The sequence below is a fragment of the Nonomuraea sp. NPDC050202 genome (assembly GCF_040656115.1).
Classification (GTDB): domain Bacteria; phylum Actinomycetota; class Actinomycetes; order Streptosporangiales; family Streptosporangiaceae; genus Nonomuraea.
Genome location: NZ_JBFALF010000003.1, coordinates 224,922 through 451,323, shown reverse-complemented (window position 1 = coordinate 451,323; position 226,402 = coordinate 224,922). Strand labels below are relative to the sequence as shown.

General features: G+C 71.5%; 205 protein-coding genes and 4 pseudogenes (2 of these 209 only partly in view). 111 read left to right on the top strand and 98 right to left on the bottom strand.

Annotated elements, in window-relative coordinates; translation table 11 throughout:
• A protein-coding gene (locus AB0I79_RS12150; RefSeq protein ID WP_357870772.1) for a transcriptional repressor crosses the window boundary here: on the top strand, positions 1-251 show its 3' portion. Its footprint begins 139 nt before the window's first position; the window shows 251 of its 390 coding nt (coding positions 140-390); its start codon lies off the left edge, out of view; its stop codon occupies positions 249-251.
• Between the two features lie 65 nt (positions 252-316).
• Here AB0I79_RS12150 and AB0I79_RS12145 read toward each other — a convergent pair whose 3' ends face one another.
• Positions 317-1,222 carry a DMT family transporter gene (locus AB0I79_RS12145; RefSeq protein WP_357870769.1) on the bottom strand — a complete coding sequence of 302 codons (906 nt, stop codon included), beginning with the start codon at positions 1,220-1,222 and terminating at the stop codon, positions 317-319.
• A 71-nt stretch (positions 1,223-1,293) separates the two neighbouring features.
• Here AB0I79_RS12145 and AB0I79_RS12140 point away from each other — a divergent pair, with 71 nt between their 5' ends.
• Positions 1,294-1,842: a CGNR zinc finger domain-containing protein gene (locus AB0I79_RS12140; protein ID WP_357870766.1), complete on the top strand. Its 549-nt coding sequence runs from the start codon at positions 1,294-1,296 to the stop codon at positions 1,840-1,842.
• Positions 1,843-1,900: 58 nt separating this feature from the next.
• Positions 1,901-2,578, top strand: a complete 678-nt coding sequence (locus AB0I79_RS12135) for a hypothetical protein (protein WP_357870763.1) — start codon at positions 1,901-1,903, stop codon at positions 2,576-2,578.
• 178 nt (positions 2,579-2,756) lie between these two features.
• Here the strand turns inward: AB0I79_RS12135 and AB0I79_RS12130 are convergent, their stop codons facing one another.
• Positions 2,757-4,364 (bottom strand): polyketide antibiotic transporter, encoded by a 1,608-nt coding sequence (locus AB0I79_RS12130; protein WP_357870759.1) that lies wholly within the window; start codon positions 4,362-4,364, stop codon positions 2,757-2,759.
• A gap of 134 nt (positions 4,365-4,498) precedes the next feature.
• Positions 4,499-5,542, bottom strand: a complete 1,044-nt coding sequence (locus AB0I79_RS12125) for a saccharopine dehydrogenase NADP-binding domain-containing protein (protein WP_357870756.1) — start codon at positions 5,540-5,542, stop codon at positions 4,499-4,501.
• 121 nt (positions 5,543-5,663) lie between these two features.
• Here AB0I79_RS12125 and AB0I79_RS12120 point away from each other — a divergent pair, with 121 nt between their 5' ends.
• Positions 5,664-6,590: an AraC family transcriptional regulator gene (locus AB0I79_RS12120; protein WP_357870753.1), complete on the top strand. Its 927-nt coding sequence runs from the start codon at positions 5,664-5,666 to the stop codon at positions 6,588-6,590.
• A 104-nt stretch (positions 6,591-6,694) separates the two neighbouring features.
• On the opposite strand, the gene AB0I79_RS12115 is transcribed toward AB0I79_RS12120, so the two are convergent.
• Both AB0I79_RS12115 and recO read right to left on the bottom strand, forming a co-directional pair.
• Entirely contained in the window at positions 6,695-7,522 is an 828-nt protein-coding gene (locus tag AB0I79_RS12115) for an isoprenyl transferase (RefSeq protein WP_357870751.1), read from the bottom strand.
• Positions 7,465-8,199, bottom strand: coding sequence for a DNA repair protein RecO (gene recO / locus AB0I79_RS12110; protein WP_357870748.1), 735 nt, complete (start codon positions 8,197-8,199; stop codon positions 7,465-7,467). The genes AB0I79_RS12115 and recO overlap by 58 nt, the downstream gene beginning before the upstream one ends.
• Before the next feature lie 151 nt (positions 8,200-8,350).
• Between recO and AB0I79_RS12105 the strand changes: the two genes are divergently transcribed.
• The 4 genes from AB0I79_RS12105 to AB0I79_RS12090 all read left to right on the top strand — a co-directional run bounded on the left by AB0I79_RS12105 (position 8,351) and on the right by AB0I79_RS12090 (position 13,201).
• Complete coding sequence (locus tag AB0I79_RS12105) at positions 8,351-9,892, top strand: CDP-alcohol phosphatidyltransferase family protein (RefSeq protein WP_357870745.1); 1,542 nt, start codon at positions 8,351-8,353, stop codon at positions 9,890-9,892.
• The gene (locus tag AB0I79_RS12100; RefSeq protein WP_357870743.1) at positions 9,889-10,611 is read left to right on the top strand and encodes a DUF5941 domain-containing protein; all 723 of its coding nucleotides are present in this window, start codon (positions 9,889-9,891) and stop codon (positions 10,609-10,611) included. The genes AB0I79_RS12105 and AB0I79_RS12100 overlap by 4 nt, the downstream gene beginning before the upstream one ends.
• Before the next feature lie 190 nt (positions 10,612-10,801).
• Positions 10,802-12,196 (top strand): glycoside hydrolase family 16 protein, encoded by a 1,395-nt coding sequence (locus tag AB0I79_RS12095; RefSeq protein ID WP_357870740.1) that lies wholly within the window; start codon positions 10,802-10,804, stop codon positions 12,194-12,196.
• 60 nt (positions 12,197-12,256) lie between these two features.
• Entirely contained in the window at positions 12,257-13,201 is a 945-nt protein-coding gene (locus AB0I79_RS12090) for a 2-oxoglutarate and iron-dependent oxygenase domain-containing protein (protein WP_357870737.1), read from the top strand.
• 7 nt (positions 13,202-13,208) lie between these two features.
• Here the strand turns inward: AB0I79_RS12090 and AB0I79_RS12085 are convergent, their stop codons facing one another.
• Complete coding sequence (locus AB0I79_RS12085) at positions 13,209-15,560, bottom strand: GH1 family beta-glucosidase (protein ID WP_357870734.1); 2,352 nt, start codon at positions 15,558-15,560, stop codon at positions 13,209-13,211.
• Between the two features lie 92 nt (positions 15,561-15,652).
• Here AB0I79_RS12085 and AB0I79_RS12080 point away from each other — a divergent pair, with 92 nt between their 5' ends.
• From AB0I79_RS12080 to rocD, 3 genes are all read left to right on the top strand, one after another.
• Entirely contained in the window at positions 15,653-16,138 is a 486-nt protein-coding gene (locus AB0I79_RS12080; RefSeq protein ID WP_357870731.1) for an Lrp/AsnC family transcriptional regulator, read from the top strand.
• A gap of 124 nt (positions 16,139-16,262) precedes the next feature.
• Positions 16,263-17,060, top strand: coding sequence for a dimethylargininase (ddaH, locus tag AB0I79_RS12075; protein WP_357870728.1), 798 nt, complete (start codon positions 16,263-16,265; stop codon positions 17,058-17,060).
• 2 nt (positions 17,061-17,062) lie between these two features.
• A complete protein-coding gene (gene rocD / locus AB0I79_RS12070) occupies positions 17,063-18,277 on the top strand; it encodes an ornithine--oxo-acid transaminase (RefSeq protein ID WP_357870725.1) in 1,215 nt (404 codons plus the stop codon).
• Between the two features lie 145 nt (positions 18,278-18,422).
• On the opposite strand, the gene AB0I79_RS12065 is transcribed toward rocD, so the two are convergent.
• The 4 genes from AB0I79_RS12065 to AB0I79_RS12050 form a co-directional block, all read right to left on the bottom strand.
• Positions 18,423-19,712: a CU044_5270 family protein gene (locus tag AB0I79_RS12065; RefSeq protein ID WP_357870722.1), complete on the bottom strand. Its 1,290-nt coding sequence runs from the start codon at positions 19,710-19,712 to the stop codon at positions 18,423-18,425.
• On the bottom strand, positions 19,705-20,280 hold the full coding sequence (locus AB0I79_RS12060) for an RNA polymerase sigma factor (protein WP_357870719.1): 576 nt from the start codon (positions 20,278-20,280) through the stop codon (positions 19,705-19,707). Before AB0I79_RS12060 ends, AB0I79_RS12065 begins: the two co-directional genes overlap by 8 nt.
• A gap of 80 nt (positions 20,281-20,360) precedes the next feature.
• Positions 20,361-21,077: a class I SAM-dependent methyltransferase gene (locus tag AB0I79_RS12055; protein WP_357870716.1), complete on the bottom strand. Its 717-nt coding sequence runs from the start codon at positions 21,075-21,077 to the stop codon at positions 20,361-20,363.
• A gap of 5 nt (positions 21,078-21,082) precedes the next feature.
• Positions 21,083-22,630 carry an alkaline phosphatase D family protein gene (locus AB0I79_RS12050; protein ID WP_357870713.1) on the bottom strand — a complete coding sequence of 516 codons (1,548 nt, stop codon included), beginning with the start codon at positions 22,628-22,630 and terminating at the stop codon, positions 21,083-21,085.
• A 218-nt stretch (positions 22,631-22,848) separates the two neighbouring features.
• On the opposite strand from AB0I79_RS12050, the gene AB0I79_RS12045 reads away from it, so the two are divergent.
• Positions 22,849-24,126: a Glu/Leu/Phe/Val dehydrogenase gene (locus AB0I79_RS12045; protein ID WP_357870710.1), complete on the top strand. Its 1,278-nt coding sequence runs from the start codon at positions 22,849-22,851 to the stop codon at positions 24,124-24,126.
• Between the two features lie 73 nt (positions 24,127-24,199).
• Positions 24,200-24,400, top strand: coding sequence for a hypothetical protein (locus AB0I79_RS12040; RefSeq protein WP_357870707.1), 201 nt, complete (start codon positions 24,200-24,202; stop codon positions 24,398-24,400).
• 4 nt (positions 24,401-24,404) lie between these two features.
• On the opposite strand, the gene AB0I79_RS12035 is transcribed toward AB0I79_RS12040, so the two are convergent.
• Positions 24,405-24,851: a MarR family transcriptional regulator gene (locus AB0I79_RS12035; protein ID WP_357870704.1), complete on the bottom strand. Its 447-nt coding sequence runs from the start codon at positions 24,849-24,851 to the stop codon at positions 24,405-24,407.
• Between the two features lie 46 nt (positions 24,852-24,897).
• Here AB0I79_RS12035 and AB0I79_RS12030 point away from each other — a divergent pair, with 46 nt between their 5' ends.
• From AB0I79_RS12030 to AB0I79_RS12015, 4 genes are read left to right on the top strand one after another with little or no spacing between them, the layout of a single operon-like run.
• Complete coding sequence (locus tag AB0I79_RS12030) at positions 24,898-25,977, top strand: substrate-binding domain-containing protein (RefSeq protein WP_357870701.1); 1,080 nt, start codon at positions 24,898-24,900, stop codon at positions 25,975-25,977.
• A gap of 51 nt (positions 25,978-26,028) precedes the next feature.
• The gene (locus tag AB0I79_RS12025; protein ID WP_357870698.1) at positions 26,029-27,396 is read left to right on the top strand and encodes an APC family permease; all 1,368 of its coding nucleotides are present in this window, start codon (positions 26,029-26,031) and stop codon (positions 27,394-27,396) included.
• Positions 27,393-28,400: an acetamidase/formamidase family protein gene (locus tag AB0I79_RS12020; RefSeq protein WP_357870695.1), complete on the top strand. Its 1,008-nt coding sequence runs from the start codon at positions 27,393-27,395 to the stop codon at positions 28,398-28,400. Before AB0I79_RS12025 ends, AB0I79_RS12020 begins: the two co-directional genes overlap by 4 nt.
• 55 nt (positions 28,401-28,455) lie before the next feature.
• The gene (locus AB0I79_RS12015) at positions 28,456-29,280 is read left to right on the top strand and encodes a hypothetical protein (RefSeq protein WP_357870692.1); all 825 of its coding nucleotides are present in this window, start codon (positions 28,456-28,458) and stop codon (positions 29,278-29,280) included.
• 152 nt (positions 29,281-29,432) lie between these two features.
• Here AB0I79_RS12015 and AB0I79_RS12010 read toward each other — a convergent pair whose 3' ends face one another.
• From AB0I79_RS12010 to AB0I79_RS12000, 3 genes are read right to left on the bottom strand one after another with little or no spacing between them, the layout of a single operon-like run.
• Complete coding sequence (locus tag AB0I79_RS12010; RefSeq protein ID WP_357870689.1) at positions 29,433-30,347, bottom strand: Gfo/Idh/MocA family oxidoreductase; 915 nt, start codon at positions 30,345-30,347, stop codon at positions 29,433-29,435.
• Complete coding sequence (locus AB0I79_RS12005) at positions 30,344-31,255, bottom strand: NAD-dependent epimerase/dehydratase family protein (RefSeq protein WP_357870686.1); 912 nt, start codon at positions 31,253-31,255, stop codon at positions 30,344-30,346. The genes AB0I79_RS12010 and AB0I79_RS12005 overlap by 4 nt, the downstream gene beginning before the upstream one ends.
• Before the next feature lie 2 nt (positions 31,256-31,257).
• Positions 31,258-31,611 (bottom strand): YrdB family protein, encoded by a 354-nt coding sequence (locus tag AB0I79_RS12000; RefSeq protein ID WP_357870683.1) that lies wholly within the window; start codon positions 31,609-31,611, stop codon positions 31,258-31,260.
• A 113-nt stretch (positions 31,612-31,724) separates the two neighbouring features.
• Here AB0I79_RS12000 and AB0I79_RS11995 point away from each other — a divergent pair, with 113 nt between their 5' ends.
• From AB0I79_RS11995 to AB0I79_RS11985, 3 genes are read left to right on the top strand one after another with little or no spacing between them, the layout of a single operon-like run.
• Entirely contained in the window at positions 31,725-32,417 is a 693-nt protein-coding gene (locus tag AB0I79_RS11995) for a TetR/AcrR family transcriptional regulator (RefSeq protein ID WP_357870680.1), read from the top strand.
• Between the two features lie 24 nt (positions 32,418-32,441).
• Positions 32,442-32,765 (top strand): helix-turn-helix transcriptional regulator, encoded by a 324-nt coding sequence (locus AB0I79_RS11990; protein ID WP_357870677.1) that lies wholly within the window; start codon positions 32,442-32,444, stop codon positions 32,763-32,765.
• On the top strand, positions 32,762-33,652 hold the full coding sequence (locus tag AB0I79_RS11985; protein ID WP_357870674.1) for a hypothetical protein: 891 nt from the start codon (positions 32,762-32,764) through the stop codon (positions 33,650-33,652). Before AB0I79_RS11990 ends, AB0I79_RS11985 begins: the two co-directional genes overlap by 4 nt.
• A 25-nt stretch (positions 33,653-33,677) precedes the next feature.
• Here the strand turns inward: AB0I79_RS11985 and AB0I79_RS11980 are convergent, their stop codons facing one another.
• From AB0I79_RS11980 to AB0I79_RS11970, 3 genes are read right to left on the bottom strand one after another with little or no spacing between them, the layout of a single operon-like run.
• Positions 33,678-34,277, bottom strand: coding sequence for a TetR/AcrR family transcriptional regulator (locus tag AB0I79_RS11980; protein WP_357870671.1), 600 nt, complete (start codon positions 34,275-34,277; stop codon positions 33,678-33,680).
• A 10-nt stretch (positions 34,278-34,287) separates the two neighbouring features.
• Positions 34,288-36,840, bottom strand: coding sequence for a PEP/pyruvate-binding domain-containing protein (locus AB0I79_RS11975; protein WP_357870668.1), 2,553 nt, complete (start codon positions 36,838-36,840; stop codon positions 34,288-34,290).
• A complete protein-coding gene (locus AB0I79_RS11970) occupies positions 36,837-38,213 on the bottom strand; it encodes an MFS transporter (RefSeq protein WP_357870666.1) in 1,377 nt (458 codons plus the stop codon). The genes AB0I79_RS11975 and AB0I79_RS11970 overlap by 4 nt, the downstream gene beginning before the upstream one ends.
• 158 nt (positions 38,214-38,371) lie before the next feature.
• On the opposite strand from AB0I79_RS11970, the gene AB0I79_RS11965 reads away from it, so the two are divergent.
• Genes AB0I79_RS11965 through AB0I79_RS11955 form a run of 3 tightly spaced genes read left to right on the top strand, consistent with a single transcriptional unit; the run spans position 38,372 to position 40,565 of the window.
• The gene (locus AB0I79_RS11965) at positions 38,372-38,764 is read left to right on the top strand and encodes a GntR family transcriptional regulator (RefSeq protein WP_357870663.1); all 393 of its coding nucleotides are present in this window, start codon (positions 38,372-38,374) and stop codon (positions 38,762-38,764) included.
• Positions 38,761-39,606, top strand: a complete 846-nt coding sequence (locus tag AB0I79_RS11960) for an ABC transporter ATP-binding protein (RefSeq protein ID WP_357870660.1) — start codon at positions 38,761-38,763, stop codon at positions 39,604-39,606. Before AB0I79_RS11965 ends, AB0I79_RS11960 begins: the two co-directional genes overlap by 4 nt.
• Positions 39,603-40,565: a hypothetical protein gene (locus AB0I79_RS11955; protein ID WP_357870657.1), complete on the top strand. Its 963-nt coding sequence runs from the start codon at positions 39,603-39,605 to the stop codon at positions 40,563-40,565. Before AB0I79_RS11960 ends, AB0I79_RS11955 begins: the two co-directional genes overlap by 4 nt.
• Before the next feature lie 69 nt (positions 40,566-40,634).
• Here the strand turns inward: AB0I79_RS11955 and leuA are convergent, their stop codons facing one another.
• Both leuA and ddaH (AB0I79_RS11945) read right to left on the bottom strand, forming a co-directional pair.
• Positions 40,635-42,344 (bottom strand): 2-isopropylmalate synthase, encoded by a 1,710-nt coding sequence (gene leuA, locus AB0I79_RS11950; RefSeq protein WP_357871641.1) that lies wholly within the window; start codon positions 42,342-42,344, stop codon positions 40,635-40,637.
• Positions 42,345-42,523: 179 nt separating this feature from the next.
• Positions 42,524-43,270, bottom strand: a complete 747-nt coding sequence (gene ddaH / locus AB0I79_RS11945; RefSeq protein ID WP_357870654.1) for a dimethylargininase — start codon at positions 43,268-43,270, stop codon at positions 42,524-42,526.
• A 38-nt stretch (positions 43,271-43,308) separates the two neighbouring features.
• On the opposite strand from ddaH (AB0I79_RS11945), the gene AB0I79_RS11940 reads away from it, so the two are divergent.
• From AB0I79_RS11940 to AB0I79_RS11915, 6 genes are all read left to right on the top strand, one after another.
• Complete coding sequence (locus AB0I79_RS11940) at positions 43,309-43,554, top strand: DUF2630 family protein (RefSeq protein ID WP_357870652.1); 246 nt, start codon at positions 43,309-43,311, stop codon at positions 43,552-43,554.
• A 56-nt stretch (positions 43,555-43,610) separates the two neighbouring features.
• On the top strand, positions 43,611-44,603 hold the full coding sequence (locus tag AB0I79_RS11935; protein WP_357870650.1) for a GNAT family N-acetyltransferase: 993 nt from the start codon (positions 43,611-43,613) through the stop codon (positions 44,601-44,603).
• A gap of 34 nt (positions 44,604-44,637) precedes the next feature.
• Positions 44,638-46,848, top strand: coding sequence for a glycoside hydrolase family 6 protein (locus tag AB0I79_RS11930; protein ID WP_357870647.1), 2,211 nt, complete (start codon positions 44,638-44,640; stop codon positions 46,846-46,848).
• A gap of 174 nt (positions 46,849-47,022) precedes the next feature.
• Positions 47,023-48,339 (top strand): MFS transporter, encoded by a 1,317-nt coding sequence (locus AB0I79_RS11925; protein WP_357870644.1) that lies wholly within the window; start codon positions 47,023-47,025, stop codon positions 48,337-48,339.
• 9 nt (positions 48,340-48,348) lie between these two features.
• Positions 48,349-49,014, top strand: a complete 666-nt coding sequence (locus tag AB0I79_RS11920) for a response regulator transcription factor (RefSeq protein ID WP_357870641.1) — start codon at positions 48,349-48,351, stop codon at positions 49,012-49,014.
• Complete coding sequence (locus AB0I79_RS11915; RefSeq protein ID WP_357870638.1) at positions 49,011-50,339, top strand: HAMP domain-containing sensor histidine kinase; 1,329 nt, start codon at positions 49,011-49,013, stop codon at positions 50,337-50,339. Before AB0I79_RS11920 ends, AB0I79_RS11915 begins: the two co-directional genes overlap by 4 nt.
• Before the next feature lie 42 nt (positions 50,340-50,381).
• On the opposite strand, the gene AB0I79_RS11910 is transcribed toward AB0I79_RS11915, so the two are convergent.
• Positions 50,382-51,290 carry a TAXI family TRAP transporter solute-binding subunit gene (locus tag AB0I79_RS11910; RefSeq protein WP_357870635.1) on the bottom strand — a complete coding sequence of 303 codons (909 nt, stop codon included), beginning with the start codon at positions 51,288-51,290 and terminating at the stop codon, positions 50,382-50,384.
• 26 nt (positions 51,291-51,316) lie between these two features.
• Here AB0I79_RS11910 and AB0I79_RS11905 point away from each other — a divergent pair, with 26 nt between their 5' ends.
• Positions 51,317-52,036 (top strand): Mut7-C RNAse domain-containing protein, encoded by a 720-nt coding sequence (locus AB0I79_RS11905; RefSeq protein ID WP_357870632.1) that lies wholly within the window; start codon positions 51,317-51,319, stop codon positions 52,034-52,036.
• Between the two features lie 39 nt (positions 52,037-52,075).
• Here the strand turns inward: AB0I79_RS11905 and urtE are convergent, their stop codons facing one another.
• Genes urtE through urtA form a run of 5 tightly spaced genes read right to left on the bottom strand, consistent with a single transcriptional unit; the run spans position 52,076 to position 56,554 of the window.
• The gene (urtE, locus tag AB0I79_RS11900; protein WP_357870629.1) at positions 52,076-52,765 is read right to left on the bottom strand and encodes an urea ABC transporter ATP-binding subunit UrtE; all 690 of its coding nucleotides are present in this window, start codon (positions 52,763-52,765) and stop codon (positions 52,076-52,078) included.
• Positions 52,743-53,495 carry an urea ABC transporter ATP-binding protein UrtD gene (gene urtD, locus AB0I79_RS11895; RefSeq protein ID WP_357870626.1) on the bottom strand — a complete coding sequence of 251 codons (753 nt, stop codon included), beginning with the start codon at positions 53,493-53,495 and terminating at the stop codon, positions 52,743-52,745. Before urtD ends, urtE begins: the two co-directional genes overlap by 23 nt.
• Positions 53,479-54,501 carry an urea ABC transporter permease subunit UrtC gene (gene urtC, locus AB0I79_RS11890; protein ID WP_357870623.1) on the bottom strand — a complete coding sequence of 341 codons (1,023 nt, stop codon included), beginning with the start codon at positions 54,499-54,501 and terminating at the stop codon, positions 53,479-53,481. The genes urtD and urtC overlap by 17 nt, the downstream gene beginning before the upstream one ends.
• On the bottom strand, positions 54,498-55,346 hold the full coding sequence (gene urtB / locus AB0I79_RS11885) for an urea ABC transporter permease subunit UrtB (RefSeq protein WP_357870621.1): 849 nt from the start codon (positions 55,344-55,346) through the stop codon (positions 54,498-54,500). The genes urtC and urtB overlap by 4 nt, the downstream gene beginning before the upstream one ends.
• Positions 55,346-56,554: an urea ABC transporter substrate-binding protein gene (gene urtA, locus AB0I79_RS11880; protein ID WP_357870618.1), complete on the bottom strand. Its 1,209-nt coding sequence runs from the start codon at positions 56,552-56,554 to the stop codon at positions 55,346-55,348. The genes urtB and urtA overlap by 1 nt, the downstream gene beginning before the upstream one ends.
• Before the next feature lie 188 nt (positions 56,555-56,742).
• On the opposite strand from urtA, the gene AB0I79_RS11875 reads away from it, so the two are divergent.
• The 7 genes from AB0I79_RS11875 to AB0I79_RS11845 are packed head-to-tail and all read left to right on the top strand — an operon-like array spanning position 56,743 to position 61,957.
• Positions 56,743-57,045 carry an urease subunit gamma gene (locus AB0I79_RS11875; RefSeq protein ID WP_357870615.1) on the top strand — a complete coding sequence of 101 codons (303 nt, stop codon included), beginning with the start codon at positions 56,743-56,745 and terminating at the stop codon, positions 57,043-57,045.
• Positions 57,042-57,353, top strand: coding sequence for an urease subunit beta (locus tag AB0I79_RS11870; protein ID WP_357870612.1), 312 nt, complete (start codon positions 57,042-57,044; stop codon positions 57,351-57,353). The genes AB0I79_RS11875 and AB0I79_RS11870 overlap by 4 nt, the downstream gene beginning before the upstream one ends.
• Positions 57,346-59,055 (top strand): urease subunit alpha, encoded by a 1,710-nt coding sequence (locus AB0I79_RS11865; RefSeq protein WP_357870609.1) that lies wholly within the window; start codon positions 57,346-57,348, stop codon positions 59,053-59,055. Before AB0I79_RS11870 ends, AB0I79_RS11865 begins: the two co-directional genes overlap by 8 nt.
• Entirely contained in the window at positions 59,055-59,915 is an 861-nt protein-coding gene (locus tag AB0I79_RS11860) for an urease accessory UreF family protein (protein ID WP_357870606.1), read from the top strand. Before AB0I79_RS11865 ends, AB0I79_RS11860 begins: the two co-directional genes overlap by 1 nt.
• Before the next feature lie 17 nt (positions 59,916-59,932).
• The gene (ureG, locus tag AB0I79_RS11855) at positions 59,933-60,607 is read left to right on the top strand and encodes an urease accessory protein UreG (RefSeq protein ID WP_357870603.1); all 675 of its coding nucleotides are present in this window, start codon (positions 59,933-59,935) and stop codon (positions 60,605-60,607) included.
• A 56-nt stretch (positions 60,608-60,663) separates the two neighbouring features.
• Complete coding sequence (locus AB0I79_RS11850; protein ID WP_357870600.1) at positions 60,664-61,479, top strand: urease accessory protein UreD; 816 nt, start codon at positions 60,664-60,666, stop codon at positions 61,477-61,479.
• Positions 61,480-61,483: 4 nt separating this feature from the next.
• Positions 61,484-61,957: a hypothetical protein gene (locus AB0I79_RS11845; protein WP_357870597.1), complete on the top strand. Its 474-nt coding sequence runs from the start codon at positions 61,484-61,486 to the stop codon at positions 61,955-61,957.
• A gap of 6 nt (positions 61,958-61,963) precedes the next feature.
• Here the strand turns inward: AB0I79_RS11845 and AB0I79_RS11840 are convergent, their stop codons facing one another.
• From AB0I79_RS11840 to AB0I79_RS11790, 11 genes and pseudogenes are all read right to left on the bottom strand, one after another.
• On the bottom strand, positions 61,964-63,637 hold the full coding sequence (locus tag AB0I79_RS11840; protein WP_357870594.1) for a DUF4328 domain-containing protein: 1,674 nt from the start codon (positions 63,635-63,637) through the stop codon (positions 61,964-61,966).
• Positions 63,638-63,701: 64 nt separating this feature from the next.
• Positions 63,702-64,631, bottom strand: a complete 930-nt coding sequence (gene era / locus AB0I79_RS11835) for a GTPase Era (protein ID WP_357870591.1) — start codon at positions 64,629-64,631, stop codon at positions 63,702-63,704.
• Complete coding sequence (locus AB0I79_RS11830) at positions 64,628-65,104, bottom strand: NUDIX domain-containing protein (protein ID WP_357870588.1); 477 nt, start codon at positions 65,102-65,104, stop codon at positions 64,628-64,630. The genes era and AB0I79_RS11830 overlap by 4 nt, the downstream gene beginning before the upstream one ends.
• An 8-nt stretch (positions 65,105-65,112) precedes the next feature.
• Positions 65,113-65,424, bottom strand: a complete 312-nt coding sequence (locus AB0I79_RS11825) for a cytidine deaminase (protein ID WP_357870586.1) — start codon at positions 65,422-65,424, stop codon at positions 65,113-65,115.
• 9 nt (positions 65,425-65,433) lie between these two features.
• Positions 65,434-66,066, bottom strand: coding sequence for a hypothetical protein (locus AB0I79_RS11820; RefSeq protein ID WP_357870583.1), 633 nt, complete (start codon positions 66,064-66,066; stop codon positions 65,434-65,436).
• A gap of 327 nt (positions 66,067-66,393) precedes the next feature.
• Complete coding sequence (locus AB0I79_RS11815) at positions 66,394-67,689, bottom strand: hemolysin family protein (RefSeq protein WP_357870580.1); 1,296 nt, start codon at positions 67,687-67,689, stop codon at positions 66,394-66,396.
• The gene (gene ybeY, locus AB0I79_RS11810; RefSeq protein ID WP_080041940.1) at positions 67,686-68,162 is read right to left on the bottom strand and encodes an rRNA maturation RNase YbeY; all 477 of its coding nucleotides are present in this window, start codon (positions 68,160-68,162) and stop codon (positions 67,686-67,688) included. Before ybeY ends, AB0I79_RS11815 begins: the two co-directional genes overlap by 4 nt.
• Positions 68,159-68,497 (bottom strand): annotated as a pseudogene (locus AB0I79_RS11805) (PhoH family protein); the annotation flags it as partial. The pseudogene AB0I79_RS11805 and the gene ybeY, both read right to left, overlap by 4 nt.
• A gap of 261 nt (positions 68,498-68,758) precedes the next feature.
• A pseudogene (locus tag AB0I79_RS11800) lies at positions 68,759-69,007 on the bottom strand (LAGLIDADG family homing endonuclease); the annotation flags it as partial.
• A 567-nt stretch (positions 69,008-69,574) separates the two neighbouring features.
• Positions 69,575-70,279, bottom strand: a pseudogene (locus AB0I79_RS11795) (PhoH family protein); the annotation flags it as partial.
• A 117-nt stretch (positions 70,280-70,396) separates the two neighbouring features.
• Positions 70,397-70,741: a histidine triad nucleotide-binding protein gene (locus tag AB0I79_RS11790; RefSeq protein ID WP_357870576.1), complete on the bottom strand. Its 345-nt coding sequence runs from the start codon at positions 70,739-70,741 to the stop codon at positions 70,397-70,399.
• 277 nt (positions 70,742-71,018) lie between these two features.
• On the opposite strand from AB0I79_RS11790, the gene AB0I79_RS11785 reads away from it, so the two are divergent.
• A complete protein-coding gene (locus AB0I79_RS11785) occupies positions 71,019-71,531 on the top strand; it encodes a SigE family RNA polymerase sigma factor (RefSeq protein ID WP_185112522.1) in 513 nt (170 codons plus the stop codon).
• Entirely contained in the window at positions 71,528-72,181 is a 654-nt protein-coding gene (locus AB0I79_RS11780; protein ID WP_357870574.1) for a hypothetical protein, read from the top strand. Before AB0I79_RS11785 ends, AB0I79_RS11780 begins: the two co-directional genes overlap by 4 nt.
• Before the next feature lie 8 nt (positions 72,182-72,189).
• Here the strand turns inward: AB0I79_RS11780 and AB0I79_RS11775 are convergent, their stop codons facing one another.
• Genes AB0I79_RS11775 through hrcA form a run of 3 tightly spaced genes read right to left on the bottom strand, consistent with a single transcriptional unit; the run spans position 72,190 to position 75,076 of the window.
• On the bottom strand, positions 72,190-72,915 hold the full coding sequence (locus AB0I79_RS11775) for a 16S rRNA (uracil(1498)-N(3))-methyltransferase (RefSeq protein WP_357870571.1): 726 nt from the start codon (positions 72,913-72,915) through the stop codon (positions 72,190-72,192).
• Entirely contained in the window at positions 72,912-74,051 is a 1,140-nt protein-coding gene (dnaJ, locus tag AB0I79_RS11770; RefSeq protein WP_357870569.1) for a molecular chaperone DnaJ, read from the bottom strand. Before dnaJ ends, AB0I79_RS11775 begins: the two co-directional genes overlap by 4 nt.
• A gap of 11 nt (positions 74,052-74,062) precedes the next feature.
• Positions 74,063-75,076, bottom strand: a complete 1,014-nt coding sequence (hrcA, locus tag AB0I79_RS11765) for a heat-inducible transcriptional repressor HrcA (RefSeq protein ID WP_357870566.1) — start codon at positions 75,074-75,076, stop codon at positions 74,063-74,065.
• A 474-nt stretch (positions 75,077-75,550) separates the two neighbouring features.
• On the opposite strand from hrcA, the gene AB0I79_RS11760 reads away from it, so the two are divergent.
• Genes AB0I79_RS11760 through AB0I79_RS11750 form a run of 3 tightly spaced genes read left to right on the top strand, consistent with a single transcriptional unit; the run spans position 75,551 to position 77,798 of the window.
• Positions 75,551-76,084, top strand: coding sequence for a hypothetical protein (locus tag AB0I79_RS11760; protein ID WP_357870563.1), 534 nt, complete (start codon positions 75,551-75,553; stop codon positions 76,082-76,084).
• Between the two features lie 17 nt (positions 76,085-76,101).
• Positions 76,102-76,911 carry a DUF3097 domain-containing protein gene (locus AB0I79_RS11755; RefSeq protein WP_357870560.1) on the top strand — a complete coding sequence of 270 codons (810 nt, stop codon included), beginning with the start codon at positions 76,102-76,104 and terminating at the stop codon, positions 76,909-76,911.
• On the top strand, positions 76,908-77,798 hold the full coding sequence (locus AB0I79_RS11750) for a DUF4870 domain-containing protein (protein WP_357870558.1): 891 nt from the start codon (positions 76,908-76,910) through the stop codon (positions 77,796-77,798). Before AB0I79_RS11755 ends, AB0I79_RS11750 begins: the two co-directional genes overlap by 4 nt.
• On the opposite strand, the gene hemW is transcribed toward AB0I79_RS11750, so the two are convergent.
• On the bottom strand, positions 77,795-79,015 hold the full coding sequence (hemW, locus tag AB0I79_RS11745) for a radical SAM family heme chaperone HemW (protein WP_357870555.1): 1,221 nt from the start codon (positions 79,013-79,015) through the stop codon (positions 77,795-77,797). The two genes, AB0I79_RS11750 and hemW, sit on opposite strands and share 4 nt — an antisense overlap.
• A 94-nt stretch (positions 79,016-79,109) precedes the next feature.
• Between hemW and AB0I79_RS11740 the strand changes: the two genes are divergently transcribed.
• Together AB0I79_RS11740 and AB0I79_RS11735 are read left to right on the top strand one after the other, a co-directional pair.
• On the top strand, positions 79,110-80,354 hold the full coding sequence (locus AB0I79_RS11740; protein ID WP_357870553.1) for a styrene monooxygenase/indole monooxygenase family protein: 1,245 nt from the start codon (positions 79,110-79,112) through the stop codon (positions 80,352-80,354).
• A gap of 46 nt (positions 80,355-80,400) precedes the next feature.
• Positions 80,401-81,648 (top strand): glycoside hydrolase family 18 protein, encoded by a 1,248-nt coding sequence (locus tag AB0I79_RS11735; protein WP_357870550.1) that lies wholly within the window; start codon positions 80,401-80,403, stop codon positions 81,646-81,648.
• Between the two features lie 192 nt (positions 81,649-81,840).
• Here AB0I79_RS11735 and AB0I79_RS11730 read toward each other — a convergent pair whose 3' ends face one another.
• Entirely contained in the window at positions 81,841-82,464 is a 624-nt protein-coding gene (locus AB0I79_RS11730; protein WP_357870547.1) for an MOSC domain-containing protein, read from the bottom strand.
• 183 nt (positions 82,465-82,647) lie between these two features.
• On the opposite strand from AB0I79_RS11730, the gene AB0I79_RS11725 reads away from it, so the two are divergent.
• From AB0I79_RS11725 to AB0I79_RS11715, 3 genes are read left to right on the top strand one after another with little or no spacing between them, the layout of a single operon-like run.
• On the top strand, positions 82,648-83,136 hold the full coding sequence (locus AB0I79_RS11725) for a hypothetical protein (RefSeq protein WP_357870544.1): 489 nt from the start codon (positions 82,648-82,650) through the stop codon (positions 83,134-83,136).
• On the top strand, positions 83,136-84,542 hold the full coding sequence (locus AB0I79_RS11720) for a histidine kinase (protein WP_357870542.1): 1,407 nt from the start codon (positions 83,136-83,138) through the stop codon (positions 84,540-84,542). The genes AB0I79_RS11725 and AB0I79_RS11720 overlap by 1 nt, the downstream gene beginning before the upstream one ends.
• Positions 84,543-84,582: 40 nt before the next feature.
• Entirely contained in the window at positions 84,583-85,842 is a 1,260-nt protein-coding gene (locus tag AB0I79_RS11715; RefSeq protein WP_357870539.1) for a response regulator, read from the top strand.
• Here the strand turns inward: AB0I79_RS11715 and AB0I79_RS11710 are convergent.
• On the bottom strand, positions 85,802-86,050 hold the full coding sequence (locus AB0I79_RS11710; protein WP_357870537.1) for a hypothetical protein: 249 nt from the start codon (positions 86,048-86,050) through the stop codon (positions 85,802-85,804). The genes AB0I79_RS11715 and AB0I79_RS11710 overlap by 41 nt on opposite strands.
• 210 nt (positions 86,051-86,260) lie before the next feature.
• On the opposite strand from AB0I79_RS11710, the gene ccmA reads away from it, so the two are divergent.
• Entirely contained in the window at positions 86,261-86,884 is a 624-nt protein-coding gene (gene ccmA / locus AB0I79_RS11705) for a heme ABC exporter ATP-binding protein CcmA (RefSeq protein ID WP_357870535.1), read from the top strand.
• The gene (locus AB0I79_RS11700; RefSeq protein WP_357870533.1) at positions 86,881-88,419 is read left to right on the top strand and encodes a DUF6297 family protein; all 1,539 of its coding nucleotides are present in this window, start codon (positions 86,881-86,883) and stop codon (positions 88,417-88,419) included. The genes ccmA and AB0I79_RS11700 overlap by 4 nt, the downstream gene beginning before the upstream one ends.
• A gap of 32 nt (positions 88,420-88,451) precedes the next feature.
• Here AB0I79_RS11700 and AB0I79_RS11695 read toward each other — a convergent pair whose 3' ends face one another.
• Together AB0I79_RS11695 and lepA are read right to left on the bottom strand one after the other, a co-directional pair.
• The gene (locus AB0I79_RS11695; protein WP_357870530.1) at positions 88,452-88,943 is read right to left on the bottom strand and encodes a GNAT family N-acetyltransferase; all 492 of its coding nucleotides are present in this window, start codon (positions 88,941-88,943) and stop codon (positions 88,452-88,454) included.
• A 40-nt stretch (positions 88,944-88,983) separates the two neighbouring features.
• A complete protein-coding gene (lepA, locus tag AB0I79_RS11690; RefSeq protein ID WP_357870527.1) occupies positions 88,984-90,813 on the bottom strand; it encodes a translation elongation factor 4 in 1,830 nt (609 codons plus the stop codon).
• 56 nt (positions 90,814-90,869) lie between these two features.
• Here lepA and AB0I79_RS11685 point away from each other — a divergent pair, with 56 nt between their 5' ends.
• The 6 genes from AB0I79_RS11685 to AB0I79_RS11660 all read left to right on the top strand — a co-directional run bounded on the left by AB0I79_RS11685 (position 90,870) and on the right by AB0I79_RS11660 (position 99,647).
• A complete protein-coding gene (locus tag AB0I79_RS11685) occupies positions 90,870-91,856 on the top strand; it encodes a hypothetical protein (protein ID WP_357870524.1) in 987 nt (328 codons plus the stop codon).
• 109 nt (positions 91,857-91,965) lie between these two features.
• The gene (gene rpsT, locus AB0I79_RS11680) at positions 91,966-92,238 is read left to right on the top strand and encodes a 30S ribosomal protein S20 (RefSeq protein ID WP_225272675.1); all 273 of its coding nucleotides are present in this window, start codon (positions 91,966-91,968) and stop codon (positions 92,236-92,238) included.
• A gap of 180 nt (positions 92,239-92,418) precedes the next feature.
• Positions 92,419-95,472 (top strand): ABC transporter permease, encoded by a 3,054-nt coding sequence (locus tag AB0I79_RS11675; RefSeq protein WP_357870521.1) that lies wholly within the window; start codon positions 92,419-92,421, stop codon positions 95,470-95,472.
• Positions 95,469-98,045: an FtsX-like permease family protein gene (locus AB0I79_RS11670; RefSeq protein ID WP_357870518.1), complete on the top strand. Its 2,577-nt coding sequence runs from the start codon at positions 95,469-95,471 to the stop codon at positions 98,043-98,045. Before AB0I79_RS11675 ends, AB0I79_RS11670 begins: the two co-directional genes overlap by 4 nt.
• The gene (locus tag AB0I79_RS11665) at positions 98,042-98,962 is read left to right on the top strand and encodes an ABC transporter ATP-binding protein (protein ID WP_357870515.1); all 921 of its coding nucleotides are present in this window, start codon (positions 98,042-98,044) and stop codon (positions 98,960-98,962) included. Before AB0I79_RS11670 ends, AB0I79_RS11665 begins: the two co-directional genes overlap by 4 nt.
• Complete coding sequence (locus AB0I79_RS11660; protein ID WP_357870513.1) at positions 98,955-99,647, top strand: ABC transporter ATP-binding protein; 693 nt, start codon at positions 98,955-98,957, stop codon at positions 99,645-99,647. Before AB0I79_RS11665 ends, AB0I79_RS11660 begins: the two co-directional genes overlap by 8 nt.
• Before the next feature lie 125 nt (positions 99,648-99,772).
• On the opposite strand, the gene AB0I79_RS11655 is transcribed toward AB0I79_RS11660, so the two are convergent.
• Positions 99,773-101,341, bottom strand: coding sequence for an MFS transporter (locus AB0I79_RS11655; protein WP_357870511.1), 1,569 nt, complete (start codon positions 101,339-101,341; stop codon positions 99,773-99,775).
• Positions 101,342-101,408: 67 nt separating this feature from the next.
• Between AB0I79_RS11655 and AB0I79_RS11650 the strand changes: the two genes are divergently transcribed.
• Complete coding sequence (locus AB0I79_RS11650; protein WP_357870509.1) at positions 101,409-101,894, top strand: MarR family transcriptional regulator; 486 nt, start codon at positions 101,409-101,411, stop codon at positions 101,892-101,894.
• A gap of 432 nt (positions 101,895-102,326) precedes the next feature.
• On the opposite strand, the gene holA is transcribed toward AB0I79_RS11650, so the two are convergent.
• From holA to AB0I79_RS11615, 7 genes are all read right to left on the bottom strand, one after another.
• Positions 102,327-103,298 carry a DNA polymerase III subunit delta gene (holA, locus tag AB0I79_RS11645; RefSeq protein ID WP_357870507.1) on the bottom strand — a complete coding sequence of 324 codons (972 nt, stop codon included), beginning with the start codon at positions 103,296-103,298 and terminating at the stop codon, positions 102,327-102,329.
• A gap of 159 nt (positions 103,299-103,457) precedes the next feature.
• Positions 103,458-106,268 (bottom strand): ComEC/Rec2 family competence protein, encoded by a 2,811-nt coding sequence (locus AB0I79_RS11640; RefSeq protein ID WP_357870504.1) that lies wholly within the window; start codon positions 106,266-106,268, stop codon positions 103,458-103,460.
• A complete protein-coding gene (locus AB0I79_RS11635; protein ID WP_357870501.1) occupies positions 106,265-106,873 on the bottom strand; it encodes a ComEA family DNA-binding protein in 609 nt (202 codons plus the stop codon). The genes AB0I79_RS11640 and AB0I79_RS11635 overlap by 4 nt, the downstream gene beginning before the upstream one ends.
• A 1,015-nt stretch (positions 106,874-107,888) precedes the next feature.
• Positions 107,889-108,932: a DegV family protein gene (locus AB0I79_RS11630; RefSeq protein WP_357870499.1), complete on the bottom strand. Its 1,044-nt coding sequence runs from the start codon at positions 108,930-108,932 to the stop codon at positions 107,889-107,891.
• 79 nt (positions 108,933-109,011) lie between these two features.
• Positions 109,012-110,220: an imidazolonepropionase gene (gene hutI, locus AB0I79_RS11625; protein ID WP_148439280.1), complete on the bottom strand. Its 1,209-nt coding sequence runs from the start codon at positions 110,218-110,220 to the stop codon at positions 109,012-109,014.
• A 476-nt stretch (positions 110,221-110,696) separates the two neighbouring features.
• Entirely contained in the window at positions 110,697-112,109 is a 1,413-nt protein-coding gene (gene hflX / locus AB0I79_RS11620) for a GTPase HflX (RefSeq protein WP_357870496.1), read from the bottom strand.
• Positions 112,110-112,201: 92 nt separating this feature from the next.
• Positions 112,202-112,900, bottom strand: a complete 699-nt coding sequence (locus tag AB0I79_RS11615; RefSeq protein ID WP_357870493.1) for a DUF4097 family beta strand repeat-containing protein — start codon at positions 112,898-112,900, stop codon at positions 112,202-112,204.
• A gap of 143 nt (positions 112,901-113,043) precedes the next feature.
• Between AB0I79_RS11615 and aceB the strand changes: the two genes are divergently transcribed.
• The 8 genes from aceB to AB0I79_RS11575 all read left to right on the top strand — a co-directional run bounded on the left by aceB (position 113,044) and on the right by AB0I79_RS11575 (position 122,231).
• Complete coding sequence (gene aceB / locus AB0I79_RS11610) at positions 113,044-114,621, top strand: malate synthase A (RefSeq protein WP_357870490.1); 1,578 nt, start codon at positions 113,044-113,046, stop codon at positions 114,619-114,621.
• 14 nt (positions 114,622-114,635) lie between these two features.
• The gene (locus tag AB0I79_RS11605) at positions 114,636-116,072 is read left to right on the top strand and encodes an FAD-linked oxidase C-terminal domain-containing protein (protein ID WP_357871638.1); all 1,437 of its coding nucleotides are present in this window, start codon (positions 114,636-114,638) and stop codon (positions 116,070-116,072) included.
• A complete protein-coding gene (locus AB0I79_RS11600) occupies positions 116,069-117,232 on the top strand; it encodes an FAD-binding oxidoreductase (RefSeq protein WP_357870487.1) in 1,164 nt (387 codons plus the stop codon). Before AB0I79_RS11605 ends, AB0I79_RS11600 begins: the two co-directional genes overlap by 4 nt.
• Entirely contained in the window at positions 117,232-118,434 is a 1,203-nt protein-coding gene (locus AB0I79_RS11595) for a heterodisulfide reductase-related iron-sulfur binding cluster (protein ID WP_357870484.1), read from the top strand. The genes AB0I79_RS11600 and AB0I79_RS11595 overlap by 1 nt, the downstream gene beginning before the upstream one ends.
• 64 nt (positions 118,435-118,498) lie before the next feature.
• Positions 118,499-119,239: an IclR family transcriptional regulator gene (locus AB0I79_RS11590; RefSeq protein ID WP_357870481.1), complete on the top strand. Its 741-nt coding sequence runs from the start codon at positions 118,499-118,501 to the stop codon at positions 119,237-119,239.
• 66 nt (positions 119,240-119,305) lie between these two features.
• A complete protein-coding gene (locus AB0I79_RS11585; RefSeq protein WP_357870478.1) occupies positions 119,306-120,046 on the top strand; it encodes an IclR family transcriptional regulator in 741 nt (246 codons plus the stop codon).
• A gap of 4 nt (positions 120,047-120,050) precedes the next feature.
• A complete protein-coding gene (locus tag AB0I79_RS11580) occupies positions 120,051-120,263 on the top strand; it encodes a DUF2277 domain-containing protein (protein WP_080041988.1) in 213 nt (70 codons plus the stop codon).
• Between the two features lie 63 nt (positions 120,264-120,326).
• Positions 120,327-122,231 carry a hypothetical protein gene (locus AB0I79_RS11575; protein WP_357870475.1) on the top strand — a complete coding sequence of 635 codons (1,905 nt, stop codon included), beginning with the start codon at positions 120,327-120,329 and terminating at the stop codon, positions 122,229-122,231.
• 68 nt (positions 122,232-122,299) lie between these two features.
• Here AB0I79_RS11575 and AB0I79_RS11570 read toward each other — a convergent pair whose 3' ends face one another.
• Positions 122,300-122,725 carry a hypothetical protein gene (locus tag AB0I79_RS11570; RefSeq protein WP_357870473.1) on the bottom strand — a complete coding sequence of 142 codons (426 nt, stop codon included), beginning with the start codon at positions 122,723-122,725 and terminating at the stop codon, positions 122,300-122,302.
• 93 nt (positions 122,726-122,818) lie between these two features.
• Here AB0I79_RS11570 and AB0I79_RS11565 point away from each other — a divergent pair, with 93 nt between their 5' ends.
• The 3 genes from AB0I79_RS11565 to AB0I79_RS11555 are packed head-to-tail and all read left to right on the top strand — an operon-like array spanning position 122,819 to position 125,161.
• Positions 122,819-123,496 carry a response regulator transcription factor gene (locus tag AB0I79_RS11565; RefSeq protein ID WP_357870470.1) on the top strand — a complete coding sequence of 226 codons (678 nt, stop codon included), beginning with the start codon at positions 122,819-122,821 and terminating at the stop codon, positions 123,494-123,496.
• Complete coding sequence (locus AB0I79_RS11560; RefSeq protein WP_357870468.1) at positions 123,493-124,740, top strand: HAMP domain-containing sensor histidine kinase; 1,248 nt, start codon at positions 123,493-123,495, stop codon at positions 124,738-124,740. Before AB0I79_RS11565 ends, AB0I79_RS11560 begins: the two co-directional genes overlap by 4 nt.
• A 46-nt stretch (positions 124,741-124,786) precedes the next feature.
• Positions 124,787-125,161: a PepSY domain-containing protein gene (locus tag AB0I79_RS11555; RefSeq protein ID WP_357870465.1), complete on the top strand. Its 375-nt coding sequence runs from the start codon at positions 124,787-124,789 to the stop codon at positions 125,159-125,161.
• A gap of 66 nt (positions 125,162-125,227) precedes the next feature.
• Here AB0I79_RS11555 and AB0I79_RS11550 read toward each other — a convergent pair whose 3' ends face one another.
• From AB0I79_RS11550 to AB0I79_RS11520, 7 genes are all read right to left on the bottom strand, one after another.
• On the bottom strand, positions 125,228-125,989 hold the full coding sequence (locus AB0I79_RS11550; RefSeq protein ID WP_357870462.1) for an endonuclease/exonuclease/phosphatase family protein: 762 nt from the start codon (positions 125,987-125,989) through the stop codon (positions 125,228-125,230).
• Between the two features lie 57 nt (positions 125,990-126,046).
• A complete protein-coding gene (locus AB0I79_RS11545; RefSeq protein WP_357870459.1) occupies positions 126,047-126,724 on the bottom strand; it encodes an HNH endonuclease family protein in 678 nt (225 codons plus the stop codon).
• Between the two features lie 57 nt (positions 126,725-126,781).
• Complete coding sequence (locus tag AB0I79_RS11540; RefSeq protein WP_357870457.1) at positions 126,782-129,862, bottom strand: 2Fe-2S iron-sulfur cluster-binding protein; 3,081 nt, start codon at positions 129,860-129,862, stop codon at positions 126,782-126,784.
• Positions 129,859-130,101, bottom strand: coding sequence for a sarcosine oxidase subunit delta (locus AB0I79_RS11535; RefSeq protein ID WP_357870455.1), 243 nt, complete (start codon positions 130,099-130,101; stop codon positions 129,859-129,861). Before AB0I79_RS11535 ends, AB0I79_RS11540 begins: the two co-directional genes overlap by 4 nt.
• Entirely contained in the window at positions 130,101-131,303 is a 1,203-nt protein-coding gene (locus tag AB0I79_RS11530; protein WP_357870452.1) for a sarcosine oxidase subunit beta family protein, read from the bottom strand. The genes AB0I79_RS11535 and AB0I79_RS11530 overlap by 1 nt, the downstream gene beginning before the upstream one ends.
• Positions 131,300-133,726: an FAD-dependent oxidoreductase gene (locus AB0I79_RS11525; protein WP_357870449.1), complete on the bottom strand. Its 2,427-nt coding sequence runs from the start codon at positions 133,724-133,726 to the stop codon at positions 131,300-131,302. The genes AB0I79_RS11530 and AB0I79_RS11525 overlap by 4 nt, the downstream gene beginning before the upstream one ends.
• A gap of 82 nt (positions 133,727-133,808) precedes the next feature.
• Positions 133,809-134,426 (bottom strand): GNAT family N-acetyltransferase, encoded by a 618-nt coding sequence (locus tag AB0I79_RS11520; protein WP_357870447.1) that lies wholly within the window; start codon positions 134,424-134,426, stop codon positions 133,809-133,811.
• A 46-nt stretch (positions 134,427-134,472) separates the two neighbouring features.
• On the opposite strand from AB0I79_RS11520, the gene AB0I79_RS11515 reads away from it, so the two are divergent.
• Positions 134,473-135,459 carry a helix-turn-helix domain-containing protein gene (locus AB0I79_RS11515; protein WP_357870445.1) on the top strand — a complete coding sequence of 329 codons (987 nt, stop codon included), beginning with the start codon at positions 134,473-134,475 and terminating at the stop codon, positions 135,457-135,459.
• A 55-nt stretch (positions 135,460-135,514) separates the two neighbouring features.
• Here AB0I79_RS11515 and AB0I79_RS11510 read toward each other — a convergent pair whose 3' ends face one another.
• The 6 genes from AB0I79_RS11510 to AB0I79_RS11485 all read right to left on the bottom strand — a co-directional run bounded on the left by AB0I79_RS11510 (position 135,515) and on the right by AB0I79_RS11485 (position 141,862).
• Positions 135,515-136,273, bottom strand: coding sequence for a glucose 1-dehydrogenase (locus AB0I79_RS11510; protein ID WP_357870442.1), 759 nt, complete (start codon positions 136,271-136,273; stop codon positions 135,515-135,517).
• A 229-nt stretch (positions 136,274-136,502) separates the two neighbouring features.
• Positions 136,503-138,779 (bottom strand): tetratricopeptide repeat protein, encoded by a 2,277-nt coding sequence (locus AB0I79_RS11505; protein WP_357870439.1) that lies wholly within the window; start codon positions 138,777-138,779, stop codon positions 136,503-136,505.
• Between the two features lie 19 nt (positions 138,780-138,798).
• Positions 138,799-139,554 carry a hypothetical protein gene (locus AB0I79_RS11500; protein WP_357870436.1) on the bottom strand — a complete coding sequence of 252 codons (756 nt, stop codon included), beginning with the start codon at positions 139,552-139,554 and terminating at the stop codon, positions 138,799-138,801.
• A 48-nt stretch (positions 139,555-139,602) separates the two neighbouring features.
• Positions 139,603-140,415: a diaminopimelate epimerase gene (dapF, locus tag AB0I79_RS11495; RefSeq protein ID WP_357870434.1), complete on the bottom strand. Its 813-nt coding sequence runs from the start codon at positions 140,413-140,415 to the stop codon at positions 139,603-139,605.
• A gap of 9 nt (positions 140,416-140,424) precedes the next feature.
• Entirely contained in the window at positions 140,425-141,333 is a 909-nt protein-coding gene (gene miaA, locus AB0I79_RS11490; RefSeq protein ID WP_357870432.1) for a tRNA (adenosine(37)-N6)-dimethylallyltransferase MiaA, read from the bottom strand.
• Between the two features lie 13 nt (positions 141,334-141,346).
• A complete protein-coding gene (locus AB0I79_RS11485; RefSeq protein WP_357870431.1) occupies positions 141,347-141,862 on the bottom strand; it encodes a methylated-DNA--[protein]-cysteine S-methyltransferase in 516 nt (171 codons plus the stop codon).
• Here AB0I79_RS11485 and AB0I79_RS11480 point away from each other — a divergent pair.
• Positions 141,861-142,778 (top strand): ribonuclease Z, encoded by a 918-nt coding sequence (locus AB0I79_RS11480; RefSeq protein WP_357870428.1) that lies wholly within the window; start codon positions 141,861-141,863, stop codon positions 142,776-142,778. The two genes, AB0I79_RS11485 and AB0I79_RS11480, sit on opposite strands and share 2 nt — an antisense overlap.
• On the opposite strand, the gene AB0I79_RS11475 is transcribed toward AB0I79_RS11480, so the two are convergent.
• The 3 genes from AB0I79_RS11475 to AB0I79_RS11465 form a co-directional block, all read right to left on the bottom strand.
• Positions 142,751-143,404 (bottom strand): hypothetical protein, encoded by a 654-nt coding sequence (locus AB0I79_RS11475; RefSeq protein ID WP_357870426.1) that lies wholly within the window; start codon positions 143,402-143,404, stop codon positions 142,751-142,753. The two genes, AB0I79_RS11480 and AB0I79_RS11475, sit on opposite strands and share 28 nt — an antisense overlap.
• Positions 143,405-143,451: 47 nt before the next feature.
• Positions 143,452-144,195: an isocitrate lyase/phosphoenolpyruvate mutase family protein gene (locus AB0I79_RS11470; RefSeq protein ID WP_357870423.1), complete on the bottom strand. Its 744-nt coding sequence runs from the start codon at positions 144,193-144,195 to the stop codon at positions 143,452-143,454.
• A gap of 106 nt (positions 144,196-144,301) precedes the next feature.
• The gene (locus tag AB0I79_RS11465; RefSeq protein ID WP_357870420.1) at positions 144,302-144,865 is read right to left on the bottom strand and encodes a hypothetical protein; all 564 of its coding nucleotides are present in this window, start codon (positions 144,863-144,865) and stop codon (positions 144,302-144,304) included.
• Positions 144,866-145,280: 415 nt separating this feature from the next.
• Here AB0I79_RS11465 and AB0I79_RS11460 point away from each other — a divergent pair, with 415 nt between their 5' ends.
• Positions 145,281-145,772 (top strand): hypothetical protein, encoded by a 492-nt coding sequence (locus AB0I79_RS11460; protein ID WP_357870418.1) that lies wholly within the window; start codon positions 145,281-145,283, stop codon positions 145,770-145,772.
• 71 nt (positions 145,773-145,843) lie between these two features.
• Here the strand turns inward: AB0I79_RS11460 and miaB are convergent, their stop codons facing one another.
• Positions 145,844-147,343, bottom strand: coding sequence for a tRNA (N6-isopentenyl adenosine(37)-C2)-methylthiotransferase MiaB (gene miaB, locus AB0I79_RS11455; RefSeq protein ID WP_357870415.1), 1,500 nt, complete (start codon positions 147,341-147,343; stop codon positions 145,844-145,846).
• A 137-nt stretch (positions 147,344-147,480) separates the two neighbouring features.
• Between miaB and AB0I79_RS11450 the strand changes: the two genes are divergently transcribed.
• The 6 genes from AB0I79_RS11450 (at position 147,481) to AB0I79_RS11425 (ending at position 153,580) form a co-directional block, all read left to right on the top strand.
• A complete protein-coding gene (locus AB0I79_RS11450) occupies positions 147,481-148,236 on the top strand; it encodes an amino acid ABC transporter ATP-binding protein (RefSeq protein ID WP_357870412.1) in 756 nt (251 codons plus the stop codon).
• 113 nt (positions 148,237-148,349) lie between these two features.
• Positions 148,350-149,117: a glutamate ABC transporter substrate-binding protein gene (locus AB0I79_RS11445; protein WP_357870409.1), complete on the top strand. Its 768-nt coding sequence runs from the start codon at positions 148,350-148,352 to the stop codon at positions 149,115-149,117.
• 58 nt (positions 149,118-149,175) lie between these two features.
• A complete protein-coding gene (locus AB0I79_RS11440; RefSeq protein ID WP_357870406.1) occupies positions 149,176-149,844 on the top strand; it encodes an amino acid ABC transporter permease in 669 nt (222 codons plus the stop codon).
• Entirely contained in the window at positions 149,841-150,758 is a 918-nt protein-coding gene (locus tag AB0I79_RS11435; RefSeq protein ID WP_357870403.1) for an amino acid ABC transporter permease, read from the top strand. The genes AB0I79_RS11440 and AB0I79_RS11435 overlap by 4 nt, the downstream gene beginning before the upstream one ends.
• Before the next feature lie 99 nt (positions 150,759-150,857).
• The gene (locus AB0I79_RS11430) at positions 150,858-151,703 is read left to right on the top strand and encodes a glutamate ABC transporter substrate-binding protein (RefSeq protein WP_357871635.1); all 846 of its coding nucleotides are present in this window, start codon (positions 150,858-150,860) and stop codon (positions 151,701-151,703) included.
• Between the two features lie 50 nt (positions 151,704-151,753).
• Complete coding sequence (locus tag AB0I79_RS11425; RefSeq protein ID WP_357870400.1) at positions 151,754-153,580, top strand: prolyl oligopeptidase family serine peptidase; 1,827 nt, start codon at positions 151,754-151,756, stop codon at positions 153,578-153,580.
• A 16-nt stretch (positions 153,581-153,596) separates the two neighbouring features.
• Here the strand turns inward: AB0I79_RS11425 and rny are convergent, their stop codons facing one another.
• The 4 genes from rny to AB0I79_RS11405 all read right to left on the bottom strand — a co-directional run bounded on the left by rny (position 153,597) and on the right by AB0I79_RS11405 (position 159,425).
• Positions 153,597-155,213 (bottom strand): ribonuclease Y, encoded by a 1,617-nt coding sequence (rny, locus tag AB0I79_RS11420; RefSeq protein WP_357870397.1) that lies wholly within the window; start codon positions 155,211-155,213, stop codon positions 153,597-153,599.
• 664 nt (positions 155,214-155,877) lie between these two features.
• Positions 155,878-156,417, bottom strand: coding sequence for a recombination regulator RecX (gene recX, locus AB0I79_RS11415; protein WP_357871633.1), 540 nt, complete (start codon positions 156,415-156,417; stop codon positions 155,878-155,880).
• Positions 156,418-157,367: 950 nt separating this feature from the next.
• On the bottom strand, positions 157,368-158,462 hold the full coding sequence (recA, locus tag AB0I79_RS11410) for a recombinase RecA (protein WP_357870394.1): 1,095 nt from the start codon (positions 158,460-158,462) through the stop codon (positions 157,368-157,370).
• Positions 158,463-158,657: 195 nt separating this feature from the next.
• Positions 158,658-159,425 carry a helix-turn-helix domain-containing protein gene (locus AB0I79_RS11405; RefSeq protein ID WP_357870391.1) on the bottom strand — a complete coding sequence of 256 codons (768 nt, stop codon included), beginning with the start codon at positions 159,423-159,425 and terminating at the stop codon, positions 158,658-158,660.
• 63 nt (positions 159,426-159,488) lie between these two features.
• On the opposite strand from AB0I79_RS11405, the gene AB0I79_RS11400 reads away from it, so the two are divergent.
• Both AB0I79_RS11400 and AB0I79_RS11395 read left to right on the top strand, forming a co-directional pair.
• Positions 159,489-160,673 (top strand): aspartyl protease family protein, encoded by a 1,185-nt coding sequence (locus AB0I79_RS11400; protein WP_357870388.1) that lies wholly within the window; start codon positions 159,489-159,491, stop codon positions 160,671-160,673.
• 37 nt (positions 160,674-160,710) lie between these two features.
• Positions 160,711-161,031 (top strand): hypothetical protein, encoded by a 321-nt coding sequence (locus AB0I79_RS11395; protein WP_357870386.1) that lies wholly within the window; start codon positions 160,711-160,713, stop codon positions 161,029-161,031.
• On the opposite strand, the gene AB0I79_RS11390 is transcribed toward AB0I79_RS11395, so the two are convergent.
• A complete protein-coding gene (locus AB0I79_RS11390) occupies positions 161,028-161,222 on the bottom strand; it encodes a DUF3046 domain-containing protein (RefSeq protein WP_357870384.1) in 195 nt (64 codons plus the stop codon). The two genes, AB0I79_RS11395 and AB0I79_RS11390, sit on opposite strands and share 4 nt — an antisense overlap.
• 251 nt (positions 161,223-161,473) lie before the next feature.
• A complete protein-coding gene (locus AB0I79_RS11385; protein WP_246547069.1) occupies positions 161,474-161,860 on the bottom strand; it encodes a VOC family protein in 387 nt (128 codons plus the stop codon).
• Positions 161,861-162,052: 192 nt separating this feature from the next.
• Here AB0I79_RS11385 and AB0I79_RS11380 point away from each other — a divergent pair, with 192 nt between their 5' ends.
• The 12 genes from AB0I79_RS11380 (at position 162,053) to AB0I79_RS11325 (ending at position 178,617) form a co-directional block, all read left to right on the top strand.
• Positions 162,053-166,753 (top strand): DEAD/DEAH box helicase, encoded by a 4,701-nt coding sequence (locus AB0I79_RS11380; RefSeq protein ID WP_357870381.1) that lies wholly within the window; start codon positions 162,053-162,055, stop codon positions 166,751-166,753.
• Positions 166,754-166,822: 69 nt separating this feature from the next.
• On the top strand, positions 166,823-167,428 hold the full coding sequence (locus AB0I79_RS11375; protein ID WP_357870379.1) for a TetR/AcrR family transcriptional regulator: 606 nt from the start codon (positions 166,823-166,825) through the stop codon (positions 167,426-167,428).
• Positions 167,425-168,177, top strand: coding sequence for an ABC transporter ATP-binding protein (locus AB0I79_RS11370; RefSeq protein WP_357870376.1), 753 nt, complete (start codon positions 167,425-167,427; stop codon positions 168,175-168,177). The genes AB0I79_RS11375 and AB0I79_RS11370 overlap by 4 nt, the downstream gene beginning before the upstream one ends.
• On the top strand, positions 168,168-169,967 hold the full coding sequence (locus AB0I79_RS11365; RefSeq protein WP_357870373.1) for a hypothetical protein: 1,800 nt from the start codon (positions 168,168-168,170) through the stop codon (positions 169,965-169,967). Before AB0I79_RS11370 ends, AB0I79_RS11365 begins: the two co-directional genes overlap by 10 nt.
• Before the next feature lie 25 nt (positions 169,968-169,992).
• Complete coding sequence (locus AB0I79_RS11360) at positions 169,993-170,670, top strand: GntR family transcriptional regulator (RefSeq protein WP_357870370.1); 678 nt, start codon at positions 169,993-169,995, stop codon at positions 170,668-170,670.
• A gap of 90 nt (positions 170,671-170,760) precedes the next feature.
• Positions 170,761-172,377: an ABC transporter substrate-binding protein gene (locus AB0I79_RS11355; RefSeq protein WP_357870367.1), complete on the top strand. Its 1,617-nt coding sequence runs from the start codon at positions 170,761-170,763 to the stop codon at positions 172,375-172,377.
• On the top strand, positions 172,377-173,336 hold the full coding sequence (locus AB0I79_RS11350; protein ID WP_357870364.1) for an ABC transporter permease: 960 nt from the start codon (positions 172,377-172,379) through the stop codon (positions 173,334-173,336). Before AB0I79_RS11355 ends, AB0I79_RS11350 begins: the two co-directional genes overlap by 1 nt.
• Positions 173,329-174,156 (top strand): ABC transporter permease, encoded by an 828-nt coding sequence (locus AB0I79_RS11345; protein WP_185109166.1) that lies wholly within the window; start codon positions 173,329-173,331, stop codon positions 174,154-174,156. The genes AB0I79_RS11350 and AB0I79_RS11345 overlap by 8 nt, the downstream gene beginning before the upstream one ends.
• Positions 174,153-175,118 carry an ABC transporter ATP-binding protein gene (locus tag AB0I79_RS11340; RefSeq protein ID WP_357870361.1) on the top strand — a complete coding sequence of 322 codons (966 nt, stop codon included), beginning with the start codon at positions 174,153-174,155 and terminating at the stop codon, positions 175,116-175,118. Before AB0I79_RS11345 ends, AB0I79_RS11340 begins: the two co-directional genes overlap by 4 nt.
• Positions 175,115-176,077, top strand: coding sequence for an oligopeptide/dipeptide ABC transporter ATP-binding protein (locus AB0I79_RS11335; RefSeq protein ID WP_357870358.1), 963 nt, complete (start codon positions 175,115-175,117; stop codon positions 176,075-176,077). Before AB0I79_RS11340 ends, AB0I79_RS11335 begins: the two co-directional genes overlap by 4 nt.
• 48 nt (positions 176,078-176,125) lie before the next feature.
• On the top strand, positions 176,126-177,880 hold the full coding sequence (locus tag AB0I79_RS11330; protein WP_357871630.1) for a gamma-glutamyltransferase family protein: 1,755 nt from the start codon (positions 176,126-176,128) through the stop codon (positions 177,878-177,880).
• Complete coding sequence (locus AB0I79_RS11325; protein ID WP_357870355.1) at positions 177,877-178,617, top strand: sulfite exporter TauE/SafE family protein; 741 nt, start codon at positions 177,877-177,879, stop codon at positions 178,615-178,617. The genes AB0I79_RS11330 and AB0I79_RS11325 overlap by 4 nt, the downstream gene beginning before the upstream one ends.
• A gap of 18 nt (positions 178,618-178,635) precedes the next feature.
• On the opposite strand, the gene AB0I79_RS11320 is transcribed toward AB0I79_RS11325, so the two are convergent.
• The 3 genes from AB0I79_RS11320 to AB0I79_RS11310 form a co-directional block, all read right to left on the bottom strand.
• Positions 178,636-179,721, bottom strand: coding sequence for a glutamate--cysteine ligase (locus AB0I79_RS11320; RefSeq protein WP_357870352.1), 1,086 nt, complete (start codon positions 179,719-179,721; stop codon positions 178,636-178,638).
• Positions 179,722-179,796: 75 nt separating this feature from the next.
• Positions 179,797-180,447, bottom strand: coding sequence for a M15 family metallopeptidase (locus tag AB0I79_RS11315; protein ID WP_357870349.1), 651 nt, complete (start codon positions 180,445-180,447; stop codon positions 179,797-179,799).
• A gap of 12 nt (positions 180,448-180,459) precedes the next feature.
• Positions 180,460-181,608 carry an ROK family transcriptional regulator gene (locus AB0I79_RS11310; protein WP_357870346.1) on the bottom strand — a complete coding sequence of 383 codons (1,149 nt, stop codon included), beginning with the start codon at positions 181,606-181,608 and terminating at the stop codon, positions 180,460-180,462.
• A 136-nt stretch (positions 181,609-181,744) separates the two neighbouring features.
• On the opposite strand from AB0I79_RS11310, the gene AB0I79_RS11305 reads away from it, so the two are divergent.
• The 4 genes from AB0I79_RS11305 (at position 181,745) to AB0I79_RS11290 (ending at position 186,528) form a co-directional block, all read left to right on the top strand.
• A complete protein-coding gene (locus tag AB0I79_RS11305; RefSeq protein ID WP_357870344.1) occupies positions 181,745-183,064 on the top strand; it encodes an extracellular solute-binding protein in 1,320 nt (439 codons plus the stop codon).
• Between the two features lie 2 nt (positions 183,065-183,066).
• Complete coding sequence (locus AB0I79_RS11300) at positions 183,067-184,077, top strand: sugar ABC transporter permease (protein ID WP_357870342.1); 1,011 nt, start codon at positions 183,067-183,069, stop codon at positions 184,075-184,077.
• On the top strand, positions 184,074-184,925 hold the full coding sequence (locus AB0I79_RS11295; RefSeq protein ID WP_357870339.1) for a carbohydrate ABC transporter permease: 852 nt from the start codon (positions 184,074-184,076) through the stop codon (positions 184,923-184,925). The genes AB0I79_RS11300 and AB0I79_RS11295 overlap by 4 nt, the downstream gene beginning before the upstream one ends.
• Positions 184,926-184,995: 70 nt before the next feature.
• A complete protein-coding gene (locus tag AB0I79_RS11290; protein WP_357870337.1) occupies positions 184,996-186,528 on the top strand; it encodes a glycoside hydrolase family 3 protein in 1,533 nt (510 codons plus the stop codon).
• A 110-nt stretch (positions 186,529-186,638) separates the two neighbouring features.
• Here AB0I79_RS11290 and AB0I79_RS11285 read toward each other — a convergent pair whose 3' ends face one another.
• Positions 186,639-187,820 (bottom strand): ROK family protein, encoded by a 1,182-nt coding sequence (locus AB0I79_RS11285; RefSeq protein ID WP_357870335.1) that lies wholly within the window; start codon positions 187,818-187,820, stop codon positions 186,639-186,641.
• A gap of 171 nt (positions 187,821-187,991) precedes the next feature.
• On the opposite strand from AB0I79_RS11285, the gene AB0I79_RS11280 reads away from it, so the two are divergent.
• Complete coding sequence (locus tag AB0I79_RS11280; RefSeq protein WP_357870332.1) at positions 187,992-188,441, top strand: Rrf2 family transcriptional regulator; 450 nt, start codon at positions 187,992-187,994, stop codon at positions 188,439-188,441.
• Between the two features lie 127 nt (positions 188,442-188,568).
• On the opposite strand, the gene AB0I79_RS11275 is transcribed toward AB0I79_RS11280, so the two are convergent.
• Together AB0I79_RS11275 and AB0I79_RS11270 are read right to left on the bottom strand one after the other, a co-directional pair.
• Positions 188,569-190,656: an NB-ARC domain-containing protein gene (locus tag AB0I79_RS11275; RefSeq protein ID WP_357870330.1), complete on the bottom strand. Its 2,088-nt coding sequence runs from the start codon at positions 190,654-190,656 to the stop codon at positions 188,569-188,571.
• Positions 190,657-190,813: 157 nt separating this feature from the next.
• Positions 190,814-191,215 carry a hypothetical protein gene (locus AB0I79_RS11270; RefSeq protein ID WP_357871657.1) on the bottom strand — a complete coding sequence of 134 codons (402 nt, stop codon included), beginning with the start codon at positions 191,213-191,215 and terminating at the stop codon, positions 190,814-190,816.
• Here AB0I79_RS11270 and AB0I79_RS11265 point away from each other — a divergent pair.
• The 3 genes and pseudogenes from AB0I79_RS11265 to AB0I79_RS11255 all read left to right on the top strand — a co-directional run.
• Positions 191,112-191,387, top strand: a pseudogene (locus tag AB0I79_RS11265) (SpoIIE family protein phosphatase); the annotation flags it as partial. The gene AB0I79_RS11270 and the pseudogene AB0I79_RS11265 sit on opposite strands and share 104 nt — an antisense overlap.
• On the top strand, positions 191,359-191,868 hold the full coding sequence (locus AB0I79_RS11260) for a PP2C family protein-serine/threonine phosphatase (RefSeq protein WP_357871627.1): 510 nt from the start codon (positions 191,359-191,361) through the stop codon (positions 191,866-191,868). The pseudogene AB0I79_RS11265 and the gene AB0I79_RS11260, both read left to right, overlap by 29 nt.
• An 80-nt stretch (positions 191,869-191,948) precedes the next feature.
• Positions 191,949-192,728: a DNA-formamidopyrimidine glycosylase family protein gene (locus tag AB0I79_RS11255; protein WP_357870327.1), complete on the top strand. Its 780-nt coding sequence runs from the start codon at positions 191,949-191,951 to the stop codon at positions 192,726-192,728.
• Here the strand turns inward: AB0I79_RS11255 and AB0I79_RS11250 are convergent.
• The 6 genes from AB0I79_RS11250 to AB0I79_RS11225 form a co-directional block, all read right to left on the bottom strand.
• Complete coding sequence (locus tag AB0I79_RS11250) at positions 192,725-193,081, bottom strand: helix-turn-helix transcriptional regulator (protein WP_185112531.1); 357 nt, start codon at positions 193,079-193,081, stop codon at positions 192,725-192,727. The two genes, AB0I79_RS11255 and AB0I79_RS11250, sit on opposite strands and share 4 nt — an antisense overlap.
• Before the next feature lie 286 nt (positions 193,082-193,367).
• Positions 193,368-193,859 (bottom strand): nicotinamide-nucleotide amidohydrolase family protein, encoded by a 492-nt coding sequence (locus AB0I79_RS11245; protein WP_357870325.1) that lies wholly within the window; start codon positions 193,857-193,859, stop codon positions 193,368-193,370.
• Positions 193,860-193,862: 3 nt separating this feature from the next.
• Positions 193,863-194,435, bottom strand: a complete 573-nt coding sequence (gene pgsA / locus AB0I79_RS11240; protein WP_357870322.1) for a CDP-diacylglycerol--glycerol-3-phosphate 3-phosphatidyltransferase — start codon at positions 194,433-194,435, stop codon at positions 193,863-193,865.
• Positions 194,432-195,844, bottom strand: coding sequence for a 30S ribosomal protein S12 methylthiotransferase RimO (gene rimO, locus AB0I79_RS11235; RefSeq protein ID WP_357870320.1), 1,413 nt, complete (start codon positions 195,842-195,844; stop codon positions 194,432-194,434). Before rimO ends, pgsA begins: the two co-directional genes overlap by 4 nt.
• A gap of 60 nt (positions 195,845-195,904) precedes the next feature.
• Positions 195,905-196,666 (bottom strand): RodZ domain-containing protein, encoded by a 762-nt coding sequence (locus AB0I79_RS11230; RefSeq protein WP_357870318.1) that lies wholly within the window; start codon positions 196,664-196,666, stop codon positions 195,905-195,907.
• Positions 196,667-196,749: 83 nt separating this feature from the next.
• A complete protein-coding gene (locus AB0I79_RS11225; RefSeq protein ID WP_357870316.1) occupies positions 196,750-199,080 on the bottom strand; it encodes a DNA translocase FtsK in 2,331 nt (776 codons plus the stop codon).
• Here AB0I79_RS11225 and AB0I79_RS11220 point away from each other — a divergent pair.
• Entirely contained in the window at positions 199,079-199,315 is a 237-nt protein-coding gene (locus tag AB0I79_RS11220; protein WP_357870313.1) for a hypothetical protein, read from the top strand. The two genes, AB0I79_RS11225 and AB0I79_RS11220, sit on opposite strands and share 2 nt — an antisense overlap.
• A gap of 12 nt (positions 199,316-199,327) precedes the next feature.
• Here the strand turns inward: AB0I79_RS11220 and AB0I79_RS11215 are convergent, their stop codons facing one another.
• Entirely contained in the window at positions 199,328-199,942 is a 615-nt protein-coding gene (locus tag AB0I79_RS11215; RefSeq protein ID WP_357870311.1) for a response regulator, read from the bottom strand.
• A complete protein-coding gene (locus AB0I79_RS11210; RefSeq protein ID WP_357870309.1) occupies positions 199,939-203,955 on the bottom strand; it encodes a HAMP domain-containing protein in 4,017 nt (1,338 codons plus the stop codon). The genes AB0I79_RS11215 and AB0I79_RS11210 overlap by 4 nt, the downstream gene beginning before the upstream one ends.
• Positions 203,956-204,050: 95 nt before the next feature.
• Here AB0I79_RS11210 and AB0I79_RS11205 point away from each other — a divergent pair, with 95 nt between their 5' ends.
• A complete protein-coding gene (locus AB0I79_RS11205; protein WP_357870307.1) occupies positions 204,051-206,513 on the top strand; it encodes a SpoIIE family protein phosphatase in 2,463 nt (820 codons plus the stop codon).
• Here the strand turns inward: AB0I79_RS11205 and AB0I79_RS11200 are convergent.
• The 3 genes from AB0I79_RS11200 to AB0I79_RS11190 all read right to left on the bottom strand — a co-directional run bounded on the left by AB0I79_RS11200 (position 206,506) and on the right by AB0I79_RS11190 (position 209,289).
• Positions 206,506-207,441: an aldose epimerase family protein gene (locus AB0I79_RS11200; RefSeq protein ID WP_357870305.1), complete on the bottom strand. Its 936-nt coding sequence runs from the start codon at positions 207,439-207,441 to the stop codon at positions 206,506-206,508. The genes AB0I79_RS11205 and AB0I79_RS11200 overlap by 8 nt on opposite strands.
• Positions 207,438-208,400, bottom strand: coding sequence for a LacI family DNA-binding transcriptional regulator (locus AB0I79_RS11195; RefSeq protein ID WP_357870303.1), 963 nt, complete (start codon positions 208,398-208,400; stop codon positions 207,438-207,440). Before AB0I79_RS11195 ends, AB0I79_RS11200 begins: the two co-directional genes overlap by 4 nt.
• Before the next feature lie 94 nt (positions 208,401-208,494).
• On the bottom strand, positions 208,495-209,289 hold the full coding sequence (locus tag AB0I79_RS11190; RefSeq protein WP_357870300.1) for an NAD(P)-dependent oxidoreductase: 795 nt from the start codon (positions 209,287-209,289) through the stop codon (positions 208,495-208,497).
• A gap of 135 nt (positions 209,290-209,424) precedes the next feature.
• Here AB0I79_RS11190 and AB0I79_RS11185 point away from each other — a divergent pair, with 135 nt between their 5' ends.
• From AB0I79_RS11185 to AB0I79_RS11165, 5 genes are all read left to right on the top strand, one after another.
• Positions 209,425-210,735 (top strand): sugar ABC transporter substrate-binding protein, encoded by a 1,311-nt coding sequence (locus AB0I79_RS11185; RefSeq protein ID WP_357870298.1) that lies wholly within the window; start codon positions 209,425-209,427, stop codon positions 210,733-210,735.
• Positions 210,732-211,661 (top strand): sugar ABC transporter permease, encoded by a 930-nt coding sequence (locus AB0I79_RS11180; RefSeq protein ID WP_357870295.1) that lies wholly within the window; start codon positions 210,732-210,734, stop codon positions 211,659-211,661. Before AB0I79_RS11185 ends, AB0I79_RS11180 begins: the two co-directional genes overlap by 4 nt.
• Entirely contained in the window at positions 211,658-212,518 is an 861-nt protein-coding gene (locus AB0I79_RS11175; protein ID WP_357870293.1) for a carbohydrate ABC transporter permease, read from the top strand. The genes AB0I79_RS11180 and AB0I79_RS11175 overlap by 4 nt, the downstream gene beginning before the upstream one ends.
• Before the next feature lie 67 nt (positions 212,519-212,585).
• Positions 212,586-213,356 carry an IclR family transcriptional regulator gene (locus tag AB0I79_RS11170; RefSeq protein ID WP_357870290.1) on the top strand — a complete coding sequence of 257 codons (771 nt, stop codon included), beginning with the start codon at positions 212,586-212,588 and terminating at the stop codon, positions 213,354-213,356.
• 13 nt (positions 213,357-213,369) lie between these two features.
• The gene (locus tag AB0I79_RS11165; RefSeq protein ID WP_357870288.1) at positions 213,370-214,278 is read left to right on the top strand and encodes a 5-dehydro-4-deoxyglucarate dehydratase; all 909 of its coding nucleotides are present in this window, start codon (positions 213,370-213,372) and stop codon (positions 214,276-214,278) included.
• 33 nt (positions 214,279-214,311) lie between these two features.
• Here AB0I79_RS11165 and AB0I79_RS11160 read toward each other — a convergent pair whose 3' ends face one another.
• A complete protein-coding gene (locus AB0I79_RS11160) occupies positions 214,312-214,452 on the bottom strand; it encodes a hypothetical protein (protein WP_357870286.1) in 141 nt (46 codons plus the stop codon).
• 298 nt (positions 214,453-214,750) lie between these two features.
• On the bottom strand, positions 214,751-216,220 hold the full coding sequence (locus AB0I79_RS11155; protein ID WP_357870283.1) for an aldehyde dehydrogenase (NADP(+)): 1,470 nt from the start codon (positions 216,218-216,220) through the stop codon (positions 214,751-214,753).
• Positions 216,221-216,323: 103 nt separating this feature from the next.
• Between AB0I79_RS11155 and AB0I79_RS11150 the strand changes: the two genes are divergently transcribed.
• The 3 genes from AB0I79_RS11150 to AB0I79_RS11140 all read left to right on the top strand — a co-directional run bounded on the left by AB0I79_RS11150 (position 216,324) and on the right by AB0I79_RS11140 (position 220,432).
• Entirely contained in the window at positions 216,324-217,580 is a 1,257-nt protein-coding gene (locus tag AB0I79_RS11150) for a glucarate dehydratase family protein (protein WP_357870281.1), read from the top strand.
• Between the two features lie 581 nt (positions 217,581-218,161).
• Positions 218,162-219,337 carry a hypothetical protein gene (locus tag AB0I79_RS11145; RefSeq protein ID WP_357870278.1) on the top strand — a complete coding sequence of 392 codons (1,176 nt, stop codon included), beginning with the start codon at positions 218,162-218,164 and terminating at the stop codon, positions 219,335-219,337.
• Between the two features lie 597 nt (positions 219,338-219,934).
• Positions 219,935-220,432, top strand: coding sequence for a DUF402 domain-containing protein (locus AB0I79_RS11140; RefSeq protein WP_357870276.1), 498 nt, complete (start codon positions 219,935-219,937; stop codon positions 220,430-220,432).
• 58 nt (positions 220,433-220,490) lie between these two features.
• Here the strand turns inward: AB0I79_RS11140 and AB0I79_RS11135 are convergent, their stop codons facing one another.
• Together AB0I79_RS11135 and AB0I79_RS11130 are read right to left on the bottom strand one after the other, a co-directional pair.
• The gene (locus AB0I79_RS11135; protein ID WP_357870273.1) at positions 220,491-221,132 is read right to left on the bottom strand and encodes a response regulator transcription factor; all 642 of its coding nucleotides are present in this window, start codon (positions 221,130-221,132) and stop codon (positions 220,491-220,493) included.
• A complete protein-coding gene (locus AB0I79_RS11130) occupies positions 221,129-222,580 on the bottom strand; it encodes a histidine kinase (RefSeq protein WP_357870271.1) in 1,452 nt (483 codons plus the stop codon). The genes AB0I79_RS11135 and AB0I79_RS11130 overlap by 4 nt, the downstream gene beginning before the upstream one ends.
• A 113-nt stretch (positions 222,581-222,693) precedes the next feature.
• Between AB0I79_RS11130 and AB0I79_RS11125 the strand changes: the two genes are divergently transcribed.
• The 3 genes from AB0I79_RS11125 (at position 222,694) to AB0I79_RS11115 (ending at position 225,297) form a co-directional block, all read left to right on the top strand.
• Positions 222,694-223,413, top strand: coding sequence for an ATP-binding cassette domain-containing protein (locus AB0I79_RS11125; RefSeq protein WP_357870268.1), 720 nt, complete (start codon positions 222,694-222,696; stop codon positions 223,411-223,413).
• Positions 223,410-224,174: an ABC transporter permease subunit gene (locus AB0I79_RS11120; protein WP_357870266.1), complete on the top strand. Its 765-nt coding sequence runs from the start codon at positions 223,410-223,412 to the stop codon at positions 224,172-224,174. Before AB0I79_RS11125 ends, AB0I79_RS11120 begins: the two co-directional genes overlap by 4 nt.
• 346 nt (positions 224,175-224,520) lie before the next feature.
• A complete protein-coding gene (locus tag AB0I79_RS11115; protein WP_357870263.1) occupies positions 224,521-225,297 on the top strand; it encodes an ABC transporter permease subunit in 777 nt (258 codons plus the stop codon).
• Positions 225,298-225,777: 480 nt separating this feature from the next.
• Here the strand turns inward: AB0I79_RS11115 and AB0I79_RS11110 are convergent, their stop codons facing one another.
• Positions 225,778-226,402, bottom strand: partial view of a ribonuclease J gene (locus tag AB0I79_RS11110; protein ID WP_357870261.1) — the 3' portion only. The gene runs 1,061 nt beyond the window's last position; the window shows 625 of its 1,686 coding nt (coding positions 1,062-1,686); the start codon falls outside the window, past its right edge; its stop codon occupies positions 225,778-225,780.

Below are 226,402 nucleotides of genomic sequence, written 5' to 3'. Positions count from 1 at the left end.
TGGCCGACAAGGGCCAGGTCGACGTGCTGCGTACCGACGACGGCGAGTCCGTCTACCGCGCGTGCGCGACCGACACCCATCACCACCATCTGGTGTGCCGCCAGTGCGGCCGCACCGTGGAGGTGGCGGGGCCGGCCGTCGAGCGGTGGGCCGAGGCGGTGGGCAGCGAGCACGGCTTCACCGAGATCACCCACACGGTCGAGGTCTTCGGCACCTGCTCGTCCTGCTCCACCCAGGCCAGAACGGGCTGAGTATCACTTCAGGCGGCCCTCACCGCTCTCCCCTCCCCTCCTCCCAGGCGACCCCTCGGCGGCCCTCAGGTGGCCCTCACCGTCTTCCCCGCCTCTGCCGGGCGAGGAGACGGGGACCGGCGGGAGCCGTACAGCACCCCCAGCACGACCACCGCGCATCCGGCGAGCTGCAGCGCCGAGGGCCGCTCGCCGAGGGCCAGCGTGGCGACGGCCACCGTGGACATGGGCTGCACGAGCAGCAGCAGCGAGGTGAGCGCGGCGGGCTGGCGCGGCAGCGAGTACGTGATCAGCGACCACCCCAGCACCTGCGGTCCCAGCGCGAGCAGCAGCAGCCACCCGTGCGCCGGCCACTCCGGCACGAATCCGGCGCCGCCGAACAGCGGGCTGAGCAGGGCGATGGCCACCGTGGCCACCACCGTCGCATGGGCGAGCGGCCCGGCTGCCCTGTCGGACCCGCCCTTGAGCAGCAGCAGGTACGCCGCGTACGACAGGGAGGTCGCCACCCCCGCGAGCACCCCCAGCCCCGGAGCGCTCCCGTAGGCGGCGCTGTCGAACACCCCGGAGATCAGCACGACCCCGGCGAACACGACCGGCGTCCCGATCATCAACGGCGTGGACGGCCGCTCCCCGAACAGCGCCCAGGCGGCGAACGCCACGATGAACACCTGCAGATTCCCCAGCACGGTCGCCAGCCCCGCGCCCACGTACTCGATCGCGTGATGCCAGAACAGCAGGTCGAGCGCGAACACCACCCCCGCCGCCCAGGACATCAGCAGCGCGCGGCGCGGCAGCGGCCCGAGCCTGCGCCGCTCCGCCCAGGCCAGCAGCAGCATGGGCGGCACCGCGTACGCGCACCGGAACAACGCCGAGGTGGCAGGCGATACACCTGATAACCGCACGAGGGGAGCGGAGGTGGAGATGATGAGCGCGCCGGCGATCGCGATCAGCACGATACGGCGATGTGCGCTCACGGAAACCCCCCGAACCCCGTACAGGAGATACGCTGCGACCACGCTAGAACCCGGCCCGGACAGGAGTCAACATGCCGTTTGGCCATGACATGGTGCATTCTCTGGCCACCGTTGTCGAACTGGTCAACACCTCGCCCTCCACCGGCGGCGACGAAGGACTGTCCGGCCTGGCCGAGTTGCAGACGTTCGTGGAATCCCGCAAGATCAGCGGCGTCGGCGCGCTCACGGCCCGCGACCTGGGTCAGGTCCGCATGGTGCGCGAGGCCTTCCACCGCGTCTTCACCGCCCCCGACCAGCCGACGGCCGTCCGCACCCTCAACGCGCTGCTGGCCGAGACCCGCATCACCCCCCGCCTGACGGAACACGACGGCCACCCCCTGCACGTCCACTACTTCGCCGCGGACGCCACCCTGGCGGAGCACGTGGCGGCCGACTGCGGCGTCGCCCTCGCCCACCTGCTGGTGGAAGGCGAGGCGGAACGCCTGCGCACCTGCTCGGCCCCCGACTGCGACCGCGTCTTCGTGGACGAGTCCCGCAACCGGTCCCGCGTGTACTGCGACAGCCGCACCTGCGGCAACCGCATGCACGTCGCCGCCTACCGCGCCCGCCGCCGCGCCTGACGCTCACCACTGCCCATCACCATCGGGAAATCCTGTTACGCGAGCCGGGACACTGAGCGTGGCAGGCGTGGTTGTTTCGGCGTTATTGCTCGCCTGCCTCACCTCGGCGGGCTGTTCCGCCGGCACGATTCCGCAAAGCGTTGACCGCAGATCGCTCGTCTGGGTCAATGCGTTGGCCGTGGCCCGGCCCGACTATCACGTCGTACATGAAGAGCAACTGCCTTCCCGGTCCCGGCTGGAACACCGGGACGCCGTTCGTGTCGTGGTCGAGCCCAGATGGCCGACGTGGTCGCACACAGAGGTGTTCGGCCGCCAGGTACTGGAGTTACGGCCCCACGAGGGCGGCGATGTCAGCCTGCCGGACTTGCCGGCCTGGAATCTCACCGAAGCCATCCACGCCCTGTCCTTCGACGCGGAAGCCCGGGAACAGGCGACGGCGGAGGCGGAGGCTCGCCTCGACGAACTCGCACAGGTGAAAGACCTGAAGGTGACGATAGTGGTCGGATTCACCGAACCACTGCAGGAAAGCGAGGTGCGGCAACTCTGGAAAGGATTCCGGACGTCGGCCTGTTCTCCCCGCCCACCCATGGCGGAGGCCTGCCGATATCCTGGGACTACTCCGGACACCGCAATGCTCGCGGCTTCGACGACTGCAACCCCGACATCAGGGATTCGCTCACCTCGACCTTCAGGAAATGGACGGGACTGCTGCAGACGGAGGACGAAAGCACACTGACCTCGTTCGGCATCGATCCAGGCGAACTGCGAAACAGCGCGGCGGCCGGTCTGTGGTACGGAATGATCAGCACCACCTGGCCCGAAAATGCGAAAACCCTGTTCGGGGATCCGCGGGTGAACGTGATTCAGGTGGGTCAGGTGGCGTTCTAGTTCAGGCGCCAAGGCCGGTACGGCCCTCATCCGGCGCCGAAGTCGCGGCGGCGCAGGGCGAGCAGGCCGCCGGCCGTGAGCAGGGTCGTGATCGCGAGCAGGCCCGCCGTGGGGGCGGGCTGGAGGGGCGGCTCCAGCATCGGGTTGCCGATGTAGTGGAACGGCTCCGCCGGGCTGCCGCCCCACAGCCCGTACAGCGGCCCCGCGACCTGGCCCAGGCCGGTCGTCAGGATCCAGGCGAGCCAGCCGATCGCCACGCTCGCGCGCGGCACGAGCCCGTACGCCAGCACGCACACCGCCCCCACGCACCAGGCCGCCGGGACCGTGCTCAGCGCGCCCCCCAGGAAGGCGGGCAGGTCCGTGGCCAGGTCCCCGACCAGCAGCGAGTAGAGCACGCCGAACACGAGCCCGGCGACGGCCATCAGGCCCGCCGTACCGAGGGCGGCCACGAGCAGGTGGCCGCCCGCCCAGCGCAGGCGGGTCATCGGGGTGGCCTGCAGGGCCTCCGCGCGTCCGGAGGTCTCCTCCGAACGCAGCCGCAGCGTCATGAGCACCGGGTGGAGCGCGACGGCGTAGGCGAGGATCAGGACCAGGTACCAGACGTACCCGCCGAGCATCGTCGCGCCCGTGGGAACGCCGAGGAACTGCGTGATGTTGCCGACGATGACGCTCGGCCGGGAGATCAGGTCCCGCGCCAGCGGGCTCAGCGCGCCCGCGAACGCGGAGAACACCGCCACCCCCGCCGCCCACTTCGCCAGCAGCCCGCGGTGCAGCCGCCAGGCCAGGCTGACCGGGCCGCGCAACTCCTGGGCCGACTCCCGGCCCTGGCGCTCGGGCAGCAGGCCGGAGCCGAGGTCGCGGCGGGCGAGCAGCCGGTACGCGGCGCCGTACAGGATGGCCGCCGCCAGGACGCACAGCCCGATCAGCCACCACCGCTCCTCCTGGTACGGCCGCACGAGGTGGCCCCAGCCCACCGGCGACAGGTACGTCAGCCACGGCTGCCCGGTGGCGTCGCCGGCGAAGCGCAGCACGTACGCGGCGGCGAGGACGGTCAGGCCGATCGCGGTGGCCGTGGGGGCGTTGCGGGCGAGCTGGGCGGCGACGGCCGCGATGCCGCCGAACACCCAGCCGACGACGGTGATGGCGGCGCCGTACGTGAGCGACCCGGCCGGTTCGAGGCCTGCCGCGATCAGCGCGCCGGCGGCCAGCAGGCCACCGGCCAGGCTGACGCCGCCCGCGACCAGCATGGCGGCGGTCAGCGGGGCGTGACGGGCGACCGTGCCCGCCAGGACCAGCTCGCTCCTGCCCGCGTCCTCCTCCCTGCGGGTGTGGCGGATGACGGACATGACGGCGGCGAACGCGGTCGCCACGTAGAGGAAGCCGCCGCTGCGCCAGGTGGCCAGCACCTCGAGCCGGGGCTCGACGACGCCGCCGCCGAGCGCGTGCAGGAAGGCGCTGCGGTCGATGACGTCGAGGTAGGCGAGCTTGTCCTGGTACGTGGCCATGGCCCGGTTGATGTAGGCGACCATCGTCAGGGCCATGGCCACGACCAGCAGGATCCACCAGGGGGCGATGCCCCGCTCGCGGCGTAGCGCGAGGCGGGCGAGGGTGCCGGTGCCGGGAGCGGCGTTCATCGGCCCTCCCGGCGGCGGTCGAGCGGTCCGTTCACCGTGACCAGCTCCTGTTCATGGGTACAGCAGGCTATTTCTGTGAACAGGAAGCTATACCCACGTATAGCACTACGGCAAGCGGGGGTGATCCCGCGGTGTCAGGCCGGGGTGACCTGCCAGGTGACGCCGTGGGCGGTGAGGTGGTCGAGGAAGGAGGCCGGGTCGAAGGCCTGCGCGGGCGTCAGCGCACCCGCCGGCGCGCCGTCCGCGACGAGGCGGCGCGCCCCCTCGACGGCGATCACCGCCGTCATCCCGTAGCCGTCGAGGCCCGTCACCCAGCCCCGCGCCCGCTTCCCGTCCTCGCCGGTCGCCTCGGCCAGCATCAGCCAGCGCGAGGCGAGCCTGGCCGCCTCGTCCGGGATCTCCGGGACACTGTCCACGACCTCGGGCCTCAGCGCGGAGAACATGGCCGCCACCTCGGTACGGACCACGCTCCGCACGCGCCGGGCGCGCACGTGCCGGGGGATGGTCACCACGCCGGGCAGCGCGAACACGGCGACGGGCACTCCACCTTCCTCCCCCGGCACGGTGGCCGGAGCGGGGTTCACGTCTCCGCCGGTGCCGCCGTCCACCGCAGCCGGGTGCCACTGCCCGTCCGTGTACGCCAGCGGCCCCTGCTCGAACACCGCCGCCATCGACCGGGCCGTCCCCCGCGACGCCGCCCCGCGCCCCCGCAGGTCCGCGATCAGCACCTCGGCGACCCCCGCGGCCCTCACCTGCTCGGCGACCAGGTGCGCGATCATGTCCCCCGGCCCGCCGTCGTCGGCCATGGCGGGCACGACCGTCACCCCGGCCCGTACGGCCTCCTCGCCCACCCCGTCGAGCACCCTCTTGATGTAGTGCTGCTCCCCGGTGGTGTCCAGGTAGTGCGCCCCGGCAGCGATCGCGGCCCGGATGACCGGCTCCCCCAGCACCGTGAACGGCCCCGCACAGTTGATCACCACCGCGCAGTCCCCGAACGCGTCCGCGAGCGCCTCGGGCTCGTCGAGCCCGGCCACCCTGACCGCCTCCGAGCCGTCCGCGACGCTCCGCAGCCGCTCCTCCGACCGCCCGACGAGCACCGGCGTGAACCCGCGCCGCCGCACCTCCGCCACCGCGAGCCGTCCAGTGAACCCGCTGGCCCCATGAATCGCGACCTTCATCGCTTCCTCCTTCGTTTCCGCAGCTCACGCTAGGAGGAAGCGGGACGCGTGCCCATGTCCGCCGATCCACGCACCATGTCCGATCGTCCACCGCCCCCGCATCGCGGGATACCGTACGGACATGGACGTGCTCAGCGACGCCATCACCGCCATGCGCACCGGCCTGCCGCACGCCTCGCGCACGCGCATGCGCGGCCCCTGGGGCGTGCGGTTCCAGCCGCAGCAGGGCGCCGGGTTCCACGTGATCCTGCAGGGCTCGTGCTGGCTGCTGCCCGCCACCGGCGAGCCCGTCCGGCTGGGGGTGGGCGACGTGGTGTTCCTGCCGCGCGAGCTCGGGCACGGCCTCGCGGACGCGGTCACGACCCCGCTGGTCGAGGCCACGCCCGTGTACGACGACGGCTCCCCCATCGGCCGCCTGCACCAGGACGGCCCGGGTCCGCTGACCGAGATGTTGTGCGGCGCGTACCGGCTCGACCAGACCAGGCTCCACCCGCTGCTGACCGAGCTGCCCGACGTCATGCACATCCCGGCCAGGATCGGCGGCCACCCCTCGCTCAGGGGCGCGATCGAGCTGCTGGGCCGCGAGCTCGACGCCGCGCACGGTCAGGGCTTCGAGACGGCCACGTCGGCGCTGCTCGACGTCCTGCTCGTCTACCTCCTGCGGGCCTGGTACGACAACCACGACATGGCCACCGGCTGGGGCGCGGCCCTGCGCGACCCGGCGGTCACGGCGGCGCTGCGGGCGATCCACCAGCACCCGGCGACCCCGTGGACGGTGCAGTCGCTGGCCGCCAGGGCGGGGCTGTCGCGGGCGGCGTTCGCGCAGCGGTTCGCGAGCAAGGTGGGCGCGCCGCCGCTGGCGTACCTGACGTGGTGGCGGATGACCACGGCGGCGCGGCTGCTGCGCGACACCGACCTCCCGCTGCGCTCGGTGGCCGAGCGTACGGGGTACGCCACCGAGTTCGCCTTCGCCAAGGCGTTCAAGCGGGAGTTCGGCACCGCCCCCGGCCGCTACCGGAACGAGCCGGGCCAGGCCGTCTCCGCCTAGGGTCGCCGCACGCCCTGGCGGCGTCTCGCTCTCCCGGCCGCCTTCGAGCAGGCCCCTCGACCGCTTCGACAGCATCCGGGCGCCGGGCGCCGGCTGAAGAGCGGCTAGACCTGGTTGGGGATCGCCCCGCCGTAGCGCCGGTCGCGCTTGGCGAAGATCTCGCACGCGTCCCACAGGTCCCGCCGGTCGAAGTCGGGCCACAGCCGGTCGAGGAAGACCATCTCGGCGTAGGCGGACTGCCACAGCAGGAAGTTGGAGAAGCGCTGCTCACCCGACGAGCGCAGGAACAGGTCGACCGGCGGGATCTCGGGCTCGTCCAGGTACCGGGCGAAGACCTTCTCGTTCACCTTGGACGGCTTGACCCGCCCGGCCGCGAGGTCCTGCGCCAGCTTGAGCGCGGCGTCGACGATCTCGGCCTGGCCGCCGTAATTGACGCAGAACTGCAACGTGAGCGTCCGGTTGGACGTGGTCATCTCCTCGGCCGTCTGCAGCTCGGAGATGACGCTCTTCCACAGCCGCCCCGGCCGGCCCGCCCAGCGCACGCGCACGCCCATGGCGTTGAGCTCGTCGCGCCGCCGCCGGATCACGTCGCGGTTGAACCCCATGAGGAAGCGCACCTCGTCGGGCGAGCGCTTCCAGTTCTCCGTCGAGAACGCGTACGCGCTCAGATAGGGGATGCCCAGCTCGATGGCCCCCTCGATGACGTCGAACAGCGAGGACTCGCCCGCCTTGTGCCCCTCCGTGCGGGGCAGGCCGCGAGCCTTGGCCCAGCGGCCGTTGCCGTCCATGACGATGGCGACGTGCCGGGGCACCAGCTCGCGCGGGATGGGCGGCGGGGTCGCCCCGGACGGGTGCGGGGACGGGGGTCGTACGTTCACGCGGGCTCCCTTTCGACGTGTCGGAGAGAGCGTATTCCGTGTTCGAGGTGCCATTGCAGGTATGCGGCGACCAGGCCGCTGCACTCGCTGCGGTGGCGCGGCTCGGAGGCGTCCGCGGTGGTCCAGTCGCCGCGCAGCAGCGCCGTCATGAGCCCGATCGTCTCGCCCGCGGGCACCGCCGAGCCGGACGGCTTGCACGCCCCGCACACCACGCCGCCGGCCACGATGGCGAACGCCCTGATCGCCGGCGCCTGGCACTTCGCGCACGCCTCCAGCGCGGGGGCGTAGCCGGCCACGGCCAGGGAGCGCAGGAAGTAGGCGTCGAGGACCAGCCTGGCCTCGTGACCGCGGTCGGCGAGCGTGCGCAGCCCGCCCACCAGCAGCAGGAACTGCCGCAGCGCCGGCTCCTTCTCCCCGTGCGTGAGCCGGTCGGCGGTCTCCAGCATCGCGCTGCCGGCGGTGTAGCGGGGATAGTCGGCGGCCAGCGCCTCCCCGTAGGGCCTGATCGTCTCCGCCTGGGTGACGACGTCGAGCGTGCGGCCGGTGTGCAACTGCAGGTCGACGTGCGTGAACGGCTCCAGCCTCGCCCCGAAGCGCGACTTCGTGCGGCGGACGCCTCGCGCCACCGCCCGGATCTTGCCCGTACGCTTGGCCAGGATGGTGACGATGCGGTCTGCCTCACCGAGTTTCTGGGTGCGCAGGACCACGCCTTCGTCACGGTAGAGACTCACTCGAACATCTTACGGCCGACCTGTATACCGGTGGGCGGGACGTTACGGGCATGCTCTTGTGACGCGACTTTACGTCACTCTCACTACACTTTGACGTCTGTCCCCGCATTACCCGTTGTTCAACCCCCCGCTACCGCCTCGAAAGGGAGTCATGACCCGCGTGGTCCTGCTGGGCGCCTCGCCCGGCCCCGACATCTCTCCGACCGGCCTGAGGCTGGCCGCGCTTTCCGGCAATCCCACCGTGTCCGAACGGCTGCGCAGCCAGCTCACCTCCATGGATCCGCGCTTCGCCACGATCCCGACGGACGACGTCGCGACCGCCCTGCGCGCCCTGGCCGACGTCGCCGAGCAAGCAACGGAGAGCCTGTTCATCATCCCTGAGAACTCTGTCGTCCACGACGAGCTGATCTACCAGATCACCAAGTCCAAGCGCGGTGCGCTGGCGCTCGTCGCGAAAGAGCCACGGGTGGGGGTGACGGAGGACAACGGCCTGGAGGAGAACGGTCCCGAGGACAACCCCGTCGAGGACCGCATCCCCATCGACGAGGCCGACCCCGAGATCGGCATGAACCGCGTCGAGGGCCTGCCCGTGCGCGTGCGCATCGGCAAGTCGCGCGTGGTCTCGGTGGGCACCGCGAGCCACGCCGTGACCAGGCCCAACGCCGTGGTGCTCGGCCCGCTGCACGTCAGCGCGCGCAACGCGCCGAAGCTCGCCGAGACCTGCCGCGAGCTCGCGGCCATGGCCGACCGGTTCGGCGCCGACGACGATCTCGTCCAGCTCGTGGTGTTCGGCCTGGTGCGCAACGGCGTGTCGGTCGGCATCCGGGGCCGGCGCGACCTGTTCTACCGCCGGGTCACCACCCAGGAGGAGATCAACGAGGCCGGCGCCGAGATGGCCGGGATGAACGAGGACCGCGCCCGGCTCAACAACGCCGTCAAGGGCGCCGACGGCTTCTTCACCACGTTCTTCGTCTCCACCTACTCGCGCTACATCGCCCGCTGGGCCGCCCGCCGCGGGCTGACGCCCAACCAGGTGACGCTGATCTCGATCGTCCTCGGCGTGGCCGCGGCCGCCTGCTTCGCCACCGGCGACCGCCCCTGGATGGTGCTGGGCGGCGTGCTGATCTACTTCGCCTTCGTCTTCGACTGCGTGGACGGGCAGGTCGCCCGTTACGCCCGCAAGTTCGGCGTGCTGGGGGCATGGCTGGACGCGACGTTCGACCGGTTCAAGGAGTACGTCGTCTTCGCGGGCCTGGCCGTCGGCTGGGTGGTCTCCGGCAACGGCGAGGAGATCTGGATCCTGGCGCTGGCCGCGCTCGGCCTGCAGTCCGTGCGCCACCTGCTCGACTTCTCCTTCGGTGTCGCCAACCGCCGCAAACCCCCGGCCCCGCTGCCCACCACGCCGCTGGACGCCCCCGACGACCGCGACCTGCGCCAGAAGCTGACCGCCCGCAAGGTGGAGCGCAGCCAGGGCGTGCGTGGTGTGCTGAAGATGTGGACGAAGGCCGGCAAGTACCGTGCAGTCCACTGGGCGCGTAAGATGATCGTCTTCCCCATCGGCGAGCGTTTCGCGGCCATCGCGATCACCGCCGCCCTCTTCGACGCCCGGATCACCTTCATCACCCTCGTGATCTGGGGCTCCGTCGCCGCCGCCTACACCCTCACCGGACGCCTCATGAGGTCGCTCGTATGATCACCCAGCCGCAGGCCATGGCCACCCCCACGCCGGATCCCGACGAGGAGCGCCGCCGCATCCAGACCGCCCGCCTCGTCGCCTACCGCGACGACGGCCCGCTCGCCCACGCCCTGTCCAGCAAGATCGGCGCCGGCCTGCCTCCCGTGCCCGCCACGCTCGTGGCCCTGCTCGCCGTGGTCGCCATCACGGTCGCGGGGCTGCTCGGCTCCGGCGGCCCCATCCTGCTCCTGCCCGTGGCGATCGTGCTGCTGCTGGTGCTGCCCACGACGCCGCGCGACCACCTGGGCCGCTTCGACTGGCTCACCCCGCCGCTGCTGCGCGCGGCCGAGTTCTTCACCATCATCGCGGTCGGACTGGCGGCCGATGCGCCGAAGTGGCTGCTGTTCGTGCTGGTGTACGTCGTCGGTTACCACACCTACGACACCGTCTACCGGACGCGGCAGAGCATCTGGCCGCCCGCCTGGGTGTTCCGGGCGGGGCTCGGCTGGGAGCTGCGGCTGCTGGTCATCGGTGTCGGGGCGGCGCTCGACGTGCTGACGCCGGTGCTGGCGGTGCTGACGGCGTACCTGTTCGTGCTGTTCGCGGTGGAGAGCGTGACGAGCTGGGTGCGCCTGGACAAGGCCTCCGCCCAGGCGGGCGCCGACGCCGAGCAGGACCTGGAGGCCTCCCCCGAGGACGCGCTGGAGCAGGCGACGGGAGAGGCGGAGAAGGGCTGAGTCCTTCCTTCTCCCGTACGGCGCCGCACACCTGTGCGGCGCCGTTCTCTTTCGCCCGCCATGACCTGTTTCGAGAGCGCTCTCCGCGCTACCTCGGCCTTTGTAAGCTTTGTTGACAGCCGGTAAACGCTGTGCTCAGATCTTGCAGAGAGCGCTCTCTCCAGCGCTCAGGCACCCCCGGGAGAGAGTTATGACAACAGCGATCCGGCATCGGCACCGGCGCCGCCTGGCTGCCGTGGCCGCGGCACTCGTCGCGCTCAGCGGCCTGCTCGTCAACCTGGCCGTCAGCGCCTCGGCCAGCGTCCCGCCCACCCCGTCAGGCTGGTCCCTCGTCTGGTCCGACGACTTCAACGGCGCCGCCGGCACCCTGCCCTCGTCGAGCAACTGGATCATCGACACCGGCCACTCCTACCCGGGCGGCCCGGCCAACTGGGGCACCGGCGAGGTCCAGAACTACACCTCCAGCACCGCCAACCTGAGCCTCGACGGCTCCGGCAACCTGCGCATCACGCCGCTGCGCAGCTCGTCCGGCGAGTGGACCTCGGCGCGCATCGAGACCAGGCGCGCCGACTTCAAGCCCGCCGACGGGCGCATCCTGCGCATCGAGAGCCGGCTGCAGATGCCGAACGTGACCGGCGACGCCGCGCTCGGCTACTGGCCGGCGTTCTGGGCGCTCGGGGCGCCGTACCGGGGCAACTACTGGAACTGGCCGGCCATCGGCGAGTTCGACATCATGGAGAACGTCAACGGCATCAACTCCGTCTGGGGCGTGCTGCACTGCGGCGTCAACCCGGGCGGCCCCTGCAACGAGACCACCGGCCTCGGCGCCAGCCGCGCCTGCCCCGGCTCGACCTGCCAGTCGGCCTACCACACCTACCGCTTCGAGTGGGACCGCAGCGTCAGCCCCAATCAGCTGCGCTGGTACGTGGACGGGCAGCAGTTCCACGGCGTCAACCAGTCGCAGTTCGACGCCACGACCTGGAACAACATGACCGGCCACGCCGGTTACTTCCTGCTGCTCAACGTGGCCATGGGCGGGGCGTTCCCGAACGCCCTGGGCGGCCAGACGCCGACCGCGGCCACCGTCCCCGGGCGGCCGATGATGGTCGACTACGTGGCCGTCTGGCAGAGCGGCACCGGCGGCACCGACCCCACCACCCCTCCGGGTGGCGTCGACGCCCGCTCCACGATCCAGGCCGAGCGTTACCAGGGCCAGTCGGGCACCATCGTCGAGACGACCACCGACTCGGGCGGCGGCCAGAACGTCGGGGCGATCGCCAACGGCGACTGGCTGCGCTACGACGGGGTCGACTTCGGTTCCACGCCCGCCACGCAGTTCAGGGCCAGGGTGGCCTCCGGCGCGGCGGCCGGGGTGAGCGGGCTGGTGCAGGTCCGCCTCGACAGCCCGACTGCCCCGCCGATCGGCGACTTCGCCCTGGCGAACACGGGCGGCTGGCAGAGCTGGCGCACGATCCCGGCGAACGTCTCCGGGGTGACGGGCACGCACACGGTGTACCTGACCTTCTCCTCCGGGCAGCCGGCCGACTTCGTCAACGTCAACTGGTTCACGTTCTCGACCTCCTGATCAGCGGCACGCCCGGGCGGGGAACCCCTCGCCCGGGCGTTTCAGGGGAACAATGGGGCGATGAGCGAATTGCCGGTGATCGACATCGCCCCGCTCCTCGCGGCGGGTCAGGGAAGGCGGGCCGTCGCCGACGCCATCGGCGCCGCCTGCCGGGAGCACGGCTTCTTCTACGTCTCGGGCCACGGCGTGCCGCCCGAGCTCATCGCCCGGCTCGACGCGGCGAGCAGGCGCTTCTTCGCGCTGCCCGAGCACGTCAAGAACGAGATCGCGATGGAGCGGGGCGGCCGGGCCTGGCGCGGGTTCTTCCCCGTGGGCGGCGAGCTGACCTCGGGGCGGCCCGACCTGAAGGAGGGCGTCTACTTCGGGGCCGAGGAGCCGCCGGGCGCCGTGCCGCTGCACGGGCCGAACCTGTTCCCCGCCCAGGTGCCCGAGCTGCGCGAGGCGGTGCTGGAGTACCTAAGCGCGATGACGGGCGTCGGGCAGGCGGTGATGGGCGGCATCGCGCTGAGCCTGGGGCTGGAGGAGGACTACTTCCGCGCGGGCTACACGGCCGATCCGACCATCCTCTTCCGGATATTTCATTATCCGCCCGGGCCCGCCGACGACCCCGGCACCTGGGGCGTCGGCGAGCACACCGACTACGGGCTGCTGACCCTGCTCCTCCAGGACGGCAACGGCGGCCTGCAGGTCCGTACGGACGCGGGCTGGATCGAGGCGCCCCCGGTGCCGGGCACGTTCGTGTGCAACATCGGCGACATGCTCGACAAGCTCACCGGCGGCCAGTACCGCTCCACCCCCCACCGCGTGCGCAACCGCAGCGGCAACGAGCGCCTCAGCTTCCCGTTCTTCTTCGACCCCGGCTGGGACAGCGAGGTCCCGCCCCTCCCCTACGCCCCCGGCCACCGGTGGGACGGCCAGGTGGACTTCACCGGCACCTACGGCGAGTACCTGCTGTCCAAGGTCTCCAAGGTCTTCCCGCACCTGTTCGAGCAGCAGCGGCTCTAGGCCGGCTCTAGGCCGAGTCCCGGACGACGAGCCGGGTGGGCAGCACCACGGACGTCGTGTGGCGGCCCTCCAGGCGGGACAGCAGCAGCCGGGCCAGCGCCAGCGCCTGCTCGGCGACGGGAACCCGCACGGTGGTGAGCGCCGGGGTGGTGGCCGAGGCGGCGTCCACGTCGTCGAAGCCCACGACCGCCAGGTCCTCGGGCACCCGCAGGCCGAGCTCGCGGGCCGCCTGCAGGGCGCCGATGGCGAGCTGGTCGGTGGCGGCGAAGACGGCGTCGAGCGAGGGCGAGTCCGTCAGGAGCCGGCGGGCGGCGGCGGCGCCCGCCGCGCGGGTGAGGTCGTCGGCGGGCGCGAGGTGCGGCGTCAGGCCCGCGCGCTGGAGCGCCGCCCGGTGGCCGGACAGCCGGTCCTGGACGGTGACCAGGTCCATGGGCCCGCAGACCATGCCGATGCGGCGGCGCCCGCGGGCGAGCAGGTGCTCGGTGGCCGCCGCGGCGCCGCCCACGTTGTCCACGTCCACGTACGGGACCAGCGACGCGATCGGCGGCTTGCCCAGCAGCACGAGCGGCACCTCCGTGCGGGAGAGGCGCTCGGCCAGCGTGTCGCCCCGGTCGGGCGGCAGCAGCACGACCCCGTCCACCAGCCGGGCCTCGACGTGCGCGGCGATGCGCCGGTGGCTCTCGGCCGTCTCGGCGAGCATGAGCGTGATCTGCTTGCCCGCGCCTTCCAGGAGGCTCGTCACGTACTGGACGACGGCGGAGGTGAGCGTGTCACCGCCCTGCCGGGGGACGGACAGGACCAGGGCGACCGCGTTGGTGCGGCGGGTGACGAGGGTGCGCGCGGCCAGGTTGGGCACGTAGCCGATCTCCTTGACGGCCCGCATGACCGTGGCCCTGACCTCGGGGCTCACGGACGACTCGCCGTTGACGACCCGGGAGACCGTCGCCCTGGAGACGCCCGCGCGGGCGGCCACCGTCTCCAGCGTGGGCCTGCGGGTGCGCGTCTCGGCCAGCCCGTTGCGCCTGATGACGTCGCGGTACCACAGCGCGCTGTCCTTCATCCGCCGCCGCTGGGTGGCGAAGTCCACGTGCACGAGGCCGAACTTGCGCTGGTAACCGTCGGACCATTCGAGATTGTCGAGCAACGTCCAGACGAGGTATCCGCGTACCCGGGCGCCGTCGTCGACGGCCGCGCGCAGGGCACGCAGGTGCTCCTCGATGAAACTGATCCGGTCGACGTCGTGAATGCCGTCCCCGGTCACCACGTCCACGAAGTCGGCACCGTTCTCGGTGACCATGAGATCGAGGCCGGGATAGTCCCGGGAGATGCGCCCGAGGAGCAGGGCGAGGCAGTTCGGCACGATCGGCCAGCCCATGGCGGTGACCGCCGTCGGGATGGTGCAGAAGAGGATCCCCTCGCTGCCCGGATACGCCGGGTCGGCGGGCTCGCTGGGCTGCGCCTGGACGACCAGCGGGGTGTAGTAGTTGACGCCGAGCAGGTCGAGGGGCTGGGCGATGGTCTCCAGGTCGCCGTCGTGGATGTGGTCGAGGCCGCCGTGGCGCTCGATGACAGGCAGCAGCTCCGCCGGGTACGCGCCGCGCAGCGCCGGCTCCAGGAACTGCCGGTTGGCCAGCGCGTCGATCCTGGCCACGGCCGCGGCGTCCTCCTCCGACAGCTCCCTGCCGAAGTCGCTCACCTGGGCGGGCGTCATGACGGGCGAGATGTTGAGCACGAGGCCGACCTTCTCGGCCCCGCCCTCGCGCAGCGCCTGCACGGCCAGCCCGTGCCCGAGCAGCATGTGGTGGGCGCTGCGGAAGGCGTCGGCGGCGGACCTGCGGCCCGGCGCGTGGATGCCGGACCCGTAGCCGAGGAACGCCGCCACCCACGGCTCGTTCAGCGTGAACCACGTGTCCACCCGGTCGCCGAGCCGCGCGTGGACGGCGGCGGCGTACTCGGCGAACCGCGCGGCGGTGTCGCGGGACGGCCAGCCGCCGCGGTCCTCCAGCGCCTGCGGCAGGTCCCAGTGGTAGAGGGTGGCGTAAGGGGTGATGCCCGCGCCGACCACCTCGTCGAGCAGCCGGTCGTAGAAGTCGAGGCCGGCCGCGTTGGGCTTGCCGTGCCCCTCGGGGAAGATCCGCGCCCAGCTCACCGAGAACCGGTAGGCGGCCATCCCCAGCTCTTTCATCAGCCGCACGTCTTCGGGATACCGGTGGTAGTGGTCGCACGCCTCCGCCCGGTCCGCGGAAAAGGTGTCCCAAATGGACGGCAGGCGGCCGTCGGCGGCCGTGGCCCCCTCGATCTGGTAAGCCGACGTCGAAACTCCCCACACGAAACCCTCGGGGAAGCTCGTGGTGCTCATAGTGGCGAACGCCTTTCGGTCACGTTTGTCGCGCCCAGTCTCCCGCGTGCCGCTCGTCGCGCGCCAGCCTGGCCAGGCGGTATACAGAGCGCGTGGAACTGGACCAGCTCGATCGTGACATCATCGCGGCACTCGTCGACGACGCCCGCCAGACCTACGCCGACATCGGGCAGCAGGTGGGGCTGAGCGCCTCGGCGGTGAAGCGGCGGGTGGACCGGCTCCGCGAGACGGGAGCGATCACGGGGTTCAGCGCGCGGGTGTCGCCGCAGGCGCTCGGCTGGACGACCGAGGCCTACGTGGAGCTGTTCTGCCAGGGCAAGACGAAGCCGTCGGACATCGCGCTGGCCGTGACCAGGTTCCCCGAGGTGGTGGCGGCGGCCACGATCACGGGTGAGGCGGACGCGCTGCTGCACATCAGGGCGACGGACGTGCGGCACGTGGAGCGGGTGATCGAGCGCATCGCGGCGATGGCGTTCGTGGTGCGGACCAAGAGCTCCATCGTGCTGTCGAGGCTGGTGGACACCCCTCCGGGCGCCGCCGTGCCGGAGGCGCGCAACGAATCGGCCACCCCGGGCTGAGAGACGCAACAGACGCGCGCGAAGACGCAATGTCAACCCCTGGCCTGCGCAAACGCGGATTCCTAGGCTGTCCTCATCCCCTGTGATGGGGATTTTCCCTGCTTGAGAGCCGATGGAGTGCTGCATGCCCAAACACTTCCTCATGTGCCGTCCTGAGTACTTCACGGTCGAGTACGCCATCAATCCGTGGATGCATCCCGAGGCCGGCGCGGACCGCGACCTGGCGGTCCGGCAGTGGGAGGGCCTGAAGGCGGCGTACGAGGAGCTCGGTCACCAGGTCAGCCTGATCGACCCGATCGACGGCCTGCCCGACATGGTCTTCGCCGCGAACGGCGCGCTGGTCGTGGACGGCCGCGCGTACGGCGCCCGCTTCGCCTACCCGCAGCGCGGCCCCGAGGGCCCCGCCTACCTGCGCTGGTTCGCCGAGCGCGGCTACCCGACGCTGGAGCCGGCGCACGTGAACGAGGGCGAGGGCGACTTCCTCACGCTCGACGACGTCATCCTGGCCGGCACCGGCTTCCGCACGGACGTGGTCGCCCACCAGGAGGCGCAGGAGTACCTGGGCCGGCCGGTGGTCTCGCTGACGCTGGTGGACCCGCGCTTCTACCACCTGGACACGGCGCTGTTCCCGCTCGACGGGCGCAACGTCGCCTACTACCCGGACGCGTTCTCGCCGGGCAGCCTCGCGGTGCTGCGCCGCATGTTCCCGGACGCGGTGATCGCGAGCGCGCGGGACGCCGAGGTGCTCGGGCTCAACGCCGTCAGCGACGGCACGAACGTGGTCATCAACGCCGAGGCGTCCGACCTGCAGTTGGAGCTCAAGCGGCGCGGGTACGAGGTCATCCCGGTCGATCTGTCGGAGCTGCGTAAGGCAGGTGGCGGGCCCAAGTGCTGCACACTGGAGATCAGGGGGGAAAACTGATCATGACCACCAGCGCAGAGCTGATCGAAGTGAGCGAGCGCCGCAGCGCGCACAACTACCATCCGCTGCCGGTGGTGATCCACGAGGCGCACGGCGCGTGGGTCACCGACGTCGACGGCAAGCGGTATCTGGACTGCCTGTCCGGCTACTCCTCGCTCAACTTCGGCCACGGCCATCCGAAGATCATCGAGGCGGCGAGGGAGCAGCTCGAACGCCTCACGCTGACCAGCCGCGCCTTCTACCACGACCAGTTCGCGCAGTTCTGCACCGGGCTCGGCGACCTCACGGGCAAGGACATGATCCTGCCCATGAACACCGGCGCCGAGGCCGTCGAGACCGCCGTCAAGGTGGCGCGCAAGTGGGGGTACGAGGTCAAGGGCGTCGAGCCCGAGCAGGCCAACATCATCGTGATGGAGGGCAACTTCCACGGCCGCACCACCACGATCGTCAGCTTCTCCACCGACCCGGAGGCGCATGACAACTTCGGCCCGTACACGCCGGGCTTCCGGATCGTCCCGTACGCCTCGATCGATGCGGTACGGGCGGCCGTGGACGCGAACACGGTGGCCGTGCTGGTCGAGCCGATCCAGGGCGAGGCCGGGGTGCTGGTGCCGCCGGACGGGTACCTGAGCGACCTGCGGGCGCTGTGCTCGGCCGAGGGCATCCTGATGATCGCCGACGAGGTGCAGTCGGGGCTCGGGCGTACGGGGCAGACGTTCGCGTGCGACTACGAAGGGGTCGTGCCGGACATCTACGTGCTGGGCAAGGCGCTGGGCGGCGGGGTGGTGCCCGTGTCGGCCATCGCCGCCGACCGCGACGTGCTCGGGATCATCCACCCGGGGCAGCACGGGTCCACGTTCGGCGGGAACCCGCTGGCCTGCGCGGTGGCGAACGCGGTCATCGAGCTGCTCAACACCGGCGAGTTCCAGGCCCGCGCCACGAAACTCGGCGAGGTCCTGCACGGGCGGCTGCGCGAGCTGATCGGCAAGGGCGTGCTGGAGGTGCGCGGGCGCGGCCTGTGGGCCGGCGTGGACATCGATCCGGAGCTGGGCAGCGGGCGCGAGGTGTCCAAGGCGCTGCTGAAGCGCGGCGTGCTGGCGAAGGACACGCACGGCTCCACGATCCGCCTGGCGCCGCCGATCGTCGTCTCCGAGGAAGATCTCCTCTGGGCGATCTCGCAGCTCGCCGATGCGCTCTACGAGCTCAAGAGCGCATGATCCCCGAGCTCGGGCGGGCATGATCTGTTACGGCTCCGCGGACCAGGGCCCACCCACCGCACGTGGCTGGGCCCTGTCCAGGGAGACGCTCCTCCGGTTCACGGGGTTGCGCACCGTTACGGCGCTTACTTGACCGTCTCCGTGGTCAATCGGTAACCGTCGGAACGGGACCGGCCGTCGGCATGTCCGCATCGGCCGATTCGGGCACCGCGCTGGCCGTCGGCGCACCGGGCGCCGGCGAGGCGGTCTCCGTCGGCATGTCAGGGGCCGGTGACGCGATCTCCGTCGGCGCATGGGGCGCCGGTGAGGCGGTCTCCGTCGGCGCGTCGGGGGCCGGTGAGGCGGTGGCCGGCGAGGCGGTGGCCGTCGGGGTGCCGGGGGCCGGGGACTGCGGTGGCGCGCCGGCCGAGACCTCGGATTCCGGCATGCAGCTCGCGTCCCCCTGCGCCTGGGCGGCCTCCTCCGGCAGCCGGTCCACCACCGACACGCTGAGCTGGGCCGTCAACGCCAGGATGCTGCCCTTCGGCGCCGCCGCGCCCTCGGCGACGACCTCCTCCCGCTCGCCCAGGTACATGAACGTCTCCGGGTCGAAGATGAGCTGGTTCTCGACTCCCCGTTCGCCGCCGGGCCTGGCCAGCGCGACGCCTTCGCGTCCGGCCGCGTCCTCGACCCCCTGCTTGGCCCGGACTCCGGGGATGGTCTTGATCGCCTCGAACAGCGCCTGGCGCTGTGCCCTGGGCAGGTAGGTCTCCGTGAGCATGCTGCGTGCGTGGTCGAGCGCCGAGAAGTCCCGGTCCCCGCCCTTGCCGCCCAGCCGGTAGAGGCGCTCGCGCAGGGCGGCGGGGTCCGCGGGCAGGGTGCTCAGGTAGGCGTAGTCGGTGCGGTACTCGCCCAGGCGGCCGGGGCAGGCGGCGAGCGTGTCCCAGGACGTGCCCTGCCAGCCCGTCTTCTCGGCCTCGGGCAGCTCCTCGCCGGGCCATGGCCGCGGCTCGCGGCCCTCCATCATCAGCAGGCCGCTCGCGCTTCCGTCCACCGACTGCCAGATCTTCCTGTGCGAGCGGTACAGGTGCCGCGACGCCTCCTTGCCGTCGGCGCCCATGGTGAACGACCCGTACATCGTCTCGGACTCGACCATGATGAACTGGCCGGGACGCGGGTGGAGCTCGCCGGGCGTCACCTCGGCCGACTGCGTCGCCGAGGTGGCCGGGCCGGGGCCCGCCCCCTGGTTCGACAGGGCCACGGCGACGCCGCCGACCAGCACGACCGTCACGCCGAACGCGGCGGCGGCCTGCCAGCCCAGCGGCGGCACCCGGAACCGGCCGCCGCCGCTGCGCGCCTGCGTCAGCAGCCGCTCCCGTGCCCGTGCCCTGGCCTCGGCCCCGTACGGTGGCGCCTCCGGCCGTCCCTCTGCGAACACGCGAATCTCGTCATCCATGCTGGGGCTCCTCTGCGAAGGGGTCGGTGCCGCCGAGCGCCCTGCGTACCTTGACGCGGAGCCTGTGCAACCGGGACCGGACGGTGCCGACGGGCACGCCGAGCGCGAGCGCCGCCTCCTCGTAGGTCAGGTCCGCCCAGGCCACCAGCAGCAGCAGGTCCCGCTCCGCCGCGCTGAGCCGGGTCAGCGCCCTGGCCAGGCGGGGCTGGAGCTGCTCGGCGGTGACCCGGTCGGCGCTGCGGTCGTCGAACGTGCCGGGGCGCTCCACGCTCACCCTGGCCATGGCCGCGGTGCGCCGCCGCTCCGCCCTGCGGTGCTGGGAGACGACCTTGGTCGCGATCCCGTACAGCCAGGGGCGGGCGTCGGGCCACGAGGGGTCGTAGCGGGCCCGGCCGCGGAAGGCGACCAGGAACACCTCGCCGGTCACGTCGTCGGCCAGCTCGCCCCCGAGTCGCCGGGCGGCGTACCTGTGGATCTCGTCGGCGTGCCGGTCGAACAGCGCCGCGAAGCTCTCGGGCGCGCCGATCGAACGGGCGATCAGCGTCGAGTCGTCGAGCGTGTCAGGCACATCCTGAACTCCCACCACGTGGCCGGTCCTCTCTCGTGCGGTCACCCTGTTGTTGGCCGCACGTCAAGGGCCGGTTCCCACTATTTCGGCATCCGCCACACCTGCATGCCCTCCGGGGCTTCGCCCGGCTCGAACCCGGCCTCCTTCAGCTCCGCCGCCAGCACGTCCCCGGCGGGCCAGTGCGCGGTGGTGACCAGCTCGTCCTCGCTGATCACCACGCCTTGCCGCCTGATCCGGTAGCGGAACCGCGAGGTGACGCGTTCCCCCTCGGCCTCCAGCACCTGCCCGGCGACCTCGTAGGTGTGCCTGCCGACCTGGTAGGAGCCCATGACCTGGAGCTCTCCCGGCACGGCCGGGGCGCGGTCGCGCCAGTTGAACACCAGCCGCCCGCCCGGCTCCAGCTGCCTGCCCAGCACCCGCCACAGCTCGGCCCGCTCGGCGGCGGCGAAGCTCTGCAGCACCGAGATCATCACGACGGCCTCGGCCGGCTCGTCCACCTCCACCTCCAGCGCCCCGCACGGCAGCACCGTCACCCGGCGCAGCGCCTCCGGGTCGGTGGCCAGGCGGGAGACCAGCACGGAGCGCATGCCCAGCGACGGCTCGACGGCGTGGATCTCGGCCGGGGTGACGCGGACGAGCAGCTCGGTGATCAGGCCGGTGCCCGCGCCGATCTCGATGACGCTCCGCCGCACCTCCGCCAGCAGCGGCGGCAGGAGCTCGCGGACCACGGGCACGTGGCCGTCCTCGTGCCACAGGTCGTAGAAGGGGACGGCGGGGGCGTAGGTGTCGTCATGCATGCGGTTCAGCGTAGGCGGGCGGTGTCGAGCGGTTTGACCACTTCGCCGGTGGAGCCGTACCAGGTGACCTCGTCAGGGAGGGTGAGCGTGGCCAGCGCGTTCTGGAACAGGGGGCCCTTGGTGATCTTCCAGCGGAACGGCGGGCGCGGGACGCCCGCCAGCCGCGCCAGCAGGCTGCCGACCAGGGTGGCGATCGAGAACTGGGTGAAGACGTTGGCCCAGCGCAGCATGCGGCTGAGCGGGTTGCGGATGGGCGAGCAGACGATCTGGAAGACCGGGCCCCTGTCGGCCTTGGCCAGGTAGGAGTAGTGCACGTCGCCCGACAGGATCAGCACCGGCTTGCCCAGCCCGATCAGCAGCTTCGCCAGGTCGTCGAACGAGCGCCGGAACGCCGCCCAGTGCTCCAGGTCGATGGCCTGGCGGAGCGTCTCGGACCACCGGCGCGCGAGCGGGCCCCACTTGCCGTCGCACAGGGCCTCGTTCCAGTTCTGCACGCCGTGGACGCCCTCGGGGAGCAGGAACGGGATCGACGAGCCGATGATCAGTCGCTCGGCGGGCCGCCGTACCTGCTCCTGCAGCCAGGCCCACTCCCCTGGGTCGAGCATGCGCCGGTCGCCGGGCGTGAGCTGCCTGGCGCAGCGGGTGTCGACGATGATCAGGCGGGCGGGGCCGAGGTCGCGGGCGTAGCTCCAGCGGTTGCTGCTCGGCTCGGTGTCGGCCCGCTCGGCGAACTCGTCGAGCGCCGCCCCGCCGTCGCCGGCCATCAGCTTGGCCAGCAGCTCGTCGTCGGCGCGCTCGGCGGGCGAGAGGTTGCCCAGGTGCTGGTAGACCCAGTACGCCCCGAGCCCCGCCACCACCCGGCGCCGCCACCACGGTGTCCTGGCCATCTGCTCGCGCCAGGGCTGCGAGGTGTTCCAGTCGTCGCGCAGGTCGTGGTCGTCGAAGATCATCGCGGTCGGCACGGTGGACAGCAGCCAGCGGATCTCCGTCTCGGTCCACGCCTGGCGGTAGAGCTCGGCGTACTCCTCGAAGTCGGCGATCTCGCCCTGCGGCTCGGTGCTCCTGCGGGAACGGATGTAGGCCAGCATGTCGGGCGAGGGGTTGTCGGCGTAGACCTGGTCGCCGAGGAGGAGCAGCAGGTCCGGCCACTCCTCGTCGCCGGCGTCCGGCAGGTGCTCGCCGAAGGCGCGCAGGACGTCGTCGCCGTGCGTGCGTACGGTGGCGGCGTCGTGGGGCACGCTGGTGCGGCACGAGCCGAACGCCAGCTTCCGCACCCCCTCCGGCCGCAGCAGCCGGATCCGGCTCGGCGGGCGACCCGCCATGGGCCATACCTGCTCCCCGTCGAGCGTGACCGCGTACGACGCGATATCCTGGGACAACTCGACGAGATCCACGATCGCGTAGTGGTGTCCGTGCACGGTGAAGGTAGGCGACCGGTAAGACCTGCCGTCCGCCTCCACGGTGACCGTGCAGGGTTCGGCGGTCTCCACCCAGATCGAGGCGCTGTCGGAGTCGACGTATCTCAGCATCGGCCCCACCACCAGTGCGGGCATTCCACTCCTCAATTCGTCGAAACCGTCACACTCTCGCTCCGCAAGCCTGCCAGAGTGGCACGGTCCACAGCACCCCGATCACCGGCTTGGATTTCTACCAATAACTAGGCAAGGTCAAACGCCCCGCTCTAGGATGATCGTGACAACAACGCCCAAAAGGGGAAGGCAACGGCGCTTTCTCCGCAAATAGGGCGTACATACCGGGAGGAACTTCTTCCATGAGCATCATGGTGCCGTCAACGACGCCGGCCCTGATCACCCCGGGCCGCCAGGCCCTCGACTCCGCTCTCCACCAACTCGACCAGGCCGCCGGGCACCTCGGGCTCGACGACGGGCTCCGCACCATGCTGGCCACGCCGCGCCGCTCGCTGACCGTCTCGGTCCCGGTGCGGCGCGAGGACGGCCGCCTGGACGTCGTCCAGGGCTTCCGCGTCCAGCACAACGTCTCGCGCGGCCCCGCCAAGGGCGGCCTCCGGTTTCATCCCGGCACCGACATCCACGAGGTCACCGCGCTGGCCATGTGGATGACGTGGAAGTGCGCGCTGGTCGGCATCCCGTACGGCGGCGCCAAGGGCGGCGTGGCCGTGGACCCGGCCGGGCTCACCACCCGGGAGCTGGAGCGGCTGACCCGCCGCTACGTCAGCGAGATCCTGCCGCTGATCGGCCCGGAGAAGGACATCCCCGCGCCCGACGTCGGCACCGACGAGCAGACCATGGCCTGGGTCATGGACACCTACAGCGTCAGCGCGGGCTACTCGGTGCCCGGAGTGGTCACCGGCAAGCCGATGACGCTGGGCGGCTCGCTCGGCCGCACCGGCGCCACCTCGCGCGGCGTGCAGATCGCGGCGCTGGCCGCGCTCGGCCGCTCGCCCGAGGGCGTGACCGTCGCCGTGCAGGGCTTCGGCAAGGTGGGCGCGCCGGCCGCGCAGTACCTGTCCGACGCCGGCTGCAAGGTCGTGGCGGTGTCCGACGTCACGGGGGCGGTGTACTGCGCCGGCGGTCTGGACGTGGCGCGCCTGCGCGCGTACGCGGCCGAGACCGGCGGCGTGCGGGGCTTCCACCACGCCGACGCGCTGTCCCACGACGACCTGTTCGAGCTGGACGTGGACGTGCTCGTCCCGGCCGCGCTCGAAGGCGTGATCACCGAGGCCAACGCGCCCAGGATCCGCGCCCGCCTGATCGTCGAGGGCGCCAACGGCCCCACCACGCCCGAGGCGGACGAGATCCTCGCCGCGAACGGGACCACGGTGGTGCCCGACATCCTGGCCAACGCGGGCGGGGTGATCGTGTCGTACCTGGAGTGGGTGCAGAACATGCAGGCGTACGCGTGGAGCTCGGGCGAGATCGAGCTCAAGCTCCGCGACCTCATGATGGGCGCCTTCTCCGAGGTCACGTCGCTGGCCGCGGAGCGCGGCCTGACGCTGCGGCAGGCGGCGCACGTGATCGGCGTGGGCCGGGTGGCCGAGGCGCACCAGATGCGCGGCCTCTACCCGTGAGCGCTACTTAAGTAGCGCGGGGCCCGCCCAAGGTTCGATGCCGGGGCGGGCCCCGCGTTGCGATCGTGGACGCATGAGAGGGTTCATCAACGTCGTCGCCGTGATCGCCGTCATCCAGGGGCTCGGCGGGTTCATCGGACGGATGTGGTTCGACCGCGAATGGGGGTTCCTGCACCGCTTGGTGGAGCTGCCCCTGCCGGGATACCTGGGCGTGGCGCTGGCCGGAGTGGTGGTGCTGGTCTGGGCGGACGTCTCCAAGAAGCACCAGGGGTGAGCCCTCAGACGCGCAGCTCGGCGTAGTCCAGGGCCTCCACCAGGCTCTCCAGGTCGCGCATGAGCCGCTCCGTGCGCTCCCGGCCGAACGCCAGCGCGATCACCGCCTGCTGCTCCGCCACGGCACCGTCGACCCGGGCCAGCAGCTCGGCCCCCCGCCCCGAGACGAAGACGGCCACCCTGCGCCGATCCCCCTTCGCCGGACCCCGGTACACCAGCGCCCGATCGATCAGCCGGTCCACGGCCTTGGTCAGCGTCGGGTGCGGCATCAGCACGGCCTCGGCGAGCTCGCCCATCGACTCGCCCCGCCCGTCGGCCAGCGCCCGCATGATCCGCCACTGCTCGACCGTCACGCCCTCGCCGGCCAGCACCGCCGCCAGCCCCCGGTTCACGCCCCGCTCCGCACGGCTGAGCAGGTAGGCGAGTGAGGACCCGAGCCCCGAGGTCGTCATGGTGAGTCCTTTCATCGGGGAGCTAGAAGGGAGGATACTCGTCGGCGTGGCGGCGACCGTCGATCCTCTCGAAGCGCGGCTCCTCCCCTCCGGCTCGATCAGGATCGGCCTGATCGTCCCCGTGTCCGGGGTGCTCGGCCTGATGGGCCCGTGTGCGATCAACTGCGCCGTGCTGGCGGCCGAGGAGGTCAACGCCCGGGGCGGGGTGCTGGGCCGGCCGGTCGAGCTGGTGCTGATCGACGGTGGGCGGCCCGCCGGGCAGGTCGCGGCCGAGGTGGCCGGCCTGGTCCGGTCGGGCACGGTGCAGGCCGTGGCCGGCGCGCACGCGAGCGACGTCCGGGTGGCCGTGGTGGCGGCGATCGCCGGGCGGGTGCCGTTCGTGTACGCGCCGCCGTACGAGGGCGGCGGCCGGGCGCCGGGCGTCTACTTCCTGGGCGAGACCCCCGACCGGCAGCTCGCGCCGGGCATCGAGCGGCTGGCGGGCCAGCGCCGGGCCCGCCGCTGGTACCTGCTGGGCAACGACTACATCTGGCCGCGCCTGGTGCACGCCAGCGCCCGCAGGCGGCTGCGCGCGGCCGGCGCCACGGTGGTGGGTGAGCGTTTCGTCCGGTACGGGGAGGCCGTGAGCTGGCTGGGCCGGGTGGCCGACACCCGCCCCGACGCCATCCTGCTGACGCTGATCGGCAGCGACCTGGTGGCCTTCAACCGGGCGTTCGCCGCGTCGGAGCTGCGGGCGGCCCGGCTGTGCGGGGCGCTGGAGGAGCACGGCCTGCTGGGCATCGGCGGCGACGCGACCGGCGAGCTGTACTCGTCCATGGGCTACTTCCGCGACCTGCCGACCCCGGCCAGCCTCGACTTCTCCCAGCGGTACACGGCCAGGTTCGGCGACGACGCGCCCATGCTGAACGCCCACGGCCACGGCTGCTACGAGGCGGTGGCGATGCTGGCCGCCCTGTGCACGCGGGCCGGCTCGCTGGCGGTGCCGGAGCTCGACGCCGTGGCCGACGGCACCACGATCACCAGCGCCCGCGGCACGCTCACGCTGCTCGACCGGCAGGTACGCCAGCCCGTCCACCTCGGCAGGGCCGACGGCCTGGACTTCTTCCTGGAGAAACCTTTTCAGTAGAAAGCTTTGGCTCTAAGGTGCCAATCGCCCCCCAAGCACTAGGAGCCGTACATGAGCAGCGTCGAGCAGTTCGGCTACCGCCAGGAGCTCAAACGCTCCCTCGGCTTCGCCGATCTGATGATCTATGGCTTGATCTTCATGGTGCCGATCGCCCCGTTCGGGATCTTCGGCAACGTCTTCGCCGTCTCCCACGGGATGGTGGCACTCGCCTACGTCATCGGTCTGGTCGCGATGGCGTTCACGGCGCTGTCGTACGCGCAGATGGCCCGGGCGTTCCCGATGGCCGGGTCGGTCTACACCTACGCGGGACGCGGCATCACCGCTCCCGTGGGTTTCGTCGCCGGCTGGGCGATCCTGCTGGACTACGTGCTGGTACCCTCGCTGCTCTACCTGGTGGCCAGCACGGCCATGAACTCGTTCGTGCCGGCGATCCCCGTCTGGGGCTGGCTGGTGATCTTCGTGTTGCTCAACACGGTCGTCAACTACCTGGGCATCCAGATGACGGCCAGGATCACCCGCATCATGCTGGTCGCCGAGCTGGCCGTCCTGGCGATCTTCCTCGTGGTCGGCGGCGTCGCGCTGACCCAGGGCAAGGCGCAGACCGGCTTCCTCACCCCGCTCTTCGACTCCTCCTCCTTCACCTGGAGCGTGGTGCTCGCCGCGGCTTCGGTGGCCGTGCTGTCGTTCCTCGGCTTCGACGGCATCTCCACCCTGGCCGAGGAGAACCGCGAGGACGCCCGGCGGCTCGGCCGCTCCATGGTGGCCGCGCTGGCGGTGGCGGCCGTGCTGTTCGTGGTGCAGACGTGGGTGGCGGCGCTGCTCACGCCCGACCGGGCCAAGCTGATCACCGAGGGCGACGCCGCGGGCAGCGCGTTCTACGACACCGCCGCGTTCGCCGGCGGGCAGTGGCTGTCGGTGCTCACCGCCGTGGCCACCGCCATCGCGTGGGGCTTCGCCAACTCGCTGGTCGCGCAGGCCGCCACCTCGCGCCTGCTGTTCGCGATGGCCAGGGACCGGCAGCTACCGCGCTTCCTGGCGGCCGTGGACCCCAGGCACCGGGTGCCGGTCAACGCCACCTTCGCGGTCGCCGCCGTCTCGCTGGTCCTCGGCATCTACATGAGCACCAGGGACAACGGCATCGGCGAGCTGGCCTCGCTGGTCAACTTCGGCGCCATGAGCGCCTTCCTGCTGCTGCACATCGCCGTGGTCGTGCACTACCTGATCAGGCAGCGCAGCCGTAACTACTGGGCGCACCTGATCGCGCCCGTGATCGGCTTCGCCGTCCTGGTGGCCGTCGTGATCAACCAGAACGTCGCGGCCCAGTGGGTGGGCGGCATCTGGCTGGCCGTCGGCCTGGTCGTCCTCGGCGGCTCGTACCTGCTGGGCCGCAGGCCCGAACTACCTTCGGAGGTCAAGTGAACGTCATCTCCTACCGTCCCGAGCCGGAGGAGCTGAGCTACACCTTCGGCGGCCGGCCGGCCGTCGGCAAGGTACGCCCCGGCACGATCCTGGAGCTCTACACCGAGGACTGCTTCGGCGGGCGCGTCCAGACCGTGGACGACCTGCCGTCGCGGGTGTGCGAGTTCCCGTACCTGAATCCGGTGACCGGCCCCTTCCACGTCGAGGGGGCCGAGCCGGGCGACACGCTGGCCCTGCACTTCATCAGGATCACCCCGGCCAGGGACTGGGCGGTCTCCACGACGTTCCCCCACTTCGGCGCGCTGACCGGCACGCACACCACGGCCACGCTGCAGCCGCCGCTGGAGGAGCGGGTCTGGCGCTACGACATCGACCTCGCCAGGAACGTCGCCGTCTACCACGCCCGCAACAGCGACTTCAGCGTCGCCCTGCCCCTCGACCCCATGCACGGCACGGTCGGCGTGGCCCCCGGCGCGAACGAGGCCCGCATGACGATCACCCCCGACGCGCACGGCGGCAACATGGACACCCCCGAGCTGCGCGCCGGCGTCACCGTCTACCTGGGCGTCAACGTCGAGGGCGGGATGTTCTCCATCGGCGACGGCCACGGGCTTCAGGGCCACGGCGAGGTGTGCGGGACGGCGGTGGAGTCGGCCATGAACACCGTGGTCGCGGTCGAGCTGATCAAGGGGGTGGCCACGCCGTGGCCACGTCTGGAGGACGACCTGCACCTGATGTCCACCGGGTCGGCCAGGCCGCTGGAGGACGCGTACCGGATCAGCCAGCACGACCTGGTCACCTGGACCTCCGAGCTGACCGGGCTGGACACGCTGGACGCCTACCAGCTCGTCAGCCAGGCTGGCCAGGCGCCTGTCGGGAACGTGTGCGACACCAACTACACGATGGTCGCCAAGCTGCCCAAGGCGTATCTCGGCGAGGCGGCGGGTGTCTACGAGTCGGCGCACGCCCGGCTACGGGCGCTCGGTTCCCAGTACACATCTTAGTAAACCCTCATGTCGCAGGTCAGAGGGCTGATCATCTTCGGCCTACAGTGGCAGGGTGCTCAGGTTGGCTCTGTCTCTCGTCCTGCTCGATCCAGCCGCCGTCGCCGAGGTGTCCCAACGTAACGTCCCCGTTCCCCGCGTGCTCACCCCTGACGGCGACCGCCTGGGCTACGCGCCGGTCCCGCGCCCCTACACGGGGGCGCGGCGGCTGACCGGGGTGCTGCTCGGCCGCGATCCGGTCGCGAAGACGGACGTGCTCTGCGGCGGCACGGTGATCGGCTCGCGCAGCCGCAGCCTGGTGCTGACGGCGGCGCACTGCCTGTATCACAACGGGCGGCTGCTCAAGCACCTGGCCTTCCTGCCCGGGTTCGACCGGGGCCGGCCGCCGCTGGGCGTCTGGCCGGTCGTGCGGGCGTGGGTGCCGGCCAGGTGGCGCAGCAGGCCGTACTCGCCGGAGCTGCTGCCGTACGACGTGGGGCTGGTCGGCGTGGCCGGCGGCAAGCAACCGCTGGAGTCGGTCACCGGGCGGGGGTTGTCGCCGATGCGCACGTCCAGGGGCACGCAGCTGCGCGGCCTCGAACTGCTCGGCTATCCGGCGGGCCGGGGGTATCCGGGCACGAAGATGTACCGCTGCGTGGGCGACGCGGTCGAGGGGGGCTTCGAGGGGCCGGGGCTGATGGTCACGCGCAACTGCCACGCCGCGGCGGGCGGCAGCGGCGGCCCGGCCCTGTACGGCGGGGCGGTGGCGGGCGTCGTGTCGTCGTCCAGCCCGCTGAACGACGCGAAGGGTTACACCGTGCTGACCCGGCTGGGGGGAAGGCCTTTCGAGCGGATGTTCGCCAGGGCCGACCGGGAGATGCGGCTCAGGCCGGCCGGGTGACGCTGACGAACCTCGGCCGCCCGACCGGCGGTACCGGGCCTCGGCGGGCCGGATGACGCTGCCTGGCCTCGTCCGCCGGGGTGACGGCGCCTGGCCTCGTCCGCCGGGGTGACGGTGCCGGGCCTCGGCCGCCCGGCTGACGCCATCAGGTCTCAGCCGCCCGCCTGCGGCTGCCCGGTCCCGGTCGCGTGGCGGACGATCTCCTCGCAGAGGGCGTGGGTGGCCAGCGCGTCGGCGGCGTCGAGGCGGCGCCCGTCGCGCACCGCCGACAGGAACTCCAGGCAGATCTGCTCGATCCCGCGCTGGCTCGCGACCGGCACCCAGTCGGGCCGCCGGGCGAGGGTCTCGCCGCCCTGGTAGTCGACGACGTCGCCGAGGTTGACCACCCGCCGCTTGACGCCGTCGCCCATGACCGCGCAGCTCTCCTCGGCGGCGCCGCTCATCCGGTTCATGATGCCGATGGCGGTGAAACCGTCGCCCGACAGCTCCAGGACGATGTGCTCGACGAGGCCGTCCCTGACGCGGGTCCTGATCGTGGTGCCGGTGACCGGGCCGGGCGCGAGGAACCTGAGCGTGTCGGCCACGTGGATGAAGTCGTCGAAGATCGCCCGGCGCGGGAAGTCGGGCAGGGTGTGCCGGTGCTTCTCCATGAGGACGAGGTGCCGGGGCAGGGCGGCCAGCTCGGCGTACCCGGGGGCGTGGCGGCGGTTGAAGCCGACCATCAGGGACCTGCCCTCCGCCTCCGCGAGGCCGACGAGCTGCTCGGACTCGGCCAGGGTGTAGGCGATCGGCTTGTCGACGTAGACGTGGATCCCGGCGCTGAGCAGCGGCTCGACGATCTCGGGGTGGGCGTCGGTGGCCGCGTGCACGAACGCCGCGTCCACCCCTGCCTTGATCACCGCGTCCACGCTCGTGGACCGGGTGGCGATGCGGTAGGTGTCGCCGAGCCGGTGCAGCCGGGCCTCGTTGCGGGTGCAGAGGTGCAGGTCGAGAGCGGGCTGGGCGGCCAGCACGGGAAGGTAGGCCTTCTCCGCGATGTCGCCCAGACCGATCATGGCTATCTTCATCCGTCGAGCGTAGCCTTGAGCGCCACGTCGACCGGGGTAGGCGCGGCGCCGAACGTACGCTGGAAGGCCGAGGAGTCGAGCACGTACGGCGCGGTGAACTGGTGGCGGACGTGCCGCAGCTCGCCGAGCATGGGCGAGAACAGCCCGGCCACCCGCACCAGCGGCCACGGCATCGACCGCAGCCGGGGCGCGGGGGCGCCCACGACGGCCGCCATGCGCCGCGCCATCTGGCGGAAGGTCAGCGGCTCCGCGGTGGGCACGTGCCACGGCCTGCCCCAGGCCCGCTCGTCCGCGCCCGCCGTGATCATCGTGTCGGCCACGTCCGGCAGGTACGTCCAGCTGTGCGGCATGTCGATCGGCCAGGGCGACATGATCGGCTTGCCCGCCTTGAGCGGCACGGTGAAGCGGTCGCCCAGGTAGGACTGGTCGCTGGCGCCGGGGCCGTAGTAGTCGGAGCCGCGGATCTCGGTGACCCTGATCCGGCCGGCCTCGTGCGCGGCCAGCGCGTCGGCCCACATCCGGGCGCGGACCCGGAACTTGGGGTTCGGGGAGGAGAGCGGCAGGTCCTCGGTCATGGGGGCCGTGACGGGCCCGTACGGGTAGAGGTTGCCGAGCATCACGTACACGGCGCCGCTCGCCTCGGCGGCGGCCAGGAACGACGCGGCCATCGGCGGCCAGTCGGTGAGCCAGCGGTGGTACTGCGGGTTGACGCAGTTGTAGAGGACGTCGGCGCCCCGGGCGACCTCGATCAGCCGGGCCTGGTCGGCGACGTCGGCGGCCACCTTGACCGCGCCTGCCGGGCCGCTGCCCGACCGGGTCACGACGACGACCTCGTGCCCCTGGGTGAGGAGCTTGCCGGCCAGATGAGCGCCGACCTGCCCCGAACCCACCACGACGTGCTTACCCATGATCAGACCTCGTTCCAGACGATGCGGAGAACCGCGTTGACGATGAAGAGTGCGGAGAAGACGACGGCGGAGGTGATCAGCCCGGAGGCGTAGAGCGCCAGGGCGCCGCCGCCGAACCAGAGGATCTCCAGCGCGGCGCGGGTCAGGCCGGTGAGCGGGTACGTGGCGTTCGCGCCGCCGCCCGCTCCGAACAGGGCCCACGCCGTGATGAACAGCGCCGGGCCGCCGAGCCCCGCCAGCAGCTTGACGCCCCAGTTGGGGCTGACGGTGAAGCCCCAGTAGGCGACGGAGGCCAGCACGCCGAGCTCCAGGAGGAACATCAGCAGCGCGTTGGCGTTCTTGGCGAGGGCGAGCATCGGGGCCTCCGGGTGGGGTGTTCCGCTTACGAGAGCAATGCTCTCTCAAGAGAGCACCAGTCGTCAAGAGCAGTGCTCTCGTTTGTTGGCACCGCTCTGATAATCTGCTGCCCATGACAGCCAGCCGCACTGCCAGAGAACGCGTCAGGGCCGAGCTCACCAAAGAGATCACCGACATCGCGCGACGCCAGCTCGCCACCGAGGGGGCCGGCGGCCTGTCGCTGCGGGCGGTGGCACGGGAGATGGGCATGGTCTCCTCGGCCATCTACCGCTACTTCCCGAGCCGCGACGACCTGCTCACCGCACTGATCATCGACGGCTACAACGCGCTCGGCGAGGCCGTCGAACGCACCGAGGCGGAGGTCCCCCGCGCGGACCACCTCGGGCGATGGCTGGCCGTCTGCCACGCCGTGCGCGAGTGGGGGGTGGCCCACCCCCACGAGTACGCGCTGATCTACGGCTCCCCCGTCCCCGGCTACCAGGCGCCGCAGGACACGGTCGAGGCCCGCATCCGCGACGTGGCCGTGCTGGGCCGCCTCATGTCCGACGCCTGGCAGGCGGGCGCGGTGCGCGCGCCGGAGGAGGAGGCGCCGCGGGAGCTCGATCCGGACGTGACCGGGTTCCACGACCTCATGCCCGGGGTGCCCGACAACGTGATCTGGCGCGCGCTCACGGCGTGGACGACCCTGTACGGATGGGTCAGCTTCGAGGTGTTCGGCCAGTTCGACAACACCATCGAGGACCGGCGCGGCGCCTTCGAGCACAGCATGCGGGTGACGGCGGGCACGATCGGACTTGCTCAGTGAGACTTACTAAGTTTTACTGAATACATGGCTCGCAAGTCTCAGGAGCTCGGCCGCTTCACGGACGTGGCGCTGCTGGTGCTCATCAGCCTCGCAGAGGGGCAAAAACACGGATATCGAATGATCAGCGACATCGAGGAGTTTTCGGGCACGTCGCTGGAGCCGGGCACGCTCTACGGGGCGCTGATGCGGCTGGAGCAGCGCGGCTGGATCGAGCCGGTCGAGTCGTCTGAGCGGCGCAAGCCGTACCGGATCACCGGGAGCGGGCGTGACGCGCTGCGCGAGCAGCTCGCCACGCTGCGCCGGGTGGAGCAGGCGGGGGTTCGGCGAGTGGCATGGGGGCAGGCATGATGCGAGCCGTGGCGGGGGCCGTGCTGAGCCTCTACCCGAAGGCGTGGCGGGACCGGTACGGCGAGGAGGTCGCCGACCTGATCGCCTCACGGCCGGTACGGCTGCGCACGGTGACCGACCTGGCCGCCGGGGCGGCCGACGCGTGGCTGCACCACCGCCGCATCCCCGGCGCCCGGCCACTGCGCCTGCCGCTCGCGGCGGTCCTGGTCGCCGGCGTCTACGCCCTGTGGCTGCTGTGGGGCCCGGCCGTGCGTGACGCGTCCGGCCTCCGGTTCCCGTGGGAGCAGGCCGCGGAGGCCGGCTGGTTGTTCAGGACGGCCACGTCGTGCTTCGTCGCGGCGGGCGCGATGACGCTGCTGTCACCCTGGCAGCTCGGCATCGCCGCACGCGCCGCCGGCAAGCAGGCGCCCTACGGGGTGGCGGCGCGGGCGACAGGGCGGCGGGTGCTGCTGACGGCGCTCGCCGTGGCCTTCCCGATCGGCCTCGTCCTGCTGACGTACGCCGGCCTCGCGCTGGGCTGGGGGCATCCCGTTGCCGCGCTCGGCGGCGCCATGACCGGCGGCTTCTTCGTACCGGCCCTCATGGCGCTGGTCCTGCCGCTGCCGCTGACCGCGATGGCGTCCCCGCTGATGGCGGGCGCGGCACGGGCCGCCGGCAGGTCGCTGGCGGTAGCGGCCGTGCTGAACGCGATCGCCTGGCTGGCCGTGGCGGGGCTGCTGGCGCTGGGGATGCGGGACGGGTCTGCGTGGTACGTGGCGGCGGTGGCGGCCGGCGCGCTGACCAGCATCGGCGTGGCGGCGCTGGTCGCGCGGACCGCGCTCGGGCGCTCCCCGCACGACCCGGCGGTCCTGCCCGAGCACCCGCCGCTCGGCCCGACCCGCCTCTGAGCAACCCCGCGAAGGCGCGGCGCGGTCAGCCGGTGGCGTGCGGTTTGAGCAGGGGCACGAGCACCTCGTCCACGATCTCGACCACCAGCCGCTCCGGGATCGGCGGCCCCTCGAAGAGGAAGTGGTGGCGCAGCAGCGCGTGCCCTGAGTCGAGGCGCCGCGGGGTGACGTCCGCCGGATCCACCTCGCCGCGCTCGACCGCCCGGCGCACGACCTCCTCCATCAGCTTCCTGGCCGTGCCCTGGGAGTTGCGCCGCATGGTGCTCAGCGGCGACTCGCCCCGCAGCGCCTCGCCCAGCAGCCCGCGCATCGCCTCACCGGCCGGACCGGACAGGGCCTGCGCCGTACGGGTGAGCATGGCGAGCAGGTCACCACGCAGGCTGCCGGTGTCGGGCGAGCTCTCCGGGTTGGGCAGCGACTGGTAGACCGCCTCCATCACCAGCTCGATGCGGGTGGGCCAGCGCCGGTAGAGCGAGGCCTTGCTGGCCTTGGCGCGCTCGGCGACGCGCTCCATGGTCAGCCCGGCGTAGCCGACCTCGGCCAGCTCGTCGAGGGTGGCCTGGTAGATCGCGGCGCTGAGCGCCTCGCCCCGGCGTCGTGGCAGCTTGCGGTGGTCGGTGACCATGGCATGCATTCTAGGAAGCGCCGGCGCCTGTGCCCGAGCCGGAGCTGGTAGCAGCGCTCGTGGCAGCGCCTGTGGCAGCGTCGCGGACGGTGCCGGTGTCGCCGTTGACCGTGACGAGCTGCCCCTCCGCCAGCACCGAGGTGCCCGTGCCGGTGCCCATGACAGCCGGGATGCCGTACTCCCTGGCCACGATCGCCGCGTGCGAGGCCGCGCCGCCGGTGTCCACCACCACGGCCGCCGCGTGCTGGAACAGCGGCGTCCACGACGGGTTCGTGTACGGGCAGACGAGCACGTCACCGGCGGCGAGCCGGCCGAAGTCGGCAGGCTTCACGATCACCTTCACCGGCCCGGTCGCGGTGCCGCCGCCGGCCGGGGCGCCGGTGAGCAGCGCGTCGCCGGTATCGGCGGGCGGGAAGACCGCGGCCGGGTCGATGAGCCGCATGCCCGAGAGCTCCTCCCGCTTGAGCGCCCGCCGGCCGACGGTCTCGCGCAGCCGCTCGGCGTCCGCCCCGCGCAGGGTGGCCACGTCCTCGATCTCCTCCAGCTCCGCCATCCGCAGGTGGAAGACGTCCTCCGGCGCGGCCAGCACGCCCGCGTCGCGCAGGCGGCGGCCCAGCTCCAGCAGCGACCTGCGCAGGACGGGCTGCGGCATCGTGAAGTAGAAGTGGCTGTCCTCCCTGAACGCGACCCCCGCGCGCGCCGCCTCCACCCAGCGCGTGATCAGCGCGCGGCGGCGCTTCGAGCGTCGCAGCAGGGGGTGGGCGAGCAGGGGCTCAAGCGCGCCATCCGGCTCCTTCCGCGCAGGCGACCCCGCGGCCAGCACCTTTACCAAGTCAAGCACCACCTCGGGGGCGTCCGCCCAGGTGGGCGGGGTGACGAGGATGGGGCTGGCGGTCTCTCGGTGGCCGTACTCGTCCAGGAACGCCGCCAGCGCGTCCGCGAACTCGGCGGGCGGCGGGCCCGGCTCCAGCGCTCCCGTGCGCCGGGCCACCTCGGCCAGGCGTTCCAGAGCGCGGTTGGTGTCCGTGGTCCGGGTACGCGCCCCGTGCAACAGATCGGCGAACAGCTCCCGGCGCCCCAGCAGCCGGACCGCCACCAGCAACCGCAGCAACGCCAGCCCGGTGCCCGGCAGGTAGTCGACGCGCAGGTCGGCCACGGGCGAGACCAGGGCGAGCGCCTGCCGGGGCACGCGCAGCAGCTCCGCCCACGGCATCGCCCGCAGGTCGCGGGCACGCAGCGCCTCGATCGCCGCCAGGTAGTCGTGGAAGCGCCGGTCCTGCGTCCACCGCGCGGGGTCGTACCGCATGGCCTTGGCCAGCACCAGGAACGGCGCCGCGAGCACCTTCGGGGCCGGCTTCGGCGCCGGGGGCAGCAACCGGTGGACGACCTCGTCCTCCTCCTGCAGGAAGCCGTCGAACGCGCGCCGCACGCCGAAGCTGCCCAGGACGTTGCGCATCAGCCCCGCCGGCCCGTACGGGACCCAGGTGGACATGTCGATCGGGTACGGCCGCACGGGCAGGTACTCCAGCAGGACCGTGGCCAGGCGGCGCTGCACCGGGTTGAGCCGGCCCACCGGGGGCGGCGGCAGCGCGGTCATCGGGCGCGCCTGCAGCAGGTGGAGCCGCCCGCCCGCGTACGCCCACTCGATGTCCTGCGGCCGCCCGAAATGCGCGGCCACGCCGCGGCCCAGCCGCCCCAGCTCCGCCACCACCGCATCCGGCAACCGCCCGGCCCACTCCCCCGCCCCGCCGCCCGCAGGCCGCCCGGCCGACTCCCCCGCCTCGCTGTCCGCCTGCCGCTTCGCCGCCCCGCTGTCCGCCTGCCGCTTCCCCGCCTCGCTGTCGGTCTGCCGCCGGGCTCGTGCCTGATCCCCGCTCTCGCGGATGACCCCGCCGCCGGCCGCGCTGCGGATGACCACCTCCCGGCGTCCGGGCGTGAAGTCGATGCGCCCGCGCGCGTCCAGCACGTAGTGGTCCGGCGTGACGAGCCCGGAGACGACGGCCTCGCCGAGCCCGCTGCTGGCGTCGATGACGAGCTGCGCGCGGTCGCCGGTGACCGGGTCCGCGGTGAACATGACGCCCGCCACCTCGGCCTCCACCATGCTCTGCACGACCACCGCGATCCGCACGCCGGCGTCGTCGATGCCCAGCCTGGCGCGGTAGGCGACGGCGCGCTCGGTCCAGAGCGAGCCCCAGCAGCGGCGTACGGCGTCGAGCAGGGCCTGCTCGCCGACGACGTTGAGGTAGGTGTCCTGCTGGCCGGCGAACGCGGCACCTGGCAGGTCCTCGGCCGTGGCGCTCGACCGCACGGCCACGGGCCCGCCGCCGAGCCGGGCGTACGCGCCAGTGATCGCCTGCCGCACGTCCTCGGGCAGCTCGACCTGCTCGGAGCTGACCCGCGGGTCCCCGCCCCGGGTGACCAGCTCGTACGCGTGCGTGGTGACGACGAACCCGTCGGGCACCGGAAAGGCGTTCCTGACCAGCTCGCCCAGGTTGGCGCCCTTCCCACCGGCGATGGCCAGGTCGGCGCGGCCGAAGGCGTTCAGGGGTGCGACGAGTTTCACGGATTCTCCTCGACATGAGCGGTGGTACGAAGCGGGCGCGCGGGCAGCGCCAGGGCCAGGAAGAAGGCCACGACCAGCAGCGGCGCCATGGCCGCGAAGACCGGGGGCGCGGCGGCGGCGAACGCCTCACGCACCCCTTCCGGCAGGCTCGACGGCGAGGTGCTGGACAGTCCCGATCGCAGCGTGATCAGCGCCCCCACCAGCGCGACCCCGGCCGACGCCCCGACCTGGCGCAGGAACGTCACCGACGAGGTGGCGGCGCCGAGGTCGGCGTGGTCCACGGCGTTCTGCGCGGCCAGCACCATGACCTGCATGACCAGCCCGACCCCGAGCCCGGTCAGCAGCAGGGCGAGGACGAGCACGACCGGCCCGGCCCCGGCCAGGCCCATCAGCCCGAGCCCGGCCGCCGCCAGGGCCGTGCCCGCGACGGGGTACGGCTTGTACGTGCCTGTCCTGGTGATGAGCCGGCCGGAGACGACGGTGGTGAGCAGCACGCCGCCCATGAGTGCGGTCACCAGCAGCCCGGCCTGCGTGGCGCCGGTGTGCAGGGCGATCTGCGCGTACGCCGGCAGGTACGTGATCGTCCCGAACAGCGCGAACCCGATGAGCAGGCTGATCGCCACGGGCACGGCGAACGCCCGGTCGCGGAACAGCCGCAGCGGCAGGATCGGATCCCGCGCGAACCGCGCGCTGACCAGCCACGCCACCACGCCCGCGGCGGCCAGGGCCAGGTAGGCGGGATTCCCGCTCTCCCCCACCATGACCACCCCGACCACGGCGACGGCCAGCGTGGCGGCCCCGGCCACGTCGAGCGGCGCCCTCGTACGGGGCCGCGGCAGCTTCAGCGCCACGCTCAGCAGCACCAGTGCCAGCAGCCCCAGCGGCGGGTGGACGGCGAAGATCCACCGCCACCCCGGCCCGTCGACGAAGAACCCGCCGACCAGCGGCCCGCCCACGGCGGCCACGATGTACGCGGCGCCGAACAGGCCGAGGTAACGCCCCCGCTCCCGCGGGCTCACGATCTCACCGATGATCGCCTGAGCTCCGATCATGAGGCCGCCGCCGCCCAGCCCCTGGATCGCGCGGAAGGCGATGAACTGCGGCATCGTCGTGGCCAGCCCGCACAGCACGGCTCCGGTCACGAAGATCACGATCGCGGCCTGCATGGTGGGCTTGCGGCCGTACCGGTCGCCGAGCTTGCCGTAGACGGGCATGACGACGGTGGCCGCGACGAGGTAGGCGGTGACGACGGCGGGCATCCGGTCGAGCCCGCCCAGCGCGCCGGCGACGGCGGGCAGCGCGGGCGCCATGATCGTCTGATCCAGCGCGCCGAGCAGCATCGCCAGCATCAACCCGGCCAGCACGAGCCCCACGACACCGCCTCCTTAGTAAACGGATCGTTCTCTAAGAAGCATAGGATTCAACTCATAGAAACGCAACGTTCACTATGCGGCGGCGGTGCGGCAGGAATTGACAACATCTCCTCCATCCAACACCCTTTCACTACTTAAATAGTGAAAGGGTGCTTCGGTTGATCGAATTCAGCCTGGACCGCGGCTCGGGGGTCTCGACGTACCTCCAGCTCGTTCACCAGGTCAAACAGGCTCTCAGACTCGGCACGCTCCGGCCCGGTGACCAGTTGCCGACCGCCCGCGAGGTGGTGGAAAGCCTGGCCATCAACCCCAACACCGTGCTCAAGGCGTATCGGGAGCTGGAGCGCGAAGGGCTGGTCGAGGGCCGGCCGGGGATGGGGACGTTCGTCCGCCAGGGCATCGCAGGTGCGACGCTCGCCGAGCACACGCGGCTGCGGCGCGGCCTGGAGGCGTGGATGCGCGACGCGCTCGCGGCCGGGCTCGATCAGGAGGACGTGCGGACGCTGTTCGCCGTGGTCCTGGCCGACGCCGCGAAGAAGGGGGTGGCATGAGTCCCGCGCTGGAGGCGACCGGGCTGGGAGTCCGTTATCGCCGTACCTGGGCCCTGCGCGACTGCTCGCTGTCCGTGCCCGCCGGACGCGTGGCGGCGCTCGTCGGTCCCAACGGCGCAGGCAAGACCACGCTCATGCACGCGGCCGTCGGCCTGCTGCGGCCGGCGCTGGGAAACATCCGGGTGGACGGCGCGGCGGCGTTCGTGGCGCAGGACAAGCCGCTGTACGAGAGCTTCACCGTCGCCGAGATGCTGGCCTTCGGCCGCCGCATGAACGCCCGCTGGGACGGCACCGCCGCCGCCGGCCGGCTCGCCGGGCTGGGCATCCCGCTGAACCGGAAGGTGAGCGGGATGTCGGGCGGGCAGCAGGCGCAGGTGGCGGTCACGCTGGCGCTGGCCTCCAGGCCCGACCTGCTCGTGCTGGACGAGCCGCTGGCCAACCTCGACCCCCTGGCCCGCCACGACGTGATGCGCACGATCATGGCGGAGGTCGCCGAGCGGGAGCTGACCGTTCTGCTGTCCTCGCACGTCGTCTCCGATCTGGCGGAGACCTGCGACTGGCTGATCGTGCTGAACGGAGGGCGGCTGCAGGTCAGCGGCGACATCGAGGAGTTGCTCGACGGGCATCACCTGCTCACCGGGCCGGAGGGAGCCTCGGCGGCGGGAACGCGGGTGGTGGGCGCGAGCCGTACCGGCAGGCAGGTCAGCATGCTGGTCAGGGGAGCGCTCCCGGCCGACCCGCGCTGGCAGGCGCGGCGTCCGGGGCTGGAGGAGCTGGTCATGGGTTACCTGCGCAGCCCCGAGTCGTCGGCGCTGCCGGGGCTGACGGGGGTGGGCGCGTGATCTGGGTGACGTGGCGCCAGCACCGGGCGCAGATCCTGGTGACGGCGGGCTTCCTGGCGGTGCTGGGAGCCCTGCTGCTGGGCTCGGCGGTGGAGGCGAGCCGGTACGTGGCCGAGCACGCCCCGCCGGGCTGCCCGGGGCCCGCCGTGGCGTGCGGCGACCTGGCGGTGGCACTCGGGCAGCGCTACGACGCGGTCTACTCGTTGTTCGGCTGGATGCCGCTGGTGGCGCCGGCGCTGATCGGGGCGTTCTGGGGGGCGCCGCTGCTCGGGCGCGAGTACGAGCGCGGCACCCACCGGCTGGCCTGGACCCAGTCGGTGCCCGTGTGGCGGTGGCTGGCGGTCAAGCTGTCGGTCCTGGGCGCGGCCGTGGTGGCGGGCGGGCTGCTGCTCTCGCTCATGGTGAGCCTGTGGCGGCCGGTGTTCAGGACGGGGCTGGACTCCACGTTCGGCAACATCGGCGTGTTCAACATGGTCGGGCTGGCGCCGGCCGCGTGGTGGCTGTACGCCTTCGCGCTGGGCACGGCGGCCGGCACGCTGTTCCGGCGTACGCTGCCCGCGATGGCGCTGGCTGTGGCGGGGGTGGCGGTGACGATGTTCACGCTGTTCCAGGTGAGCGACCACTACGCCGAGCCCGCGCGCGTCGAGCTGTCCGGCACCGTGCTGCTGGACGATCCCGACGCCCGGCTGGTGAGCGCCACCTGGGTGGAACCGTCCGGGAAGGAGGTCGCCGAGCCGTCGGACAGCGGCTGCCAGCGTCGCGTGGACACGCGGCAGAGCAGCAGGCACGCCGAGGCGTGGCAGGCCTGCCTGTTCGGCAAGGGCTACCGTTACGCGGTGTACTTCCACCCGCCGTCGAGGTTCTGGCGCTTCCAGTGGACCGAGGCGGGAATCCTGGCGTTCGCGTCCGCGGCCCTGGGCGGCCTGGCCGTACGCCGGACCCTGCGCCGCCCCGGGTGACACGTTCCCTCGCCTCCGGCACGTCAGGGGTACGGGACGCTCGCCGTACCCCTGACAGAGCAGGAGGCGTCAGCGGGCAGCGCGGTTGACCGCGGAGATGATGGCCTTCAGCGAGGCGGTCGTGGTGTTGGCGTCGATGCCCACACCCCACAGCACCTTCCCGTTGACCTCGCACTCCAGGTAGGAGGCGGCCTTGGCGTCGGTGCCCGCGCTCATCGCGTGCTCCACGTAGTCGAGGACCCGCACCTGCATGCCGACCCGCGCGATCGCGTCGATGAACGCCGAGATCGGGCCGTTGCCCTTGCCCTCGATCTCGCGGATCTCACCGTCGAGGCGCACGTCGGCGCTGATGAGGTCCTTGTCGTCGACCGTGGACTCGTGACGGTGCGCCATGAGGCTCAGGCGGCCCCAGCGGTTGGCCGGGTTGGGCAGGTACTCGTCGCGGAAGATCTCGAACATCGCGGCCGGGCTGATCTCGCCGCCCTCGCTGTCGGTGCGCGCCTGCACCACCTTGGAGAACTCGATCTGCAGCCTGCGCGGCAGGTCGAGCTGGTGGTCGGCCTTCATGATGTACGCGACGCCGCCCTTGCCCGACTGGCTGTTGACCCGGATGACGGCCTCGTAGCTGCGCCCGATGTCCTTCGGGTCGATCGGCAGGTACGGCACCGCCCAGGCGAACTCGTCCACCGGCACCCCGGCCGCGGCCGCGTCGCGCTCCAGGTGCTCGAAGCCCTTCTTGATGGCGTCCTGGTGGGAGCCGGAGAAGGCGGTGTAGACCAGCTCGCCGCCCCACGGGTGGCGCGGGTGTACGGGCAGCTGGTTGCAGTACTCGGTGACCCGGCGGATCTCGTCGATGTCACTGAAGTCGATCTCGGGGTCGACGCCCTGGGAGAACAGGTTCATGCCCAGGGTGACCAGGCAGACGTTGCCGGTGCGCTCGCCGTTGCCGAACAGGCAGCCCTCGATGCGGTCGGCGCCCGCCATGTAGCCCAGCTCGGCGGCGGCCACGGCGCTGCCGCGGTCGTTGTGCGGGTGCAGCGACAGGATGATCGAGTCGCGGCGCTTGAGGTTGCGGTGCATCCACTCGATCTGGTCGGCGTAGACGTTGGGGGTGGCCATCTCGACCGTGGCGGGCAGGTTGATGATCACCTTGCGGTCGGGCGTGGGCTGCCACACCTCGTTGACCGCGTCGCACACCTCGACGGCGTACTCCAGCTCGGTGCCGGTGAACGACTCCGGGGAGTACTGGAAGAAGACGTCCACGTCGGTGGCGTCGGCGAGCTTCTTGACCAGCTTGGCACCCTCGACGGCGATGGCGGTGATGCCGTCCTTGTCCTGGCCGAAGACGACGCGGCGCTGCAGGGTGGAGGTCGAGTTGTACAGGTGCACGATGGCCTGCTTGGCGCCCTCGATGGACTCGAAGGTCCGCTCGATCAGCTCGGGACGGGCCTGCGTCAGCACCTGGATGACCACGTCGTCGGGGATGCGGCCCTCTTCGATGATCTGCCGGATGAAGTCGAAGTCGGTCTGCGAGGCGGCGGGGAAGCCTACCTCGATCTCCTTGTACCCCATGCGTACCAGCAGCTCGAACATCTGGAGCTTGCGGTGCGAGTCCATCGGGTCGATCAGGGCCTGGTTGCCGTCGCGCAGGTCCACGGCGCACCATCGCGGCGCCTTGGTGATCACCTTGTCGGGCCAGGTGCGGTCGGTCAGCCGGATGGGCTCGAACGGCTGGTAACGATGGACGGGCATGCGGCTGGGCTGCTGAGCGGTCATGATCGGATGCTCCTCGTCGGTCTCAGGAAGAAAGCGGCCGACGCGCATGACTCGCTCCGCGGCGAGGGAGCCGGCCTTACAGGCCCCCGCCGCGGCAGCTAAGAAGGAGCCCGCGCAGCATGCCATGCACGCTACCAGACGTCTCGGGATGCACCGCCCAGCATCTCAGGATCTGAGAACAGTCAGTCGCCCACGAGCACGCTCAAGCAGGTGACACAACCTTCAAGCTTCTCGTATTCCGAGATATCTACCATCGTCACGAAATATCCGCGTTTTTCGAGCATGACGGCGGTCTTCGGGGCCGACGCGGCCAGCAGCACCCGGTCCTCTCCCAGCACCACCACGTGCGCGCCCGCCTCCTCCTCCGGCGCGAGCACCCCGGGCAGGTCCACACAGGCCGGATCCCCGATGAGCGTCCCGTCGGGCAGCGCGGTCACCGCCGACTTCAGGTGCAGCACGCCGCGCAGCTCCACGGGCACGACCCGGCGCTCGGGCAGCAGGGCCGTCAGCTGGGCGATGCCCTCGTCGTTGGACCTGGCCGACCTGCCCACGTACACGGTGGGGCCCACCTGCAGCACGTCGCCGCCGTCGAGCGTGCCGGGCGGCACGATCCTGACCGACTTCATGCCCAGCTCGTGCACGGCGCGCGCCACCGACTCCACCTCCGGCCGCCGCCGCGGCGCCCCCGGCCTGGTCAGCACGGCCAGCCGGCCCGACACCACCATGGTGTCTTCCACGAACGGCGCGTCGGGCAGGTCGTCGGCCGGCGGGACGTACACCGGCCGCCAGCCCGCCTGGGCCAGCGCCTCGACGTAGGCGCCGTGCTGGGCGGCGGCCCGCTCGTGATCCACCGGCTCGCGCTCGATGTGCGTGACGATGCCCTCGGAGATCCTCGGGCCGGGCTTCCTTACCAGCGCCATACCAGCCATGGGGCGTGTTCTATCACGCGGTCGTTAGAGTCTTGGGCATGCGGGACGACGAGATTCTCACCACGATCAGCGCGCTGGTCACCGAGGAGCACGAGCTGCGCGGCAGGATGTCCGCCGGCGAGGTGACCTCCGACCAGGAGCACGCGCGCATCAAGGAGCTGGAGACGGCCCTCGACCAGTGCTGGGACCTGCTCAGGCAGCGCCGGGCCAGGCGCACCGCGGGCGAGGACCCCGACGGCGCCAGCGCCCGCCCGGCCGGCGAGGTGGAGAACTACCGCCAGTAGGCCAGGCCGGATAAAACCGCTGGCCCCGCCCGGTGGGCGTGCGCTTGGCTGGAGGGATGCGCATCCAGCCCATCACGATTCCCGACCAGCCGGGCGACCCCTCCGACGACGACCTCGTCGCGGGCCTGCACGCCGCGTACGTGGCCGGCTATCACGAGGACGCCGGCCCGGTGATCCCGCTTGCCCGCTTCCGCCGCGACATGTGCGCGCACTCACCGTCCCAGCGGGTGGAGGCCTGTGCCCTGATCGAGGGCGACCAGGTCGTGGGCGGCTACGCGCTGGCCTTCCCCCAGCTCGACAACCGTCACGCGGGCTGGATCTTCCCCCTCGTCGTGCACCCCGGCCACCGGGGCCGCGGGCTCGGCGCCGCCCTGTTCGGCCACGCCCTCGACCGCCTGCGGGCGCACGGCCGTACCCTGCTGCTCACCGAGACCCCCGCCACCGGCACCGGCGCGCGATTCGCCGGCGCGCACGGGATGAGCGTGGCGCTGTCGGAGGCGCGCCGCACGCTCGATCTGCGCAAGGCCGACTGGCCCGCGCTGGAACGCATGGTCCCCGAGGTCGCGGGCTACACCCTGGAGCGCTGGATCGGCCCGACCGCGCCCGAGCGGCTGCCCGATCTCGCGACCCTCTTGAACGGCATGAACGACGCCCCGCGCCACGGCGACGTCGAGGAGCAGAACTTCAGCGTCGAACGCCTGCGCGCCCGCGAGGAGAGCATGCCGGAGATCGGCCAGACCTGCTACACCACGATCGCCCGCCGCGACACGGACGGCGCCCCCGCCGCCTACACGCGCCTCTTCCTCGACACCGGCCGCACCGACGGCTGGGCCCAGCAGGGCGACACGGCGGTGCTGCGCGCGCACCGCGGCCACCGGCTCGGCCTGCTGCTCAAGCTCTCCAACCTGCTGTGGCTGCGCGAGCACGAGCCGCAGGTCGAGCGCGTCATCACCTGGAACGCCACCACCAACCGCCACATGCTGGCCATCAACGAGGCCATGGGCTTCGAGCTCTTCGACGAGTGGCACCAGTGGCGGCTGACCCTGTAGTCGGTAAGGATCATCCGGGCTAACCTGAGCGTCTATGACCTTGGAGGTGCTGCGCGACGGGGACCCTGGGCAGGTGGGCCCGTACACCCTCCTCGGCCGGCTGGGCGAGGGCGGCATGGGCGTCGTCTACCTCGCCCGCGACCCCGTCGGCACGCGGGTGGCCGTCAAGCTCCTGCACGCCAGGATGGACGCGCACCCCGACTTCAGGCGCCGCTTCGCCCGGGAGGTGGCCGCCGCCCAGCGCGTCGCCCGCTTCTGCACCGCGCCCGTCCTCGACGCCGACGTGGAGGGGCGGCTCGCGTACCTGGTCACGGAGTACGTCGAGGGCCCCAGCCTCAAGGAGGCCGTCGACACCTCTGGACCGTTGCGCGGCTCCGCCCTCGACGGCCTGGCGGCCTCGATGGCGATGGCCCTGCGGGCCATCCACGGGGCCGGGGTGGTGCATCGCGACCTGAAGCCCTCCAACGTGCTGCTCTCCCAGGTAGGCCCCAAGGTCATCGACTTCGGCATCGCCTGGCTCGCCGACTCCGACGCGAGCAGCACGGTCCTGGGGACGCCCGCGTACATGTCGCCCGAGCAGGTGTCGGGCGGTGCCGTCGGCCCGGCCTCCGACATCTTCTCCTGGGGCTGCACGGTCGCCTTCGCCGCCGGCGGCGCCCCGCCGTTCGGCTCCGGCTCCATCCCGTCCCTCCTCCTGCGCATCGTCCAAGACCCCCCGACCCTGAACGGCCTCACGGGACCGCTCCTCGACCTGGTCCTGGCCTCCCTCTCCAAGGACCCATCGGCCCGCCCCACGGCCCAGGCCCTCATGGACCACCTCAGCACCGGCACCCCGAGCGGCACGGGCAGCCACGGCGGGCCGGGCACGGGCGGGCCAGGCACGGGCGGGCCGGACGCGGGCGGCGTGGACGCAGCAAGCGCAAGCGCGTCCGGGATGGGCAGCGGCGCGAACGCGGGCGGCGCGAGCACGCACGGCGAAGGCGGCACAGGCACAGGCACAGGCACAGGCGGCAAGGATCGTATGGCGGCGGTGGCCGGGCAGCGCAAGATCCTGGCCGCCGCAGCCGCCGTGGCGGTCGCGGTGGGCGGTGTCTCGGCTGCCCTGGCCATGCGCGAGGACCCGACCACCGCCACCAGCACGCCCGCGACCGCACCGGCAACCACCACCCCCGGCAAAGCACCGGCCGACGGCAAACCCTCAGCCACCGGCAACCCGCCGACCACCTCCCGGAACCCGCTCAGATCGACAGAACCGATCACCTTCTACGCCCCGGAGGAGCCGGGCGCCGGCCGCCAGGCGGCCCTGTGGAAGGACGACCGCCCAGCGGACGCCGAGCTCATGCGCAAGCTGGCCCAGGTCCCCCACGCCATCCGCCTCAACCAGCCAGAGGTCAGGTCGAAGGTGGACGCGACGGTCACCGCTGCGGAGCAGGCAGGCGGCGTCCCCGTGTTCCTGATCAGCTACATGCCGGGCAACGAGTGCCTCCCCGCGAGCGCCTCGGCCATGCCCGCCTACCAGGAGTGGCTCGCCGGCGTCGCCCGCCAGATAGGCGCCTCCAAGGCGGTGGTCATCCTGGAGCCGGGCAGTCTGGTCAGGGTCCCGGGCACGGAGCAGTGCCCCACGCGGCAGGGCTCGCCGGAGCAGCGTTACCAGGACCTGCGCCAGGCCGTACAGACTCTCAAGGCGAACCCCGGCACGGCCGTCTACCTGGACGGCAGCCAGGACCACTGGCCGGGCACCGAGATCATGGCCGAGCGCCTGATCGGCGCCGGCATCGACAAGGCGGACGGGTTCTTCGTCAACACGGCCGGCTACCAGAGCACGGCCAAGAGCGTCGAGTACGGCAAGGCGCTGTCCGCCTGCATCAGCGTACGGCTGAAGTCGGGCGGGAAGACCTGCCCGCAGGACGCCGGCCTGGACCCGGCGGCCATGCCGCACTTCGTGGTGGACACCAGCCGGAACGGCCAGGGCTCCTGGTCTCCCAAGAAGCGCTACGAGGACCCGCAGACCTGGTGCAACCCGCCGGGCAGGGGCGCCGGCGACCGGCCCACGACCGAGACGGGCGAGGAGCTGGTGGACGCGTACCTGTGGATCGCCCGCGCGGGCACCTCCAGCGGCCGGTGCAGGCGCGGCACGGACGGCGAGCAGGATCCCGAGCGCGGCGTGGTCTCCCCGCCGAGCGGCGAGTGGTGGGCGGACCTGGCGCTGGAACGGGCGAAGAACGCCAATCCCCCCTTGAGCTGACCCACCGCCACCTGCCTCCGCGCCGCCGCCCCTGCCACCCCGCTGTTGCGACGGCGTTAATGCCGCGTAAGAAGTCATGTTAAGCGGACGTTAGATATCACCCCTCCTCCCTTGTCCGAACAACCTTCTGCCATAAGGCTCTGACCAGCAGGTACTCCCCCCAGGAGGTGGTTCGTGAGCAAGGCACGCGTGCCGTGGAAGGCCGTCATCGGCGGCTCCATCGGCAATATGGTCGAGTGGTACGACTGGTTCGTCTACAGCAGTTTCGCCATCTATTTCGCCGCCTCCTTCTTCCCTGAGGGCAACGACACGGCGAAGCTGCTCAACACCGCGGCCATCTTCGCCGTCGGTTTCTTCATGCGCCCGCTCGGCGGCTGGCTGCTCGGCCGCTACGCCGACAGGAAGGGCCGCAAGGCGGCGCTCACGCTCACGGTCACGCTCATGTCGGCCAGCGCCCTGCTGATCGCCATCGCCCCGACGTACGAGGCGGTCGGCTACTTCGGCGCCCTGGTCCTGGTGGTGGCGCGTCTGTTGCAGGGCCTGTCGGTGGGCGGCGAGTACGCGGCCAGCGCCACGTACCTGACCGAGGCCACCCCGCGCGGCCGCCGCGGCTTTGCCTCCAGCTTCCAGTACGTCTCCATGACCGCCGGCCAGCTCATCGGCCTCGGCCTGCAGATCATCCTGCAGAACACGATGTCCCAGGAGGCCCTGAGCTCGTACGGCTGGCGCATCCCGTTCGTGGTCGGCGCGGCCGCCGCCGCGGTCGTGTTCTACCTGCGCCGCAACCTCCTGGAGACGGAGGCGTACGACGAGGAGGAGCGCGAGAGCGGGAAGGGCGAGGGCCGCGGCACGATCAGGGCGCTGCTGAACCACAAGAAGGAGGCGCTGCTGGTCATCGCGCTGACGATGGGCGGCACGGTCGCGTACTACACCTACACGACGTACCTCACCAAGTACCTGTCGAACACCGCGGGCCTGGCCAAGGAGACGGCCACGCTGGTGAGCTTCTGCGCGCTGTTCATCTTCATGTGCCTGCAGCCGCTGGCGGGCGGCCTGTCGGACCGGATCGGGCGCAGGCCGTTGCTGATCACGTTCGGGATCGGGTCGATGCTGGGCACGGTGCCGCTGATGACGGCGCTCGGCGGGGTGCAGGGTTTCGGCGGCGGGCTGGTGCTGTCGCTGACCGGCCTGGTGATCGTGACGGGTTACACCTCGATCAACGCGGTGGTGAAGGCCGAGCTGTTCCCGACGAACGTGCGCGCCCTCGGCGTGGCGCTCCCGTACGCCATCGCGAACGCCCTGTTCGGCGGCACCGCCGAGTACGTGGCGCTGTGGTTCAAGGACAGCGGCATCGAGTCCGGCTTCTTCTGGTACGTCTCGGGTTGCGCGGCCGTGTCCCTCGTCGTGTACCTCACCATGCGTGAGACCAGGGACGTCGCGCTGTCCCGTACCGAGCAGGTCACGCAGGAATCGGTCCCCTCGCGCGTCTAACCTGGCGTTATGCGAGTTCTGCTGGTCGAGGACGACGATCGGCTCGCCGCCGCCCTCACCAAGGCCCTGGCCCGGCACGGCCATCAGGTCATCCGGGCGGGCCTGGCCGTGGACGCCCTCCGCCTGGCGGGGGGCGTCGACTTCGTCCTGCTGGACCTGGGGCTGCCCGACATGGACGGGCTGGACGCGCTGCGCCGCCTGCGCCGGGTGTCGGTGGTGCCGCTGATCGTGGTGACCGCCCGCACCGAGGAGCGGGAGGTGCTGCGCGGCCTGCGTTCGGGCGCGGACGACTACCTGGTCAAGCCGTTCCGCACGGTGGAGCTGATGGCCCGCATGGAGGCGGTGGTGCGGCGCGGCACGCGCCCGCGCCCGCAGCGCGACGACGTGGTGAACGTCGGCGACGTGCGCATCGACCTCGAATCGCGGCAGGTCACGGTGGCCGGGGAGCCGGTGACGCTGACGCGGCGGGAGTTCGACCTGCTGGCGATGCTGGCGCGCGAGCCCGGCGTGGTGCGCGGCAGGGAGGAGATCCTGGACGAGGTCTGGGGCGACCCGCTGCTGTCGGCCTCGCGCTCGCTGGACGTGCACGTGGCGAACCTGCGCTCGAAGACTGGCCGCCCGGGGCTGGTGGAGACGCTGCGCGGGACCGGTTACCGGCTGGGCTCGACGGCGTGAACTCGCGGCTCGTGGTCACGTTCACGACGCTGATCGTGTTCCTGGTCGCGGCGCTGGCGGTGCCGCTGGGCCTGTCGTACGCCTCCCACCGCACCAACCGGCTGCTGCTCGACCGCCGCGCCGACGCGACCCGCTTCGCTGAGCTGGCCGACCAGGCGACCCGCGACGACGACCACACAGGGCTGATCGCCGAGATCAACCGCTACGCCGACCTGTACGGCGCCGCCGTCCGCGTACGTGACCGCGACGGCTCCCTGCGCCTGTCCGCCGGCCGGTTCGAGGCCGACGACCGGGACGCGCTGCGCCTGGCCCTGTCGGGCCGGACGACCGAGGACCTGCCGCTGATCACCCCGTTCGGCCCGGCCACGGTGCTGCTGGCGGAGCCGGCGGGACGGGACGCGGCGATCTCGGGCGTGGTGCTGCTGCAGGCGCCCACCGACCAGGCCCGGCTGGACGTGTCGCTGGTGTGGGGCGCGCTGGCGCTGGGCGCGCTGGTCGCGCTGGGGTACTCGGCGCTGGTGGCCAGGCGGCTGGCCCGCTGGATCCTGCGCCCTGTCACGGAGCTCGACCGCACCACGCAGGCCATCGCGCAGGGGCGGCTGGACGCGCGGGCGCATCCCGGTGTCGGCCCGTCGGAGCTGCGGCGGCTGGAGGAGCGCTTCAACGCGATGGCGGACGCGGTCGCGGGGGCGATGGAGCGGCAGCGGGCGTTCGTGGCCGACGCCTCGCACGAGCTGCGTACCCCGCTCACGGTGCTCGGGCTGCGGCTGGAGAACCTGGAGCCGCACCTGCGCGGCGAGGGAACGGCCGAGTTCGAGGAGGCGATGGCGGAGCTGGACCGGCTGGCGCTGCTGGTGGAGGACCTGCTGGCGCTGGCGAAGGTGGAGGCGGGCGCGGGCGTCGAGGGCAAGGAGGTCGAGCTGGCGGCGCGGCTGGCGCTCTGGCGGGAGGTGTACGCGGCGAAGGACGTGCGCCTGCTGACCGGCATCTCCGGGAAGGCCGGGGTTCCGGAGGCCGCGGCCAGGATCGCGGACATCGCCCTCGACAACGCCCAGAAGTTCGTCCCCGCGGGCGGCACGGTCACCGTCACCCTGGAGGACGGCGTGCTGCGCGTGGCCGACGACGGCCCAGGGCTCAGCGAGGAGGAGCGTGCGGAGGCGATGGGCCGCTTCTGGCGCTCCGGCACGCACGCGAACGTGCCGGGCAGCGGACTGGGCCTGGCCATCGCCGCCGAGCTGGCCAGGGCGTGCGGGGCCACGCTGCGGCTGCTGCCCGCCGAGCCGCACGGGCTGGTGGTGGAGCTCCGGCTGCCGCGTCAGCCGTAGGCACTGCTCGGGCCGTAGGTACTGCTCGACCGTGAGCGCAGGTCAACCGTAGACGGAGCGGTAGTAGCGGGCGGCGCCGGGATGCAGCGGCACGACGCCGGTCCCGATCGCGTACCGCTCGTCCAGCCGCCCCCCGGGTGCCGACGGCGCCTGGAGACGGTCGCGGGAGCTGAACAGCGTCTCGGTGATCGTGTACGCCAGGTCGGCGGACAGCGAGCTGCGGCACATCAGGTAGCTGGGCGTGCCCACCGTCCGGACGGACCTGGTGCCGCCGTAGGTGCCCGCGGGCACGGACGCGTCCTCGTACACGGGCCCGTACCGCCGCCGCAGCACCGGCACGAGCGCCTCCAGCGACACCAGCCGCACGTCGTCCCGCGAGGCCAGCGCGGGCGTGGGCACCCCGCCGGACCAGAAGAACGCCTCGATCTTCCCGCCGAGCAGCGCCTCGATGGAGGCGTCCAGATCGAGCCTGGCCATCTCGGGCGGCTCTCCCAGCCCGGCGGCGGCCAGCACGCGGGTGGCGGTCACCGCGGTCCCCGACCCCTCGACGCCGATGGACACGGCCTTGCCCGCGAGCTGCTGCACCGTGGTGACCGCCGAGTCCTTCAGCACGACCAGATGCGCGTAGTTCATGTACATCCTGGCCAGGGCGGCGACGGGCTGGTGACGCACGCGTACCGCGTCGTCGGCGCTGTCGGCCAGCGCGAACCCCGCGTCGGCCCGCCCGTCGGCCATCATCGTGAGGTTCTGCACGCTCGCGGCGGTCGGCATCACCTTCACCCGCATCCCACCGCTCCGCAGTTCCTCCGCGAGCCGGTCCCCGAGCGGCCGGTACGGCCCGCCCGCCAGCCCTGTCGCCAGCCGCAGCTCGAACGACCCGTCCTCCGGCCCCGAGCACCCGGCCGCCGCCAGCACGGCGAGCCCCAGGAAGGTGCGGCGGGATATGGACATGAATTCACGTTAGCCGGTGGAACAGAATGGACGGTGTGACGACCGCACGCCTGCGCATCTCCCCGGAGCTGAGGATGTTCCTGCCCGCGAGCCGCCGCCACGAGTGGCAGGAGGTGACCCCCGACACCACCTCCACGCTCGGCCACCACGTCGAGTCGATCGGCGTCCCGCTGACGGAGGTGGGGCCCATGCTGCTCGACGGCCGGGGCGTGCCGCCCTCGTACCAGCTCGCGGCGGGCGACGTGGTGGACGTGCACCCGGTCCCCCGCCCCCAGCAGCTCCCCGAGGAGCCCCGCTTCCTGCTGGACGTGCACCTGGGCACGCTGGCACGGCGGCTGCGGCTGCTCGGCATCGACGCCGCCTACCACAACGACATGGACGACCCCGCCCTGGTGGTGCAGGCCAACGAGGAGCGGCGGGTGCTGCTCACGCAGGACCGCGGCTTGCTGCGCCGCCGCGCGCTGTGGCTCGGCGCGTACGTCCGCGGCTCCGCCCCCGCCGACCAGCTCCGCGACCTGCTCGAACGCTTCGCCCCGCCGCTGCGCCCGTGGACGCGCTGCACGGCGTGCAACGGCGTGCTGGTGGCCGTGACGAAGGACGAGGTCGAGCCCGTGCTGGAGGCCGGCACGCGGCGCAGCTACGACGCCTACGGCCGCTGCGCGTCCTGCGGCCAGGTCTACTGGCACGGCGCGCACAGCGGCCACCTGGAGGAGATCGTCAGGACCGCCCGGGCCTGGGCGGGTTAGCCGGCCGGCAACCGCTGCGCGTCCTCCCGCCTGGGCGGGTCAGACGGCCAGTAGCCGCTGCACGTCCTCCCGGTGCAGTTCCTCGGCGGCTCCGGTCCGTACGACGTGCCCGCCGTCCAGGATGACGAACGTGTCGGCCAGCCGCAGCGCGATGTCCAGGTACTGCTCGACCAGCAGCACGGCCAGCCCCGCCGCGTGCAGCCGCTCGATGGCCGCCTCGATCTCCAGGATGATCGACGGCTGGATGCCCTCGGTCGGCTCGTCGAGGATGAGCATCCGGGGCCGGGTCACCAGGGCGCGCGCCATGGCGAGCTGCTGCTGCTGGCCGCCCGACAGGTGCCCGGCGCTCCGCTTGAGCAGCGGCTTGAGCGCCGGGAAGAGGTCGAGCGCCTCGTCGATGGCCTGCCTGGGCTGCTTGGCGGCCTCCACGGTCACCAGCAGGTTGCCCAGGACGGACAGCTGCGGGAAGCACTGGTGGCCCTGGGGGACGTACCCCATGCCGAGCCGCACCCGTTCGTGCGGTTTCAGCCGGGTGACGTCCCGGCCGTCGAACGTCACGGTGCCCGCCGTGGCGGGCAGCACCCCCATGACGGTGTTGAGCAGCGTGGTCTTGCCGACCCCGTTGCGTCCCATGACGCACACGAGCTGCCCGGGCCCGACCTCCAGCGAGACCCCGAACAGCACCCGCGCCCGCCCGTACCCTGACTCAAGGCCGGTTACCGACAGCATCCTCGGCCTTCCTCCTCCCCAGGTAGACCTCTTGCACGCGGGGGTCGGCGCTGACCTGGTCGACCGATCCCTCCACGAGCACCTTGCCCTCGTGCAGCACGGTCACCGTCGAGGCGTGCCGCCGCAGGAACTCCATGTCGTGCTCCACCACGATCACCGTGTGGTCGTCGGCGATCCGGGTGAGCAGCTCGCCCGTGCGCTCGCGTTCGTCCTTGGACATGCCCGCCACCGGCTCGTCCAGGAGCAGCAGCCGGGGTCGCTGCGCCAGCAGCATGCCGATCTCGAGCCACTGGCGCTGGCCGTGCGAGAGAACGCCCGCTGAACGCTCGGCGAGCTCTTCGAGCCCCGTCCTGGCCAGCGCCTCCTCCACGGCCTCCGAGACGCCCCTGCGCCGCCTGGCCAGCGACCACAGCGGCTTGCGGAAGCTGGCGGCCAGGTCGAGGTTCTCGATCACGGTGAGCTCCTCGAACACCACCGACGTCTGGAACGTGCGCCCCACGCCCAGCCGGACGATCTGGTGCTCCTTCCTGCCGGCCAGGTCGAGGCCGCCGAAGCGCACGCTGCCCGCCGCCGGCTTGGTCAATCCGGTGATCACGTCGATGAGGGTGGTCTTGCCCGCGCCGTTGGGCCCGATGAGGAAGCGCAGCTCGCCCTCGGGCACGGTCAGGTCCACGCCGTCGAGGGCGCGGAAGCCGTCGAACACCACCTGTACGTCACGCAGTTCGAGCACGGCGCAACCTCCCCACGATCCCCACGATCCCCTTCGGGGCCAGCGTCATGACCAGGATGAACAGGGCTCCTTGCAGGTAGAGCCAGCCGTCGGCGAACTGCTCGCTGAACGCCGTCTTGGCGTACCCCATGACGACCGCGCCGAGCACGGCCCCCGCCAGCGCGTGCCGCCCGCCGACGGCCACCGCGACGACGAGCTCCAGCGAGGGCACGACGCCGAGCAGCGCGGGCGAGATGATGCCGACGACCGGCACGAACAGCGCCCCCGCCAGCCCGGCCATGCCCGCCGAGGCGGCGAAGGTGACGGTCTTGACCAGGGCCGGGTCGTAGCCGAGGAAGCGCACCCGGTCCTCGCCGTCCCGGACGGCGAGGAGCAGGCGGCCGTACCGGCTGTTGACGAGCTGGCGGGTGGCCAGGTACAGGATCCCGAGCACGGACGCCACGACGAGGTAGAGCCCGCGCTGCGTGGAGTCGTCGGCGAGGTCCTGGCCGAACAGCTCGAAGAAGTTCGTCATGCCGTTGGTGCCGCCGGTCAGCCCCTGCTGCCCGACCAGCAGGATGACCATCGCGGCGGCCAGCGCCTGGGTGAGGATCGCGAAGTACGCCCCGCGCACGCGCTGCCGGAACACCAGCGTGCCGAGGACCATCGCGAGCAGCACCGGCCCGAGCACCGCCATGCTGACCGCGAAGACGGGATTGGCGAACGGCACCCACAGGGCGGGCAGGTCCTCCACCCCGCTCCACACCATGAAGTCGGGCAGCCCGCCCGCCCCGGCCTCGTTGAGCTTGAGGTACATGGCCATGGAGTAGCCGCCGAGCCCGAAGAAGACGCCCTGGCCGAGGGTGAGCATGCCGCCCTTCCCCCAGACCAGCCCGATCCCGAGCGCGACGATCGCGTAGCACAGGTACTTGGCGAGCAGTCCCAGCCGGAACGGCTCCAGCAGCAGCGGCGCCGCGACCAGCGCGATCACCGCCACGGTCGCGAAGGGCAGATTCCGTTTGATCACGTCAGCACCCTCGACCTCAGCACGAACATCCCCTGCGGCCTGACTTGCAGGAACGCGATGACGACGGCGAAGACGATCACCTTGGCCAGCGAGGCGTCCGACCAGAACTCGGCGTAGGAGTTGAGCAGCCCGAGCCCGATGGCGGCGAGCACCGCGCCGCGCAGCTGCCCGAGCCCGCCGGCCACGACGACGAGGAAGGCGTCCACGATGTAGTACGTGCCGAGCGCCGGCCCGACGGGCCCGATGAGCGTCAGCGCCACCCCGGCCACGCCCGCCAGCCCCGAGCCGATGAAGAACGTCAGCATGTCCACCCGCCCGGTGTCGATCCCGCTGGTGGCCGCGAGCTGCCGGTTCTGCACCACCGCCTGCGTCCTGCGCCCCAGCCCGGTCCGCGTGAGGTACATCCACACCGCCACCACGCCCGCCACCGCGAGCCCCATGATGAACAGCCGGTTGTAGGGCAGGATGCCCACGCCGCCCGACAGCCAGGACGGCGCGGGCACCTGCACGTTGGGCGCGCCGAACAGGTCGCGGGCGAGCTGCTGCAGCACCAGGCTGACGCCCCAGGTGAGCAGCAGCGTGTCCAGCGGCCGGCCGTAGAAGTGCCGGATCGCGGCCCGCTCCAGGATCAGCCCCATCACCCCGGCGACCAGGAACGCCACCGGCAACGCCGGCACCAGGTCCTGCAGCAGGAACGCGGTGTACGCGCCGGCCATGATGAACTCGCCGTGCGCCATGTTGATCACGCCCATCTGCCCGAACGTGAACGTCAGCCCGAGCGCGATCAGCAGCAGCACCGCCCCGATCGACAGGCCGATGGGGAGCTGGTTGACGAAGGCCGACATCACTGACCCGCCGCCAGGCCGGCCGCCCACGGGTACCCCTTGAGGTACGGGTCCGGCTTGATCGGCTGCCCCGAGTCCCACACCTGCTTGATCAGCCCGTCCGGCTGGATGATGCCGATGCGGGCGGTCTTGTACATGTGCTGGTTCTCGCCGTCGATGGTGACCAGGCCCTCGGGGCGTTCGAGCGCGATGCCGGGCGCGGCCTTCCTGGCCGCCTCGACCTCGGTCGTGCCGGCCTTCTTGACGGCCTCGGCCCACAGGTAGACGGCGTTGTAGCCGGCCTCCATGGGGTCGGAGGTGACCTTGGCCGCGCCGTACCTGGCCTTGTACGCCTTGACGAACGCCTCGTTGGCCGGGGTCTCGGTGGTCTGGTAGTAGTTCCAGGCGACCGGGTGGCCGGCGATGTTGTCCACGCCGATGCCGGTGACCTCCTCCTCGGCGACGCTCACCGACAGCACCGGCATGGCCTCGGCCGTGGCTCCGGCGCTCTTGAGCTGCTTGAAGAAGGCCACGTTGGAATCCCCGTTGAGGGTGTTGAAGACCGCGTCCGGCTTGGCCTGCACGACCTTGTTGACCAGCGTGGAGTACTCGGTGTGGCCCAGCGGGGTGTACTCCTCGCCGAGGATCTCCATGCCGTTCGCCGCCGCGTACGCCTTGATGATCTTGTTCGCGGTACGCGGGAAGACGTAGTCGCTGCCCACCAGGAACAGCCGCTTCTTGCCCTGCTCCTTGAGGTAGTCGAGCCCGGGGATGATCTGCTGGTTGGTGGTGGCGCCGGTGTAGAAGATGTACGGCGAGCTCTCCAGCCCCTCGTACTGCACCGGATACCACAGCAGCGACTTGTACCGTTCGAAGACCGGCAGCATCGCCTTCCTGCTGGCCGAGGTCCAGCCGCCGAAGACGGTGGCGACCTTGTCCTGCCTGATCAGCTTCGTGGCCTTCTCGGCGAACGTGGGCCAGTCGGAGGCCCCGTCCTCCACGACCGGCACGAGCTTCTTGCCGAGCACACCCCCAGCCTTGTTGATCTCGTCGATGGCGAGCAACTCGGCGTCGCGCACGGTGACCTCGCTGATCGCCATCGTGCCGCTGAGTGAGTGCAGGAGGCCGACCTTGATCTCGTTCGAGGAGGCGGCGGGTTCGGCATCGGATCCGCAGGCCGCCAGGGCCAGGACGAGCATCGCGGAAACGAGCGGGCGGGAGATGCGCACAGGAGTTCCTTCCTGCCGACCGGTTCTGCGAGAAAGGTGACTCCGGGACATTTCACTTGAAGATCCCGTTTGTTAATTGGCGATTGCCGAACGTTCACAGGAACACGGGGAATTCATCCGCGCGGCGCGAAACCAACACGACATCCGCCCGCAACAGCGTGGAAACGGCCGGTTCCTATGGTCCGGCCATGCGGCTTACCTCACACGAGCAGGAGCGGCTGCTCATCCACGTCGCCGCCGGTGTGGCGCGCGAGCGGCAGGCCAGAGGCCTGCGGCTCAACCACCCCGAGGCTACCGCCATCATCGCCTCGTTCCTCATGGAGGGGGCCAGGGACGGGCGCAGCGTCTCCGACCTGATGGAGGCGGGACGGTCGGTGCTCGGCAGGGCCGACGTCATGGAGGGCGTGCCGGAGATGCTGGAGAGCGTGCAGATCGAGGCCACGTTCCCCGACGGCACGAAACTGGTCACCGTCCACAGGCCCATCCCGTGATCCCCGGCGAGTACGCGCACCCCGAGGGCACGATCGCGCTCAACCCCGGGCGCGAGCGGGTCACGGTGCGCGTGGTCAACACGGCTGACCGGCCGGTGCAGGTGGGCTCGCACTACCACTTCGCCGCGGCCAACCCGGGGCTGGAGTTCGACAGGAAGGCGGCCTGGGGGATGCGGCTGGACGTGCCCGCGGGGACCGCGATCAGGTTCGAGCCGGGGGTCGAGCGTGACGTGACGCTGGTGCCGCTGGCCGGCCTCCGCGTGGTGCCCGGCCTGCGGCCGGAGTGGGCGGGGCCGCTGGATGGCTGACATCACGCGCGCCCGATACGCGGCCCTGTACGGGCCCACGACCGGCGACCGGATCCGCCTGGCCGACACCGACCTGTTCGTGGAGGTCACCGAGGACCTGACGACGGGCCCGGCGGGCCCCGGCGACGAGGCCGTCTTCGGCGGCGGCAAGGTCATCCGCGAGTCCATGGGCCAGGCCAGGACCACCCGCGCGGAAGGGGCCGCCGACCTGGTCATCACCGGCGCCGTGATCCTCGACCACTGGGGCGTGGTCAAGGCCGACGTCGGCATCCGCGACGGCCGCATCTCGGTCATCGGGAAGGCGGGCAACCCCGACACGATGGACGGCGTGGACATCGTCATCGGCCCGTCCACCGAGGTGCTCGCCGGCAACGGCAAGATCCTCACCGCCGGGGCCGTCGACTCGCACGTCCACCTGATCTGCCCGCAACTCCTCGACGAGGCCATCGGGTCCGGTGTCACCACGGTGGTCGGGGGCGGCACCGGGCCCGTCGAGGGCACCAAGGCCACCACCGTCACCGGCACCTGGTACCTGGGCCGGATGCTGGAGTCGCTCGACGCGTACCCGCTCAACTTCGCCCTGCTCGGCAAGGGCAACACGGTCAGCACCGACGGGCTCCTGGAGCAGTTGCGCGCCGGGGCCTCCGGCTTCAAGCTGCACGAGGACTGGGGCACCACCCCGGCGGCCATCGACGCCTGCCTCAGCGTGGCCGACGCCTCCGGCGTGCAGGTCACGATCCACACCGACACCCTGAACGAGGCCGGCTTCGTCGAGTCGACGCTCAAGGCCATCGGCGACCGGATGATCCACGCGTACCACACGGAGGGGGCGGGCGGCGGGCACGCGCCCGACATCATCCGCGTGGCCGCCTACCCCAACGTCCTGCCCTCCTCCACCAACCCGACCAGGCCGCACACCGTCAACACCCTCGACGAGCACCTCGACATGCTGATGGTCTGCCACCACCTCAACCCGTCGATCCCCGAGGACCTGGCCTTCGCCGAGTCGCGCATCCGGCCGACCACCATGGCGGCCGAGGACGTGCTGCACGACATGGGCGCGATCTCGATGATCGGCTCCGACTCGCAGGCCATGGGGAGGATCGGGGAGACGATCATCCGTACGTGGCAGACGGCGCACGTCATGAAGGCGCGCCGCGGCGAGCTGGGCTCCGGCCCCGCGGACAACCTCCGCGCCCGCCGCTACGTCGCGAAATATACGATATGTCCCGCTATCGCCCACGGTCTGGACGCCGAGGTCGGCTCCGTCGAACGCGGCAAGCTCGCCGACCTCGTCCTGTGGGACCCGGCCTTCTTCGGGGTCAAGCCCGACCTGGTGCTCAAGGGCGGCGTGGTCGCCTGGGCGCAGATGGGCGACGCCAACGCCTCCATCCCGACCCCGCAGCCGGTGCTGCCCCGCCCCATGTTCGGCGCCTCCCCGGTCACGGCGGCGGCCACCTCGCTGCACTTCGTCTCGCCGCTCGCCCTGGAGTCGGGGCTCGCCGACCGGCTGTCCGTACGCCGCCGGCTCGCGCCCGTGGCCGACGTGCGGCGTCGCGGGAAGTCGTCGATGCCGCTCAACGACGCGCTGCCGCGGATCGAGGTGGCGCCGGACACCTTCGAGGTCCGCATCGACGGCGACCTCGTCGAGCCCGCCCCCGCCACCACCCTTCCCCTCGCCCAGCGTTACTTCCTCTTCTGATGCACCCGTCCCTGCTCCTCCTCACGGACTCCCGCCTCCCGGCCGGCGGCCACGCCCACTCGGGCGGCATCGAACGCGCCGTCGCGTCGGGCGCGGTGCACAACGTGCCCTCCCTGGCCTCCTTCCTGCGCGGCCGACTCCACACGACCGGCACCCTGACAGCGGCCCTCACGGCGGCAGCCTGCACGCAGGCGACCGTCTTCGCCTCCGAGACCGCCGCCGAGGCGGCGGACACACCCGCACCCCTCAGCGCACCCCTCAGCGCACCCCTCAGCGCACCCCTCAGCGCACCCCTCAGCGCGCCGCGTCGGCGAGACCTCCGGCGGGGGAACCCGGCGCACCTGGACGGCGCCCAACCGGCCGACACGCCGCCCGACACTCCGGCGGTGCCACATCCGTGGGCGGTACTGGACGCCGAGGTGGACGCCAGGACCGCCTCGCCCGCCCAGCGCGACGCCTCCAGGACGCAAGGGCGGCTGCTCCTCCGGGTCACCCGCCGCGTGTGGCCGTCCCTCGTGCTGGACGACCTCGCCGGCATCACCCCGAACCCCCACCACCCCATCGCCCTCGGCGCGGCGGCACACGCGGCCGGCGCCACGCCCGAGGAGGCGGCGCTGGCGGCGGCGTACCACGCGATCACCGGCCCGGCCACGGCGGCGGTCAGGCTTCTCGGCCTCGACCCGGTGGCCGTGCACGCCCTGCTCGCCGGCCTCACCCCCGACCTCACCGCCGTGGCCGCGCAAGCCTGCCTCTCCCCTACCGCCCCCGGCTGGGAGGGGCTGCCCGCGCACTCGTCACCGGCCCTCGACCTCCTGGCCGAGCAGCACGCACAAGCCGAGGTCCGGCTGTTCATCTCGTAGAAGGAAGGACCCCTGACATGGGAGCCAATCACGACGACCACCACCACGCCCCCGACGGCCGCGGCCGGGCGCTGCGCCTGGGCGTGGGCGGCCCGGTGGGCAGCGGCAAGACGGCCCTGGTGGCCGCCCTGTGCCGCACGCTGGGCCCGTCGTTGTCCCTGGGCGTGGTGACGAACGACATCTACACCACCGAGGACGCCGACTTCCTGCGCCGCGCGGGCGTGCTCGACCAGGAGCGCATCCTGGCCGTCGAGACCGGCTGCTGCCCCCACACCGCCATCCGCGACGACATCGCCGCGAACCTCGACGCCGTGGAGACCCTGGAGCACCGGTTCGGCCCGCTGGACCTGGTGATCGTGGAGAGCGGCGGCGACAACCTGACGGCGACGTTCAGCCGGGGGCTGGCGGACCGGCAGATCTTCGTGCTCGACGTGTCGGGCGGCGACAAGGTGCCGCGCAAGGGCGGCCCCGGCGTCACCACGGCCGACCTACTGGTGATCAACAAGACCGATCTGGCCCCGATGGTGGGCGCCGACCTCGACGTGATGGCGCGCGACGCGGCGGCCGTACGCGGCGAGCGCCCGGTCCTGTTCACCTCGATCCGCCAGGACCCCACGGCCGCCACGGTCGCGACCTGGGTCTCCGAGCAGGTGCACGCCTGGTCCCACACCCACGCGACCCCCGTCTCGTAATGCCCGCCCGAGCGACCGGCCCCGGCACCAGAGCGCCGGACGGCGCCGGCGGTGCGATGCCCGCGGATCGCCACGCCAGGCCGCCCGCGAACGGCCGCCGGGCCATGCGGGCCCGCGCCGCCGTGGCGACCGTCCTCGGCGCCGACGGCCGTACCGTGGTCAGCCGCCTGGCCTCGGCGCCCCCGCTGACGCTGCGGCAGACGGGCCCGGGCACCGTCCACCTCGTCTCCACCGCGGCTGGCCCGCTCGGCGGCGACCGCCTGGCCCTCGACCTGGACATCGCCCCGCGTACCACGCTGGAGCTGGGCTCGGTGGCCGCCACGCTGGTCCTGCCCGGCGAGGGCGTGTCCGAGTTGCTGGTCACCGCCCGCGTCGGCGCGGGCGCCACGCTGCGCTTCGCGCCGGAGCCCACGGTGCTGGCCACCGGCTGCGACCACCGCCTCCTGGTACGCCTCGCGCTGGAGGCGGAGGCGAACGTGTTCTGGCGCGAGGAGATCGTCTTCGGCCGCCACGGCGAGGCCCCGGGCCGCTGCCACGCCCGCTTCGACGCCACCCGCGACGGCCTGCCGCTGCTCAGGCAGGAGTTCACGGTGGGCGACCCGGAGCTCGACGCCTCCCCCGCCGTGTACGGCCCGGCCCGCTGCGTCGGCACCACGTTCCTGACGGCGGCGGCGAAGGAGGCGGCGGTGGCCGAGGGGGTCGCGGTGCTCCCGCTGGCCGCCCCCGGCACGCTGGTGTCGGCGCTGGCCGCCGACGCCGTCCAGCTCCGCGCCCGCCTGGAGTGGGGTGAGCGCACCGCCATGGCCGCACACCGCCTTGGTGACGACTCCGTTGCGTACGGTGGTGAGTCGCCCGTCCCCGGCATACAGTGATCGTGTGGCCGACGACCTCATGCCCACGCCCGCCCGCCGAAGAGTCCGCCGCGGTTACCCGCTGGCCGTCGCCGCCGCCGGCGCCCTGCTCGTGTTCTGCGCCGTCCTGCCGTGGAGCGGCTGGCAGGCCACGAGCAGCCTCATCGACGCCGGGGTGGCCAGCGACCTGCGCGGCATCGACCACACCTCCGGCATCTACACGCTGCTGGCGGGGCTGGTGGCGCTGGGGTGCGGCCTTGCCGGGTTGCTGTCGTCCCATCCCAGGCTCGCCGCCCTGGCCGTCCTGCCCGGCGGGTCGGCGGTGGTGCTGGTGCTGAGATACCCGCCGGGCGGCGGTGGCCTGCGCGACCTGTTCGCGTTCGAGCTCGGCGACGTGCTCTCGATCGCGCCGGTGTTCAGGTTCGGCTGGTTCGCCGCGCTGGGCTGCGCGCTGGCGCTGGTCGTGCTGTCGGTCCTGGCGCTGTTGCGCAGGCCGTGACGGCGATCAGCCGAGCTTGGCCGCCTGCATGGCGCTCAGCCGCCGTACGTACCAGGCGGTGACGATCACCACCGGCACGGCCAGGACGTGCACGGCCAGGATGGCCCAGACCTCCGGCATGTACTCGTACCCCCGGTAGGTCTCCTCGCCGATCTCCTGGCTCTCCGTGATGAGGTACTCCGTCCAGTCGAGCCAGAACAGCGGCCAGGTCAGGAGGGTGACCAGCCACAGGGCCCACCATGTGTGCAGCAGACCGGCCGGGGCCATCGCGCCGGCGCGTCCGGGCGGGCTGGAGGCGTGCCAGACGTCGTCGGCGATCTGTTTCGGCAGCCAGAAGTTGGCGATCGGGATGAACCAGCCGAGCACGGCCATGGCGGGGCGGTAACGCAGCCGCCCGGGCGCGAGCCGTTCGGCGACGGCTCGCACCCGGTGGAACCAGAGCAGCCAGCACACCACCAGTCCCACGCCGGAGACGATCTGGGCCACCAGCATGATGAGGCTGATCTCCTCATTGAAGCTGTCGACGTCCGAGAAGGTGTCCTCCGATCGTATCCGCCCCACATCGTCGAAGGCCGCGAGCTGGTGGGCCACGATGCTCGCGGAGATCAGGCCGAAGAGGGCGAGCATCACGTAGACGGCGATCTGGTAGGCGGCGGCCGGGTGCAGCGGGCCGGCGCCGCGCATGCGGCGGCGTTCGTCGGCCAGCAAGGGCTGCGGCGCCCGGAGTTGTGACGGCGCCGTCGTTCGCGGGCCGCCGCCGTCCGTGCCTGCCGCCGGCGGTTCGAGGGCGGTCAGCGCCAGGGTGCGGCGCTGGGCGATGACGTGGGTGAGCGCCTCGGGCAGCCACGGCCCCTGGCCGAGGCCGCCGCCGGGCGAGGCGAGCGCGGTGAGGTGGCCCAGCACCTGCTCCAGGCCGGGCCGCGCGGCGGGGTCCTTGGCCAGGCAGGCCGCCACCAGGCCGGCCAGCGGGGCCGGCAGCCCGCTCAGGTCGGGCTCGGCGTGCACGACGCGGAAGACGACCGCGTGGACGGGCCCCTCACCGAAGGGGCTGCGGCCGGTCGCGGCGAAGGCCAGCACGCAGCCGAGTGAGAACACGTCCGAGGCCGGGCCGACCCGCTGCCCCGCGGCCTGTTCCGGCGACATGTAGGCGGCGGTGCCGAGCACGGCGGAGGTCTGGGTGTGGCTGGTGGCGTCCAGGGCGCGGGCGATGCCGAAGTCGATCAGGCGGGGGCCGTCCTCGGCGAGGACGACGTTGGCGGGCTTGAGGTCGCGGTGCACGACCTCGCAGGCGTGCACCGCGGCGAGCCCTTCGGCCAGCCCGGCCCCCAGCACCGCGACCGAGGCCGGCGGAAGCGGCCCGTGGTCGTGGACGGCCTGGTGCAGGGAGGGGCCGGGGATGTAGGCACTGGCCAGCCACGGCGGGGTGGCGTCGGTGTCGGCGTCCACGACCTGCGCGGTGTAGAAGCCGCCGACCTTGCGAGCGGCGTCCACCTCGGCGGCGAAGCGGCGCCGGAAGTGCGCGTCGTCGGCGAGCTGGGGGCGCACCACCTTCACCGCGACCAGGCGCCCGCCCGGGGAGCGGCCCAGGAACACCTGTCCCATGCCGCCCTCGCCCAGCCGGGCGTGCAGCCGGTAGGGGCCGAGCTGGGTGGGGTCGCCGTCGCGTAGGGGGTTGGTCATGGCACCGCTTCCGCCTGGGGGGTCTTCGCCGGTCGGTGTCGATGATCTCAAAAAGGAGCGCGCGTCAGTCGTAGAACCCGAGCCGCCGCAGTTGCTTGGGGTCGCGCTGCCAGTCCTTGGCCACGCTGATCCGCAGGTCGAGGTAGACCCGCGTGCCCATCAGCGCCTCGATCTGCTTGCGCGCCTTGGTGCCCACCTCGCGCAGCCGCTCCCCCTTGTGCCCGATGACGATCGCCTTCTGCGACGGCCGCTCCACGAACATGTGCGCGTAGATGTCGAGCAGGTCGTCGCGGCCCTCGCGGGGCAGCATCTCGTCGACGACCACGGCGATGGAGTGCGGCAGCTCGTCGCGTACGCCCTCCAGCGCCGCCTCCCTGATCAGCTCGCCCACCAGCACCTGCTCGGGCTCGTCGGTGAGCTGCCCGCCCTCGTAGAGCGGCGGCGACTCGGGCAGGTGCTCGATCAGCACGTCGGCCAGCACGTCGAGCTGCTCGCCCGCCTGCGCCGACACCGGCACGATCGCGGCGAACTCCGCCACCTGCGACACCGCCAGCAACTGCTCGGCGACCTGCTCCTTGCTCGCCAGGTCGCACTTGGTCACCACGGCGATGACGGGCGTCTTCTTCACCGCCGCCAGCTTGTCGGCGATGAACCGGTCGCCCTTGCCGATGGGCTCGTTGGCCGGCACGCAGAAGCCGATCACGTCGACCTCGGTCAGCGTGGACAGCACGAGGCTGTCGAGCCGCTCGCCCAGCAGCGTGCGCGGGCGGTGCAGGCCGGGCGTGTCGACGATGATGAGCTGGGCGTCGGGGCGGTGCACGATGCCCCTGATGACGCGCCTGGTCGTCTGCGGTTTGGACGAGGTGATCGCCACCTTCGTGCCGACCAGGGCGTTCATCAGCGTGGACTTGCCGACGTTCGGCCTCCCCACGAAACAGGCGAATCCGGCGCGATGGTTGTCTGGCGAAGTCACATGTGCATTGTGTCCCATCATCGAGCGTGTTCCCGCCACCACGCGAAGGCCTGGGGCGCCACGCCGGGCGTCCAGGGGGTCGTGTCCAGCTCGGCCAGCTCCGCCTCGGACACCCAGCGGAAGTCGTTGATCTCCACCCCGTCGGGCCGGGGCAGGCCCGAGCCGGGCGCGAGGGCGCAGCAGTAGGCGGCGATGACGTAACCGACCTCGTGCCCGTTGGGGTAGCGGGTGCGGAACTCGGGCCCGCCGTAGACGCCGAGCAGGCCGCGCACCTCGATGTCGACGCCGAGCTCCTCCTGCAGCTCCCTGACCACGGCGTCCTCGGGCCGCTCGTCAGGGTCCACGCCGCCGCCGGGCGCCGCCCAGAGCCCCACGTCACCGTGCCGGGCCAGCAGCAGCCGGCCCTCGTCGTCGAACACGAACGCCGACACGGAAGGCAGCATGATCAGGTCGCCGCCGATCTTCTCCCGCAACCTCGCCAGAAACGGCGACATCGGCATGGTCAGCCTCGCAGGGTGCCGTCGGGGCCGGCCACGAGCAGCTTGCCGGCGCCCAGCTCGGCCGCCACGGCCTCGTCGGCGGGGCTCGGGTCGCCCTCGCTCACCAGCGCCACGGCCTCCAGGGACTGCGCGCCGCTGGAGATCGCCATGGCCACGGCCACCTGCACGGCCGACAGGGTCAGCGCGGACAGGCTCACGTTCGTCGCGGAGTAGGTGCGGCCGGTCTCGTCGCGCACGGCAGCCCCCTCGGCGGAGCCGTTGCGCGCCCTGGCGGCGCGGGCCAGGGTAATGATCTTGCTGTCTTCAGGATTCACCCAACCAGGTTAGGCGCTGACCATGGAGATCGCCGCCTCGACCACCTTCCTGGTACGGGCGGGGTCCACGTCGTTCATGCCGGTGTGCACCACGGACACCAGCGTGTCCCCGACGCGGGACAGCACGACGTCCATCGCGTAGGGGTAGCCGTTGAGCCGCCCGCGCAGCGTCGCGCCCACGGCCTCGTCCCCGGCGTCCCGTACGGGCAGCTCCTGCAGCCGCAGGTCGGTGCCGCTGGAGGTGCGTACGGAGCGGCACGCCCCCATCGCCTCCGCCAGGGCGTCGAGGTGCCCCTCGGCCTCCTCGTTGGCGTACCGGGCCAGGCCCACCCCGGCCTGCTCCCCGAGCCTGTCGCCGTGGTAGCTGACGGCGGCCTGCGCGGTCAGCGCCTGCCCGGGCGCCCGCCCGCCGGCCGGCTCCAGCACGGCCCTGCAGTTCCTGTCCGCCTGCCCGAACGGCATCCGCCACGCCTGCTCCGGCCTGACCGTGAAGCCGTCGGGCAGGGGCGGCTCCTTGCTGAGCGCTTCGCGCAACTGCGCCATGGCCTGCGCGTCGATGAAGCTCTCGGCTCCCTCTCCGCCGCATCCCGCCAGGAGGCCCGTCGCGAGTACGGAAGCGATGATCCATGGTTTTCGTCTCATGATCCCCCCTTGGATCGCAGCCTCCCCAACCGACGAATGCGGCAATCCACCGGAGCGACCACCAACACGCAAAAAGGGTGTTCCCATCCGGTTTTCCGGACGAGAACACCCTTTACGCCGACCAGCGTCGCGACCGGCTAACAGGCCGAGACGCTGTCGTCCCCCCAGGAACGCCATCCTCCGGCCGCGAACCCCACCCGGCCTTCGGACGCCTCCCCTTGTGACACCCACCGCACTGGATGTCGTGGTTAGAGAGTGCCGGACGGGGCTTGCAGAAGACTTGTAGAACGCTTGCGACTTCCGACCGGACTCGTCCCCGAGGGGGAATCAGTCGCGTTCCGCGGCGGCCGGGACCACCTCGTCCTCGGGAGGCGTGACCCGCCGCACCACCACCGTGCTGATGCGGTTGCGCCGCCCCGCCAGAGTCTCCGCCGTCAGCGACAGCCCGGCCACCTCCGCCTGCGACCCGGCGATCGGCACCCGCCCGAGCGCGTGGGCCAGCAACCCGCCCACGGTCTCGACGTCGTCCACCTCGATCTCGGTGTCGAACAGCTCGCCCAGCTCGTCCACCGGCATGCGGGCCGTCACCCGCAGCCCGCCGTCGGGCACCGGCTCCACGCGGGGCGCCTCCTGGTCGTACTCGTCGGTGATCTCGCCGACGATCTCCTCCAGCACGTCCTCGATCGTGACCAGGCCGGCGGTGCCGCCGTACTCGTCGATGACGATGGCCATGTGGATCTGGCGGGCCTGCATCTCCCGCATGAGCTGGTCGATGGGCTTGCTCTCCGGCACGTACGCGGCCGTCCGCATGATCGACTCGACCGTCTCCTTGCCCCCGCCCTCGCCCGACTCGTGGATCTTGCGGGCGATGTCCTTGAGGTAGGCGATGCCGATGACGTCGTCCTCGTTCTCCCCCACGACCGGGATGCGGGAGAAACCGCTGCGCAGCGCGAGCGACAGCGCCTGGCTGATCGTCTTGCCACGCTCGATGTGGACCATGTCGGTACGCGGCACCATGACCTCGCGCACCAGCGTGTCACCCAGCTCGAACACCGAGTGGATCATCTCGCGCTCGTCCGGCTCGATCACCCGGCGCTCCTCGGCCAGGTCCACCAGGTCACGCAGCTCGGCCTCGGAGGTGAACGGGCCGTCGCGGAAACCCTTGCCCGGCGTGAGCGCGTTGCCGAGCAGGATGAGCAGCTTGGGCAGGGGGCCGAAGATGCGCGTCAGGCCGTACACGATGGGGGCGCTGGCCAGGGCCACCGGCTCGGCGTGCTGGCGGCCCAGCGTACGCGGCATGACCCCGACCACCACGTAACTGATCACGATCATCACGACCGCCGCCCACACGTAGGCCCAGCCCTGGTCGTGCATGAGATCGATGAACAGCAGCGTGGCGATCACCGTGGCGACCAGCTCGCAGCTCAGCCGCAGCAGCAGGAGCAGGTTCAGGTAGCGCGGCGGATCGGTCACGATCGCCTGCAGCCGCGCCGACCCGCGCCGCCCCTCGCGCGCGTACTCCTCCGCACGCACCCGGGAGATGCGCGTCAGTGCCGTTTCCGCACTGGCGATCAGGCCACCGATGACGACAAGGACGATGGCCGACAGCAACCAGGCGTTCACCGCGGGTTGCGCACCTCCTGCCACGACTCGAGGAGCCGGGACTGCAAGCCGAACATCTCCTTGTGCTCCTCCGGCTCGGCATGATCGTAACCGAGCAGGTGGAGGATGCCGTGCGTGCACAGCAGCTCGAGCTCGTCGGCCGTGCTGTGGCCGGCCTCCTCCGCCTGCCTGGCCGCGACCTGCGGGCAGAGCACGACGTCACCGAGCAGCGCCGGATCGGCGGGCCCCTCGGACTCGCCGCGCGCGCCGCCGCCGGGACGCAGCTCGTCCATCGGGAACGCCAGCACGTCGGTCGGGCCCGGCTCGCCCATCCACTTCTCGTGCAACTCCGCCATGGCGTCCTCGTCGACCACCACGATGGACAGCTCGGCGAGCGGGTTGATGCCCATCTCGCCGAGCACGTGAGCGGCCAGGGCGACGATGCTCTCCTCGTCGACCCCCACGCCGGACTCGTTGTTGATCTCGATGCTCATGGCCGCCGCTTCCCCCGCTGCTGAATGGCCTTCGGCTCCTGACCGGCCTGACGCGTGGCGTCGTAGCGGCCGTAGGCGTCGACGATCTCGCTGACCAGCTTGTGACGCACGACGTCGGAGCTGGTCAGCCGGGAGAAGTGGATGTCGGGGATGCCGTCGAGGATCTCCTGCACCACCCTCAGCCCGCTCACCGTGCCGGACGGCAGGTCGACCTGCGTGACGTCACCGGTCACCACGATCTTGGAGTTGAAGCCGAGCCTGGTCAGGAACATCTTCATCTGCTCGGCCGAGGAGTTCTGGGCCTCGTCGAGGATGATGAAGGCGTCGTTCAGCGTGTTGTGGGTGAGCAGGAAGTCCTCGGTGACGTAGAGCGAGTCCTCGGCCGCCACCTGGATGCACACGCACTCCGCCGTGCCACGCGGCTCGATGCGGTCCACGAAGCGCATGGGGCGACCGCCGCCGTACGTCTTGTAGACCTCGGCCTTGCGCGACAACCGGAAGGGCTCGATGCCTTCGGGAAGCCGGATGTCGAGGACGTACGAGCCGTGGCGGTGATGGACCCGCCGCCCTCTCGCCAGGCCCGGCTTGCGGTCGCTTGCCGGCCGGGTACGCCAGTGGACGACGCCCCCGAGAGACTGGACGAGGAAGACGAGATCATCCCGAAGTCGGGCCGAGACGGTGGAGAGCTGGACCCGGCAGGTACGCCCCTCCTGGACAACGGGACCGCCATCGGAGTCGAGCAACCCCTGGAGCACCGCGAGCCTGATGTCGGAGGTGTTGCGGAGATAGACCTCGGGGACGAACTTCGTGGACGAGCCACAGCCTGCCAGCCCCAGCTCCCGCATGACCTCGGTGACCGGGTTGGCGATCGTCATGCTGTCACCGGGCTGTCTCGGCCTGTTGAGCACGTGGTCGGGCCCGCTCTTCCAGCGCACTTGCATGCCCGGAAGAGCGTCTTCGAGCGCCTCGGCGAGCTCGGGGTCGTCGGTGGCGAAACTCGGGGTCATGCTTCCGGTGACACACCCATCACCAAGAAGGAGCCCGAGTGCGTACGCGTCCATGGGCACGCTCCGCTCGGGGAAGCAGACCGGTGCGCTGAGCATCGGCAGCTCCCACTTGCGGTGATGAGCCGTCCGCAGGTCGCCGATCATCTCCTTCGTCTCCAGCACCCGCCACGGCTTGCCCCGATTGGCGTCATCACGGGTGCGGACAGTCCAGAGATGATCCTCGGAGGCGAGCACCGAAGAACCATCCTGGCTGTAGAGGCGATAGATCTTCTTCTCACCCTGCGGATACACGCCGAGCACAGGTGTCGGCTCACCGTTCGACCCGATGACCAGGTCACCGACCTCGAGCTCCCCGATGGAACGCCATCCTTCGGGTGTCAGCACCCCGGTACCCACCGGTTGCGCCCTGCCACGCATGTACGCCAGTGGCGCGACCTCGATCGTGCCCGCCGCCATGAGCTTGGGGATCGAGTCGGGGTCGACCATGTCGTGCAGCGCGTCGTAGAGCGGCCGCAGGTAGGGGTCGATCTTCTCGTAGAGCGTGCCGGGCAGGAAGCCGAGGCGCTCGCCCGCCTCGACCGCCGGGCGGGTCAGGATGATCCGGTTGACCCGCTTCTCCTGCAGCGCGCGCACGGCCTTGGCCATCGCGAGGTACGTCTTGCCGGTGCCCGCCGGGCCGATGCCGAACACGACCGTGTGCTTGTCGATCGCGTCGACGTAACGCTTCTGGTTGACGGTCTTCGGCCGGATCGTCCGGCCCCGCGAGGAGAGGATGTCGAGCGACAGCACCTCGGCGGGGCGGTCGGAGGTCATGCGGAGCATGGCGATGCTGCGCTCGACCGCGTCGGGGGTGAGCTCGCCGCCGCTGCGCAGGACCTCGACGAGCTCTTCGAAGAGCCGCACGACGGTGCCGCTCTCGTCGGGGCTGCCGGTGACGGTGATCTCGTTGCCGCGCACGTGGATGTCGGCCCTGAAGGCGCTCTCGATGACACGCAACAGCTCGTCGCGAGAGCCCAGGAGGCTGACCATCGGGTACTCGTCCGGTATCAGCACCTTCGCTTGAGTCCGCGAGGGAGGTGCCGTGCGTCGGGATTCGTGTAGTTCGGACATGGGCAGGCCAGCGGCCTGATGCCTCCCGGTCTCTTTCGGAGTTCTTCTCCGCCCATCGTATCCGGGAGCAGGCCGATTGCTCTCGCCAATATCACCCGCGTCCCTCGTCCCCCTGTTCTAGCCCGGCGGCCAGGTCAGGTCGCGCCCGCCGAGAACGTGGGCGTGCACGTGGAAGACGGTCTGCCCGGCGCCGGCCCCGGTGTTGAACACGATCCGGTAACCGCCTTCGGCCACGCCTTCCATGACGGCCACCTCGTGGGCGGACTTGAGCACCTCGTCGGCGAGGCCGTCGTCGGCCCGGGCGAGGGCCGCGGCGTCGGCGTGGTGCCCCTTGGGAATGACGAGCACGTGGGTGGGCGCCTGCGGGTTGATGTCGCGGAACGCCAGGGTCCGGCCGGTTTCATAAACGATCTCGGCGGGAATCTCCTTGGCGACGATTTGGCAGAAGAGACAATCGCTCACCCGATCACCCTACCGAGCCCCTGCCGTCAGCACGTCCGTTGCGAATCGGTAATCAGCTGTGTCGTGCGTAGGAAGATCCACCCGGTTAGGGTGAGTGTGCGACACTTCAGCAGAAAAGACGATTCAGGGTCGGGCGAGCGCCACCTGGCGAGGACACGACTGGGTAATGCACCCTAACGAACCGGGGAAACCTCAAGAACCGGAAGAGCGTAAACCCTCTGGGAAGGCCGCGCGTCCCACTGATGTGACCACCGAAACCCTTCTGGCCGACAGGTCGATGGGCGGGGTGCCGGTCGGGTGGGATGCCGACATGGCCGTGACCGCGCTGTACAGCGCGCACTTTCGGTCATTGGTGCGTCTGGCTGTGTTGCTGGTGCGCGACATTGCGACAGCCGAGGAAGTCGTGCAGGATGCGTTCGTCGCCATCCATGGTGCCTGGCGCAGGCTGCGCGACCCCGACAAGGCACTTGCCTACCTGCGTCAATCTGTCGTCAACAGGTCCCGGTCCGTGCTGCGTCACCGCGCGGTCGTCGAGAAGTACGCCCCCAAGGGCTTGCCTGACGCCCCGAGCGCCGAGAACGGCGCGATCGGCGAGCTGGAACGCTCCGCCGTGATCGAGGCGTTACGTGCCCTGCCGACCCGACAGAGAGAAGCACTCGTTCTACGCTACTACGGTGACTTGTCCGAAGCTGAGATCGCCCACGCCATGGGGATCAGCAAGGGCGCGGTCAAGAGCCACACCGCACGTGGCATGGCCGCCCTGCGATCGGTCCTGGAGAAGATGTCATGACCCAGCCCCCCGACGAGTACGGCGACCTCCTGCGCCGTGCGCTCCGCGCGGAGGCGGACGCGGTCGTGCCCTCGCCGGAAGGACTGGAGATCATCCGTGCCCGCATCTCGCGGCGCGGTGTACGTAACCTGTTCTGGTGGCGCGCGGGTGCGGCCGGCGTCGGCGCGGTCCTGCTGGCCGGCGCGATCGTGATGGCGGTTCCCAACCTGCGCTCCCAGATCATCGAGCAGACCGTCACCCCCCTTAACGTCTCGACTTCTTCCGAAGCCCCGTCCAACTCCTCCACCACGCGCTCCCAGCAGCCGCCGGCGAAGGAGCCGGCTCCCCAGCAGTCGCAGCCCGTCGTGGTGGTCCCGGAATCGTCGGCACCACCCTCACCCAAGCCCACGCGGAAGGCCGGCTCGACCAGCAGGCCGTCACCCTCCCCCAGCCCGACGCCGGCCGACTGCCCCTCGCCGCTCGCCGAGCAGGCCGAGCCGCCCGCCGACTGCCCCGAGGTCTCGCCCTCGCCCGCGCCGACCGCCGAGGAGCCGCCGACGGGGCAGCCCTCGGCGTGCCCGCCTGAGGAGTGCCCGCCGCCCGACGAGGTGACCGAGACGCCCACCGAGCTGGCCAGCCCCCTGCTGGACAGCTCCCAGACCACGCCCTAGCCGGGCTCCTACCAGCGTCCCGTACGGCTGAGCAGCACCGCCGCCGCGGCGACCCCGGCCGTGGACGTCCGCAGGATCGTCGGCCCCAGCAGCACCGACGTCGCCTTGGCGGCGCGGAACCCGGCCAGCTCCTCCTCGGAGACACCGCCCTCCGGCCCCACGACCACCACGATGTCGCCACCCGCGGGCAGCGGCACGCCGGACAGCGGCTCGGCCGCCTCCTCGTGCAGCACCAGCCCCAGCGCGGCCTCCGACAGGAGCCGTTCGACCTGCCTGGTGGAGGCCAGGTCGGCCACCTCGGGCAGGTGGAAGCGGCGGGCCTGCTTGCCCGCCTCGCGAGCGGTGGAGCGCCAGCGGCCCAGCGCCTTGGCGATCTTGTCGCCCTTCCACTGCGTGATGCTGCGCGCGGCGGCCCACGGGACGATGACGTCCACGCCGGCCTCGGTCATCATCTCGACCGCCAGCTCGCCCCTGTCGCCCTTGGGCAGGCCCTGGACGACGACGAGCCTGGGGCTGGGCGTCTCGACGTCGTAGCGGCGCAGCACGTCGAGGCGGAGCGCGTCCTTCAACGTCTCGCGCACGACGCACTCGGCCACCGCGCCGGCGCCGTCGGTCAGGTCGACCCGCTCGCCGGGCCGCAGGCGGCGCACGGAGGCCGCGTGCCGCCCCTCGGGCCCGCCGAGGGTCAGCTCAGGGCCGTCGAGACCCTGAGCGAGGAAGACCGGGACCGTCACCGGCCGTTGAAGGCGTCGCGCAGCCGGGAGAAGAAGCCCTGCTGCCCCGGCGCGAACTTGCCCGGCGGCCGCTCCTCGCCCCGCTGCTTGGCCAGCTCGCGCAGCAGCTCCTCCTGCGCGGTGTCGAGGCGGGACGGGGTCTCGACGTTGACGTGGATCAGCAGGTCGCCCCTGCCGGACTCGTTGAGCCGCTGCACGCCGCGGCCGTACATGGTGATGACCTGCCCGGACTGCGTGCCGGGACGGACGTCCACCTCTTCGGCGCCGTCGAGCGTCTCGACCGTGAGGATGGTGCCGAGCGCGGCGGCCGTCATCGGGATCTGGACGGTGCAGTGGAGGTCGTCACCGCGCCGCTCGAAGATCTCGTGGTTGCGCTCGACGATCTCCAGGAACAGGTCTCCGGGCGGGCCACCGCCGGGGCCGACCTCACCCTCGCCGGCGAGCTGGATGTGGGTGCCGTCCTCGACGCCCGCCGGGATGCGGACCTTGATCGTGCGGCGGGTGCGTACGCGGCCGTCGCCGGAGCACTCCTGGCAGGGGTGGCGGATGATCGTGCCGAAGCCCCCGCACTGCGGGCACGGGCGCGAGGTCATGACCTGGCCCAGGAACGAGCGGGTGACCTGGGAGATCTCGCCGCGCCCGTTGCACATGTCGCAGGTGTCGGGGTGGGTGCCCGGTGCGGCGCCGGCCCCGTGGCACACCTCGCACAGCACGGCCGTGTCGACGACCAGCTCTCGGGTGGTGCCGAACGCGGTCTCGCGCAGGTCGAGCTCCACCCGGATGGTGGCGTTGCGGCCCCTGCGGGCACGCGAGCGCGGCCCCCTGGCGCCGGCCGCGGTGCCGAAGAAGGCGTCCATGATGTCGCTGAACGGGAAGCCCGCGCCGAAGCCGCCGGCGCCCGCCGCCGCTCCCGCGCCACCGAACGGGTCGCCACCCAGGTCGTACATCTGGCGCTTGTTCGGGTCCGACAGCACCTCGTAGGCCTGCGTGATCTCCTTGAACCGCTCCTGGGTCTCAGGATCGGGGTTCACGTCGGGGTGCAGCTCGCGGGCGAGTCGGCGGTAGGCCTTCTTGATCTCATCCTGACTTGCGTCACGGCGCACCCCGAGGGTGGCGTAGTAGTCGCTGTTTGCCACTTATCGACCTCTTATGATGCAGCCAGGATCTGGCTGACGTAGCGTGCCACCGCGCGTACGGCGCCCATCGTCACGGGATAGTCCATCCTGGTGGGCCCCAGCACACCGAGCCGGGCCAGTTGGTTGTCGCCAGAACCGTATCCGGTCGCGACGATGGATGTCCCCCGCAGGTACGGGTTTTCCGAGCCGATGCGCACGGTGAGCGCGGACGGGGTGTCGTTGGTCGTCTCGCCGAGCAGCCGCATGAGCACCACCTGCTCCTCCAGCGCCTCCAGCACATCACGCAGGCCGGTGGTGAAGTCGGCGCCGGCGAGGTTGGCCGCGCCGGCGAACACGATCTTCTCGTCGTGCCGCTCGACCAGCGTCTCCAGCAGCACCGACAGGATCGTCGCCGCGGCGGGCCGGTCTTCCGGAGCCAGCCGCTCGGGCAGGTCGGCGACCAGCTCGGGCACGCTGCTCAGGCCGCAGCCGTCGAGGCAGGCGTTGAGCACGGCGCGCAGGTGCGCGATCCGCGTGTCGTCGATCGCCTCGGGCAGCTCGACCACGCGCTGCTCGACGCGACCGGTGTTGGTGATCAGCACGAACATGACCCGCCGGTCGTTCAGCGGGACCAGCTCGACGTGCCGGACGGTCGAACGGTTCAGCGTCGGATACTGCACGACCGCCACCTGCCTGGTCAGCTGCGCGAGCAGCCGGACCGTGCGGGTCACCACGTCGTCGAGGTCGACCGCGCCGGCCAGGAAGGTCTCGATCGCCCTGCGCTCGGCTCCCGAGAGCGGCTTGACCTGGGAGAGCCGGTCGACGAACAGGCGGTAGCCCTTGTCCGTCGGCACGCGGCCCGCGCTGGTGTGCGGCTGGGTGATGTAGCCCTCCTCCTCCAGCGCGGCCATGTCGTTCCTGACCGTCGCCGGGGAGACCTTCAGGTTGTGGCGCTCGGCAAGCGCCTTGGAGCCCACCGGTTCGTTGGTGGACACGTAGTCTTCGACAATGGCGCGGAGCACCGCCAGTTTCCGATCGTCGAGCACGTGCTCACCTCCTGCCTCTGTCCATATCAGGAACGCGAGGTCTAGCACTCTGTGTTCCCGAGTGCCAAGTGTACGGCTCTCGCCCACAAGGTGCGATAACACCGCGTCCCACATCCTGCTTCTAGCTTCTTGGAAGCGACAGGCCTCACACTTGCCCCTATGACCGACGATTCCCGGCCCCCGTCGTACGGCCCCCCGCCTGGGCAGGGTCCTTACCACGGTCAGCCACAGCGTCCTGACCAGTACGGCCCGCAGCCGGGATCGCAGCCGGGGTCGCAGCCGGGGTCACAGCCGGGTTCCGGCCAGGCGCCGCCACCTCCGTACTGGCAACCGCCGTCCGGACAGCCGCAGCCCGGGCCGGTCCCGCCGCAGTACGGTGAGGCCACCCAGTTCGGCCCGCCACCTCAGTACGGACAATACGGCCAACAAGCCCAATTTCCGCCACGAATCGACTCCAAAGCCATAAAGCCCAGCTTGTGGTGGCTCGCGGCTGTCTGGGGCGTGTTCCTGGCGTGCGGGGTGGCCGGGGCGCTCATGTTCACCGGCGGCGTCGTCAGCAGCGTGTCGGATCTGGCCCCGACCAGGACGTTCGCGTCCGGGGAAAGCGTCACGGTGCCGATCGACCCGGCCCGCAAGCCCGGCGTGTACATCGCCAGCGACACCCCGGTCAGCTACGACTGCTCCATCACCGGCGGCCCCGGGCAGGCCAGGCTCGCCAGGACCCCGGGCTCCCAGAAGGTCACGGCGGGGGGCGCCGTCTGGGAGCAGTTCCTCGTGATCAACGCGCCGACCAAGGGCGACTACCAGCTCACCTGCACCAACCAGGAGCAGGCCCCCGTCCGGTACGGCGTGGGCCGCGACGCCTTCTCCGCCGCGGGCGGCATCACCGGCGGGCTCGCCGCCCTGTTCCTGATCCCGGGAGCCGGGCTGCTCGTCGCGATCGGCGGCACCATCACCGTCCTGGTCCGGCGCAGCGGTGCCCGCAAGCGCCTTGCGGTCAGCGGGTGATTTGCTACGGTCCCCGTGTGTACGAGGGCGATGTGCTGGCGGGAAATTGGCGGCGGCCGGGCAAGGGGAAGATCCCGAAAGTGCCCGCCGAGCTGGACCTCGTCGTCGAGGACGCCGACAGCGGCTTCTGCGGCGCCGTGGTGGCCTGCGACAAGGAGGCCGTCACGCTGGAGGACCGGTTCGGCAAGCGCCGCCTGTTCCCGCTCGCGCCGGCCGCCTTCCTGCTGGAGGGCAAGCCCGTGACCCTGGTCCGACCGGCGGCGGCCCCCGCGGCCGGGGCCAGGCGCAGCGCGTCGGGCTCGATCGCCGTGGAGGGGCTGCGCGCCAGGGTCGCCAGGCAGAGCCGGATCTACGTGGAGGGCGTGCACGACGCCGCCCTCGTGGAGAAGATCTGGGGCCATGACCTGCGGGTCGAGGGGGTCGTGGTCGAGTACCTGGAGGGCGTGGACGACCTGCCGGCCATCGTGGCGGAGTTCGGCCCCGAGCCGGGGCGCCGGCTGGGCGTGCTGGTCGACCACCTGGTGCCCGGCTCCAAGGAGAGCAGGATCGCCGCCGAGATCACCTCGCCGGACGTGCTCGTGGTGGGGCATCCGTACATCGACATCTGGCAGGCGGTCAAGCCGTCCGTGCTGCGCATCCCCGCCTGGCCCGAGGTGCCGCGTGGAGTGCCGTGGAAGGAAGGCGTCATCGCCGCGCTCGGCTGGCGGATGGAGCCGGCGCAGGCGTGGCGGCGGATTCTCGGCGCCGTCTCGACGTACACGGACCTGGAGCCGGAGCTGCTCGGCCGGGTCGAGGAACTGATCGACTTCGTTACGGAGGCACCATGAGCCAGGACCCGCCCCAGCCGCCGCCCGACGACGACGCCACGCGCAAGGTCACCCCTGCGGACCTTCCGCCGGCCCAGGGCTCCGGCCCCCAGTACCCGGCTCCCGGCCGGCAGCCCGCCTCACAGCCGGGCCACGGCGGGCAGCCCGCTCCCCGACAGCCGGGTTACGAACAGCAGCCCGCCTCGCAGCCGGGTTACGGGCCGCAGGGTCCCTCCTCCGGCCCGCAGGGCCCTTCCTCAGGGCCGCAGGGCCCCTTCTCCGGGCCGCAGGCTCCCTACGGGCAGCAGCCCGGCTCGGCGCCGGACTTCGGCCGGCAGGCCCCGTACGGGCAGCAGCCCGGCTCCGCCCCGGACTCCGGCCCGCCCGGTGGCTACCCGCCGCCCGGCGGCTATCCCCCTCCTGGCGGCTATCCCCCTCCTGGGGGTTACGCCGCTCCTGGGGGTTACGCCCCTCCTGGTGGTTACGCGCCGCCTGGGGGTTATGCCCCGCCGCCGAACCAACCACCCGGCTACGGCTACGCCCCTGGCCGGGGCGAGCCGTACATTCCGGGCAGGTTCGGCCCCCGCCCCGGAACCGACGACACCCAGATGGCCATGCTGTCCCATCTCCTGGGCCTGCTGGTCTCGTGGATCGGCCCGCTGATCATCTACCTGATGAAGAAGGACGAGTCCCCGTACGTCAGGGACCAGGCGGCGGAAGCGCTCAACTTCCAGATCACGATGTTCATCGGCTACCTCATCTCGGGCATCCTGACGATCGTGTTCATCGGCATCGCGCTGCTGCCGGTCATCTGGATCCTGTCGCTGATCTTCCACATCCAGGCGGCGATGGCCACCAACAAGGGCGAGCGCTACCGCTACCCGTTCTCCATCCGGATGATCACCTAGACCAGGAGATCCCGGACGAGTGCGTCCGCCAGCAGCCGCCCCCGCAGGGTCAGCACCAGCCGCCCCCGCTTGAACGCCTCCGGCTCCAGCAGCCCGCGGGCCAGCGCGCTCGCCACGGTGGTGCGCGCGGCCGGCGCCACGTCGGCCAGCGGGTAGCCGGAGTCGAGCCGGAGCTCCAGCATCAGCCGCTCGGCGTCGCGGTCGTCCTGGGCGAGCACCTCGCGGGCGTGGGCGGGCGAGGCGCCGGCGGCCAGCCGCTGGGCGTAGGCGGCGGGATGCTTGACGTTCCACCAGCGGGTGCCGCCGACGTGGCTGTGGGCGCCGGGGCCGGCCGCCCACCAGTCGCCGCCGGTCCAGTAGAGCAGGTTGTGCCGGCAGCGGGCCTCGTCGGAGTGGGCCCAGTTGGACACCTCGTACCAGCGGAACCCGGCCTCCGCCAGCAGCTCGTCGGCGATCAGGTAGCGGTCGGCGGCCACGTCGTCGTCGGGCATGGGCAGCTCGCCGCGCCGGATGCGGGCCGCCAGCCTGGTGCCCTCCTCGACGATCAGCGAGTACGCCGACACGTGGTCCGGCCCCGCCTCGATCGCCGCGGACAGGGAGGCCCGCCAGTCGTCGTCGGTCTCGCCCGGCGTGCTGTAGATCAGGTCGAGGTTGACGTGGTCGAACCCGGCCTGCCTGGCCTCGCGCACGGCCGCCGCGGCCCGGCCGGGCGTGTGCCGGCGGTCGAGCACCCGCAGCACGTGCTCGCGTGCGCTCTGCATGCCGAAGCTGACCCTGTTGAAGCCGCCGTGACGCAGTTTCTCCAGGTAGGAGGGGTCGACGGACTCGGGGTTGGCCTCCGTGGTGACCTCGGCCCCCGGCCGCAGCCCGAACTCGGAGCCGATCGCGGCCAGGATCCTGGCCAGGTCTTCCGGCGGCAGCAGCGTGGGCGTGCCACCCCCGAAGAACACCGTCTCCACCGGCAGGTCGGCCTCGCCCAGGACGCGGCGCGCGAGGCGGATCTCCTCCACCACCGTGTCGGCGTAGTCGCGGTGGGAGGCGCCGGGCCCCAGCTCGGCGGCGGTGTAGGTGTTGAAGTCGCAGTAGCCGCAGCGCGTCACGCAGAACGGCACGTGCACGTAGAAGCCGAACGGGCGCTCGCCGAGGCCGCGCAGGGCGCTGTCGGGCAGCTCGCCCGAGGTGGGCGCGGGATCGCCGTCAGGCAGGGTGGATGGCACGCCTCCAGTTTGCCCGGCTCCCGGGAGTGCTCCGATCCGGCTACAGGCCCGGCGCGTTGCGCTGCAGCTCTACCAGTCACGAAAGGGGACCATCATGGCAGGCACCGGCACGGGCACGGGCATCGGCATCGTCGGGGCGGGGATCTCGGGGCTCACCCTCGCTCTGCGGCTGCAGCAGCTCGGCGTCGAGACGACGCTCTACTGCGAGAGTGACGCCGACACCCTGCGCAAGGGGCGGTTGCCGGCCACGGTGGTCCGCATGGGGCACACGCGGGCACGGGAGCGGGAGCTGGGCAGCGAGCACTACCGGGACCCCGCCTGCCTCATGAACAGGGCCATGCTGTCGATCAAGGGGGAGCCGCCGCTGGAGTTCACGGCCGGCACCGCCGAGCCGTTCCACGCGGTGGACCTGCGGCTGCTGCTGCCCGCGTTCATGGACGACTACGCCGGGCGCGGCGGCGAGCTCGTCGTGTCCGGCTCCGCTCCGGACGCGGCGCTGGTGGATCGCTGGTCGGAGCGGCACGAGCTGATGGTGGTGGCGGCGGGCAGGCGCTCGGTGACCGAGCTGTTCCCGCGCGACGCCGCGCTCTCCCCGTACGACAGGCCGCAGCGGCTCCTGGCCGCCGGGCTGTATCGGGGGCTCGACCTCGAGTCCGTGTTCTCGTACAACATCTCCGGCGGGGCGGGCGAGATCCTGCGAGCACCGATGCTGACCCGCGAGGGCGTCGTCTCGGCCGTCCTCGTCGAGGCGATCCCCGGAGGCCCGCTGGAGCCGATCACCCGCGTGCCCGGGGACGAGGTCGCCGCCACGCTGCTCGGACTGCTGCGCGAGCACGCGCCGCGCCTGGCCGAGGGGGTGGATCCGGCGGCGTTCGAGCTGCTCGGTCCGGACGACCTGCTGCGGGGCGCGGTCACGCCCACGGTACGCCGGCCGGTGGCCGAGCTGCCGAGCGGGCGCGTCGCGCTGGCCATCGGCGACGCCTGGATCGTCAACGACCCGATCACCGGCCAGGGCGCGAACCTGGGCTCCAGGTGCGCGTGGATCGCGGCCGAGGCCATCGCGGCGGGCGGCCCGTACGACGCCGCCTTCGCCAGGGCCACGGCGGAGCGCATGTGGGAGGCCGGCAAGCCGGTCACCGACTGGACGAACGCGTTCCTGCGGCCGCCGCCCGAGCACGTCGTGAAGCTGCTCGTGGCGGCCGCCGGCAGGCAGGACCTCGCCGATCTGGTGCTGTCGCTGTTCTCCGATCCCCCGTACGCGTGGGGGGTGCTGTCGAGCCCAGAGGAGATCGCGCGGATCGTTGACGGGGGCGGGCAGCCGCTCTACGATCGCGTCTAATTTATAGGAAAGTTTCCTATAAAAGCGCGCGACCCGGGAGCCGCTCGTGAAGAAGAAGATCCTGATCGCACTGTCGCTCTTACTCGGCCTCACGGCGTTCGCCGTGCCCGCCGAGGCCCGCACCGGCTTCAAGCGGGTCGCGTACTTCATCCAGTGGGGCGTCTACGGCCGCGACTACCACGTCAAGGACGTCGACGTCACGGGTGCCGCGGCCAAGCTCACCCACCTCAACTACGCGTTCGGCTTCGTCGACGCCGAAGGCGCCTGCTACTCGTCCGACCCGTGGGCCGACTGGCAGCGGCCGGTGCCGGCGGAGCAGAGCGTGGACGGGGTCGCGGACGCGCCGGGGCAGGCGCTCAACGGCAACCTCAACCAGCTCCGCAAGCTCAAGGCCAAGCACCCCGGCCTCAAGGTGATGATCTCGCTGGGCGGCTGGACCGGCTCCAAGCACTTCTCCGACGCCGTCCTCACCCCCGAGTCCCGCGCCGCGCTCGCCGGGTCGTGCATCGACCTGTGGCTGCGCGGCAACCTGCCCGGGCTCGAGCCGGGCGCGGGCGCGGGCGTGTTCGACGGGATCGACCTGGACTGGGAGTGGCCGGGCTCGGCCGGGGCCGAGGGCAACGTCATCCGGCCCGAGGACAAGCGGAACTTCACGCTGTTCGTGCGCGAGCTGCGCGCGCAGCTGCGCGCCTACTCCTCCTCGGCGCAGCTCACCGCCTTCCTCCCGGCCGCCGCCGCCAAGATCGACGCCGGGTTCGAGGTACCCGACGTCTTCAGGCAGCTCGACTTCGCCACCGTGCAGGGCTACGACCTGCACGGCACGTGGGAGCCGCAGACCGGGCACAACGGCAACCTCTTCACCGACCGCCGCGACCCGAACCCGATCCGCTACAGCGTGGACCAGACCGTGCGCGACTACCTCTCGCGCGGCGCGCCCGCCCGCAAGCTCGTGGTCGGCGTGCCCGCGTACGGCCAGGGCTGGACGGGCGTGACCGGCGGCGGGGACGGCCTCTACAAGCCGGCCACGGGGCCCGCGCCCGGCAAGTGGGCGCCGGGGACCGAGGACTACAAGGACCTGGCGTCCAAGCCCGGCAAGCGCCATCGCGACCTGCGCACCGGGGCCATGTGGCTGTACGACGGGAACGAGTTCTGGTCGTACGACGATCCGGCGGTGCTGGTGCAGAAGGCGGCCTACATCCGGCTCAAGGGGCTCGGCGGCTCGATGATGTGGTCCATCGACCAGGACGACGCCAAGGCCTCACTCACCTCGGCGCTGTACTCGGTCCTGCGCTGACGACCTGGCCGGGCGCGGCACGTCCCGTCCACCCGCCCGGCCACCCACCCCGCCCGGTGAACCCCGGACGCACCCCACCGGGGAACCCCGGCCACCCACCCCACCCGGGGAACCCCGGCCACGCACCTCGCCCGGGGAACCCGGGCGCCGACCCGAACCCGCTCACCACTCTGGCGGCTGCCCGCCCTCACCTCAGCCGAAGACTCGCTCGGCCATCGCATCCCATTTGGCGTCATGTCCGGGCACGTCCAGGATGCGGCGCAGCGCGTCCCGATCCCCGTTACGGGCCCGGAACCAGTCGGCCACGCTCACCCCCACCCCGGGCCGCGAGACGATCTCCACCTCGTCCCCCGCCCCCAGCTCACCGAGCTCGACCACCCGCAGGTACGCCCCTGGCCGCCCCGCCTGCGTGAACCGCTTGACCCAGCCGGGCTCGTCCATCCAGTTGCGGAACACCACGCACGGCGTCCTCGGCCCGGTCACCTCCAGCAGTGCGCTGCCCACCCGCCACCGCTCGCCGACCAGAGCCCCGTTGACGTCGATCCCCGAGGTGGTCAGGTTCTCCCCGAACCGGCCGTCACGCAGTTCCCTCCCGAGCTCCCGCTCCCACCAGTCGTAGTCCTCCCTCGCGTAGGAGTAGACGGCGGAATCCGGTGAGCCGTGGTGCTTCTGGTCGGCTCGCTCGTCCCCGTCCAGCCCGTTGTCCCGCACGGCGACCCGGTGCCCGACAGCATGCTTGTCGATCGCCGTACGTCTCAGGCTCCCCGCCCACTCGGCGTCGCACGCTGTGCCCACGTTCACGGAGAGAATGCGCATAAATGGGAAGATAACTGAACATTCTTCACAGAAGCGAACCGATATTCGAAGAAGCCCTGCGCCACCCTCCACCCCAGGGTGGACTCGACCCTCAGGTGGAGAATCCACACATAGGTGGACATTCCGCCTCCTCAACCCGCAGGCCGATCCAGTCCGGCAGCCGTCTCCCTACGGTCAAGCCTCGTGGAAACTCTGCAAATCTCCCTGCTCGTCCTCCTCGCCGTCGCGTTCGTCCTCTACCGCCAGCTCCCCACCCGCCCGGCCGAAGGGACCTCGGCCCTCTACGCGGCCGCCGCCATGGTCGTCCTCGGCCTCGTCACGGGCGGGCTCTTCGACCCTGAACACCTCGCCCTCAGCGTGACCCTCCTCGCCGTGGAGGCCGTGGCCGCCTTGGCGCTCGGCGTCTGGCGCGCGAGGACCGTACGCGTCTGGGTCGACTCCGCCGGCGTCTCCTGGTCGAAGGCCACGGGCTGGACCCTGCTGGCGTGGCTGGCCTCGATGGCGACCCGCGCCGGGCTCTACTTCGCCGGCGCCGCCGCCGGCCTGACCGTCTCCGCCGGCAGCATCCTGCTGTTCCTCGGTCTCACCATCGGCATCCAGTCGTACCTCGTCGCCCGCAGGGGCCGTGCGCTTACCGGCGCCGGTCGGCAACCGGATACTTTCGTGGGGTGATGCGTGACCTGCCCAGAGTCGTTCCCCATGCCCTGCGGCTGGGTGTGGTCGTGCTGCTGATCGTGGCCCAGGTGCGGGCGACCCCCGCACCCGGGCTCACCGGCACCGCCCTGGCCGTCACCATCCTGACCCTCGCGCTGTCCCTCGCCCTGCTCGTCCCCCTGCTGCCGTCGCTCCGTACGGAAACCACGAGCTCCCCACCCGCCATCGACCGCGCCACCCCGCGCCCAGACGCCGGCGCCGCCACCGCCGCACGCCCGGACTCGAGCGGCGCCGCCGTGCGGCCACGTTCCGCCGGCGCGACGGCCCCGCGCACACGCCGCCGGAACGCCTGGTGGAAGGGGATCGAGTCGCTGAGCGGGATGCCGCAGCCCGTCATGCTGATCTCCCTCGGCCTGGCGGTGGTCCTGTCCATCGCGCTCAACTCGATCACGCACAGCGGGGTGACGATCGGCGTCCTGCTCGTCTGCGTCAGCCTGGCGGCGAGCCGCCTGCCGTTGCGCCAGGCGATCGCCGTCGGGCTCCTGGCCGTCGCGGGGCTCGTCGTGGCGGGTGAGCTCGCCGGCGGCCCGGCCGACGTCCTCCCCCTCGTCCTCGGCGTCTGCCTGATCTTCCTGATCACGTACGCGGCGAAGCAACGCAAGGCCGCCAGGGCCGCCGAGGCGAGGGAGGCCGTGCTGGCGGAGAGAGCCAGGATCGCCAGGGAGATCCACGACATCCTCGCCCACTCGCTCTCCGCCCAGCTCGTCCACCTGGAGGGTGCCAAGCTGCTGCTGCGCGCGGAACGTACAGCCGAGGCCCTCGACCGCGTCACCCACGCCCGCAACCTGGCCAAGACGGGCCTGGAGGAGGCCAGGCGCGCGGTCTCGGCCCTCCGCGAGGACCCGCCTGCCCTGCCGGTGGCCCTGCGCACGCTCGCCGCCGACTTCGAGACCGCCGCCCACCAGCCCTGCACGCTCCGCATCTCGGGCCCCGAGCAGCGCCTCGCCCCGGAAACGGAGCTCGCCCTCCTGCGCACCGCCCAGGAGGCCCTCACGAACGTCCGCCGCCACGCCCCCGGCAGCCCGGCCCACGTCACGCTGACCTTCACCCCCGGCCGCTGCGACCTGAGCATCACGAACCCCGCCTCCGCCCAGAAAGGCACACCTGAAGGCGGTCACGACCTCAAGGGCACGCTTGAGGACGGCGACAGCCTGCATGGCGGCCAGGGCGCATCCGGCCCGCCCGGGGGCCGTCACAGCCTCAAGGGCATGTCCGGAGATGGTCGTCACGACCTCAAGGGCACGCCTGGGGGCGGGTACGGCCTCCTGGGGATGCGGGAACGCGCCGAGCTCCTCGGTGGCACGCTGACCGCCGGGGAACGGGATGACGGCGGTTTCCTCGTCCATCTCAGGGTTCCGGCATGAGCCTTGCCGACGTCCCCTCGACGCGCAGGAGGTCGCACGGATGACCAGGGTGGTCGTGGTGGATGACCAGGCCGTGGTGCGTGAGGGGCTGGTGCTGCTGCTCGGCCTGCTGCCGGGGATCGAGGTGGTCGGCTCGGCGGGCGACGGCGAGGCGGCGCTGCGCATGGTCGAAGCCGAGCGGCCGGACGTGGTGCTCATGGACCTGCGCATGCCCCGCATGGGCGGAGTGGAGGCCACCGGCCGCATCCGCGCCGCGTACCCGGACACCCAGGTCGTCGTGCTCACCACGTACTCGGACGACGAGTCGGTCTTCGCCGCACTGCGCGCGGGCGCTCGCGGCTTCCTCACCAAGGACGCCGACGCCGACGACATCGCCTCGGCCGTGGCCACGGTGATGCGCGGTGACGCCCAGCTCGACCCCACGGTGCAACGCCGCCTCCTCGACACCATGCCCCCTCCCCCGGCCACAACCACCACCCCATCGGCACCGGCCACCTCTGCCACACCGGGCACCGCATCCACCTCACCGCCCCCTCCTGCTGCCGACCCACGTCACAACGGCACCGTCGGCAGCGAGGCGGGCACCACCGGATCGCGCACCGCCGAGGCGGACGGGAACACCCCCGCGCCCGTGGCGGGACGCGATCAGGCAGCCGCGCCGCACGCCCAGAACCGCGAGACCCGCAGGAGCGCTCAGGCGACCGCGCCACACGCGCAGGACCGTGAGGCCGACAGGGGCCGCTGGGCCGCCACGCCACACGCGCAGGACCGTGAGGCCGACAGGGGCTGCTGGGCCGCCACGCCGCCCGTCCAGGACCACGGGGCCGGCGGGCGCGATCAGCCGCCCGCCGAGCTTCGCCGGCTGCCCGACAGCCACAGCCGACCACCCGTCCGGACGAGCCCGTCGCCCGGCGGCGACAGCCAGGCGTCCAGCAGGACGAACCGACCGCAGGACAGCCCTGGCCGGTCGTCCGACACAGCGAGCCGGCCGTCCGACGAGGCGAGCCGGTCACCCGACGAGGGGAACCGGCCGTCCGACGAGGCGAGCCGGTCACCTGACAAGAGGAACCGGCCGCCCCACGAGGGGAGCCGGTCGCACCACGGCCTGACGCCGCGTGAGACCGAGGTGCTGCGCCTCATCGCCGAGGGCCTGTCGAACGCGGAGATCGCCGCCCGCCTCTACATCACCGAGGCGACCGTCAAGACCCACATCAACAACCTCTTCGCCAAGGCGCACCTGCGGGACCGGGCCCAGGCCGTCACCTACGCCTTTCGTCACGGCCTGGCGCACCCCGGTTGAGCTGGGACTCCTCGTCGAAGCCCGCAAGCTGTAACAACGTCTCCAACGCCGCCTGCCGGGTCTCCTCCACCGAGCTCCCGCGCTCGCCGAAGCACTCGGCCGCCACGTCGAGCAGCGCCGTCACGACAGCCGCGTCGGGGTAGGGCACATCGACCAGGACCGTGCCGTCGGTGCCCTCCTCGCCGTCCGCCAAATGGCGCCTCAGCAACCGCCGAGCCTCCTCAGCCACAGCCACCCCCAGCACCGCGGCACGCTCGAATCGCTCAGAAGCAATCACGTCACCCTCCAGTCGCACAGGTGTTCGGGTATAGAAGGTAGACGGTGGCACCGACAGAATCCCTTGCGTCCTCGGGCTTGCGGGCCGAGATCGGCGCTCGGCGGGTACGCGTTCACGGGTGGCCGTGGATACGCTCGAACGGTGTACGACTCGATCATCAGTGTTGAAACCCTCACCGTGGAGCTGGGCGGCAACCCGGTGCTCCGCGACCTGGACCTGACCGTGGCGCCGGGTGAGATCGTGGCCGTGGTCGGCTCGAACGGCTCGGGGAAGTCCACCCTGCTGCGCTGCCTGGCCGGTCTGCAGCCCGTCACCTCCGGCGAGGTACGCGTGTTCGGGAAGCCCCCCGCCGACGACGCCGCGTTCTGGGGCCGTGTGGCGCTGCTGGGCGACGAGCCCGCCTGGTATCCGGGCCTCACGGCACGCGAGCATCTGGAGCTGATGGGAGCCGTACACGCCCAGGCCAGGATGACGGTGGACGCGGCGCTGGAGCTGTTCGCGTTGCAGGAGCGGGCGGACGCGCCGCCGCTGAACCTGTCCACGGGCCAGCGCCAGCGCCTCTCCCTGGCCGCCACCCTGCTGCGGCCGAGCACGCTGCTCCTCCTGGACGAGCCGGAACGCGGCCTGGACAAGGACTTCCGCGCCGACCTCGCGGACCTGCTCCACGAGTACGCCGACGAGGGCGGCACCGTCGTCATGGCCACCCACGACCAGGGCCTGGCCACGATCAGCCGCCAGGTCGCCCCCTCAGGGGTGGCCGCATGACCGGGTCGTCGGGAGCCGGCGTCCGTACGGTGCGGGCGTACCTGCGGTCGCGCGGGCGCACCCCCGCCGGCGTGATGGACCGTTACGTCTCCGTCTTCTGCCTGGCCATGCTCATCGCCGTGACGGGCAAGCCCCTGTCCGACGTGCTCGCCGGCCTGGCCGTGCCCGGCGAGCCCGCGCGCATGGGGGCGGGGGTGGCGCTGCTCGCGCTGGGCCTGGCCGGGTTCCTGGCCGCGGCCCGTAACGCCGGGCCCGTTCTGCTGCCCGGCGCCGACGCCTCCTGGCTGCTGCTCTCCCCGCTGAACCGGCGGCACGTGCTCGGCCGTGCGGCGCGCCTGCTGCTCGGCGTCGCGGTGGTGGCGGGGGTGGTGCTCGGGGTGGGGTTGCTCGCCGTGCTGGGCGCGCCGGACCAGCTCGTGTGGCGGGTGCTGGGCGCGCTGGTCGTGGGTGTGGCCGCGGCGGTGGGCGGGATGGCGCTGGCCGTGCTGGGGCAGGCGTCCACGTCGTGGCGGTTGTGGCTGACCGGTGCGGTGGCCATGCTGCTCGTGCTGGCGGCGGTCGCGGTGACCGGGCAGCTCCGTACGGTGCTGGCCATCGCGGCGAGCGCTCCCCCGCCCGCTCTCGCGGCCGCCGTCTCCGGCGCCGCCGTCGTCTCCGGCCTGCTCGTACGGCAGGCGTGGGTCTCGCTCGAACGCATCCCCACCCGCACACTCGTGGCCTCCTCCACCCGGGCCGGCCACGTGGCGGGCGCGGCCATGTCCCTCGACCCCGGCGCGCTCACCTGGATCGCCGAGGACAACCACTGGCGGGCCAGGAAGCTCCCCTCCCGGCGCTGGCCGTCGCTGCCGGCGCCGTTCGCGCTGGCCTGGCAGGACTGGCGGCGGCTGGCCCGCCGGCGCGGGCGGCTGGTGGGCGTGACGGCGACGGCCGCGCTGCCCGCCGTCCTGGCCCAGGCCGGAGGTTCTCCGACGGCCCTCGGCGTGGCCTTGCTGGGGGGTGCGCTGGCCGTGGCGTCCATCAGCACGTCAGGAGCGCGCAGGGACGCCGACAACCCCGCCCTGGCCCGGCTCATCGGGGTGAGCCGGCGGAAGGCGCTGGCGGCCCGCGCGGTCCTGCCGGGACTGCTGGCCGGCGCGTGGACGGCCCTGGCCTTCACCGGCCTGGCCGTCGGCGGCGCGATGGCCGGGCTCGCTGACGCTGGTGGCGTGGCAGGCGGGTTCGGTGGGGCGTGGTGGTTGTTCGGGCCGCTGGCCGCGCCCGCGCTGGCCGCCGCAGCCCTGCGGATGGCCGGGCGCGCTCCCGTCGATCACTCCATGCCGGTCATCGACACCCCGGGCGGCGCCATCCCGACCGGCCCGCTGTTCTGGGCGGCCACCGGCCCGGACCTGGCCCTGCTCGGCTGCCTCCCCACCGCCGTCGCGCTGGTCTCCCAGCCGACGGACCTGGCCCCCTTCCTGATGGCGCAGGGAGTGGTGAGCGTGGTGGTGCTGGCGGGGTTCGTCTGGCGGTCCCGTTCAGGCGGCAAGGTGCGGTGACCGGCTAGCCTCAGCGGCGCCATCACCCCCGGTCAGGCGACGTAGACGTCGCTGGGCAGCCCGCCGTACGGGATCGTCCGGTCCTTGCGCATCCCGGCCCGCTCCGCCACCCGGTGCGACGGCAGGTTGACATCCCTGATCACGGCGACCACGGTCCCCAGCCCCCTGCCCACCCGCAGCGCCGCCCGGGCGAGCTCGACCGCGTACCCGTGGCCCCACGCCGACGGCCGGAAGCGGTAGTACAGGTTCAACACCTCGGCTTCGTCCACAACCGCGTGGCGCAGGCCGCCGAAGCCGAGGACGCGCGGGTGGCCCGGCAGGCGCGCGGCCCAGTAGCCGAGCCCGCGTTCGTCCCAGTCGGCCAGCCACAGGTCGAGCATGGCCCGGCTGGCCTCCAGGTCGGTGACGGGGCCGCCGGGGTGGTAAACGCTGGTACGCGGATCGGAATGGATCTCGTGCACGGCGTCCAGATCGTCGGGCATCACCCGAGATAGGACCAATCGCGCCGTCCGCACCACTTCCATGCTTTCAGGGTATTCAGGCGCCCCCGCCCCGGAAAAGCGGCTACTTCTTGGTCTTGTCGGCGCTGGAGTCCGTGGACAGCGCGGCGACGAAGGCCTCCTGCGGCACCTCGACCCGGCCGACCATCTTCATCCGCTTCTTGCCTTCCTTCTGCTTCTCCAGCAGCTTCCGCTTACGGGAGATGTCACCGCCGTAGCACTTGGCCAGCACGTCCTTGCGGATGGCGCGGATGTTCTCGCGGGCGATGACCCTGGCGCCGATGGCGGCCTGGATCGGCACCTCGAACTGCTGCCTGGGGATCAGCTCGCGCAGCTTCTTGGCCATGTCGACGCCGTAGCCGTAGGCCTTGTCCTTGTGCACGATGGCGCTGAAGGCGTCGACCGCCTCGCCCTGCAGCAGGATGTCGACCTTGACCAGCTCGGCCTCCTGCTCGCCCGCCGGCTCGTAGTCGAGCGAGGCGTAGCCGCGGGTGCGGGACTTGAGCTGGTCGAAGAAGTCGAAGATGATCTCGCCGAGCGGCAGCGTGTAGCGGATCTCGACCCGGTCCTCCGACAGGTAGTCCATGCCGAGGAGCTGGCCGCGCCGCCCCTGGCAGATCTCCATGATCGCGCCGATGAACTCGGCCGGCGCCAGGATCGTGGACTTCGTCACCGGCTCGAAGACCTGCGCGATCTTGCCGCCGGTGGGGAACTCCGACGGGTTGGTGACGGTCAGCTCCTTGCCGTCCTCCATGATCACGCGGTAGACCACGTTGGGCGCCGTGGAGATCAGCGACAGCCCGAACTCGCGTTCCAGCCGCTCCCGCACGATCTCCATGTGCAGCAGGCCGAGGAAGCCGACGCGGAACCCGAACCCGAGCGCCGCCGAGGTCTCCGGCTCGTAGACCAGCGCGGCGTCGTTGAGCTGCAGCTTGTCGAGCGCCTCGCGCAGCTCCGGATACTCGTCGCCGTCGATCGGGTAGAGCCCCGAGAACACCATGGGCTTCGGGTGCTCGTAGCCGGCCAGCATCTCCTGGGCGCCCTTGGCCGCCGAGGTGACCGTGTCACCCACCCGCGACTGGCGCACGTCCTTCACGCCGGTGATGAGGTAGCCCACCTCGCCGACGCCGAGGCCCAGGTCGGAGATCTTCGGCTCGGGCGAGATGACGCCGATCTCCAGCGTCTCGTGGGTGGCGTTGGTGGACATCATGAGGATGCGCTCACGCTTGCCGAGGTGGCCGTCCACGACTCGGACGTAGGTGACCACACCGCGGTAGGTGTCGTAGACGGAGTCGAAGATCAGCGCGCGGGCGGCGGCGTCGGCGTTGCCCACGGGGGCCGGGATCGTCTGCACGACGTGGTCGAGCAGCTCGCGCACGCCCTCGCCGGTCTTGCCCGACACCTTGAGCACGTCGGACGGGTCGCAGCCGATCAGCCCCGCCAGCTCCTCGGCGAACTTCTCCGGCTGCGCCGCCGGCAGGTCGATCTTGTTGAGGACGGGGATGATGTTCAGGTCGGCGTTCATGGCCAGGTAGAGGTTGGCCAGCGTCTGCGCCTCGATGCCCTGGGCCGCGTCGACCAGCAGGATCGCGCCCTCGCACGCCTGCAGCGACCGGGACACCTCGTAGGTGAAGTCGACGTGCCCGGGGGTGTCGATCATGTTGAGCACGTGGCCGGCCCACGGCAGCCGCACGGCCTGCGACTTGATCGTGATGCCGCGCTCGCGCTCGATGTCCATCCTGTCGAGGTACTGGGCACGCATGGAGCGGTCGTCGACCACGCCGGTGATCTGCAGCATCCGGTCGGCAAGGGTCGACTTGCCATGGTCGATGTGCGCGATGATGCAGAAGTTGCGGATCAACGCGGGGTCGGTCTGGCCAGGCTGAGTGCGCACCGAAGTCCGTTTCGACAGGGTTGAGGTCAAGCAGTCTTCTATGGTGACATGCCCGGGTGATTGCCCGAACCGTCATCCGCCGCGGCCTGCGCCTGCTCGCGCTTGCCTTGGCCATCGTGGTCGCGCTGGGCGGCCTCCTCGCCGCGGCGCTCCGGATCCAGTTTACCGGTGCCCCGGCGGCCTGGGCGAAGAGCACCGGCAACGACGCCTTGTGGCTGGGCCACGCCTGGGTGGACGGCCGCCGTACGGAGCAGGACGTCGAGAAGCTCGCGTTACGGCTGCGTACCACAGGCATCAAGGACGTGTACGTCCACTCCGGCCCCTTCGAGTGGGACGGCCGCCTGAATCCCGCTAAATACCCCAACGCCGGAAATTTCGTGCAATGGATGCGAAAGCAGCTGCCCGACGTCCGCGTCTCCGCCTGGCTCGGCCAGGCCGTCAAGAACGGCCTCGACCTCGACGCCCCCCGCTCCCGCGAGAACGTCCTGGCCGGCGTCGCCGCCATCATGAAGCAGGGCTACGACGGCATCCACTACAACTTCGAGCCCATCGGCGACGGCGACACCGAGTTCCTCGACCTCCTGGACAGGACGCGGCAGCACACGAAGCTGCTGTCCACCTCCGTCCCGCAGATCGAGCCGTACCTGGGCATGCGCCTGACCGCCAGGGCCCTCCTGGGCCACGACAAGTACTGGTCCGAGGGCTACTTCCGCCAGGTCGTGGACCGCGTCGACCAGGTGGCGATCATGACGTACGACTCGTTCACCCCCTCACAGTCCCTCTACGGCGGTTACGTGGCCCGTCAGGCCCGGCTCGCCCTGGACCTGGTTCCGGAGTCCAAGGCCCTGTTCATCGGCGCCCCCGCCTACCACGACCATGGCGTACCCTGGCTGGACCAGGCGGAGAGCGTCGCGATGGCCGCCGAGGGCGCCAGGCTGGCGCTGTCGGACCACGGCCGCCGCGAGCGGTTCGGGCTGGCCCTCTACGTCGACTTCGCGGCCACCGAAGAGGACTGGCGCGAGTACATGACGCGGTGGCGTTGATTTGAGCAGCCGCCTGAGTTATTGGTAACCTGAGCAACTGCGTGTGGCGCGCCCTCTCTCGAGCCCGCGCGCCCCGTCCATCACTTCAGACTTTCACCGAGGCTTCTTCGTGGCGAACATCAAGTCCCAGATCAAGCGCAACAAGCAGAACGAGAAGGCTCGTCTGCGCAACAAGGCAGTCAAGTCCTCGCTGAAGACGGCTGTCCGTAAGTTCCGCGAGGCCGCCGAGCAGGGCGACGTGGAGCAGGCCGTGGCCCTGCAGCGGGTCGCTGCCCGTCAGCTCGACAAGGCCGTCAGCAAGGGCGTCATCCACAAGAACCAGGCCGCCAACCGCAAGTCCGCGATCGCCAAGCAGGCCGCGGCACTCGCCGGCGCCAAGTAAGCCGCAATTCGGCTGCCCGAAACGCCGCACCTCCACCAAGGGGTGCGGCGTTGTTTTTTGCCGTGGTTTGTCACGGTTTCGATATCACACGCCCGTATCGGGTGCGTCACCGTTCCAAAGATCCCTTGCTCCTCCTCCTTCACCTGCCAGAAGGTGCACTAAACGGGTGAAGGGGGACACATGCGGGGGCCGTTGGTCGTCAAGAGGGCGTTCAGCGAGCCGCTGCTCCTCCTGGCCGCCCTGGGCTCGATCCTCCTGGCGACCACCACGCTGGTGGCGCTGACCATGTACGCCTCCTCCATCGCCGATGCCGGTGTCCGCCGGACGATGGAGACGGCCTCGTACGAGCAGACCGCGGCCACCATCAGCGCCCCCGTGACAGCCGAGACGTTCCCCGCGTTCGACCGGTCCGTACGCGCCGAGCTCACCCGCGCCTACGCCGCCGAGCCGGCCCTCACCACCAGCTTCCGCTCCGACTCCTACGCCATGCCGGGCCAGGAGGCACGGCAGCGGCCCGAGCTGCTCAGGTTCGGCAGCTACGACGGGCTCGACCGGCACGCGAAGCTGGTCTCCGGAGCCTGGCCGAAACCCGGGAACGACCCGGTCGAGGTGGCGATCTCGCTGCCGGCGGCCTCGGCGGCCGGGTTCGAGGCGGGGCAGGAGTTCACCACGCGGGGGCGGCTCGACCCCCGCCCGGTCAGGGTCCGCGTGGCCGGCGTCTTCCAGCTCAACGACCCCTCCGGCGAGCGCTGGGCCGGCGAGCAGCTCCTCGGCAGGGGCGTGGAGCGCGGCGACTTCACCACGTACGGGCCGCTCATGGTGCCCCGCGAGACCTTCCTGGCCCGCTTCGCCACGAACGTCAACGCGACCTGGACCGCCGTGCCCGACCTGCGCGCGCTCACCCCCGAGCAGCTGCGCCCGCTGGCCGGCGCGATCGCGCAGGTGGAGGAGCGGCTGAAGGCGGGCGGCTGCGCGAGCTGCGTGGCCACGAGCCACCTGCCCGGCATGCTCACCCAGCTCGACACCGCCTCGCTGGTGGCGCGCTCCACCATGCTGATCCCGGTGCTGCAACTGCTGCTGCTGGCCGCGTACGCGCTGATGCTCACCGCGCGGCTGCTGGCCGACCACCGGCGCATGGAGGTGGCGCTGCTGCGCTCGCGTGGCGCGGGCACGATGCGGCTGGCGGCGCTGGCGGGCGGCGAGGCGCTGCTGGTGGCGCTGCCGTGCGCGGTCGTGGCGCCGTTCCTGGGGCCGCCGCTGCTCGCGCTGGTCAACCAATTGCCCTGGATCAGGGCGTCGGGGGTGCGGCTGGCGCCGGTGGCGGACGTGGGGACGTTCCTCGTGTCGTTCGGGGTGGCGCTGGCCTCGGCCGTGCTGCTGGTCCTGCCCGCGCTGGCGGGCGCGCGGCGCACGTACGTGGAGGAGCAGTCGGCGCGCGGGCGCGGCGGCGGGCGCGGCCTGATCGAGCGGGCGGGCGCGGACCTGGCGCTGCTGGTCGTGGCCGGGCTGGCCATCTGGCAGCTCCAGCGCTACGGCGCGCCCGTGACCGTGACGGCGGCCGGCGGGCTGGGCATCGACCCGCTGATCATCTCCGGGCCCGCGCTGGCCCTGCTCACGGGCGGCATGCTGGGGCTGCGGCTGGTGCCGCGCCTGTCGCGGCTGGCCGAGCGGGTGACCTCCAGGCGCCCCGCGCTCGCCCCCGCGCTCGGGGCGTGGCAGGTGAGCAGGCGGCCGCTCAAGTACGCCGGGCCCGCGCTGCTGCTCACGATGGCGATCGCGATCGGCATCGTCTCCCTGGCCACCGCCTCGACCTGGCGCTCATCGCAGCTCGACCAGGCCCGCCACCAGGCGGGGGCCGACCTGCGGCTGTCAGGCCCCGCGGAGGGCCCCGAGCTGGGGGCGCTCGGCCGCGGCACGGCGTTCGCCGCGCTGCCGGGCGTCACCGCGGCCTCGCCCGGATTCCGCGGGCAGACCGACGTGGGCGGCGAGAACGCGATGCTGCTCGCGCTGGACGCGGGCAAGCTGGGCGAGCTGTTCCACCTGCGTCCCGACCTGTCGGCGCAGGGCGTCGGCGAGCTGTCGCGGGCGCTGGCCGGCGACCGGACGGCCGGACTGGCCCTGCCTGGACGGCCGGCCAGGCTGACCCTGACCGCCGAGGCGAGCGCGGACCTGCCGCTGCGGCTGGTGCTGTCCGACGGGCTCGGCGTCTGGCGTGACGTGTCGCTCGGCTTGCTCAAGCAGGGGACGAACCGGATCGAGGTGGACCTGCGCGCGCTGGCAGGACGGAGCGGGACGATCACGTACCCGGTGTCGCTGCTCGGCCTGGTCGCCGGCGCCCAGGACAGCCCCGCGAGCCTGACGCTCGAAGCCGTCACCGCCGACGGGCAGCAGGTGCCGGCGCCCCCGCTCACGATGAGCGTCAGCGGGGACGTGATGGCCCCCTTCGTACGGCGGCCCGAACCGGGCCCGATGCCCGTGGTGCTCACCGCCGACCTGGCCGCCTCGCTCAAGCTGGGCGTCGGGCAGACCGGGAAGGCGTCCATCGACCGCCGGGTCATGCCGGTCAAGGTCGTCGGCGTGGTGGAGACGATGCCGACGACCGCGGCCGGGCAGCAGGCCGTGCTCGTCGACTGGGCGACCATGCAGGCGCACGAGCTGGCCGCGGCGCGGCTCCCCCGGCCCGCCACCGAGTGGTGGCTGGCCGCCGGCGACACCACCGCCGCCGTGGCCGCGCTCGGCGGCCATCCCGAGTGGGACGTCACCGCGCTCGACCAGCGGACGCTGGCCGCCACGCTGCGCGACGACCCGCTGGCCAGCGGGCTGCAGGGGGCGCTGATGCTGGGGTTCATGGCGGCGCTGGTGTTCGCGGCGCTCGGGTTCCTGGTCAACGCGACGGTCGCGGCGCGGGAGCGGCTGGCGGAGTTCGCGATCCTGCGGGCGCTCGGGGTGAGCTCCAGGCAGGTGCTCGGGATGCTGGCCGTGGAGCAGGCGTTCGTGGTGGGGCTGTCGCTGGCGGCGGGCACCGGGCTGGCGGTCGTCGTCGGCGTGCTGGTGGTGCCGCACATCGTGCTGACCGGCCAGGCCGCGGCCGTCACGCCGGGTGTGGTGCTCGACATCCCGTGGGCGGCCACCGGTCTGATGCTGGCGCTGGTGGCGGCGTTGCTGTTCGCGATCGTCGCCGGGCTGGCGCGCAACGTGCGCCGTCAGGGGCACGGCCTTCGGGAGGAACAGTGAGGATCTGGCTGCTCGCCCGGGTGCACCTGGGCACGGTGGCCGTGCTCTTCGTGCTCACGTTGAGCGCGTGCCTGCTGGTCGCGGGCCTGCCGAGGGGGATGCAGGCCTCGTACGACGAGGCCCTGCGCCGCGCGCTGACCACCGCCCCGGCCGTGCAGAGCGACCTGACCGTGACCGTGGAGTCCCACGGGCAGGGCGAGGACCTGCGCGAACGCGCCCAGTTCGACTCCCGCGACCGCCTCTGGCGCGAGATCCTGCCCGCCGGGCTGCGCCCGCTGACCACCGGCGCCGGCCACATGAGCGCCAAGACCTCGCTCACGCCGATCACCGGAACCAGCGGCGGGGCGTACGTCAACCTGGGCTGGCTCTCCGACGCCGACCGGCGCGTGGACTGGGTCGCGGGACGGGCGCCCGGCGCACCCGCCACGAGCCGCCACGAAGGTGAGACGATCCCCGTCTTCGAGGTGGGGGTCGTCGAGGAGGCCCTGGCCGAAATGGGCCTGAAGCTGGGCCAGACGATCACCCTCGGCGAGAACGACTACGCCGCCGTGAAGATCGTCGGCGTCTTCCGGGCCAAGGACCCCGGCGACCGCTACTGGTCGCACAACTCCGACATCCTCCACGTCATCGAGCAGCAGCCGCCCGGCGGCAAGGACCACGTCAAGCACATCACCACGCTGATGTCCGACGCCGGGCTGACCGCGCTCAGCGGCGAGGGGCGCAACCTGTCCTACCGCTGGATCCTGCCCCTCGACGCGCGGGCCGCCAGTGCCCTGGACGTGCCCGAGCTGCGGGCGGCGGTCGCCGAGTTCGACCGGGTCGTGGGGCTGCAGACCACCGGCAGCCCGTACCGCGTCGAGACGGCGCTGCCCAAGCTGCTCGGCGACTTCCTGGCCGCGCTGTCCACCGCGCAGACCGTGATGTACCTGGTGCTCGGCGGGCTGCTGGTGGTCGCGCTCGGCGTGATCGTGCTGGCCGTGCAGCTCCTGGCCGACAAGCTGGACCACACGCTGACCCTGGCGCGGGCGCGCGGCGGGTCGCTGCCTCAGGTGGCGGGCACGGCCGCGGCCTTGACCGGGCTCGCGGTGGCGCCCGCGGCGCTGCTCGGGTACGCGCTGTCCTTCCTCGTGACCGGGCCGGCGCTGCCGATCGTGCACGCCGGGCCGGCGATCGTGGTGGCCGTGGCCGTCGGGTTCGCCGCCGTGCGGCCGGCGCTCGTGCACCGCACGCCGCTGCACGGCTCGCGGGACGACGTGGCCACCGCCCGGCCCTCCGCCAAGCGGATCACGCTGGAGGTGCTGGTCGTGGTGCTCGCGCTGGCGGGGGCGTACCTGCTGCGGGCCCGCGGGCTGAGCGCGTCGGGCGGGCAGGACCCGTTCCTGCTCGTGGTGCCGATCGCGCTGACCGTGGCGGCGGCGCTGATCACGTTGCGCTGCTACCCGTACCCGCTGCGGTTGTTCGTCCGGCTGGCCTCGCGCGGCCGGGCGGCGGTGCCGTTCCTGGGGTTGACCAGGGCGGCCAGGGCGCGTTCCGGCAGCCTGCTGCCGGTGCTGATCCTGCTGCCCGCGCTGGGCGTGTCGGTGTTCGCGGCGGTGGTCTCCGACGGGATCGCGACCACGCAGCGGACGGCGTCCTGGCAGCAGGTGGGCGCGCCGATCAGGATCACCTCGGAGAGCGAGATCCCCGCAGGGGTGATCGAGCGGGTGCGCGGCCTGCCCGGGGTCGAACGGGTGGTGCTCGCCCAGACGGGACGGGTGCAGGTCGGGTACGGCGCGGAGCGGGCCGAGGCCATCGCCGTGGACGTGGCCCAGTGGCGGCAGCTCCTCGGCGACGCCCCCGTCGGCCTGCCGCCGCTGTCCGACGGCGCGCTCGTCTCGCCCGAGCTGCGCGGGCGGGGCACGTTCGAGATCGGGTGGCAGTCGCGGGTGAAGCTGGCCACGCGCGGCGTGATCGAGTCGGTGCCCGGCTTCTCCACCCAGGGCAAGTTCCTGGTCGTGCCCATCGGCGTGCAGGTCCGGCCGGCCGTGAACACGCTGCTGATCCAGGGGGATGCCGCGCTCTCCGACCTGGCACGGCTGGTCCCGTCGGCCGTCGTCACCTCCCAGGAGAGCGCTCTGCGGGCCATCCAGGACGATCCGCTGACGAGCACGGCGCGCTGGACGCTCGTCGTCGTGACGGTCGCACTGGCGGCGTACGCGCTGATCGCCGTCGTCCTGTCGCTGGTCATCGGGGCCGCCGAGCGGGCGCGGGCGGTGTCGTTCCTGCGCACGCTCGGCCTGTCGGAGCGGCAGGCGCAGCGCCTGACCGTGCTGGAGATCCTGCCCATGATCGTCGTCACCGCGCTGATCGGGCTCGGCCTGGGCCTCGGCCTGCCCGCCGCGCTCGGGCCCGGCGTGGACCTGTCGTCGTACGCGGGCGACCTGCCCGTGGGCGACTACTCGCTGGACCTGTTCCTGCCCAGCGCGCTGGCGGCCGGGCTGGCCGTCGTCGCCGTACTCGGCGCGTACGCGCACACCGCCATCAGCCGGCGCCGCAGCCTCGGCACCGTACTCCGAGTGGGAGACCTCCCATGAACCCGACCCTGTCAGAGCTGGAAGCCAAGGCCAGGCGGCCGGCCGCCGCGTTCGGCGGCGACGCGCACATCGTCTGCGACAACCTCGTCCGCATCTACAAGACCGAAGGCGTCGAGGTCGTCGCCCTGCAGGGCCTGGACCTGGTGATCGACAAGGGCGAGCTGGTCGCCATCGTCGGGGCGTCGGGCTCAGGCAAGTCGACGCTGCTCAACGTGCTGTCCGGGCTGGACGTGCCGACCGCCGGCGTGGCCAGGGTGGCCGGGATGGACCTGCTGTCGATGAGCGCCAAGGACCGGCTGCGGTACCGGCGCTCCGTGGTCGGGTTCATCTGGCAGCAGACGGCGCGGAACCTGCTGCCGTACCTGACCGCTCGGGAGAACGTCGAGCTGCCGATGAAGCTGGCGGGCTCCGCGCGCAAGGGGCGGGCCCTGGAGCTGCTGGAGCTGCTCGGCGTCGCCTCCTGCGCCAACCGCAGAACGCCCGAGATGTCCGGCGGCGAGCAGCAGCGCGTGGCCATCGCCGTCGCCCTCGCCAACTCCCCGCAGCTCATCCTGGCCGACGAGCCGACGGGCGAGCTGGACAGCGAGACGTCGGAGCAGGTGTTCGACGCGCTGCGCAAGGCCAACAGGGAGCTGGGCGTGACCGTGGTCATCGTGACGCACGACCCGCTGGTGTCGGAGCAGGTGGACCGGACGGTGGGCATCCGCGACGGCCGTACCAGCAGCGAGACGCTGCGGCGGGAGGGCGCCGAGGGGCAGATCATCGCCGAGGAGTACGCCGTGCTCGACCGGGTGGGGCGCCTGCAGCTGCCACGTGACTTCATGAACGCCCTCGACATGGAACGCCGGGTGCGCCTGGAGCTCGAATCCGACCACATCGGCGTGTGGCCCGCCCGAGAGGAGCCCTCGAATGACTGACTCGCCCCTGGTCGTGGTGGAAGGGCTGCGCAAGGTCTACCGGACCGGGCCCAAGGAGGTCGTGGCGCTGCGGGACGTGTCGTTCTCCGTGCTGCCCGGGGAGCTGGTCGCGATCCGCGGCCGGTCCGGCTCGGGCAAGACGACCCTGCTCAACCAGATCGGCGGCCTCGACAAACCGGACGCCGGGCGGGTGGTGGTGGACGGGCTCGAGATCACCTCCCTGTCCGAGGACGGGCTGCTGGCCGTGCGCAGGGACGTGATCGGGTTCGTGTTCCAGTCGTTCGGGCTGATCCCCGTACTGTCGGCGGCGGAGAACGTGGGGGTGCCCATGCGGCTGCTGCGGACGCCGGTGGAGGAGCGGGAGTCTCGCGTACGGATGCTGCTCGCGCTCGTGGGGCTGGAGCAGCACGTCAACCAGCGGCCGTACGAGCTGTCCGGGGGGCAGCGGCAGCGGGTGGCCATCGCCAGGGCCCTGGCCAACCGGCCCCGGCTGCTGGTGGCCGACGAGCCCACGGGGCAGCTCGACTCGCAGACGGGGCGGCAGATCATGGAGCTGCTGCGGGCGCTCGTGCGGAGTGAGGGGGTGACGGCGCTGGTGGCCACGCACGATCCGAGCCTGATGACGCTGGCGGATCGGGTGCTGGAGATCAGCGATGGGGTGGTGCGGGAGGCCGCGCTCACATAGGGGTGTACGGCGGGGCCACGCCGACCTGGTGGAGCGCGGCGCGGACATGCTGACCTGGTGGAGCGCGGCGCAGACACGCTGACCTGGTGGAGCGCGGCGCGGACACGCTCGCCTGATGGTCCGTCTCATGGCGTCCTGCGCTCGCCCCCGGCCTGGCTCGGCTCCGCCGAACCGGGCTCCTGGCCGTGGTGGCGCCGGCCACGTGGCTGCCAGACGATCGCCACGAGGTTGGCTGCGGCGACCAGCACACCGCCCGTCACCGCCAGCGCCGTCACCCCCGTCATCCCCGCCAGCGGCGCGGCCACCGCCAGCCCGAACGGCCGCGACGCGAACGAGATCAGCTGGTCGAACGACCGCACCCGCCCCAGAGCCCCCTCAGGAACCTCCTCCGCCACCACCGTCTCCCACAGCGGGCTGAGCAGCCCCAGCCCGAACATCGCCACGAAGTACGCCCCCGCCAGCACGGCGACGGGCGCGGGAACGGCCAGGGCCACCATGGGCAGCAGGTAACTCGCGGCACCGGCCTGCACCACCGCCAGCGGGCGCCGGATCGGCAACCTGGGGGCGGCGAACACGCCCAGCACCATCCCCACGGTCCCGCTCTGCACGATCACCATCCAGCCGGTCTCGCCACCCAGCTGGTGTACGGCGGTCACGGGGGCGAGCGTCAGGAACAACCCGGCCACGAAGTGCCAGACGCCGTGGCCGAGCACGCACGCCAGGAACCAGGGCCGTACCCTGATCTCCCGCCATCCCCGTACGAGGTCTTCCTGGAACGACGCCCAAGCCCCGCGCCGTTCGCCTCGCCTTGGACGGCTCGCCCGGCTCCTGCCAGGGACCGACTCGGGCTCTCGGCCACTGGCCGCCCCTGGAACCCCAGCCGACCTGCGAACCCCGATTCCCCGCAGAACTCCAGCAGGCCCCTGCCCCTTCCTCATCACCGCCCCAGCAGACCTGTGATCCTCGGTCGTCCTCGCGAGGCCGGCCTCCTGCGTCACGTCAGCCTTACCCGCCGGGTCGGCCTTCCCCGCCATGCCAGCCTTACCCGCCGGGTCGGCCTTCCCCGCCACGCCGGCCTTACCCGCCACGCCGGCCTTCCCCACCACGCCAGCCTTACCCGCCACGCCGGCCTTCCCCGAGACGGCGGGTGACGTACGGATACCACCCAGAGTCAACGCCGAGCAGGCGAACAACACCGCCGTGAGCCCCGCCGCCCACCCCGGGCCGGCGGCCACGGTGACCGTTCCGGCGATGGCCGGGGCCGCGACGCTGGACAGGCTCGTCACCACGCCGATGCGCGCGTTCATCCGCAACCGGTCCGGACCGGGCACCACCGCGATCACCAGCCTCGGCACGGCCGGGCTGCCGAACGCGATGGCCGCCCCCGCCACCGCCGACAGGAGGGCAAGATCGAGCAGACGGTTCAGCCCCAGCAGGAGCTCGACGGCGATGGCCGCCTGCGACAGGCATCGGACCAGGTCGGCGGCCAGGGCGAGCCGTCCCGGCCTGACCCGGTCGGCCATCACCCCGCCGACGGGCAACAGCACCAGCAGCGGGATCAGCTCGCTCGCCAACACGATCCCCAGCTCCCCGCCGTCGCCGCCGGCCCGCAGGACCGCCAGCGTGAGTGTCGTGGGGATGAGGGCCGTGGCCAGGGCTGACAGACAGCGTCCGATCAGAAGCCGATGCATCATGGCCGAGACGATATTTCGCTGACGAATGTTTCGTCAACAAAATACTTGCTGGCGTATGATCCGTGGCATGGAGGACTCGGTCGATCGCCATCTGGCCCGCTGGCGCGGCAAGGCGCCCTTCGACGAGCGGGTGGAGGCCATCGTGACGCGGATGCAGTTCCTCGTGAAGCACCTGTCCCACACGAAGGAGGCGGCTCTGGCGGAGGTCGGCATGCAGGACTACGAGTTCGAGACGCTGCACCGCCTGGTGGCGCGCGGCGGATCGGCGACGCCGTCGGAACTGGCAGCGGACCTGCTGCTCTCACCGGCCGGCATGACGGGGCGCCTGGACACGCTGGAGCGTACGGGGCTGGTGCGCCGGGTCCGCAGCACCGAGGATCGCCGCCGGGTGGACGTCGAACTCACCTCGAAGGGCAAGGACCTGTGGTTCGAGGCGATGACCATCCGCGCCGAGGTGGAGGCGTCCATGGTCAACGCCCTGAACCCAGCGGATCAGGACCTGCTGGACGCCCTGCTCAAACAACTCCTCCTCAAGGCAGAAGCCACCCACTGACCCCTACCGGCAACCGGCATGCCAGGCACCTCGCCCGGTCCCCCATCCGGACGAACCGCGCACTCCACCACCACCACGCAACCGCGTTCCAACCGCAACGGACACCGCACTCCACCCGCGACAGGCACGAGCTACCCCGTCCAGGACAGTGCTTCCGCCCGGAACCACCACCCTGAACGCCACCACGCATGCGACCAGAACGGGCTCAAGCTGCCACCGTTCCGGCTGTGCTATTGCCCGGAACGGGCCCGGACCACCACCCTGAGCGCAACCACGTGCTCAATCGAGGCGCGTCCTGAACCGCCACCGTTTCAGGCTGTGGCTACCGCCCGGAACGGGGAGACCACCCGGAACGGGCACGGGCCACCGCCCGAAACCGCCACGAGCCACCGCCCGGAACGGGCACGGACCACCGCCCGAAACTGGCACGGGCTACCGTCCGGTGCGGCTGGCCACGATGACCTGCACCGTGTGCTCCAGCGCGTACGCCGGGTCTGCTCCCCCACCCTTGACCTGCTCGTCCGCACTGGCCACAGCCTGGATCGCCCTCGCCAGCCCTTCCGGCCCCCACCCGTTGAGCTGGCGCTTCACCCGATCCACCTTCCACGGCGGCATGCCGACGTGACTGGCCAACTGCCCACCACGCAGGTTTCGCGGCGCGCTGCCGACCTTGGCAAGCGACCGCAGCCCACCGGCCAGCGCACTTACCAGCAGCACCGGCGCAACCCCCGTGCCGAGCGCCCACCGCAACTGCTCCAGAGCCTCCGCCAGCCGCCCCTCGACGGCCGAATCGGCGACGTTGAAGCCGGTGACCTCCGCCCGTCCCTTGTGATACCGGGCCACCGCAGCCGCACTGATCGTCTTGTCCTCGGTGTCGAACGCCAGCTGGCTACACGCAGCAGCCAGCTCGCGAAGATCGTTCCCCACGGCGTCGAGCAACGCCTGCGCCGCGTCGCCCGAGATGTTCCGCCCGGTCCGCTTGAACTCCCCCTTGATGAAGTCCAGCCGCTCCCCTGCCTTGGTGACCTTGTTGACCGTGATCACCTTGGCTCCGGCCTTCTTCACCCCGTCGACCAGCGCCTTCCCCTTCACCCCACCCGGATGCGCCAGGACCATCACGGTGTCCTCCGAGGGCTGCTTGGCATACGTCACGATCTCGGTGATGACCTCTTTGGCCAGATCCTGGGCAGACCTGATCACCACGACGGAACGATCCCCGAAGAGCGACGGCGAGGTCAGCTGGGTGAGCTCGCCAGTGGTGACCTTGCTGCCGAGGAGGTCGTGCACCTCGGCGCTGGCATCGGCAGCCCGCGCCGCCGCCACGACACCACTCACCGCCCGCTCAACCAGCAGCTCCTCGTCGCCGACAACCAAGGTCACAGGTGCTGGATCGGTTCCCGCCATGTCAGGCAGCATGCCATGCGCCGCCGACAACCTGGTACTCAACGTTCTGACTCCCCTCCAGCCCCCTCCTCGCCCTCACCAGCCCCCTCCACGTCCTGCAGCCCGCTCCTCGCCCTCACCAGGCGCACAAGGCACGACGACGACCATGGGTTCCCGTGGTCAGGGTCCGCGCGGAACCACCACCATGCCTCCTTCACGTTCGACGACTGCCAGGTCTCCTGACTGGTCCGTCCGGTAGACGGTGAGCCCGAGGTTGCGGAGCAGGGCCAGTGTGGACGTGGCGGGATGGCCGTAGTCGTTGTCGGCTCCCACGCTGATCAGCGCCGCTCGTGCCCCGAGTGAAGCCAGGAAGGCGGGCGACTGCCTGTTCGATCCGTGGTGCGGCGTTTTGAGGAGGTCAGCTCGTACGGGGAGCCGGTGCAGCAGGTCGTCCTGCGCCTCCGTTTCCAGGTCGCCCCCCAGCAGGATCGAGCCGGAGCGCCAGCGTACGTGCAGGACCACGCTCGAATTGTTGATCGCGCTGCCCTCGCTCCGACCGTTCATCTCGCCATCGGCGGGATCCGGAGCCAGTACGGTCAGCTCTGATGGGCCGAAGCGCCAGCGGGTGCCCGGCGGAGCCGTCCATTCGGGTATCCGGTGGCGCGCCAGCGTGGCCGAGATCCTCGCTCCGGAGCGCGAGCCGGGCCGGTGTGGACTGACGACCGCTGCCCCGACCCGCCGGTTCCTGAGGACGCCTGGCAGGCCGTCCACGTGATCGGCGTGGGGGTGGGTGAGGACGAGCAACGGCACGTCCTCGACGCCGACTCTGCGCAGGCATCGGTCCATGGCGACCGGGTCCGGTCCTGCGTCGACCACGACTCCCCGTCCCTGCCCGGCCGAGAGGACGAGACCATCGCCCTGGCCCACGTCGCACATCACCATCAGCCATCCTTTGGGCGGCCACGGGCCGACGATGGGCCGGATCACCAGGACCGTCGCCAGGGCGGCTGCGGCGGCCGTCAGCGCGACGGCGCGCCAGGCGCGGTGCCTCAGGACGGGGATCGCCACGATCACCGTCAGCAGGAGCAGGCCGAGCCCCGGCAGACCGGCAGGCCAAGGCACGGTGGCGAACGGCAGGCCGACCGCCCAGCGCGCGACCATGATGATCCAGCCGACCGCGTACCCTGCGGGGATCACCAGCAGTCTGGCGGCGTCCGGCCACACGGGCGACACCAGCGCGGCGCCGAAGCCGAGCAGGGTCGCGGGCGCCACCGCCGGCGCGACGAGCAGGTTTGCGACCACCGCCACGGGCGTCAGCTGGCCCGCCATCAACACCAGGACAGGGGTCACGGCCACCTGAGCAGCCGCCGGCACGGCCACGGCCTCAGCCAGCCAGCGAGGAAGCCGGTAACGGGGAAGTCGATCGCGGAGCCTGGGGTTTTCGCCATCTCGCTCACGGCCGGGGATGTGGTCGTCCCCCTGTCGGGGTAGGCGGCCTTGCTCGGGGCCGGGCGCACGCCCTTGCGGCGCGGGTTCTTCTGGGAGGATGTTGTCCTGGTTTGTGCCCGACAACTTATCTCGCCAGTACGGGGCGAGGATGAGGATGCCGGCGGTGGCCGTGGCCGAGAGGGCGAAGCCGTACGAACGGGCCAGGTCCGGGACGAACAGGACCAGGAAGAGGACCGTGGCCGACAGCGCCGCGAAGCCGTCCTTCGAGCGGCCCGTACCCATGGCGATGGCGGCGGCGAGGCCCATGAGGAGAGCGCGGAGGACGCTCGGGGACGGCCGGGCGACCACCGCGAACGCGAGCATCGCCACGGCGGCGAAACCCGCCCTCATGGGGAGGGAGAGACCGATCAGGCGGGAGAGAGCGAGCGCCGCGCCTGCGACGATCGCCAGATTGGCGCCTGAAACGGCGTTCAGGTGGCTCAGACCTGCTTCCCTGAGGTCGGAGGTCACCTGGGGGTCCATGCGGGAGACGTCGCCCACGACGAGGCCCGGGAGGAGGCCGCGCTGGTCGGGAGGGAGGACGTCGGCGGCGGATCGGAGGCCTGATCTGAGCGCGCCTGCCGCTGTATGGAGGGCGGATGGGGGTGTCAGGACGCGCGGTGGGCTTCGGACGAGCAGGATTGCCGCTTCCAGAGTGCCGGGGGTCGGTCTTGCCAGGCGGCCGGTGACCTCTACGTCCTGGGTGGGCAGGAGGGCGGCCCAGGCCTGGCCTGTGGCGAAGACCGTGATGGGGACGTTGACGGCTTGTCTGGTTGTGGGGGTTTGGATGAGCTTGAGGTCTGCGGAAATCACATAGCTTTCGTGGGCGAAGCGGGCGTTTCTGTTGGGTCTGCGCTTCGGGTCGTCGGTCAGGGTGATGTGGGCGGTGATGGAGGCGTTCTTGTCGGCCAGGTCCGCTGTCGGGCCGGATGTCAGGGCGTGGATGCGGAGGGCTGTTGAGGCCGAGGCCGCTGCTGTGCAGATGAGCGTGGCCAGCAGGATGTTGCGCCATCCGATGTATCCGGCATGTCCGGTGCGCCCTGTGTGTTCGGCGTGGTGCCATCCCGTGCGTGCGGTGGTGCTGCGGGCGGCTTCGGCCACTTGGTCCGGGGGCTGACTTGGACCGGGCGCGCAGGGTGGCGCGGATGGCGGAGTGGGATGAGATGCGGAGCGTGGCGCGGGCGGCTCGGCGGGAGCGGGCTCGGAACCTGGTGTGGGCGACTGGATGGGAAGGGACGTGGAAGGTGGTGTGGGGGGCGGAGTTGGGCGTGATCGTTGGTGGGATGTCGCGGCTGTTCTCGTGAGCCAGGTTGTGGCGGCGGCGCCAAGGGCTGCGGTGGTGGCGACGACCAGTCCGGTGAAGGGTGAGCATGCCAGGAGGATCAGGGCGCTCGCCCATGCCGCCAGGGCCGGAAGGGCGAGGGGCCAAGCATGCGCCCGCCTGTCGGTGTGCTGGTGTTCCTGAGCAGCGTCAGGCCTTGAGCCACCGGCCTGCGCAGTCATACCCGGACCTTCGGTTTGATTTCCTCGAACTTTCTCGGGCCGATGCCTGAGACTTCGCGGAGCTGCTCGATGGTGGTGAAGCCGCCGTGGCTCGTGCGGAACTCGGCGATGCGGGCTGCCAGGACCTCTCCCACGCCCGGAAGTTGCTCCAGTTGGTCGGTGGTGGCGGAGTTGAGGTCCAGGATCGTGGCGGCGGCGTCGGTGGCCGGAAGGCCGGGCAAGGGTGCTTGGCCGGGGGTGGCGCCCACCACTATCTGCTCGCCGTCGATCAGGCGTCTGGCCAGGTTGAGTGAGCCTGTGGAGGCGCTGCGGGACACCCCTCCTGCGGCTGTCACCGCGTCCGCCACCCGGGCGCCCGTGGGGAGCCGGTAGACGCCGGGTTTGCGGATCTTGCCAGTGACGTGGACGGTGACCTTGGCCGCGACGGTCGATGGGGGCGTGGGTGCGGTCGGGCTCATCGGCGTGGGTGGCGGCAGGGGCTGTGGTGAAGGCTTCGACTGCCAGACGAAGAAGATCGCCACGGCTGTTGCCAGGATGCCCACGGCGAGGAGGACGCGTAGGCCGGGCTTGCCTGGATCGAGGGCTGCCTGGCCCTGGGTGGCCACGGCTTTGCGTAGTGCTTGGAGAGGGGCAGGCAGGGAGGCGGGCAACGGCAACGAGGCCGGCGGAAGGGCAGGGGCGGGGACGGGTACACGGGGAGAGGCAGAGGTAGAGGCAGACGCAGAGGCGGGGACGGGAGCAGAGGCGGTGGGGCTGGGCGACCGTGTGTTTGGCCACCGCTGGGCCGACGAGTCGTCTGTCATTGGCCTCTCGCCTGATGGTCTCTGACCGATCGCCTGCTGCGTGCCTGACAACCGCTCCCCAAACGACCACTCGCCCGACAACGGCTCGCCCAACGGCCACTCGGCCGACGAAAGCTCGGCCCGCGAACGCGTGCCTGGCGACCGCCTGGCCGACGAACGCTCGGCCGGCGAAAGGTCGACTAGCGCACGCCTGGCTGGCGCACGCTCGGCCGGCGCACGCTCGGCCGGTAGCGGGTGCCCTGGTACGGGATGGCGCAGTGATGGCTCATCGACGTCGCCACCGGCAGGCTCGGCGATCGCAGAACCGTCCCAGGAGGCGTCCTCGTGGCGTGGTGGCCCGAACGGGGTGGAGGCCGCCTGTGCGCGTCCCTGTGTCTCCTGCGGCGAGCTGGGGCGGCGCTTCGATGCGTGAACCGTGGCGGCTCCCGTGCCCCACGGAGGGCGGCCGAGGAGGCGGCGGGGGCGGCGGGCAGGGGTGGTGATCGACCGTAGCCGGGACTCGGCTATGGCGCGCTCTGCCGTGGGGTCGGGGGTTCGCACGGCGAAGAATGTACGGCTCAGGCCATCCCCGGCAGGGACCGAGCGGGGTTCTGTGGATGGAGGAGGAAGCGGGGTGGATGCAGGGGGAAGGAGGAGCGTATCCGGGTGGGTGACTGTTGATGGAGGAGGGAAGCGGGGTGGGCGGCTGTGGAGGGAGAGACGGATCCGGGTGGGCGGCTGTGCAAGGAGGAGCGGATCCGGTTCGGGGAGGGAGAGAGGGATCCCGGTGGGTGGCCGGGGAGGGAGACGGATCCGGGTGGTGGCTGGGGAAAGGTGGTCAGAGGTCTGGTGAGGTGACGGTCAGGCCGAGCATGCCCGGGCCCACATGGACGCCGATCACGGCCCCCACCTCCACCACCCGGAGGTCCCTCAGCCCTGGCACCCGCTTGCGCAGCCGCTCCGCCAGCGCCTCCGCTCGTTCCCGCGCCGCCAGATGCTGCACCGCCACCTCCACGGGCCTCTCACCCGCCACCTCCACCGCCAGGTCCTCCAGACGGGCGATGGCACGGGACGACGTACGGACCTTCTCCAGGAGGGAGATGCGGCCGTCGGCGATGTGCAGGAGCGGTTTGATCATGAGGGCGGAGCCGAAGAGGGAGGCCGCCGCGCCGATGCGGCCGCTGCGGCGGAGGTAGTCGAGGGTGTCGACGTAGAAGAACGTCCGGGTGCCGCGCATGCTGTGCCGGGCGGCGGCGGCCACCTCGTCCGGTGAGGCTCCGGACGCGGCGGCGCGGGCGGCTGCCAGGACTGGGTAGCCCAGGCCCATGGCGATGGAGCGGCTGTCGATCACTTCCACCGGTACGGGAGCGTCGCGGGCGGCGGCCATGGCGGACTCGATGGTGCCCGACAGTTCGCCCGAGACGTGGATCGAGACGATGGCGGTGGCCCCGCCGGCAGCCAGGTCGGAGTAGCAGGTCGCGAAGCGGGCGGGCGTGGGGCGGGAGGTGGTGGCGTGGGCCAGGTCACCGGTGAAGGATCCCTCGTCGAACGCGCGGCCTCCCGGGAAGGAACTCTCGGCGGAACTGCGGCCTCCAGGAGAGGAGCCCTCAGCGGACGTACAGCCTCCGCGGAAGGAACCCTCAGCGGAGGTGCGGTCGCCAGGAGAGGAGCCCTCAGCGGACGTACGGTTTCCCCGGAAGGAACCCTCAGCGGACGTGCGGTCGCCAGGAAGAGAGCGGTCGTCCACGGTGCGGTCGTCAGGAGTGGCGCGCTCCCCGCCGGTGACGTCCCTGTTGGAGCTCCCGGCGTACGTGAAGGAGCCCTCGGCAGCGGTGGTGACCCGTGGGCCGGGGCCTCGCGCGATCACCTGTACGGGCACCACGGCCACACCAGGCACAGACCCCAAATAGGCGGTTGAATCCGTAACAACGGCAACCAAGGGCGACATAACCCGAATCTAACTACTGAACGGGTGTCCCACCCCGCCACACCCGCCGCGGCTTCAGCCCGAAGGACCAGGCGAAGGCGCCCTCGTGGTCGGCGTCCCACTGGACGATGTCCGCCAGCCGGCCGGGAGCCAGCACGCCGCGGTCGGGCGCGCCGAGGACGGTGGCGCCGCCGAGGGTGGCCGCGCGCAGGGCGTCGTTGACGCTCATCCCGAACGCCGACACCGCCATGGCGACGACCAGGGACATCGAGGTGATGCCGCAGTAGCCGGGGTTGTGGTCGCTGCCGAGGGCGATCTGCACGCCGTGCTTGATCATCTGGCGGACCGGCGGGAGGTGGCCGCGCTGGAGGGCGGTGGCGGGGCAGACGACGGCGGGCACGCCGTAGCGCGACATGATCGCGATGTCCTCGTCGGACATGTGGTGGAGCCCGTCGGCCGACGCGCAGCCGAGCTCGGCGGCCAGCTGGACGGCGCCGCGGCGGCTGAAGATGCCCGCGTGGATGCGCGGCAGCAGGCCGACGTTGCGGCCCGAGGCGAGGACCCAGCGGGACTCCTCGGTGGTGAAGTACCCCTCGTCGCAGTAGACGTCCACGCTGTCGGCGCCCGCCGCGGCCGCGTCGGCGCACCAGGCGCCCACGGCCTCGACGTACTCGCGCTGCCTGCCGAAGTACTCCGGCGGCACCACGTGCGCGGCCAGGAACGTGACGTGCACCCGCGGCATCATCGGCTCCTTCTCCAGCTCGCGCAGGAGCCGCACGTCGGCGAGCTCGCCGTCGCGGGTGAGGTGGTAGCCGGTCTTGGCCTCGACGGTCGTGGTGCCGCTGAGCAGCCAGCTGCGCAGCCGCTCGCGTACGCCGTTGCACAGGGTCCACGGGTCGGTGCCGCGGGTCACGGTGACGGTGGAGCCCACGCCGCCGCCCGCCGCGGTGATCGAGGCGGAGGTGGAGCCGCCCGTGCGGATGGCCAGCTCGGCGTAGCGGTTGCCGGCGTAGACGGGGTGCGTGTGGGCGTCGATGAGGCCGGGCGTGACCAGGGCGCCGCCGAGGTTCTCGACGTGGTCGACGTCGACGATGTCATCGACCACACCGGGCACGCTCTGGGGAAGGTCCGGCGCGCGGCCGACCCAGGCGATGCGGTCGTTGTGCACCAGGATGGCGGCGTTGCTGAGGACCTCGTTGCCGGTCCACAGGCGGCCGATGTTGGTCAGGAGTCGGACGGTCACCGCATCACCACCCTGCACGACCCCCCGCGCGAGCGCGCTGCCCAGCGCACGGCCTGTGCCGCGCCCACTGAGTCCGCTCCGGGTCCGGACGACATGGGGGGTCTCCTGCTCTTCCGCATCGAGTTGTGCGGTGACCGTATCGCCGGAGTCATGATCCGGCGATTTCAGTTCAGTTACGTTATTTCACATGTTGGGCTGCTGTACAGGGTTATTCGGAAGAAAGACCATTCATCCCAACCATCACGCAGCCCTGTCTTGTCCCCACGGCTCCCGCTGACGACGTTCACACCCTCAGCCACCATGAAACCAGAACCCAAACCCAAGGCCAGACCAACGTTAGGTCTGGCCAATCCTAGCAATCCCAGGGTTCTGGGACCACTGCCGCTTTTGGGTAGGCGTGCGCGATTTGCGGCGAGTAATGCCCGCCACGCAAGTGGCCCGGCCATGACAGGCCGGGCCACCGGACGGACAGGCTCCTAGGAGACCCGCTCCACGGGCTTGCCCACGCGCAGCAACTCCTGCGACAGGCTGGGCAGGACCCTGGCGTGCAGGACCGTCCCGTCCTCCACGTGGTCCACCGAGAGCACCTCGCCCTCCCGGTGGGCCCGCGAGATGAGATCCCCCCGCTCGTACGGCACCAGCAGATGCACCTCGTGGTCGAGCCGCGGCAGCCGCTCCTCGATGAGGTCCATCAGCGCGGGGATGCCCTTGCCCGTACGGGCGGACACCACGATGCTGTCGCGCTCACGCCGCGCGATCCGGTCCAGCACCTCCTGATCGGCCGCGTCCGCCTTGTTGATCACCACGATCTCGGGGATCTCGGAGGCGCCGGCGATGTCGGCGAACACCTCCCGCACGGCCGCGAGCTGCCCCTCGGGGTCGGGATGCGACCCGTCCACGACGTGCAGGATCAGGTCGGCGTCCGCGACCTCCTCCAGCGTGGACCGGAACGCCTCGACGAGCTGGTGCGGCAGGTGCCGGACGAAGCCGACGGTGTCGGCGATCGTGAACAGCCTGCCCTCCGGCGTGCGCGCGCGGCGTACGGTCGGGTCGAGGGTGGCGAACAGCGCGTCCTCCACCAGCACGCCCGCGCCCGTGACGCGGTTGAGCAGCGAGGACTTGCCGGCGTTGGTGTAGCCGGCGATGGCCACGGCGGGCACCTCGCGGCGCTGGCGCCGGTGGCGCATGGTCTCGCGCGAGGTGGACATGCCGCTGATCTGCCGGCGCAGCTTGGACATGCGCTCGCGGATGCGCCGGCGGTCCAGCTCGATCTTGGTCTCACCGGGGCCGCGGCCGCCGATGCCGACGCCGCCCGCGGCGCGACCGCCGACCTGCCGGGACAGGTTGCCACCCCAGCCGCGCAGGCGCGGCAGCAGGTACGACAGCTGCGCCAGCTCGACCTGGGCCTTGCCCTCACGGCTCTTGGCGTGCTGGGCGAAGATGTCGAGGATCAGCGCGGTCCGGTCGATGACCTTGACCTTGACGATGTCCTCGAGCTGGCGGAGCTGCCCAGGGGTCAGCTCACCGTCGCAGATCACGGTGTCGGCGCCGCTGGACTCGACGACGTCGCGCAGCTCCAGGGCCTTGCCGGAGCCGATGTAGGTGGCCGGGTCGGGCTTCTGGCGGCGCTGGATGAGCCCGTCGAGCACCTGCGACCCGGCCGTCTCGGCCAGGAGCTTCAGCTCGAGCAGGGAGTTGTCGGCGTCTTCCGCGGTGCCGGAGGTCCAGACGCCGACGAGGACGACCCGTTCGAGCCGCAGCTGACGGTACTCGACCTCGGAGACATCCTGGAGTTCGGTGGAGAGGCCCGCCACGCGGCGGAGCGCCTGGCGATCCTCGAGGTCCATGTCGCCGGTCTCGAACGCGTCGAGCTCGGAGTTTTCGTGCATTCGTGTCATCTCTATTAGGGAACGTCTGAACACCTCGGTGTCTTCCCACGATGGTGGCACGACATCCGCGGCACAATCACCTAGTTATCGAGTCAAGCAGGCTTGACGGTGATGTCCCCCGAACCCGCGGTCAGCGAGATCTTGTGCGTGGAGGAGGTGTCGTTCCTGACCGTCACGGCGGTGTCACCGGAGCCCACGTCGGACTTCACGTCATAGGCGCCGTCGGGGACGCTGAGCGTGATGTCGCCCGATCCGGCCTTCAGCCGGGCGCTGTCGGGCGCGGAGACGTACTTGAGCTCGAGGTTCCCCGAGCCCACGTCCGCGGACACCTGCTTGCCCGCGAGCCCGGCGGCGTCCACGTCGCCGGAGCCGGCGCTCACGTCGATGGGCCCGGTGAGGTTCCTGAGCGTGAGGTTGCCCGAGCCGGTCTCCAGGTCGACGGAGAGTCCCTTGGGGATCTCGATCTTGTAGTCGACGCTGCAGCCCGCGCCCCAGTCCGACGGGCACGTGTACGTCATGAGCAACGTCTCGCCCTCGACCTTGTGCTCGGGCCTGGGCTTGCTGCCCTCGCCGCGCCAGCGCAGGGTCTCCACGACGCGCACGGCGGTGCCGCCGGTCTCGGTGACCACGGCGTCGCCCGCGTTGCTGTTGAGCTGGAGCTTGGTGACCTTCTCCGTCACCTGGTACGAGGCCGACTCCGACGTGCTCGGCTGGGCGAGGTCGGCCAGCCCGCAGCCGGTCAGCAGTGCGGCGGAGGCCAGCAGTCCGGCCGCGAGCGCGATGGTCTTCATGGAAGAGATGGTGTCGCGCGACCCCCTCCGCCCACATCGGGGATGACCCCAGGCGAACCCCAACCTTTGACCCCTGGAGGTCAGGGGAGTAATTTCACTTCCATAATCCAGAACTCATTTTCCACGATACGGAAAGAGGTCCCATGGAGATCACCGGCCCGATGCTCGACCGGTTCGACGAGATCCTCACGCCGGAGGCGCTCGACTTCGTGGCGGCTCTCCAGCGGGAGTTCGGCGCCAGGCGGCTGGAGCTGCTGGAGGCCCGCCAGGCGCGCCAGGCGGAGCTGTCGGCGGGCGGCATGCTCGACTTCCTGCCGGAGACGAAGGAGATCAGGGAGAGCGACTGGCAGGTCGCGCCCCCGGCGCCCGGCCTGGAGGACCGCCGCGTCGAGATCACCGGCCCCGTCGACAAGAAGATGACCATCAACGCGCTCAACTCCGGCGCCAAGGTGTGGCTGGCCGACTTCGAGGACGCCAACTCCCCGCTGTGGGAGAACTGCGTGGCCGGCCACCTCAACCTGCGCGACGCGCTCGACCGCACGATCGACTTCGAGACGGGCGGCAAGGCGTACGCGCTCAAGCCCGACAGCGAGCTGGCCACCGTCGTCGTGCGCCCGCGCGGCTGGCACCTGGACGAGAAGCACGCCCAGGTCGACGGGCAGCCGGTCGCGGGGTCGCTGTTCGACTTCGGGCTCTACTTCTTCCACTGCGCCCAGCGGCAGCTCGACAAGGGCAAGGGCCCGTACTTCTACCTGCCCAAGATCGAGTCGCACCTGGAGGCGCGGCTCTGGAACGACGTGTTCACCAGGGCCCAGGAGCTGCTCGGCATCCCCCACGGCACGATCAGGGCGACGGTGCTCATCGAGACGTACCCGGCGGCGTTCGAGATGGAGGAGATCCTCTACGAGCTGCGCGACCACTCGGCCGGCCTGAACGCGGGCCGCTGGGACTACCTGTTCAGCGTGATCAAGAAGTTCCGGACGAGGGGCCGCGAGTTCCTGCTGCCCGAGCGGAACGCGGTCACGATGACGGCCCCGTTCATGCGCGCGTACACCGAGCTGCTCGTGCGCACCTGCCACAAGCGCGGCGCGCACGCCATCGGCGGGATGGCGGCGTTCATCCCCTCGCGCAGGGACCCCGAGGTCAACGCCGTGGCGCTGGAGAAGGTGCGGGCGGACAAGACGCGCGAGTCGGGCGACGGGTTCGACGGGTCCTGGGTGGCGCACCCTGACCTGGTGCCGATCTGCCGGGAGGTGTTCGACGGCGTGCTCGGCTCGCGGCCGAACCAGCTCGACCGGCTGCGCGAGGACGTCAGCGTGACGGCCGGCGAGCTGCTGGCCGTCTCCGAGACGCCGGGCGACATCACCGAGGCGGGGCTGCGCAACAACGTGGACGTGGCGCTGCGCTACCTGGCCGCCTGGATGGGCGGGCTGGGCGCGGTCGCCATCCACAACCTCATGGAGGACGCCGCCACGGCCGAGATCTCCCGCTCGCAGATCTGGCAGTGGATCCACAACGACATCACGCTCGCCGACACCGGCCAGCAGGTCACCAAGGAACTGGTCGAGCGGATCATCACCGAGGAGGTGGCGAAGATCGCCATGGAGCCCGGTTACGACGACAAGCTATTCGCGCAGGCGACGGCCCTGTTCAAGGAAGTGGCGCTGGACGACGACTTCGCCGAGTTCCTGACCCTTCCCGCTTACGCCCGGATGCCGTAAATAATCTGATGATGATGGACACGCTGGTCGCGGCTCTGCGTTCGCTCCTGCCCGCCGATTCGGTCATCACCGATCCGGTGCGATTGCGTACGTACGAGTGCGACGGCCTCACCTACCACCGGGCGACCCCCGGCGTGGTCGTGCTGCCCGGCACAGCCGAGCAGGTCGCCCAGGTGGTACGGCTGTGCAACGAGCACGGCGTGCCCTTCGTGGCCAGGGGCTCGGGCACCGGCCTGTCGGGGGGCGCGCTCCCGCGCGAGGACGGCGTGCTGATCGTCACCTCCAGGATGCGCGCGATCCTGGAGATCGACCTGGACGACCGCCGCGCGGTCGTGGAGCCCGGCGTCACGAACCTGGCCATCACCGAGGCCGTCCGCGACCGCGGCTACTACTACGCCCCCGACCCCTCCAGCCAGCAGGTCTGCTCGATCGGCGGCAACGTCGCGGAGAACTCCGGCGGCGCCCACTGCCTCAAGTACGGCTTCACCGTCAACCACGTGGAGGCCTGCGAGATCGTCACCCCCGACGGCGACCTGGTCACGCTCGACCGCATGGACCCGGGTTACGACCTGCTGGGGGCGTTCATCGGCTCGGAGGGCACGCTGGGCATCGCCACCAAGATCACGGTACGGCTGTGCCGCGCGCCCGAGGCCGTGACCACGGTGCTGGCCGCGTTCGAGAGCATCGAGCAGGGCGGGCAGGCCGTCTCGGCGATCATCGGCGCGGGCATCGTGCCGGCCGCGATCGAGATGATGGACGCGCTGGCCATCGAGGCGGCCGAGGCGGCGGTGGCCTGCTCCTACCCCGCGGGCGCGGGCGCGGTGCTGATCGTGGAGCTGGACGGGCCGGCCGCCGAGGTGGAGCGGCAGTTCGTCCAGCTCCGGGAGATCTGCGCGAACGCGTTCGAGCTGCGCGTGGCGGCCGATCCGGCCGAGCGGGCGGCGATCTGGAGGGGCCGCAAGTCGGCGTTCGCGGCCGTCGGGCGCATCAGCCCGGCCTACATCGTGCAGGACGGCGTGGTGCCGCGCACGTCGCTGCCCGCCGTGCTGGCCGCCATCGACCGGCTGTCGGCGGAGCACGGCATCAGGGTGGCCAACGTCTTCCACGCCGGTGACGGCAACCTGCACCCGCTGGTGCTGTTCGACGACGCGGAGCCGGGGGCGGGCGAGCGGGCCGAGGTGGTGTCGGGCGCGATACTCGACCTGTGCATCGAGCACGGCGGCTCGATCACGGGCGAGCACGGGGTCGGCGTCGACAAGTCCAGGTACATGCCGAAGATGTTCAGCGCGGACGACCTGGACACCATGCAGCTCGTCCGGTGCGCGTTCGACCCCCGGGGGCTGGCGAACCCGGGCAAGGTGTTCCCCACCCCGCGCCTGTGCGGCGAGGTGCCGGGCGTGCGCAAGGGCGTGCATCCGCTGGTCGAGTCGGGGAAGGCGGAGCAGTTTTGATCGAGGGGGTGGCGGTCAGGCAGGCGGGCGAGGGCGACGCCGTCCGCGGCGTGATGCCCCGCTGGGTGGCGCTGCCGGAGACCGTCGAGGAGATCGCGGCCGTGCTGCGGGCCTGCGCCGAGCGGGACCTGGCGGTGGTGCCCGCGGGCGGCGGCACGAAGCTGCACTGGGGCCCGCCGCCCGAGCGGTGCGACGTGCTGCTCGACCTGTGCTGCATGAACGAGATCCTGGAGCACGCCGCGGGCGACCTGGTCGTGCGCGCGCAGGCCGGGGTCACCATGGACGCGCTGGCGGGCACGCTCGCGGGCAAGGGGCAGGAGCTGGCGCTCGACGTGCCGTTCACCGAGGGCACGACGGTCGGCGGCACGCTGGCCGTCGCGCTGCCGGGCCCGCGTTCCTTCCGCTACGGCACCGCCCGCGACCTGCTCATCGGCATCACCGTGGTGCTGCCCGACGGCACGATCGCCCGTTCCGGCGGCAAGGTGGTCAAGAACGTCGCGGGATACGACCTGGGCAAGCTCTTCACCGGCTCGTACGGCACGCTCGGCGTCATCGCGGAGGCCACGTTCCGCCTGCACCCGTTGCCGGCCGACCGCCGCTGGGTGGTCGCCGAGCTGGATCGCGCCGAGGTGGCCCCAGTCGCGGCGGCGCTGGCGGCCTCGCAGGCCGAGCCGAGCGCGGTGGAGGTGGACTGGCCGGATCCGGGCGGGCCGCTCACGCTGGCGGCGCTGGTGGCGGGCACGGCGGCCGGGGCCAGGGCGGAGACGTTGCGCGAGCTGATCGGCGGCGGCTCCCCGACCTCGCAACAGCCCTCCTGGTGGGGGCTGATCGAGCGGGACGAGGTGCTGATCGAGCTGCGGTTCCTCCCGAAGGACACCGCGGCCGTGCTCGACACCGTGGCCGGGACCGGGCTGGCGCTGCGGGGCTCGCCCGTCTCGGGGCGGGTGCTGCTGGAGGCGCGGCGGGAGATCGCCGAGGACGAGCTGGCGGCCGCCGTGGCGCGGCTGCGGGAACGGGCGCGGGCACACGTGCTCGCCGCCCCGTACGACGGGCTCGACCGGTGGGGGCAGGTGAGCGGGCTGCCGTTGATGCGGCGGGTCAAGGAACGGTTCGACCCGGGGCGCAGGATGTCTCCCGGCCGGTTCGTGGGAGGCATCTGATGGACCCGAAGCTGATCAACGACTGCGTGCACTGCGGGTTCTGCCTGCCGACCTGCCCCACGTACGCGCTGTGGGGCGAGGAGATGGACTCGCCGCGCGGCCGCATCCACCTGATGAAGCAGCACGTCGAGGGCACCCCGATCACGCCCGAGATGGCCGGGCACTTCGACGCCTGCCTGGGCTGCATGGCGTGCGTGACGGCCTGCCCGTCCGGGGTGCGCTACGACCGGCTGATCGAGCTGACCAGGGTGGAGGTGGAGCGGCAGCACGTGCGCGAGCCGGAGGACCGGGCGGTGCGCGGGATCGTGTTCAGCCTGTTCCCCTACCCGCGTCGGCTGCGGCTGCTGCGGCCGACGATGTGGCTGGCCGAGCGGATGGCGCCGTTCCTGGCCCGCGCGAACCCGAGCCTGGGCGCCATGGCCGCGCTGGCGCCGCGCGTGGAGCGCAGGCAGCGCCTGCCGCGCCTGGTCAGGGCCAGGGGGGAGCGCCGGGCCACGGTGGGGATGCTGCTCGGGTGCGTGCAGCGGGAGTTCTTCCCGCAGGTCAACGCCGCCACCGCGCGGGTGCTGGCGCTGGAGGGCTGCGACGTGGTCGTCCCGCCCGAGCAGGGCTGCTGCGGGGCGCTCAGCGTGCACTCCGGGCGCGACGCGCAGGCCAGGCGGCTGGCGGGCCGGACGATCAGGGCGTTCGAGCGGGCCGGGGTGGACACCGTCGTGGTGAACGCGGCCGGGTGCGGCTCCTCCATGAAGGAGTACGCCGAGCTGCTGGGGCACGAGCCCCCGTTCCGCGTCGTGGACCTGTCGGAGTACCTGGCCGAGCTGGGCCCCGTGGCCAAGCGGCATCCGCTGCCGCTCACCGTCGCCTACCACGACGCCTGCCACCTGGCCCACGCCCAGGGCGTGCGGGCGCAGCCGCGCGAGCTGCTGAGCGCGATCCCGGAGCTGGAGCTGCGCGAGATCCCCGAGTCGGCCATCTGCTGCGGGTCTGCGGGCACCTACAACCTGCTCCAGCCCGAGGCGGCCCGCGACCTCGGCGACAGGAAGGCCAGGGCGGTCGGCACGACCGGCGCCGAGCTGCTGGTCTCCGCCAACCCCGGCTGCACGATGCAGATCGCCGCCGCCATGCGGCGCGGTGGGGCCACGATCAGGGTGGCGCACACGGCCGAGGTCCTGGACGCCTCGTTGCGGGGAGTGATGCTGTGAGCGGCCGCGGGGAGCCGGCCCCTGGACGCGACGAGCTGCCCGCCTGCCCGGCGGAGGAGGGCCGGTGAGCGTCCAGTCCGTGGAAAGGGCGCTGGACGTGCTCGAAGCGCTGGCCGAGCACGGCGGCGAGGCCGGGCTGTCGGAGATCGCCGCCAGGACCGGGCTGCCGTACGGGACCATCCACCGGCTGTTGCAGACCCTGCTCGCCCGCGGCTACGTGCGACAGGAGTCCGACCGGCGTTACGCCCTGGGCGGCGGCCTGGTACGGCTGGGCGGCATCGCGGAGAGCATGGTGGGGGCGTGGGCTCAGCCGTACCTGACCAGGATGGTCGAGCTGTCCGGCGAGACCGCGAACCTGGCCGTGCTCGAAGGCGACTTCGTCGTCTACGTGGCGCAGGTGCCCTCACCGCGCAGGCTGCGGATGTTCGCCGAGGTCGGGCGGCGGGTGCTGCCGCACAGCACGGCGGTGGGCAAGGTGCTGCTGGCCGGGCGGCCCGCCTCGGACGCGGTCGCCGTGTTCGAGCGCACCGGCATGCCGCGCCGCACCCCCAACACGATCACCGACGTGTCCGCCATGCTCGCCGAGCTGGGGACGGTCAGGAGCCGTGGCTACGCCATGGACCTGGGCGAGGAGGAGCTGGGCGTGCACTGCCTGGCCGTGCCCGTGTGGGACGGCGACCGGGTGGTGGCCGCGATGTCGGTGTCGGGGCCGGCCGAGCGGATCGACGCGCTGGACCGCGACGACCTGGCCGAGCGCATGCGGAAGATCGCGCTCGACTTCGGCGGTGAGCTGGCTCCGGGCTGAGGCCGGGGAACCGGGTCCGGGCTGAGCCGGTGGGCCGGGTCCGGGCTGAGGCTATTGTGTTGCGCTATGGGCAACAGCACGTCGGTTCAGTCCGTCGATCGTGCCATCGCGATCCTGGAGATCCTGGCCCGCGACGGGGCCACCCGCGTGACGGACCTGGCCGCCGAGCTCGACGTGCACAAGTCCACGGCGTTCCGGCTGCTGGCGGCCCTGGAGCAGGGCGGGCTGGTGGAGCAGACCGGCGACCGCGGGCGCTACCGGCTCGGGTTCGGCGTCGTACGGCTGGCCGGGGCCGCCACCGCGCAGCTCGACCTGTCGCGCGAGAGCCGCCCGGTGTGCCTGCGGCTGGCGGAGGAGATCGGCGAGACCGTCAACATCGCGGTGGGCCGGGGCGGCGACGCGGTCAACGTCAGCCAGGTACGCGGCCCCGCGGCGATCAGCGGGCACAACTGGGTCGGGCAGCGCACGCCCGCCCACGCCACCTCCAGCGGCAAGGTGCTGCTGGCCCACGGCGTCCTGCAGCTCGGCCCCGAGCTGGAGCGCTACACGCCGCACACCATCACCACGGCGGAGGGATTGCGCCTCGGCGAGATCAGGGAGCGCGGCTGGGCGGCCACGGTGGAGGAGCTGGAGGTCGGGCTGAACGCGGTGGCGGCGCCGATCAGGGGCGCCGACGGGTCGGTGGTGGCCGCGGTCAGCGCCTCGGGGCCCTCCTACCGGCTGACGCCCGACCGGCTGGCGGAGGTGGGCGCGGCGCTGGTCGCGGGCGCGCGGGAGATAAGCCAGCGCATCGGATATTACGGTTAGTGGCATGTGCAGAAGCATCAAGACCCTCCGCCCGCCGTACACCGAGAGCGTGACCGAGGAGGACGTGCGGGCCGCCGCGCTGCAGTACGTCAGGAAGATCTCCGGCTTCCGCGCGCCCGCCGCGCACAACGCGGAGGCGTTCGACCGGGCCGTCGAGGCGATCACCAGGGCGTCGGAGGAGTTGCTGGGGGCGCTCGAAGTTCGCGGGAGTCGTTGACAGGGCCTGCCTGTGGGAGAAGTCTCCCCGGTGTAACCCCCAGCGATCCCCCAGGGAGCTCCCATGATCAGCGGGTTGTACCAGGGACAGGACGGCGACTCTCGGCTGGCGCTGCGCATCGACGTCGACGGGGCCAGGCCCATGGGGCGGGTGAGCGGCGACCTGTTCACGGTGGCCGGGGCGACCACCTCCTACGTCGGCTCGTTCGTGGTGCACGCCCCTGCCGTGGAGGCGGGGCGGATCCAGGGGCGCGGGGACTTCACGTTCGCCACGCCGGTGCGCGACGTGAGCGTCACGATCACCGAGGAGGCCGGGACGGCCGCGGTCGCCGGGCGCACCTACCAGGTGTCGTTCGTCTCGCCGCACTTCCGCAGCGTGCTGCTGGAGCAGGACTCGGTGGTGGGGACGGCGCCGTTCGTGGCCTACCGCACCGGGTCGCTGCCCGGCCCGGCCGGGTCGCCGGCCAGGGAGCTGAACCTGGTGTCGGCGTACGCGGAGGCGGGCATCGAGCTGACCCTGGCCGAGCCGGGCGTGATCCCGGTCGAGGGGTCGGGCACGGACCTGGCGTGGGACGACGCGGAGCTGCACCACGCGATGACGCGGCACTTCGGCGCGTTCGGTGACGCGGTGGCGTGGCGGCTGTGGCTGCTGGTGGCCAGCAAGCACGTGGGCGGCTACCGGGGCATCATGTTCGACTACAACGACGCGCACCAGCGGCAGGGCGCCGCGGTCTTCTACGACGCGATCAAGGGCGACACGCCGCAGGCGCAGCGGGCGCAGTTACGGACGTACGTGCACGAGCTCGGCCACGCCTTCAACCTGCTGCACTCCTGGCAGAAGAACCTCGCCACCCCACCCCAGCCGCTCGGCCCGAACGGCGGCTTCGGCGATCTGTCGTGGATGAACTACGTGCAGCACTACCGCCCCGGCGGTGAGCAGGGCTACTGGGCCGCCTTCCCCTTCCAGTTCACCGACGCCGAGCTGATCCACCTGCGCCACGGCTTCTACCGCGACGTCGCCATGGGCGCGAACGCCTTCGGCACCGGCGCCGCCGAGATCGACCCCTTCGAGCAGCCTGTCGAGGACCACTCGGGGCTGCGGCTGGAGCTGCGGGCCAAGGAGTCGTACGAGCTGGGCGAGCCCGTCGTCGTGGAGCTCAAGCTCGCCTACACGGGCGAGCCGCGCACGACGCACGGCCACCTGCACCCCGACACGGAGTTCACCCAGGTCTCGATCACGCAGCCCGGCGGCAGGACGGTGCTGTACCGGCCGATGATGCGGCACTGCGTGGACACCTCCCCCGAGATCCGCCTGGACCCGGGCAACCCGGCCATCTACCGCAGCGCGTACATCGGGCACGGCCGGGACGGCCACTACTTCCAGCTCCCCGGCGAGTACCAGATTCGCGCCCAGTACATCGCCGCCGACGGCTCCCGCATCGTCTCCCCCGTCTGCCCGGTCAGGGTGCGCTTCCCGGTCAGCCGCGACGACCACCTGGTGGCCGAGCTGATGCTGGGCGAGGACCAGGGCAAGCTGTTCTCGCTGCTCGGCTCCGACTCGCCGGCGCTGCGCTCCGGCAACGAGGCGCTGGACGAGGTCATCGGCCGGTACGGCGACCACCCGCTGGCCGTCTACGCCCGCCTGGTCAAGGGGCTCAACGCGGAGCGGGAGTTCAAGGAGCTGACGCCCGGCAACCGGCTGCGCGTCCGGCCGCCGGACCCGAAGCAGGGCATCGAGCACCTGACAATCGTGGCCAGGGACGCCGGCATCGACAACATCACGCTGAACCTGGCGATGCGCCGGCTGGCTCGGGCCGAGGCGCGGCAGGGGGACATCGGGCGGGCGAACGCGGTCATGGACAGGATGGTCGCCACGTTCGAGGCCAAGGGGGTCAACGAGATCGTCCTGGGGCAGATCCGCCGCCAGGCCGAGCTGACGAAGAGCGCGCTCAGCGCCGAGGTCTCCTGAGCTCCTCGCCGAGGGGCGGGCTCCCGGTCCGATCCGGATCCGCGCCCGCGCGGATCGTCTCTCCGGCGCTAGCCACCGGTACGCGGCACCGGCACGCCACCGACACAGGTGATCTTCAGTTCGAGCTCCTCGCCCTCGTCCGGCTCGAACTCGACCTTCGCCTCCCGCGCCGGCCCCGACTCGACCTCGTCGACCGAGTAGTCCTGGGCCGGGCTCCACGAGCGCAGCGTGACCAGGCCGCCGGCGTCGCAGGAGGCGATCACCGTACCGCCCGCGCTGCGGATCAGCCGGCCCTGCGAGCTCTGCGCGGGCGTGGCGCTCGCCGTGGTGGCGGCGCGGGGGGTGGCGGTGGCGAGGGCCGCGCGGACGTCGTCGCGGCTGAGCACGTGGCTGTCGGTGCCGGTCAGGCCGTTGCCGAGCAGGCCGAGCACCGCCACGGCGGCGCCGGTGGCCGCGAGCGCGGTGACCACCCAGGCGACGACGAGCTTCTTCATGCCACTCAGATTTCCCCACGTACGGCTAAGGCCAGGTTAAGGCGACGCTAAGGCTGCCCGGGGCAGCGGCGATGACCGTCTACGTTTCTGTATATGGCGGACATCCTGCTCATCGAGGACGACGTGGCGATCCGTACGGCGCTGAGCCGCGGGCTGCGGGACCTCGGCCACGCCGTCTCCTCCTCCCCCACGGCGCTGGAGGGGCTGCGGCTGGCCGTACAGGACCGGCCCGACCTGATCGTGCTCGATCTGGGGCTGCCCGATCTCGACGGGGTGGAGCTGCTGCGGATGTTGCGGGCGGTCAGCCGGGTGCCGGTCATCGTGGCGACGGCCCGCGACGGGGACGCCGAGATGGTGCCGGTGCTGGACGCGGGGGCCGACGACTACGTGGTCAAGCCGTACAGCGCGGCGCAGCTCGACGCGCGGGTGCGGGCCGTGTTGCGGCGGGCCGGCGGGGCGGCGCCCGAGGAGCCGCTGAAGGTGGGGGCGCTGCGGGTGGATCCGCGGGCGCGGACCGCGACCCTGGACGGGGCGGCGCTGGATCTGACGCCGCGCGAGTTCGACGTGCTGCACTACCTGGCGGCCCGGCCGGGCGAGGTCGTCACCAAGCGGGAGTTGCTGACCGAGGTGTGGCAGCTTCCCTACGGGGGTGCCGACAAGACCGTGGACGTGCACCTGTCGTGGTTGCGCAGGAAGCTGGGCGAGACGGCCGCCGAGCCGCGCTACCTGCACACGGTGCGCGGGGTGGGCGTGAAGCTGGTCGAGCCGTGAGGCGGTGGCTGGCGCTGCTCGTCGCGGCCACGACCTCGCTGGTGCTGATCGCGTTGCTGGTGCCGATGGCGCTGCTGATCCGCGCGGTGGCCGAGAACGGGGCGATGAGCCGGGCCACGGCCGCGGCCGAGTCCGTGGCGGTCGCGGTCGGCACGCCCGACCTGGGGCTGGCGGTGGAGCAGGTGTCGCGGCCCGTGACGGTGTTCCTGCCGGACGGGCGGACGGTCGGTGAGCAGGCGGCTCGCTCCGACGCCGTACGCCTGGCCGCCACCGGGCGCAGCGTCACCGCCGAGACCGGCGGGGGCAGGGAGGTGCTGGTCTCGGCGCAGTCGCCCGGAGGGACGGCCGTGATCAGGGTGTTCGTGCCGGACGCCGAGCTCATGCGGGGTGTGCGGGAGGCGTGGCTGGCGCTGGCGCTGCTCGGGATCGGGCTGGTGGCGCTGGGCATCGTGCTGGCGGACCGGCTGGCGCTGGCCGTGACGCGGCCGGTGGACGGGCTGGCGCGGGTCTCGCACCGGCTCGCCGGCGGCGACCTGACGGCCAGGGCCGAGCCAGGGGGGCCGCCCGAGGTGCGTTCGGTGGCGCTGGCGCTCAACCATCTGGCCGGGCGGATCGACGAGCTGCTGGCGGCCGAGCGGGAGTCCGTGGCCGACCTCTCGCACCGGCTGCGCACGCCCCTGACGGGCCTGCGGCTGGACGCCGAGTCGCTGCGCGACCCGGAGGAGGCGGCGCGGGTGCAGGCCCGGGTGGACGCGCTGGAGCGGGCCGTGAGCGCGGTGATCACGGAGGCGCGGCGGCGCTCGGCGGGGCGCGACTCGTGCGACGCGGCGGAGGTGGTGCGCGAGCGGGTGCGGTTCTGGTCGGTGCTGGCCGAGGACCAGGGGCGGGAGGTGTCGGTCTCCGTGCCCGACGGGCCGCTGCCGGTCGCGGTGGGGGCGGAGGAGCTGGCGGCGTGCGTGGACGCGCTGCTCGGCAACGTCTTCGCGCACACCCCCGAAGGGGCCTCCATGGCGGTACGGCTGCACCCGCGTTCCGAGGGGGCGCTGCTGGTCGTGGAGGACGCGGGGCCGGGGTTCGAGGCCGCGTTGCTGGAGCGGGGGAACAGCGGCGGCGGCTCGACGGGTCTCGGGCTCGACATCGCGCGGCGTACGGCCGAGTCCTCCGGTGGCGGTCTGACCGTCTCCAGGCCGGCGGAGGGCGGGGCCCGGGTGGAAGTGGCCCTCGGCCCTTTCTCGTCGCCTTAACCACCCTTTAGCGCCCGGTTACCGGGGATCGCGGTTACCTGGAGCCATGCGAATCACCAAGAAGCTCATCGTTGCCGGAATCGTCTCCCTCGCCGCGACCGGCGGCGCCGTCTACGCGACCACCGCCTACGCCTCCGAGGCCGCCGAGACCGCCGAGACCGCCGCCCCCGCCGTCGCCCCCAAGGTCACGGCCGAGCAGGCCATCTCGATCGCCCTCAAGGAGGTGCCGGGGTCCTGGGTCAGCGAGCTCGACTTCGACAGCCGCGGCCAGCAGGCCGACACCTGGGAGCTCGAGCTGACCAAGGGCGCCGAGCGGCACGAGGTGGACGTGGACGCGGCCTCCGGCAAGGTCACCAAGCAGCAGGCCGACCAGGACGACGACGACCAGAACGAGGACGGCGACGACGGGGACGACGACTGATCCCTGGACGTGGTGAAGATGCCGGCCCGCTGATCGCGGGCCGGCCTTTCCATGTTCAGGGGGCGATCAGCGCACCATCCTCATGACCAGCGGCCGGTGGTCGGACAGCGTGGTCGGGAGCACGGATCCGCTGGTCGTGGTGATGCCGCGGGTGTAGATGTAGTCGATGCGGGCGTCGCCGAGGGTGGGCTTGTTCGCGTACCGGGCGCCGGTGTCGACCCAGCCGGCGCTGACGAACCGCTTCGACAGCGCGTCCGTCGGCAGCGCGTTGAAGTCGCCGGTGAGGATCAGCCCCGTCCTGGTGCCGAAGTAGTCGAGCACCTTGGCGGCCTGCGCCTCGCGGCGGCTGACCGAGGTCTGCGACAGGCCGGGCGACAGGTGCGTGGTGAACACCCGGACCTGCGCGCCGCCGCCGAGGTCGAGCCGCACCCCGGCCATGGAGCGGTTGACGGGGCAGGTGGCGAAGTCGGTGAGCTTGATCGTCACCCGCTCGACGATCCTGTACGAGGACAGGATCGCGTTGCCCGCCTTGCCCGGCTGCGGATCGTCGCAGGGCCCCACGTCGTCGCCCGCGCCGAAGTGGGCGTTGTCCGTGATGTCCCACCCCAGCTCGTCGGCGAGCAGGCGCACCTGGTCGGCGTCCGGCCTGCGGTGGATCTCCTGCAACGTGACGACGTTGGCGCCGCTGTCGCGGATGACGCGGGCCATGGCCTCGATGTCGGCGTCCTCGCCGTGGATGTTCCAGCTGAGCACCACGACGTTGGCGGCACGGGCCTGCGCCGGTGGCGGCGAGGCGAGGGCGGTGAGGAGGGCTAAGGCTGCGATCACTTGGCTGCGCCTGATCACTCGCATGACCCGTGATCTTACGTGCACATCACCTGGTAGTCAGCAGTTCTCCAGGATGCCCTTCATGGCGTCCTTCTCCGCCGAGGTCACCCAGAGCTCGTACTTGGCCTTCACGTCGACCTGCTTGGCGATGTACGTGCAGCGGTAGGACTTGCGGGGCGGCAGCCAGGTGGCGGCGTCGGAGTCGCTCTTCTGGCCGTTCAGCGGGCCGTCCACGGCCATGAGGTTCAGCGGGTCGTTGGCGAACTCCTTGCGCTTGGTGGCCGACCACTGCTGGGCGCCCTTCTGCCAGGCGTCGGAGAGCGGGATGACGTGGTCGATCTGCACGGCGGTGCTGGTGTCCTGGCCGCGCTTGAATGTGATGGTCTTGCCGCTGTACGGGTCGTGCAGGGTGCCGGTCAGCACGATGCAGTCGTGGGTGCCGGACCTGAACGTCTCGTCCTCCAGGTCGCGCTTGAGGATGTCGTTGCGGGTGTCGCAGCCGTTGCGGTCCACGTCGGCCCAGGCGGGGCCGAACTTGTCGCGGTCGAAGCCGGTCCTCGGGGCGCGGCCCTTGACGGCCAGCTTCTCCAGCTTCTTCCTGGCGTCGGAGATCGCCGCCGAGTCGGGCTTGGCGGCCTTGCCTTCGCCGCCCGGCGACTGCGCCGCTTCGAGCCCGCCGCAACCGGCCAGCACCGCCACCGTGGCCATACCGGCCATGAACGCCCGCACCCGCACGCCAGCCCCCAGACTTCCTTGTTTCCGTAAAGTCTAGGTAATGCCCCAAATATGGATCTATATCGCGTCGATGGCGTCGAGCAGCCACTCCGCGAGGTAGCGGGTGAAGGATGACCTGACGTAGATGCGGTAGGCGCCGGGGGCGCGCCGCTCCAGGATGACCCCCGTCTTGCCGAGCAGGGTCTGGGCGTGGCCGGGGAAGACGTCCGGGTGCAGGTCGAGGGGGCAGCCGGTGATCAGCACGTCCTCGGCGGCCGGGCCCGACAGCTCCAGGATCGCCCGCTGCCCCGACACGTCCACCCAATCCGGGCGCGTCTCGAAATTTCCGGTCACCAGCCACCAGGACGGCCCCAGCCGCAACCCCGCGCCCGGATCCGCGCCCCGCACCTCCCACATCGGCTCGAACGGCACCTCGCGCAGCCGCACCCTGTCCCCGCTCACCGCCTCGAACCGGGCCGCGAACGCGGCGGCCGGGCTCTCTGCGCGCGCCCCGAAGTCCTGCCCGGGACGCGCCCCGGTCAGGGGCTCACCGTCGCGGCGGGTGTTGTCCGGGTCGTAGAAGACGGGCTCCGCGACGGTCACCGGGCGCGCCGCGCTCCCGGACACGGCGGTGAGCCGGTCGCCTGGCGCCACCCCCTTGGCCAGGGCCAGGCAGAACGTGCGGCCGAGCGCGGCGCTGCGGTAGCTGGAGGTCACGTGACCGAGCATCGGCACCACCCCATCAGGGTCCTGGCCGGTGGCGATGAGCTGGGCGCCCTCCTCCACCAGCGCCTCGGGGTCGTCGGGGAGCAGGCCGACGAGGCGCTTGCGGTCGCCTCTCGCGGTGTCGGGGCGGGCGTGCGAGCGCTTGCCCACGTAGTCGGGCTTGCGCCGGGAGACGATCCACGACATGCCCAGGTCCTGCGGGGTGACGGTCCCGTCGGTCTCCTGCCCGACGATCGCGAACCCCTTCTCGGCCCGCAGGACGTGCATGGCCTCGGTCCCGTACGGCACCGCCCCCAGCTCCAGCACCGCCTCCCACAGCGCCCGCCCGTAGGCCCACGGCATGTTCACCTCGTACGCCAGCTCCCCGGAGAAGCTGATCCTGAACACCCTCCCGGCCACGCCCAGCACGTCGGCCGCCGCGTACCGCATGAACGCCAGATCGAGCGCCCCGGGCGCGACGGCCGCGACGACCTCCCTGGCACGCGGCCCGGCCACCACCACCGTCGCCCAGTGGTCGGTGACCGAGGTGAACGACACCTCCATGCCGGGCCACTCCGTCTGGTGCCACTCCTCCAGCCAGTCGAGCACCGTGGCGGCGTTGCCCGTGGTCGTGGTCATGAGGAAGTGGTCCTCGGCGAGCCTGGTGGTGGTGCCGTCGTCGAGCACCATCCCGTCCGCCCCGCACATCAGGCCGTAACGGCAGGCGCCGACGGCGAGCGTGGAGTACAGGTTCGTGTAGACGCGGTCGAGGAAGGCCCCGGCGTCCGCGCCCCGGATGTCGATCTTGCCGAGGGTGGAGGCGTCCATGGCGGCCACGTCCGTGCGGGCCGCGCGGCACTCGCGGAGCACGGCCTCCTCCATCGACTCGCCGTCCTGGGGGAAGTACCAGGGACGTTTCCACTGGCCGACGTCCTCGAACACCGCGCCCCTCGCCACGTGGGCGTCGTGCATGGCGGTGGTCCTGACGGGGTCGGACAGCTCGCCGCGGTCGCGGCCGGCGAGGGTGGCGAACGACACCGGCACGTACGGGGGGCGGAACGTGGTCGTGCCCACCTGGCCTGGCGCGGCGCCGAGAAGGGCGGACATGACGCCGACGACCACCGCGCCCGAGGTCTTGCCCTGGTCGGCGCCGGTGCCCGCGGTGGTGTAGCGCTTGACGTGCTCGACCGAGCGCATCCCGGTGCCCGTGGCCCTGGCCAGGTCGGCCACGGTCACGTCCCGGTGCAGGTCCGCGAACGCGAGCTCCCCCTCGACCACCCACAGGTCGGCCGGCGGACGCAGGGGCTGCTCGTCGCACTCCGGCACCCGCCATCCGCGCGCGGCGTGCCCGGCGGCCTCGGAGCCCGCCGCGTAGCCGTCGGCGATGGCCTCGCGGGTGCCGTACAGGCCCCGGCACGCGCCGGCCGAGCGCTCCGCCTGGGCCGAGACGCCCGGGACGAACGCCTGAAGGTGCTCGTCGAAGCGCACCCGCCCCTGCGACTGGCTGAACAGGTGCACGGCCGGGTTCCAGCCGCCCGCGACGGCCAGCAGGTCGGCCTCGACGTGCCGCGAGCCCACCTGGACGCCGTTCAGCACGCCGTCCGCGTCGCCCGTCGTGCCGGTCACGACGTCGCCCGCCACCCGGGGGTCCACGACGGCGGCGATCTCCACCCCGGCCGCGGCCAGGTCCCTGGCCGCCTCGTACCCGGAGTCCGCGCACGCGAACACGACGGCCCGCCGCCACGGCGCGACCCCGTACCGGTTGGCGTAGGCGCGGGCGGCGGAGGCCAGCATCACGCCGGGCCGGTCGTTGCCGGGGAAGGCGATCGAGCGCTCGTGCGCCCCCGTCGCCAGCACCACCTCGCGTGCCCTGATGTGCCACAGCCGCTCACGCCGTGCCCGCCGCTCCACGGCCACCACGTAGTTGTGGTCGTGGTAGCCGACGGCGGTCGTCCGGGTGAGCACCCGTCCGGGCAGGTCGAGCCCCGCCACCCAGGCGAGCGCGGGCGCGCCGTCGAGGAGCAGGCGGGAGTTCAGCAGGTCGCCGCCCAGCCGCGGCTGCTCGTCCACGAGGATCACCCGCGCGCCCGCCCGCCCCGCCGCCACCGCGGCGGCCAGCCCGGCGGGCCCGCCGCCGACCACCAGCACATCGCAGTGCAGGTACCCCTTGTCGCAGCGGCGCTCGTCCACGGCGTCGAGGTCCACGCGGCCCTTGCCGCGCAGGCTCCACGCCTCCAGCCCGTCGTACAGCTCCACGACCGTGGCCGCCAGCATCGGGTCCGCGCCCACCTTGACCAGCGCGTTCGGCTCCTCGGGCCCGGCGGTGAAGACGCCGCGCGGCCGGCCCAGCGCCACGCTGCGGCCCACCACCCGCACGCCGTTGCGCAGCAGCGCGGCGGCCAGCGTGTCACCCGGCTCGCCCCGCATCTCGCGCCCGTCGAACGTGAACCTCATCGCGGGTCCCTCATCTCGTGGGTGACCGTGTGCCGCTCGACGGTGAACCAGGTCCGGCAGCCGTGCGCGTGGAACCAGCGCTCGTGGAACCAGCCCTTGGGGTTGTCGCGCATGAAAACGTAGGCGGCCCACTCCTCGTCGGAGGTCTCGCCGGTCGGGTAGGAGATCCCGGCCTGGCCGCCGTAGTGGAACTCGTTCCCGTCGCGGGGGCCGCAGTGCGGGCAGTCGAGCAGCATCATCAGTGCGCCACCGCCGCCGCGCCGTGCTCGTCGATGAGCGCCCCCGTGGTGAACCTCTCCAGCGCGAACGGCTCCGCCAGCGGATGCGGCCGCTCGTGGGCGATCGTGTGCGCGTAGACCCACCCGGAGCCGGGCGTGGCCTTGAAGCCGCCGGTGCCCCAGCCCGCGTTGACGTAGAGGCCGTCCACGGGCGTGCGGCCGATGACGGGCGAGGCGTCGGGCGAGACGTCCACGATGCCGGCCCACGTCCGCAGCACCCGTACCCGGCTGAAGACGGGGAACAGCTCCAGCGCCGCCGCCATCTGCGCCTCGATCACCTGGACGTCGCCCCGCTGGCCGTAGGAGTTGTACGCGTCGATGCCCGCCCCCATGACCAGCTCCCCCTTGTGCGCCTGGCTGACGTACACGTGGACGGCGTTCGACATGACCACGCAGTCGAGCACCGGCTCCAGCAGCTCCGACACCAGTGCCTGGAGCGGGTGCGACTGCAGAGGCAGCCGGATCCCGGCCTGCGCGGCGAGCACCGAGGTGTGCCCGGCCGCCGCGAGCGCGACCTTCCCGGCGGCGATCCGGCCCCGCGACGTCTGCACGGCCATGACCCGATTTTTCAGGATCTCGAACCCGGTGACCTCGCAGCCCTGGATGAGGTCGATGCCGTACGCGTCGGCCTTGCGCGCCAGCGCCCAGGCCACGTGGTCGTGCTTGGCGATGCCGCCACGCCGCTGCAGCGTGGCCCCCATGACCGGGTAGCGGGCCCTGCTCGACACGTTGATGACCGGGCAGAACTTCTTGACCTCGTCCGGGCTCAGCCATTCGGCGTCGACGCCGTTGAGCCGGTTGGCGTTCACCCGGCGCCTGCCCTCGCGCACGTCGCCCAGGCTGTGCGCCAGGTTGAGCACCCCTCGCTGGCTGAACTGCAGGTCGTAGTCCAGCTCCGCGCTCAGCCCCTCCCAGAGCTTGAGCGAGTGCTCGTAGATCGCGGCGCTCTCGTCCCACAGGTAGTTGGAGCGGATGATCGTGGTGTTGCGGGCCATGTTCCCGCCGGCCAGCCAGCCACGCTCCAGGACGGCCACGTTCGTGATGCCATGATTTTTCGCCAGATAGTAGGCGGTGGCCAGGCCGTGCCCGCCGCCGCCCACGACGACGACGTCGTAGGCGGGCCTGGGGTCGGGGTTGCGCCAGAGGAAGTCGGGGTGGGTCAACGCCTGATCTTCTCCATCCCGGGGTCGTACAGCGGCTCGGCGGCGACCTCCGCGAGCACGCGGCGGCCGAAGTAGGAGATGTCCACCTGCGTCCCGGGCTCCGCCAGCTCGGCGGGCAGCCAGGCGTAGGCGATGGGGTACTCGATGGTGTGACCGTAGGCGGCGCTGGTGACGTACCCGACCGTTCGGCCCTCGTGACCGACCGGCTCCTTGCCCATGACGACCTGGTTGCTGAGCAGCGGCACCAGCTTGCGCGTGACGTCCTTGGTCAGCGCGTCACGCCCGATGAAGTCCTTGTCCTCCCTCACGGCGAACCCCAGCCCCGCCTCGTACGGGTTGTGCTCGGTCGTCATGTCCACGCCCCAGAGCCGGTAGCCCTTCTCCAACCGCAGGCTGTTGAACGCGGCCCGGCCCCCCGCGATCGCCAGCCCCGGTGCCCACAGCGTGTCCCAAAGCTTGAGCCCCAGGTCGGCCGTGGTGTAGAGCTCCCAGCCCAGCTCGCCCACGTAGGAGACCCGCATCGCGAGCACCGGCACCTGCCCGACATATCCGGACTTGCAGCCGAAGTAGCGGAAGCCTTCGTGCGACAGGTCCATGTCGGTCAACCCCTGCACGAGCTCCCTGGCCCGCGGTCCCCACACACCGACGCAGCACGTCCCCGGCGTCAGGTCACGCACCCGCACCCCGCCGGGGGCGTGCCTGGTCAGCCAGTCGAGATCGAGGTTGCCGTTGGCGCCGAGCTGGAACGTGTCCTCGTCGAGCCGCGCCACGGTGAGGTCCGACCGGATGCCGCCCCTGACGTCCAGCAGCAGCGTGTACGTCACCGAGCCGGGCTTCTTGTCCACGTTGTTCGTGGTCATCCGCTGCAGGAACGCCGCCGCCCCCGGCCCGTGGACCTCGATGCGCTTGAGCGGCGTCATGTCGAAGAGCGCCACGCGCTCCCTGGCCGCGTACGACTCGGCGGCGGCGACCGGCGACCAGTAGCGGCCGGCCCACGGATCGCGCCGCGCGGCCCCCATGAACGCCTCGGCCGCCGGCTGCCCCTGGGGGCCGCGCCGCAGCAGCAGCTCCTCCAGCAGCGGCGTGTTCGCCTCGAACCAGTGCGGCCGCTCCCACCCCGCCGCCTCCAGGAAGACCGCCCCCAGCTCCCGCTGCCGCGGGTAGAACGGACTGGTCCGCAGCGGCCGTGGCGACTCCATCGGCTGCAGCGGATGGATGATGTCGTAGACCTCGACGAAGTTCTGCTTGCCCCGCTCCTCGATGAAGGCGGGCGAGAGCTGCACCTGCTCGAACCGGTTCAGCTCGCACTCGTGCAGATCGACGGCCGAGCGCCCGTCCACCAGCACCTCGGCCAGCGCCCGCGCCACGCCGGCCGAGTGCGTCACCCACACGGCCTCGGCCAGCCAGAACCCGTCGAGGTGCGGGGCCTCGCCGATCAGCGGGAAACCGTCGGGGGTGAAGGAGAAGACGCCGTTGATGCCGTCCTCGTACGTGGACTCGGCCAGCGCGGGCAGCAGCTCGACCGCGTCGCGCCAGGCGGGGTCGAAGTCCTCCTCGGTGAACGCCTGCACCGACGGCATCGTGGTGGACCTCGGGCCGATCTCGTCCTGGGCGACCGGCATGGGGCGGTGGGAGTAGGAGCCGATGCCGATGCGGTCACCGTGCTGCCGGAAGTACAGGTCGCGGTCCTGGTGGCGCAGGATCGGGGCCTGGTTCATCGGGCTCAGCGGCCCCGACTTGGCGTACTGGTGGGCCAGGGGCTGCAGCGGCACGGTCAGCCCGGCCAGCTTCCCGATCGACGGCCCCCAGAACCCGGCCGCGCACACCACCACGTCCGCCGGGATCGTGCGGTACTCCCCCGACGTCACGACCGAGACCCCGGTGACCCGCCCGCCCCGCTGCTCGATCCCGACCACGGTGTGCCCGGCCAGGAACCTGGCCCCGCGCTCGACGGCCCGCGCCGCCTGCGCCTGGCCGCAGGCCACCGCCCCCGCCAGCCCGTCGCTCGGCACGTGGAACCCGCCGAGCACCTTGTCCGTGGCGAGCATCGGCCACAGCTCGGCGCACTCTCCGGCGTCGAGCAGCCGCGCCTCGACGCCCCACGACTCGGCCCAGCCGTGCTTGCGGTGCAGGTCGATCCAGCGCTCCGGGGTGGTGGCCACCTCCAGCCCGCCCACCTGCCTGAAGCAGTCGCCGCCCAGCGCCGTGTACTTGGCCACGGTGTAGGCGGCGAACTCGGTCATGGTCCTGGACGGGTTCGTCTGGAAGACGAGGCCGGGGGCGTGGGAGCTGGACCCTCCGGCGGCGAAGAGCGGGCCCTGGTCCACGACCGTGACGTCCGTCCACCCCCGCTCGGTGAGCTCGTCGGCGAGGGCGCAGCCCACGATCCCCGCTCCCACGATCACCAAACGAGGTCGGCTCATGGTGCCTCCGGTTGTTCCTTAATGCGCAACACACACCGGACTACGCAACGACCATAGAGTCCAGGACCCGCCGGAACAAGAGCTACCGCACGGGCGAGGTGTCCCGTACGAGATACGTGACCACGCCCGCGTCCGGCACGGCCAGCTCCTCGAACCCCAGCCGGTCGTAGAAGGCCCGCGCCGCCACGTTGCTGGTCAGCATGCTCAGATGCAGCCTCGCGACCCCCGCCTCGCGCAGCCCGTCGACGAAGGCGCCCATGAGCCTGCGCCCCCATCCCTTGCCCTGCCAGTCCGGCAGCAGGTCGATGTGCAGGTGCGCCGGGTACCGGGCCAGCTCGGGCCGGATCATCCGCTCGGGCCGGTAGTGCAGCGCCAGCATCTGGTCGTCCCGCCCGACGGGCGGGTCGGCGGGCACGGGCAGCGCCGCGCGCGGGATCCACTCCTCGCGGTAGCGCCGCACGAACCGCTCGGTGTCGGCTGTGCCCACGATGTAGCCGACGGCGTTGCCCTCGCCGTCGTCCACCACGTGGGCGTGCTCGGGCTCGAGGATCACGTACGGAGCGGCGAACAGGTCGCCCATGAGCCGGTCGGAGGCGTACATGCCGCGGGCGTCGCCTCCGGCGTCGGCCGTGCGCACGCAGATGTCGTAGACGCTGTCCAGATCCCGGGGCTGGTACGAACGCACATAAGGGGAGATCATTCGCGACAACGTACCAGTACGCTGAGCTCGCGCGGGAAGGGGCGACATGGCGCAGCAGCGGCGTTTACTCGAAGGACTCGGCGTCACCGTCGCCGAGGAGACCGCCTACCGGGCCCTGCTCCGGCACGGCCCCGCGACGCTGAGCGAGCTGGCCGCCGAGACCGGCTCCTCGGCCGCCGCCATCCGCCGCATGCTGCCCAGGCTGGAGGACCTCGGCCTGATCTCCCGCGTGGCCGGCCGCCCGCTCCGCCTCGTCGCCACGCCCCCGAACATCGCCATCGACATCCTCGTCGCCCGCCGCCAGGAGGAGCTCACCCACAGCCGCGCCGCCGCCGCCCTCCTGGCCACCGAGGTCGCCGACCGCGGCGGGCCGCACCCGGAGGAGGTGCTGGAGGTGGTGACCGGCCGCGACGCCGTGGCCAGGCGGTACCTCCAGCTCGAACGCAACGCCACCCGGGAGATGCTGGTGCTGGTGCATCCGCCGTACGCGGTGGACATCAGCGACGACCGCGAGAACCGCCGCCGCGCCGCCCGCCAGGGCGCACCCGTCACCCGCGGCATCTACAGCCCGCTGGCCTTCGAGCAGCCCGGCATGCTGGCCCACACCCGCCACGCCGTCGCCGACGGCGAGCAGGCCCGGCTCGGCCAGGTGCCGGTCAAGCTCGCCATCGCCGACGCCCGCACCGCCATCCTCCCGCTGGTCTCCGACGAGGACCGGGCCGTGGAGAGCGCCCTGGTGGTGCACCCGTCGGCGCTGCTGGACGCCCTGGTGGGCCTGTTCGAGACGCTGTGGCGGGCCGCCGTCCCGCTGCGCCTGACCCCGGAGGGCCTGGAGCAGGACCGGCGCGGCCCGGACGAGGAGGTGCTGGCCCTGCTGGCGGCCGGCATGAAGGACGACGCCATCGCCCGGCAGCTCGGCCTCAGCCCGCGGACGGTGCAGCGCCGCGTCCAGGTGCTGTGCGAGCAGCTGGGCGCGCGGACCCGCTTCCACGCCGGCTTCCTGGCCGCCCACCACGACCTGCTGCCCGAATGACCGCTCGCCCGCGTCCGGGCAAGGGCCCGCCGGTCGAAGGCCGGCGCCCGACGGCCTACGTGATCAGGATCCCGCCGTCCACCGGCAGCGCGACCCCGGTGATGTACGAGGCCGCGTCGCTCGCCAGGAACACCGCCGCCGCCACCAGCTCGGCCGGATCCCCCGCCCGCTGCATGACCACCCGCGACGCCATCATCTGCTCCAGGTAGCCCGGCTTGTACTGCTCGGTCATCTCCGAGGCGAAGAAGCCGGGCTCCAGGCAGTTGACCCGGATGCCCCGCCGCCCGGTCCACTGCTGGGCCAGGTCGCGCGTCAGCCCCACCACCCCCGCCTTGGACGCGCTGTAGGCGGCCTGGGGCAGCCCGGCCGTGGTCTCGCCGAGGATGCTGCCGATGTTCACGATCGACGAGCCCTGCCGCATCACGCGGGCGCACGCCTGCGCCATCCAGTACGTCCCGTGCAGGTTGATCTCGACGACCCGGCGGAACTCCTCGGGGGTCTCCTTGAGCGCGGGCACGGCGGAGCCGACCCCGGCGTTGTTGACCAGCACGTCCACGGAACCCATGGCCTCGACGGCGGCGGCCACGACCGCGTCGCAGTCGCCGGGCAGCGCCACGTCGGCGGGCACGGCCAGGCACCGGCGGCCGGTCTCCTCGACCAGCCGCCGCGTCTCCTCCAGCCGTTCCTTGCGCCGGGCGCAGATGACCACGTCGGCGCCCGCCTCGGCCAGGCCGCGCGCGAACGCCACCCCCAGCCCGGCGGAGGCCCCGGTGACGATCGCCACCTTGCCGTCGAGCCGGAACCGCTCCAGCACGCTTGGATCCGTACTCCGCGCGTCACCCACTGCCCCGCGTTCCTTCCGCCGGTGAAAGCCTTCCCGGGGAGGATGGCACAGCAAGGGCTCGCTCCGCACCGCCCGGCAGGCCTCTCATCGTCTGACGGCAGCGCCCCGTCGACACGCGAAAAGGCGGCCCTCCGCCGGCGCACCGCCCCCGCGCGAGAGGTGGTGCGCCTTCGGCAGGCCGCCCGTGCCGGCGACGGACCTACAGGCCGTACTCCTTGACGATCCGCTCGTGCCGCTCGACCTCGACGTCGATCTCGCGGGCCAGGTCGAGCCAGGCCAGCGGATGCACCCACCGCTCGGTGGCGTCGTCGAGCAGCGCGTCGACCTCGGCGGGCGACACGTCCGGCGGCACCGCGACCCAGCCGAACACGCCCGGCAGCGGCTCGCCGCTGGTCGGGTGGTTGACGGTGTAGTTCTCGTCGCTGTAGACCCACATCGGCCAGCCGCGCTCGGCCATGACCTCGGTGAACTCCGCCCAGTCCTCCTCGCTCGGCGCGGCGCCGTCGAAGAAGTAGCTGGTGTAGCCGCCGGGCCGCAGGATGCGCACCGCCGCGAACGGGGGCACGAAGTTCTGCTGCTCCTGCGGGTCGTCGGGGACGGGCTCGAGGAGCTGCGGGTCGAACACGACCAGGTCGCCCGCGTTGTACTCCATGCCGCGCGGCTGCGGCAGGGCGAGCCTGGCGGTGGCGGGGCCGGTGCGGATCGACAGGACCTGGCGCTGGCCGCCGTCGGGCGCGGGCAGGATGAGCCGGATGAGGCCCATCTCCTCCTCGATCGGGCCCTCCGTGGACTTGATCGGCATGCCGATCTTGGCGGCGCCCTTGCGTACGGTCTCCCAGTCCTCCGCCGAGGTGGCCATGACGATCATGCGCCAGACGTCCTCGTCGAGCAGCTCGTCGAGCACCTCCAGCAGCACCTCGGCGGCCCTGCCGTTGGCGTCGAGCTGCTGGGCGGCGCCGGACAGCAGGCGGCGGGCCTCGATGCCGGCCCCGGCGTGGATGGCGTGCTCGGCCGCGTCGGCCGTCTCCTGCCAGCGCTCGCGGGCGCTGTGCAGCCTGGCCAGCGTGAGGTGCTGGGCGGCGTGCGGCAGCAGGGCGGCCATCTGCTCCAGGCGCTCGTCCTGGCGGGCCTCGATGAGCAGCGTGGTGAGGTAGGCCACGTCGTCGGAGTCGGCGGTGGCGATGTCGCCGCTGTCGACCAGCAGCTTCCAGTAGATGTCGGCGCCGCTGGCGGGGTAGCCGAGGAAGCCGAGCGTGGTGGTGTGCCGGCGGGTGGCCTCGATGTCCTGGCCGGACAGCGGGGCCAGCCAGCCGACCCACTTCTCCGGGTCGGCGTTGAAGCCGTCGGCGGCGTCGAACAGGCCCACCCGCTCCTCCACGGGGCCGGGGGCCTCGGGCTCCGCGGTGGCCTCGGCGGCGGCCCGCAGCGCGTTGATGCGCTCGGTGAGGTCGCCGGTCTCGCGCAGCTCGGCGCTGCCGGACTCGGCCAGGTCGGCCAGCAGCCTGGCCTGCCACACGCCCTGCCTGCCGATGGCCAGCTCGCCCGCGACCAGCGCGAGCTCGACGCGCGAGCGGTAGCCGCCCATCATGCCGAAGTAGTCCATCCACTGGCGCACGACCCGGCCGAGCTGCCAGGTGTTGGTGATCTGCGCCGAGCCGGCCAGCTTGTTGACCGCGTGCGACCACTCGACCCACACCCGCGGGTGCTCGCCGACCACGTCGAGGTCGGGCAGCGCGTCGACGGCCTCGGCGATCCGGCCGAGCGTGGCCAGGATCAGCGCCCGGCGCACGCCGTCGCGGTGCTCCTTGGCCACCGGGTCGTCGGCCTGGAACCCGGCCGCGGCCTGCAGCGCGGTGAGCGCGTCCTCGGCGCGGCCGACGGCCAGCAGCGCGCGGGCGCTCTCGGCGCCCAGCTCCCAGCTCGCCTCGCGCCCGGCCGTGCGCAGCCGCTCGACGGCGGACTCGGCGTAGGTCACGGCCTCGCCGGGCTTGCCCGCGTCGATGAGGGCGGAGACGTACTGCGTCACCAGCCCGGCGAAGGCCGGCTTCTCCGGGCTGGTGCTCTCGAGGTAGGCGCCGAGCGTCTCGAGGCGGTCGGTGGCGTAGCCGGGGCCGTCGGTGTTGGCCCAGACGACGGCCAGCGCCTCGACGGCGGCCGGGACGGCGGGGCACTCGCGCACGTCTTCGCGCTGGGCGAACGCCAGGAGCTGCTGGGCGTCGTCGATGGCGACCGCGCCCTGGGCCCGGTCGCCGATGCGGCCGATCAGATGCCAGTAGCGGGCGTAGAACTCGAGCCAGGGCAGCTCCAGGCCTTCTGCCTGCTGCGCGATGGCCGGAGCCATGACGTCGAGCTGCGGATACCGGCCCTCATAGGCCTGTGCGGGGAGGTCTCCCAGCGCCATGGCGAGGCCAACGTTGCCCGCCTCGGAAAGCTGCTGCTGGGTTTCGCCGACCCAGGCCCAGATGTCCACGTCCATGGGCAGTCAGTCTGCCAGGTCAACGGGCGTGCCCAAAACGCAGAAGCTCGATCAGCTCGTCCGATTCGCTGTCCGTCAGGACCGAAAACACCGGCGCCATGAGGTCGTCGGTGGTCTCCTCCACGGCCGCGCGCCGCGCGACCACGTCGGGGCCCGGCTCCGCGTACGGCTCCGGCCAGGTGAAGAACCTGGCGATGGCCGCGCCCTGCGACTGCCCGAGCGGGGCCCCGCTGTGCTCGGCGGCCAGCGTCGCCTCCAGCGGGTGCAGCCCGGCCGCGAGCACCGCGTTGGCGTGCAGGCCGCCGCGCAGCTCGCGGACGAGGTGCATGAGCTGCACGGCCCTGGCGGGCGGGTCGTCGGGCAGCGGCACGGCCCGCCAGCCCGCGAAGAGCGGCGCCCCGACCGGCGAGGCCTGCTCGACGACCGGCTCCAGCAGCTCGGCGAGCCTGGCGCAGCCCTGGTAGCCGCCCAGCTTGCGGCGGCCCCACGCGTGGCAGGCCTCGGCGTAGAGCTCGACGGCCCGATCGGCGGGGAGCTTGCGGCCGCCGTTCCAGTTCTCCTCGACGTGCGCGGCGGGGAAGAAGACGGCGACGGAGGTGACGACGCCGGCGTCGCACTCGCCGAGCACGCCGCAGCGGCCCCTGAAGTAGACCTCGCGGGCGCCGAGGCCGTACTCCTCGCAGATGGCCTTGACCTCTCGGGAGATCATGAATCCGCCGCCGAGCTGACCGATCGGCGTCTTCACCTGTACGGCGGTGGTGCGTGGGTCTGCCATGTCCACCTCTCAGTTCGCGAAGTAGACCCAGCATCCCCCATCAGAACTTCATTCTGCAAGCATCAGTTCGCCACTGGCCACGATCACCGCCGGGCCGGACAGGTAGCTGGTGTCCTCATCGAGGATCACGGTCAGCGTGCCGCCCAGCACCTCGACCGTCCACGTGCCGGTGGTGTCGCCGGACAGGTGCGCGGCGGCGACGGCCGTGGCCACCGAGCCGGTGCCGCAGGAACGCGTCTCGCCCGAGCCGCGCTCGTAGACGCGCATGACGGCGCGGCTGACGCCGACCGGGTTGAACAGCTCGACGTTGACCCCGGCCGGGAAGACGCCCGTGTCGAAGCCCGGCTGGTGGGTGAGGTCGAGCTGGGCGACGGGGTCGCCGATGGAGCAGGCCAGGTGGGGGTTGCCCATGTCGACGCAGATCCCGGGGTACTCGTGCCCGCCCAGCGTGGCCACGCTCTCCCCGTGCACGACGGGCTTGCCCATGTCCACCGTGACGTCGCCGTTGGGCTCGATGTGCACCTTGCGCAGCCCGCCCCTGGTCGCGATCGCGAACTCCGAGCCGTGCTCAAGCCCGGCGTCGAGCAGGTAGCGGGCGAACACGCGCACGCCGTTGCCGCACATCTCGGCCATGCTGCCGTCGGAGTTGCGGTAGTCCATGAACCACTCGGCCTGCGCGGCCTGATCGCTCACCTCGTGACTGTCCTTGGTGCGGGCCACGCGGAGCACGCCGTCGGCGCCGATGCCTGCCCTCCTGTCACAGATCTTGGCGACGAGCGCGGCCGACACGTCGACCTCGCCCTCGGGATCGGGCAGGATGACAAAATCGTTCTCGGTGCCGTGCCCCTTGAGAAAGCGCATTGCAAAAGTTTATTCGCACGCGTGCCCCGCGATTCGCGCCAGGGACCGCTCAAGCAGGTCGGGGGCGTCGTACGGCAGCCACCGGACCCGCGGATCCCGCCGGAACCACGACTCCTGCCTGCGGGCGAAACGCCTGGTCAGCCTGACCGTCTCGGCCATCGCCTGCTCCTCGCTCCACTCGCCTTCCAGGAAGCGGACGACCTGGGCGTAGCCGAGGGCGCGGCCGGCCGTACGCCCCTGCGCCAGCCCCTGGTCGAGCAGCGCGCGCACCTCGTCCACCAGGCCCGCCGCCCACATGCGCTCGACCCTGAGCTCGATCCGGGCGTCCAGCTCCGGCCTGGGCACCTCCAGCCCGATCTGGACGCTCGGGTAGACGGCGTCGTAGGAGGGCATCGTGGCCGAGAACGGGCGGCCCGACAGCTCGATCACCTCCAGCGCCCGCACGATGCGGCGGCCGTTGCTCGGCAGGATCGCCGCGGCGGCGGCCGGGTCGCGCTCGCGCAGCCGCTCGTGCAGGGGGGCCGGGCCGCGCTCGGCCAGCTCGGCCTCCAGGCGCGCCCTGATCTCCGGATCCGTGCCGGGGAACTCCAGCTCGTCGATGGCGGCCCGCACGTACAGGCCGCTCCCGCCGACCAGCACGGGCACCTCGACGGCGTCGATGACCGCCCTGGCCAGCTTCTGGTACTCCGCCACGCTGGCCGTGACCGTCACGTCCCAGATGTCGAGCAGGTGGTGCGGCACCCCGCGCCGCTCCTCCTCCGTCAGCTTGGCCGTGCCGATGTCCATGCCGCGGTAGAGCTGCATGGAGTCGGCGTTGACGCACTCCCCGCCCAGCCTGAGGGCGAGGTCCACGGCGAGATCGGACTTTCCTGCGGCCGTGGGACCCACGACGGCGATGACTGGCTGCTGCTGACGCACACCGACAAGTTTGCTAGAGATCGAGCAGCGTCGGCTGCAGGTATCCCTCATGGGTCAGCAACCAGCGCTTGGTCTCCACGCCCTCGCCGCCGCTGAAACCGCCCAGCCCGCTGCCCGCGATCACCCGGTGGCAGGGCACGACGATGGGGATCGGGTTGGAGCCCATGATCGAGCCGATGCCGCGGGCGGGCACGCTGGAGCCGCTCAGCCTGGCCAGCTCGCCGTAGGTGACGGTCCTGCCGTACGGGACCTCGTGCAGGGCCCGCAGCACCCGCAGCCGCGAGCCCGACATGAGCCGCCAGTCGATCGGCGTCCCGAACGTCTTCAGCTCGCCCGCGAAATAAGCGTTCAACTCGGCGACGACGCAGGCCGTACGATCCGCATCATGAACCTCAGCCAGGTCGAGGCGGCCCGCCAGCCGGTCGCGGGACCCCCATCCCGACGCGACGAGGCCGATCTCGGTGACGGCCAGCACGAACATGCCTACAGGCGTGGGCACCTCGGCGAAGGCAACCGTGGTGGTCATCATGTCCTCACGTGAGCTCGTGGTGCTGGGCACGTCCAGCGCCGTTCCTACCCGACACCGTAACCACAACGGCTACCTTCTGCGCTGGGACGGTCAAGGCTTCCTGTTCGACCCGGGCGAGGGCACCCAGCGGCAGATGGTGCACGCCGGGCTGAGCGCGAACGACGTGCACTGGCTCTGCCTGACCCACTTCCACGGCGACCACTGCCTGGGCGTGCCCGGCGTCGTCCAGCGCATCGCCCGCGACAAGGTGCGGCACCCCGTGCGGGCGGTCTTCCCCGGCTCCGGCGAGACGTACTGGCGGCGGCTGCGCCACGCCGCCGCGTTCGCCGACACGGACGTCATCTCCGAGCATCCCGTCTCCGGCGACCTGTCCGGCGTCGGGCCGCTCATCGCGCGCCGCCTGTCCCACCCCGTCGAGTCGTACGGCTACCGCGTCCAGGAGCCGTCCGGCCGCCGCATGCTGCCCGAGAAGCTGGCCGCCCACGGCATCCGCGGCCCCGAGATCGGCGAGCTGCAGCGCACCGGCTCCGTGCGCGGCGTCACGCTCGCCGAGTGCAGCGAGCCGAAGCCCGGCCAGAGCGTGGCGTTCGTGATGGACACCCGGCTCTGCGACTCCGTCTTCGAGCTGGCCTCCGGGGTGGACCTGCTGGTGATCGAGGCCACGTTCCTGTCCGCGGAGAGCGCGCTGGCCAAGGAGTACGGGCATCTGACGGCGTTCGAGGCGGGCGTGGTGGCGGCGGACGCGGGCGTGCGCAGGCTGGTGCTCACGCACTTCTCGGAACGGTACGGGTTCGACGCCGAGCCGTCCTTCGTCGAGGAGGTACGGCGCAGCTTCGGCGGCGAGGTCGTGACGGCCCGCGACCTGATGCGGATCCCTGTCCCGAAGCGTCAGGCCAGCCAGGCCCCGGCGAGGTAGCCGACCCCGTACGGCGCCGCCTCCCTCAGCAGGCGCCCCCGGTACGCCCGCGCGCCCGCCGCCCCCGCCAGCACCTGCAGGGCCGCCCGCCCGCTCACCCACAGCCTGTCGGCCTCCTCGGGATCGAGCGCCGCCAGCGTGGCCGGGTCGCCCGTCGCGATCGCCTTCGCGATCAGGTCGTTGTACGGGCCCGCCGCCTCGTCGTGCCTGCCCGGGGCCCTGGGGCTCAGGCAGGCGGAGCCGTCGGCCATGACCAGCAGCGCCACCCGGTCGCCGCGCCCGCCCAGCTCCGCGCCCAGCGCCAGGCAGCCGGCGGTCGTCGTGCCGAAGGCCACGGACTGGAAACCCTGGGGCTCGCCGTCACCGAGGAGCAGGCGGGCGACGGTCAGGGACAGCGGCAGCACCGGCTCCCCGGCGCCCGCCGTGCGGTCCACGCCCCAGGGGCGCAGGGTGCCCGCCGCGCCTGCCGCGTACGCGCGGGTCGCCTCGGCGCCGCCCACCACGACCAGCGCGTCGGGGCGCGCCTCCCGCAGCGCGGCGATCGCGGCCTGGCAGGCGGAGCGCAGCTCGGGCATCCCGAGCACGACCAGCGGGGTCGACGGGCAGACGGCGGCGGCGACAAGCACGAGCGCAAGCGTACGTGGCCCCTCGCCGCCGCCCCCACCCGGAGGGTTCAGAAGGGCCTGCGGCCCTCCCGGATCCCGGCGATCAGGCCCCGGGTGAAGGCGTGGGACGCCCCGTGCAGCCCGCTCCCGAAGCTGATCCTGGCCACCCCGAGCTCCGCCAGCCCCTCGAGGCTCGGTGCCCGCTCGCCGAAGTACACGTTGACCGGCGCCCCGAGCTCGCTCACCAGGGCCCGGATCTCGTCCTCGTCGGCCAGCAGGATGGGGTACACGCAGTCGGCCCCCGCCTCCAGGTACCGCCGCCCGCGCGCGACGGCCTCCTGCCTGGACGCCGGGCCGTGCAGGTAGACGTCCACCCTCGCGTTGATCACCAGCGCGTCACCGGCGGCGGCCCGTACCTCGGCCAGGAACTCCGCCTGCGCCCCCGGATCCACCAGCTCGCCGCGGCCCGGCAGGGAGTCCTCCAGGTTGCAACCGGCGGCTCCGGCCTCGGCCAGCCGTTCGACGAGCTCGGCGGGCCTGAGCCCGTACCCGCGCTCGACGTCGGCGGTCACCGGCACACCCGCCACGGCCCTGGCCACGCGGGCGATGGCCGCCATCATCTCGCCGACGGGAGTGTGCTCGCCGTCGTCGTAGCCCAGCACGTGCGCGACGGCGGCGCTGCTGGTGGCCACGGCGGGAAAGCCCGCCTCCCGCACGGCGCGGGCGGAGGCGGCGTCCCAGACGTTGGGCAGGATCAACGGGGTGCCGGGCACATGGAGCGCACGCAGTGCGGACGCGTCGTCAGTCGTCATGGCCCAACCCTAGGAGCGGGAAGTGGCGCCCTGGCAGAGCCAGTCCGCCCTCAAGACGGCAAGCCACTTTCCGGCACGCCGCCCGCGCAGCGACTCCTCGCCCGCCCTAGCAGCCGCTCTTCGAGCACTGGCCGGCGACCTCGCCCGCGGGGCCGTTGGCCGGGGTGTCGGCGGGGGTGTCGCTGCCGGAGGACTGCGGCGCCCTGGTGGGGGACGTGGTGGCCGGCTTCTTTCCGTCACCGCGGCTCGTCTGTGTGGCCGGCCCGGAGTCCGTCGAACCGGTGTCGGCGGGGCCGCCCGTGCCGGGGTCGGCGACGTCGCCCATGCTGCCGTCGTCGGGGGCATCGGCGGGCAGGTCGCCGTCCTCGGGGGACTCGGCGGTGACGTCGCCCATCGTGGCGTCGTCGCCACCGAGGTCGTCGCCGGCCTCGGTGCCGCCGGTGGTCTGGGCCGGCGCGGGGCCGCCGCCGCCCTGCTGGGCGGCCTCCCCTCGGCCGCCGGCCAGCATGTAGCCGCCACCCCCCGCCAGCAGGACCGTCAGTACCGCCGCGGCGATGATGAGCGGCTTGTTGTTCGTCGCTTTTCTCTGACGGCCATTTCTCGACGCCGGGCGGATGTCTCCCGGCCCGGTCAGGATCTCGTGACGATCCGGCGCGTTCGGATCATGCATGGGGTTACAGCTCCCTGCGGTCGTATCGGGGAAAGCTCGCCGGCTTCCGCGGGTGATGGACCACACTAGCCGCAACGGCTGAATGCTCGCACACCAATCACAAAGGAATCACGACTTGTCCCCCCTTCGATCCATTTGCCCAGGTAGCCGACCACCCCTCGCGCCGCTGGCAGGAGTCGCCGGCGTGCTCGCCACCGCCGGGGTGGGAATATTCCTGGCATTCAGCAACGCGCCCGATGCTTCACCGCATAGACACGGCGAATTCGATCAGGAAACCTCACTTTCCCCAAGATCGAATACGCCGGCTTCGCCACTCTGGGCATCGAACGTGACACCAACAGCGACCGCCGCGGCGACCTCTCCTGGATCGTTCCCCTTCCCGTCCGTCCAGCCGGCGGGCATGATGCTCGGGCCTTTGTCACCGCCCTGGATCGAGGCCGTGCCGCCGTGGAACGCGGCGGCCTCCCCACCCGTGGACGCGGTGCTCTCGCCGGTTCCGGGCGCGCCCGTCGCACCGCCCGCGGACGGGATCCCGTACTCGTCGGGCGTGATCGCGCCGCCTCCGGGCGGGGTCGCGCCACCCGTCACCGTCCCCGCGGGGACCGCCGGCCCGCTCGCGACGGTCCTCGGCCGGCCCGGGCACTCGTCCCCCGCGCCCGGCCACGCCGCGTCTCCCGGCCGCTCGCCGGTCCCTCCCCGGGAACGCTCAGCCCCTCCTGACCGGGCACAAACCTTCCTGACGCCGCGGGCGTCCCCGCAGGCACCTCCCCCGCGACGGCCGGCACCGAGCAGACACGCCGACACCCCGCCGCCCGCACGCGGGCGCGGCCTGCCGAACCCCTGCGCCACGATGCACGACTTCCGCCGGCAGCCCTGCGAGCAGGTCCTCGACAGCCTCACCCGCTGATCGCCCGGCCCGCCCTCGCCCCGACCGGGCGAGGGCGGGCCGGGCGAGGGCGGGCGCACGCCGCAGCCCGGTCAGTGGGCCGAGCAGCCTCCGGTGGACGCGGGCAGCGGGGCGGGGCGCCCGATGCCGGGCATGCCGAGCAGGACCCCCGTGCCCGGCGAGGAGGCGGGGGCGGCCTGGCGGGCCTCCCAGGCGTCACCGGCACGGGTGCGCCGGACGCCCAGGACGGCGCCGTCGGCCACCAGGTGGTGCGGGGCCGCGTACGTGACCTCGACCGTCACCATGTCGCCCGGCCGGGGCGTCTCGGCGCCCACCGCGAAGTGCACGAGGCGGTTGTCAGGCGCGCGGCCCGACAGCCGGTGCGTGGCCTCGTCCTTGCGGCCCTCGCCCTCCGCCACCAGCACCTCGAGCGTCCGCCCGACCTGCTTCTTGTTCTCCTCCCACGAGATCTCCTCCTGCAGGGCCACGAGCCGCTCGTAGCGCTCCTGCACGACCTCCTTGGGCACCTGGTCGGGCATGGTGGCCGCGGGGGTGCCGGGACGGATGGAGTACTGGAAGGTGAAGGCGTTGGCGAAGCGGCTCTGGCGGACGACGTCCAGGGTGGCCTGGAAGTCCTCCTCCGTCTCGCCGGGGAAGCCGACGATGATGTCGGTGGAGATGGCCGCGTCGGGCATGGCCGCGCGGACGCGCTCGATGATGCCGAGGTAGCGCTCGGCCCGGTACGAGCGGCGCATCGCCCGCAGCACCCGGTCGGAGCCGGACTGCAGGGGCATGTGGAGCTGGTGCATGACGTTGGGGGTCTCGGCCATGGCCGCGATCACGTCGTCGGTGAAGGCGGCCGGGTGGGGCGAGGTGAAGCGGACCCGCTCCAGGCCGTCGATGTCGCCGCAGGCGCGCAGCAGCTTGCCGAAGGCGAGCCGGTCGCCGAACTCCACGCCGTACGTGTTGACGTTCTGCCCGAGGAGCGTGACCTCCAGCGCCCCCTGATCCACCAAAGTCCGGACTTCGGCCAGGATGTCCCCGGGCCGGCGGTCCTTCTCCTTGCCGCGCAGCGACGGCACGATGCAGAACGTGCAGGTGTTGTTGCAGCCGACCGAGATGGACACCCAGGCGGCATAGGCGGACTCGCGCTTGGTGGGCAGCGTCGAGGGGAAGACCTCCAGCGACTCCTTCAACTCCACCTGCGCCTCGCCCTCGACGCGGGCCCGCTCCAGCAGCACCGGCAGCGAGCCGATGTTGTGCGTGCCGAACACCACGTCGACCCATGGCGCCTTTCGGACGATCTCGCCCTGGTCCTTCTGCGCCAGGCAGCCGCCGACGGCGATCTGCATGCGCGGGTTGCGCGTCTTGGCCGGCCGGAGGTGGCCGAGGTTGCCGTAGAGGCGGTTGTCGGCGTTCTCCCGCACGGCGCACGTGTTGAACACGACCACGTCGGCCGTCTCGCCGTCGTGGGCGGGCACGTAGCCGGCGTCCTCCAGCAGGCCTGACAGCCGCTCGGAGTCGTGGACGTTCATCTGGCACCCGTATGTGCGCACTTCGTACGTGCGGGCGCCCTCCTGGGTCACAGTCATGGCATGTTCAAGGGTAGTCGTTGTGCGGCTTGCGGCGGCCCGTATGGATCTAAAAGGCCAGCTTGGCGGCATGATGTGATCGGATCGGTACCGCTCGGTTAGTGCACAGCGTTCTAAGGCCCTCTACGTTTTACTCCATGACGGAGAACGGGGACGCCACTCCACTGGTCCAGTTGGAGAACGTCAACAAGCACTTCGGGGCGCTGCACGTCCTGAAGGACATCAACTTGACCGTCTCTCGCGGCGAGGTTCTGGTCGTCATCGGCCCTTCGGGCGGAGGGAAGAGCACGCTCTGCCGCACGATCAACCGGCTGGAGACGATCAACGACGGCAGGATCATATTCGACGGCCAGGTGCTACCGGCCGAGGGTAAAGCGCTGGCAAGGCTGCGTTCCGAGGTCGGAATGGTCTTCCAGTCGTTCAACCTGTTCGCTCACAAGACCATCCGGGAGAACGTCACGCTCGGCCCGACCAAGGTCCGCGGCGTCTCGAAGGCCGCCGCCGACGAGCGGGCGATGGAGCTGCTGGAGCGGGTGGGCATCGCGGCGCAGGCCGACAAGTACCCCGCGCAGCTCTCCGGCGGTCAGCAGCAGCGTGTCGCGATCGCCAGGGCGCTGGCCATGGATCCGAAGATGATCCTGTTCGACGAGCCCACCTCCGCACTGGACCCCGAGATGGTGCAGGAGGTGCTCGATGTGATGATCGGGCTGGCGCGTGACGGCATGACCATGATGGTCGTCACGCACGAGATGGGGTTCGCCCGCCGCGCCGCCAACCGGGTCGTGTTCATGGCGGACGGGCAGATCGTCGAGGAGAACACCCCCGACGAGTTCTTCACCAACGCGCAGACGGACCGTGCGCGCGACTTCCTTTCGAAGATCCTCACGCACTGAGAGTTATGAGGCAGGTACACATGCACATGCGTCGAACGGGAGCGGTGCTCTCCATTGCGGCACTCGCCGCGGGCCTGGCCGCTTGTGGCGGTGGGGGAGAGACGTACGCCACCGTGGCTGACAAGATCACGGGCGGCGGCACGATCGTGGTCGGCACCAAGTGGGACCAGCCGAGCCTGGGCCTGAAGATGGGCAACGAGCCCGAGGGCTTCGACGTCGACGTTGCCAAGGCCGTGCTGAAGGAAGTGAACGGCGGCAAGGATGTGAAGGTCGAATGGAAGGAGTCGGCCTCGTCCAACCGCGAGCCGTTCCTCCAGAACGGCACGGTCGACATCATCTTCGCCACCTATTCCATCACCGAGGAGCGCAAGGGCAAGGTCACCTTCGGCGGCCCGTACGTCATCGCGCACCAGGACATCATGGTCCGCAAGGACGACGCCTCGATCAACACCCCGCAGGACCTCAAGGGCAAGAAGATCTGCAAGGCCTCGGGCTCCAACTCCTACAAGCGCATCACCGACCCGCCGCCGGACGGTGAGCTCGACATCGACGCCACCACCGTCGACGCGGCCAACTACTCCGAGTGCGTGCAGAAGCTGACCGGCAGCAACCTCGACGCCGTCACCACCGACGACCTGATCCTGGCGGGCTTCGCCAAGCAGGCCGGCGGCAACTTCAAGGTGCTGGGCCAGGGCTTCACGGACGAGAAGTACGGCATCGGCCTGAAGAAGGGCGACACCAAGACCTGCGAGGCCGTCAACAAGGCGGTGGCCACGCTGTGGAGCAACGGCACCATGAAGACGCTGCTGGACAAGTGGTTCGGCGGCATCCAGGGCCTGAACGTGTCCACGCAAGCGCCGCCGGCCGAGGGTTGCGCCTGATCACGTCGGTGACGGCGGCCGGTGACCCGGCCGCCCGTCGCCCCTGCGGTGGAGCACGATGGACGAACTAATCAAGTACGGGCCCGACCTCGCGCTGGGATTCCTCGAGAACGTCAAGCTGTCGATCGTGGCCGCGATCGTCGCCTTGCTCCTCGGCACGGTCCTGGTGGCGATGCGGGTCTCCCCGACCCCGGTCCTGCGCGCGGCCGGCACCGTCTACGTCAACGTGGTGCGCAACACCCCGCTGACGCTGGTGCTGGCGTTCTCCGCGCTGGGCCTGAGCGACCAGCTCGGCCTGGTCTTCTCCGAGACGCCGACGACCAACTCGTTCTGGATCGTGGCGATGGGGCTGTCGGTCTACACGGCGGCCTTCGTGTGCGAGGCGCTGCGCGCCGGCGTGAACACGGTGCCGATGGGCCAGGCCGAGGCGGCCAGGGCGATCGGGCTGACGTTCATGCAGTCGCTGACGATGATCATCCTGCCCCAGGCGTTCCGCGCGGTCATCGCGCCGCTGGGCAGCGTGATGATCGCCATGATCAAGAACACCACGGTCGCGACGGCCGGCGGCTTCCTCCTCGACTCGGCGGCGGTCATGAAGATCACGTTCGACACGACCGGCGCGTCGATCCCGATCTTCCTCGGCATCGTCGTCGCCTTCATGGCGCTGACCATGCCGATCGGGTTCTTCACCGGCTGGCTGGCGCGACGGCTGGCGGTGGTCCGATGAGCACCTCCGTGCTGTTCGACGCGCCGGGCCCGCGCGGGCGGATCCGCAACCACACGCTCACGGTGCTCAGCGTCATCGCGGTCGGCGCCGTGCTGTACGGCATCTACCGCGGGTTCGACGCCAAGGGCCAGTTCGAGGGCAAGATCTGGCAGCCGTTCCTGCAGTGGGAGACCTGGGACTTCTACATCATCCCCGGCCTCATCGGCACCCTGCGGGCGGCGGCCGTGGCGGCGGTGCTCGCGCTGGCGTTCGGCGCGATCTTCGGCCTGGCCAGGCTCTCCGACCACAAGTGGATCCGGGTGCCGGCCGGCGTGGTGGTCGAGGTGTTCCGGGCCATCCCGCTGCTGCTGCTGATCTTCTTCATCTTCTACCTGGCGCCGATGATCGGCGGTGGCGGCGACTACGCCTTCATGGCGGTCGTCGTCGGGCTCATGCTCTACAACGGCTCGGTGCTGGCCGAGGTGGTCAGGGCCGGCGTGCACGCGGTGCCCAAGGGGCAGTCCGAGGCCGCGTACGCGGTGGGCATGCGCAAGAACCAGGTGATGAGGCTGGTGCTGCTGCCGCAGGGCGTCACGGCGATGATGCCGGCGATCGTCAGCCAGCTCGTGGTGCTGCTCAAGGACACCGCGCTCGGCTACATCATCGCCTACGTCGACCTGCTCAACACCGGCTTCAAGATCCTGCCGGCCCGCTTCTTCGGCTCGCTGATCCCGGCGGCCATCGTCATCGGCGTCATCTACCTGGCGCTCAACATGGCGCTGAGCTACCTGGCCACGTGGCTGGAGCGGCGCAGCAGGCGCAGCCGCAAGACGGCGGCCCGCCCGGTCGCGGCGCCCGGCTCGGCCGAGGTCGGCGTGGGCGCGGGGCAGGGCACCGAGGGCGGCGGCCTGGCCCCCGACAAGCCCCTGGAGTGACCCGTTCCCGGGCGGCGAACGTCATGCTCGCCGCCCGGGATGTCAAAGAAAGCGTCAGATCCGCATTGCAACCCGGTCGGCGCGGGTACTCGGGTGAGCATGCGCAGGGCGGCGCTCGCGGGGGCGGCTGTGACGGTGGGGCTGGCCGCGTGTGGCGGCGGCGGCTCGTACGCAACCGTCGTGGACAAGATCAAGAACACCGGCACCGTCGTCGTCGGCACGAAGTGGGACCAGCCGGGCCTCGGCCTGAAGATGGGCAGCGGCGAGCCCCAGGGCTTCGACGCCGACGTGGCCCGCTACCTCGTCAACCACCTCACCGGCGGCAACGAGGTGCGGATCATCTGGCGCGAGGCGCCGTCGTCCACCCGCGAGGCGCTGCTCCAGAACGGCACCGTGGACATGATCGTGGCCTCCTACTCCATCACGCACGCCCGCAGGCCCAAGGTGACGTTCGGCGGCCCGTACGCGATCGTCCCCCAGGACACCATGGTCCGCGCCGGCGACACGAGCATCCGCAGGACGAGCGACCTGCGGGGCAAGCGGATCTGCCTGGCCGAGGGCTCGAACTCCTACCGGCGGATCGTGGACCCGCCCCCCGACGGCAAGCTGGACCTGCCGGCCCGGCTGGTGAACGCCGCCAACTACTCCGACTGCGTCCGCAAGCTCGCCGCCGACCAGCTCGACGCGGTCAGCACCGAGAACCTGATCCTGGCCGGGTTCGCCCAGCAGGACCCCGGCAGGTTCCGGCTGCTCAACGAGCCGATCTCGTACGAGAACTGGGCCGTCGGGCTCAAGAAGGGCGACACCGAGACCTGCGAGGCCGTCAACCGGGCGATCGCCCGCATGTGGCAGGACGGGACGACCACGCGGCTGCTGCGCAAATGGTTCGGCAGAACAAATCTCGACCTGCCCTCCGCCCTGCCGCGGCCCGCGGGGTGCCCCTGATCTCCGGGGACCGGTCCGCACTCCAAGCGATCTTCCGGCAGGATGCGGGTATGCCCTTCTGGCCCTCCCCCATTTCGACCAGAGACGTGGCCGGGTCCGGCGTGCGTCCCGGCTGGCCCGTGGCCATGGACGGCCGGGTGTGGTGGACCGAGGACCGTCCCGACGAGGGCGGGCGCACGGTGATCGTCCGCCGCGCCGCCGATGGCACGCGCCGCGATCTGCTGCCCGCGCCCTGGTGCGCGCGCACGCGGGTGCACGAGTACGGCGGCAGGCCGTACGCCGTGACCCCCGCCGGCGACGTGGTCTTCGCCAACCTCAAGGACCAGCGGCTGTACGTCCTGTCCGGCGACGGCGAGCCGGAGCCCCTCACCGACGACGGCTGCCGCTACGCGGACCTGCTGGTGCACGACGGCCAGGTGTGGTGCGTACGCGAGCACCACGACGAGAACGGCAAGGTCACCAGGGCCGTCGTCGCGATCCCGCTGGACGGCGGCGAGACCCGCGTGTGGGCCGCCGGCTGCGACTTCTACGCCGGTCCGGCCGTCTCGCCCGACGGGCGGCATCTGGCCTATGTCTGCTGGGACCACCCCCGCATGCCCTGGGACGGCACCGAGCTCCGCGTCGTCCCCCTCGACGGCGGCGGCACCGCGTGGCGGGTCCGCGGCGGCCCCACCGAGTCCGTGCTCGCGCCCTCCTGGAAGGACGACTCCCGGCTCTACCTGGTCTCCGACGCCTCCGGCTGGTGGAACCTCTACGAGGTGGGCCTGCGCGGCGAGGGGGCGCGGGCGCTGCGCCCGGCCGAGGAGGAGTTCACGCTGCCGCCGTGGCAGCTCGGCGGCATGCCGTACGCGGTGCTGCCCGACGGGCGGCTCGCCGTCCTGCACGGGCGCGGCGACCTGCGGCTGGGCCTGCTCGACCCCGGCACGGGCACGCTGACCGACCTCGACCTGCCCCACACCGGCTGGAACGCGGCGCTGGCCGCCGACGGCACGTCCGTGATCGGCGTCGGGTACACCGCCACGACCCCGCGCTCGGTCGTGGCCGTCGACACGGTCACGGGTGGGCACCAGGCGCTCGAACGGGACCTCGCCACCTTGCCCGACCCGGCCTACCTGCCCGTCCCCGAGCCTGTACTCGTGCGGCGGGCCTCAGCGGACGTGCACGCGTTCCTCTACCCGCCCCACGCCGCCGCCACCGACGGCACGCCCCCGTACGTGATCTTCGTGCACGGCGGCCCGACCGCCCACGCCGACACCGCGCTCGACCTGGAGAAGGCGTTCCTCACCTCACGCGGCATCGGCGTGCTCGACCTCAACTACGGCGGCTCGACCGGCTACGGCCGCGCCTACCGCGACCGGCTCAAGGGCCAGTGGGGCGTGGTGGACGTCGAGGACGCGATCGCCGCCGCCGAGTGGCTGGCCGCCCAGGGGCTGGCCGACCCGGGCCGGATCGCGATACGCGGGGGCAGCTCGGGCGGCTGGACGGTGATGGCGGCCTGCTGCCGCTCCGACGTGTTCGCCGGCGGCGTCTCCTACTACGGCATCAGCGCCCTCGCCCCGCTCGCCGCGCACACCCACGACTTCGAGTCCCGGTACGTGGAGTGGCTGGTCGGGCCGGAGGATCCGCAGGTGTACGCCGCCCGCGAACCCCTCGCGCTGGTCGACGGGGTGAGCTGCCCCATGCTGCTCCTGCAGGGCCTGGAGGATCCCGTGGTGCCGCCCGAGCAGTCCTCCGCCTTCGCCGACGCGCTCGCCGACCGCGGGGTGCCGTGCACGTACCTGGCCTTCGAGGGCGAGTCGCACGGCTTCCGCCGCACCGAGACCCGCGCGGCGGCCCTCGCGGCGGAGCTGGCCTTCTACCAGCAGATCTTCTCGTAGGCGGGCGGCGGGAGGCTCAGCGGGCGAACTCGGTCGCCCGCGACTCCCGCACCACCGTGATGCGGATCTGCCCGGGGTAGGTGAGCTCCTCCTCCACCTGCTTGGCCACGTCCCTGGCGATCACCTGGGCCTGGATGTCGTCGATGGCGTCCGGCTTGACCATGACCCGGATCTCCCGCCCGGCCTGCATGGCGAACACCTTCTCCACGCCGTCGTAGGACTGCGCGATCTCCTCCAGCCGCTCCAGCCGCTTGACGTACGCCTCCAGGGACTCGCGCCGGGCGCCGGGCCGGCTGCCGCTGATCGCGTCGGCCGCCTGCGTGAGCACCGCCTCGACGGTACGCACCTCGACCTCGTTGTGGTGCGCCTCGATGGCGTGCACCACGTCCTCCTCCTCGCCGTACCTGCGGGCGATCTCCGCCCCGATCAGCGCGTGGCTGCCCTCGACCTCGTGCGTCAGGGCCTTGCCGATGTCGTGGAGCAGGGCGCAGCGCTTCATCAGCGTCTGGTTCATCTTGAGCTCGGCGGCCATGATGCCGGCGATGTGGGCGGACTCGATGAGGTGCTTGAGCACGTTCTGCCCGTAGGAGGTGCGGTAGCGCAACTGTCCGAGCAGCAGCGTCAGCTCGGGGTGCATGTCGGTGATGCCCAGCTCGACGAGGGCGTCCTCGCCGGCCCGCGCGCACAGGTCCTGGACCTCCTGGCGGCTGCGGTCGTGCGCCTCCTCGATGCGCTGCGGGTGGATGCGGCCGTCGAGCACCAGCTTCTCCAGCGTCAGCCGCGCCGTCTCCCGCCTGACCGGGTCGAAGCACGACAGCAGCACCGCCTCGGGGGTGTCGTCGATGATCAGGTTCACGCCGGTCGTGGACTCGAAGGCGCGGATGTTGCGGCCCTCGCGGCCGATGATCCGGCCCTTCATCTCGTCGCCCGGCAGGTGCAGCACGCTCACGACCGACTCGGCCGTCTGCTCGGCCGCCAGCCGCTGCACGGCCAGCGTCACGATCTTCGTGGCCCGCTTCTCACCCTCCTTGCGGGCCTCCCCCTCGATCTCCCTGATGATCAGCGCGGCCTCGCGCTTGGCCTGGTTCTCGATCTCCTTGACCAGCTCGGACTTGGCCTGCTCGCCGGTCAGCCCGGCCACCCGCTCCAGGATGAGCCGCCGCTCCTGCTCGACCTGCAGCAGCTCCTCGCGCCGGTCGGCCAGCTCGACCTCGGTCTCGGCCAGCTTCCTGTCACGTTCCGCCTGCCGCCTGGCCTCCTCGTCCAGCCGCTGCTCCCGCTCAGCCAGCCTGGCCTCCCGGCGCTCGAGGTCGGAGCGCAGCTCCTTGAGCTCGGACTTGAGTATCCGGCTCTCCTCCTCGACCTCGCGCCGCATCTGCGCGGCGCTCTCGGCCGCCGCCTCCGACCTGCGCAGGATGTCCTCGGCGTCGCTCTCCGCCTTGTGGCGGATCTCCCGCGCCTCCTCCCGCGCCTGCTCCAGCTCCTCGTGGACCGCCTCCACCTGCTCGGCGCTGGGCTTGGCCTTGCCGGGCAGGCTGCCCGAGGTGCGGCGTATGACGACGAGAAGCGCCACGATCATCCCGAACGCGAGCACGAGCACCGCCACCATCAGCACCACGACCAGCGGCCCCATGTGTGCCCCGCCCTCCTCGCGTCGTCAAGAACTCATAACGCGGCCACAAACGGGAGGGGTCACAGGCGCGCCGCGGAAAGCCCTGTCGGCGTCATCGCCGGGATCGATGTCAAGCCAAGGCTGATGGGGCGTCGACCGCTCGTGCCGACACCTCTCCTGCCTCGTTCAATTCGTCCGTCGTTCACCGGTATGGCAATCCGCGCTGCGCGGAGTAACTCCTCACTGCCGTCGAGGTTATGCGTCGAACAGGTCACGAGCAAGCAAACGCGTCATCAAGCGTGTCTTACAGGCCTGCATCTCCACGTTCAGACAGGTGTCACCCATGAGCGCCGGAATCGCCCTTCTGGTCGGGGCATGCTGCGGCATGTCGCCCATGACCCGGGTCACCGAACGGGCAAGGCACACCCGCCAGCGGCTCAGGAGCCCCCAGCGCGCCACCGCCAGGCCCGACGGCCGGAGGCACGGGTCACGTACGGCACGCAAGGATCCAGCCGTCAGGGACGGCAAGCAGGGGTCCCGCCGTCCCGTACGGCAAGCAGGGATCCTGCCGCCAGGGGCGGCAAGCGGAGGCGTCGGCCGTCCGCACCTGTCGCCGTCACCTGCGAAAGGCGGAGGCCGACCGGCCTGTCCCACGGCGCACGAGCACAGAGGATCGGGACGTGACTCAGGAGAAGTCCTCCTCCACCTCGACGCCCTCCTGTTCGAGCGCTTCCCGGATGACGCGGAAGGCCAAGCCGGAAGGGTAGCCCTTGCGTGCGAGCATGCCGGCCAGCCGACGGGTACGGGTCTGCGGGTCGAGCGAACGGGTGGCTGCGAGCTTGCGTTCCACCAGCCGCCGGGCCGTCTCTTCCTCCTGGTCGGGATCCAGCCGTTCCACGGCCTCGTTGACCGTGTCGCTGTCGACGCCCCGGTGACGCAGCTCGGCCGCAAGGGCGCGCTTGGCCAGCCCCCGGCCGTGGTGCCGGGAATCGACCCAGGCCGCGGCGAACGCCTCGTCGTTGATCAGCCCCAGCTCGGAGAAGCGGCTGAGCACCGCCTGCGCGGCCTCCTCCGGCACGTCCCGCTTGCGCAGGGCCTCGGCGAGCTGGGCGCGCGTCTTGGGAGCCATGGTGAGCAGGCGGAGGCAGATGGCGCGGGCCACCGACTCGGGATCCGCCTGAGGCCCCGTGCCGGCCGGGCTCTCGGCATCGGGCCCGTCGGGCAGCCGTCCCCGCCGCCGGCCGCTCTTGCGACCGCCCCGCCGCGACCGTCCCCCGGCACCGCTCTCGGACCACTCGTTGCCGCCCCCGACCTGCCCGGCGCCCCCGACCTGCCCGGCGCCCTCACCGAGCCAGCCAGTGCGCGCATCCGGCTGTCCTGCGCCGCCATACCGCTGTCCGGCCCCGTCCGGCTGTCCAGCATCATCAGCAGACCGTCCAGCACCGCCATCACGCCGTCCTGCACCGCCTTCGAACCGCTCAGGTCCGTCATCGGGCCGTCCAGCACCGCCTTGGAACCATCCAGCTCCGCCATCGGGCTGATCGAAGCCTTCGCCGAAGGGCCCGAGCCCTTCGCCGGCCTGCCCGAACCGCCCTGAGCCTCCAGCCGTCCGTCCTGATCTTCCGCCTGAGCGCCCGGACTTCCCCCTGGACCGCCCGGCACGTCCGCCGGATCCCGGGGCGGTGCGGCCGTCCAGTCGCCGCCCCTCGCTGTCGCTCGGCTCCGCCGCGAACCAGCTGCTCCCGGCCAGCACCTCGGGGTGCCACTCGTCCCCAGGACGGCGCCCCTGGGGTGAGGCCTCGGCACGGACGCCCTGGTCGTCTCCTCCGTCAGCCACGCCGGCGACGGGCGGAGGGTCGGCCGGTCGCCCAGACGGACCCAGTGGTGGGCCCAGCGGTGGGCCCGGCGGCGGGTCGGTCTGGCGGGCAGGGGGACCCTGCGGCGGGTCGACCGGTTGGGCGGGCGGGCCCGGCGGGTCGGGAGAGCCGTCTTCGTCGGAAGGGGTGGCGGCGCGCATGCGGTCGCGTTGCTCGCGCCACTCCGTCACCGACGGCCAGCCGTCCGTGGCCGAGCGGGCCAGGTCGCGCGGGCGGGATGACGTGGGGTCGGGCCAGGCGCCCCGGTCTGGCGGCTGGGGCGCTTGCGGCCGGTCCGTGCTGCTCATCGGGTCAGCGATCAGACGTCACCCGGCTTGGGGGTGGACTTCGAGCCGCGGCCCGACGGGGCGGCGGCCGGGGCAGGAGCAGGGGCGGCGGTCTCGACGGGAGCGTCGAGGCGCGGGCCCACGCCCAGCTTGTCCTTGATCTTCTTCTCGATCTCGTTGGCCATGTCGGGGTGGTTCTTCAGGAAGTTGCGGGCGTTCTCCTTGCCCTGGCCGAGCTGGTCGCCCTCGTAGGTGTACCAGGCGCCGGACTTGCGGACGAAGCCGTGCTCCACACCCATGTCGATGAGGCCGCCCTCGCGGGAGATGCCCACGCCGTAGAGGATGTCGAAGTCGGCGACCCGGAAGGGCGGGGCCATCTTGTTCTTGACGACCTTGACCCTGGTGCGGTTGCCGACCGCCTCCGTGCCGTCCTTGAGGGTCTCGATGCGGCGGATGTCCATACGGACCGAGGCGTAGAACTTCAGCGCCTTACCACCGGTCGTGGTCTCGGGGCTGCCGAACATGACGCCGATCTTCTCGCGGAGCTGGTTGATGAAGATGGCGGTGGTGCCGGTGCTGTTGAGGGCGCCGGCGATCTTGCGCAGGGCCTGGGACATGAGGCGGGCCTGGAGGCCGACGTGGCTGTCGCCCATCTCACCCTCGATCTCGGCCTTGGGCACCAGGGCCGCGACCGAGTCGATGACGATGATGTCGACGGCGCCGGACCTGATCAGCATGTCGGCGATCTCGAGCGCCTGCTCACCCGTGTCGGGCTGGGAGACCAGCAGGGCGTCGGTGTCGACCCCCAGCTTCTTGGCGTATTCGGGGTCGAGGGCGTGCTCGGCGTCGATGAACGCCGCGATGCCCCCGGCCCGCTGGGCGTTGGCCACGGCGTGCAGGGCGATCGTGGTCTTGCCCGAGGACTCCGGGCCGTAGATCTCCACGATGCGGCCGCGCGGCAGGCCGCCGATGCCGAGGGCGACGTCAAGGGAGATCGACCCGGTGGGGACCACCTCGATGGGAGCTCGGGCGTCATCGCCCAGTCTCATGACGGAGCCCTTGCCGAACTGCCGCTCGATCTGGGCGAGCGCGGTCTCGAGGGCCTTCTCGCGGTCGTTGATAGCCATGGGAACTCCCCCTGGGGGTCGTGGTCCGATCAGTCGAGTGAAAGCTACGGCCTGCCACCGACAATTTCTGCCGTGTCGGGGAAGACGTGGCGGCTCGGCTGCGTCCATCGTAGCCGAACGGCTGTTCGATCACAGCAAGAACACGCAGGTCGACCATGAGAGCATGCACATCCGCCCGCCCGCTCCGGCCAGCCGTCAGCCCGAGCCCGCCCCGCCCGCCACCCCACCTGGCGCCCCGCCTGCCGCCCCATCCGCCGCCTCACCTGCCGCCCCGCCGGCCACTCCATCCGCCAGCCCGTCCCCCGGCCCATCCGCCAGTCCGGCTGGCTTCGGCGCGGCGAGCAGCCGGAGCGCCTTGAGGAACAGCTCCGGGGGACAGTGTTCGGGGGCGAGCAGGGTCAGCAGGCGCATGCCGAGGTCCAGGGACTTCAGGATGGCGTCGGCCTCTTCGTACGGAAGCTCCGCCAGCCCGCTCCCCACCGGCGCCAGCGGATGCGGCCCCGAACCCGCGCCCTCACCGGGGAACAGCAGGGCGACGAGCTGCTCGCGCACGGCCGGATGGCGAGTGGCGTGGACCATGAACTCCACCGTCAGCCGGGCGAACCTGTCCTGCCCGCCGCCCCGCGCGCTCTCCACCCAGTACGCGCCGAACTCCTCCACCAGCGCCCCCGCCTCCCGCCCGCCGTGGAGCAGCCGCTCCGCCTGGGCCCGCGCCTCCCGCCCGAGCCCGTGCCGCAGGACCGCGAGCAGCAGATCCTCCTTGCCGTCGAAGTTGGAGTAGACGGCCCCCTTGGTGAGCCCGGCCTCGGCGGCCACCTCGTCCACCGACGCGCCCTGGATCCCGCGCTCGGCGAACACCTTCTCCGCCGCCTCCAGCAGGGCGAGCCGATTGCGCTCACGCTGCTCCTGCCTGCTGAGCCGTTCCACCGCCACCACCCACTCCACGCTCCACAAGGTTGACATCCCCAAGAGTATCCGAATACTGAGCGGTATCTGAATACCGACGAGTATCGGAAAGAGGAGCCCATGGAGATCGAGCAGAGGACGCCCGTGGACGGACCCGTGACGCCGGAGCGCGCCGACGAGCTGTTCCAGGCGGGCGACTTCGACACCGCCGACGTCCTCTACCGGCGAGTGCTCGCGGCCGACCCCGACCACGTGCACGCCCTCGCCCAGCACGCCTACCTGACCCTCCTGGCCAACCGGCTCCCGGCGGCCGAGCGCCTGCTGAGGAGGGTCCTGCGCCTGGACCCCGGCCACGCCGGCGCGCTGCGGAACCTGGGCGACACCCTGTGGCGCGCCGACAAGTTCGCCGAGCTGGCCGACCTCCTGCCCGGCGTGACGGAGGGCGCCCTCTCGGCCACCCCCGAGCAGCTCAGGAGCTTCGCCGGACGTACCCCGTACACGATCTCGGGGCCCGCGGCCGTCAGGATCCCGTTCGCGGCGCAGAGCCCGCTGCCCATGATCGAGGCGTCACTGAACGGCGCGCCGCCCGCCCTGTTCTTCCTCGACACCGGCGCGCTGTTCGCGCTCAACGACGACTACGCCGCCCGCCTCGGCATCCCCACGTACGGCCGCACGACGGGCCGCACCCTCTACGGCGAGCACCCGAACCTCCAGGGCCGCGTGGACCGGCTCACCATGGGTGAGCTGACCATCGAGCAGGTGCCGGCGCACACCATCCCCGACGAGATCCGCCTCACCGCGCCCGACGGCAGGCAGACCCAGGGCGCGATCGGCACCAGCGTGCTGGCCCGGTTCCTGGCCACCATCGACTATCCGGGCCGGGCGCTCGTGCTGCGCCGGGACAGGCGCGCCGCCGTGCGGGCGGAGCACACCGCGCCCCTGTGGTTCCTGGGCGACCACTTCCTGCTGTCCCACGGCACCGTGAACCACCTCGACCGGATGGTGTTCTTCGTCGACACCGGCGGCGGCGACATCGGCTTCACGGCTCCCCGCTCCACCCTCGACGCGGCCGGGATCGCCGTCCCCGCGGACGGCGGCCCGCATCCGGTGACGGCCGGGCGGGTGACGCTCGGCACCGCCGTCCGCCACGACGTCCCCGGCCTGGCAGGGGCGTTCCCCGACTGGTTCGAGCACGGGTTCGGCTTCCGGATCGGCGGCCTGCCCACGCACGAGTTCTTCAGGCCGTACGCGCTCACGTTCGACTTCGCGGGCATGCGCATCCTGATGGGCACCTCACGGGAATGACACGCGGGCGGTTGCCTCCTGCGTGTTGTCGGGCGCCATGAGCTGGGGAGACTCACTCCAGGGCGACGACTGGAGGCGGCACGTGGCGAGCGGCTACACCGGGGAACGACGCGTCCATCTCGAGGCACTCGCCGAGCTGCTGCCCGCCCATGGCCTGGTCAGCCGCATGGTCGGCGGTGAGGACCCGGTGTTGTGGGTATGGCACCCGCGCACCGGGCGCCAGACGATCATCTTCGCCACCCCGGCGAGCCACGGCTGGCAGTTCCTGTGGTCGCCCGGCGGGCAGTGGCCCGCCGCCGACCTGGAGCGCGCGGCCACGGCGCTCCGTGACGCCCTCGATCAGGAGCGATCGGCCTAACGCAGCTTGGACGAGACGTCCTCCACCTGGCAGACCGCCCGCCACACCGTCTTGACGCTCTCGCCGTCGGCCAGCGCCTGCACGACGGTGCGACCGCCGAGAGGGGCCAGGACGTAGTCGCGGGCCCACGACTCCGCGTACATCTCACCGAAGTGAGCGTTCATCCGTCTCCAGAACTCCGTCAGGCGCATGAACCCAAGTATGGAAGCGCACGAGGTGTGGGTAGGACATCCCCATGCCAAAGACCCCCAAGTCTTCACCCCCGAAGACAGCCAGGACGAAGGCCAACAGAGCCAAGCGCCGCCGGTTACTGCTGGCGCTGCAACAGGCCGTGCGGAAGGAGAAGGCGGAGCGTGCCGAACGGCACGCCGGTATCAGACAGGAGCCGCGTGCGGGCAAGCCGCGCACGCGCAGGGCGTCACGGCGCTAGACACCTCGCGGGTCACAACACCCGCGCGCCGTACATCTCACCGAGATGGTCGGCGAGCAGCTCCAGCCGGGCGCCGTCGGGGTCCTTGAAGTAGATGGAGGCGCCGCTCTCGATCTGGTGCGGCACGCCGGCCATCTCCAGCTTCCCGCGCAGCCTCTCCCACGTGGCGGGATCGACGGAGATCGCGATGTGGTGCAGCCCGCCGAGCACTTCCTGGTACGGCCCGAGGTCGAGGCCGGGGAAGTCGAAGAAGGCGAGCAGGTTGCCGTTGCCGATGTCGAAGAAGAAGTGGTTCGACCCCTTGTAGTCGCGATTTTCGATGATCTCCGTGAGCGGGAACTCCAGGAGCTCCTGGTAGAACTTGATGGTGCGTTCCACGTCGGACGAGATCAGCGCCATGTGGTGCAGGCCACGCGCGCTGCTGGACGGCCGGTGCGGTAAAACGTAGCGCTGTCTTATCTCCGCTCGGCGGGCTTCGATGGTCGCGTAATCGATGGTCACGGTCGCTGTATGTCCGCCAGGGCACCGGCTCAATCACCCGCCGCCGCGCCAAATGCGTTTTCTGTCGGTGCCGGGAGGCACTATGTGCAGGTGAGCTCGCTAGCCCAGTTCAGCCAGGTGACCAGGCAATGGTTCGCCGGGGCCTTCCACGCGCCCACGGCCGCCCAGGAGGGGGCGTGGGAGTCGATCTCGCGCGGCGACCACACCCTGGTCGTCGCGCCCACGGGCTCGGGCAAGACGCTGGCGGCGTTCCTGTGGTCGCTCGACCGGCTGGCCGCCGCGCCGGAGCAGCACGCGCAGGACAAGCATGCGCAGGACAAGCACGCGCAGGACAAGCACGCGGAGGGGCGCAAGGGGACGAGGGTCCTGTACGTGTCCCCGCTCAAGGCGCTGGCCGTGGACGTCGAGCGCAACCTGCGCGCGCCGCTGGCCGGGCTGAAGCAGACGGCTCGGCGGCTCGGCCTGCCGGTGCCCGATATCTCGGTGGCGATCCGCTCGGGCGACACCCCCGCCGAGGACCGCAGGCGGTTCGCCGCCAAGCCGTCCGACATCCTGATCACCACGCCGGAGTCGCTGTTCCTGCTGCTCACCAGCCAGGCGCGGGAGGCGCTGCGCGGCGTGGAGACGGTGATCGTGGACGAGGTGCACGCGGTCGCGGGCACCAAGCGCGGCGCCCATCTCGCGCTCAGCCTGGAGCGGCTCGACGCGCTGCTCGACCGGCCGGCGCAGCGGGTGGGGCTGTCGGCGACCGTGCGGCCGGTGAGCGAGGTGGCGGCGTTCCTCGGCGGGGCGCGGCCGGCCACCGTGGTGCAGCCGCCGTCCGACAAGCGGATCGAGGTCGAGGTCGTCGTCCCCGTCGAGGACATGACGGAGATGGAGGGCCGCGCTGGAGCAGCGCCCCAGGAGGAGGAGTTCGCCCCCGAGCCGGGCAACCGGTCGATCTGGCCCCACGTCGAGGACCGGCTGTTCGACCTGATCGAGGCCCACAGCTCCACGATCGTCTTCGCCAACTCGCGGCGGCTGGCGGAGCGGCTGTGCACGCGGCTGAACGAGCTGGCCTACGAGCGGCAGCAGGGCACCGAGACCGTCGACCTGTCCATCTGGGAGAGCGGGCCTTCCCGGCCCATGCCCGCCGAGGTGATGGCGCAGGCGGGCGCGAGCAAGGGCGTGGTGACGGAGATCGTACGCGCCCACCACGGCTCGGTCTCCAAGGAGGAGCGGGCACAGATCGAGGAGGCGCTCAAGTCGGGCCGCCTGCCTGCCGTGGTCGCCACCTCCAGCCTGGAGCTCGGCATCGACATGGGCGCGGTCGATCTGGTGGCGTGCGTGGAGGCGCCGCCGAGCGTGGCCAGCGGGCTGCAGCGCATCGGCCGGGCGGGCCACCAGGTGGGCGCGGTGTCCAGAGGCGTCATCTTCCCCAAGTACCGGGGCGACCTGGCGCAGACCGCCGTGGTGGCCGAGCGGATGAAGAGCGGCCTGATCGAGGAGCTGCGCTATCCGCGCAACCCGCTCGACGTGCTCGCCCAGCAGATCGTGGCGATGACCGCGCTCGACGAGTGGACGGTCGACGAGCTGGAGAGCGTGATCAAGCGGGCCGCCCCCTACGCCACGCTGCCGCGCAGCGCGCTGGAGGCCACGCTCGACATGCTGGCCGGGCGTTACCCGAGCGAGGAGTTCGCCGAGCTGCGGCCCCGCATCGTGTGGGACCGGGTGACCGGCACCCTCCAGGGCCGGCCAGGCGCGCAGCGGCTGGCGGTGACCAACGGCGGCACGATCCCCGACCGGGGCCTGTTCGGCGTCTTCCTGGTGGGCGAGCGGGCCTCCAGGGTGGGCGAGCTGGATGAGGAGATGGTCTACGAGTCGCGGGTCGGCGACGTGTTCGTGCTGGGCGCGACCTCCTGGCGGATCGAGGACATCACCGCCGACCGGGTGCTCGTCTCGCCCGCGCCGGGGCAGCCGGGCAAGCTGCCGTTCTGGCACGGCGACGCGCCGGGGCGGCCGGCCGAGCTGGGCCGGGCGATCGGGCAGTTCCTGCGCGAGCAGGCCAAGCAGGGCTCGACGGACCGGATGCGGGCGGCGGGTCTCGACGAGTACGCCGCGGGCAACCTGCTGGCCTACCTCCAGGAGCAGCGGGAGGCGACGGGGTACGTCCCCGACGACCGCACGCTGCTGGTGGAGCGGTTCCACGACGAGCTGGGCGACTGGCGCGTGGTCATCCACTCCCCCTACGGCGCCCGGGTGCACGCGCCGTGGGCGCTGGCGATCAACCGGCGGCTGCGCGAGCGCTACGGCATCGACGTGCAGGCCGTGCACTCCGACGACGGCATCGTGCTGCGCATCCCCGACACGCTGGCCGAGCCGCCCACCGACGTGGCGGCCTTCGACGCCGAGGAGATCGAGCAGATCGTCACCGAGGAGCTGGGCGGGTCGGCCATGTTCGCCTCCCGGTTCAGGGAGTGCGCGGGCCGGGCGCTGCTGCTGCCGCGCCGCACGCCCGGCCGGCGCAGCCCGCTGTGGCAGCAGCGGCAGCGCGCGGCCCACCTGCTGGGCGTGGCCTCGCAGTACGCCTCGTTCCCGATCGTGCTGGAGACGATGCGCGAGTGCCTGCAGGACGTCTTCGACGTGCCGGGGCTGGTGCAGCTCATGCGCGACATCGCCGCGCGCAGGGTGCGGGTGGTGGAGGTGGAGACGTCGCAGGCCTCGCCGTTCGCGGCGGCGCTGCTGTTCCACTACGTGGGCGCGTTCATGTACGAGGGCGACGCCCCGCTGGCCGAGCGCCGGGCGCAGGCCCTGGCGCTGGACACCACGCTGCTGGCCGAGCTGCTCGGCCAGGCCGACCTGCGCGAGCTGCTCGACCCCGACGTGATCTCCGACAGCGAGCGCGAGCTGGCCAGGCTCGACCGGCCGCTGCGCGACCTGGAGGACCTCGCCGACCTGCTGCGCTCGCACGGGCCGCTGCTGGCTCCCGACGTGAGCGTGCGCGGCGGCGATCCCGCCTGGCTGGAGGAGCTGGAGCGGTCGCGGCGGGCGATCAGGGTGCGCGTCGCCGGCGAGGAGCAGTGGGCGGCCATCGAGGACGCCGCGCGCATGCGTGACGCGCTGGGCGTGCCGCTGCCCGTCGGGATCCCGCACGCGTTCCTGGAGCCGGTGGCCGATCCGCTGGCCGACCTGGTGGCGCGGCACGCCCGTACCCGGGGCCCGTTCCACGCGGGCACGGTCGCGGCCAGGTTCGGGCTCGGGGTGGCCGTGGTGACCGACGCGCTGCGGCGGCTGGCCGCGAGCGGGCGGGTCGTCAGCGGGGAGTTCCGGCCCGGCGGGCGGGGCGAGGAGTGGTGCGACGCGGGCGTGTTGCGGATGCTGCGCCGCAGGTCGCTGGCCCGGCTGCGCAAGGAGGTCGAGCCGGTCGCCCCCGAGACGCTGGCGCTGTTCCTGCCTGCCTGGCACGGAATCACAGGCTCCGGGCAGGGCCCAGCGGGCTCCGGCACGGACGCGAGCGGCCGCGCCGCGCCCGGTTCCGGTGCGGCCGGTTCCAGTGCGGCAGGTTCCAGTGCGGCAGGTTTCGGCACGGCAGGTTTCGGCACGGACATGCGAGGCCCGGTCAGCTCAGCCCGGGCGATGGACGCGCTGGTGCGCTCGATCGAGCAGCTCCAGGGGGCGGCTGTGCCCGCGTCGGCGCTGGAGACGCTGGTGCTGCCCTCGCGGGTGCCCGGCTACCATCCGGCGCTGCTCGACGAGCTGACCTCGGCGGGCGACGTCATCTGGGTGGGGCAGGGGTCGCTGCCCGGCGGCGACGGCTGGGTGTCGCTCTACTTCGCCGACACCGCGCCGCTGCTGATGCCCGAGCCCGCCGAGATCACGATGACGCCGGTGCACGAGCGCGTGCTGGAGCTGCTCGGCGGGGGCGGCGCGCTGTTCTTCCGCGGCCTCACCGACCAGTTCGGGTCCGCGCTGGACGACGCCACGCTGGTGGCCGCGCTGTGGGACCTGGTGTGGTCCGGGCGGGTCTCGGGCGACACGCTCGCCCCGCTGCGGTCCACGCTCGGCACCGGGCGGCCCGCCCACCGGCCCGCGACCACGCGGCGGCGCAGGGCGGTGCTGCCGAGCAGGAGCGGCCCGCCGACGGTGGCGGGGCGGTGGTGGCTGCTGCCCTCGGCCGCGGCCGACGCGACCCAGCGGGCGAACGCGCAGGCCGAGGTGCTGCTGGAGCGGCATGGCGTGGTGACGCGCGGGGCGGTGACGTCGGAGCGGCTGCCTGGCGGGTTCACGCCGATCTACCAGGTGCTGCGGGCGTACGAGGAGAGCGGGCGGTGCCGCAGGGGCTACTTCGTCGAGGGGCTCGGCGGCGCGCAGTTCGCCCTGCCGGGGGCGGTGGACCGGATGCGGGCCATGGCTCCCGGCCTCGCGTCCTCCCCTCGTCAAGAGGGGCGAAGGGCCGTGGTGCTGGCCGCGGCCGACCCGGCCAGCCCGTACGGCGCCGCGCTGCCCTGGCCGCAGCGCCCCGGCGAGGCCGGGCACAGGCCCGGCAGGAAGGCCGGCTCGCTGGTGGTGCTCGTGGACGGCCACCTGGTGCTGTACGTCGAGCGCGGCGGCAAGACGCTGCTGTCGTTCACCGACGGCGACCGGCTGCAGCCTGCGGTCGACGCGCTGGCCCTGGCCGTGCGTGACGGGGCGCTGGGCAAGCTGACCGTGGAGCGGGCCGACGGTTCCGCCATCGTCGACTCGCCCCTGGCGGCGGCCCTGGAGGTGGCCGGGTTCCATCCCACGCCGCGGGGTCTGCGCCTGCGCGCCTGAGCGATCGTCCCGGCACGAAGTCGGCCCCCGGCTTCCCCCACGTTTGAATGACCGTTTAAAGTTCTGAACGTGCCGCCAGAAAGTCGAACGTTCATTGAAGAGGCGCGCCGGGCTCAGATCATCGAGTGCGCCATCGACGTCCTCGCCGAGCACGGCTACCTCCACACGACCCTGGCCAGGATCGCCAAGCGCGCCAAGATCAGCACCGGCGTCATCTCGTACCACTTCGGCGGGAAGGACCAGCTCATCCAGGCCGTGGTGACGGAGGTGGCCAAGCTGGCCACCGACCTGATGATCCCGCGCATCCTCTCCCAGCCCACCGCCACGGAGGGCCTGCGTGCCTACATCGAGAGCAATCTCGAGTTCATGCGGCTGCATCGCAAACCCCTCCTGGCGCTGGTGCAGATCGTCACGCACGCGGTCGGGGAGGACTCCCGCGCCGGCCCGTACGACCAGCAGGCCGACGTGGCCATCACCGACCTGGAGAAGCTGCTGGACTGGGGCCGGCGCACCGGCGAGTTCCGCGACTTCCACCTGCGCAGCATGGCCATCGCCATCCGGGGCGCCATCGACGCCGTGCCCGGCCGCCTGCTCAACGACCCCGACTTCGACCTCGACCTGCTCACCCGCGAGCTGGTCACCACTTTCACCCTCGCTACCAGGAGACACCCATGACAGCGCCGGCGTTAGAGATCAAGGGTCTGGCCAAGACCTTCGGCGAGAACACCGCGGTCGACCACGTCGACCTCGACGTCCCCCAGGGCTCCTTCTACGGCCTGGTCGGGCAGAACGGCGCCGGCAAGACGACCACGCTGTCCATGGCGGTGGGCCTGCTGCGGCCCGACGCGGGGACCGCGCGGATCTTCGGGGCGGACGTGTGGTCCGACCCCGCCAAGGCCAAGCAGCTCGTCGGCGTGCTGCCCGACGGGATGGCCATGCCCGAGCGGCTCACCGGCCGGGAGGTGCTGACCTACCTCGGCCTGCTGCGCGGGCTGAGCAAGGAGGTGGTGGCCGAGCGGGCCGAGGAGCTGCTGTCGGTACTGGAGCTGGACGTGGCGGAGAAGACGCTGGTCATCGAGTACTCCACCGGCATGCGCAAGAAGATCGGCCTGGCCACGGCGCTGCTGCACGCGCCCAGGCTGCTGGTGCTGGACGAGCCGTTCGAGGCGGTGGACCCGGTGTCGGCGGCGACGATCAAGCAGATCCTGCGCGGTTTCGTGGCAGGTGGCGGCTCGGTCGTGCTGTCCAGCCACGTGATGGCGCTGGTGGAGCAGCTCTGCGACCACGTGGGCGTGATCGACAAGGGCCGGGTGGCAGCCGCCGGCCCGCTGGAGAAGGTACGCGGCGCGGCGACGCTGGAGGACAGGTTCGTCGAGCTGGTCGGCGCCGGCTCCACTGCCGCCAGGGGGCTGTCATGGCTGTAGCGCTCACCATGGCCAGGATGAAGCTCTCGATCCTGCGCCACTCGACCAAGGGCCAGCAGGGCGGCATGATGGCCTCCGCCGGCAGCCTCGGCGTCCTGCTGGCGGGCGGCACGATCGTCCTGGCGTTCCTGGGCGGCGACTGGCTGGCCGCCGCGTACTCGGTGTGGATGCTCGGCTGGATCATCGGCCCGGTGTTCTCCGGCGGCGGTGACGAGACGCTGCGGCCGGAGTTCTTCTCGCTGCTCGGGCTGCGGCCGCAGCGCATGGCCGCGGGGCTGCTGGTGGCGGCGTTCGTGGGGGTGGCCCCCGCGGTGAGCCTGCTCGCGCTGGCGGGGCTGGTGGCCGCGGGCGTGCGTGAGGGCGTCGCCGGAGCGCTCGTGGCCGTGCCGGCGATGGTGTTGCAGCTCGCCGTGTTCGTGCTGCTGTCGAAGGTGAGCGTGGCGCTGATGGGGCTCGCGCTGGGCTCCAGGATCGGGGCGATCGGCGCCGGGGTGGTCAACGGGGTGATCCTCGCCTTCCTGGGGCAGATCTGGGTGTTCATGGCGGCCTTCGGGCAGGGCGGGCAGATCCCGGAGGTCGTCCGGTACCTGCCGTCCGGGTGGGGGCTGCTCGCCGTCCAAGGTGAGTACCTGGCGCTGGCCGCGATGGCGGTGCTGGTCGTGCTGCTGCTGCTGGCGTGGGCGGCGCTGCTGACCAGGCGGGCGGGCCGGAGCCGGCCCTCGACGCGGGGCCGCAGGCCGATGCGGGCCGGCACCCCGCACGGCGCCGTGGTGGCCAAGGAGCTGCGGTCGTGGACGCGGGACCTGGTGCGCAACCACCAGCTCGCGTTCGCCTTCACGTACGGCGTGGCGTTCGCGGCCGTGCCGCTGATGCTGGGCATCGAGGAGATGTTGCCGCTGGCCGCGCCGCTGTTCATCATGATGGCGGCGGCGATGACCGCCAACGTGTACGGCACCGACGGCACCGCCCACTGGCTGACGCTGATGACGCCGGGCGCCTCCGACGTGCGGGGCCGTCAGCTCGCCTGGCTGGCGGCGGTGGGGCCGGTCGGGCTGGCGCTGGCGGTGATCTGCACCGCGGTCGTGGACGGGCCGTGGCCGCTGGTCATGGCGGCCACGTTCGCGTTGCTCGGCGGGGCCGTGGGGCTGGTGCCGCTGGTGTCGGTGGCCGGGCTGATCCCGGGCATCGACCCGAAGAACCGGGGCGGCAACCCGCTGCGGACGAGCGAGGACGACGGCTCGGCCACCGGCATGGCGTACCTGATGCTGGCCCTGGTGGCGCTCACCGCGGCGCCCGCCGTGGCGGTGGCGGTGTTCTTCGGCTGGTGGGGCGTGCCGGCCGGGCTGCTGTCCGGGGCGTTGTGCTGGTGGGGGTTCGGCCTGCTGGCGGAGCGGCGGCTGACGGCCAGGGGGCCGGAGCTGCTGCACCTCATGCGTACGGGGCGGGCGCCCGAGAGCGGCAAGGCGGCGCCGGGGACGTTCCAGCTGCCCGAGAGCATGTCGCGGACGCAGCGGATGATCGTGCTGATCTGCGCGTCGTTCGGCGCGATCCCGCTGGTGCCGCAGGGCATCGTGGCCATGGTCTTCCTGACGAACGGGCAGCTCCAGCACTCGTGGTTCCTGGCCACGCACGTGTCACCCGGCCTGCGCTGGCCGGTGGCGATCGGATTCGTCCTGCTCGGCCTGGGCATGTACGGCACCGCCCTGTGGCTGTGGTTGCGCGCCAGGAAGGCGGAGAAGCCGGCGGGGGAGGTTACGGACGCCGATAAGCTCGCGGCGCAACACCACTAACATCTTGTATACGATAAATCCCCCTATGACTGATATGACGCTGGGCGGGGCCCATCAGACCTTGCGTGACGAGGTCACCAAGGAGCTGCGCCGCCGCATTCTCTCCGGTGAGCTCGCCCAGGGTGAACGCCTGGTCGAGGACCGGCTGGCCGCCGCGCTCGGCGTCTCGCGCAACCCCGTACGCGAGTCCATCCGGGTCCTGGCCGCCGAGGGTTTCATCCAGGTCGTGCCCCGCCTGGGCGCCACGGTGGCCAGGCTGTCGGCGGAGGAGGGCGAGGAGCTCTTCGACGTGCGCATGGCCATCGAGGGCCTGGCGGCGCGGCTGGCCGCGCGCAAGCGCTCCCCCGCCACGGCCGACCGGCTGCGCCGGCTGCTGGACCAGGCGCGGGAGGCGGTCGAGGCGGGGCGACTGGAGGAGGTGGCCGATCTCAACACGGCCTTCCACCTGGCCGTGGGCGAGGCGACGGGGAACTCGTACCTGGCGCTGATGATGAAACCCATGCTCCAGCGGGCGCAGTGGGTCTTCAGCCAGACCGCCGCCGCGCGCGGGCCGCACTCCTGGACCGAGCACCTGAGCCTGTGCGAGGCGATCGCGGCGGGCGACGAGGACGAGGCGCAGGCCAGAGCCATCGCGCACGTGGCAGCCGCCCGGCGGTCGTTCCTGCAGGCCGTGGGCCGCAGGACAAAACACCCAAACGATTAGGAAACGCTCAGATAACAACATAGGGTGATGAAACACCGCTGAAATGTGGCATCTTGTATACAGTCTCCTAAACGTTTCAACGGAGGCCCCATGCGACCGTCCCCCAAGGTCGTCGCGGCGCTCGTCACCCTTCCCCTCGCCCTTGCGGCCTGTGGCGGAGGCGGGACGAGCAACACGCCCGCGGCACCGAGTTCCATAGCCAGCGCCTCGGCCGACCACCGGCCGGTCAAGAACGGCGGCACGCTCAACATCGCGCTCAACGCCGACCCCGACGCCCTGGACCCGAGCATCTCGACCACGCTCGTGGGCCGCGAGGTGTTCGCGAACATGTGCGAGAAGCTCTACGACATCGACGCGTCCTCCACCCTGATCCCGCAGCTCGCCGCGGCCATGCCCGAGCTGTCGGACGGCGGCAGGGCAGTGACGATCAAGCTGCGCGAAGGCGTCAAGTTCAACGACGGCACCGCGCTCGACGCCGAGGCGGTCAAGAAGTCGCTGGACCGGCACCGCACCTGGGAGAAGTCAGCACGGCAGGCCGACCTGGCCGCCGTGTCCAAGGTGGAGGTGGTCGACCCCGCGACGGTGAAGCTCACGCTGACGCAGCCGTTCACGCCGCTGACCGCGCAGCTCGCGGACCGCGCCGGCATGATCATGTCGCCGAAGGCGCTGGACTCCGAGGGCGACAACTTCGGTGCCGCCCCGGTCTGCGCCGGGCCGTTCAAGTTCGCCGGCCGCACCTCCGGCAGCCAGATCGTGCTGGAGAAGTCGGCAGACTACTACGACGCCGCCAAGGTCAAGCTCGACAAGCTCGTATACAAAATCATCGTCGACCCCAACGTGCGGGCCGCGAACCTCAAGTCCGGCGACGTGCAGGTGGCCGACCAGCTCGCCACGAACACGGTCGCGGGCGTGCAGTCCGACCCGAACCTGACCGTCGTGTCCGGCGGCGGCCTCGGGTACTACGGCTTCCAGATCAACATCGGCAACGCCAGTGGCTCCACCGAGAAGCCGGGGCCGATCGACACGCCGCTGGGCAAGAGCCCCGAGCTGCGCGAGGCGTTCGAGCTGGCGCTCGACCGCGACGCCATCAACAAGGCCGTCTACAACGGGCTGCACGAGGTCGACTGCTACCCCGTCCCCCTGGACAGCCCGTACCGGCCGAAGGACCTGACCTGCCCCAAGCGTGACCTGGCCAAGGCCAAGCAGCTCGTGCAGGCCTCCGGCGTGCCGACGCCGATCCCGGTCACCCTCGCCACCCCGAACGACGCCGTCAACCAGCGCCTGGCGCAGGTCATCCAGTCGATGACTAAGGAGGCCGGCTTCAACGTGAGCGTGCAGACGGCCGAGTTCGTCAGCGTGCTGGAGCAGGGCAAGGCCGGCAAGTTCGACGTCCTGCTGAGCGGCTGGTCCGGCCGCGTCGACCCGGACGGCAACCTCACCAACTTGGTCACCACCCAGGGCAGCAACAACTACGCGGGCATGTCCGACCCCGGCATCGACGACCCGATCAAGCAGGCCGCCGCCGAGACCGACACCGCCAAGCGGGCCGAGCTGTACGGCAGCGCCATGAAGAAGGCCGCCGAGCTGCGCGGCGTGGTGTACCTGTACCACAACCTGTACTACCTCGGCATGCACAAGACCGTCGCCGGCGTCCAGTACTTCAAGGACGGCCTGCCCCGTTACGTCACCGCCGGGTTCGCCGCCTGATGCTCTGGTTCATCCTCCGGCGCTGCGGATCGGCCGTGCTCGTGCTGTTCCTGTCCAGCGTCCTGATCTTCCTGGGCATCCGGGCGCTGCCCGGTGACCCGGCCTCGGTCATGGCCGGCCAGGAGGCCTCGCCGGCCGCGATCGAGGCCATCCGCAAGGAGTTCGGCCTGGACAAGCCGCTGCCCGCGCAGTACCTGGACTACGTCGGACAGACCCTCACCGGCAACTTCGGCCGCTCGACCCAGGACCAGCTCCCCGTGGCCGACATCCTCGCCGAGCGGCTCCCGGTGACGCTGGAGCTGTCGCTGCTGGCCATGCTGGTCGCGATCGTCGTCGGCGTGGGGGCGGGCATCGTGGCCGCCGTCCGCCGCGGCAAGTTCGCCGACTACGTGGCCACCGGGTTCGGCCTGGCCGGGCTGTCGGTGCCGCACTTCTGGCTGGGCCTGCTCGGCATCCTGCTGTTCGCCGTCACCTGGCGCGTGCTGCCGGCCTCCGGGTACGTGCCCTTCACCGAGGACCCGGCCGGGAACCTGCAGCGCATGATCCTGCCGGCCCTCGTGCTCGGCACCGGCTTCGCGGCGATCCTGATGCGGCAGACCCGCTCGGCCATGCTGGGCGCGCTGTCGGCCGACTACGTCAGGACCGCCAGGTCCAAGGGCCTGTCCGAGGCCAAGGTGGTGGGCGCGCACGCGCTGCGCAACAGCCTGACCACCGTGGTGACCGTGCTCGGCCTGCAGCTCGGCGCGCTCATCAGCGGCGCCGTGGTGACCGAGCAGATCTTCGTCATCCCCGGCTTCGGCAAGCTCACCGTGGACGCGGTGCTGACCAGGAACTACCCCGTCATCCAGGCGGTCGTGCTGGTCACGGTCATCGGCTACGTGCTGGTGAACCTGCTGGTCGACATCGCCTACGCCTTCCTCAACCCCCGGATCAGGCTGTCGGGAGGCTCCCGTGACTAGGCACTGGCGACGTTTCAGGCGCCGGCCGATGCCGATGGCGGGCCTGGTGCTGGTGGTCGCGTTCGTCCTGCTGGCCCTGATCGGCCCGCTGGTGACCGGCGACCCCGCGGCCCAGGACTACCTGGCCACGCTGGCGCCCCCGTCGGGCGCGCACCCGATGGGCACCGACGACCTCGGCCGGGACGCCTTCGCCCGGATCGCGCACGGCGCCCAGGTCTCGCTGCAGGCGGGCGTGCTGTCCACGCTGCTGGCGATGGTGGTGGGCATCCCGATCGGGCTGGTCGCCGGCTTCTACCGGCGCTGGCTGGACCCGATCGTGATGCGGCTGGTGGACGTGACGCTGGCCTTCCCGTTCCTGGTGTTCGCGGTCGGCCTGGCGGCGATCATCGGGCCGTCGCTGAAGGGCGTCGTGCTGGCGCTGGGCTTCTCCCAGCTCCCCGCGATCATCCGGATCACCCGCGGCGAGGTGCTGGCGGTCAGGGAGATGGACTACGTGGCCGCGGCCATCGCCGACGGCGCGGGCGACGGGCACATCATCTTCCGTTACGTGCTGCCGAACTGCGCCAGCCCGCTCATCGTGCAGGCCACGGTGGCCATCCCGGCGGCGATCATCGGCGAGTCCACGCTGTCGTTCCTGGGTCTGGGCGTGCAGCCGCCGACGCCGTCGTGGGGCGTGATGCTGACGACCGCGCAGCAGTACCTGAGCGACGCGCCGTGGCTGGCCATCTGGCCCGGCCTGATGATCGCTCTGGCCACGCTCGGCTTCAACCTGCTCGGCGACGGGCTGCGTGACGTACTGGACCCGAGGAGCCACCGATGAGCCTGCTGGAGATCACCGACCTCAAGGTCGGCTTCGACACCGAGGACGGCCTCGTCCAGGCGGTCAGGGACATCTCGCTCACCCTGGACGAGGGCGAGATCCTCGCGCTGTGCGGGGAGTCGGGCTGCGGCAAGTCGGTCACCGCGATGTCCATTCCCCGGCTGCTGCCGCCCGCCACGACGCGGCTGTCCGGCTCGATCAAGCTGGACGGCCGCGAGCTGACCACGCTGCCCGAGCCGGAGATGCGGCAGGTGCGCGGCAAGACCGTCTCGGTCGTCTTCCAGGAGCCGATGACCTCGCTGAACCCGTCGTTCACGGTCGGCTACCAGATCACCGAGGTGCTGCGCCGGCACGAGAAGCTGTCGCGGCAGGCCGCCGCCAAGCGGGCCGTGGAGCTGCTGGAGCTGGTCGGCATCCCCGCCCCGGTGCGCCGGATGAAGGAGTACCCGCACCAGCTCTCCGGCGGCATGCGGCAGCGCGTGATGATCGCCATCGCGGTGGCCTGCTCGCCGCGGGTGCTGATCGCCGACGAGCCCACCACGGCGCTCGACGTGACGATCCAGGCGGGCGTGCTGGACGTCTTCCGCGACCTGCGCGACCGGCTCGGCACCGCGATCATCCTCATCACGCACGACCTGGGCGTGGTGGCCGACATCGCCGACAGGGCCATGGTCATGTACGCGGGCCGCGCCGTCGAGCAGGCCCCGGTGGCCGAGCTGTTCGCGAACCCGCGGCACCCGTACACGCTGGGCCTGATGAAGGCCCTGCCCTCCGCCGCCGTGAACGGCCGCCTGGCGGAGATCCCCGGCATGGTGCCCTCGCCGCTGTCGGACCCCGACGAGTGCGCGTTCCGTGACCGCTGCCCGCGCGCCCAGGAGGACTGCGCGCTGTCGCGGCCCCCGCTCACCCGCCAGGCCGACGAGCATCTGGCGGCCTGCTTCCACCCCGGAGGTCAGTCGTGATCCTGCGGATCGACAACCTGGTCAAGCACTACGGCCCCGTGCGGGCCGTGGACGGCCTGTCGCTGGAGATCGGCGAGGGCGAGGTGCTCGGCCTGGTCGGCGAGTCGGGCAGCGGCAAGTCCACGGTCGGCAAGTGCGTGCTGCGCCTGACCGAGCCGACCGCGGGCACGATCGAGCTGGGCGGCAGGGACATCACCCACCTGTCGCGCCGGGCCATGCGCCCGCTGCGCAGGGACGTGCACATGGTCTTCCAGGACCCGTTCTCCTCGCTCAACCCGCGTTTCACGATCGAGCGGATCGTGGCCGAGCCGCTGCTGCGGCACAAAGTGACCGACCGGCGCGAGGTCGCGAACCGGGTGGCGGCCATGCTGGAGAAGGTCGGGCTGCGCCAGGAGATGCGCAGGCGGTTCCCGCACGAGCTGTCCGGCGGGCAGCGGCAGCGGGTGGGGCTGGCCAGGGCGCTGATCCTGGAGCCCAAGCTGGTCGTGGCGGACGAGCCGGTGTCGGCGCTGGACGTGTCCGTGCAGGCGTCGGTGCTCAACCTGATCACCGACCTGCAGCGCGACATGGGGTTCTCGTGCCTGTTCATCACGCATGACCTGTCGGTCGTGGAGTTCCTGGCCGACCGGATCGCGGTCATGTACCTGGGCAGGATCGTGGAGTCGGGGCCGACGGCCGAGATCTTCGCCGGGCCGCGGCATCCGTACACGCAGGCCCTGCTGTCGGCCGCGCCGGTGGCGGACCCGGCCAAGCAGCGGGAGCGGCGCAGGATCGTGCTCGGCGGCGACGTGCCGAGCCCGATGGACCCGCCGCCCGGCTGCCGCTTCCACACGCGGTGCCCGCTCGCCTACGACGAGTGCCGCACCTCGGAACCTCTTTTGAACGACCCGCGTGGCAGCGGTCACCCCGCCGCGTGCCACCTGGTAACGGCGGACCGCGTCCCCGACGCGGCCAAGTAAGGAGAAATCTTGTTCACCACCAGGCCCGAGCTGTCGGGCGACTTCGGCATGGTCGCCAGCACCCACTGGCTGGCCTCGGCCACCGGCATGGGCGTCCTCGAACGCGGCGGCAACGCGTTCGACGCCGCGGTGGCGGCCGGGTTCGTGCTGCAGGTCGCCGAGCCGCACCTGAACGGCCCCGGCGGCGAGGTGCCGATCCTGTTGTGGAGCGAGGCCGAGCAGAAGGTGTCGGTCGTGTGCGGGCAGGGCGTGGCCCCCGCCGCGGCCACCATCGAGCGCTTCGCCGAGCTCGGCCTGGACGTGGTGCCCGGCACCGGGCTGCTGGCGGCGACCGTGCCGGGGGCGTTCGGCGGCTGGATGCTGATGCTGGAGCGCTGGGGCACCTGGTCGCTGGCCGACGTGCTGGCGCCCGCGATCCACTACGCCGAGCACGGCGTGCCGGTGCTGGAGCGGATCTCGGCCACGATCGGCTCGGTCGAGGAGCTGTTCAGGCAGGACTGGCCGACGTCGGCGGCCACCTGGCTGCCGGATGGGAACGTTCCGAAACCCGGCTCGAAGCTGGCCAACCCCGTGCTGGCCGCCACCTACCGCCGGCTGGTCGCCGAGGCCGAGGCCGCGTCGAGCACCCGCGAGGGACAGCTCGCCGCCGCCAGGAAGGCCTGGTACGAGGGCTTCGTCGCCGAGGCGATCGCCGGGTTCAGCGCCACGACCGCCTGGCGTGACAGCTCGGGCGAGGTGCACGGCGGCCTGCTCACGGGCGACGACCTGGCGGGCTGGTCGGCCTCGGTGGAGGAGCCGCTGACCTTCGACTACCAGGGCTGCACCGTGGCCAAGACCGGGCCGTGGGGTCAGGGGCCGGCGTTCCTGCAGCAGCTCGCCCTCCTCGACGGGTTCGACCTGGACGGGATGGACTTCCTGGGCGCCGACTACCTGCACACGGTGACGGAGGCCGCCAAGCTGGCCTTCGCCGACCGCGAGGCCTGGTACGGCGACACCGACGTGCCCATGGCCGACCTGCTGAGCCCGGCCTACAACGCCGAGCGGCGGCGGCTGATCGGCGCCGAGGCCAGCCTGGAGCTGCGCCCCGGGGCCCCCGGCGGGCGGGCGCCCCGGCTGCCCGTCTTCCCCGACCCCGGCACGGCCAGCGACGCGCCCGGCCTGTCCGGCGCCCGCAAGCCGCAGGGGGTCGGCGAGCCGACGGTGTCGCGTGACGGCATGGTCAAGGGCGACACCTGCCACGTGGACGTCGTGGACCGCTTCGGCAACATGGTGTCGGCCACCCCCAGCGGCGGCTGGCTGCAGAGCTCCCCCACCATCCCCGAGCTGGGCTTCTGCCTGGGCACGCGGGCCCAGATGTTCTGGCTGCAGGAGGGCGTGGCCACCGCGCTGCGGCCCGGCGCCCGCCCGCGTACGACGCTGTCGCCGTCGTTCGCGCTCAGGGACGGCAAGCCGTGGCTGGCGTTCGGCACCCCGGGCGGCGACCAGCAGGACCAGTGGAGCCTGAACTTCTTCCTCGCGGTCGTCCACGGCAGGCTCAACCTGCAGGAGGCCATCGACGCCCCCATGTTCCACTCCGAGCACTTCCCCAGCTCGTTCTTCCCGCGCGGCTCCCGTCCCGGCGTCATGCACGTCGAGGACCGCGTGGACGCGGGCGTCATCGCGGAGCTGCGCCGGCGCGGGCACGAGGTCGAGGTGCAGGGCCCGTGGTCGCTCGGCCGGCTGAGCGCGGTCGCCCGTGACGGCGCCTTCCTCAAGGCCGCCGCCAACCCGCGTGGCGCCCAGGGCTACGCTGCCGGCCGATGACCGACCTGCTCTTCCTGGTCGGTGCCGGCCTGCTGGCCGGTGTGGTGAACGCCCTGGCGGGCGGGGGGACGCTCATCTCGTTCCCCGCCCTCCTGGCGCTGGGTTACCCGGGCCTGACCGCCACCGTCACCAACGCGGTGGCGCTGTGGCCCGGCTATCTGGGGGGTGTGCTCGGCTACCGGGCCGAGCTACGGGGGCAGCGGCGCAGGGCCACCCTGCTGTCGATCACGGCGGTGCTGGGGGCGTGCGTGGGCAGCTCGCTGCTGCTGCTCACGCCGGGCAAGCTGTTCGAGTCGATGGTGCCGTGGCTGGTGGCCTTCGCCAGCCTCGCCCTGCTCGCGCAGCCGTGGCTGCGCAAGCTCATCGGCGGGGAGGCCGACGGGCGCACCAGCCGCATGGTGTACGCCGGGGTGTTCCTCGGCGGCTGTTACGGCGCCTACTTCAACGGCGGCATGGGCGTGGTGCTGCTGACCGTGCTCGGCCTGTTCCTGCACGACAGCCTGCATCGCGTCAACGCCGTGCGGGCCGTGCTCTCGCTGGTCGTCAGCTCGGTCTCGGTCGTCGCGTTCTCGCTGTTCGGGCCCGTGGAGTGGAAGGCCGCGGCAGTGATCGCGCCGGCCAGCCTGGCGGGCGGCTTCCTCGGCACCCGCCTGGCCAAGCTGATGCCCGCCAAGGTGCTCAGGGGCGTGGTGGTCGCCTTCGGCCTGGGAGTCGCGGTGGCGCTGGCCCTGCACTAGGCCTGCACTAGGCCTGCACTAGGCCACCGTCGCCTCGATGAGGTCGTCCACCACCTCCTCGAGGGCGTTCCCCTTCGCGTACGCCCGCCGCTGCCGCATGGCGCCCGACCCCTTGCGCAGCAGCCGGTCGAGGCCCTCCTGGATGAACGTCAGGTCGCCGGCCTCGGCCAGCGCCGGGCGTACGTGCTCCAGGAGGCGCCCGGCCAGCACGGCCGCGGGCACGAGGGTGCCGTGCCGTACGTCGAGGCTGTCGCCTTGCAGCCCGTCGCGGGCGGCCCGCCAGTAGGCGGCGCGCAGCACCTCGGCCGGCACGGGCAGCCCGCGGTCGCCGCGCGCGACGGCGGCCAGCGCGGTGACCACCAGCCCGCGGATGAGCCCGATCAGGGTGAGGCTGTCGGCCACGTCGAGCGGCACGTCGGCCACCCTGATCTCGACGGTGGGCAGGCGCGGCGACGGGCGGGTGTCCCAGTAGACGGTCTTGGCGTCGAGCAGCACGCCCGACTCCGCGAGCGCCCGCAGGGCCAGCTCGTACGCCCCGAACGACGGGAAGTACGGAGGCGCGCCGGAGACCGGCCACCGCCCCCAGCTGATGACCCTCCAGGAGGCGTACCCGGTGTCGCGGCCCACGAAGAACGGCGAGTTGGCGGCCAGCGCGATCAGCGTCGGCAGCCAGGGCCGTAAGTGGTTGCCCACGTAGACGGCGTGCTCGGCGTCGGGCACGTCCACGTGCACGTGCAGGGCGCAGATGCTGATCTCGTCCTGCAGCGCGCGGTAGAGCGTGCGGCCCTGGTGGTAGCGGTCGTCGTCGGTGAGCGGCGGCGGCATGACGTTGCCGAGCACGGGGATGCCGCTGGCGACGACGGCCAGGCCGCACGAGCGGGCCGCGCCCGCCACCTCCTTGCGCGCCGCGCGCAGTTGCGAGCCGAGCTCGCTCAGGTCGGCGGAGGGCGGCGTGCGGGCCTCCACCTGGAATCGGGTGATTTCATGCACCACGTCAAGCATGTCCGTCGCGGCGGCCAGCACCTCGGCCGCCCGGGGAGCCACGTGGCGAGTGCGGGGATCGACGATGAGGTACTCCTCCTCGATCCCGATGAGTGGAACCATGCCCACACCTCGCTGGGGAGTCCAACCCTCCGTAGGGAGTTGTGCCCCTACCTCACCCCCCGGAAAACCAGGTTGTCAGAGCGTGAACTCCACGGGGCCGTAGAGCGCGTGCGCGGCGCGGGTGGACATCGCCCAGTAACGGTCGCCGTACGACCAGTGCCACCACTCGGTGGGGTAGTTGACCAGGCCGGCGGGCTCCAGCGCGGCGGCGAGCAGCTTGCGGTGGGCGCGGGCGTCGTCGGAGATGTTCGGGGCGGCGGTGTAGCAGGCACCGGAGCTCTGCTCCGGATTGTCGTTGACCTCGGTGCCCATGTCGTACTCGGTGCCGTCGGGCGCGCACAGGGTCAGGTCCACGGCGGCGCCGGCGGTGTGCGGGGCCACCTCGACCGGGGAGACGTAACGGCTGGCCGCGACGTACGACTCCTCAGGGCTCAGCCCGGTGAGGGTCGCGCGGTACTCGTCGAAGATCCGGCGCTGGGTGGCGACGGGGCGGTACCCCTCGACGATCAGCAGGTGGTAGCCGTCGGGCAACAGGCTCTCCGCGTGCTCCAGGCGCTCCAGCACGCCGGAGCGCAGGTGGGCGTAGGCGCCCTGCTCGTCGGCCAGGCGCGGGTCCACGCGCAGCCGCCCGCGCACGTCCGCGAGCGGTTCGCCGCTCTCCTGCACCGGGATCGAGGTCACGCGGGGGTCCGAGATCAGCACGACCTCGTTCGGGGACTGCCACATGGGCAAGAATTCTCACACAGTGTCGGAGAAGACCTGCTCCCGGGCCTGTTCCAGGGCGGCCACCAGGGCGCCGCGCAGCACCGGGTTGCCCGCGACCCTGGTCGTGACGACGGTCGGGCGGCTCGGGCACACCCGGGCCACGGCCTCCTGCACCTTGGCCGCCAGCCGCTCGCCGCCTGCCCGGCCGATGTCGCCGCTGAGCACGATGAGGCCGGGGTCGAGCACGACGGTGACGGCCGCCGCGCCCAGGGCCAGCCGGGCGGCCACGGCGTCCAGGTAGCCCTCGTCGCCGCCGCGTACCAGGTCGGGCACCGTGTGGCCGCTCACGCCGCGCTCGTCGGCCAGCCCGCGCAGCGCGTCGTGGCCCACCAGGCGCTGGAACGAGCCCGTCTGCGGCCGGGTGACGTCGGTGGGCAGCGGCTCGCCGGGGACGGGCAGCCAGCCGATCTCGCCCGCGCCGCCGGTGATGCCACGGTGCAGCCGGCCGCCCAGCATGACGCCGAGGCCCTGGCCGACGCCGGCCCAGATGACCACGAAGTCGTCGTGGCCGATGGCCGCGCCGTGCCGGTGCTCGGCCAGGGCGACCAGGTTGACGTCGTTCTCGATGGTCACCGAGGCGCCGAGCGTCTCGCGCAGGCTGGCCAGCACGCCGACGTGCCAGGCCGGCAGGTCCACCGAGATGCGCACGTCGCCGGTGGCCGGGTCGACCACGCCTCTGGTGCCGATGACGAACGCGCGCAGTTGCGACAGGCTGACACTGGCGGCGTCGCACGCCCGCTGCACCGCGGCGTGCACCGCCTTGACCGGATCGCGCGCGTCGGAGGGGTTGACCGTGATCTCGACCACGACCCTGCCTGTGATGTCCGCCACACCCACGGTGAGGCTGTCGGGCAGGACCTCCAGCCCGGCGACGTACGCGCTCGACGGGACCACGGCGTACAGGGCGGCGTGCGGCCCCCTGCCTCCCGCCCGCTCGCCCGCGACCTCCACGAGCCCCCGCTCCTCCAGGCGCGCAAGGAGCTGACCTGCGGTTACCTTGGAGAGCCCGGTCCGCTCACCGAGCTCGGCACGGGTGAGAGGACCGTCTCCGAGGAGCAGTTCGAGCGCGGCGCGGTCGTTCAACCGGCGCAGCAACCGGGGAGTTCCCGGGTCTCGGCTCATCGGCGCACCCTTCTCGTCACGATCGGCTAACGAGCGTTTCTTTTAAGAAAGTTTCTTGTTAGTTTACCAGCATCGTTCGGATTTGACGATCAGCCTGGTGCGGACCGTAGGCCAGCACCCGGGAAGGGAGAACCCTGTGAGGATCGCGAAGATCACAGCCGCTACGGTCACCACGGCCGCGCTGGCCCTGGGCCTGGCCGCCTGTGGCTCCGGTGGCTCCGCTGAGCAACCCCCCACGTCCTCACCCAGCGCCGCCGCCTCCGGCCCCAAGTTCGCCGGCAAGACGCTGAGCGTCTGGCGGCTCGGGAACAGCAACCCGGCCGCGGCCACGTACATGGAGGAGCTCAACGCCGAGTTCACCAAGCAGACCGGCGCGCAGGTCAAGCTGGAGTGGATCCCGTGGCCCCAGGTGGCCGACAAGTTCGCCGCCGCCGCCACCGGCACCGGCCCCGACGTGACCGAGATCGGCAACGACCAGGTCCCGATGTGGCAGAGCCAGGACGCGCTGACGCCGATCACCGACATCGCCCGCGAGGGCGACCGGGCGCAGATCCCCCAGAACCTCTACGGCTACGAGACCGTGGACAACGAGATCTACGCCGTGCCGTGGGGCGCGGGGGCCCGCGCGGTGCTCTACCGCAAGGACTGGTTCGAGGACCTCAAGATCGAGGTCCCGAAGAGCTGGGACGAGCTCGTCGCCGCGGCCAAGAAGATCCAGGCCGAGAAGAAGGGCGTGGACGGCTTCGCCTTCAACGGCGGCTCGGACGCCAACCACCTGCTGGCGGCCTTCGCCTGGTCCGAGGGCGGCGAGTACGCCGTCAAGGAGGGCGACAAGTGGGTCGGCAAGCTCACCGAGCCCGGCTTCCAGAAGGGCTTCGAGACCTACACCGGCCTGGTCACCGGCGGCCTGTCCAACAAGGCGAACCTGACGCACGACACCACCCACATCCGCACCCGCTTCGCCAACGACAAGGTCGCGATGTACCTCACCGCGGCCTGGGACCTGTCGGGCATCGAGGAGGAGTCCAAGGGCAAGCTGAAGGGCGACAAGATCGGCTTCTTCCCGCTGCCCGCCAAGACCGGCGGCGTGGCGCCCTCCTTCTTCGGCGGCAACGACATCGCGCTGTGGGGCACCACCCAGCAGGCCGACCTGGGCAAGGAGTACATCAAGCTGGCCACCAGCAAGACCTGGGCCGACCGGTACGCCAAGGAGGGCGGCCTGCTCCCGGTCTACCCCGACACCCTGCAGGCGATGAACGAGGACCCGGCGCAGGGCGCGTTCGCGCAGGCGTTCGCCAAGGCCAAGGCCTTCCCCGCCGACCCCAACTGGTCCGAGGCGGACGCGACCAAGGCGGTGCTGCAGAACGCCGCTCGTGAGGTCATCGAGGGCAAGAAGGACGCCGCCACCGCCCTCGCTGACGCCAACAAGGAACTCGAAGAGATCCTGAACCAGTAACGATGGCGAACACGACAACGGTCACCCGGGGCAGGGGTTCCTCTCCCTCCCCGGGACACCGGCGCAAGAACGCCGGGCGTGTGCGCGCCAGCGGGCTGCCGGCCTGGAGCGTCCCGTACGTCCTGCTCGTCCCCGGCCTGCTGGTCATCGCCGGCCTGCTGCTCTACCCGATGGTCCAGCTCGGCATCATGTCGTTCCAGAAGGTCGGGCTGGCCCAGGTGAGGGGGACCAGGCCCGCCGAGTGGGTCGGCCTGGACAACTTCGAGAAGGTCCTGTCCAACGACATCTTCTGGTCGGCCCTGCGCAACAGCCTGGCCTTCGCCTTCTTCGGCGTCAGCCTCACGCTGATCCTCGGCACCGCGGTCGGCGTGCTGCTGCACCGGCTGGGCAGGAAGATGTCGCTGTTCGTGGTCATCGGCTGCATGTTCGCCTGGGCCGTGCCGCCCGTGGCGCAGGGCGTCATCTGGCGCTCCCTGTTCGACGCGGAGGCCGGCATCGTCAACTGGGCGCTGGACCTGCTGCCCGACTGGCTGGCCGCACCGCCGGCGGGCCAGACGAGCTGGGCCGGCACCCCCTGGCTCAACGACACCCTGCCCCTCTACATCGCGCTGGTCATCTGCGTGGTGTGGGCCGGGTTCCCGTTCATCGCCGTCTCCGTGCTGGCCGGCCTCAAGGGCATCCCCGCCGAGCTGTACGAGGCGGCCAAGGTGGACGGGTCGGGGGCCTGGCACACGTTCAGGAAGATCACCCTGCCCATGCTCAGGCCGGTCTTCGCCGTTCTCACGATGCTGTCGATCATCTGGGACTTCAAGGTGTTCAGCCAGCTCTACGTGCTCATGAACGGGCCCACGAACCGTGACGGCTTCAACCTGTCCATGTACGCCGTCGCCGAGGCGTTCCGGCCCCCGCAGAAGCTGGGCACCGGCGCGGCGATCTCCATCGTCCTGACGATCATCCTGCTCATCATCACCGTCTTCTACGTCAGGCAGATCGTGAAGCAGGAGGAGATGTGACCCCGATCGCCCGCAAGAGGCTCGGCAGGGTCCTTCTGAACGCCGCCGGCCTGCTGGTCTTCCTGTTCGCGACCTTCCCCGTCTACTGGATGGTCTCGACCGGCTTCAAGCAGAACGACCAGATCTTCACCACGGAGTTCATCCCGTTCCCGACGCACTTCACCTTCGAGCACTTCGAGCGGGTGCTGACCGAGGGCGTCGCGAACAACTCCATCTGGCTCTACATGCGCAACAGCGCGATCGTGGCGCTCGGCACCGTGCTCATCGGCTCGGCCTTCGCCCTGCTGTCGGCCACCGCCATCGCCCGCTTCCGGTTCAAGGGCCGCGGCGCCTTCCTCATCACGCTGCTCATCGTGCAGATGTTGCCGTCGGAGGGGCTGCTCATCCCCCTCTACATGATGGTCAAGCGGGTCGGGCTCGGTGACCAGCTCCTCGGGCTGATCGTCACCCAGGTCGCGCTGACGCTGCCGTTCGGCGTGTGGATGTTGCGGACGTTCGTCGCCGCGGTGCCCAAGTCGCTGGAGGAGGCCGCCTGGATCGACGGGGCCAGCCGGATGACGACGTTCTGGAGGGTGCTGTTCCCGCTGGTCGCGCCGGGGCTGGTGGCCACGAGCATCTTCTCGTTCATCACCGCGTGGAACGACCTGGTCTTCGCCCTCTACCTGATGTCGGGTTCCGAGGGGTACACGATGCCGGTCGCCCTGCAGTTCTTCTTCGGCCAGGAGGGCGTCGACTGGGGCGCGATCATGGCCGGGTCCACCCTGATGACGATTCCGGTCGTCGTCTTCTTCCTTCTCGTGCAACGCCGCATGGTCCAGGGGCTGACGGCGGGCGCCGTGAAGGGCTGACCAATCCCGAAATATCCGTACGGTGCCGCCGGCACCGTACCCGACCCTGCCTTGATACGGATGAGGAGCCATGAGTCAGAGTGATCGGGGGCTGCGCCGACTCGCGGCCGGCACGCTGCTCGTCGCCTTCCAGGGCACCACGGCGCCCGACTGGGTGCTGCGCGAGCTGGAGCACGGCCTCGGCGGCGTGACGCTCTTCGGCTTCAACGTGGCCGACCCCGGCCAGGTGCTCGCCCTGACCACCGCGCTGAGGGGAGCCGGTGAGCCCGTCATCTCGCTCGACGAGGAGGGCGGGGACGTGACGCGGCTGGCCTACCACGTCGGCAGCCCGTACCCCGGGAACGCGGCGCTGGGGGCCGTGGACGACGTGGAGCTCACCCGCCGGGTCTACCGGGCCATCGGGTCCGAGCTGGCCGCCTGCGGCATCAACCTGGACATGGCGCCAAGCGCCGACGTCAACACCGAGGCCGACAACCCGGTGATCGGCACCAGGTCGTTCGGCACCGAGCCGGAGCTGGTGGCCAGGCACACGGTCGCCGCCGTCCAGGGCCTCCAGTCGGTGAACGTGGCCGCCTGCGTCAAGCACTTCCCCGGGCACGGCGCCACCCGCGTCGACTCGCACGTGGCCGTCCCGGTCGTGGACGTCAGCCTCGACGTGCTGCGCGAGCGGGAGCTGGTGCCGTTCCGCGCCGCGATCGGGGCGGGCGCCAAGTCGGTGATGACCGCGCACGTGGCGGTGCCGGCGGTGACGGGCCACACGCCCGCCACGCTGTCCGGCGCCGCGCTGACCGGGCTCCTCAGGGGCGAGCTCGGCTACGACGGCGTGGTCGTCACCGACGCGCTCGACATGCAGGCGATCACCAGGAGCGTGGGCCTGGCCGGGGGTGCCGTGCTCACCCTCGCGGCCGGCTCGGACCTGCTGTGCCTGGGGCCGCTGCCGACGTACGACGACGTGCAGGCCATCATCGCCGAGATCGTCAGCGCCGTGCGCGAGGGCAGGCTGCCCGAGTCCAGGCTGGAGGAGGCGGCGGCGCGGGTCGCGGCGCTGCGCTCCTGGGCCGCCGCGCCCGCGCGGACCGCAGCCGTCGGAGCCGTCGCTGCCGACCTGGACAGCGCCGACCAGAACAGCACCGGTCAGAACGGCGCCGGTCAGAACGGCGCCGAGCAGAGCGTGGCCGAGCAGAAGGTGGTCGGTCTGCACGCCGCCCGCCGCGCCGTCCGCCTCACCGGCTCCGCCGCCCCGCTCGTCGAACCCCTGGTGATCGAGGTGGACACCCCGCCGACCATCGCCGTGGGCGACGTGCCGTGGGGTGTAGGGCCCTGGCTGCCCGACGCCGAGATCCTGCGCGTCAAGCCCGCCGCCGCCGACGTACCCGGCCTGCTGGCCAAGGCCGACGGCCGCTCGCTGGTGGTGGTCGTCAAGGACGCGCACCGCCACCACGAGAGCCAGGACCTGGTCTCGGCGCTGGTGTCGGCCCGTCCGGACACGACGGTGATCGAGATGGGGCTGCCGGTGTGGCGGCCGGACAGCGCCGCCTACATCGCCACGTACGGCGCCGCCCGCGCCAACGCCCAGGCCGCCGTCGAACTCCTCACCGCCTAGGCCGCCCGGTCCCAGGCGCGTGTCAGGAGGCCGGCAACTCCTCACGCGCCTGGCCCAGCGCGCCGATCACGAGGTCGGCAACCCCCTACGCGCCTGGCCGAGCGTGCCGGTCAGGAGGTCAGCAACTCCTCACGCGCCTGGTTCAGCGCCGCCAGCACGGCCCCCCGCAACACCGGGTTCCCGTCGGTCACCGTGGTCGTGACGACCTGCGGCCGCACCGGGCAGATGCGTGCCACGGCCTCCTCCACCCGGGACGCCAGCGCACCACCACCGGCGTGCCCCACCTCCCCGGCCAGCACCACCAGCCCGGGATCGAGGATCACGCACACCGCCGCCACCCCCAGCGCCAGCCGCTGCGCGATCTCGTCCAGCAGCGGCTCTCCCTCGGCGCCCGCCGCCACCGCCACCTTGACGCACTCGGTAGCGCTCCCGGCCGCGAAGCCGTAGCTCTGCGCCAGCTCGGTCACCGCCTCGGCGCTGACCAGCGACTGCAACCCACCGGCCAGCGAGGGCAGCCGCCCCGGCAGCGTACGGATGTCCTCGGGCAGCGGCACCCCGGGCACCGGCAGGTAGCCGATCTCCCCCGCGCTGCCCGAGCGCCCCCGGTGCAGCTTGCCGCCGAGCGTGACGGCCAGCCCCAGGCCACGGCTGGCCCACAGCAGCACGAAGTCGTCGAGCCCCTGCGCGGCCCCGTCGACGCGCTCGGCGATGGCGGCGAGGTTGACGTCGTTCTCGATCGTCACCTGGCGCCGCAGGTCTCCCGCCAGGGCTTCGTGGATGCCCTCGTGCCAGCCCGGCAGGTCGAAGGAGAAGCGGATGTCGCCGCTGCGCGGATCGACCACGCCGGGGGTGCCGATGACGACGCCGCGCAGCTTGGAGATGCTCACCTTGGCGCTGCGGCACGCCTTGACGATCGCCCCGTGCACCAGCGAGACGGGGTCGTCGTGGCCGTCGGGGTCGACGGTGACCTCGGCGATCGTGTTGCCGTGGATGTCGGCGACGGCCGTGGAGATCAGCTCGGGCCCGACCTCGAGGCCGGCGACGTACGCGCTGGAGGCGATCACCGAGTAGAGCGCCGCGTTGGGCCCCCGCCCGCCGGCCTGCGTGCCGACCACCTCGACCAGCCCGCGCTCCTCGAGCCTGGCCAGCGTCTGCGACGCCGTGACCTTGGACAGACCGGTCTGGATGCCGATCTGCCCCCGCGTCATCGGGCCGGTCGCCAGCAACAGCTCCAGCGCGGCCCGGTCGTTGATCTCCCTGAGCAATCTGGGCACACCAGGGCGTCGCTCCACGCTGAATCCCACCGTCAAATCGAAAAGGTTGTTGGAAGTTTAGCGCTCCCATTCTCGCCTGGTGTGAAGGTCGATTTCCGCACCTGGGACGCGCCCGGCGCGAGCGGATCTCGTGCCCGTTCTGGCAGGCTTGCGCCTAACCAGTGTTGACCAGGAGGGATAATCGAGAACATGCGCCTATCCGCTCGTGTCGACTACGCCCTCCGCGCCGCCGCTGAACTGGCCGCAGCCGGTGCGGGCCCGACCACCGTGGGCGAGCTCGCCAAGGAGCAGGACATGCCGCCCAAGTACCTGGAGAACATTCTGCTGCAGATGCGCCGCGCCGGGCTGGTGCGCGGGCAGCGCGGGCCGGAGGGCGGCTACGTGCTGGCCAGGCCCGCCTCCGACATCTCGCTGGCCGACGTGATCCGCGCCGTGGACGGCCCGCTGGCCAACGTGCGCGGCGAGCGGCCCGAGCACGTCGGCTACCGGGGCCCGGCGGAGTCTCTGCAGCAGGTCTGGATCGCGTTGCGGGCCACCGAGCGGTCGATCCTGGAGGAGGTCACGCTCGAACAGGTCGCCTCCGGGGCGCTGCCCGAGCGCATCCGCCAGCTCACCTCCGACCCCGCCGCCTGGGACTGACCCGCCCACCATCCGATCCGGCCCGCTACCCGGCCCGTCCACGGATCCGATCCGGCCCGCCACCTGGTCCCGCCCGACCGTGGCATGACCGCGGCCGGCGGGCGTTGGGCGTGGAGGGGGCGGGTGGTCAGCGGGCCGTCGGCACGCCCAGCGCGTACGCGACGCCCGCGTCCAGATCGGTGTCCCGCCCGGCGCGGAAGGCGCTGTCGTAGGCCTGGTCGCCGAGCACCCCGCGCACCTCCCTCTCGCAGGCCCGCCGGGCGGCCACGAGCTCCGGCGTGCCGATCTGGTGCTTGCCCACGGTGTCCCAGATCTGGTCGGCCAGCCCCAGCATGCGGGCGGCCCGCTCCCCCTCCCCTGCCGCCACCGCCGCCGGCGCGAGCACGTCGATCGCCATCGCCATCCCCAGGCTGTCGTGCAGCCGCCACTTGACCTCCAGCGCCGCCTTCGCGTACGCCCGCGCCTGCTCCGGCCGCCCGCACGCCAGCTCGGCCTGGGCCCGCAGGACGTCGCCGTACGCGCGCTGCCAGCGCTCACCGTGCTGGTCGCAGAGCGTACGCAGCCGTTCCAGCGCGGCGATGCCGTCCTCGAAGTCGCCGACCATCGTCCTGCTCATGCCGTAGCTGGTGTGGGCCAGCAGCACGGGGAAGCAGAACAGCGAGCGTTCCTCCTGCTCGATCACCTTCCTGGCCGCCTCGGCCGCCCGCGCGTTGTCGCCCATGATGATGCCGGCGCAACTGATCGCGCACCAGGCCATCAGCGTCGCCTCCACGTCCCCCTGCTCCTCGGCCTCGGCCGCGCACTCGGCGGCCAGCTTCTCCGTGAGCGCCCCCTCGCCCTGGCACACCAGGACCAGCGCGCACGCCCACATGGCCTTGCGGCGCGCGGGGCCTGGCGCGCGGTCCAGGGCCAGCGCCCGCTCCAGGAAGTGCCGTCCCTCCTGGAGGAAGCCGCAGGGGTACCAGAAGAACCACAGCGCCCCGGCCAGCTCCAGCGCGGTGTGCCCCTCCGGCCGCACCAGGGCGAACTGCAGCGCCGCCCGCAGGTTGGGCAGCTCGACGGTCATCCGGTCGTACCAGGCGTACTGGTCGGGGCCGATCCAGCAGGCGTCGCCCTCCCTGGCCAGCGCCAGGTAGTAGTCGCGGTGCCGTCGCCTGACGCGCTCGTCGTGGCCGAGGTCCTTCAGCCAGATGGCGCCGAACTCGCGGATCGTGTCCAGCATCCGGTAGCGGTCGCCCGCCCCTGTCGGCTCCCAGATCAGGATCGACTTGTCCGCGAGCGATTCGAGCAGTTGCGGGATCTGCCAGCTCGGCAGCCGGTCGTCGGCGCAGACCTGCTTCACGGCCACCGGGTCGATGCCGCCGGCGAACACCGAGGCCCGCGCCCACAGCAACCGCTCGGCGGGGGTGCAGAGCTGGTGACTCCATCCGATCGCGGTACGCAGGGCCTGGTGCCAGGGCGGGTCGGCGTCGTAGACCCTGTGGTCGGTCGTGCCGAGGACGGTGAAGCGGTCCTCCAGCCGCTCGGCCAGCCGCTCGGGGGACAGCTCGCGCAGCCGGGCGGCGGCCAGCTCGATGGCCAGCGGCAGCCCTTCCAGCCGCCGGCACACCCGCATCAGGGCGTCGCGGTTGCGCTCGTCGATCACGAAGCCGGGCACCGTGGCCGCGGCGCGGTCGAGAAGCAGTTCCAGCGCGTCGCCCTCCTGCCACTCGTCGCCCTCGGGGACCGGCAGCGGCTCCACCGTACGGACCTGCTCCTCCGCGCAGCCCAGCGGCCTGCGGCTGGTGGCCAGGACGCGCAGCCGGGGCGCGGCGGCGAGCAGCGTCCCGGCCGCCGCCGCGCAGGCCTCGGTCAGGTGCTCGCAGGTGTCGAGCACGAGCAGGAGCTCCCGGTCGGCGAGGTAGTCGGCCAGCACCTCGGTGACCGGCCGCGAGCTCTGGTCGCTCAGCGGCAGCGCCTCCGCGATCGCGTACGGCAGCGCGCTGCCCTCCACCAGCGGCGACAGCGCCACCAGCCAGACCCCGTCGGCGAACTCCGCCCGCAGCTCGGCGGCGGCCCGCAGGGCGATCCTGGTCTTCCCGACCCCGGCCACTCCCGTGACCGTCACCAGCCGGGAACTGCCCAGCAGCGCCCGCACCCCGTCCACCTCCTCGCGGCGACCGATCAGTCTCGTGCTCTCACTGGGGAGGTTTCCCTGCCACTGGCTGACTTGCATGATCGTCACCTCACAGGATTCGGCCTGTCCCACAGTTTGCCGGAATCGCTCCCGCACCGTCACTAAAAGTGAGAAGGTGGCTACTCGCGAGCGCAACCCCCTGAGGACCCGCAATCACCCGAGGAGGCGTCATCTCGCGGCAAATCGCCTCCAGACATCAGCGCGGGCTGCTGGTGGCCGAGGTGGTGGTCGCCCTGGCGGACGCCGCGTACGCCACGGTCTCGCTGTCGGCCCTGCTGCTGATCGGGCCGATGGTCGCCGCCCACCTGCTGACCGTCCGCCACACCGTCCTGGCCGCCGCCACCGCGCTGGCCCTGGCTCTGCCGCTGCCCGCGGTGGACGAGGGCGCCGACCTGCCGCACCATCTGGTACACGCGCTGATCGTGGCCACCGGCGGCCTGTGGGCGTACGTGACGGCGCGCGCCCATGCCCGCCACCAGGCCGAGCTGGCCCGCATGACCCGCATCGCGGAGTGGGCGATGATCCCCGCCCTCCCCGCCGAGCTGGGCGGGGTCGGCCTGGCGGCGCACACCCGATCGTCGGCCGGGGCCGGCCGCATCGGCGGCGACCTGCATGACGCCGTCGCCACGCCCACGGGCCTGCGCCTGATCGTCGGGGACGTCAAGGGTCACGGCCTGGACGCCGCGCATCTCAGCGCGACCGTCCTGACGGCCTTCCGCCGCACCGCGGCCACCGCGCCCGATCTGGCCGCCCTGGCTCGCGAGCTCGACGCCGCCGTCTCCCCCCAGCCTGGGGCCGGAGGACTTCGCGACGGTGCTGCTGGCGGAGTTCGTGCCCGGAGGGGTGCTGCTGGTCAGCTGCGGCCATCCCGCTCCCGTGCGCGTGGACAGCCGCCTGCGCGCGCTGCACCCGCCCCGCTCGTGCCGCCCTCTCGGCCTGTCTCCCGAGCCTTACGTGTGGCGCGTGCGCCTGCTGCCGTCCGACCGCCTGCTGCTGTTCACCGACGGGCTGGCCGAGGCCCGCAGCCGCGACGGCGAGGAGCTGCCCTTCGACGAGCACCTGCACGGAGCGCTGACGCAGGCCACGCTGGAGGAGTCGCTGCGCGAGGTGCTCGACCTGCTGCGGCGGCACACCGCCGGGTCGAGCGCGGACGAGGTGGACGACCTGACGCTGATCCTGGCCCAGCCCCTCGCGGTACGGGAGCCACCCGCCCCCGCGCCGGTCATGGAGGACAGGCGCAGCCTCGACTGACCCCGCGCGGTTCACTTCGCCGCGTGACAAAGGCGGAGCTCAGCGCAGACGAACCAGAAAGCCGCTCTTAAACTGGGAAAATGCCTGAAGGAGACGCCGTCTACCGCACCGCCGCGCGGCTCAGGGGCGCGCTGGACGGCCGGATCCTGACGAGATCGGACTTCCGCGTGCCCCGGCACGCCACGGCCGACCTCACCGGACGTCAGGTGATCACCACCGTCTCCAGGGGAAAGCATCTCCTCACCCGGATCGAGGGCGACCTCACCGTCCACACCCACCTGCGCATGGAGGGAAGCTGGCAGGTCTCGGAGACCGGCCGCCGGATCCCGCCCGGCGACCAGGTCAGGCTGATCCTGGCCAACGAGCGGTGGCAGGCGGTCGGGGTCAGGCTCGGGATGGTGGATCTCGTCAGGACGGCCGGCGAGGCGCGCCTGGTGGGCCACCTGGGGCCGGATCTGCTCGGCCCGGACTGGGACCCGGATGAGGCCGTGCGAAGACTACGAGGGGCGCCCGACAGGACCATCGGGGAGGCGCTGCTCGATCAGCGCAACCTGGCGGGGATCGGCACGATCTATCGCGCCGAGACCCTGTTCCTGCGCGGGATCTGGCCGTGGAAGCAGGTCGGGGAGATCGAGGATCTCAAGGGGCTCGTATCGCTGGCCCAGCGGCTGCTGGAGGCCAACAAGGGACATGCGGGCACGGTGACCACGGGTGATCGCCGCCCAGCGAATCAGACCTGGGTCTACGGCAGGACGGGGAAGCCCTGTCGCCGATGCGGCACCCGCATCAGCCGTGGGGAGATGGGGGCGCAGCCACAGGAACGGCTGATCCTGTGGTGTGCGGGCTGCCAGCCGCGTTAGGCAGCCACCATGTCCTTGACTTCGGGGAACACGGAGTCGGAGATCGACCCGGGAACCGTCTCGCCAAGAGGCAGGCGCTCGTGCTCGGGCACGTCGGCAAGCACAGGGGCAGCCTGGAGCTCCGCCAGCGCGAACTGGTCGGAAACCTCACGCAACACCTGCGAAAGCGGCACACCGAGCGCGCCGCAAATCGACGCGAGCAGCTCGGACGAGGCCTCCTTCTGGCCGCGCTCCACCTCGGACAGATAGCCGAGTGAGACACGGGCCAGCGTGGACACTTCGCGTAGCGTGCGCCCCTGCCGCACCCGCAGCCGCCTCAGCACATCTCCGAGCAGCTGACGCAGCAGAATCATCTGTCGCTCCCTCCCCGGCGCGGATGTCTTCACCACGCCCCGCGCGATCGGATCGTGCCGCACTTTGTTCTTCTTAGCTTCGTACATACTCCTCGCCGTCATCATGGGGCGTCGCCGACCCTGGACCGCCGCTCGTGGCTCGTTGCGCGACTGATCAGGCCCGCCTGCCGGGCGCTCGGTGCTTGCAGTTGGCTCACGGACCTCACTCACAGCTCCACCGTACCCGTATCCACCGACACCGCGTCAGACCGCGCATCGCATGTTCGCTCGGGACGTAACACGGTAATCACCCGGAATGTTCCCCTATGTTCGCCTTCAGCACACCTGACAGTAGATCGACTGCCTCGTCCACCGTCTCTACCCTGATACGTTCGCGCGACCCCCCAAGTCTCAATTCCCGGGACCAAATCTGCCCGCCCGGCCCTGAGACGGCCGCGTACACCAGGCCGACCGGCTTGCCGTCCTGCGGCTCGGGCCCCGCCACGCCCGTCACGGCGAGCCCGTAGGTCGCCCCGCACACCCGCGCCACCCCCGCCGCCATCGCGGCGGCCACGCCGGCGTGCACGGCCCCCTCGCGCGCCAGCAGCTCCTCGGGCACGCCCAGGAGCCCGTGCTTGAGATCGGTCGCGTAGGAGACCACCGCGCCCCTGAAGGCCTTGGAGGACCCGGGCACCGAAGTGATCGCCGCCCCGATGAGCCCTCCCGTCAGCGACTCGGCCACGGCCACCGTCGCCTCCTGGGCCACCAGCATCGTCAGCACCTCGGCCATGTCCGCCATCGATCACTCCCCGCGTGCCTGCTTGGCCACTTTGCGTAGTCTCACGGCTCTGAAGAGGTAGTCGGCCCCGGTCGCCACGGTGACCACTACCGCCGCGCCCATCACCACCCACCGGACGGGCCCCGGCACGAAGGGCAGGAGGTACAGGACGATGGCGGCGATCTGCAGCACGGTCTTGACCTTGCCGCCGTAGCTGGCCGGGATGACCGCGTGGCGCAGCAGGACGAGCCTGAGCACCGTGATGCCCAGCTCCCTGCCGAGGATCACGATCGTGACCCACCAGGGCAGCTCGTCCAGGATCGACAGGCACACCAGCGCCGCCCCGGTGAGCGCCTTGTCGGCGATCGGATCGGCGATCTTGCCGAAGTCGGTGATGAGGCCGTAGCGCCTGGCCAGCTCCCCGTCGAGATGGTCGGTGAGCGAGGCCACCGCGAAGACCGCCAGCGCGGCCACCCGCCAGCCCGTGCCCGGCAGGAAGAGGCAGACGACGAAGAAGGGGACGAGCGCCAACCGGAGGACCGTGAGGACGTTGGCGATGTTCCACGGGCTCACCACCCGGCGCTCGTCCCTCTTCATGGACCGCCGGCCTTGATGCGCGCGATCAGGTCAACCCCCTCGGCATCGACCACGTGCGCGCGTACGATCTGCCCCTTGACCAGGCCGATGCCCTGCACCGTGACGGAGCCGTCGACCTCGGGCCCCTGGTGCGCCGCCCTGCCCTCGTAGCCGCCGTCGCCGAGGTCGTCGTCGATCAGCACGTCGACCTCGGTGCCGATGCGCTCCTCCGCCCGCTGGGCGGTCAGCTCCTCGGCCAGCTCGGTGAGCATGCGCACGCGCTCGTCGATGACCTCCTGGTCCAGCTTGCCGGGCAGCCCGGCCGCCTCCGTGCCGTCCTCGTCGGAGTAGCCGAACACGCCGATCACGTCGAGCCTGGCCTCCTCCAGGAACCCGACCAGCTCGCCGAACTCCTCCTCGGTCTCGCCGGGGAAGCCCACGATGAAGTTGGAGCGCACGCCCGCCTCGGGGGCACGCTCGCGGATGGTCTCCAGCAGCCCGAGGAAGCGCTCGGGGTCGCCGAAGCGGCGCATCCGGCGCAGCACCGTGCCGCTGGCGTGCTGGAAGGACAGGTCGAAGTAGGGCGCCACGCCCTCGGTGCCGCAGATCACGTCGATCAGGCCAGGGCGCAGCTCGGCGGGCTGCAGGTAGCTGACGCGCACGCGCTCCACGCCCTCGACGGCGGCGAGCTGCGGCAGCAGCTTCTCCAGCGCCCGCAGGTCGCCCAGGTCCTTGCCGTAGGACGTGGAGTTCTCGCTCACGAGGACGAGCTCGCGCACGCCCCTGTGGGCCAGCCAGTCGGCCTCGGCGAGCAGCTCGTCGGGCTTGCGCGAGACGTAGGAGCCACGGAAGGCCGGAATGGCGCAGAACGTGCAGCGCCGGTCGCAGCCGGAGGCCAGCTTGAGCGAGGCCACCGGGCTCTCGTCGAGCCGTTTGCGCAGCACGCGCGGCCCACTGGCGGGCGCCAGGCCCTCCGGCAGGTCGCCGTGGCCGGGGATGCTGGCCTTGGGCGCGCTGGCACGGTCCACCGGCGAGATGGGTAGCAAGGTGCGGCGGTCGCGTGGCGTGTGCGGCTTCAGCGGCCGGTCGGCCAGCACGTCGTCGAGGCGGTCACCGATCTCGGCGTAGTCGTCGAAGGAGATGACCGCGCTGGCCTCGGGCAGGGCCTCGGCGAGCTCGTTGCCGTAGCGCTCGGCCATGCAACCCGCGGCCACCACCTTCGCGCCGGAGTCAGCGGCGGCCAGGAGCGTGTCGATGGAGTCTTTCTTGGCCGAGTCAATGAAGCCACACGTGTTGACGACGACGACATCGGGGTCGTCGTCGCCCAGCTGCCAGCCGGCAGCTTCGAGTCGCGCGGCCAGCTCTTCGGAGTCGACCTCGTTGCGTGCGCAGCCCAGAGTGATCAGCGATGCGGTTCGGCGGGATGACATGGTGAACACTACGGTATCGGGAGTTGGCCACCACCCGATGCACTGGCTCCCCCCGCACGGCTACCGCGACTGCGGTTTGGGCGGCCCGAACGAGCGCCGCACCACCTCTCCCCTGCCCCCGAGACCCTTCACCTTCTTGCCGTTGACGTGCACCGTTACCGCTCCGGCGTCCGCCAGCAGCACGTTGACCTTCGCGGCCGCGCGCCACGTGGAGGTCTTGCCCGCCTTGAGAGTGCCCGAGAACAGCTTGTGCCCCTCGGCGTCGTGCAGGCTCACGTACGACGACCGCTTCGCCGTGATACGTACCGTAACCGTGTTCTTGGCCGAGGTCTTGGACGGCGTCGGCCTCGGCGTCTCGGTGATCGGCGTGTTCGGCGGCACGCTGGGCCGGGCCGAGGCGGCCCGCACGTCGCCCGTGCGCACCTGGTCGCTGGCGCCGCCCATCACCCGCATCATGCCGAAGACCACGACGATGGCCAGCGCCACGCCGAGCGCCATCGTCCAGTTGGGCCCGCGCCGCTCCGGCAGGTTGATCTTGCGATCGGCCTGGAACACGGCCGAGGCCGGCATGGGCTGCGGCGGCCCGCCGTACTGCTGGTCGTAGAGATGGACGGTGGCCTCGGGATCGAGCCCCACCGCCCTGGCCACGGCCCTGACGTGCCCCCTGGCGTAGAAGGCGCCGCCGCACTGGCCGTAGTCGTCCTGCTCCATGCAATGGATCATGGCCTCGCGAATCCTGGTGGCCGCGCTGACCTGCGCGACCGACAGCCCGGCCGTCTGCCTGGCCGCCCGCAGCATGGCCCCGATGCTCTGCTCCTGCACAGCGAACCGCCCCCCACCACACTGGCTACTCTTCGTGGTGGTACATATTCAATCAGTTATCGCCGTGCAACCGTGCATTGGGGTCATTCGCCACGCAGATCCGCCAGCAAACCCGGCAGATCGTCGGGCTTGACGAGCACCTCGCGCGCCTTGGAGCCCTCGCTCGGGCCCACCACGTTCCGGCTCTCCAGCAGGTCCATCAGCCGCCCCGCCTTGGCGAACCCGACCCGCAGCTTGCGCTGGAGCATGGACGTCGAGCCGAACTGCGTGGTCACGATCAGCTCGGCCGCCTGGATCAGCAGGTCGAGGTCGTCGCCGATGTCCTCGTCGATCTCCTTCTTGACCGGCGCGGCCGCCACGTCCTCGCGGTACTCGACCTGCATCTGCTCCTTGCAGTGCGAGACGATCTCGGCGATCTCCTTCTCCGAGACGAACGCGTTCTGGATGCGGATCGGCTTGCTGGCCCCCATGGGCAGGAACAGCGCGTCACCCTGGCCGACCAGCTTGTCGGCGCCCGGCTGGTCGAGGATGACCCGCGAGTCGGTGAGGCTGGAGACGGCGAAGGCGAGCCTGGACGGCACGTTCGCCTTGATCAGGCCGGTGACGACGTCCACCGACGGCCGCTGCGTGGCGATCACCAGGTGGATGCCCGCCGCCCGGGCGAGCTGGGTGATGCGCACGATCGAGTCCTCGACGTCGCGCGGGGCCACCATCATGAGGTCGGCCAGCTCGTCCACGATCACCAGCAGGTACGGGTACGGCTGGTAGACGCGCTCGCTGCCGGGCGGCGGCTGCAGCTTGCCCGCCCGCACGGCCTTGTTGAACTCGTCCACGTGCCGGAACCCCGACGCCGCCAGGTCGTCGTAGCGCCGGTCCATCTCGCCCACGACCCATTCGAGGGCCTCGGCGGCCTTCTTCGGGTTCGTGATGATGGGGGTGATGAGGTGGGGGATGCCCTCGTACACGCTGAGCTCGACCCGCTTGGGGTCGACCAGCACCATGCGCACCTCGTCGGGGGTGGCGCGCATCAGGATGGACGTGATCAGGCCGTTGACGCAGACCGACTTACCGGCGCCGGTGGCGCCCGCGATGAGCAGGTGGGGCATCTTGGCGAGGTTCGCGACGATGGTGCGGCCCTCGACGTCCTTGCCCAGGCCGACGATCATCGGGTGGTGGTCGGCCTGCGCCACCTGGGAGCGCAGCACGTCGCCGAGCGCCACCAGGTCCTTGTCCGCGTTGGGGATCTCCACCCCGATCGCCGACTTGCCGGGGATCGGGGACAAGATGCGGACATCTGCGGATTTGACGGCGTAGGCGATGTTCTTGGTGAGCGCGGTGACCTTCTCCACCTTCACCGCCGGCCCGAGCTCGATCTCGTAACGGGTGACCGTCGGGCCCCGGGTGAACCCGATCACCTGCGCGTCGATGGCGAACTGCTCCAGCACGCTGGTCAGCGCGTTCACCACGGTCGTGTTGGCCTTGGTCTGCGGCTTGGGCGCGGTGCCCGGCTTGAGGTACTGCAGGTCGGGCAGGCTGTACGGGCCCGCCTGCGGGGACAGGACGAGCTGCTCGACCTTCCGCGGCGCGGGCGTCGGCTCCGGCGGCTCAGGACGCCTCTCAGCCTCGGGAGCGGGCGCCTCCTCCTCGTCGGCCAGCCCGGGCACGATCTCCGGCGAATGATCGCTCTTCTTGTCCTTCTCCGCGATCACCGGAGTGTCGTACGGCTTGACGCTGTCTTCGCCCTCCTCCGGCTTCTTCGCCCTGACCCGCTTCCTGGCGGCGGGCTTGGCCGCGGCGTCCGTCTCGGAGTGCCGCTCGAACAGCATGTGCTTCAGCTCGGACAGCCGCTCGGGGATCCGGTGCACGGGCGTGGCCGTGATCACCAGCACCCCGAACCCGGACAGGAGCAGCAGCAGCGGGATCGTCACCCACGGCGGCAGGATGCTCATCGGCGGCGCCGACACGATGAACCCGACCATGCCGCCGGCCTGCGACACCTTGTCCATGCCCTGGCCCTCACCGGCCGGGTACGGCGTGCCGTTGGCCACGTGGATCACCCCGAGCACGCCCACCATCAGCGCCGCCCAGCCGATGACCATCCGCCCCGTGTCGGCGTTCTGGTCGGGATGGCGCAGGTAACGCCAGGCCAGCAGCCCGAGCAGCAGCGGCAGCGCCCACGCCAGCGAGCCGAACACGCCGCGCACGGTGGCGTTGACCACGCCGGCCACCGCCCCCTCGGAGTTGCGCCACGTCATGGCCGCCAGCACGATCGCGCCCGCCAGCACCGTCAGGCCCACCCCGTCGCGCCGGTGCGCCGGATCGAGCTCCTTGGCGTTCTTGCCCAGGGCCCGCGCCGCGCTGCCGACGCCGTTGGCGAACAACATCCACAGCCCGACGATCAGTCTGCCGATCATGGTGAAGACCCAGCTGATCGGGTCCTGGTGGGTCATCGAGGGCTTGCGGCCGGAGGCGGCTCCCTTCGCCCTGGGTCGTCCCGCCGAAGCGGCCCCGCGCTTGGCGGGGGTCGAACGGGACGAGGTCGACCGCTTCGCCGGCCCCTTCGATGCGCTTTTCGGCGTACGGGTGGCCATGATGCCAAAGGTACGACGGAGACACCGCGGTACGCGCGGAGGCTCGCCGATGTCCTGACGGACGGGAGGGTCATTCCCTGGCGCGGACTGTCGAGACCGCCTCGAAGGCGGTCTGCATGGCCGCCACCCGGTCGGTCAGGTCCTTGACCGCCTCCCGTACCCCCTCGTCCCCGGCGGCGCCCTCCGACAGCCCGTCCAGGCGCGCCTCGACCGCCCCCAGCCGCCGCGCGAACCCGGACAGGGCCTCGTTGTCGCTGACGAGCTGGGCCAGCAGCGCCGCCTGCTCCATCAGCACCGCGCTCTTCCTGAACAGCTCCATGAACACCGCCACCTTCGAGCGCAGCACCCACGGGTCGAACGGCTTGGTGAGATAGTCGACGGCGCCCACCGCGTACCCGCGGAAGGCCGCGCCCGAGTTGGGCTCGGTGCCCGTCAGGAAGATGATCGGCACGTCGCGGGTCTGGTCGAGCCGCTTGATGTGGGTGGCGGTCTCGAAGCCGTCCATGCCGGGCATGAGCACGTCGAGCAGGACGACCGCGAAGTCGTGGCGCAGCATCAGCTTCATCGCCTCCGGCCCCGACCTGGCCTTGAACAGCAACTGCTGCAGCGGCCGCAGCACGGCCTCCAGCGCGACCAGGCTCTCGTCGTTGTCGTCCACCAGCAGGATCTTGACCTGTCGGTTCATCCGTCCCCCTTCCGTTCACCCGCGAGCCACCCGCGCATCACCTCCAGGAGCTGGTCGAGGTCCACGGGTTTGGGCACGTAGTCGGACGCGCCGCAGGAGATCGTCTTCTCCCGGTCCCCCGGCATCGCCTTGGCCGTGAGCGCGATGATCGGCAGGTCGGCGAAGCGCGGCAGCTGCCGTACGGCGACGAGGGTCTCGTAGCCATCCATCTCGGGCATCATCACGTCCATGAGGACCAGCGCGATGTCCTCCTCCCGCTCCAGCGCCTCGAGGCCCTCCCTGCCGTTCTCGGCGTAGACGATCTCCATGCCGAGCCGGCCGAGCACGTGGGTCAGGGCGTAGACGTTGCGGATGTCGTCGTCCACGATGAGCACCCGCCGGCCCGCCAACGCCGCCCCGAGCGGGCCCTGCCTGAGCCTGCTCAGCTTGGAGGAGGAGTGCCACGGGTCGTCGCCGTCGGCCTGCCAGCCGGGCGGCGGCGTGCGGGGCTCGGCGGGCTCGGGCGGCGGCTGCTCAGGGCCGCTGGCGGCGCATGCGCCCGGCACGTACAGGGTGAACGTGCTGCCCTGGCCGGGGGTGCTGATGGCGTGGATCTCGCCGCCGAGCAGGCGGGCGATCTCGCTGCTGATCGACAGGCCCAGGCCGGTGCCGCCGTACTTGCGGCTAGTGGTGCCGTCGGCCTGCTGGAAGGCGCCGAAGATGACCGGGAGCTTGTCGGCCGCGATGCCGATGCCGGTGTCGTGCACCGCGAAACAGAGCATCGGCCGGCCGTCGGGGTCGGGCCTGTCCTCGGCGACGGAGACCGTCAGGCGCACCTCGCCCACGGAGGTGAACTTGACCGCGTTCGACAGCAGGTTGCGCAGGATCTGCTGGAGCCTGCGCTCGTCGTTGAACAGCTCGCGGGGCGTGCCGGGGGCGACCTCGATCTCGAACGTCAGCCCCCGATCCACGGTGAGCGGGCGGAAGGTGGCATCGACGTAGTCGAGCAGCTTGCTCAGCGGCAGCTTCTCCGGACGGACGTCCATCCGCCCGGCCTCGATCTTGGACAGGTCGAGGATGTCGTTGATGAGCTGGAGCAGGTCGCTGCCCGCGTTGTGGATCGTGCTGGCGAACTCGACCTCCTGCTCCGACAGGTTCCCCTCGGGGTTGTCGGCCAGCAGCCTGGCCAAAATGAGCAGGCTGTTGAGCGGCGTGCGCAGCTCGTGCGACATGTTGGCCAGGAACTCCGACTTGTAGCGGGAGGAGGTGGCCAGCAGGTGGGCCTTCTCCTCCAGCGCCGCGTTGGACTTGCGCAGCTCGGCCTGCTGGCGCTGCAGCTCGTCGGAGCGGCCCTGGAGCTGCTGCGCCAGGCGCTGCGACTCCGACAGCAGCGCCTCGGTGCGGGCGTTGGCGATGATGGTGTTGATCGCCACGCCGATGGTGACCACGAACTGGTCGAAGAAGGCCAGGTGCACGTCGCTGAACCGGCTGAACGAGGCCAGCTCGATCACGCCCAGCACCTTGTCCTCGAACACGATGGGCAGCACCACCACGCTGGCGGGCGCGGCCTCGCCCAGCCCCGAGTGCACGGTGATGTAGCCGGGCGGCACGTCCTCCAGCAGGATGCGCTTGCGCTCCAGCGCGGCCTGCCTGATCAGGCCCGGCCCCGGGGTGGCGGGGCCGGGCAGCACGTCGTGGGCGGCGCCGTAGCCGGCGATGTAGGCCAGCGAGCCGTCGACCGAGTCGGCGTCCGCCAGGAAGAAGGCGCCGTACTGGGCGCTGACCAGCGGCGTCAGCTCGCGCAGGATCAGGTCGGCGACCTCGACGAGGTTGCGGTGGCCCTGCATGAGCCCGGCGATGCGGGCCAGGTTGCTCTCCAGCCAGTCCTTGGCGCGGGTGGTCTCGCGCAGGTTGGCCACCATGAGGTTGACGTTGTTCTTCAGCTCGGCGACCTCGCCCTTGGCCTCGACGCTGATGGCCCGGCTCAGGTCGCCCTGGGCGACGGCGCTGGCGACCTCGGCGATGGCGCGCACCTGGGTGGTGAGGTTGCCCGCGAGCTCGTTGACGTTCTTGGTGAGGCGCTCCCAGGTGCCGTAGACGCCCTCGACCTCGGCCTGGCCGCCCAGCCTGCCCTCCGAGCCGACCTCGCGGGCCACCCTGGTCACCTCGGAGGAGAACGACGAGAGCGTGTCGACCATGGTGTTGATCGTGGTCTTGAGCTCCAGGATCTCGCCCCGGGCGTCCACGTCGATCTTCTTGGACAGGTCGCCGTTGGCCACGGCGGTGGCGACCTGGGCGATGTTGCGGACCTGGCTGGTGAGGTTGGAGGCCATGAAGTTCACGTTGTCGGTCAGGTCCTTCCACACCCCCGACGCACCCCGCACCTGCGCCTGACCACCCAGCCGCCCCTCCGTGCCCACCTCACGGGCGACCCTGGTCACCTCGTCGGCGAACGCGGACAGCTTGTCCACGGTGGTGTTGATGGTGTCCTTGAGCTGCAGGATCTCCCCACGCGCGTCCACGGTGATCTTCTTGGACAGGTCGCCGTTGGCGATGGCGGTGGTGACCATGGCGATCGAACGCACCTGGCTGGTGAGGTTGGAGGCCATGAAGTTCACGTTGTCGGTCAGGTCCTTCCACACCCCCGACACCCCCCGCACCTGCGCCTGACCACCCAGCCGCCCCTCCGTGCCCACCTCGCGCGCCACCCGCGTCACCTCGTCGGCGAACGCCGAGAGCTGGCCCACCATCGTGTTGACGGTGTCCTTGAGCTGCAGGATCTCGCCCTTGACGTCCACGCTGATCTTGCGGCTGAGGTCTCCCTGGGCGACGGCGGTGGCGACCTGGGCGATGTCGCGTACCTGCTCGGTGAGGTTGGAGGCCATGAAGTTCACGTTGTCGGTCAGGTCCTTCCACACCCCCGACACCCCCCGCACCTGCGCCTGACCACCCAGCCGCCCCTCCGTGCCCACCTCGCGCGCCACCCGCGTCACCTCGTCGGCGAACGCCGAGAGCTGGCCCACCATCGTGTTGATGGTGTCCTTGAGCTGCAGGATCTCCCCACGCGCGTCCACGGTGATCTTCTTGGACAGGTCGCCGTTGGCCACCGCGGTCGTCACCTGGGCGATCGAGCGCACCTGGGTGGTGAGGTTGGAGGCCATGAAGTTGACGTTGTCGGTCAGGTCCTTCCAGGTGCCGAGCACGCCCTTGACCTCGGCCCGGCCGCCGAGCTGGCCCTCGGTGCCGACCTCGCGGGCCACCCTGGTCACCTCGCTGGCGAACGACGAGAGCTGGTCCACCATGGTGTTGACCGTCAGCTTCAGCTCCAGCAGCTCGCCGGTGGCCTCGACCGTCACCTGCCTGGTCAGGTCGCCCCTGGCCACGGCGGTGGTGACGACCGCGATGTCGCGTACCTGCGCGGTCAGCCGCCCGGCCATGGCGTTGACCGCCTCGGTCACGTCGCGCCAGCTTCCCGACATGCCCTGCACCTTGGCCCGCCCGCCGAGCCGCCCCTCGGTGCCGACCTCGCGCGCCACCCTGGTCACCTCGCCGGAGAACAGCGCGAGCTGGTCCACCATGCGGTTGACCGCCTTGCCCATCAGGCGCAGCCCGCCACGCAGCGGCCGGTCGTCCTCCTGCAGGTCCACCCGCTTGGACAGGTCGCCGTCGGCGACCGCGTTGAGCACCCTGGTGGCCTTGGCCATCGGGATGACCAGCGCGTCGACGATGGAGTTGACGGCGGCCACGTTGACCGCCCAGCCGCCCGTGCCGGGGCTGGGGTCGAGCCGCTCGTCGAGCCGCCCCCGCCTGGCGACCTCGGTGCGCAGGCGGGTCAGCTCGTTCGACAGGTGCTCGTTGCGGTCGACGACCTGGTTGAAGGTGATCGCCAGCTCGGCGAGGAACGGGTCGTCGGGCGGATCGAGCCTGCTGCGGAAGTTGCCGTCGCGCAGCCCCTGCAGGGCCACGAGCAGCGGGCGGAGCTCCGCGGGGTGGAGCGATCCAGCACGGTGGGGGGAGTCCAACTGCGCGACCATGGCGGCCTTCTTCACAACTGGAGGTATCAACGGCATCAGTCTGCCACCCTGAGAGTGACCGAACTGCCACATCGAGTGATGTTCTAGGACGCAGAGTGGACACGACCAGGGTGTCGAGCACGGCCTTCGACGGCACTCCCCATGCACCGGCGCACGCGCGCAAGTTCGTCCGGCAGGTGCTCGGCGAATGGCGCCTGAGCCATCTCGCCGAGGACGCCGTGCTGCTGACCAGCGAACTCGTCACCAACGCGGTGGTGCACGCCGGCACCGGCGTCGAGCTGACCTGCCGCCTGGACGTGGACGCCAGCCCGCCCAAACTCGAGATCGAGGTCGACGACCACCACCCCACGCGCGCCCTGCCGACCGGCGAGCCCGCACCCGCCGACGGCTCGCTGCCCACCTCGGGCCGCGGGCTGGCGCTGGCCGGCATGCTGGCCGACGCCTGGGGCGTCACCTACACCAGGACCACCAAGCGCGTCTGGGTGCGCATGGAGCTGGGCGAGGGCTGCGACATGCAGGACCACGTGTCGTGCCCGCCCTGCCTGGTCCCTGGACCTGTCGCGCCGCCCCTGGAGACCCTGCACGTCGGCGTGGTGATCTGCGACCTCGACGGGGTCGTGGAGTCGTGGAACCCCGAGGCGGAGCGGCTCCTCGGCTGGCGGGCCGAGCAGGCCGTCGGCCGGTCGCTGAAGGAGCTGGTGGCCTGGCGCGGCCACGGCCCGTACGCGCTGTCGCTGACCGACACGCTCAGCCTGGGCCGCTGGCGGGGCGAGGCGCGCATGCGGCACCGCGACGGCTCGCTCGTCCCCGTCTACGTCTCCCAGTTGCGGGCCCGCGGGCACGCGGGCGAGCGCCGGGCGATCTGGATGGTGGTCTCCAGCGACCACCGCTACGTGCTGACACCGCCGTCGGCGCCGCTGCGCAGGGAGGCGGGCCGGCGCATCAAGGACCTGCTCGACCGGGACATGCCGCTCACCGAGCTGCTGGCCACGATCGCCCAGATCGTCCAGGTGTCCAGCGGCGGTGACGCCGCGTACGTGCTGCTGGCCACGGAGGGCGGCAGCCGGTTCGGCGTGGCGGCGGGCGTGGGCGCGACGGCGGGGCTGGTGGGCGTGCTGGCCACCGGCGTGTTCGGCGCCGACAGGAAGTCCCCGATGATGGTCGAGGACCTGCTGGCCGGCGACGTCGAGCTGGCCCAGCAGCTACGGGCCAGGTCCCTGGCGTGCGCGCCGCTGCTCGTGGCGGGCGAGGTGGTGGGCTATCTCGTGGTCACCGACGCCCAGCCGAGCCGGTTCGACCAGGAGCTGACGGTCAGCCTGCAACACATCGCCGACCAGGTGGCGGTGACCGTGCAGCGCGAGCGGCTGGCCGAGCAGGACCGGGCGCACCGGGGGCGGCTGTCGTTCCTGGCGGAGGCGGGCGAGCTGCTGGCGGGCGTGCACGACGAGGAGCTGATCGCGGCGCTGACCGCGCAGCTCGTGGTGCCCAAGATCGCCACGTGGGCGGCCGTCTACCTGACCGATCTGGCCGGCATGACGAGGCTCGCCCACGTCTGGCACAGCGAGGAGCGCCACAACGCCGACCTGCGCAAGTCGCTGCCCGCCATCCCCCGCACGGCGCTGACCGAGGTGAGCTGGCCGGTCGGCCAGGAGAACGTGCTGGCCTTCCCGCTGCTGACGCAGGGCAGGTCGCACGGCGCGCTGGTGATCGGCCGGTCCGAGCCGACGCTGCCGCTGGAGCTGGCCGACCTGCTTGCGGACCTGTGCCGCCTGGTGGCGCTCAACCTGCACACGGCCATGCTCTACACCCGGCAGGCCACCACCTCCCGGGTGCTCCAGCGCAGCCTGCTGCCCATGCGGGTGGCACCCATGCCGGGCCTGGAGTCCGCGGTGGTCTACGAGCCCGCCGAGGAGGGCGCGGACGTCGGCGGCGACTTCTACGACCTGTTCACGGTGGCCGACCACTGGTGCTTCGCGCTGGGCGACGTGTGCGGCAGCGGCCCCGAGGCGGCCGCCGTCACGGGGCTGGCCAGGCACGCCGTCCGCCTGCTGGCCAAGGAGCACTACACCGTGGCCGACATCTTCGACCGGCTCAACCACGCGCTGCTGGAGGAGGGCGAGGAGGGCAGGTTCCTCAGCCTGCTGTGCGGGGAGCTGACCCCGCTCCCGCAGGGCGGCGCGCTGTGCACGATCGCCTCGGCCGGCCATCCGCCGCCCCTGCTGCTGCGGCCCGACGGCGAGGTCCAGGCCGTGGCCACGCCGCAACTGCTGCTCGGCATCGAGTCCGGCGCCAGGTTCTACGTGGAGTCGTTCGAGCTGGCGCCGGAGGAGGTGCTGCTGTGCGTCACCGACGGCGTGACCGAGCGGCGCGACGGCGACCGGCTGCTGGACGACGGCGACGGGCTGTCGAAGCTGCTGTCCACCTGTACGGGGCTGAGCGCCCACGCGGTGGCCGAGCGCGTACGGCACGCGGTCGAGACGTTCGCCGCCGAGCCGTCGCAGGACGACGTGGCCCTGCTGGTGATCAAGGCCAACGCCGGGCTGCGGACGGTCAGATGAACCTGTACGTGGTGGTGGACGTGCGGCGCTCGCCGGGGCGCAGCACCGTGGAGGGGAACTGCGGCTGGTTCGGCGCGTCGGGGTAGTGCTGCGTCTCCAGGCACAGGCCGGCGAACGGCCCGTACGGCGTCGCGACCCCGTCCAGCATGCCACCGGCGTAGAACTGCACGCCCGGCTCGGTGGTGGTGACCTCCATGGTCAGCCCGCCCGCCGTCACCTTGACGGCGCCGCCGTCGAGGACGAAGCAGTGGTCGTAGGCGCCGTCGTACCGCTCGCCCACCGCGTGCGGCTCGGTGAAGTCGAACGGCGTGCCCTTGACCGGCGCGGGCTCACCCGTGGGGATCTTGTCGTCGTCCACCGGCAGGTAGTGCTCGGCGTCCATCTGGACGACGTGGTCGAGCACGTCGCCGCCGCCCTTGAGGTTGAAGTAGGAGTGGTTGGTCAGGTTGACCACGGTCGGCGCGTCGGCCTCGGCGGTGTAGTCGATGCGCAGGGCGTCGTCGGCCAGCGTGTAGGTGACCGAGGCGGTCAGCGCGCCGGGGAAGCCCTGGTCGCCGTCGGGGCTGGTCAGCGTGAGCGTCACCGACGAGCCGGTGCGCTCGGCGATCGTCCACACCTTGCTGTCGAAGCCCTCGACGCCGCCGTGCAGGCAGTTGGGGCCGTTGTTGGCCGGCAGGGTGAACTCGACGCCGTCCAGGGTGAAGCGGGCGTTCGCGATGCGGTTGCCGTACCTGCCGACGACGGCGCCGAAGTAGCGGCTGCGGGTGCGGTAGTCGTCGAGCGTGTCCAGCCCGAGCACGACGTTGACCCCGGACACCTCCAGCGTGCGGATGATGGCGCCGTAGGTGAGCACCTCGGCGCGCAGCCGTCCTGACGACAGCTCTACGCGCTCGACCTGCTGGCCCGATGGCAGCGTTCCGAAGATCATGTCTGTGCCCTTCCCGTGGACTCGCGGACAATGAGGGCGGTGTCGAGGGTCACTGTCGCGCCCTCGCCTCCCGACTGCAGCAGCAGATCGACGGCCATCCTCCCCGCCTGCACGGCCGGCATGGCCACCGTGGTCAGCTTGGGCCGGTTGAGCCGCCCCGGCAGGATGTCGTCGAACCCGATCACACTTATCTGGTCTGGTACCCCTATCTCCATCGCCGCCAGCCCCTCGACGAGGCCGAGTGCGACGAGGTCGTTGTAGGCGAGCACCGCGGTCGCGCCGCAGGCGGCCACCTCGGGGGCCACGGCCAGGCCGCCTGACTCCGTGGGCTGGTTCGGGCCGAAGAAGACCAGGTCGAGCCCCGCCGCCTCGGCGGCCACGCCCTGCATCTCGTTGCTGGTCCACGAGCCGATCGGCCCGGACACGAGCGCGATCCTGCGGTGGCCGAGCCCTGCCAGGTGGTCGAGGGCGAGCCTGGCGCCCTGGGCGACGTTCATGAGCACGGCGGGCATGCCCTTGATGCGCCGGTTGACCACTACGAAGGGCACGTCCTCCGCCAGCCGCTCGATCATCTTGTTCGACAGGCGCGGGCTGCACAGCAGGACGCCGTCCACCTGCTTGGTGAGCGTCCTGATGAGCTCTTCCTCGACCCGCGGGTCCTCGTCGGTGTCGGCCACGAACACGTGGTAGTCCCGCCCCCTGGCCTGCGCCTGCGCGGCCTTGATGAGGGGCGGGAAGAACGGGTTGGAGATGTCGGCCACGATCAGGCCCATGTTGAACGTGCGTCCGGTGGTCAGCGCCCTGGCCGCCCGGTTGGGCCGGTAGCCGAGATCGTCGGCCGCGGCGAGCACGCGGCTCCTGGTGGCAGGATTGACCAGGTGCGGTGCGGAGAAGGTACGGGACACGGTGGACACATGCACGCCGCAGGCGCGCGCCACGTCCTTGATCGTCGCCGCCATCGCCGCCCTCCCTTGCAAACGGTTGCCAGACTAAACCTTGACCTTCGGGGGTCGTGCCGTCAAGGTTCTTGCAACCGGTTGCCGAGGGTTCAGCTCACCATTTCCCGCCGAGCTCGTTCAGCGTGAACACCCCGCCGGCGCGGTCGTGCAGCGGCTGCGACAGGTCGGGCTCGCCCTGCTCCGCGATGAGGGCGGCGGCGAAGGGCTCGGAGGAGTCGCGCGAGTCGTACCCGATGGACTTGGCCTCCTCCAGCGACCACCAGCGGCGCGGACTGTCGGAGACGCCCCAGACGACGTGGTAGCCGGTCGCCGCGAGCCCGGCCTCGACCAGGCGGGTCAGGTCGTCGGCGGAGATCCACGTGGCCAGCCCCCGCGTGTCGGCCGGGCCCTCGTTGCAGGTGCCGAGCCGGATGACGGTGACGTTCATGCCGAAACGGTCGTGGTAGAGGCTGCCGAGCGCCTCCATGACGACCTTGCTGACCCCGTAGAACGTGTCGGGGCGCGGGAAGGCGTAGTCGGGCAGGTCCGCGCCGCCCTCGGGCCTGGTGTGGAAGCCGGCCGCGTGGTGGCTGCCCATGAGCACGACGTGCTGGACACCCTCCTTGTACGCCGCCTCCATCAGCACCTGGGTCCCGTTGATGTTGGCGTGCACGATGTCGGCCCACGGATGCTCCCGGCTCTGGCCGCCGAGGTGCAGCACGGCGTCCACGCCCTTCATCGCCTCGGCCATGGCGTCGGGATCGGCCAGGTCGGCCGTCACCCACTCCTCGCCCGGCCCGGGATCGACCGGATGAATATCGGAGAGCCGCAGCGTACGGCCCTCCTGTGCGAGACGCGGGCGAAGCAGCGTCCCGACCTTTCCCGAGGCCCCTGTCATGAGAATGCGCATGCATCATGATGTACACGAATCTGGGCGACTTTCACATCCTTGAATATTGACCGTGAGCCATGCCACTCGTTACGTTCGCAGGCACACATCCAAGTCTTCGACTCACGTCCATGTATGTGAACAGGAGGCGGTCTGATGTCACGTCGTCTGCTGGGAGTCGCGATCATGACGACTCTGGCCGTTGGACTGACAGGCTGCGGTTCCGGTGATTCATCAAGTTCGGACAACACTCTGGAGATCTGGATCAGGCAGGCGCCCGATTCCGACTCCGCCAAGACCGCCAAGAAGCTCGCTGACGCCTTTACCAAGGCCAGCGGGGTGCCGACGAAAGTCGTGGCACTTTTCGACGACTTCGAAACCAAACTGAACCAGCAGGCGGCACAGAAACAGCTTCCTGACATCGTCATCAACGACACCGCCCAGCTCGGCAACATGCAGACGCAGGGCTGGCTCCAGGAAGTCGACAAGGCTTCCCTGGCCGGCGGTGACGCGCTGGCCGAGACCGCGTGGAAGGCCGCCACGGGCAGCGACGGCAAGTACTACGCCGCGCCGTTCTCCGCCCAGGCGTTCGCGCTGATCGTCCGCAAGGACTGGCGCGAGAAGGTGAAGATGGAGCCGCCCGCCACCTGGGAGGACCTGTCCAAGCTGGCCGTCGCGTTCACCGAGCAGGACCCCGACGGCAACGGCCAGAAGGACACCGCCGGCTTCGTCGCCCCCGCAGGCACCAAGCGCGGCTACGCCTCCTGGTACGCCTCCTCGCTCATCTACGCCAACGGCGGCGACTTCATCAAGGCCGCCGGAGGCGGCAAGTACACCGCCACCGTCAACGACCCCAAGACCGTCGAGGCCGTGCAGTACCTGCAGGACCAGTTCTGCAAGACCAAGACCGTCAACCCCGGCGCCGTCAGCAACGACACGACCGTCACGCACGAGGTGTTCGAGAAGGGCCAGGGCGGCATCTACCTGGTCGGTCCGTACGTGCTGGCCCGCTTCGTCAACAGCATCGGCGCCGACAAGATCGAGGTCCTGCCCGTGCCCAAGGGCCCGTCCGGCGGCCCCGGCACCCTCGGCGAGGGCGAGAACGTCTACCTCATGGCCGGGTCGCAGAACAAGGAAGCGCAGAAGAAGTTCGCCGAGTACGCGATCTCGCCGGAGGGCCAGCGGATCGGCATGAACAAGGACGCCAACGGCGCCATCGTCCGCCTGCCCGTGAACACCACGGTGGACATGTCCGCCGAGCGCCAGGACCCGCGCTGGAAGGTGTTCCAGGAGTCGTACGCGCACGCCGTCTACGCCCCGCCGGTGCCCAACTGGGCACCGATCCGCCAGACCTCCGCCGACACCATCAACGCCGTCTGGGCCGACTGCACCGCCAACGTCAAGACGGCGATGGATGAGCTCAACACCAAGCTCACCCAGGAACTGCAGAGCCAGAAAGCGTCATGACCTCCACCCTCGCCCCGGCGTCGCGCCGGACGGCGTCCCCCGGCCACCCGCCGAAATCGGTGCGGTGGCGGGGGCCGCTGATCGCCTGGCTGTTCCTGGCGCCCGCGCTGCTGCTCTTCCTGTACTTCAAGTTCATCCCGATGTTCGTCGGGTTGTGGAAGAGCCTGTTCAAGGTCCAGACGTTCCTCGGTGACGAGTGGGTCGGGTTCCAGAACTACGAGACGATCATCTCCGACTCCGAGTTCGGCGCCGCCATCTGGCACAGCATCGTGCTGGCCCTGGGCACCACGGTCGGCTCCATCGTGCTCGGCCTCGCCCTGGCGCTGCTCATCGAGGGCCCCGCCCGCTACCTGTGGTTCGTCAGGACCGCGGCCTTCCTGCCGGTCGTCACCACGATGGCGGCCGTGGCCGAGGTGTGGCGCATCATGTTCCACCCGGCCGACAACGGCATGCTCAACATCGTCATCGGCTGGGTCGGTGTCGATCCCCAGCCCTGGCTGGCCAGCGAGAACTCCTCGCTGTGGTCGATCATGCTGATGAGCATCTGGCGCGGCACCCCGTACGACATGATGATCTTCCTTGCCGGGCTGGTGGGCGTGGATCGCACCCTGTACGAGGCCGCCGCCGTGGACGGGGCCTCGACCTGGCGGCGGCTGCGGCACATCACGCTGCCGGCGCTGCGGCCGGTGTTCTGGATCCTGTTCACGCTGGCCGCCATCCGCGGGCTGCGGGTGTTCGTCGAGGTGTACGTGCTCACGAACGGCGGGCCGAACGGGTCGTCCGAGGTGCTGATGACGTTGATCTACAAGCTCGGCTTCCAGAAGAACGAGCTCGGGGTGGCTTCGGCGGGCGGCATCGTGCTGTTCCTGGCCACGCTGGCGCTCACGGTGATCGTGCAGGTGCTGCGGAAGAGGCAGGCGTCATGAGGTTCGACAGCGCCCTGGGCCTGGAGTCACGGCGCGGCCCGCTGGCGACCACCGGAAAAATCATCATTTATGGCCTCATGGTGGTCGTCTTCACCGGTCCCCTGGTCGGCCTCCTCATGAGCGCCTTCAACAAGACCCTGGACCCGACCTCCTTCTCGCTGTGGCCGGACGAGTTCACCCTGGAGAACTTCGTCCAGGCCAAGGACAAGAACGTCTACCTCTACCTGCTCAACTCCTTCATCGTCGTGGGCTTCGGCCTCCTGCTGCAGATGCTGGTGAGCGTCTTCGCGGCCTACTCGCTGGCCCGCAAGAAGTTCCGTGGCATGACGTTCGTGATGCTGCTCATGCTCACCACGATGATGCTCCCCGAGGAGATCATCGCGATCCCCCTCTCCCTCGTCCTGGCCGACCTGCCGGTGCTGCACCTCAACCTCATCGGCACCTACGCCGGCATGATCCTCCCGGTCGGGGCCTGGGGCTTCTCGATCCTCGTCATGACGGAGTTCATGAAGGAGGTGCCGGTCGAGCTGGAGGAGGCGGCCCGCATCGACGGCGCCGGCGAGCTGCGCATCTTCGCCACGATCATCGTGCCCCTGTGCCGCCCGGCCCTCGGCGTGATCGGCGTCTTCGGCTTCACCATGATCTGGGACCAGTACCTGCTTCCCTTGATCGTCGCCCCGGAGTCGGACATGTGGACGCTGCCCATCGCGCTACGCTCGCTCCGGTCGGACGAGGAGGTCGGCATCGGCGTCCTGCTGGCGGCCTCGCTGCTGGCGCTGCTGCCGTCGATCATCGCGTTCCTGGCGTTCCAGCGGCAGTTCATGCGCGGCCTGACAAGCGGCGCGGTCAAGGGTTAGGCGTCCATGTATCTGGACGGTATCCCATATCCTGGATCATCGAAGCAGCCGAAGGATACGAGATGGGATGAGCATGGAGCAGCCCCCGCTGGTCAAGTCCGCGGAGCGGACCGTACGCATCCTGGAGACGCTCGCCGAGTCGCACGACCATCTGACCCTGTCGGAGCTCCAGCAACGGACCGGCTTCCCCCGCAGCAGCCTGCACGCCCTCATGCGCACGCTGGTCGAGCTCAACTGGGTGGAGACCGACTCGGCCAGGTCGGCGTTCGGCATCGGGCCGCACGCGTTGCTGACCGGCACGGCGTACCTCGACAAGGACCCCGCGCTCCCCTTCGCCCAGGACTGCCTCGAGGACCTGCGGGACGAGATCGGGCAGACCGTACATTTCGCTCGGCGTGACGGCGCGCACGTGCTCTACCTGGCCACCAGGGAGTCGCGCGAGGCCGACCACATCATCCCCCGGGTGGGCCGGCGCCTGCCCGCCCACGTCACCGCGCTCGGGCAGGTCCTGCTCGCCCAGCTCACCGACGACGAGGTGGAGGCGCTGCTGCCCGCGCCGCTGACGGCGCTCACCGAGCACACCATCACCGACCTCACCAAGCTGACAGGCGAGCTGGACCAGGTACGCACCCGCGGCTGGTCCTACGAGCGGGAGCAGGGCACGCCGGGCGTGGCCTGCGTGGCCGTGGCGGTCGACTACCGCATCCCGGCCACCGACGCGATCAGCTGCTCGATGCCGGCGGCACTCGCGCCGGCCGACATCGAGCCGATCACCGAAGCGATCATCAAACACACCCGAAAGCTGGCTGCCACCCTCCGCAGGGAGGGCATCCGCTAGGAAGGATCCGTTGATGCGGCTAGACGGCGTTCTCTTCTTCCCGGTCACCCCGTTCGGCCCCGATGGCGGCCTCGCCGAACCCACCCTCGCCCGTCACGTCGCGCAGGGGGTCGCGGCCGGGGCGGGAGGAGTGTTCACCGCGTGCGGCACCGGTGAGTTCAACGCCCTCGACCCCGAGGAGTACACCCGGGTGGTGTCGACCGCGGTCACGGCCACCGCCGGCCGGGTCCCCGTCGTCGCCGGCGCCGGCGGCCCCCTGCCGACCGCCAGAGCCCTCGCCCGCACCGCGGCCGCCGAGGGCGCCGACGGCCTGCTGGTGATGCCTCCCTACCTGGTCACCGGCCCCGCCTCCGGCCTGGTGCGGTACGTCCGCGAGGTCGCGGAGGCCGGCGGCCTGCCCGTCATCGTCTACCAGCGCGGCACCGCCCGCTTCACCCCCGAAGCGGTCGCCGAGCTGGCCGCCCAGGTGCCGAACGTCGTGGGCTTCAAGGACGGCCTGGGCGACTTCGACCTCCTGCAACGCATCATCCTCACCGTCCGCGCCACCACCGGCAAGGACTTCACCTTCTTCAACGGCCTGCCCACCGCCGAGCTGACCGTCCCCGCGTACCGCGGCCTCGGGGTGAACCTGTACTCCAGCGCCGTCTTCGCCTTCTCCCCCGAGATCTCCCTCGCCTTCTACAAGGCGGTCACCGGCGGGGACGAGGTGCTGACCCAGCGCCTGCTCACCGACTTCTACCTCCCGCTGGTGCGGCTGCGCGACCTCGTCCCCGGCTATGCGGTGTCGCTGGTCAAGGCCGCCGTACGCATGCGCGGGCTGGACGTGGGCGGCGTCCGCGCGCCGCTGGTCGACCCGGCCCCCGAGCACCTGCGAACGCTGGAGCGGCTCATCGGCACCGGCCTGGAGATCGCCGGGACCTGACTCCGGCGGCCGGCGCGCCGCCGGAGTGCGGGATCAGGCCGGTTCGGCCGCCTTCTTCAGGCGTTCCAGCCAGGCCTTCAGCGAGGCGTCGAGCGCGGCGCCCCTGTTCCCGGCGTCGGCGCGGACTGGCTCGCCGTCCCAGGACTCCTCGGTGCGCACGTGCAGTCTCGGCATCACCAACAGCACGCGCTCCCCCACCAGGCCACCACCAGCACCAGCACCAGCACCAGCACCAGGCCACGTCACCCAAGACCCCGCGGCCCCTGCACGATGCCCTGCAATTCACCCGCATGGCCACCAACAGCAGGAGACCAGGCCCACTCAATCCACCCACGGCACGATCCCGAGCCCACTCACCCAAGGCATCGCCAGCCTGGCCCACGGCGACCGGTCACCCCGTCCAGCATCACCGTGTCACCGCATCCCCAGGCCGGCGGCCCCTCTCGGCTCGGATAACCCGTCGTTCAGTCGCTCACGCCTGGAGCCGACCATCCACCCTCCGCGGAATGGACAACGGGTTCGCGTCCTTGAGCTCCTCCGGCAGCAACTCCTCCGGCCAGTCCTGGTACGCAGTCGGCGCCAGCCACCGCCCGATCGCCGTAGCCCCCACGGACGTGTAGCTCGTCGTGGCAGCAGGCCACGGCCCACCGTGATGCATGGCCCAGCACACGGCCACCCCGGTCGGCCACCCGTTCCAGATGAGCCGCCCGGCCCTCCTGCCCAGCACCTCGGCGACCTCGCCGGCCTCTCCCGGCTCGGTGCTGTGGATGGTCGCGGTCAACGACCCTTCGAGCCGCTCGAGCACCGGCCGCAGGTCCGAGACGTCCCGGTACGTCACCACGATCGACGCCGGCCCGAAGCACTCCTCACCGATCTGCGGCAGCTTCGACGCGAACGTCTCGAGATCGGCGGTGAACACCTTGGGCGTGACCGCCAGGCTTCCCTGCCCGGGCTTGCCCTCGGCGAGCAGCTGCAGCTGCCCCAGCCGCTCGACGCCTCCGAGGTACCCGTCCCTGATCCGCTCGGCGAGCATGGGCCCGCCGGTGGTCCCCTCGACGGCCTCCACGAGAGCCTTGCGCAGTTCGTCGCCTTCGGGCACGAACATGAGCCCCGGATTGGTGCAGAACTGCCCGACCCCGAGCGTCAGGGAAGCGGCGAACCCGGTCGCCACCTCCTTCACCGGCGCGGACGGCAGCACGACGACGGGGTTGACGCTCCCGAGCTCGCCGTAGAACGGGATCGGCACCTCCCGCTCGTCGATCAGCTTCTGGATCGCCTTGCCACCGGCCACGGACCCGGTGAACCCGGCCGCCACCACGCTCGGGTGCTGCACCAGGTCGACACCGGCCTGCATGCCCTGGACCAGCCCGAGCAGGTCAGGGTAGGGCAGCGCCTCCCGTACGATCTTCGCCACCCGCTCGGAGGTGTTCGGGTGCCCGGGGTGCGCCTTCACGACCACGGGGCAGCCGGCCGCGAGCGCGGAGGCGGTGTCGCCGCCGGCCACGGAGAACGCGAACGGGAAGTTGCTGGCCGCGAACACGGCCACGACGCCCTGCAGCGCATGCTTCATCCGGCGCACGTCCGGCCTCGGCGGCGTGAGGGAAGGGTCAGCGTGATCGATGATGGCTTCCAGGTAACCGCCGTCCCTGATCACCTCGGCGAAGAGCCGGAACTGCCCCGCCGTACGCGCCACCTCGCCCCGCAGCCGCACCTCGCCGAGCGCGGTCTCCTGGTCGGCGAGCTGCCACAGCTCGTCCACGTGCGCGCTCAGCGCATCGGCAACGGCTTCCAGCGCGACGGCTCGCTCGGCGGCCGGGGTCGCCCGCCAGGCCGCGCCGGCGGCGGCCGCGGCAGAGACGATCATGTCGACCCCGGCGCTGTCGGTCTCGGGCAGGGCGGCGCCCACGGTCTCGCCGGTCCTGGGGTCGTGTCCGTAGATCATCGAATGGCCCTTCGGAGTCTTGACACTTCTTCAATCTGATTCTTACAGTTGCGGCTACTTGTCCACAAATCTGGCTATCGTTCACATATATGGACGGCATGCGATGATCATCCGGCAGATCCACGTCACACCTGTCGCCTTCCGGGATCCGCCTCTTCTGAACGCCGCCGGCGTCCACGAGCCCTGGGCCCTCCGTACCATTGTCGAGGTCGTCACAGACGAAGGCCTGACCGGGTTGGGTGAGACCTACGGCGATCTCGAACACCTCGGCAAAGTACGCGAATGCGCCCAGGCCCTGATCGGCCTCGACGTCCACGCCCTGAACACGATGTACGCCCGGATCGCCGCGCTCGTCGGCGGAACGATGCACGACCTGCACGGCCTCACCGGCGCCGCCACCACGGAGAAGAGCATCGACCGCGTCTTCTCCGCCTTCGAGGTGGCCTGCCTGGACATCCGCGGCAAGGCGGCCGGCGTCCCGGTATCCGACCTCCTGGGCGGCAAGGTCAGGGACGCGGTCCCGTACAGCGCGTATCTCTTCTACAAGTGGGCCGGCCACCCGGGCGAGGACCCGGACAGGTTCGGCGCCGCACTCGACGAGGCCGGCCTCATCGAGCAGGCGAAACTCCTGATCAACGAGTACGGCTTCCAGTCCGTCAAGCTCAAGGGCGGTGTCTTCCCGCCCGACCAGGAGATCGCCGCGATCCGCGCCCTGCACGAGGCGTTCCCGGACACGCCGCTCCGCCTCGACCCGAACGCCGCCTGGTCGATCGCCACCTCGATCCGCGTCGGCAGAGAACTCGAGGGCATCCTCCAGTACCTCGAGGACCCGACATCCGGCATCGACGGCATGGCAGAGGTGGCGGCCGACGTCCCCATGCCGCTCGCCACCAACATGTGCGTGGTGACCCCTGAACACTTCCCACCGGCGATGGCCTCCCGCGCCATCGGCGTCCTCCTCCTGGACCACCACTACTGGGGCGGTCTCGTACGCTCTTCGCACATCGCCGCCATGTGCGACACCTTCGGCCTGGGCATGTCCATGCACTCCAACTCCCACCTCGGAATCAGCCTGGCCGCCATGACGCACCTCGCCGCCGCCACGCCGAACCTCACGTTCGCCTGCGACACGCACACCCCCTGGCAGGACGGCCAGGACGTGGTCCTGCCCGGCGCTCTCCGCTTCGTGAACGGCGCCGTCCCGGTGCCCACCACCCCGGGCCTCGGCGTGGAGCTGGACAGGGACGCCCTGGCAGTGATGCACGAGCAGTACGAGAAGTGCGGCATCCGTTCTCGCGACGACACGTCGTACATGCAACGCTTCGACCCCTCCTTCTCACCGGACAAACCCCGCTGGTGAACGCCACCCCATCCACGCCGCCGCCGATGCGGCAACCAGGAACCCCGCCCGGCGTGAAGGGGCCGGCGGCGTGAAGGGGCCGGCGGCGTGAAGGGGCCGGCGGCATGGCTGGCCCCGCGGCGTGAAAGGGCCGGCGGCGTGAAAGGGCCGGCGGCGTGGATGGCCCCGCGGCGTGGATGGCCCCGCGGCGTGAAAGGGCCGGCGGCGTGGATGGCCCCGCGGCGTGGATGGCCCCGCGGCGTGGATGGCCCCGCGGCGTGGATGGCCCCGCGGCGTGGATGGCCCCGCGGCGTGGATGGCCCCGCGGGCGAGGACCTGCATGACCGGCGGCGCCCCCTGCCGACCTCAGCGCATAATCCTCGAGCCGGGGGGCTCTCAGACGAACACCTGCAGCCATCCACCCATCACCGCCCAACATCAGAACAGCAACCCACCCCACACCCCCACAAACGAACCAGTCTCGCCCGCAAGCCCTCTGATCAGCCCGCCCCTGGGCGCTCCCGACGAACACCGACCAGGAGACTTGCGGTAACACCTCAACACGACAGCTCGCTGGTAAATGCCGGCGAGATGACCTACTGATGACCATCGGCAAGGAGACCCCGTTGATGAACGTCGCCTACCTCTACCCCTGGGACGTGGTCGGAGACCCATCAGCCCCCGGCCGCTTGGCAGACCTCGGCGTCCAGACGGTCGCCCTGGCAGCCATGTATCACTCAACGAGGGCAGCCACGCCGTACCATCCCGCTCATCGCGTCCTCGACGTCCCATATCCGGCCTTCTACCTCCCGATCCGCCCGTCGTCCTGGTCCCGCCTGGTTCCCGCCTCCCCCACGTGGACCCCTGCCGATGCCTATCTCCAGGCCAGGGACGCCCTGAAGGCCGTCGGCCTCCAGGTGCACGCCTGGACCGTCCTCACGCACAACTCACACCTGGGCTCGGCCAACCCCGACCTCGTCGTACGCAACGCCTTCGGCGACCCGTACCCCTACGCCCTGTGCCCGGCCCACGAGGACGTCATCGAGTACTGCGAACGCCTGGTCCAGGAGATCCTTGAGGTAGGCGAGCCCGACGGCCTGATCCTGGAGGCCTGCGGCCCCATGGGCTTCGGCCACCAGACTGTCCACGAGAAGACGTCCGGCGCGGACTGGACCCCCGCAGACATCGACCTCCTCTCCCTCTGTTTCTGCACGAACTGCACTCCCCGCTACCCAGAACCGACAAGGGCCGCTGTCCGCGCCGCCATAGACCGCACCGCCGCGACGCCCACCGCCACGGGCACTTCCCACGCCCCCAGCACCATCGAAGAGGCCCTCGGGTCACTCGCCGACGAGGTACGCACCATCCGCGTCGCCCAATCGACGGACCTCCGCCAGCGCCTCATCTCCGTCGCCAGAAGCACCGCCGCCAACACCCCCATCACTCTGCACGCCAACCCGGACCCCTGGGCCACGGGCGCCTTCGCCCCACTCCCATCGGGCGAGCCGGGCGCAGACGTCCTGGTGGCCAACTGCTGGGGCGACCCGGCCACGGACGCCACCCGCCTGGCCCGCCTCAAGGACCTGTCGACCCCTGACCAGCGAGTCGGCGCCTACGTCCTGGCCCTCCCGCCCCGTCCCGCCGACCCGGACGTCCTGGCGGACCAGCTCAGGACCTATTCCAAGGCCGGCGCATCGGAATTCCACCTGTACCACCCAGGCCTGGCCTCCCCCCAACGCCTGGCCGCCCTCACCAAGGCCCTCCGCCTCCACGGCTAGCCATCATCGAGCCCAACGCCTCCGCCGCGAACCCCAACCCTCCTGCCGCAGACCCCAACGCCCCAACTGAGCAAGCCCTGCTCCCGGGTCCAACCCAACGAGCCGGGGGCCGTGCCATGGGCCTTGAACCCAACGAGCCGTGCTCCACGCTCACAATCTCCGCCTCACCGGTCCGATGGATACCTAAGCGCTCTCCGCAAACCAATCCAGCCAACCGGTGAGGCCCTCTGAGCCTCTCAACGCACCTTCCACCAACCGGCGAGCCCTCGCTCCCCCAACACGCCCACCCAACCGGTCCAACGAGGCCACCACCCCACTCATCAGCCCAACCCCACCGCACCACCGCACCACCGCACCACCGCACCACCGCACCACCGCACCACCGCACCACCGCACCACCGCACCACCGCACCGACCAGGTACTCACAACGCCACACGTGCTCATCACCCGGCCACAGGCATCGACACCTCAGACCTCGTGCCCCGTCACACCCCGAAGGGTCGCAAGCCACCGCACGAGCCCGCGCCAGCGAGCTGGCCAGCCCTCATCGCCAGCCCGGCGTGTGACAACCATCCAGCATGGATAGGTTTATTCATATGACTGATGTGCGAATCGTCTTCAGAAAATACGGCGGCGCATTGCACTGGAACCATCCCGCTCGGCTACTTGGTGAGGACGAGCACGGCGTCTGGGTCGAAGTTCCCGGAGGGACGGTCGCCCGGAAGGGCGAAGGCCCGCCTGTCACGTGGGAAACGACCGCGATCATGCTGTTCCCCCGGGATGCCTGGTGGACAGCATCCTTCAACACTCCACCCCACAAGAGCGAAATCTACGTCGACGTCACTACCATTCCGGAATGGAAAGACGATGAGGTCACCATGCTCGACCTCGACCTAGACGTGATCCGCATGAGAGATGGACGACTCATCCTGGACGATGTAGACGAATTCGCAGAACATCAGATCTTGCTGCGTTATCCACCCGAATTAGTCACACAAGCGGAAGAGACCGCACAATGGCTACTCGACGCAGTAGGTCAAGGAAAAGGCCCGTTCGGCGGCGCACACTTGGACTGGCTATCAAAGACGTTCTGAACTCAGAATACACTCTAGCGCAAAGCTAGCCGGCAGCAAATTAAACTATTGAGCGCCATCACGCGGCAGCCGAAACCAACCCACTCTCATACGCCACAATAACAAGTTGAGCCCGATCCCGGGCCTCCAATTTGGCCAGCAGTCGCGTGATGTGCGTCTTCACCGTAGCCATGCTGACCTGCAGATGCGCAGCGATCTCGCGATTCGACAGTCCGCGCGCAATCAACAGCAACACTTCCCGTTCCCGCTCCGTGACGCCCTCCAGCCCCTTCACCTGAGGCAGAACGGGGGTCCGCGTGAACTCTTCGATCAGTCTACGCGTCACAGTGGGCGCCAACAGCGCCTCTCCTTCAGCGACCACTCGTATGGCAGCGAGCAGATCGGCAGGCGGAGTATCTTTCAACAAGAATCCACTTGCTCCGGCCCGGAGCGCATCATAAACATAGGCATCGAGATCGAACATCGTCACCACGAGAACCCGAGCAATATCCTTGATATGGCGGGTGGCCTCTATCCCATCCATGCCGGGCATTCGCACATCCATGAGCACCACATCCGGCCGCCGCTCCAACACGACCTCAACAGCCTCGGCCCCGGTCCCCGCCTCCCCCACCACCTCCAAATCGGGCTCGGAGTCGACCAGCACCTTGAAGCTCCCCCTGAGCAACGCCTGATCATCGGCGATGACCACTCGGATCACGGCACCTCCTCGTAAGGCAACTTGGCGAACACTCGAAAACCCCGCCCAGGCAGGCTCCCGGCCTCGAACGCACCGCCGTACATCACGACCCGCTCCCGCATGCCGATCAGACCGTGCCCAGCACCATCACCCGGCGACGTACGCCGCCCCGGCCCGTCGTCGACCACCTCGATCCGTACCTCCTCGCCGTCGTCGACGACGGACACACGACATCGAGCAGGCGCAGCATGCTTGACCACGTTGGTGAGCGCCTCCTGCACGATGCGGTAGGCCGCCAACCCCACACCCTCAGGAAGCCGCCCCCAGGCGTCTTCCTCTTCTGGCCGCGCGGCTCCTCCTCCCAACGCCACGTCCCCCGGCAACTCTCCCCCTCCCTGCCGCAAGGCTTCCGCCCCTCCCTGCGCCCCACCTCCCCGCGTCGCATCCGCACGTACGGGGGGCACCCCTTCTCGCACCACCTCAGCTTGTCCTAGCACTGCCCCTTCAGTCGGCAAGGCTTCCGCCCACCTCAGCACTGCCTCTTCTCGGAGAATCTCCGTTCTTCTCCCCGCCTCCCTCTTCTGCGGCGCCGCCCCGGGTCCTCTCTCATCACCGCTCCCCACGCGAAGATCGAGCTCCACCTCCACCCCAGCCATCCGAGCCTGCCCCACCAGGCCTTGGAGCCCCGCCAGGCCCGGTGTAGGCACACGGTCAGGCACAGTCGTCGACCTGAGCACACCGAGCAGGTGCCGCATCTCGACCAGTGCGCTGCGGCTGGCAGTCTCGATCACGCGCAAGGCGTCGTGCGCCTCTTCGGGTTTGGTCGCCATGACATGATTGGCGACCCCGGCCTTGACCGCGATCAGCCCCACGCTGTGCGTGACCACGTCATGCAGCTCCCGAGCGATCCTCAACCGCTCCTCGGCCACCGCCTGCGCCGCCAGCCGCTCGGCGTCACGTACGGCATAGGATCTGCGTTCCTGTACGGCCCGCCCGATCGTCCAGGCTCCTCCCAGCGCCGCGATACCCATGAGCGGCTGATCGAGGTGCAAGAGCCAGTCGGGGGCCCGGTCACGAGGTGTACCCGCCACGATCATGCCCACGACGGTCACCAAGCTCACCAAGCCGATGGCCGATGTCGGGATCGCCGGGCCTCGTCTGTCGGACAGCGCGACGATGTACAGGGCGTACGCGGGCGCGAGGTACACGAGCCCCACGGCGCCCACCAGCGCGGTGTAGACGGCGAGCAGAAGCGTGAATCCGAAGACGGGCACCGGCCAGAGCCGGCGCAGCGCCAGCGGCAGCCCCAGACCGGCAGGAAGGGCGAGCCGCATCCACGGCGGCAGCGGCTCGGCATGGACCGTCACCGTGAAGAAGACGAATGCCGCACACACGCCCGCAGCCACATCGAGCATGACCAACTCGTGGCGGCTCATGCGTCTGGCGAAGAAGGGGTGCGTGTCGTTCACGCGTTGAACCGTAGCCGCTGCGGCGGGCTGAGCACGTCAACCCAGGGTCTGACCTTGAAGTTCGAACCGTGGTCCGACGCGCCGCCGCCCCACCACCCCGCATCCTTTACGGCGTGATCGAACTCCACCACCTCACCAAGCGCTACGGCACCACCATCGCCGTGGACGGCCTCTCCTTCAGGGTCGAGCCTGGCCATGTGACCGGTTTCCTCGGCCCCAACGGAGCCGGCAAATCCACCACGATGCGCCTGATCCTCGGCCTCGACGCGCCGACGTCCGGCCAGGCACTGGTCAACGGCCGGCGATACACCTCACTGCGCGAGCCGATGCGCGAGGTCGGCGCGCTCCTGGACGCGAGCGCCGTCCACGGCGGCCGCAGTGCCTACAATCATCTGCTCTGCCTGGCCCGCACCAACGGCATCGGCCCCACCCGCGTCGCCGAGGTGCTCGAGCAGGTCGGCCTGGCGGGCGTGGCACGCAAACGAGTGGGCGGGTTCTCTCTGGGCATGAAACAGCGGCTCGGCATTGCGGCCGCGCTGCTCGGGGATCCCGGCATCTTGATGTTCGACGAGCCGGTCAACGGCCTCGACCCCGATGGTGTGCGCTGGATCCGCGACCTCATGCGCTCGCTGGCCGCCGAGGGCCGGACGGTCCTGCTCTCCAGCCATCTCATGAGCGAGATGGCCCTCACCGCGGAGCGCATCGTCATCGTCGGCCGTGGCCGGCTCATAGCTGAGGCCACCGTCGCCGAGCTGACCGCCCGCTATCCATCCCTTGAAGACGCGTACATGGCCTTGACCGCCGACAGCGTGCAATACGGAGCGGCCCGATGAAGACGGTCCTCTCTTCCGAATGGCTGAAGCTCCGCTCGGTGAATTCGACGTACCACGCAATCGGCGCGGCGGCCCTGACGGTGGTCCTCGGCATCGCGTGGACGCTCTATGTGGCCGCTCTCGCCGACGAGCGCGGCACGCTACGCGCAGCCGCCCCCGAACAGGGCTTCCTGCCGCTCGTCCAGATGAGCCTGGCAGTGCTCGGCGTGCTGACGATCACTTCCGAGTACGCCACAGGCATGGTCCGTACCACCCTGGTCGCCGTTCCGAAGCGCAGTACCTTACTCCTGGCCAAGGCAGGGATCATCGGCATGGCCACGTTCGTGGCCGCCAACGCGATCCTCCTGCTCACGTACGCCACGAGCCGCCTGATCGCGAACGGCCGCCACCTGGGCTTCAATCAGGTTTCGTTCACCGACGACCTGCCGATGCTGCTCGCCTCGGGCCTGTCGGTGACCGCCCTGGCGCTGGTGGGCGTCGGGCTGGGCGCGGCCATCCGGTCCACAGCCGGCGCCATCATGTCGGTGGTCGCCCTGCTGTTCGTGCTCCCTGGTGTGGTCACCTATCTGCCGGCCCCGTGGAACACCCGCGTCGCCACCCTCCTCTTGCCGAATCTCGTCCCGCAGATGGCAGGCGAACGGCTCTCGTCCCGTCTGGGCGACGGCTTCCTACCGCCCTGGGCAGCACTGGCCGTGCTGCTCGCCTATCCACTCGTCGCCCTCGCGGTCGGGTACTACGAGCTCAGGCGAAGAGACGCATGACCATACGCGCTCCCAGCCGTCCCATCCCTACGGGCACGACGATGCACCTGAAGTGGCGCGCCGGATTCGGACATCACACCGCCCCACTCAGGCACGGCGCCTCACCCAGGCCGGGCGCATCCGCACAACTCCTCCTCACCCGGCCGTGCGCATCCCGCCCAACCTCTCCTCATCCGGGCCGGACGCGGGCGGGGAACTTCCCCTCTCCCCCCGCCGTACGCATCCATCCACCCCCACTGACCGAGCGTTTGAACCTCTCTGCCCCCTCGGCGCCGTACGTGCGACGAAACCTCTTGCCCCACCACACATGTACCTGGCCGTATCTCTTGCCCGGAAGGACGCAGGCATGACCGTCCTCACCTCCGAGTGGTTGAAGATCCGCTCGGTCCGTTCGACCTACCTGGTCCTCGGGCTCAGTATCAGCACCGTCTTCCTGGGCCTTGCCCTCGCCGCAGCGGCGGCCGGCATGTACGACGCCGCTCCTCCCGAACAACAGGCACGCGCCAGGATCGCGGACTTGGAGGAGGTCTTCACGATCATCCCCCAGCTCTGCATGGGCATCCTGGGTGCCTTGACCATCACGTCCGAGTACACAACGGGCTTGATCAGAACGAGCCTGGCCCTCGTTCCGCGTCGCTGGCCCGTCCTCGCCGCCAAGGCCGTGATCATCGGTGGCCTGGGTCTGCTCGTCGGCGCCATATCGGTCTTCGGCACCTATTTCGCGGCTCGCGCTGTGCTCGGCGACCGCTTCTCCGGCGCCTACACCGCCGCCTTCGGTGACCGGGTGCCGCTTCTGATCGCGCTCAGCCTCACTGTGCCGGTGTTCGCGCTGCTCGGCGTGGGTGTCGGCGCGATCCTGAGATCGGTGGCGGGCGCCACGGCCGTCATCGTCGGCCTCGCCTACGTGCTCCCCATGATCATCGGCAATCTCCCCGAGCCATGGAGCGAACGCTTCGGCTCGCTGATGATCGGCGCCCTGCCCCGGGAGATGACCGGCGACACCATCACCACCTCGGTGTACGGCTCGCTCCTGTCACCCCCAGCCGCCGGCGCAGTCATGATCGCGTACGCGGCCGTCCCCGTATGCATCGCCATGTGGCTGCTACGCCGAAGGAACGTCTGACATGCAGCACCTGAAGATCGCACCGCCACCACTCCATCAGCGCCACGCTGCCGCCTACCGAGGCACCGCCGTCCGACTCCAGCAGGCCAGCAGTTCGTCCCCCGGCGGTGGGCAGCGGAACGGGACAACACGCAACCGGCCAGGGCGGCGTCGTCGCACCCTATGGGGAGCGGAGCGGAGGCATCCGCCGATCACGGGAATGCCCAGCCGAATCGTCAGTCCCACTGGCGGGGGACGGCTGGTGCACAGCGGCACGGGGAGGTGACAACACCCGTGACGAACATCCGCACGATCACCATCGCACGCACAGGCATGATCACTGTCACGTGCTGGTACAAGATCACCGTAATCGGCGATCGCAAGAACAGCCTCGCCCGCACACGCGCGAGCACCCCTGTGTGCACCGTCGCGGGCCACGAGCGCCACAGGGCACTCCGGGTGGTACAGCAGGCCAAGCCACCTGCCGTACCACCCGAAGGCTCAGACCTCGAGCACCACAGGGATGATCATCGGTCGGCGGCGATAGGTGTCGCTCACCCAGCGCCCCACCGTCCGACGTACGACCCTGCGGATCTCCTGCATGTCCACCACACCGTCCGCGGCCTTCTCCTGCAAGGCCCGCTCGATCTGCGGGATGAACTCCTCGAACTGGAGAGGATCGATGCCGGATCCGCGGGCGTGGATCTCCGGGCCGGCCGTGAGCTTGCCCGTGTTCGAGTCGACCACGATGACGACGGAGATGAATCCCTCGTCCCCGAGAATCCTGCGGTCCTTCAGGGAGGTGTCGGTGATCTCACCCACCGACGAGCCGTCGACGTAGACGTACCCGGCGTGGACCGCACCGACAATCCGCGCGCGGCCGTCGACCAGGTCCACCACGACGCCGTCCTCGGCGATCACGATGTGGTCTTCTGGCACGCCGGTGAGCGCGGCCAGCTTGGCGTGGGCGCGAAGGTGGCGCCATTCTCCGTGCACGGGCATGAAGTTCGAGGGGCGCGTCAGGTTGAGGACGTACAGGAGCTCGCCCGCGGCCGCGTGTCCAGAGACGTGCACCTTGGCGTTGCCCTTGTGCACGACGCGGGCGCCCCACCTGGTCAGGCCGTTG

What these genes read in the sequence shown, in the direction of transcription:
- AB0I79_RS12140 (WP_357870766.1), top strand. Translation starts at nt 1,294, where the DNA reads ATGCCGTTTGGCCATGACATGGTGCATTCTCTGGCCACCGTTGTCGAA.
- AB0I79_RS12130 (WP_357870759.1), bottom strand. Translation starts at nt 4,364, where the DNA reads ATGAACGCCGCTCCCGGCACCGGCACCCTCGCCCGCCTCGCGCTACGC.
- AB0I79_RS12125 (WP_357870756.1), bottom strand. Translation starts at nt 5,542, where the DNA reads ATGAAGGTCGCGATTCATGGGGCCAGCGGGTTCACTGGACGGCTCGCG.
- AB0I79_RS12120 (WP_357870753.1), top strand. Translation starts at nt 5,664, where the DNA reads ATGGACGTGCTCAGCGACGCCATCACCGCCATGCGCACCGGCCTGCCG.
- AB0I79_RS12115 (WP_357870751.1), bottom strand. Translation starts at nt 7,522, where the DNA reads ATGGCACCTCGAACACGGAATACGCTCTCTCCGACACGTCGAAAGGGA.
- AB0I79_RS12105 (WP_357870745.1), top strand. Translation starts at nt 8,351, where the DNA reads ATGACCCGCGTGGTCCTGCTGGGCGCCTCGCCCGGCCCCGACATCTCT.
- AB0I79_RS12100 (WP_357870743.1), top strand. Translation starts at nt 9,889, where the DNA reads ATGATCACCCAGCCGCAGGCCATGGCCACCCCCACGCCGGATCCCGAC.
- AB0I79_RS12095 (WP_357870740.1), top strand. Translation starts at nt 10,802, where the DNA reads ATGACAACAGCGATCCGGCATCGGCACCGGCGCCGCCTGGCTGCCGTG.
- AB0I79_RS12090 (WP_357870737.1), top strand. Translation starts at nt 12,257, where the DNA reads ATGAGCGAATTGCCGGTGATCGACATCGCCCCGCTCCTCGCGGCGGGT.
- AB0I79_RS12085 (WP_357870734.1), bottom strand. Translation starts at nt 15,560, where the DNA reads ATGAGCACCACGAGCTTCCCCGAGGGTTTCGTGTGGGGAGTTTCGACG.
- ddaH (WP_357870728.1), top strand. Translation starts at nt 16,263, where the DNA reads ATGCCCAAACACTTCCTCATGTGCCGTCCTGAGTACTTCACGGTCGAG.
- rocD (WP_357870725.1), top strand. Translation starts at nt 17,063, where the DNA reads ATGACCACCAGCGCAGAGCTGATCGAAGTGAGCGAGCGCCGCAGCGCG.
- AB0I79_RS12065 (WP_357870722.1), bottom strand. Translation starts at nt 19,712, where the DNA reads ATGGATGACGAGATTCGCGTGTTCGCAGAGGGACGGCCGGAGGCGCCA.
- AB0I79_RS12055 (WP_357870716.1), bottom strand. Translation starts at nt 21,077, where the DNA reads ATGCATGACGACACCTACGCCCCCGCCGTCCCCTTCTACGACCTGTGG.
- AB0I79_RS12050 (WP_357870713.1), bottom strand. Translation starts at nt 22,630, where the DNA reads ATGCCCGCACTGGTGGTGGGGCCGATGCTGAGATACGTCGACTCCGAC.
- AB0I79_RS12045 (WP_357870710.1), top strand. Translation starts at nt 22,849, where the DNA reads ATGAGCATCATGGTGCCGTCAACGACGCCGGCCCTGATCACCCCGGGC.
- AB0I79_RS12040 (WP_357870707.1), top strand. Translation starts at nt 24,200, where the DNA reads ATGAGAGGGTTCATCAACGTCGTCGCCGTGATCGCCGTCATCCAGGGG.
- AB0I79_RS12035 (WP_357870704.1), bottom strand. Translation starts at nt 24,851, where the DNA reads ATGACGACCTCGGGGCTCGGGTCCTCACTCGCCTACCTGCTCAGCCGT.
- AB0I79_RS12025 (WP_357870698.1), top strand. Translation starts at nt 26,029, where the DNA reads ATGAGCAGCGTCGAGCAGTTCGGCTACCGCCAGGAGCTCAAACGCTCC.
- AB0I79_RS12010 (WP_357870689.1), bottom strand. Translation starts at nt 30,347, where the DNA reads ATGAAGATAGCCATGATCGGTCTGGGCGACATCGCGGAGAAGGCCTAC.
- AB0I79_RS12005 (WP_357870686.1), bottom strand. Translation starts at nt 31,255, where the DNA reads ATGGGTAAGCACGTCGTGGTGGGTTCGGGGCAGGTCGGCGCTCATCTG.
- AB0I79_RS12000 (WP_357870683.1), bottom strand. Translation starts at nt 31,611, where the DNA reads ATGCTCGCCCTCGCCAAGAACGCCAACGCGCTGCTGATGTTCCTCCTG.
- AB0I79_RS11995 (WP_357870680.1), top strand. Translation starts at nt 31,725, where the DNA reads ATGACAGCCAGCCGCACTGCCAGAGAACGCGTCAGGGCCGAGCTCACC.
- AB0I79_RS11990 (WP_357870677.1), top strand. Translation starts at nt 32,442, where the DNA reads ATGGCTCGCAAGTCTCAGGAGCTCGGCCGCTTCACGGACGTGGCGCTG.
- AB0I79_RS11985 (WP_357870674.1), top strand. Translation starts at nt 32,762, where the DNA reads ATGATGCGAGCCGTGGCGGGGGCCGTGCTGAGCCTCTACCCGAAGGCG.
- AB0I79_RS11980 (WP_357870671.1), bottom strand. Translation starts at nt 34,277, where the DNA reads ATGGTCACCGACCACCGCAAGCTGCCACGACGCCGGGGCGAGGCGCTC.
- AB0I79_RS11960 (WP_357870660.1), top strand. Translation starts at nt 38,761, where the DNA reads ATGAGTCCCGCGCTGGAGGCGACCGGGCTGGGAGTCCGTTATCGCCGT.
- ddaH (WP_357870654.1), bottom strand. Translation starts at nt 43,270, where the DNA reads ATGGCTGGTATGGCGCTGGTAAGGAAGCCCGGCCCGAGGATCTCCGAG.
- AB0I79_RS11940 (WP_357870652.1), top strand. Translation starts at nt 43,309, where the DNA reads ATGCGGGACGACGAGATTCTCACCACGATCAGCGCGCTGGTCACCGAG.
- AB0I79_RS11935 (WP_357870650.1), top strand. Translation starts at nt 43,611, where the DNA reads ATGCGCATCCAGCCCATCACGATTCCCGACCAGCCGGGCGACCCCTCC.
- AB0I79_RS11930 (WP_357870647.1), top strand. Translation starts at nt 44,638, where the DNA reads ATGACCTTGGAGGTGCTGCGCGACGGGGACCCTGGGCAGGTGGGCCCG.
- AB0I79_RS11920 (WP_357870641.1), top strand. Translation starts at nt 48,349, where the DNA reads ATGCGAGTTCTGCTGGTCGAGGACGACGATCGGCTCGCCGCCGCCCTC.
- AB0I79_RS11910 (WP_357870635.1), bottom strand. Translation starts at nt 51,290, where the DNA reads ATGTCCATATCCCGCCGCACCTTCCTGGGGCTCGCCGTGCTGGCGGCG.
- AB0I79_RS11905 (WP_357870632.1), top strand. Translation starts at nt 51,317, where the DNA reads ATGGACGGTGTGACGACCGCACGCCTGCGCATCTCCCCGGAGCTGAGG.
- urtE (WP_357870629.1), bottom strand. Translation starts at nt 52,765, where the DNA reads ATGCTGTCGGTAACCGGCCTTGAGTCAGGGTACGGGCGGGCGCGGGTG.
- urtB (WP_357870621.1), bottom strand. Translation starts at nt 55,346, where the DNA reads ATGTCGGCCTTCGTCAACCAGCTCCCCATCGGCCTGTCGATCGGGGCG.
- AB0I79_RS11875 (WP_357870615.1), top strand. Translation starts at nt 56,743, where the DNA reads ATGCGGCTTACCTCACACGAGCAGGAGCGGCTGCTCATCCACGTCGCC.
- AB0I79_RS11865 (WP_357870609.1), top strand. Translation starts at nt 57,346, where the DNA reads ATGGCTGACATCACGCGCGCCCGATACGCGGCCCTGTACGGGCCCACG.
- AB0I79_RS11860 (WP_357870606.1), top strand. Translation starts at nt 59,055, where the DNA reads ATGCACCCGTCCCTGCTCCTCCTCACGGACTCCCGCCTCCCGGCCGGC.
- ureG (WP_357870603.1), top strand. Translation starts at nt 59,933, where the DNA reads ATGGGAGCCAATCACGACGACCACCACCACGCCCCCGACGGCCGCGGC.
- AB0I79_RS11850 (WP_357870600.1), top strand. Translation starts at nt 60,664, where the DNA reads ATGCCCGCGGATCGCCACGCCAGGCCGCCCGCGAACGGCCGCCGGGCC.
- AB0I79_RS11840 (WP_357870594.1), bottom strand. Translation starts at nt 63,637, where the DNA reads ATGACCAACCCCCTACGCGACGGCGACCCCACCCAGCTCGGCCCCTAC.
- era (WP_357870591.1), bottom strand. Translation starts at nt 64,631, where the DNA reads ATGATGGGACACAATGCACATGTGACTTCGCCAGACAACCATCGCGCC.
- AB0I79_RS11830 (WP_357870588.1), bottom strand. Translation starts at nt 65,104, where the DNA reads ATGTCGCCGTTTCTGGCGAGGTTGCGGGAGAAGATCGGCGGCGACCTG.
- AB0I79_RS11820 (WP_357870583.1), bottom strand. Translation starts at nt 66,066, where the DNA reads ATGAGACGAAAACCATGGATCATCGCTTCCGTACTCGCGACGGGCCTC.
- ybeY (WP_080041940.1), bottom strand. Translation starts at nt 68,162, where the DNA reads ATGAGCATCGAGATCAACAACGAGTCCGGCGTGGGGGTCGACGAGGAG.
- AB0I79_RS11785 (WP_185112522.1), top strand. Translation starts at nt 71,019, where the DNA reads ATGGGCGGGGTGCCGGTCGGGTGGGATGCCGACATGGCCGTGACCGCG.
- AB0I79_RS11780 (WP_357870574.1), top strand. Translation starts at nt 71,528, where the DNA reads ATGACCCAGCCCCCCGACGAGTACGGCGACCTCCTGCGCCGTGCGCTC.
- AB0I79_RS11750 (WP_357870558.1), top strand. Translation starts at nt 76,908, where the DNA reads ATGAGCCAGGACCCGCCCCAGCCGCCGCCCGACGACGACGCCACGCGC.
- AB0I79_RS11740 (WP_357870553.1), top strand. Translation starts at nt 79,110, where the DNA reads ATGGCAGGCACCGGCACGGGCACGGGCATCGGCATCGTCGGGGCGGGG.
- AB0I79_RS11730 (WP_357870547.1), bottom strand. Translation starts at nt 82,464, where the DNA reads ATGCGCATTCTCTCCGTGAACGTGGGCACAGCGTGCGACGCCGAGTGG.
- AB0I79_RS11720 (WP_357870542.1), top strand. Translation starts at nt 83,136, where the DNA reads ATGCGTGACCTGCCCAGAGTCGTTCCCCATGCCCTGCGGCTGGGTGTG.
- AB0I79_RS11715 (WP_357870539.1), top strand. Translation starts at nt 84,583, where the DNA reads ATGACCAGGGTGGTCGTGGTGGATGACCAGGCCGTGGTGCGTGAGGGG.
- AB0I79_RS11700 (WP_357870533.1), top strand. Translation starts at nt 86,881, where the DNA reads ATGACCGGGTCGTCGGGAGCCGGCGTCCGTACGGTGCGGGCGTACCTG.
- AB0I79_RS11695 (WP_357870530.1), bottom strand. Translation starts at nt 88,943, where the DNA reads ATGGAAGTGGTGCGGACGGCGCGATTGGTCCTATCTCGGGTGATGCCC.
- AB0I79_RS11675 (WP_357870521.1), top strand. Translation starts at nt 92,419, where the DNA reads ATGCGGGGGCCGTTGGTCGTCAAGAGGGCGTTCAGCGAGCCGCTGCTC.
- AB0I79_RS11665 (WP_357870515.1), top strand. Translation starts at nt 98,042, where the DNA reads ATGAACCCGACCCTGTCAGAGCTGGAAGCCAAGGCCAGGCGGCCGGCC.
- AB0I79_RS11660 (WP_357870513.1), top strand. Translation starts at nt 98,955, where the DNA reads ATGACTGACTCGCCCCTGGTCGTGGTGGAAGGGCTGCGCAAGGTCTAC.
- AB0I79_RS11655 (WP_357870511.1), bottom strand. Translation starts at nt 101,341, where the DNA reads ATGATGCATCGGCTTCTGATCGGACGCTGTCTGTCAGCCCTGGCCACG.
- AB0I79_RS11650 (WP_357870509.1), top strand. Translation starts at nt 101,409, where the DNA reads ATGGAGGACTCGGTCGATCGCCATCTGGCCCGCTGGCGCGGCAAGGCG.
- holA (WP_357870507.1), bottom strand. Translation starts at nt 103,298, where the DNA reads ATGGCGGGAACCGATCCAGCACCTGTGACCTTGGTTGTCGGCGACGAG.
- AB0I79_RS11640 (WP_357870504.1), bottom strand. Translation starts at nt 106,268, where the DNA reads ATGACTGCGCAGGCCGGTGGCTCAAGGCCTGACGCTGCTCAGGAACAC.
- hflX (WP_357870496.1), bottom strand. Translation starts at nt 112,109, where the DNA reads ATGCACGAAAACTCCGAGCTCGACGCGTTCGAGACCGGCGACATGGAC.
- AB0I79_RS11615 (WP_357870493.1), bottom strand. Translation starts at nt 112,900, where the DNA reads ATGAAGACCATCGCGCTCGCGGCCGGACTGCTGGCCTCCGCCGCACTG.
- aceB (WP_357870490.1), top strand. Translation starts at nt 113,044, where the DNA reads ATGGAGATCACCGGCCCGATGCTCGACCGGTTCGACGAGATCCTCACG.
- AB0I79_RS11605 (WP_357871638.1), top strand. Translation starts at nt 114,636, where the DNA reads ATGGACACGCTGGTCGCGGCTCTGCGTTCGCTCCTGCCCGCCGATTCG.
- AB0I79_RS11595 (WP_357870484.1), top strand. Translation starts at nt 117,232, where the DNA reads ATGGACCCGAAGCTGATCAACGACTGCGTGCACTGCGGGTTCTGCCTG.
- AB0I79_RS11585 (WP_357870478.1), top strand. Translation starts at nt 119,306, where the DNA reads ATGGGCAACAGCACGTCGGTTCAGTCCGTCGATCGTGCCATCGCGATC.
- AB0I79_RS11580 (WP_080041988.1), top strand. Translation starts at nt 120,051, where the DNA reads ATGTGCAGAAGCATCAAGACCCTCCGCCCGCCGTACACCGAGAGCGTG.
- AB0I79_RS11575 (WP_357870475.1), top strand. Translation starts at nt 120,327, where the DNA reads ATGATCAGCGGGTTGTACCAGGGACAGGACGGCGACTCTCGGCTGGCG.
- AB0I79_RS11570 (WP_357870473.1), bottom strand. Translation starts at nt 122,725, where the DNA reads ATGAAGAAGCTCGTCGTCGCCTGGGTGGTCACCGCGCTCGCGGCCACC.
- AB0I79_RS11565 (WP_357870470.1), top strand. Translation starts at nt 122,819, where the DNA reads ATGGCGGACATCCTGCTCATCGAGGACGACGTGGCGATCCGTACGGCG.
- AB0I79_RS11555 (WP_357870465.1), top strand. Translation starts at nt 124,787, where the DNA reads ATGCGAATCACCAAGAAGCTCATCGTTGCCGGAATCGTCTCCCTCGCC.
- AB0I79_RS11540 (WP_357870457.1), bottom strand. Translation starts at nt 129,862, where the DNA reads ATGAGGTTCACGTTCGACGGGCGCGAGATGCGGGGCGAGCCGGGTGAC.
- AB0I79_RS11535 (WP_357870455.1), bottom strand. Translation starts at nt 130,101, where the DNA reads ATGATGCTGCTCGACTGCCCGCACTGCGGCCCCCGCGACGGGAACGAG.
- AB0I79_RS11525 (WP_357870449.1), bottom strand. Translation starts at nt 133,726, where the DNA reads ATGAGCCGACCTCGTTTGGTGATCGTGGGAGCGGGGATCGTGGGCTGC.
- AB0I79_RS11520 (WP_357870447.1), bottom strand. Translation starts at nt 134,426, where the DNA reads ATGATCTCCCCTTATGTGCGTTCGTACCAGCCCCGGGATCTGGACAGC.
- AB0I79_RS11515 (WP_357870445.1), top strand. Translation starts at nt 134,473, where the DNA reads ATGGCGCAGCAGCGGCGTTTACTCGAAGGACTCGGCGTCACCGTCGCC.
- AB0I79_RS11505 (WP_357870439.1), bottom strand. Translation starts at nt 138,779, where the DNA reads ATGGACGTGGACATCTGGGCCTGGGTCGGCGAAACCCAGCAGCAGCTT.
- AB0I79_RS11500 (WP_357870436.1), bottom strand. Translation starts at nt 139,554, where the DNA reads ATGGCAGACCCACGCACCACCGCCGTACAGGTGAAGACGCCGATCGGT.
- dapF (WP_357870434.1), bottom strand. Translation starts at nt 140,415, where the DNA reads ATGCGCTTTCTCAAGGGGCACGGCACCGAGAACGATTTTGTCATCCTG.
- AB0I79_RS11480 (WP_357870428.1), top strand. Translation starts at nt 141,861, where the DNA reads ATGTCCTCACGTGAGCTCGTGGTGCTGGGCACGTCCAGCGCCGTTCCT.
- AB0I79_RS11485 (WP_357870431.1), bottom strand. Translation starts at nt 141,862, where the DNA reads ATGATGACCACCACGGTTGCCTTCGCCGAGGTGCCCACGCCTGTAGGC.
- AB0I79_RS11470 (WP_357870423.1), bottom strand. Translation starts at nt 144,195, where the DNA reads ATGACGACTGACGACGCGTCCGCACTGCGTGCGCTCCATGTGCCCGGC.
- AB0I79_RS11465 (WP_357870420.1), bottom strand. Translation starts at nt 144,865, where the DNA reads ATGCATGATCCGAACGCGCCGGATCGTCACGAGATCCTGACCGGGCCG.
- miaB (WP_357870415.1), bottom strand. Translation starts at nt 147,343, where the DNA reads ATGACTGTGACCCAGGAGGGCGCCCGCACGTACGAAGTGCGCACATAC.
- AB0I79_RS11450 (WP_357870412.1), top strand. Translation starts at nt 147,481, where the DNA reads ATGACGGAGAACGGGGACGCCACTCCACTGGTCCAGTTGGAGAACGTC.
- AB0I79_RS11440 (WP_357870406.1), top strand. Translation starts at nt 149,176, where the DNA reads ATGGACGAACTAATCAAGTACGGGCCCGACCTCGCGCTGGGATTCCTC.
- AB0I79_RS11435 (WP_357870403.1), top strand. Translation starts at nt 149,841, where the DNA reads ATGAGCACCTCCGTGCTGTTCGACGCGCCGGGCCCGCGCGGGCGGATC.
- AB0I79_RS11430 (WP_357871635.1), top strand. Translation starts at nt 150,858, where the DNA reads ATGCGCAGGGCGGCGCTCGCGGGGGCGGCTGTGACGGTGGGGCTGGCC.
- AB0I79_RS11425 (WP_357870400.1), top strand. Translation starts at nt 151,754, where the DNA reads ATGCCCTTCTGGCCCTCCCCCATTTCGACCAGAGACGTGGCCGGGTCC.
- rny (WP_357870397.1), bottom strand. Translation starts at nt 155,213, where the DNA reads ATGGGGCCGCTGGTCGTGGTGCTGATGGTGGCGGTGCTCGTGCTCGCG.
- recA (WP_357870394.1), bottom strand. Translation starts at nt 158,462, where the DNA reads ATGGCTATCAACGACCGCGAGAAGGCCCTCGAGACCGCGCTCGCCCAG.
- AB0I79_RS11405 (WP_357870391.1), bottom strand. Translation starts at nt 159,425, where the DNA reads ATGTCAACCTTGTGGAGCGTGGAGTGGGTGGTGGCGGTGGAACGGCTC.
- AB0I79_RS11400 (WP_357870388.1), top strand. Translation starts at nt 159,489, where the DNA reads ATGGAGATCGAGCAGAGGACGCCCGTGGACGGACCCGTGACGCCGGAG.
- AB0I79_RS11395 (WP_357870386.1), top strand. Translation starts at nt 160,711, where the DNA reads ATGAGCTGGGGAGACTCACTCCAGGGCGACGACTGGAGGCGGCACGTG.
- AB0I79_RS11390 (WP_357870384.1), bottom strand. Translation starts at nt 161,222, where the DNA reads ATGCGCCTGACGGAGTTCTGGAGACGGATGAACGCTCACTTCGGTGAG.
- AB0I79_RS11385 (WP_246547069.1), bottom strand. Translation starts at nt 161,860, where the DNA reads ATGGCGCTGATCTCGTCCGACGTGGAACGCACCATCAAGTTCTACCAG.
- AB0I79_RS11370 (WP_357870376.1), top strand. Translation starts at nt 167,425, where the DNA reads ATGACAGCGCCGGCGTTAGAGATCAAGGGTCTGGCCAAGACCTTCGGC.
- AB0I79_RS11365 (WP_357870373.1), top strand. Translation starts at nt 168,168, where the DNA reads ATGGCTGTAGCGCTCACCATGGCCAGGATGAAGCTCTCGATCCTGCGC.
- AB0I79_RS11360 (WP_357870370.1), top strand. Translation starts at nt 169,993, where the DNA reads ATGACTGATATGACGCTGGGCGGGGCCCATCAGACCTTGCGTGACGAG.
- AB0I79_RS11355 (WP_357870367.1), top strand. Translation starts at nt 170,761, where the DNA reads ATGCGACCGTCCCCCAAGGTCGTCGCGGCGCTCGTCACCCTTCCCCTC.
- AB0I79_RS11350 (WP_357870364.1), top strand. Translation starts at nt 172,377, where the DNA reads ATGCTCTGGTTCATCCTCCGGCGCTGCGGATCGGCCGTGCTCGTGCTG.
- AB0I79_RS11340 (WP_357870361.1), top strand. Translation starts at nt 174,153, where the DNA reads ATGAGCCTGCTGGAGATCACCGACCTCAAGGTCGGCTTCGACACCGAG.
- AB0I79_RS11330 (WP_357871630.1), top strand. Translation starts at nt 176,126, where the DNA reads ATGGTCGCCAGCACCCACTGGCTGGCCTCGGCCACCGGCATGGGCGTC.
- AB0I79_RS11325 (WP_357870355.1), top strand. Translation starts at nt 177,877, where the DNA reads ATGACCGACCTGCTCTTCCTGGTCGGTGCCGGCCTGCTGGCCGGTGTG.
- AB0I79_RS11320 (WP_357870352.1), bottom strand. Translation starts at nt 179,721, where the DNA reads ATGGTTCCACTCATCGGGATCGAGGAGGAGTACCTCATCGTCGATCCC.
- AB0I79_RS11315 (WP_357870349.1), bottom strand. Translation starts at nt 180,447, where the DNA reads ATGTGGCAGTCCCCGAACGAGGTCGTGCTGATCTCGGACCCCCGCGTG.
- AB0I79_RS11310 (WP_357870346.1), bottom strand. Translation starts at nt 181,608, where the DNA reads ATGAGCCGAGACCCGGGAACTCCCCGGTTGCTGCGCCGGTTGAACGAC.
- AB0I79_RS11300 (WP_357870342.1), top strand. Translation starts at nt 183,067, where the DNA reads ATGGCGAACACGACAACGGTCACCCGGGGCAGGGGTTCCTCTCCCTCC.
- AB0I79_RS11290 (WP_357870337.1), top strand. Translation starts at nt 184,996, where the DNA reads ATGAGTCAGAGTGATCGGGGGCTGCGCCGACTCGCGGCCGGCACGCTG.
- AB0I79_RS11280 (WP_357870332.1), top strand. Translation starts at nt 187,992, where the DNA reads ATGCGCCTATCCGCTCGTGTCGACTACGCCCTCCGCGCCGCCGCTGAA.
- AB0I79_RS11275 (WP_357870330.1), bottom strand. Translation starts at nt 190,656, where the DNA reads ATGCAAGTCAGCCAGTGGCAGGGAAACCTCCCCAGTGAGAGCACGAGA.
- AB0I79_RS11270 (WP_357871657.1), bottom strand. Translation starts at nt 191,215, where the DNA reads ATGCGGCCGGCCCCGGCCGACGATCGGGTGTGCGCCGCCAGGCCGACC.
- AB0I79_RS11255 (WP_357870327.1), top strand. Translation starts at nt 191,949, where the DNA reads ATGCCTGAAGGAGACGCCGTCTACCGCACCGCCGCGCGGCTCAGGGGC.
- AB0I79_RS11250 (WP_185112531.1), bottom strand. Translation starts at nt 193,081, where the DNA reads ATGATTCTGCTGCGTCAGCTGCTCGGAGATGTGCTGAGGCGGCTGCGG.
- AB0I79_RS11245 (WP_357870325.1), bottom strand. Translation starts at nt 193,859, where the DNA reads ATGGCGGACATGGCCGAGGTGCTGACGATGCTGGTGGCCCAGGAGGCG.
- pgsA (WP_357870322.1), bottom strand. Translation starts at nt 194,435, where the DNA reads ATGAAGAGGGACGAGCGCCGGGTGGTGAGCCCGTGGAACATCGCCAAC.
- rimO (WP_357870320.1), bottom strand. Translation starts at nt 195,844, where the DNA reads ATGTCATCCCGCCGAACCGCATCGCTGATCACTCTGGGCTGCGCACGC.
- AB0I79_RS11220 (WP_357870313.1), top strand. Translation starts at nt 199,079, where the DNA reads ATGGTGAAGACCCAGCTGATCGGGTCCTGGTGGGTCATCGAGGGCTTG.
- AB0I79_RS11225 (WP_357870316.1), bottom strand. Translation starts at nt 199,080, where the DNA reads ATGATCGGCAGACTGATCGTCGGGCTGTGGATGTTGTTCGCCAACGGC.
- AB0I79_RS11215 (WP_357870311.1), bottom strand. Translation starts at nt 199,942, where the DNA reads ATGAACCGACAGGTCAAGATCCTGCTGGTGGACGACAACGACGAGAGC.
- AB0I79_RS11210 (WP_357870309.1), bottom strand. Translation starts at nt 203,955, where the DNA reads ATGGTCGCGCAGTTGGACTCCCCCCACCGTGCTGGATCGCTCCACCCC.
- AB0I79_RS11200 (WP_357870305.1), bottom strand. Translation starts at nt 207,441, where the DNA reads ATGATCTTCGGAACGCTGCCATCGGGCCAGCAGGTCGAGCGCGTAGAG.
- AB0I79_RS11195 (WP_357870303.1), bottom strand. Translation starts at nt 208,400, where the DNA reads ATGGCGGCGACGATCAAGGACGTGGCGCGCGCCTGCGGCGTGCATGTG.
- AB0I79_RS11190 (WP_357870300.1), bottom strand. Translation starts at nt 209,289, where the DNA reads ATGCGCATTCTCATGACAGGGGCCTCGGGAAAGGTCGGGACGCTGCTT.
- AB0I79_RS11185 (WP_357870298.1), top strand. Translation starts at nt 209,425, where the DNA reads ATGTCACGTCGTCTGCTGGGAGTCGCGATCATGACGACTCTGGCCGTT.
- AB0I79_RS11180 (WP_357870295.1), top strand. Translation starts at nt 210,732, where the DNA reads ATGACCTCCACCCTCGCCCCGGCGTCGCGCCGGACGGCGTCCCCCGGC.
- AB0I79_RS11175 (WP_357870293.1), top strand. Translation starts at nt 211,658, where the DNA reads ATGAGGTTCGACAGCGCCCTGGGCCTGGAGTCACGGCGCGGCCCGCTG.
- AB0I79_RS11170 (WP_357870290.1), top strand. Translation starts at nt 212,586, where the DNA reads ATGAGCATGGAGCAGCCCCCGCTGGTCAAGTCCGCGGAGCGGACCGTA.
- AB0I79_RS11165 (WP_357870288.1), top strand. Translation starts at nt 213,370, where the DNA reads ATGCGGCTAGACGGCGTTCTCTTCTTCCCGGTCACCCCGTTCGGCCCC.
- AB0I79_RS11160 (WP_357870286.1), bottom strand. Translation starts at nt 214,452, where the DNA reads ATGCCGAGACTGCACGTGCGCACCGAGGAGTCCTGGGACGGCGAGCCA.
- AB0I79_RS11155 (WP_357870283.1), bottom strand. Translation starts at nt 216,220, where the DNA reads ATGATCTACGGACACGACCCCAGGACCGGCGAGACCGTGGGCGCCGCC.
- AB0I79_RS11150 (WP_357870281.1), top strand. Translation starts at nt 216,324, where the DNA reads ATGATCATCCGGCAGATCCACGTCACACCTGTCGCCTTCCGGGATCCG.
- AB0I79_RS11145 (WP_357870278.1), top strand. Translation starts at nt 218,162, where the DNA reads ATGACCATCGGCAAGGAGACCCCGTTGATGAACGTCGCCTACCTCTAC.
- AB0I79_RS11140 (WP_357870276.1), top strand. Translation starts at nt 219,935, where the DNA reads ATGACTGATGTGCGAATCGTCTTCAGAAAATACGGCGGCGCATTGCAC.
- AB0I79_RS11120 (WP_357870266.1), top strand. Translation starts at nt 223,410, where the DNA reads ATGAAGACGGTCCTCTCTTCCGAATGGCTGAAGCTCCGCTCGGTGAAT.
- AB0I79_RS11115 (WP_357870263.1), top strand. Translation starts at nt 224,521, where the DNA reads ATGACCGTCCTCACCTCCGAGTGGTTGAAGATCCGCTCGGTCCGTTCG.